The 230,686-nt window shown below is 41.3% G+C and carries 257 protein-coding genes, 1 other RNA gene, 3 pseudogenes, 3 riboswitches and 1 other annotated feature (2 of these 265 running past the window's edge); of the genes and pseudogenes, 43 read left to right on the top strand and 218 right to left on the bottom strand.

Annotation, left to right across the window (positions count from 1 at the left end):
* From BK049_RS17480 to cgeC, 7 genes are all read right to left on the bottom strand, one after another.
* Nucleotides 1-577: the 5' portion of a hypothetical protein gene (locus tag BK049_RS17480; protein ID WP_008358185.1), read on the bottom strand. 104 nt of this gene lie to the left of the window's left edge; 577 of the gene's 681 nt are visible here — the first part of the coding sequence; the start codon lies at nt 575-577; its stop codon lies off the left edge, out of view.
* Nucleotides 578-724: 147 nt separating this feature from the next.
* Nucleotides 725-949: a YozE family protein gene (locus tag BK049_RS17475; protein WP_008346438.1), complete on the bottom strand. Its 225-nt coding sequence runs from the start codon at nt 947-949 to the stop codon at nt 725-727.
* Between the two features lie 79 nt (nt 950-1,028).
* The gene (locus BK049_RS17470) at nt 1,029-1,310 is read right to left on the bottom strand and encodes a YokU family protein (RefSeq protein ID WP_008358183.1); all 282 of its coding nucleotides are present in this window, start codon (nt 1,308-1,310) and stop codon (nt 1,029-1,031) included.
* A 2-nt stretch (nt 1,311-1,312) separates the two neighbouring features.
* Entirely contained in the window at nt 1,313-2,713 is a 1,401-nt protein-coding gene (kamA, locus tag BK049_RS17465; protein ID WP_071169052.1) for a lysine 2,3-aminomutase, read from the bottom strand.
* Between the two features lie 117 nt (nt 2,714-2,830).
* On the bottom strand, nt 2,831-4,207 hold the full coding sequence (locus BK049_RS17460; RefSeq protein ID WP_071169051.1) for a sigma-54 interaction domain-containing protein: 1,377 nt from the start codon (nt 4,205-4,207) through the stop codon (nt 2,831-2,833).
* 156 nt (nt 4,208-4,363) lie between these two features.
* Nucleotides 4,364-5,659, bottom strand: a complete 1,296-nt coding sequence (locus BK049_RS17455) for a glycosyltransferase family 2 protein (protein WP_051009114.1) — start codon at nt 5,657-5,659, stop codon at nt 4,364-4,366.
* Nucleotides 5,660-5,679: 20 nt separating this feature from the next.
* Nucleotides 5,680-6,000: a spore maturation protein CgeC gene (cgeC, locus tag BK049_RS17450; protein ID WP_008358174.1), complete on the bottom strand. Its 321-nt coding sequence runs from the start codon at nt 5,998-6,000 to the stop codon at nt 5,680-5,682.
* Between the two features lie 206 nt (nt 6,001-6,206).
* Here cgeC and BK049_RS17445 point away from each other — a divergent pair, with 206 nt between their 5' ends.
* Together BK049_RS17445 and BK049_RS17440 are read left to right on the top strand one after the other, a co-directional pair.
* Complete coding sequence (locus BK049_RS17445; RefSeq protein WP_008358173.1) at nt 6,207-6,608, top strand: hypothetical protein; 402 nt, start codon at nt 6,207-6,209, stop codon at nt 6,606-6,608.
* A gap of 15 nt (nt 6,609-6,623) precedes the next feature.
* A complete protein-coding gene (locus BK049_RS17440) occupies nt 6,624-7,586 on the top strand; it encodes a CgeB family protein (protein WP_071169050.1) in 963 nt (320 codons plus the stop codon).
* Between the two features lie 20 nt (nt 7,587-7,606).
* On the opposite strand, the gene BK049_RS17435 is transcribed toward BK049_RS17440, so the two are convergent.
* Nucleotides 7,607-8,329, bottom strand: a complete 723-nt coding sequence (locus BK049_RS17435) for an acylneuraminate cytidylyltransferase family protein (protein ID WP_008358168.1) — start codon at nt 8,327-8,329, stop codon at nt 7,607-7,609.
* Between the two features lie 258 nt (nt 8,330-8,587).
* Here BK049_RS17435 and BK049_RS17430 point away from each other — a divergent pair, with 258 nt between their 5' ends.
* Entirely contained in the window at nt 8,588-9,616 is a 1,029-nt protein-coding gene (locus BK049_RS17430; protein WP_008358166.1) for an SDR family NAD(P)-dependent oxidoreductase, read from the top strand.
* Nucleotides 9,617-9,667: 51 nt separating this feature from the next.
* Here the strand turns inward: BK049_RS17430 and msrB are convergent, their stop codons facing one another.
* Together msrB and msrA are read right to left on the bottom strand one after the other, a co-directional pair.
* Nucleotides 9,668-10,099, bottom strand: a complete 432-nt coding sequence (gene msrB, locus BK049_RS17425) for a peptide-methionine (R)-S-oxide reductase MsrB (protein WP_008358164.1) — start codon at nt 10,097-10,099, stop codon at nt 9,668-9,670.
* Nucleotides 10,099-10,632, bottom strand: a complete 534-nt coding sequence (msrA, locus tag BK049_RS17420; RefSeq protein ID WP_071169049.1) for a peptide-methionine (S)-S-oxide reductase MsrA — start codon at nt 10,630-10,632, stop codon at nt 10,099-10,101. Before msrA ends, msrB begins: the two co-directional genes overlap by 1 nt.
* Before the next feature lie 139 nt (nt 10,633-10,771).
* On the opposite strand from msrA, the gene BK049_RS17415 reads away from it, so the two are divergent.
* From BK049_RS17415 to BK049_RS17405, 3 genes are all read left to right on the top strand, one after another.
* The gene (locus tag BK049_RS17415; RefSeq protein ID WP_041117740.1) at nt 10,772-11,203 is read left to right on the top strand and encodes a MarR family transcriptional regulator; all 432 of its coding nucleotides are present in this window, start codon (nt 10,772-10,774) and stop codon (nt 11,201-11,203) included.
* Nucleotides 11,204-11,257: 54 nt separating this feature from the next.
* The gene (locus tag BK049_RS17410) at nt 11,258-11,518 is read left to right on the top strand and encodes a DNA alkylation repair protein (protein WP_071169048.1); all 261 of its coding nucleotides are present in this window, start codon (nt 11,258-11,260) and stop codon (nt 11,516-11,518) included.
* A 118-nt stretch (nt 11,519-11,636) separates the two neighbouring features.
* Entirely contained in the window at nt 11,637-12,305 is a 669-nt protein-coding gene (locus BK049_RS17405) for a DUF4397 domain-containing protein (RefSeq protein ID WP_008358157.1), read from the top strand.
* Nucleotides 12,306-12,334: 29 nt separating this feature from the next.
* On the opposite strand, the gene ypmT is transcribed toward BK049_RS17405, so the two are convergent.
* The 7 genes from ypmT to ilvA form a co-directional block, all read right to left on the bottom strand.
* Complete coding sequence (gene ypmT, locus BK049_RS17400) at nt 12,335-12,532, bottom strand: protein YpmT (protein ID WP_008358155.1); 198 nt, start codon at nt 12,530-12,532, stop codon at nt 12,335-12,337.
* A 24-nt stretch (nt 12,533-12,556) separates the two neighbouring features.
* Nucleotides 12,557-13,123: a YpmS family protein gene (locus BK049_RS17395; protein WP_071169047.1), complete on the bottom strand. Its 567-nt coding sequence runs from the start codon at nt 13,121-13,123 to the stop codon at nt 12,557-12,559.
* Nucleotides 13,124-13,132: 9 nt separating this feature from the next.
* On the bottom strand, nt 13,133-13,894 hold the full coding sequence (locus BK049_RS17390) for an SGNH/GDSL hydrolase family protein (RefSeq protein WP_071169046.1): 762 nt from the start codon (nt 13,892-13,894) through the stop codon (nt 13,133-13,135).
* 69 nt (nt 13,895-13,963) lie between these two features.
* On the bottom strand, nt 13,964-14,554 hold the full coding sequence (locus BK049_RS17385; protein WP_071169045.1) for an SCO family protein: 591 nt from the start codon (nt 14,552-14,554) through the stop codon (nt 13,964-13,966).
* Between the two features lie 23 nt (nt 14,555-14,577).
* On the bottom strand, nt 14,578-15,420 hold the full coding sequence (locus BK049_RS17380; RefSeq protein ID WP_071169044.1) for a DegV family protein: 843 nt from the start codon (nt 15,418-15,420) through the stop codon (nt 14,578-14,580).
* 186 nt (nt 15,421-15,606) lie between these two features.
* Entirely contained in the window at nt 15,607-15,858 is a 252-nt protein-coding gene (locus BK049_RS17375; protein ID WP_008358144.1) for a YpmP family protein, read from the bottom strand.
* A gap of 37 nt (nt 15,859-15,895) precedes the next feature.
* Nucleotides 15,896-17,164 (bottom strand): threonine ammonia-lyase IlvA, encoded by a 1,269-nt coding sequence (gene ilvA, locus BK049_RS17370; RefSeq protein WP_008358142.1) that lies wholly within the window; start codon nt 17,162-17,164, stop codon nt 15,896-15,898.
* 181 nt (nt 17,165-17,345) lie between these two features.
* On the opposite strand from ilvA, the gene BK049_RS17365 reads away from it, so the two are divergent.
* Together BK049_RS17365 and trhA are read left to right on the top strand one after the other, a co-directional pair.
* Nucleotides 17,346-18,314 carry an AAA-type ATPase lid domain-containing protein gene (locus BK049_RS17365; protein WP_071169043.1) on the top strand — a complete coding sequence of 323 codons (969 nt, stop codon included), beginning with the start codon at nt 17,346-17,348 and terminating at the stop codon, nt 18,312-18,314.
* A 13-nt stretch (nt 18,315-18,327) separates the two neighbouring features.
* Nucleotides 18,328-18,966, top strand: a complete 639-nt coding sequence (gene trhA / locus BK049_RS17360) for a PAQR family membrane homeostasis protein TrhA (protein ID WP_008358138.1) — start codon at nt 18,328-18,330, stop codon at nt 18,964-18,966.
* A 37-nt stretch (nt 18,967-19,003) separates the two neighbouring features.
* Here trhA and BK049_RS17355 read toward each other — a convergent pair whose 3' ends face one another.
* From BK049_RS17355 to BK049_RS17300, 12 genes are all read right to left on the bottom strand, one after another.
* Nucleotides 19,004-19,627 (bottom strand): lysophospholipid acyltransferase family protein, encoded by a 624-nt coding sequence (locus tag BK049_RS17355; protein ID WP_008358137.1) that lies wholly within the window; start codon nt 19,625-19,627, stop codon nt 19,004-19,006.
* A 19-nt stretch (nt 19,628-19,646) separates the two neighbouring features.
* On the bottom strand, nt 19,647-20,135 hold the full coding sequence (folA, locus tag BK049_RS17350) for a type 3 dihydrofolate reductase (RefSeq protein ID WP_071169042.1): 489 nt from the start codon (nt 20,133-20,135) through the stop codon (nt 19,647-19,649).
* Nucleotides 20,132-20,926, bottom strand: coding sequence for a thymidylate synthase (locus BK049_RS17345; protein WP_071169041.1), 795 nt, complete (start codon nt 20,924-20,926; stop codon nt 20,132-20,134). The genes folA and BK049_RS17345 overlap by 4 nt, the downstream gene beginning before the upstream one ends.
* Before the next feature lie 102 nt (nt 20,927-21,028).
* Nucleotides 21,029-21,556, bottom strand: coding sequence for a phosphatidylglycerophosphatase A family protein (locus BK049_RS17340; protein ID WP_071169040.1), 528 nt, complete (start codon nt 21,554-21,556; stop codon nt 21,029-21,031).
* An 18-nt stretch (nt 21,557-21,574) separates the two neighbouring features.
* Complete coding sequence (locus tag BK049_RS17335) at nt 21,575-22,192, bottom strand: YpjP family protein (protein WP_008358130.1); 618 nt, start codon at nt 22,190-22,192, stop codon at nt 21,575-21,577.
* Nucleotides 22,193-22,470: 278 nt separating this feature from the next.
* Nucleotides 22,471-23,253: a class I SAM-dependent methyltransferase gene (locus BK049_RS17330; protein ID WP_071169039.1), complete on the bottom strand. Its 783-nt coding sequence runs from the start codon at nt 23,251-23,253 to the stop codon at nt 22,471-22,473.
* Between the two features lie 66 nt (nt 23,254-23,319).
* Nucleotides 23,320-23,754: a BrxA/BrxB family bacilliredoxin gene (locus tag BK049_RS17325; protein WP_071169038.1), complete on the bottom strand. Its 435-nt coding sequence runs from the start codon at nt 23,752-23,754 to the stop codon at nt 23,320-23,322.
* Between the two features lie 81 nt (nt 23,755-23,835).
* Nucleotides 23,836-25,512: a dihydroxy-acid dehydratase gene (gene ilvD / locus BK049_RS17320; protein WP_008358122.1), complete on the bottom strand. Its 1,677-nt coding sequence runs from the start codon at nt 25,510-25,512 to the stop codon at nt 23,836-23,838.
* Nucleotides 25,513-25,826: 314 nt separating this feature from the next.
* Nucleotides 25,827-26,963 (bottom strand): conserved virulence factor C family protein, encoded by a 1,137-nt coding sequence (locus tag BK049_RS17315; RefSeq protein ID WP_071169037.1) that lies wholly within the window; start codon nt 26,961-26,963, stop codon nt 25,827-25,829.
* Nucleotides 26,964-26,993: 30 nt separating this feature from the next.
* On the bottom strand, nt 26,994-27,605 hold the full coding sequence (locus tag BK049_RS17310; protein ID WP_008358119.1) for an HD domain-containing protein: 612 nt from the start codon (nt 27,603-27,605) through the stop codon (nt 26,994-26,996).
* A 13-nt stretch (nt 27,606-27,618) separates the two neighbouring features.
* On the bottom strand, nt 27,619-28,101 hold the full coding sequence (locus tag BK049_RS17305) for a glutathione peroxidase (protein WP_008358117.1): 483 nt from the start codon (nt 28,099-28,101) through the stop codon (nt 27,619-27,621).
* 74 nt (nt 28,102-28,175) lie between these two features.
* Nucleotides 28,176-29,858: a formate--tetrahydrofolate ligase gene (locus BK049_RS17300; RefSeq protein ID WP_071169036.1), complete on the bottom strand. Its 1,683-nt coding sequence runs from the start codon at nt 29,856-29,858 to the stop codon at nt 28,176-28,178.
* 138 nt (nt 29,859-29,996) lie between these two features.
* Between BK049_RS17300 and metA the strand changes: the two genes are divergently transcribed.
* On the top strand, nt 29,997-30,905 hold the full coding sequence (metA, locus tag BK049_RS17295; protein WP_008358112.1) for a homoserine O-acetyltransferase MetA: 909 nt from the start codon (nt 29,997-29,999) through the stop codon (nt 30,903-30,905).
* A gap of 227 nt (nt 30,906-31,132) precedes the next feature.
* Nucleotides 31,133-32,284 carry a diglucosyl diacylglycerol synthase gene (locus BK049_RS17290; RefSeq protein ID WP_071169035.1) on the top strand — a complete coding sequence of 384 codons (1,152 nt, stop codon included), beginning with the start codon at nt 31,133-31,135 and terminating at the stop codon, nt 32,282-32,284.
* Between the two features lie 34 nt (nt 32,285-32,318).
* Here BK049_RS17290 and BK049_RS17285 read toward each other — a convergent pair whose 3' ends face one another.
* Nucleotides 32,319-33,020, bottom strand: a complete 702-nt coding sequence (locus BK049_RS17285) for an AIM24 family protein (RefSeq protein WP_008358107.1) — start codon at nt 33,018-33,020, stop codon at nt 32,319-32,321.
* Between the two features lie 261 nt (nt 33,021-33,281).
* On the opposite strand from BK049_RS17285, the gene cspD reads away from it, so the two are divergent.
* The gene (gene cspD, locus BK049_RS17280) at nt 33,282-33,482 is read left to right on the top strand and encodes a cold-shock protein CspD (protein WP_003215784.1); all 201 of its coding nucleotides are present in this window, start codon (nt 33,282-33,284) and stop codon (nt 33,480-33,482) included.
* A 51-nt stretch (nt 33,483-33,533) separates the two neighbouring features.
* Here cspD and BK049_RS17275 read toward each other — a convergent pair whose 3' ends face one another.
* The 3 genes from BK049_RS17275 to BK049_RS17265 all read right to left on the bottom strand — a co-directional run bounded on the left by BK049_RS17275 (nt 33,534) and on the right by BK049_RS17265 (nt 34,742).
* Nucleotides 33,534-33,716 (bottom strand): hypothetical protein, encoded by a 183-nt coding sequence (locus BK049_RS17275; RefSeq protein WP_008358105.1) that lies wholly within the window; start codon nt 33,714-33,716, stop codon nt 33,534-33,536.
* A 170-nt stretch (nt 33,717-33,886) separates the two neighbouring features.
* Nucleotides 33,887-34,069 (bottom strand): zinc-finger domain-containing protein, encoded by a 183-nt coding sequence (locus BK049_RS17270; protein ID WP_008358103.1) that lies wholly within the window; start codon nt 34,067-34,069, stop codon nt 33,887-33,889.
* 1 nt (nt 34,070) lies between these two features.
* Nucleotides 34,071-34,742, bottom strand: a complete 672-nt coding sequence (locus BK049_RS17265) for a ribonuclease H family protein (RefSeq protein ID WP_008358101.1) — start codon at nt 34,740-34,742, stop codon at nt 34,071-34,073.
* Nucleotides 34,743-34,836: 94 nt separating this feature from the next.
* Between BK049_RS17265 and BK049_RS17260 the strand changes: the two genes are divergently transcribed.
* Genes BK049_RS17260 through BK049_RS17250 form a run of 3 tightly spaced genes read left to right on the top strand, consistent with a single transcriptional unit; the run spans nt 34,837 to nt 36,092 of the window.
* Nucleotides 34,837-35,526, top strand: a complete 690-nt coding sequence (locus BK049_RS17260) for a queuosine precursor transporter (RefSeq protein ID WP_008358099.1) — start codon at nt 34,837-34,839, stop codon at nt 35,524-35,526.
* 1 nt (nt 35,527) lies between these two features.
* Nucleotides 35,528-35,923 (top strand): reverse transcriptase-like protein, encoded by a 396-nt coding sequence (locus tag BK049_RS17255; RefSeq protein WP_071169034.1) that lies wholly within the window; start codon nt 35,528-35,530, stop codon nt 35,921-35,923.
* Nucleotides 35,924-35,966: 43 nt separating this feature from the next.
* Entirely contained in the window at nt 35,967-36,092 is a 126-nt protein-coding gene (locus BK049_RS17250) for a hypothetical protein (RefSeq protein WP_008358095.1), read from the top strand.
* Between the two features lie 72 nt (nt 36,093-36,164).
* Here BK049_RS17250 and BK049_RS17245 read toward each other — a convergent pair whose 3' ends face one another.
* The 18 genes and pseudogenes from BK049_RS17245 to BK049_RS17170 form a co-directional block, all read right to left on the bottom strand.
* Nucleotides 36,165-37,052: a 5'-3' exonuclease gene (locus BK049_RS17245; protein ID WP_008358093.1), complete on the bottom strand. Its 888-nt coding sequence runs from the start codon at nt 37,050-37,052 to the stop codon at nt 36,165-36,167.
* Nucleotides 37,053-37,325: 273 nt separating this feature from the next.
* A complete protein-coding gene (locus BK049_RS17240) occupies nt 37,326-37,589 on the bottom strand; it encodes a YpbS family protein (protein ID WP_008358090.1) in 264 nt (87 codons plus the stop codon).
* A gap of 41 nt (nt 37,590-37,630) precedes the next feature.
* Entirely contained in the window at nt 37,631-41,224 is a 3,594-nt protein-coding gene (gene dynA / locus BK049_RS17235) for a dynamin GTPase (protein ID WP_071169033.1), read from the bottom strand.
* Between the two features lie 133 nt (nt 41,225-41,357).
* Nucleotides 41,358-41,444: a Fur-regulated basic protein FbpC gene (locus BK049_RS19410; protein WP_223251174.1), complete on the bottom strand. Its 87-nt coding sequence runs from the start codon at nt 41,442-41,444 to the stop codon at nt 41,358-41,360.
* An 85-nt stretch (nt 41,445-41,529) separates the two neighbouring features.
* Nucleotides 41,530-42,039 carry an isoprenylcysteine carboxyl methyltransferase family protein gene (locus BK049_RS17230; RefSeq protein ID WP_071169032.1) on the bottom strand — a complete coding sequence of 170 codons (510 nt, stop codon included), beginning with the start codon at nt 42,037-42,039 and terminating at the stop codon, nt 41,530-41,532.
* Nucleotides 42,036-43,136 (bottom strand): annotated as a pseudogene (locus BK049_RS17225) (type III polyketide synthase). Before BK049_RS17225 ends, BK049_RS17230 begins: the two are co-directional and overlap by 4 nt.
* A gap of 432 nt (nt 43,137-43,568) precedes the next feature.
* Nucleotides 43,569-44,888, bottom strand: coding sequence for a xanthine permease PbuX (gene pbuX / locus BK049_RS17220; RefSeq protein ID WP_071169031.1), 1,320 nt, complete (start codon nt 44,886-44,888; stop codon nt 43,569-43,571).
* A complete protein-coding gene (xpt, locus tag BK049_RS17215) occupies nt 44,885-45,469 on the bottom strand; it encodes a xanthine phosphoribosyltransferase (RefSeq protein ID WP_008358079.1) in 585 nt (194 codons plus the stop codon). Before xpt ends, pbuX begins: the two co-directional genes overlap by 4 nt.
* A gap of 118 nt (nt 45,470-45,587) precedes the next feature.
* Nucleotides 45,588-45,687: riboswitch (purine riboswitch) on the bottom strand.
* Nucleotides 45,688-46,028: 341 nt separating this feature from the next.
* Entirely contained in the window at nt 46,029-47,534 is a 1,506-nt protein-coding gene (locus BK049_RS17210) for a carboxypeptidase M32 (protein ID WP_008356846.1), read from the bottom strand.
* A gap of 120 nt (nt 47,535-47,654) precedes the next feature.
* Nucleotides 47,655-49,595, bottom strand: a complete 1,941-nt coding sequence (locus BK049_RS17205; protein WP_071169030.1) for an ATP-dependent DNA helicase — start codon at nt 49,593-49,595, stop codon at nt 47,655-47,657.
* Between the two features lie 75 nt (nt 49,596-49,670).
* Complete coding sequence (locus BK049_RS17200; protein ID WP_071169029.1) at nt 49,671-49,868, bottom strand: hypothetical protein; 198 nt, start codon at nt 49,866-49,868, stop codon at nt 49,671-49,673.
* Between the two features lie 105 nt (nt 49,869-49,973).
* Nucleotides 49,974-51,128, bottom strand: coding sequence for a THUMP domain-containing class I SAM-dependent RNA methyltransferase (locus BK049_RS17195; RefSeq protein ID WP_008356840.1), 1,155 nt, complete (start codon nt 51,126-51,128; stop codon nt 49,974-49,976).
* A gap of 108 nt (nt 51,129-51,236) precedes the next feature.
* Nucleotides 51,237-51,620, bottom strand: an RNA gene (gene rnpB, locus BK049_RS17190) — RNase P RNA component class B.
* A gap of 60 nt (nt 51,621-51,680) precedes the next feature.
* On the bottom strand, nt 51,681-51,986 hold the full coding sequence (gene gpsB, locus BK049_RS17185; protein WP_071169028.1) for a cell division regulator GpsB: 306 nt from the start codon (nt 51,984-51,986) through the stop codon (nt 51,681-51,683).
* A 57-nt stretch (nt 51,987-52,043) separates the two neighbouring features.
* A complete protein-coding gene (locus BK049_RS17180) occupies nt 52,044-52,604 on the bottom strand; it encodes an SLOG family protein (RefSeq protein ID WP_206760273.1) in 561 nt (186 codons plus the stop codon).
* 49 nt (nt 52,605-52,653) lie between these two features.
* Complete coding sequence (gene cotD / locus BK049_RS19155) at nt 52,654-52,890, bottom strand: spore coat protein CotD (RefSeq protein ID WP_008356833.1); 237 nt, start codon at nt 52,888-52,890, stop codon at nt 52,654-52,656.
* Nucleotides 52,891-53,204: 314 nt separating this feature from the next.
* Complete coding sequence (locus tag BK049_RS17175; protein ID WP_071169027.1) at nt 53,205-54,452, bottom strand: ribonuclease H-like domain-containing protein; 1,248 nt, start codon at nt 54,450-54,452, stop codon at nt 53,205-53,207.
* Nucleotides 54,453-54,473: 21 nt separating this feature from the next.
* The gene (locus BK049_RS17170; RefSeq protein WP_071169026.1) at nt 54,474-56,720 is read right to left on the bottom strand and encodes a DEAD/DEAH box helicase; all 2,247 of its coding nucleotides are present in this window, start codon (nt 56,718-56,720) and stop codon (nt 54,474-54,476) included.
* A 159-nt stretch (nt 56,721-56,879) separates the two neighbouring features.
* Between BK049_RS17170 and BK049_RS17165 the strand changes: the two genes are divergently transcribed.
* Together BK049_RS17165 and BK049_RS17155 are read left to right on the top strand one after the other, a co-directional pair.
* Nucleotides 56,880-57,998: an NADH-dependent flavin oxidoreductase gene (locus BK049_RS17165; RefSeq protein ID WP_244887357.1), complete on the top strand. Its 1,119-nt coding sequence runs from the start codon at nt 56,880-56,882 to the stop codon at nt 57,996-57,998.
* Nucleotides 57,999-58,120: 122 nt separating this feature from the next.
* A protein-coding gene (locus BK049_RS17155) for an IS3 family transposase (protein ID WP_145939420.1) occupies nt 58,121-59,274 on the top strand; the annotation gives its coding sequence in 2 pieces (ribosomal slippage) (nt 58,121-58,394 and nt 58,394-59,274; 1,155 coding nt in all).
* A 74-nt stretch (nt 59,275-59,348) separates the two neighbouring features.
* On the opposite strand, the gene BK049_RS17150 is transcribed toward BK049_RS17155, so the two are convergent.
* On the bottom strand, nt 59,349-59,855 hold the full coding sequence (locus BK049_RS17150) for a PTS sugar transporter subunit IIA (RefSeq protein ID WP_008356825.1): 507 nt from the start codon (nt 59,853-59,855) through the stop codon (nt 59,349-59,351).
* Between the two features lie 168 nt (nt 59,856-60,023).
* Between BK049_RS17150 and BK049_RS17145 the strand changes: the two genes are divergently transcribed.
* The gene (locus BK049_RS17145; RefSeq protein WP_008356823.1) at nt 60,024-60,443 is read left to right on the top strand and encodes an Hsp20/alpha crystallin family protein; all 420 of its coding nucleotides are present in this window, start codon (nt 60,024-60,026) and stop codon (nt 60,441-60,443) included.
* Nucleotides 60,444-60,461: 18 nt separating this feature from the next.
* Here BK049_RS17145 and BK049_RS17140 read toward each other — a convergent pair whose 3' ends face one another.
* The 3 genes from BK049_RS17140 to BK049_RS17130 form a co-directional block, all read right to left on the bottom strand.
* On the bottom strand, nt 60,462-60,911 hold the full coding sequence (locus BK049_RS17140) for a YppG family protein (RefSeq protein ID WP_071169023.1): 450 nt from the start codon (nt 60,909-60,911) through the stop codon (nt 60,462-60,464).
* Nucleotides 60,912-61,018: 107 nt separating this feature from the next.
* Nucleotides 61,019-61,399 carry a YppE family protein gene (locus tag BK049_RS17135; RefSeq protein WP_232532036.1) on the bottom strand — a complete coding sequence of 127 codons (381 nt, stop codon included), beginning with the start codon at nt 61,397-61,399 and terminating at the stop codon, nt 61,019-61,021.
* A gap of 49 nt (nt 61,400-61,448) precedes the next feature.
* Nucleotides 61,449-61,682, bottom strand: a complete 234-nt coding sequence (locus BK049_RS17130; RefSeq protein WP_232532035.1) for a DUF5446 family protein — start codon at nt 61,680-61,682, stop codon at nt 61,449-61,451.
* A 196-nt stretch (nt 61,683-61,878) separates the two neighbouring features.
* On the opposite strand from BK049_RS17130, the gene sspM reads away from it, so the two are divergent.
* Entirely contained in the window at nt 61,879-61,983 is a 105-nt protein-coding gene (sspM, locus tag BK049_RS17125; protein WP_008356814.1) for an acid-soluble spore protein SspM, read from the top strand.
* A 23-nt stretch (nt 61,984-62,006) separates the two neighbouring features.
* On the opposite strand, the gene BK049_RS17120 is transcribed toward sspM, so the two are convergent.
* Nucleotides 62,007-62,963 (bottom strand): DUF2515 domain-containing protein, encoded by a 957-nt coding sequence (locus BK049_RS17120; RefSeq protein WP_071169021.1) that lies wholly within the window; start codon nt 62,961-62,963, stop codon nt 62,007-62,009.
* Between the two features lie 46 nt (nt 62,964-63,009).
* Between BK049_RS17120 and recU the strand changes: the two genes are divergently transcribed.
* On the top strand, nt 63,010-63,621 hold the full coding sequence (gene recU / locus BK049_RS17115) for a Holliday junction resolvase RecU (RefSeq protein WP_071169020.1): 612 nt from the start codon (nt 63,010-63,012) through the stop codon (nt 63,619-63,621).
* Nucleotides 63,622-63,664: 43 nt separating this feature from the next.
* On the top strand, nt 63,665-66,355 hold the full coding sequence (locus BK049_RS17110) for a PBP1A family penicillin-binding protein (protein ID WP_071169019.1): 2,691 nt from the start codon (nt 63,665-63,667) through the stop codon (nt 66,353-66,355).
* A gap of 36 nt (nt 66,356-66,391) precedes the next feature.
* Here the strand turns inward: BK049_RS17110 and BK049_RS17105 are convergent, their stop codons facing one another.
* The 17 genes from BK049_RS17105 to BK049_RS17025 form a co-directional block, all read right to left on the bottom strand.
* Nucleotides 66,392-66,901, bottom strand: a complete 510-nt coding sequence (locus tag BK049_RS17105; protein WP_071169018.1) for a YpoC family protein — start codon at nt 66,899-66,901, stop codon at nt 66,392-66,394.
* Nucleotides 66,898-67,560 carry an endonuclease III gene (gene nth / locus BK049_RS17100; protein WP_008356805.1) on the bottom strand — a complete coding sequence of 221 codons (663 nt, stop codon included), beginning with the start codon at nt 67,558-67,560 and terminating at the stop codon, nt 66,898-66,900. Before nth ends, BK049_RS17105 begins: the two co-directional genes overlap by 4 nt.
* A 17-nt stretch (nt 67,561-67,577) precedes the next feature.
* On the bottom strand, nt 67,578-68,282 hold the full coding sequence (locus BK049_RS17095; protein WP_008356803.1) for a DnaD domain-containing protein: 705 nt from the start codon (nt 68,280-68,282) through the stop codon (nt 67,578-67,580).
* A gap of 98 nt (nt 68,283-68,380) precedes the next feature.
* Nucleotides 68,381-69,673: an asparagine--tRNA ligase gene (gene asnS, locus BK049_RS17090; RefSeq protein ID WP_008356801.1), complete on the bottom strand. Its 1,293-nt coding sequence runs from the start codon at nt 69,671-69,673 to the stop codon at nt 68,381-68,383.
* Nucleotides 69,674-69,788: 115 nt separating this feature from the next.
* Nucleotides 69,789-70,274, bottom strand: a complete 486-nt coding sequence (gene tseB / locus BK049_RS17085; protein WP_008356799.1) for a cell wall elongation/penicillin-binding protein regulator TseB — start codon at nt 70,272-70,274, stop codon at nt 69,789-69,791.
* Nucleotides 70,275-70,286: 12 nt separating this feature from the next.
* Complete coding sequence (locus BK049_RS17080) at nt 70,287-70,457, bottom strand: YpmA family protein (RefSeq protein WP_008344594.1); 171 nt, start codon at nt 70,455-70,457, stop codon at nt 70,287-70,289.
* Between the two features lie 135 nt (nt 70,458-70,592).
* Nucleotides 70,593-73,385, bottom strand: coding sequence for an ATP-dependent DNA helicase DinG (dinG, locus tag BK049_RS17075; protein WP_071169017.1), 2,793 nt, complete (start codon nt 73,383-73,385; stop codon nt 70,593-70,595).
* Nucleotides 73,386-73,500: 115 nt separating this feature from the next.
* Nucleotides 73,501-73,884, bottom strand: a complete 384-nt coding sequence (gene panD, locus BK049_RS17070) for an aspartate 1-decarboxylase (protein WP_008356795.1) — start codon at nt 73,882-73,884, stop codon at nt 73,501-73,503.
* Complete coding sequence (gene panC, locus BK049_RS17065; RefSeq protein ID WP_071169016.1) at nt 73,877-74,743, bottom strand: pantoate--beta-alanine ligase; 867 nt, start codon at nt 74,741-74,743, stop codon at nt 73,877-73,879. The genes panD and panC overlap by 8 nt, the downstream gene beginning before the upstream one ends.
* Entirely contained in the window at nt 74,740-75,579 is an 840-nt protein-coding gene (panB, locus tag BK049_RS17060; protein WP_008356791.1) for a 3-methyl-2-oxobutanoate hydroxymethyltransferase, read from the bottom strand. Before panB ends, panC begins: the two co-directional genes overlap by 4 nt.
* 197 nt (nt 75,580-75,776) lie before the next feature.
* The gene (locus tag BK049_RS17055; protein WP_071169015.1) at nt 75,777-76,760 is read right to left on the bottom strand and encodes a biotin--[acetyl-CoA-carboxylase] ligase; all 984 of its coding nucleotides are present in this window, start codon (nt 76,758-76,760) and stop codon (nt 75,777-75,779) included.
* Nucleotides 76,733-77,935: a CCA tRNA nucleotidyltransferase gene (locus tag BK049_RS17050; RefSeq protein WP_071169014.1), complete on the bottom strand. Its 1,203-nt coding sequence runs from the start codon at nt 77,933-77,935 to the stop codon at nt 76,733-76,735. Before BK049_RS17050 ends, BK049_RS17055 begins: the two co-directional genes overlap by 28 nt.
* A complete protein-coding gene (gene bshA, locus BK049_RS17045; RefSeq protein ID WP_008356785.1) occupies nt 77,928-79,073 on the bottom strand; it encodes an N-acetyl-alpha-D-glucosaminyl L-malate synthase BshA in 1,146 nt (381 codons plus the stop codon). Before bshA ends, BK049_RS17050 begins: the two co-directional genes overlap by 8 nt.
* Nucleotides 79,070-79,780, bottom strand: a complete 711-nt coding sequence (gene bshB1, locus BK049_RS17040; RefSeq protein ID WP_071169013.1) for a bacillithiol biosynthesis deacetylase BshB1 — start codon at nt 79,778-79,780, stop codon at nt 79,070-79,072. Before bshB1 ends, bshA begins: the two co-directional genes overlap by 4 nt.
* Nucleotides 79,767-80,186: a methylglyoxal synthase gene (gene mgsA / locus BK049_RS17035; protein WP_008356781.1), complete on the bottom strand. Its 420-nt coding sequence runs from the start codon at nt 80,184-80,186 to the stop codon at nt 79,767-79,769. The genes bshB1 and mgsA overlap by 14 nt, the downstream gene beginning before the upstream one ends.
* Before the next feature lie 19 nt (nt 80,187-80,205).
* On the bottom strand, nt 80,206-81,009 hold the full coding sequence (gene dapB / locus BK049_RS17030; RefSeq protein ID WP_071169012.1) for a 4-hydroxy-tetrahydrodipicolinate reductase: 804 nt from the start codon (nt 81,007-81,009) through the stop codon (nt 80,206-80,208).
* A gap of 5 nt (nt 81,010-81,014) precedes the next feature.
* The gene (locus tag BK049_RS17025) at nt 81,015-81,350 is read right to left on the bottom strand and encodes a nucleotide pyrophosphohydrolase (RefSeq protein ID WP_008344575.1); all 336 of its coding nucleotides are present in this window, start codon (nt 81,348-81,350) and stop codon (nt 81,015-81,017) included.
* 137 nt (nt 81,351-81,487) lie between these two features.
* Between BK049_RS17025 and BK049_RS17020 the strand changes: the two genes are divergently transcribed.
* A complete protein-coding gene (locus BK049_RS17020) occupies nt 81,488-82,360 on the top strand; it encodes a YitT family protein (RefSeq protein ID WP_008356777.1) in 873 nt (290 codons plus the stop codon).
* 31 nt (nt 82,361-82,391) lie between these two features.
* Here BK049_RS17020 and ypjB read toward each other — a convergent pair whose 3' ends face one another.
* From ypjB to BK049_RS16840, 36 genes are all read right to left on the bottom strand, one after another.
* Entirely contained in the window at nt 82,392-83,195 is an 804-nt protein-coding gene (gene ypjB, locus BK049_RS17015) for a sporulation protein YpjB (RefSeq protein ID WP_008356775.1), read from the bottom strand.
* Between the two features lie 65 nt (nt 83,196-83,260).
* Nucleotides 83,261-83,854 carry a lipoprotein heptaprenylglyceryl N-acetyltransferase LhaT gene (gene lhaT, locus BK049_RS17010; protein WP_008356773.1) on the bottom strand — a complete coding sequence of 198 codons (594 nt, stop codon included), beginning with the start codon at nt 83,852-83,854 and terminating at the stop codon, nt 83,261-83,263.
* Between the two features lie 101 nt (nt 83,855-83,955).
* Nucleotides 83,956-84,723: a menaquinol-cytochrome c reductase cytochrome b/c subunit gene (locus BK049_RS17005; RefSeq protein WP_008356771.1), complete on the bottom strand. Its 768-nt coding sequence runs from the start codon at nt 84,721-84,723 to the stop codon at nt 83,956-83,958.
* Between the two features lie 41 nt (nt 84,724-84,764).
* Complete coding sequence (gene qcrB, locus BK049_RS17000) at nt 84,765-85,439, bottom strand: menaquinol-cytochrome c reductase cytochrome b subunit (protein WP_003215804.1); 675 nt, start codon at nt 85,437-85,439, stop codon at nt 84,765-84,767.
* A 2-nt stretch (nt 85,440-85,441) separates the two neighbouring features.
* On the bottom strand, nt 85,442-85,948 hold the full coding sequence (locus BK049_RS16995) for a ubiquinol-cytochrome c reductase iron-sulfur subunit (RefSeq protein WP_007500911.1): 507 nt from the start codon (nt 85,946-85,948) through the stop codon (nt 85,442-85,444).
* 144 nt (nt 85,949-86,092) lie between these two features.
* On the bottom strand, nt 86,093-86,539 hold the full coding sequence (locus BK049_RS16990) for a YpiF family protein (RefSeq protein ID WP_008356769.1): 447 nt from the start codon (nt 86,537-86,539) through the stop codon (nt 86,093-86,095).
* A 61-nt stretch (nt 86,540-86,600) separates the two neighbouring features.
* The gene (locus tag BK049_RS16985) at nt 86,601-87,140 is read right to left on the bottom strand and encodes a ReoY family proteolytic degradation factor (protein WP_008344562.1); all 540 of its coding nucleotides are present in this window, start codon (nt 87,138-87,140) and stop codon (nt 86,601-86,603) included.
* A gap of 75 nt (nt 87,141-87,215) precedes the next feature.
* The gene (locus tag BK049_RS16980; protein WP_071169011.1) at nt 87,216-88,487 is read right to left on the bottom strand and encodes a tetratricopeptide repeat protein; all 1,272 of its coding nucleotides are present in this window, start codon (nt 88,485-88,487) and stop codon (nt 87,216-87,218) included.
* 289 nt (nt 88,488-88,776) lie between these two features.
* On the bottom strand, nt 88,777-90,063 hold the full coding sequence (gene aroA, locus BK049_RS16975; RefSeq protein ID WP_008356765.1) for a 3-phosphoshikimate 1-carboxyvinyltransferase: 1,287 nt from the start codon (nt 90,061-90,063) through the stop codon (nt 88,777-88,779).
* Nucleotides 90,064-90,073: 10 nt separating this feature from the next.
* A complete protein-coding gene (locus BK049_RS16970) occupies nt 90,074-91,189 on the bottom strand; it encodes a prephenate dehydrogenase (protein WP_071169010.1) in 1,116 nt (371 codons plus the stop codon).
* 117 nt (nt 91,190-91,306) lie between these two features.
* Nucleotides 91,307-92,404 (bottom strand): histidinol-phosphate transaminase, encoded by a 1,098-nt coding sequence (gene hisC / locus BK049_RS16965; RefSeq protein WP_034738567.1) that lies wholly within the window; start codon nt 92,402-92,404, stop codon nt 91,307-91,309.
* Between the two features lie 11 nt (nt 92,405-92,415).
* Nucleotides 92,416-93,219, bottom strand: a complete 804-nt coding sequence (gene trpA / locus BK049_RS16960; protein WP_008356760.1) for a tryptophan synthase subunit alpha — start codon at nt 93,217-93,219, stop codon at nt 92,416-92,418.
* Nucleotides 93,216-94,415: a tryptophan synthase subunit beta gene (trpB, locus tag BK049_RS16955; protein WP_008356758.1), complete on the bottom strand. Its 1,200-nt coding sequence runs from the start codon at nt 94,413-94,415 to the stop codon at nt 93,216-93,218. The genes trpA and trpB overlap by 4 nt, the downstream gene beginning before the upstream one ends.
* The gene (locus tag BK049_RS16950; protein WP_071169009.1) at nt 94,396-95,064 is read right to left on the bottom strand and encodes a phosphoribosylanthranilate isomerase; all 669 of its coding nucleotides are present in this window, start codon (nt 95,062-95,064) and stop codon (nt 94,396-94,398) included. Before BK049_RS16950 ends, trpB begins: the two co-directional genes overlap by 20 nt.
* A complete protein-coding gene (gene trpC, locus BK049_RS16945; protein ID WP_071169008.1) occupies nt 95,061-95,813 on the bottom strand; it encodes an indole-3-glycerol phosphate synthase TrpC in 753 nt (250 codons plus the stop codon). Before trpC ends, BK049_RS16950 begins: the two co-directional genes overlap by 4 nt.
* On the bottom strand, nt 95,806-96,828 hold the full coding sequence (gene trpD / locus BK049_RS16940) for an anthranilate phosphoribosyltransferase (RefSeq protein WP_071169007.1): 1,023 nt from the start codon (nt 96,826-96,828) through the stop codon (nt 95,806-95,808). Before trpD ends, trpC begins: the two co-directional genes overlap by 8 nt.
* Nucleotides 96,800-98,347: an anthranilate synthase component I gene (trpE, locus tag BK049_RS16935; protein WP_071169006.1), complete on the bottom strand. Its 1,548-nt coding sequence runs from the start codon at nt 98,345-98,347 to the stop codon at nt 96,800-96,802. Before trpE ends, trpD begins: the two co-directional genes overlap by 29 nt.
* A 231-nt stretch (nt 98,348-98,578) precedes the next feature.
* Entirely contained in the window at nt 98,579-98,962 is a 384-nt protein-coding gene (gene aroH / locus BK049_RS16930) for a chorismate mutase (protein ID WP_008356748.1), read from the bottom strand.
* Nucleotides 98,959-100,050, bottom strand: coding sequence for a 3-dehydroquinate synthase (gene aroB, locus BK049_RS16925; protein WP_071169005.1), 1,092 nt, complete (start codon nt 100,048-100,050; stop codon nt 98,959-98,961). The genes aroH and aroB overlap by 4 nt, the downstream gene beginning before the upstream one ends.
* On the bottom strand, nt 100,050-101,222 hold the full coding sequence (gene aroC, locus BK049_RS16920; RefSeq protein ID WP_008356745.1) for a chorismate synthase: 1,173 nt from the start codon (nt 101,220-101,222) through the stop codon (nt 100,050-100,052). The genes aroB and aroC overlap by 1 nt, the downstream gene beginning before the upstream one ends.
* Nucleotides 101,223-101,295: 73 nt before the next feature.
* Nucleotides 101,296-102,075 (bottom strand): CheR family methyltransferase, encoded by a 780-nt coding sequence (locus BK049_RS16915; RefSeq protein WP_008356743.1) that lies wholly within the window; start codon nt 102,073-102,075, stop codon nt 101,296-101,298.
* A 143-nt stretch (nt 102,076-102,218) separates the two neighbouring features.
* Nucleotides 102,219-102,665: a nucleoside-diphosphate kinase gene (ndk, locus tag BK049_RS16910; protein ID WP_008356741.1), complete on the bottom strand. Its 447-nt coding sequence runs from the start codon at nt 102,663-102,665 to the stop codon at nt 102,219-102,221.
* Nucleotides 102,666-102,794: 129 nt separating this feature from the next.
* Complete coding sequence (gene hepT / locus BK049_RS16905; RefSeq protein ID WP_008356740.1) at nt 102,795-103,757, bottom strand: heptaprenyl diphosphate synthase component II; 963 nt, start codon at nt 103,755-103,757, stop codon at nt 102,795-102,797.
* Nucleotides 103,758-103,781: 24 nt separating this feature from the next.
* Nucleotides 103,782-104,486, bottom strand: coding sequence for a demethylmenaquinone methyltransferase (locus BK049_RS16900; protein WP_008356738.1), 705 nt, complete (start codon nt 104,484-104,486; stop codon nt 103,782-103,784).
* 3 nt (nt 104,487-104,489) lie between these two features.
* On the bottom strand, nt 104,490-105,257 hold the full coding sequence (locus BK049_RS16895) for a heptaprenyl diphosphate synthase component 1 (protein ID WP_008356736.1): 768 nt from the start codon (nt 105,255-105,257) through the stop codon (nt 104,490-104,492).
* Between the two features lie 115 nt (nt 105,258-105,372).
* On the bottom strand, nt 105,373-105,603 hold the full coding sequence (gene mtrB, locus BK049_RS16890) for a trp RNA-binding attenuation protein MtrB (protein ID WP_008344541.1): 231 nt from the start codon (nt 105,601-105,603) through the stop codon (nt 105,373-105,375).
* A gap of 23 nt (nt 105,604-105,626) precedes the next feature.
* Entirely contained in the window at nt 105,627-106,196 is a 570-nt protein-coding gene (gene folE / locus BK049_RS16885) for a GTP cyclohydrolase I FolE (RefSeq protein WP_008356734.1), read from the bottom strand.
* A 190-nt stretch (nt 106,197-106,386) separates the two neighbouring features.
* On the bottom strand, nt 106,387-106,665 hold the full coding sequence (hbs, locus tag BK049_RS16880) for a non-specific DNA-binding protein Hbs (protein ID WP_008356733.1): 279 nt from the start codon (nt 106,663-106,665) through the stop codon (nt 106,387-106,389).
* Nucleotides 106,666-107,040: 375 nt separating this feature from the next.
* Nucleotides 107,041-108,519, bottom strand: a complete 1,479-nt coding sequence (gene spoIVA, locus BK049_RS16875; protein WP_008356730.1) for a stage IV sporulation protein A — start codon at nt 108,517-108,519, stop codon at nt 107,041-107,043.
* A 205-nt stretch (nt 108,520-108,724) separates the two neighbouring features.
* Nucleotides 108,725-109,450: a hypothetical protein gene (locus BK049_RS16870; RefSeq protein ID WP_008356728.1), complete on the bottom strand. Its 726-nt coding sequence runs from the start codon at nt 109,448-109,450 to the stop codon at nt 108,725-108,727.
* Nucleotides 109,451-109,468: 18 nt separating this feature from the next.
* Nucleotides 109,469-109,672, bottom strand: coding sequence for a DUF2768 domain-containing protein (locus tag BK049_RS16865; RefSeq protein ID WP_008344530.1), 204 nt, complete (start codon nt 109,670-109,672; stop codon nt 109,469-109,471).
* Between the two features lie 265 nt (nt 109,673-109,937).
* Nucleotides 109,938-110,975: an NAD(P)H-dependent glycerol-3-phosphate dehydrogenase gene (locus BK049_RS16860; protein ID WP_008356726.1), complete on the bottom strand. Its 1,038-nt coding sequence runs from the start codon at nt 110,973-110,975 to the stop codon at nt 109,938-109,940.
* Between the two features lie 14 nt (nt 110,976-110,989).
* Nucleotides 110,990-112,300: a ribosome biogenesis GTPase Der gene (gene der / locus BK049_RS16855; protein WP_008356724.1), complete on the bottom strand. Its 1,311-nt coding sequence runs from the start codon at nt 112,298-112,300 to the stop codon at nt 110,990-110,992.
* A 158-nt stretch (nt 112,301-112,458) separates the two neighbouring features.
* Nucleotides 112,459-112,653, bottom strand: a complete 195-nt coding sequence (locus BK049_RS16850) for a capping complex subunit for YIEGIA (RefSeq protein WP_008344527.1) — start codon at nt 112,651-112,653, stop codon at nt 112,459-112,461.
* Between the two features lie 6 nt (nt 112,654-112,659).
* A complete protein-coding gene (locus tag BK049_RS16845) occupies nt 112,660-113,544 on the bottom strand; it encodes a YIEGIA family protein (protein WP_071169004.1) in 885 nt (294 codons plus the stop codon).
* Nucleotides 113,541-114,143, bottom strand: a complete 603-nt coding sequence (locus tag BK049_RS16840; protein ID WP_420196188.1) for a YphA family membrane protein — start codon at nt 114,141-114,143, stop codon at nt 113,541-113,543. Before BK049_RS16840 ends, BK049_RS16845 begins: the two co-directional genes overlap by 4 nt.
* A gap of 119 nt (nt 114,144-114,262) precedes the next feature.
* Here BK049_RS16840 and BK049_RS16835 point away from each other — a divergent pair, with 119 nt between their 5' ends.
* Nucleotides 114,263-114,394 carry a YpzI family protein gene (locus tag BK049_RS16835; protein WP_008344525.1) on the top strand — a complete coding sequence of 44 codons (132 nt, stop codon included), beginning with the start codon at nt 114,263-114,265 and terminating at the stop codon, nt 114,392-114,394.
* Nucleotides 114,395-114,568: 174 nt separating this feature from the next.
* On the opposite strand, the gene fni is transcribed toward BK049_RS16835, so the two are convergent.
* The 17 genes from fni to BK049_RS16750 all read right to left on the bottom strand — a co-directional run bounded on the left by fni (nt 114,569) and on the right by BK049_RS16750 (nt 130,605).
* A complete protein-coding gene (fni, locus tag BK049_RS16830) occupies nt 114,569-115,636 on the bottom strand; it encodes a type 2 isopentenyl-diphosphate Delta-isomerase (RefSeq protein ID WP_071169003.1) in 1,068 nt (355 codons plus the stop codon).
* Nucleotides 115,637-115,650: 14 nt separating this feature from the next.
* Nucleotides 115,651-116,802 carry a 30S ribosomal protein S1 gene (rpsA, locus tag BK049_RS16825; RefSeq protein WP_008361255.1) on the bottom strand — a complete coding sequence of 384 codons (1,152 nt, stop codon included), beginning with the start codon at nt 116,800-116,802 and terminating at the stop codon, nt 115,651-115,653.
* A gap of 223 nt (nt 116,803-117,025) precedes the next feature.
* On the bottom strand, nt 117,026-117,703 hold the full coding sequence (cmk, locus tag BK049_RS16820; RefSeq protein ID WP_071169002.1) for a (d)CMP kinase: 678 nt from the start codon (nt 117,701-117,703) through the stop codon (nt 117,026-117,028).
* A 72-nt stretch (nt 117,704-117,775) separates the two neighbouring features.
* Nucleotides 117,776-117,958 carry a DUF5359 family protein gene (locus BK049_RS16815; protein ID WP_008361253.1) on the bottom strand — a complete coding sequence of 61 codons (183 nt, stop codon included), beginning with the start codon at nt 117,956-117,958 and terminating at the stop codon, nt 117,776-117,778.
* 63 nt (nt 117,959-118,021) lie between these two features.
* Entirely contained in the window at nt 118,022-118,669 is a 648-nt protein-coding gene (locus BK049_RS16810; RefSeq protein WP_008361252.1) for a flagellar brake protein, read from the bottom strand.
* A 102-nt stretch (nt 118,670-118,771) separates the two neighbouring features.
* Nucleotides 118,772-120,121 (bottom strand): germination protein YpeB, encoded by a 1,350-nt coding sequence (ypeB, locus tag BK049_RS16805; RefSeq protein WP_008361251.1) that lies wholly within the window; start codon nt 120,119-120,121, stop codon nt 118,772-118,774.
* A 16-nt stretch (nt 120,122-120,137) separates the two neighbouring features.
* Nucleotides 120,138-121,046, bottom strand: a complete 909-nt coding sequence (gene sleB / locus BK049_RS16800) for a spore cortex-lytic enzyme (RefSeq protein ID WP_071169001.1) — start codon at nt 121,044-121,046, stop codon at nt 120,138-120,140.
* A 133-nt stretch (nt 121,047-121,179) separates the two neighbouring features.
* Nucleotides 121,180-121,836 carry a glutamic-type intramembrane protease PrsW gene (gene prsW / locus BK049_RS16795; RefSeq protein WP_008361249.1) on the bottom strand — a complete coding sequence of 219 codons (657 nt, stop codon included), beginning with the start codon at nt 121,834-121,836 and terminating at the stop codon, nt 121,180-121,182.
* 154 nt (nt 121,837-121,990) lie between these two features.
* Nucleotides 121,991-122,962, bottom strand: a complete 972-nt coding sequence (locus BK049_RS16790) for a YpdA family putative bacillithiol disulfide reductase (RefSeq protein WP_071169000.1) — start codon at nt 122,960-122,962, stop codon at nt 121,991-121,993.
* A gap of 145 nt (nt 122,963-123,107) precedes the next feature.
* Nucleotides 123,108-124,382 (bottom strand): Glu/Leu/Phe/Val family dehydrogenase, encoded by a 1,275-nt coding sequence (locus BK049_RS16785; protein ID WP_007500982.1) that lies wholly within the window; start codon nt 124,380-124,382, stop codon nt 123,108-123,110.
* A gap of 196 nt (nt 124,383-124,578) precedes the next feature.
* Nucleotides 124,579-125,157, bottom strand: a complete 579-nt coding sequence (locus BK049_RS16780; protein WP_008361247.1) for a genetic competence negative regulator — start codon at nt 125,155-125,157, stop codon at nt 124,579-124,581.
* Nucleotides 125,158-125,321: 164 nt separating this feature from the next.
* Nucleotides 125,322-126,110, bottom strand: a complete 789-nt coding sequence (locus BK049_RS16775) for a metallophosphoesterase (RefSeq protein WP_008361246.1) — start codon at nt 126,108-126,110, stop codon at nt 125,322-125,324.
* A gap of 86 nt (nt 126,111-126,196) precedes the next feature.
* Nucleotides 126,197-126,649: a DUF2663 family protein gene (locus BK049_RS16770; protein WP_008361245.1), complete on the bottom strand. Its 453-nt coding sequence runs from the start codon at nt 126,647-126,649 to the stop codon at nt 126,197-126,199.
* Between the two features lie 61 nt (nt 126,650-126,710).
* On the bottom strand, nt 126,711-127,469 hold the full coding sequence (locus BK049_RS16765; RefSeq protein WP_008361244.1) for a LysM peptidoglycan-binding domain-containing protein: 759 nt from the start codon (nt 127,467-127,469) through the stop codon (nt 126,711-126,713).
* Complete coding sequence (locus tag BK049_RS16760; RefSeq protein ID WP_071168999.1) at nt 127,414-128,055, bottom strand: CPBP family intramembrane glutamic endopeptidase; 642 nt, start codon at nt 128,053-128,055, stop codon at nt 127,414-127,416. The genes BK049_RS16765 and BK049_RS16760 overlap by 56 nt, the downstream gene beginning before the upstream one ends.
* Entirely contained in the window at nt 128,052-129,560 is a 1,509-nt protein-coding gene (locus tag BK049_RS16755) for a RecQ family ATP-dependent DNA helicase (RefSeq protein WP_071168998.1), read from the bottom strand. Before BK049_RS16755 ends, BK049_RS16760 begins: the two co-directional genes overlap by 4 nt.
* Nucleotides 129,553-130,605, bottom strand: coding sequence for a YpbB family protein (locus BK049_RS16750; RefSeq protein ID WP_071168997.1), 1,053 nt, complete (start codon nt 130,603-130,605; stop codon nt 129,553-129,555). Before BK049_RS16750 ends, BK049_RS16755 begins: the two co-directional genes overlap by 8 nt.
* Before the next feature lie 268 nt (nt 130,606-130,873).
* On the opposite strand from BK049_RS16750, the gene BK049_RS16745 reads away from it, so the two are divergent.
* Nucleotides 130,874-131,122, top strand: a complete 249-nt coding sequence (locus BK049_RS16745) for a ferredoxin (RefSeq protein WP_008361239.1) — start codon at nt 130,874-130,876, stop codon at nt 131,120-131,122.
* Nucleotides 131,123-131,353: 231 nt separating this feature from the next.
* On the opposite strand, the gene BK049_RS16740 is transcribed toward BK049_RS16745, so the two are convergent.
* On the bottom strand, nt 131,354-131,938 hold the full coding sequence (locus BK049_RS16740; RefSeq protein WP_034739409.1) for a riboflavin transporter FmnP: 585 nt from the start codon (nt 131,936-131,938) through the stop codon (nt 131,354-131,356).
* A 146-nt stretch (nt 131,939-132,084) separates the two neighbouring features.
* A riboswitch (FMN riboswitch) is annotated at nt 132,085-132,217 on the bottom strand.
* Between the two features lie 287 nt (nt 132,218-132,504).
* On the opposite strand from BK049_RS16740, the gene serA reads away from it, so the two are divergent.
* The gene (gene serA, locus BK049_RS16735; protein WP_071168996.1) at nt 132,505-134,079 is read left to right on the top strand and encodes a phosphoglycerate dehydrogenase; all 1,575 of its coding nucleotides are present in this window, start codon (nt 132,505-132,507) and stop codon (nt 134,077-134,079) included.
* A 35-nt stretch (nt 134,080-134,114) separates the two neighbouring features.
* Here the strand turns inward: serA and BK049_RS16730 are convergent, their stop codons facing one another.
* The 15 genes from BK049_RS16730 to BK049_RS16660 form a co-directional block, all read right to left on the bottom strand.
* Nucleotides 134,115-134,762: a peptidoglycan DD-metalloendopeptidase family protein gene (locus tag BK049_RS16730; protein WP_008359722.1), complete on the bottom strand. Its 648-nt coding sequence runs from the start codon at nt 134,760-134,762 to the stop codon at nt 134,115-134,117.
* A gap of 152 nt (nt 134,763-134,914) precedes the next feature.
* Entirely contained in the window at nt 134,915-136,021 is a 1,107-nt protein-coding gene (locus tag BK049_RS16725) for a sigma X negative regulator (RefSeq protein ID WP_071168995.1), read from the bottom strand.
* The gene (sigX, locus tag BK049_RS16720) at nt 135,933-136,541 is read right to left on the bottom strand and encodes an RNA polymerase sigma factor SigX (protein WP_008359718.1); all 609 of its coding nucleotides are present in this window, start codon (nt 136,539-136,541) and stop codon (nt 135,933-135,935) included. The genes BK049_RS16725 and sigX overlap by 89 nt, the downstream gene beginning before the upstream one ends.
* Before the next feature lie 203 nt (nt 136,542-136,744).
* Complete coding sequence (locus tag BK049_RS16715) at nt 136,745-138,526, bottom strand: ATP-binding protein (protein ID WP_071168994.1); 1,782 nt, start codon at nt 138,524-138,526, stop codon at nt 136,745-136,747.
* Entirely contained in the window at nt 138,523-139,245 is a 723-nt protein-coding gene (locus BK049_RS16710; protein ID WP_008359715.1) for a response regulator transcription factor, read from the bottom strand. The genes BK049_RS16715 and BK049_RS16710 overlap by 4 nt, the downstream gene beginning before the upstream one ends.
* An 85-nt stretch (nt 139,246-139,330) precedes the next feature.
* A complete protein-coding gene (ccsB, locus tag BK049_RS16705; protein WP_008359713.1) occupies nt 139,331-140,509 on the bottom strand; it encodes a c-type cytochrome biogenesis protein CcsB in 1,179 nt (392 codons plus the stop codon).
* The gene (resB, locus tag BK049_RS16700) at nt 140,493-142,172 is read right to left on the bottom strand and encodes a cytochrome c biogenesis protein ResB (RefSeq protein WP_008359711.1); all 1,680 of its coding nucleotides are present in this window, start codon (nt 142,170-142,172) and stop codon (nt 140,493-140,495) included. Before resB ends, ccsB begins: the two co-directional genes overlap by 17 nt.
* 1 nt (nt 142,173) lies before the next feature.
* Nucleotides 142,174-142,704: a thiol-disulfide oxidoreductase ResA gene (gene resA / locus BK049_RS16695; RefSeq protein WP_008359709.1), complete on the bottom strand. Its 531-nt coding sequence runs from the start codon at nt 142,702-142,704 to the stop codon at nt 142,174-142,176.
* A 90-nt stretch (nt 142,705-142,794) separates the two neighbouring features.
* A complete protein-coding gene (rluB, locus tag BK049_RS16690) occupies nt 142,795-143,529 on the bottom strand; it encodes a 23S rRNA pseudouridine(2605) synthase RluB (protein WP_008359707.1) in 735 nt (244 codons plus the stop codon).
* A gap of 135 nt (nt 143,530-143,664) precedes the next feature.
* Nucleotides 143,665-144,201 carry a spore maturation protein gene (locus tag BK049_RS16685; protein WP_008359705.1) on the bottom strand — a complete coding sequence of 179 codons (537 nt, stop codon included), beginning with the start codon at nt 144,199-144,201 and terminating at the stop codon, nt 143,665-143,667.
* 4 nt (nt 144,202-144,205) lie between these two features.
* Nucleotides 144,206-144,793 carry a nucleoside recognition domain-containing protein gene (locus BK049_RS16680; RefSeq protein ID WP_071168993.1) on the bottom strand — a complete coding sequence of 196 codons (588 nt, stop codon included), beginning with the start codon at nt 144,791-144,793 and terminating at the stop codon, nt 144,206-144,208.
* Complete coding sequence (locus BK049_RS16675; RefSeq protein ID WP_008359702.1) at nt 144,781-145,932, bottom strand: D-alanyl-D-alanine carboxypeptidase family protein; 1,152 nt, start codon at nt 145,930-145,932, stop codon at nt 144,781-144,783. The genes BK049_RS16680 and BK049_RS16675 overlap by 13 nt, the downstream gene beginning before the upstream one ends.
* A 112-nt stretch (nt 145,933-146,044) precedes the next feature.
* Entirely contained in the window at nt 146,045-146,524 is a 480-nt protein-coding gene (locus BK049_RS16670) for a YpuI family protein (protein ID WP_071168992.1), read from the bottom strand.
* A 113-nt stretch (nt 146,525-146,637) separates the two neighbouring features.
* A complete protein-coding gene (scpB, locus tag BK049_RS16665) occupies nt 146,638-147,231 on the bottom strand; it encodes an SMC-Scp complex subunit ScpB (RefSeq protein ID WP_008359698.1) in 594 nt (197 codons plus the stop codon).
* Nucleotides 147,221-147,979 (bottom strand): segregation/condensation protein A, encoded by a 759-nt coding sequence (locus BK049_RS16660; RefSeq protein ID WP_071168991.1) that lies wholly within the window; start codon nt 147,977-147,979, stop codon nt 147,221-147,223. Before BK049_RS16660 ends, scpB begins: the two co-directional genes overlap by 11 nt.
* A gap of 209 nt (nt 147,980-148,188) precedes the next feature.
* Between BK049_RS16660 and BK049_RS19140 the strand changes: the two genes are divergently transcribed.
* Nucleotides 148,189-148,281: a YjcZ family sporulation protein gene (locus BK049_RS19140; protein ID WP_008359694.1), complete on the top strand. Its 93-nt coding sequence runs from the start codon at nt 148,189-148,191 to the stop codon at nt 148,279-148,281.
* A gap of 88 nt (nt 148,282-148,369) precedes the next feature.
* Nucleotides 148,370-148,894 (top strand): DUF309 domain-containing protein, encoded by a 525-nt coding sequence (locus BK049_RS16655; RefSeq protein WP_071168990.1) that lies wholly within the window; start codon nt 148,370-148,372, stop codon nt 148,892-148,894.
* A gap of 22 nt (nt 148,895-148,916) precedes the next feature.
* Here the strand turns inward: BK049_RS16655 and BK049_RS16650 are convergent, their stop codons facing one another.
* From BK049_RS16650 to BK049_RS16620, 7 genes are all read right to left on the bottom strand, one after another.
* Nucleotides 148,917-149,270: a GNAT family N-acetyltransferase gene (locus BK049_RS16650; RefSeq protein ID WP_008359690.1), complete on the bottom strand. Its 354-nt coding sequence runs from the start codon at nt 149,268-149,270 to the stop codon at nt 148,917-148,919.
* Between the two features lie 112 nt (nt 149,271-149,382).
* Nucleotides 149,383-149,847, bottom strand: coding sequence for a 6,7-dimethyl-8-ribityllumazine synthase (gene ribH, locus BK049_RS16645; RefSeq protein ID WP_008359688.1), 465 nt, complete (start codon nt 149,845-149,847; stop codon nt 149,383-149,385).
* Between the two features lie 26 nt (nt 149,848-149,873).
* A complete protein-coding gene (gene ribB, locus BK049_RS16640; protein ID WP_083381140.1) occupies nt 149,874-150,497 on the bottom strand; it encodes a 3,4-dihydroxy-2-butanone-4-phosphate synthase in 624 nt (207 codons plus the stop codon).
* A gap of 11 nt (nt 150,498-150,508) precedes the next feature.
* Nucleotides 150,509-151,159 (bottom strand): riboflavin synthase, encoded by a 651-nt coding sequence (ribE, locus tag BK049_RS16635; RefSeq protein WP_008359684.1) that lies wholly within the window; start codon nt 151,157-151,159, stop codon nt 150,509-150,511.
* Nucleotides 151,160-151,411: 252 nt separating this feature from the next.
* Nucleotides 151,412-151,553: riboswitch (FMN riboswitch) on the bottom strand.
* Between the two features lie 115 nt (nt 151,554-151,668).
* Nucleotides 151,669-152,013 (bottom strand): hypothetical protein, encoded by a 345-nt coding sequence (locus tag BK049_RS16630; RefSeq protein WP_008359682.1) that lies wholly within the window; start codon nt 152,011-152,013, stop codon nt 151,669-151,671.
* A 249-nt stretch (nt 152,014-152,262) separates the two neighbouring features.
* The gene (locus BK049_RS16625) at nt 152,263-152,499 is read right to left on the bottom strand and encodes a DUF2164 domain-containing protein (protein ID WP_008359681.1); all 237 of its coding nucleotides are present in this window, start codon (nt 152,497-152,499) and stop codon (nt 152,263-152,265) included.
* 143 nt (nt 152,500-152,642) lie between these two features.
* Nucleotides 152,643-153,080 carry a peptidylprolyl isomerase gene (locus BK049_RS16620; protein WP_008359679.1) on the bottom strand — a complete coding sequence of 146 codons (438 nt, stop codon included), beginning with the start codon at nt 153,078-153,080 and terminating at the stop codon, nt 152,643-152,645.
* A 294-nt stretch (nt 153,081-153,374) separates the two neighbouring features.
* On the opposite strand from BK049_RS16620, the gene BK049_RS16615 reads away from it, so the two are divergent.
* Nucleotides 153,375-154,259, top strand: coding sequence for a DUF1002 domain-containing protein (locus BK049_RS16615; RefSeq protein ID WP_071168989.1), 885 nt, complete (start codon nt 153,375-153,377; stop codon nt 154,257-154,259).
* Between the two features lie 44 nt (nt 154,260-154,303).
* Here BK049_RS16615 and lysA read toward each other — a convergent pair whose 3' ends face one another.
* The 11 genes from lysA to BK049_RS19615 form a co-directional block, all read right to left on the bottom strand.
* Entirely contained in the window at nt 154,304-155,629 is a 1,326-nt protein-coding gene (gene lysA / locus BK049_RS16610; protein ID WP_071168988.1) for a diaminopimelate decarboxylase, read from the bottom strand.
* A 115-nt stretch (nt 155,630-155,744) separates the two neighbouring features.
* The gene (locus BK049_RS16605; RefSeq protein WP_071168987.1) at nt 155,745-157,217 is read right to left on the bottom strand and encodes a spore germination protein; all 1,473 of its coding nucleotides are present in this window, start codon (nt 157,215-157,217) and stop codon (nt 155,745-155,747) included.
* Entirely contained in the window at nt 157,171-157,779 is a 609-nt protein-coding gene (gene spoVAEA, locus BK049_RS16600; RefSeq protein ID WP_071168986.1) for a stage V sporulation protein SpoVABEA, read from the bottom strand. The genes BK049_RS16605 and spoVAEA overlap by 47 nt, the downstream gene beginning before the upstream one ends.
* 6 nt (nt 157,780-157,785) lie before the next feature.
* Entirely contained in the window at nt 157,786-158,136 is a 351-nt protein-coding gene (gene spoVAE, locus BK049_RS16595; protein WP_008359668.1) for a stage V sporulation protein AE, read from the bottom strand.
* A complete protein-coding gene (spoVAD, locus tag BK049_RS16590; RefSeq protein ID WP_071168985.1) occupies nt 158,136-159,152 on the bottom strand; it encodes a stage V sporulation protein AD in 1,017 nt (338 codons plus the stop codon). The genes spoVAE and spoVAD overlap by 1 nt, the downstream gene beginning before the upstream one ends.
* Before the next feature lie 12 nt (nt 159,153-159,164).
* Nucleotides 159,165-159,617 (bottom strand): stage V sporulation protein AC, encoded by a 453-nt coding sequence (spoVAC, locus tag BK049_RS16585; RefSeq protein WP_008359664.1) that lies wholly within the window; start codon nt 159,615-159,617, stop codon nt 159,165-159,167.
* Between the two features lie 20 nt (nt 159,618-159,637).
* Entirely contained in the window at nt 159,638-160,054 is a 417-nt protein-coding gene (locus tag BK049_RS16580) for a stage V sporulation protein AB (protein ID WP_071168984.1), read from the bottom strand.
* The gene (locus BK049_RS16575) at nt 160,044-160,664 is read right to left on the bottom strand and encodes a stage V sporulation protein AA (protein ID WP_008359660.1); all 621 of its coding nucleotides are present in this window, start codon (nt 160,662-160,664) and stop codon (nt 160,044-160,046) included. The genes BK049_RS16580 and BK049_RS16575 overlap by 11 nt, the downstream gene beginning before the upstream one ends.
* A gap of 151 nt (nt 160,665-160,815) precedes the next feature.
* A protein-coding gene (locus BK049_RS16570; protein ID WP_145939419.1) for an IS3 family transposase occupies nt 160,816-161,969 on the bottom strand; the annotation gives its coding sequence in 2 pieces (ribosomal slippage) (nt 160,816-161,696 and nt 161,696-161,969; 1,155 coding nt in all).
* 449 nt (nt 161,970-162,418) lie between these two features.
* Nucleotides 162,419-163,102, bottom strand: a complete 684-nt coding sequence (locus tag BK049_RS19895) for a tetratricopeptide repeat protein (protein ID WP_244887356.1) — start codon at nt 163,100-163,102, stop codon at nt 162,419-162,421.
* Nucleotides 163,103-163,189: 87 nt separating this feature from the next.
* Nucleotides 163,190-163,321, bottom strand: a complete 132-nt coding sequence (locus tag BK049_RS19615; protein ID WP_167358866.1) for a response regulator aspartate phosphatase — start codon at nt 163,319-163,321, stop codon at nt 163,190-163,192.
* Between the two features lie 514 nt (nt 163,322-163,835).
* Here BK049_RS19615 and BK049_RS16555 point away from each other — a divergent pair.
* The gene (locus BK049_RS16555; RefSeq protein WP_008362159.1) at nt 163,836-164,102 is read left to right on the top strand and encodes a YesK family protein; all 267 of its coding nucleotides are present in this window, start codon (nt 163,836-163,838) and stop codon (nt 164,100-164,102) included.
* Nucleotides 164,103-164,431: 329 nt separating this feature from the next.
* Here the strand turns inward: BK049_RS16555 and BK049_RS16550 are convergent, their stop codons facing one another.
* The 18 genes and pseudogenes from BK049_RS16550 to BK049_RS16465 form a co-directional block, all read right to left on the bottom strand.
* Entirely contained in the window at nt 164,432-165,547 is a 1,116-nt protein-coding gene (locus BK049_RS16550) for a hypothetical protein (protein ID WP_008362161.1), read from the bottom strand.
* 66 nt (nt 165,548-165,613) lie between these two features.
* The gene (locus BK049_RS16545) at nt 165,614-166,423 is read right to left on the bottom strand and encodes a hypothetical protein (protein WP_008362163.1); all 810 of its coding nucleotides are present in this window, start codon (nt 166,421-166,423) and stop codon (nt 165,614-165,616) included.
* A gap of 18 nt (nt 166,424-166,441) precedes the next feature.
* Nucleotides 166,442-166,872, bottom strand: a pseudogene (locus BK049_RS16540) (IS3 family transposase); the annotation flags it as partial.
* A 101-nt stretch (nt 166,873-166,973) separates the two neighbouring features.
* A complete protein-coding gene (gene sigF / locus BK049_RS16535) occupies nt 166,974-167,741 on the bottom strand; it encodes an RNA polymerase sporulation sigma factor SigF (protein ID WP_071168983.1) in 768 nt (255 codons plus the stop codon).
* Between the two features lie 12 nt (nt 167,742-167,753).
* Nucleotides 167,754-168,194, bottom strand: coding sequence for an anti-sigma F factor (gene spoIIAB, locus BK049_RS16530; RefSeq protein ID WP_008361802.1), 441 nt, complete (start codon nt 168,192-168,194; stop codon nt 167,754-167,756).
* Nucleotides 168,191-168,544, bottom strand: coding sequence for an anti-sigma F factor antagonist (gene spoIIAA / locus BK049_RS16525; RefSeq protein ID WP_008361804.1), 354 nt, complete (start codon nt 168,542-168,544; stop codon nt 168,191-168,193). Before spoIIAA ends, spoIIAB begins: the two co-directional genes overlap by 4 nt.
* Before the next feature lie 164 nt (nt 168,545-168,708).
* Nucleotides 168,709-169,863 (bottom strand): D-alanyl-D-alanine carboxypeptidase family protein, encoded by a 1,155-nt coding sequence (locus tag BK049_RS16520; protein WP_406566830.1) that lies wholly within the window; start codon nt 169,861-169,863, stop codon nt 168,709-168,711.
* 158 nt (nt 169,864-170,021) lie between these two features.
* The gene (locus BK049_RS16515) at nt 170,022-170,834 is read right to left on the bottom strand and encodes a purine-nucleoside phosphorylase (RefSeq protein WP_008361808.1); all 813 of its coding nucleotides are present in this window, start codon (nt 170,832-170,834) and stop codon (nt 170,022-170,024) included.
* Nucleotides 170,835-170,845: 11 nt separating this feature from the next.
* The gene (gene deoB / locus BK049_RS16510; RefSeq protein WP_071168982.1) at nt 170,846-172,030 is read right to left on the bottom strand and encodes a phosphopentomutase; all 1,185 of its coding nucleotides are present in this window, start codon (nt 172,028-172,030) and stop codon (nt 170,846-170,848) included.
* 153 nt (nt 172,031-172,183) lie between these two features.
* On the bottom strand, nt 172,184-173,074 hold the full coding sequence (xerD, locus tag BK049_RS16505) for a site-specific tyrosine recombinase XerD (protein ID WP_008361812.1): 891 nt from the start codon (nt 173,072-173,074) through the stop codon (nt 172,184-172,186).
* Nucleotides 173,075-173,080: 6 nt separating this feature from the next.
* Nucleotides 173,081-173,308, bottom strand: a complete 228-nt coding sequence (locus BK049_RS16500) for a YqzK family protein (protein WP_008361814.1) — start codon at nt 173,306-173,308, stop codon at nt 173,081-173,083.
* 117 nt (nt 173,309-173,425) lie between these two features.
* Nucleotides 173,426-173,878 (bottom strand): ferric iron uptake transcriptional regulator, encoded by a 453-nt coding sequence (gene fur, locus BK049_RS16495; RefSeq protein ID WP_003215577.1) that lies wholly within the window; start codon nt 173,876-173,878, stop codon nt 173,426-173,428.
* 121 nt (nt 173,879-173,999) lie between these two features.
* Entirely contained in the window at nt 174,000-174,644 is a 645-nt protein-coding gene (gene spoIIM, locus BK049_RS16490) for a stage II sporulation protein M (protein ID WP_008361816.1), read from the bottom strand.
* A 116-nt stretch (nt 174,645-174,760) separates the two neighbouring features.
* Entirely contained in the window at nt 174,761-175,891 is a 1,131-nt protein-coding gene (locus tag BK049_RS16485) for a S8 family peptidase (RefSeq protein ID WP_083381139.1), read from the bottom strand.
* Between the two features lie 111 nt (nt 175,892-176,002).
* Nucleotides 176,003-176,224 carry a hypothetical protein gene (locus tag BK049_RS16480; protein ID WP_008361820.1) on the bottom strand — a complete coding sequence of 74 codons (222 nt, stop codon included), beginning with the start codon at nt 176,222-176,224 and terminating at the stop codon, nt 176,003-176,005.
* 268 nt (nt 176,225-176,492) lie between these two features.
* Complete coding sequence (locus BK049_RS16475) at nt 176,493-176,945, bottom strand: GNAT family N-acetyltransferase (RefSeq protein ID WP_008358734.1); 453 nt, start codon at nt 176,943-176,945, stop codon at nt 176,493-176,495.
* Nucleotides 176,932-178,113, bottom strand: coding sequence for a TIGR00375 family protein (locus BK049_RS16470; protein WP_071168980.1), 1,182 nt, complete (start codon nt 178,111-178,113; stop codon nt 176,932-176,934). Before BK049_RS16470 ends, BK049_RS16475 begins: the two co-directional genes overlap by 14 nt.
* Nucleotides 178,110-178,667 carry an NUDIX hydrolase gene (locus tag BK049_RS16465; RefSeq protein WP_008358739.1) on the bottom strand — a complete coding sequence of 186 codons (558 nt, stop codon included), beginning with the start codon at nt 178,665-178,667 and terminating at the stop codon, nt 178,110-178,112. The genes BK049_RS16470 and BK049_RS16465 overlap by 4 nt, the downstream gene beginning before the upstream one ends.
* A 167-nt stretch (nt 178,668-178,834) precedes the next feature.
* On the opposite strand from BK049_RS16465, the gene BK049_RS16460 reads away from it, so the two are divergent.
* Nucleotides 178,835-179,764 carry an aldo/keto reductase gene (locus BK049_RS16460; RefSeq protein WP_071168979.1) on the top strand — a complete coding sequence of 310 codons (930 nt, stop codon included), beginning with the start codon at nt 178,835-178,837 and terminating at the stop codon, nt 179,762-179,764.
* Between the two features lie 84 nt (nt 179,765-179,848).
* On the opposite strand, the pseudogene BK049_RS16455 reads toward BK049_RS16460, so the two are convergent.
* Nucleotides 179,849-180,073, bottom strand: a pseudogene (locus tag BK049_RS16455) (YqkE family protein).
* A gap of 80 nt (nt 180,074-180,153) precedes the next feature.
* Here BK049_RS16455 and BK049_RS16450 point away from each other — a divergent pair.
* Nucleotides 180,154-181,122 carry an alpha/beta hydrolase gene (locus BK049_RS16450; protein WP_071168978.1) on the top strand — a complete coding sequence of 323 codons (969 nt, stop codon included), beginning with the start codon at nt 180,154-180,156 and terminating at the stop codon, nt 181,120-181,122.
* A 25-nt stretch (nt 181,123-181,147) separates the two neighbouring features.
* On the opposite strand, the gene BK049_RS16445 is transcribed toward BK049_RS16450, so the two are convergent.
* From BK049_RS16445 to BK049_RS16425, 5 genes are all read right to left on the bottom strand, one after another.
* Complete coding sequence (locus BK049_RS16445) at nt 181,148-182,410, bottom strand: response regulator aspartate phosphatase (RefSeq protein ID WP_008358747.1); 1,263 nt, start codon at nt 182,408-182,410, stop codon at nt 181,148-181,150.
* Nucleotides 182,411-182,783: 373 nt separating this feature from the next.
* A complete protein-coding gene (locus BK049_RS16440) occupies nt 182,784-183,023 on the bottom strand; it encodes a YqkC family protein (RefSeq protein WP_008358750.1) in 240 nt (79 codons plus the stop codon).
* 12 nt (nt 183,024-183,035) lie between these two features.
* On the bottom strand, nt 183,036-183,362 hold the full coding sequence (locus tag BK049_RS16435; RefSeq protein ID WP_008358751.1) for an iron-sulfur cluster biosynthesis family protein: 327 nt from the start codon (nt 183,360-183,362) through the stop codon (nt 183,036-183,038).
* Nucleotides 183,363-183,473: 111 nt separating this feature from the next.
* Nucleotides 183,474-184,454, bottom strand: a complete 981-nt coding sequence (locus tag BK049_RS16430) for a GNAT family N-acetyltransferase (protein WP_071168977.1) — start codon at nt 184,452-184,454, stop codon at nt 183,474-183,476.
* On the bottom strand, nt 184,451-185,005 hold the full coding sequence (locus BK049_RS16425; RefSeq protein ID WP_082194745.1) for a GNAT family N-acetyltransferase: 555 nt from the start codon (nt 185,003-185,005) through the stop codon (nt 184,451-184,453). The genes BK049_RS16430 and BK049_RS16425 overlap by 4 nt, the downstream gene beginning before the upstream one ends.
* Nucleotides 185,006-185,218: 213 nt before the next feature.
* On the opposite strand from BK049_RS16425, the gene BK049_RS16420 reads away from it, so the two are divergent.
* The 4 genes from BK049_RS16420 (at nt 185,219) to BK049_RS16405 (ending at nt 188,873) form a co-directional block, all read left to right on the top strand.
* Nucleotides 185,219-185,668 (top strand): YfmQ family protein, encoded by a 450-nt coding sequence (locus tag BK049_RS16420; protein WP_071169249.1) that lies wholly within the window; start codon nt 185,219-185,221, stop codon nt 185,666-185,668.
* Nucleotides 185,669-185,809: 141 nt separating this feature from the next.
* Nucleotides 185,810-187,042: a DNA polymerase IV gene (locus BK049_RS16415; RefSeq protein WP_071168976.1), complete on the top strand. Its 1,233-nt coding sequence runs from the start codon at nt 185,810-185,812 to the stop codon at nt 187,040-187,042.
* A gap of 15 nt (nt 187,043-187,057) precedes the next feature.
* The gene (locus BK049_RS16410; protein WP_071168975.1) at nt 187,058-187,402 is read left to right on the top strand and encodes a YolD-like family protein; all 345 of its coding nucleotides are present in this window, start codon (nt 187,058-187,060) and stop codon (nt 187,400-187,402) included.
* Nucleotides 187,403-187,637: 235 nt separating this feature from the next.
* Complete coding sequence (locus BK049_RS16405) at nt 187,638-188,873, top strand: MDR family MFS transporter (RefSeq protein WP_008358765.1); 1,236 nt, start codon at nt 187,638-187,640, stop codon at nt 188,871-188,873.
* A gap of 32 nt (nt 188,874-188,905) precedes the next feature.
* Here the strand turns inward: BK049_RS16405 and coaA are convergent, their stop codons facing one another.
* A complete protein-coding gene (gene coaA / locus BK049_RS16400; RefSeq protein WP_071168974.1) occupies nt 188,906-189,865 on the bottom strand; it encodes a type I pantothenate kinase in 960 nt (319 codons plus the stop codon).
* A 187-nt stretch (nt 189,866-190,052) separates the two neighbouring features.
* Between coaA and BK049_RS16395 the strand changes: the two genes are divergently transcribed.
* Complete coding sequence (locus tag BK049_RS16395; RefSeq protein WP_071168973.1) at nt 190,053-191,381, top strand: CoA-disulfide reductase; 1,329 nt, start codon at nt 190,053-190,055, stop codon at nt 191,379-191,381.
* A gap of 52 nt (nt 191,382-191,433) precedes the next feature.
* On the opposite strand, the gene BK049_RS16390 is transcribed toward BK049_RS16395, so the two are convergent.
* Both BK049_RS16390 and BK049_RS16385 read right to left on the bottom strand, forming a co-directional pair.
* Nucleotides 191,434-192,210: an SDR family NAD(P)-dependent oxidoreductase gene (locus tag BK049_RS16390; protein ID WP_008358769.1), complete on the bottom strand. Its 777-nt coding sequence runs from the start codon at nt 192,208-192,210 to the stop codon at nt 191,434-191,436.
* Between the two features lie 12 nt (nt 192,211-192,222).
* The gene (locus BK049_RS16385; protein ID WP_008358771.1) at nt 192,223-193,173 is read right to left on the bottom strand and encodes an MBL fold metallo-hydrolase; all 951 of its coding nucleotides are present in this window, start codon (nt 193,171-193,173) and stop codon (nt 192,223-192,225) included.
* Between the two features lie 170 nt (nt 193,174-193,343).
* Nucleotides 193,344-193,556 (top strand) — a binding site (T-box leader).
* Nucleotides 193,557-193,597: 41 nt separating this feature from the next.
* On the opposite strand from BK049_RS16385, the gene proC reads away from it, so the two are divergent.
* On the top strand, nt 193,598-194,425 hold the full coding sequence (gene proC / locus BK049_RS16380) for a pyrroline-5-carboxylate reductase (protein WP_008358774.1): 828 nt from the start codon (nt 193,598-193,600) through the stop codon (nt 194,423-194,425).
* 64 nt (nt 194,426-194,489) lie between these two features.
* Here proC and BK049_RS19610 read toward each other — a convergent pair whose 3' ends face one another.
* The 5 genes from BK049_RS19610 to BK049_RS16360 form a co-directional block, all read right to left on the bottom strand.
* Complete coding sequence (locus tag BK049_RS19610; protein WP_155887863.1) at nt 194,490-194,633, bottom strand: hypothetical protein; 144 nt, start codon at nt 194,631-194,633, stop codon at nt 194,490-194,492.
* A gap of 14 nt (nt 194,634-194,647) precedes the next feature.
* Nucleotides 194,648-195,187, bottom strand: a complete 540-nt coding sequence (locus BK049_RS16375; protein WP_008358776.1) for a DinB family protein — start codon at nt 195,185-195,187, stop codon at nt 194,648-194,650.
* Entirely contained in the window at nt 195,156-196,412 is a 1,257-nt protein-coding gene (locus tag BK049_RS16370; protein ID WP_071168972.1) for an MFS transporter, read from the bottom strand. The genes BK049_RS16375 and BK049_RS16370 overlap by 32 nt, the downstream gene beginning before the upstream one ends.
* Complete coding sequence (locus BK049_RS16365; RefSeq protein ID WP_008358779.1) at nt 196,412-197,761, bottom strand: coproporphyrinogen-III oxidase family protein; 1,350 nt, start codon at nt 197,759-197,761, stop codon at nt 196,412-196,414. Before BK049_RS16365 ends, BK049_RS16370 begins: the two co-directional genes overlap by 1 nt.
* Before the next feature lie 367 nt (nt 197,762-198,128).
* Nucleotides 198,129-199,742 carry a M20/M25/M40 family metallo-hydrolase gene (locus BK049_RS16360; RefSeq protein ID WP_008358781.1) on the bottom strand — a complete coding sequence of 538 codons (1,614 nt, stop codon included), beginning with the start codon at nt 199,740-199,742 and terminating at the stop codon, nt 198,129-198,131.
* 145 nt (nt 199,743-199,887) lie between these two features.
* Here BK049_RS16360 and namA point away from each other — a divergent pair, with 145 nt between their 5' ends.
* Nucleotides 199,888-200,904: an NADPH dehydrogenase NamA gene (gene namA / locus BK049_RS16355; RefSeq protein ID WP_008358782.1), complete on the top strand. Its 1,017-nt coding sequence runs from the start codon at nt 199,888-199,890 to the stop codon at nt 200,902-200,904.
* A 117-nt stretch (nt 200,905-201,021) separates the two neighbouring features.
* The gene (locus BK049_RS16350; RefSeq protein ID WP_071168971.1) at nt 201,022-201,786 is read left to right on the top strand and encodes an alpha/beta fold hydrolase; all 765 of its coding nucleotides are present in this window, start codon (nt 201,022-201,024) and stop codon (nt 201,784-201,786) included.
* Between the two features lie 43 nt (nt 201,787-201,829).
* On the opposite strand, the gene BK049_RS16345 is transcribed toward BK049_RS16350, so the two are convergent.
* On the bottom strand, nt 201,830-203,137 hold the full coding sequence (locus BK049_RS16345; protein ID WP_071168970.1) for an aspartate aminotransferase type Ic: 1,308 nt from the start codon (nt 203,135-203,137) through the stop codon (nt 201,830-201,832).
* 139 nt (nt 203,138-203,276) lie between these two features.
* A complete protein-coding gene (gene rnz, locus BK049_RS16340) occupies nt 203,277-204,206 on the bottom strand; it encodes a ribonuclease Z (protein ID WP_071168969.1) in 930 nt (309 codons plus the stop codon).
* 222 nt (nt 204,207-204,428) lie between these two features.
* Here rnz and zwf point away from each other — a divergent pair, with 222 nt between their 5' ends.
* On the top strand, nt 204,429-205,904 hold the full coding sequence (gene zwf, locus BK049_RS16335) for a glucose-6-phosphate dehydrogenase (RefSeq protein ID WP_008358790.1): 1,476 nt from the start codon (nt 204,429-204,431) through the stop codon (nt 205,902-205,904).
* A gap of 46 nt (nt 205,905-205,950) precedes the next feature.
* On the opposite strand, the gene BK049_RS16330 is transcribed toward zwf, so the two are convergent.
* The 9 genes from BK049_RS16330 to BK049_RS16290 all read right to left on the bottom strand — a co-directional run bounded on the left by BK049_RS16330 (nt 205,951) and on the right by BK049_RS16290 (nt 215,195).
* On the bottom strand, nt 205,951-206,673 hold the full coding sequence (locus tag BK049_RS16330) for a GntR family transcriptional regulator (protein WP_008358792.1): 723 nt from the start codon (nt 206,671-206,673) through the stop codon (nt 205,951-205,953).
* Between the two features lie 176 nt (nt 206,674-206,849).
* Nucleotides 206,850-208,256: a glycoside hydrolase family 1 protein gene (locus BK049_RS16325; protein ID WP_071168968.1), complete on the bottom strand. Its 1,407-nt coding sequence runs from the start codon at nt 208,254-208,256 to the stop codon at nt 206,850-206,852.
* Nucleotides 208,240-209,586, bottom strand: coding sequence for a PTS cellobiose transporter subunit IIC (gene celB, locus BK049_RS16320; protein ID WP_008358795.1), 1,347 nt, complete (start codon nt 209,584-209,586; stop codon nt 208,240-208,242). Before celB ends, BK049_RS16325 begins: the two co-directional genes overlap by 17 nt.
* 25 nt (nt 209,587-209,611) lie before the next feature.
* A complete protein-coding gene (locus tag BK049_RS16315) occupies nt 209,612-209,944 on the bottom strand; it encodes a PTS sugar transporter subunit IIA (protein WP_071168967.1) in 333 nt (110 codons plus the stop codon).
* A gap of 3 nt (nt 209,945-209,947) precedes the next feature.
* Nucleotides 209,948-210,259 carry a PTS sugar transporter subunit IIB gene (locus BK049_RS16310; protein WP_008358799.1) on the bottom strand — a complete coding sequence of 104 codons (312 nt, stop codon included), beginning with the start codon at nt 210,257-210,259 and terminating at the stop codon, nt 209,948-209,950.
* 412 nt (nt 210,260-210,671) lie between these two features.
* Nucleotides 210,672-211,457, bottom strand: a complete 786-nt coding sequence (locus tag BK049_RS16305; RefSeq protein WP_008358800.1) for a glucose 1-dehydrogenase — start codon at nt 211,455-211,457, stop codon at nt 210,672-210,674.
* A 12-nt stretch (nt 211,458-211,469) separates the two neighbouring features.
* Complete coding sequence (locus BK049_RS16300) at nt 211,470-212,315, bottom strand: GRP family sugar transporter (protein WP_071169248.1); 846 nt, start codon at nt 212,313-212,315, stop codon at nt 211,470-211,472.
* Between the two features lie 115 nt (nt 212,316-212,430).
* Nucleotides 212,431-213,840, bottom strand: coding sequence for an NADP-dependent phosphogluconate dehydrogenase (gene gndA / locus BK049_RS16295; RefSeq protein ID WP_008358805.1), 1,410 nt, complete (start codon nt 213,838-213,840; stop codon nt 212,431-212,433).
* A gap of 98 nt (nt 213,841-213,938) precedes the next feature.
* Nucleotides 213,939-215,195, bottom strand: coding sequence for a DNA polymerase IV (locus tag BK049_RS16290; protein WP_071168966.1), 1,257 nt, complete (start codon nt 215,193-215,195; stop codon nt 213,939-213,941).
* 120 nt (nt 215,196-215,315) lie between these two features.
* Between BK049_RS16290 and BK049_RS16285 the strand changes: the two genes are divergently transcribed.
* A complete protein-coding gene (locus tag BK049_RS16285) occupies nt 215,316-215,597 on the top strand; it encodes a hypothetical protein (protein ID WP_008358810.1) in 282 nt (93 codons plus the stop codon).
* 25 nt (nt 215,598-215,622) lie between these two features.
* On the top strand, nt 215,623-216,441 hold the full coding sequence (locus BK049_RS16280; protein ID WP_071168965.1) for a membrane protein insertase YidC: 819 nt from the start codon (nt 215,623-215,625) through the stop codon (nt 216,439-216,441).
* Nucleotides 216,442-216,684: 243 nt separating this feature from the next.
* On the opposite strand, the gene BK049_RS16275 is transcribed toward BK049_RS16280, so the two are convergent.
* Genes BK049_RS16275 through mce form a run of 4 tightly spaced genes read right to left on the bottom strand, consistent with a single transcriptional unit; the run spans nt 216,685 to nt 220,180 of the window.
* On the bottom strand, nt 216,685-217,149 hold the full coding sequence (locus tag BK049_RS16275) for a chemotaxis protein CheW (protein WP_008358544.1): 465 nt from the start codon (nt 217,147-217,149) through the stop codon (nt 216,685-216,687).
* 14 nt (nt 217,150-217,163) lie between these two features.
* Nucleotides 217,164-218,285 carry a M20/M25/M40 family metallo-hydrolase gene (locus BK049_RS16270; RefSeq protein WP_008358547.1) on the bottom strand — a complete coding sequence of 374 codons (1,122 nt, stop codon included), beginning with the start codon at nt 218,283-218,285 and terminating at the stop codon, nt 217,164-217,166.
* Between the two features lie 16 nt (nt 218,286-218,301).
* The gene (locus BK049_RS16265; RefSeq protein ID WP_071168964.1) at nt 218,302-219,771 is read right to left on the bottom strand and encodes an acyl-CoA carboxylase subunit beta; all 1,470 of its coding nucleotides are present in this window, start codon (nt 219,769-219,771) and stop codon (nt 218,302-218,304) included.
* Nucleotides 219,758-220,180 carry a methylmalonyl-CoA epimerase gene (mce, locus tag BK049_RS16260; RefSeq protein WP_071168963.1) on the bottom strand — a complete coding sequence of 141 codons (423 nt, stop codon included), beginning with the start codon at nt 220,178-220,180 and terminating at the stop codon, nt 219,758-219,760. Before mce ends, BK049_RS16265 begins: the two co-directional genes overlap by 14 nt.
* 101 nt (nt 220,181-220,281) lie before the next feature.
* On the opposite strand from mce, the gene prli42 reads away from it, so the two are divergent.
* Nucleotides 220,282-220,374, top strand: a complete 93-nt coding sequence (gene prli42, locus BK049_RS19605; protein ID WP_149865350.1) for a stressosome-associated protein Prli42 — start codon at nt 220,282-220,284, stop codon at nt 220,372-220,374.
* 40 nt (nt 220,375-220,414) lie between these two features.
* On the opposite strand, the gene BK049_RS16255 is transcribed toward prli42, so the two are convergent.
* The 6 genes from BK049_RS16255 to BK049_RS16230 all read right to left on the bottom strand — a co-directional run bounded on the left by BK049_RS16255 (nt 220,415) and on the right by BK049_RS16230 (nt 224,943).
* Entirely contained in the window at nt 220,415-220,924 is a 510-nt protein-coding gene (locus BK049_RS16255) for a L,D-transpeptidase (RefSeq protein WP_008358551.1), read from the bottom strand.
* Between the two features lie 53 nt (nt 220,925-220,977).
* On the bottom strand, nt 220,978-221,931 hold the full coding sequence (locus BK049_RS16250; RefSeq protein WP_071169247.1) for an aromatic acid exporter family protein: 954 nt from the start codon (nt 221,929-221,931) through the stop codon (nt 220,978-220,980).
* Nucleotides 221,932-222,048: 117 nt separating this feature from the next.
* Nucleotides 222,049-222,771 carry an arginine ABC transporter ATP-binding protein ArtM gene (gene artM / locus BK049_RS16245; protein WP_008358554.1) on the bottom strand — a complete coding sequence of 241 codons (723 nt, stop codon included), beginning with the start codon at nt 222,769-222,771 and terminating at the stop codon, nt 222,049-222,051.
* On the bottom strand, nt 222,764-223,417 hold the full coding sequence (artQ, locus tag BK049_RS16240; protein WP_008358556.1) for an arginine ABC transporter permease ArtQ: 654 nt from the start codon (nt 223,415-223,417) through the stop codon (nt 222,764-222,766). Before artQ ends, artM begins: the two co-directional genes overlap by 8 nt.
* A 128-nt stretch (nt 223,418-223,545) precedes the next feature.
* The gene (locus BK049_RS16235) at nt 223,546-224,310 is read right to left on the bottom strand and encodes a transporter substrate-binding domain-containing protein (protein WP_071168962.1); all 765 of its coding nucleotides are present in this window, start codon (nt 224,308-224,310) and stop codon (nt 223,546-223,548) included.
* Between the two features lie 195 nt (nt 224,311-224,505).
* Entirely contained in the window at nt 224,506-224,943 is a 438-nt protein-coding gene (locus BK049_RS16230; RefSeq protein WP_071168961.1) for a BrxA/BrxB family bacilliredoxin, read from the bottom strand.
* A gap of 167 nt (nt 224,944-225,110) precedes the next feature.
* Between BK049_RS16230 and BK049_RS16225 the strand changes: the two genes are divergently transcribed.
* The gene (locus BK049_RS16225; protein WP_071168960.1) at nt 225,111-226,004 is read left to right on the top strand and encodes a YegS/Rv2252/BmrU family lipid kinase; all 894 of its coding nucleotides are present in this window, start codon (nt 225,111-225,113) and stop codon (nt 226,002-226,004) included.
* 14 nt (nt 226,005-226,018) lie between these two features.
* On the opposite strand, the gene BK049_RS16220 is transcribed toward BK049_RS16225, so the two are convergent.
* The 5 genes from BK049_RS16220 to lpdA form a co-directional block, all read right to left on the bottom strand.
* The gene (locus BK049_RS16220; protein ID WP_008358565.1) at nt 226,019-226,312 is read right to left on the bottom strand and encodes a YesK family protein; all 294 of its coding nucleotides are present in this window, start codon (nt 226,310-226,312) and stop codon (nt 226,019-226,021) included.
* A 67-nt stretch (nt 226,313-226,379) separates the two neighbouring features.
* A complete protein-coding gene (locus BK049_RS16215; RefSeq protein WP_071168959.1) occupies nt 226,380-227,639 on the bottom strand; it encodes a dihydrolipoamide acetyltransferase family protein in 1,260 nt (419 codons plus the stop codon).
* Nucleotides 227,640-227,657: 18 nt separating this feature from the next.
* A complete protein-coding gene (locus BK049_RS16210; RefSeq protein WP_008358569.1) occupies nt 227,658-228,641 on the bottom strand; it encodes an alpha-ketoacid dehydrogenase subunit beta in 984 nt (327 codons plus the stop codon).
* Nucleotides 228,642-228,653: 12 nt separating this feature from the next.
* The gene (locus tag BK049_RS16205) at nt 228,654-229,646 is read right to left on the bottom strand and encodes a thiamine pyrophosphate-dependent dehydrogenase E1 component subunit alpha (RefSeq protein WP_071168958.1); all 993 of its coding nucleotides are present in this window, start codon (nt 229,644-229,646) and stop codon (nt 228,654-228,656) included.
* Between the two features lie 17 nt (nt 229,647-229,663).
* Nucleotides 229,664-230,686, bottom strand: the 3' portion of a protein-coding gene (lpdA, locus tag BK049_RS16200) for a dihydrolipoyl dehydrogenase (RefSeq protein WP_071168957.1). It continues 402 nt past the right edge of the window; the window shows 1,023 of its 1,425 coding nt (coding positions 403-1,425); its start codon lies beyond the right edge, outside the window — the gene reads right to left on this strand; it ends in the stop codon at nt 229,664-229,666.

Raw genomic sequence — 230,686 nt, 5'->3', positions numbered from 1 at the left:
CAAGAAGCTCATCCACTATAGATACAGCGAGGAATTCTAGTGTGGCTTCGCTTTCTTGTTTCTCTTCTAACTGTAATAGTGCCGTCTGCACCATATCTTCTTCTATTTCTTTTGAGGTCTCCCCAACGTAATGCACAAAAAGAAGCTGATGGACAAACTGGTCCATCTCATATTTCCTTAGGACAAGCGTCAAGTCTTCCTCTTCTGTTTCCAGCCATTCTCCGTCTTTTAACCTCGTGAGTTCGTAAATCACATCTTCCCAGCCATCTTCAAGGTAGCGCCAAATTTCAGTCCGATGGCCAATGATTTTAAACAGCTCTTTTCCGTAATCTTTTACATATACAACATCGCCAATGAGGAACTCATATTCAATGTCCAGCTTTTCTGTATCCACAATCACCCCGTCGTACTCGTCATAAAGCTGAAGTGATGTTTCAAAATAAAGCACCTCATTATGATTGACCTCATATAGATAGTGCTGGTCAATTTGATGGACTTTTGTTATCGTTCCAACAGTGCCGTACATGACAACGACGACAATATCCCCTACTTTATATTTTGGTGCTTTCGCCTTCATTTTGTCTCCCCCTTGCCCGACTTTTGGTCTTAACGTATCGTATGCCGGCGCAAGGAATTCTGCATGGGCAACCACACCATGCAAAACGCCATTTTATTTCCCCAATAAAAAACCGCTTCTCCCATACGGAACAAGCGGTGTTATGTGTTATTTTTTTTTGACTTCTACTTCGTATTGCTCAAATGCTTCGTCAAATGTCGTCATAGAGCTTAAATAGTCCCCATTTAACTCTAAATACGCACACAGCTCATGATAATCAGTGGAAGCTTTAGGGAAGCTGTGATCTTCATAAGCAGCATTGGCAAAATGACTGATGTCATCTTTCGGTTTTGGATGTCTGTACTTCATTAAATAGTGGTAAAACGACTTCACCTGTAATTCCCTCCGCGACACTCTGTTTTGTTGTTATATTATACAGGAAATTGATGACTTGTATAGGCGGAGGTACAACTTATGATGAAAAATCAAAGTAATTTCGCTTTAATAATCGCTTCATACTCATTAATTCTTCATATGAGATTTTTTCGGGCAGCTTTGTTTGATCGACTAAAATCAATTGATCTTCTATCTCTTTTACCGTTTCATCCTTCTGATAGGTCATGCCGCAATGCGTGCAGGAGATTGAGGGCGTTTCAATTATTTCAATTGACTGTGTGCCGGTGATCAGCTCCCAATAGACCGTTGTCTGCTCTTCATTTGCTTTCTTCTCCTCACACCAATCACATGTCAGCAACGTTATTTCTCCTCCTTTACGGTTTGTTCTTTTTTGAGCTGCGCTTGATATTTCTTTTCTTTTAATTCATCTCGCTTTTCACGTTTATTTTTGAGCGTATCGTGTTCAGGATTTGTCTCATACGACGCTCTTCGTTTCATTCGGCTTAAATTTTCAGGTGTAAAGGATTTGGCCTCATCCTGAAATAAAGCGGTCACACCGATTGCCGGTTCTTTCTTCTTTTCGTAAATTTCATTAAAATATGCATCCGCCTGGCCAGCGACGTAATGTTCTGGCTCTGGATATGAGGTAATGACACCTTCAAAGTTACGAAGAACGACTTTTTCAGGGCTTTGTGACAATAAATAATTTGGCTGTAAGGCGATCTTGCCTCCTCCTCCTGGCGCATCTACAACAAAGCTTGGCACGGCATAACCACTCGTATGTCCTCTTAGGCCTTCAATGATTTCAAGACCTTTTGAGACGGGTGTTCTAAAGTGGCCGATGCCCTCAGATAAATCACATTGATAAATATAATAAGGTCTGACGCGAATCTTCACGAGATCATGCATCAGCTTTTTCATAATCGGTACACTGTCATTAATCCCCGCAAGGATCACAGCCTGATTGCCTACAGGGACACCGGCATTGACAAGACGTTCACACGCTTCTTTTGCTTCTTTTGTGATTTCAATGCTTGTATTGAAATGGGTATTCAGCCAAACCGGATGATATTTTTTCAGAATCTCACACAGTTCATCCGTAATTCGCTGCGGAAAGACAACCGGAGCACGAGTACCAATTCGAATGATTTCAACATGAGGAATATCTCGTAAGTTTTTCAAAATGTATTCAAGCACTTGATCATTGATTAAAAGCCCGTCACCACCTGAAATTAACACATCCCGCACTTCAGGTGTTTCTCTAATATAGCCAATTGCCGCATCTAGTTGCTTTTTCGGTACGCCCATGCCGATCTGACCGGAAAAACGTCTTCTCGTACAATAGCGGCAGTACATGGAGCACTGATTTGTCACAAGAAACAGCACACGATCTGGATAGCGGTGCGTTAGACCCGGGACAGGTGAATCCTCGTCTTCATGAAGCGGGTCTTCCAGGTCATATTTGGTTTTATGAAGCTCCTCTGCAATTGGTACAGACTGCATACGGATTGGACATCTTGGATCGTCTGGATTCATCAGTGAGGCATAGTAGGGTGTAATGTTTAGTGGAATGGTTTTGGTGGAAATCTTCACCCCTTCTTTTTCCTCTTCTGTTAAGTTCACGACTTTTTCTAAATCATCAAGCGTTTTAACAGTATGCGTCAGCTGCCAAATCCAGTCGTTCCATTTCTCCTCAGGGACATCCTTCCATAGCTCAATGTCCTTCCAGTGTCGCGCCGGTTGATACAGTTTCTGATTCATATCCATTCCCCCTATCAGCATTCACTTTATACTATGCAAGTTATGTGCCAACATGGGAAAATGCCCCTACTCTTTACAAAAGGAGCTTTTTCCGTGGTATTCAATTTTTTGAGGTGCCTACTTTTCGGCACCTGCATATTTTTTCATTTTATACTGCAGTGTTTGTCGAGGAATCTTTAAGGCTGCGGCAGTTTGCTTAATATTCCCAGCATGCTTTCTTAAAGCTTCTTGGATCAGCGTTTGTTCAAATGAAGTCACTTGAGTTTTTAATGAGGACTCAGGCGGGCTCTTATCTACCTTGTGCGTTCGTAAATGAGCAGGAAGATACGCCGGGGTTATTTCTACCGCTTCCTTTGGCATCATCAAAACGGCATGCTCAATGGTATGTTTTAGTTCTCTCACATTCCCTGGCCACTGGTGAGCCATAAATAATTGGGTCGTTTCTTCAGAAAGACGGGTCACATGTTTAGAAAATTGCTGATGATAGGTTTGAATAAAGTGGCGGGATAACAGCTGGATATCATGCTTTCTCGCACGAAGTGGCGGGATATGAAAAGATGACACATGCAGTCTATAAAACAAGTCTTCTCTTAAAATTTGCTTTTTAACCGCTTCAAATGGGTCTACATTCAGTGCAGTTATGACTCTGACATCCACTTGAATGGCCTTTGAATCACCTATGCGGCGGACAACACCATCCTCTAAAACACGCAGTAGTTTTGTCTGCAATGTAAGCGGCATCGCCTGCAGCTCATCAAGAAAAAGTGTACCCCCATCTGCTAATTCAAACAGCCCCTTGCGATCAACGGCGCCCGTATAGCTCCCTTTGACAGATCCGAATAAAAGGCTCTCAAGTAATGACTCTGGAAGCGCCGCGCAGTTTTGCGGGATGAAGACCCGGTCTTTTCGGTCAGATTCATGGACTATGGCTTGTACGAGTACTTCTTTTCCAGTCCCTGTTTCCCCGTAGACAACAACGGATGAAGGATATGCAGCAGCTTTTTTAACCTTGTCAAGCGTCTCTTTTAAGTGTGAATCATTTGTTAAAAATGAAGAAAAATCATGCATTTGATCAATTTCAGTGACTCCATCTGATCGTTTTTTTTGATCTAAACGATTCGAGAGCGCTGACAGCTTTGAAACATCTTTGGCTACTTCTACTGCGCCTATTAACTTGCTGCCTTCTATAATGGGCAATGTGGTGTTGACCGTTTCAATTTTTTCTCCATTTTTATTCAAATAGGTTTGTAAAGAATGATAAATGGGCTTTCCTGTTCTGAGCACATGCATGAGTGTACTTGTTTTTTCAGTTAATGATGGATACACATCCAGGATGAATTTGCCAACCACCTCTTTTTTATCTAAACAGTCAAACTTCGCTGCGTTATGATTATAAAAAATGGTGACCCCCTGATCGTCTACAACATGAATCGCTTCGTCGATGGCTTCTAAAATTAATTCAAACCAATCCGCTCTTTCGACAACCTTCCCCATTTCTTCCCCCTCGCTTTCTATGCCGAAAACCCGGCATCCATTGCCCAATTTTCAGCGGCTTGATCATGTTCATATCGTTCCCCTACCCTTTTCACGTTTCGCTTTTTCCTTTCGATCTCCTGCTTTTTTTGTCTATTCTAAAAAAAAGCACCCCTCTTATGAGGAGTACTTTCGCCCTGATGTTTGATAAAGAGACATGTCGAATTCTTGCAGTGATTCCATATACAGCGGCACAATTGGCTTCCCTTCTGGAAAAAAGGCAAATTGAGAGGGATACAGCTTGATTGGCTGATGGTAAAACGCAAATAACTTCACTACCTCAGGTACAATCCGGCAAAAGGTGTCATGTACCAGTAAATAGATATCTTGTTTCCATTTAAACAGCCGTCTGTTTGGCGGGCTGAAAACAGGCGATACTTGAATAATGCTGCCATCCTCAAACGTCTCGAGCTGTTCATTTGAAATGGTGTATATCTCATTTGGGTGAAACTGAAAGTATTGTACATCACGTTTTGAAGCAAATCGTCTTTTTTTCTGATGTTCAATATAATAAAACGTTTTTCCGTAATCTGCGGTGACGACTGTATCATTTGGCACTGTGAGCATTTCTCTTATTTCATATTTCATCGTACATAACGATGGCACACGAATCGCACGCCTGTTCTTTCCATTGACCCAGCGCCTGTCAATTCGATGAAGATATCCGTGAGCGATCTGATAATAATCTCCACCCTTTTCGATCACGGTTCCATCAATTAAATCATAGGGCATACTTGAAAACATATGATGGAATGATTGTGGTGTTTTATATGTGATATCAAGTATTTCTTTTAATGGAAAGAACGCAGCAAAATGATTTAGCCTCTTCCAAAAAACGGAGTCTCCATGATGCCAATGTTTCGGATCATCAGCCCAGTATTGTCCGTATTGATCATGAATAAGTGGAAGCAATCGCCTTCTGTGCATGACCGAACAATGGTCGACTTGAAAGGACGCATGCTCTAACACTTGTTCTGCTTCTCGGACGAAGCTCCCCGTTTCCATCGAATGCTGATTCACCTGCACGACACGCTGCGAGGAATACACGATATCGATGTCAGGGTTCGACTGAAAAACATCCACCATTTTCTCTAAACGATCTTTCCGGTACACCGTATCATCAGTTAAATAACAAACCAGCTCGCCTGTTATACGTGTTAAAGCTTCATTAATAAGCGTCGCATACCGTACGGTCGTCAGCCGATTTGCAGGATGAATTTGATGCGAATACAACTGGATGCGCTCATCGTCTAAAAAAGGCTCGATCTTTTGAATCGTTTCTTGTTCTGACCCATCATCCATAATCAAAAGCTCCCAATGCTGATACGTTTGTTCCACCATACTCCTTAGCACACGATCAATGAAATCAGGTTTATTATAGCTTGTTAAAATCACTGATACTTTCATGATCACATTATCCTTTTTTAAATAGATTAAAAAGCTCCCCAGCTGACAATGTTCACGTAAGGAACACTCACTCTTAGCTGATTTGTCGCATTTTTAAAGACTGCCACTGAATCAAACAATTGCACGACAATTACGTTTTGCAGCACATCTCCGTTGACTAAATGAACACGCGGTACCGGAATGCCCAGCTCAAGCCATGAACGCAGCAATTCTTTGATTTCTGACGCACTTTCTTCCTCACTTCCCTCTAAAAGACGAAGAAGAAGTAAAATCAACATCACTTCAAGGACTCCTTCTGCTTCTAGTAATTCTTCGTTCCAGCCACTTAATAATTGTTCAAATTCCATTCAAAATCCCTCTCTCTTCTCCTTTGATCTTTACTAGAGTATGAGATTCACTTCATTTAGCATCAGCACTTGAGAACATTTTAAAAAATGTGTGAAATCATTAAATGAAAAAAGAACAAGGAATGAGCATTCTGCTTATACCAAAAAAAGAGAACAGCATATACATAATGGTGTGTTTGAAAGGATGAAGAAAGGATGGGGAAAAGATGAGCGAAAAGCGTGCCGAATTAAAAAAAGAGCTATTAAAGCTGTTTTTCCAACCGCTTAGTCATGCATTAACAGCCAATCTCGAAGAAGGAGGAGTTCAAGTGGAAGAAAAATTAAACAATTTATTTAGTGAGGTGGCAGTCGAGGCATCCGCGACAGGTTCTGCTGCAGCACTCAACACTTCTCAAGCAGCAAGATGGATTTTTGCAAGACTTGCACCAGGCACAGTCATTAGCATTGTGATGGACTCAGGAGACTTAATCGGTCCAGTTCAATTCGTATCATTCGATGCTTCAGCGGGTATTGTTTTCGTCACACAAGAAAGCTCTGTGACACCTACAGGCTCTGCAACGACTCTATTAGATGTAGATAAAGTTGAAAGTGTTACGTTCACATCTTAATGTGAGAGGGCCATCATGAAGCTTCTTTATATCAGCTCTGGCTACGGTGGAATCTATCGGCATTTCGATCAATGGATAGAAGAAAGCTTCATTGATTCCCCGTTTTCCTGTATCAAAATGGAAAGAGAATCTCTCCTCGATCATATGCACAAAATCCGGACATTTTCTCCGGATTTTGTTTTCATGATGATCGGTGACCATGTTCCAAAAGACTTGCTTCATCAATTCAAACAAGAAAAGATCCCGATCGTGCTGTGGATGACAGAAGACCCTTTTTACACAGATGTGTCAGCTGCTTGCGCAGGTGATGCACAGCTGATCTTAACGATTGACGAAGGTGCTTTGTCATTTTACAAACAACTTGGCGCTAATCACTCGCACTACTTTCCTATTCCGACAAACACAAAAGTATTTCAAAAAAAAGAATCCCTGCTTGAGACGCGCATCTATGACATTGCACTCATTGGCTACCCTTACCCAAACCGCATCAAAGCCATCCATACACTCTTACATCAAAACAAATGGCGTATTCTCGTTGCAGGTAAAGAATGGCATCGTCAGTTGAATAAATCACGCAGACGATATCGTGATGTAACACTGATGACCCATTGGCTGAACCCACAGCAAATAGCAGAGATCTATCAAACATCAGCCATTGTTCTAAATCCGCACAGGCCGGCACAATTTGCCTATAATCAAAACAAAGCCATGGTTCAAAATACGAGCCTGAACAACAGAGCGTTTGATATCGCTGCAAGCGGACGCTTTCAATTGACGGACCTGAAACCGCCGCAGGCATTTTCAAGCTTTGCTTTTTACACAGATGAGAACGATTTGATTGAACAGGTCGAGTATTATATCACCAACGTTGAAAAAAGACAGTCGGTCGCGCAGAATAATTACGAGCAGGTCGTTCGCTGGAACACATTTGATACGCTGCCATACAGACTTTATGAAATAACCAAAAGCGCCCTATGACCGGGCGCTTTTCTTACTGATTATACCGTTCCTTCTGCATCTTGCCGAGCCAATAAAACGCTCTCTGCCTTTTTCCGATCTGCCTCATTTAGGACAACAAGCGATTGCTCACGATCCATCATATACGCTCCAACAGATCCTTCTAAAAAGGAATGAATGCATTCTTTTGCATAAGGAACATGAAACGCATAGACAGCACCATTTAAACGCCCATACGTATAAGGGTGGTCATGTGTTGGAATGAAAAAATAATGATTGTCCTTATAAAGGTTCGCTTCATTGGTTTCATGAAGTGTCCACGTTTCATTCGGGTTTTCTAACGCCTCTGTGAAAGAAGCCGTACAATCAAATCCCCCTTCGACTAGCAGCTTCAAGCAGTTCTCAATATCTTCCGGCTGCCTTAGTGGTGATAAAGGAGGCAGATACAACACAATATCAAATGTCTTCCCCTCTCGTTCTAAATAAGCAAGCGCATGCTTCACAGCCAGTATAGCAGGTGTTTGTTCGGTCACATGTGTGCTTGGCAGCTCAATCACATTTGCCCCGTAGTGAGACGAAATGATTTGAGTATTCACATCCTCTGAAGATACGATGACTTCATCTAATTCAACCATTTGTAATAACGGCTGAATGGTCCAATAGATCAGCGGACGCTCCGCTACTACACGAATGTGTTTTGAATGATGAGTTTGCTGGCCGCTAAAAGCTGGTATCATGGCTAAAATACGATTTCCCCTATACATGTATGATCTTCTCCCCTCGTGCAGCCCAGTATCCTGCAAAAAAGCTTTTCCATTACGCTGAGCTGATCGCAGTACTGAAGTGTTCACGATTCTCGTTTTTCTACTTGTTCTTCTATCTCTACATATTCTATTAAGACGTCAAGCAGATGGTTATAATTTGTTCACCTAATTTATGCATAAAGTGGTTCTTTTCCTCAAACGTCTGTCACGCTTTTACATATGATACAAAGTAGAGAAATGAGAGTTGGGGGATTAGATATGTCCAAACAGGTAGAAATGAGTTTGAAGACCTTTTTTCGCGACAAAATTATATTGGTCACAGGCGGCACGGGGTCGATCGGTCGTCAAATTGTGAAAAAATTAACAGCATGCTCTCCTAAGAAAATCATTGTCTTCAGTAAGGATGACAGCAAACAATACATGATGAAAAATGAGTATGCAGCGTATCCAGAGGTCGTATTTGCACTTGGAGATGTGCGGGATGCAAGCCGTGTGAGACAGCTTGTCAAAGGGGTTGATATCATCTTTCATGCAGCTGCCTTAAAACAAGTACCCACTTGTGAAGATAATCCGTTTGAAGCCGTTCAAACCAATATCATCGGCGGACAGCATGTCATTGAAGCAGCAATCGAGCATGAAGTCAGTCATGTTGTCAACATTTCAACCGACAAAGCCGTCTCTCCAACAAATGCCATGGGTGCAACAAAATTGATTTCAGAGAAATTATTTTTTCAAGCGAACGAAAGTATCGCTAATCAAAAAACGATGTTTTGTTCTGTACGCTTTGGCAATGTGCTTGGATCAAGGGGTTCCGTCATTCCCATCATGCTCCAGCAGCTGTTAAATGAGAAGCCTTTAACGGTAACAGACCCTAAGATGACACGTTTTTTTATGTCCATTGAAGAAGCTGTATCCCTCACACTTAAAGCGGCGATCATGATGAAAGGCGGCGAAACGTTTATTCTCAAGATGGAGTCATTACAGCTGGCTGATCTATTAAAAGCGTTTCATGAATATGCCGGTCAAATCAATGTTGCATCTCCTGATATTCTCGTGATCGGAAAAAGATCAGGAGAAAAACTGCACGAGGAACTCACATTCCCTCACGAAGCAGATACACTGTTTGAACATGAACAGTTTTATGCCATCTTACCGAGACCGCATCTGCACCCCGCGTTCAAAAAAATCGATTTGATCAATTACACGTCAAACAAAGCACCGCTCATTACAAAAGAGAAGCTGTTTCACATCATTGAACAATTACATCATACGCATCATAAAAAATAAAAAATCGTCACACGGAAGCACTCGCTTTCCATGTGACGATTTTTCAATCAATCATTTAAATAGATGGTTCAAATGACCGTAGCCCTCTTTTTCAAGATCATCCTTTGGGATAAACTTCAAAGCGGCTGAGTTAATACAATATCGAAGACCGTTTGGCCCTGGCCCATCCGGAAAAACATGACCAAGATGAGAATCCGCTGTCTTACTGCGAACCTCTGTCCGAACCATCCCATGACTCGTATCAACCTTCTCTTCTACCTCTTGATCTTCAATCGGTTTTGTAAAACTTGGCCAGCCGCAGTGGGCATCAAATTTATCCAAAGAAGAAAACAATGGTTTGCCTGAAATGATATCTACGTAAATGCCCTCTTCTTTATGATCCCAAAATTCATTTTGAAATGGCGGCTCAGTGCCATTATTTTGCGTGACTTCATACTGCATCCGGTTTAATTCTTTGATGCGCTGCTCTTTTTCGTTGGCCATTATTTATCACTCCAATGAGACTTAATAAAACCTGCTCTACCCGAACCGACATGATATCGTTCGTAGTGCATTTTGTTCTTTTTATAATAATGCTGATGATATTCCTCAGCGGGATAAAAAGGACCAGCGTCTAAAATTTCAGTGACGATTGGTTTTTGGAAGATTCCGCTTTGGCTCAGCTGCTGTTTTGATGTTTCTGCAAGCTGCCTTTGTTTTTCGTTGTGAACATAAATACCTGTACGGTAGGATTCTCCTCTGTCACCAAATTGCCCTCCATCATCTGTTGGGTCTATTTGCTGCCAATATAGTTCTAATAGCTTCTCATATGGAAAAACATCAGGATCAAATGTGATTTGAACAGCTTCTCTATGCCCCGTTGTATTTGTACAAACTTCCTCATAGGTCGGATTCACTGTATGTCCGCCAGTATACCCTGATTCAACTTTGATAATGCCTGGCTGTTCATCAAAAGGTTTAACCATACACCAAAAACAGCCCCCGGCAAATGTGGCTAATTCTTGTTTTTCAGACATATTAGTGCCCCCTTCATTTAAAAAATGGTATCATCATATTATAACATGATAAAAAATAATGAAAATGATACGACTTGTATACCTAAAATGGAGAGAAAGCATTCTGTCGTATCCTTAAAATATAATGGGGGTTTAATGATTGGAACAAAGAAAACAAATGATGTATGAAATGGATACTTTACTGAGAACCGTATTTAAGCAGATTCGTTATGAAATTAACAGCCTGCTTGAAAACGAATTATCTCGGAATGAATTTCTCATTTTAAATTTACTGCGTGAGCAGGGTGCGAAAAAAGTAACGGAATTTGCTTCGATTCTCGGGGTATCAGCCAGTCATATTACAGCGGTGACCGACACACTTGTAGAAAAAGGCTGGATCACCCGCATCCGTTCAAAAGAGGATCGCCGCATCATCAAAATCCACTTAACCGATAAGGGTAAGGAAATTACTGAGCATTTTGAGAAAAAGAAAACAGAATACTTCATGGAGCGATTTGAATCCTTTGATGACGAAGAACTAAAAACGATGATCAAATTATTTAAAAAGCTGGATAAAAGTCAAAAGAATTAAGCATAGATTTTAGCATTCAGGACATGCTACGGATAAAAAGAGGTGGAATAAACGATGACAAGCCCTTATCTTTGTCCAAACTGCAAAACCAATAGAACGCGCTTTAATCTCATCGAACAGATTTCAGAACCTGTGAAACTTGATCCTGCGACTGGAGCCGTTGTTGAAACATACGAAGGTGATCAGCTTTCTCCTTTTCACATGAGCTATCAAGGTCCTAAAATCAAAGTCCAATGCGGCGTCTGTGGTTTAATTGAGGATGAAAAAACGTTCATAAAGCTGGCTGAATATCATCAATATTCGTCTCCTTCTTAACATGCGAGCCTGACGCTATCTGTCAGGCTTTTTTCTATGTTTCTTTTGCCTATACAGATCGTCCCTGTCGTGCATACGCTACAAAAAACACATTGCATGAGAAAGAAGGGATGAGGACTTGCAGCAGCTCTATGAGATGAATCACTTTCTATATCGTCCATCAGCTACCGCCCACCCATACCATCAGAGAAACACCTCTTCAAAAGCCGTTATTCGAATATTTCACGCCGCACCTGATTTAAGTGAGCTCGCTGTATTTGTGAACCAGCACCAGATTCATAAGAAGATGCCTTACGGCCAGCTGACAGCATATATGGAGTGGGATGAGGGTGTATATGAGATAGAAGTATTCAAGCTGGCTACAAAAGAAAGAGTTCTTTCTTCTCGTATGACGATGAAGGGAAACGAGACTTACACACTATGTATCACAGGAGCTCATACTGGCTTTGCGCTGCTTACAGAAAGGCAAGACTCGCTGATTAAGCAAGAAGATTTGTCAGCACTGACGTTTGTCCAGCTGTCTCCAGACCTCCCTCCCATTGATATATATGAACGGGATCAAGGAATGTTATCAAAGGAGCTCGGTTATGTGAGCGGCACTCAAACCCATCATTTCTCGCCGAATAAGTATCATTTTGAATTGAAAGCGTCTGGTACTCAGAGTGTGCTGCTTGATATCCCGAAAGTCCATCTGCAAACAAAGCGGGCCTATCTTATTTTGCTTCATGGTTTTGCAAATGGAGAACCAGAGCTTATGGCAAAGGTGGTCTTGTCTCGTCAAATGTAAAAAGAGCCTTTCCAAATGGAAAAGGCTCCTTACGAGACATCTTCAGCTTTTTCTTGCTTTTGAAAATCAAAAGCAAGAATCATGATACCTAAAAACAAAGCACAATAGGCGATATTTAAGTAAAACTGGTCGATATTTTCTGCTTTTAAATCAGTGGCAGCCGTAATGCCAAAGTACGCAGCAAATAAGAGCGACAGTAAACTAAAATATTGATAGACTCGCTTCATGATTTCACTCCTGACTAACACGTTCTATTGCTTTGGATGGTAATATGAAAATTCAATTTCATCATTCTCAAGATCAATTTTGTTCGCTTTGACATACATATCATTCGTCAGCGGCATTTCTGAAAGGCGCACTTCAACCGTTTTTTGGTCTGGTTTCACATGAACGAATTCAGGCAGTTCATAGAACTGACCCATATAGCTTAAAACAAAACTGATCGGAATGCTTAATTGTCCGATGGAAAAGTCATCTACTTTAAGCAGTACATCCCCGTTATCTTCAACAGTTGGTGTAAAAGAGACATTTGCATCAATCGTTGAAGAAAAGGCTTTGATTGCGCCAGTTACCTTCACATCTTGATCAATCGCCACATGAAAGTCTGGCATATTGCTTGACCCTTGATTTTTCAAATAATCATTGACAAATCTGGTCAGAGATTCTTTTGAGCTAGAAATGTTAAACGCATACTCGCTATTCTCTTCTTTTGTTGAAGCGGATTGACCGCCCGGCAGCAGCATCAAAATACCGCAGGCAAGAACAATGAGTAGATTGATTGACAGTAAAATAAAAAATAAGCTCTTCCATTTTTTCATCTTTTCACCCTATTCCTTCGGCAGTCCTTCTTTTTTCACTTCTGAGAATAAACGATTTGCCATAAGAGAGTACCCCTTTTGGTTTGGGTGGAAATCATCATCTGCCAGTAATTTTTCATCAGAATCTTCATCAAATAAATCTGCCACATCGATCATCTCAGCGTTGCCGTCTTTTTTCAGTTCTTTTTTGGCAACAGCGTTCCAGTCTTTGACGACTTCGTCAATATCTCTTAGCTCAGACAAGCTGAACTTAAACGGATTGTACATACTGACATACATGATCTTCGCGTGGTCATTATGCTCTCTTAGCTGGGCAAGAATGGTCTTAAAGCGCTCCTCAAAAGGACCTTGCTCTCTTTGAAAAGGAGCAAACGTCAAATTGAGCACATTTTGACGGACGACATGCATCAAGTCATTTCCGCCGATCGTAAAGAAAATATAATCAGCGTCTTTCAGTCCATCCTGCACCTTTTTTTCTTTTAATCTTTTTAATAAATCTACCGTTCTACTGCCTTTAATGGCATAGTTTTTTAATGTCACAGATTGCACGCCGTCCACCGCTTCTATCTTGTCACGGGTGATGCCTGCATATCCTTTTTTATCTTGATCTCCGATTCCTTCTGTTAAGGAATCTCCAACCGCTGCAATCGTAATATGTTCTTTTACGTTTTGTGTGTCTTCTAGTTTATCCTTTATGCCAGCCTCTTGCGCAGAACATGCAGAAAGAACAAAAGCTAGAGACATCACAATCAAAATCAAACGAGCTTTCAAACGATGATGTCCCTCCTTTTTCTGATTAAAAAAGTGTATCATGTTTTCGCTCATTTGAACATCCTTATGCTAGATCCGGCTCAGCGTCTTGATGTCCTTAATGATTTCATCATATGGTGTGTTTTGAACACCGTCATAATTTTTTATCACTTTTCCTTCTTGATCCACAAGGAAAAACAGTGATTGATGAATCACCTGGTCTTCGTCTTCAGGTTTTTTCACGATGGTCTTAAAGCTTTTCATCGCGAATTTTTCAATCTCTGACTGTGAGTAACCAGTCAGAAAATCCCAATTTTTAAAGGACAATGGATATGCTTTTGCAAACGTCTTTAGCTTTTTCGGTGAATCTACCTCTGGGTCTACGCTAAACGAAATGATATGCGCATCCAATTTTTCTTCTTTTAATCGTTTTTGCAGTTCTGTCATATGTGCCGTCATAGGAGGACAAATCGTTTCACAGCTTGTGAAAATAAAATCTGCCACCCACACTTTCCCCTTTACATCATCGAGCGACACCTTTTGACCATCCTGGTTTTGATATTCAAACGGCTCGATTTGATAATTTAACGCATCCTTGATTTGCCCATTTGAACACGAGACTAAAAGAAGCACGCTTATCATCATAAGCGTACCAAACAAGGCTCCCCTTTTTCTATACATGACTTGCACATCCCCTTTTTCAATCAATCGGTATAAAAAGCAAAGCCTATTGCGCCTTTTCCGGTATGACAGGAAATAATCGGTGTTGTATAGGCAATGTCAATAAGGGCATCAGGTGTGTGCTCAAGCAGCGCTGCTTTGAGTTTTTCAGCGAGTTCTAATGCATCTGCATGCGCAATTCCAATAGCCTGAACGGTTCTTCCTTTCACCGCCTGTACATACTGTTTTGTTAAATAGCGCACAAGAGCAGAGTAGCTTCTCACGTTCGCTTCTGGCGTATATACCCCGTCTGTTAAGCTGGCAATTGGTTTGATATGAAGAAGTGAGCCGATCAGCGCCTTTCCTCTTCCAATTCTTCCACCTTTCACGAGATTTTCTAATGTATCAATTGTGACATATAGCTTTGTTTTAAGACGGATTTTTTCCACTTCTTTGATGATCTCTTCACTGCTGGCTCCTTCTTTTGCAAGCTCCGCTGCTTTAAGGACTTGAAAGCCCAGTCCTTGAGAGATAAAAGCAGAATCAATGACCGTAATGTTTCCATCCACCATTTTAGAAGCGCTTTCAGCAGTTTGAACCGTACCACTCATTCCACCGGTTAAATGGATACTCAACACTTCGCTTCCATCTGCCGTCAGCTTTTCATATAATTCCACGAATTGACCAATTGCAGGTTGAGACGTTTTCGGCAGTTCTTCTGCGGCTTCCATTTTCTCAATAAATTCATCTGGCTGTAAATTTATCCGGTCAATATAGTCAACTCCAGAAATGGATATATTCAGTGGAATGACGTGAATTGAAAGATCGTTGATTTTCTCTTGCGGAAGGTCCACGGTTGAATCTGTTACAATTTTAATTTGTTTCACTATCGTCTCATCCTTGCTGTCTTAGTCTTTACTTATGATATTACCTTATTTCCTGCAATCTTGAAAACAACTGTCATAACGTTTTTGAAATTGTCACATTTTCTTCTTTTCATCAAAAAAATCCTTGCCAAACGGAGCAGCCGCCATTTCAAAGCCGCCTCTTACTCCTTTGACAAAGATTTCTATTTACGCATTGTGTTTCAATGTAGGCTGCTGATAGATCTGTTCATATGTGCTCCACTTGACGTTACGTTTCACATCCTCCCTGAAAGAGTAAACATATCTCTTCCCTTTAGATACATAGACTTTTTTCAAGAAAGCTTCAAGTCTAAAGGTGAGCATGAAACCATATGGCTCATCTCCCTTTAGAACAGGGATTTCTGTTACCTTGATCTGAGCTCCATCCATCCGTCTAAAACATATTGTTTTGAGCAGCACAAACGATCAGTCCTCTTTTCCAAGTGATCTGTTTACCCTAAATAAATAGGTGGAATAAATCTTGATCTTTATTCACTTCAACATAATGGAAGCCTTTTTTGTTCATTCGTTCAATCAGCGCTGCATAGTCATCTCGCTCTTTCAATTCGATGCCAACAAGCGCAGGTCCTTTGCTTCGGTTATTCTTTTTCGTATATTCAAAGCGTGAGATATCATCATTTGGCCCGAGCACTTCATCTAAAAATTCCCTAAGAGCACCTGCTCTTTGCGGGAAGTTGACGATGAAATAATGTTGAAGCCCTTCATAAATCATTGAGCGTTCTTTGATTTCTTGCATTCTGCCAATGTCATTATTTCCCCCGCTGACAATACAGACGACATTTTTCCCTTTAATCTCCTCGCGGTGTGCATCTAAGGCTGCAATTGGCAAAGCGCCTGCTGGCTCAGCTACAATCGCACATTGATTATACAGCTCTAAAATGGTTGTACACACTTTTCCTTCTGGTACGAGACTAATTTTATCAACAACGGACTGAAGGGATGTAAACGTCTTTTCGCCAATTCGCTGAACCGCTGCCCCGTCTACAAACTTATCAATCGAATCAAGTGTCACAACCTCCCCCTTCTCATGGGAAGCATGCAGTGAAGCTGCACCAAGCGGCTCGACTGCAATGATTTCGGTTTCTGGTGCGATATTTTTGAGATAGGTACCAACACCAGATAACAAACCTCCACCTCCGACACTTGCAAATAAAAAGTGAGGCTCTACTTCGATATCATTTAATATTTCTACAGCAGTCGTTCCTTGTCCTGCCATAACATCCAAATCATCAAACGGATGGATAAATTCGCGTTTTTCCTCATCTCCGCATTTTACTGCTTCATGATACGAATCATCAAAGGTATCTCCGGTTAAGATAATGTCAACATATTCTTTTCCGAAAAGCTCCACTTGAGATACTTTTTGCCTTGGGGTCGTAGCCGGCATAAAGATTTTCCCATGGATCCCTAAATATTTACAAGAATAAGCCACGCCTTGCGCGTGATTTCCAGCACTGGCACAGACAATGCCATTTTCTAGTTTATCTTTTGGGAGCTGGCTCATTTTATTAAAAGCGCCTCTTAATTTAAAGGAACGAACTACTTGAAGATCCTCTCTTTTTAAGTAGACATTACATTCATATCGTTCAGAAAGTCGCTCATTTTTTTGAAGTGGTGTATGAATGACTACATCCTTCAAATTTTGATGGGCTTTTAAGATGTCTTTCACTTGAATTAGCGTGTTTTCTTTGAGCAACGGTTTCATGTACAAGATCCTTTCTCTTTAACCTTATTTAATTTGTCATTATAACATGAATATTCAAAAAATGAACCAATAGATCATGGATCGAAGATAAATTTCATGAACTTTTTCGTTTTTCTATACAATCGTTCTAATTGGGTGTTATAATAAAACCAATTAGAACCAAAAAGAAAGGAATCACCCAATGACCACACCTCCGTTTGCTTCTATATATGGGGAGCATCAAGATATTAAGCACGCCATTCATATGGCAAAGCAATTCGCGAAAAATGAGCAGCCTGTCTTGTTGACAGGACAAATTGGAACAGGCAAAACACGATTTGCACAGGAAATGGCAAACCTATCTAATCCACAAGCTTCCATGCGGCACATATACTGCCCTATTTTGGATGAAGTCACTTTAAAGGAAGCATTCACGCAAGTGACAAACCAAGTTCTTTATTTAGACGAAGTCAGTCTATTAAGTATCCCTATGCAGCATCACGTCATTCATTTTCTAGAAACTTCTCCTGAAACAAAAATCATTGCTTCTTCGTCTTTATCTTTAGAGGCTCTGAGGGTTTCGTCAACTTTTTTACCTGAGCTGTTTTATCGTCTCAATGTACTCCACGTGCCTCTTCCGTCTTTAGCAGATCGAAAAACAGATATTCCTGTTTTAACACTAGCTTTCTTTCAGGAGCTCGGCATGAAGCCCGATATTGATTCAAGTGTTTGGGAGTTCTTGCAGCAGTATCCGTTTGAAGGCAATGTCCAGGAACTAAAAAATATGGTTCATTATGCTGCTTCGGTTCTCGAGGGACAAACGGTTTTCTTTCACCACTTGCCGCCTTTTGTGCTATTACCTCAACACACGGCGAGTAAAGGAAAAAAAGAGGAACACCAGCTCACGCTTATGGAGAAACAAGAATTTGTTTTCTTACTTGAAGCCATTAAGTCTCTCAATGAAAAGGGGGAAACAGCCAGCAGGCGCATCTTGTCTGAATTAAGCAAGCAAGGTGATATCCCGCTGACTCCTCAGCAAGTCAGGAGCCGATTAGATGATCTTGAGAAAAAAGCCTATGTGACGAAAGGAAAAGGCAGAGCTGGAACGAAGATTACACTTGAAGGTCTCTCATTTCTGAAGTCGCTTGATGGTTATATACCGGTTCAATAAAGGAGGACATCCATTGTTTACTGTAAAAGAAGAAATTGCAAACGCCATTACACATGGCATTGGGGTCATTTTATCCATTCCCGCCATTGTTTTTCTCGTTTTATTCGCTGTTCAATATGGCACAGTCACAGACATTATTAGCTTTTCGATATTCGGCGCATCCATGCTGCTGCTTTATTTAAGCTCAACTTTGCTTCATAGCATTCGGCACAAAAAAACAAAAGATGTGTTTGAAATCCTCGATCACTCGGCTATTTATGTCTTGATCGCTGGTACATATACACCTTTTTTACTCGGACCATTAAAAGGCGCACTCGGCTATACACTTCTTGCAATCGTATGGGCGCTTGCTGCTGGAGGCATTGTCTTTAAAATCTTTTTCGTCAAACGATTTATCATTGTATCAACCCTTGTTTACTTATTAATGGGCTGGATGATTATCATCGCGATCAAACCTCTGTACATTCAATTGACAGGAGCAGGTTTTAGTCTCTTACTGTTAGGCGGTATTTTGTATTCTGTCGGAACGATCTTTTATATTTGGCGGAAAATCCCCTATCATCATGCGATTTGGCACAGTTTTGTCCTAGGCGGAAGTGCATCCATGTTTTTCTGCATTCTATTCTATTGTGTCAACATCCCAGCTGCATGATAAAAAAACCAGCATCCACATTCGGATGCTGGTTTTTCTATGCACGCTTTTGTGCGTAGTCACTCATCATAACAGGTGCTTTAATATGAATATCGACATTGACAGGACGTAGCCTTTTCACGATTTTCCCTGTTAAAAGGCGCTCCGTTCCGCTTGTTTCAATCGGAACGATAGGACAGTCACATTCTTCAGCAAGCGCTTCTGCAATGGGACGATATTTTTCAGGAAGCAATATACTCTGTCCAGATATGATTCGCTCTTTTGCCTCTTCTAATAACGCATCATCAGACTGATTCTGATGAATCACCGCCATCTTTTTCAGCCATTGCTTTAAGATGGGATAGCGAAACAGATGCGGTTTTGCAATAAAAGCAAATGGCTTCTCAAGGTGGCCAATCAACAATGTCGTCGTAACTGGATGATGCTCTTGTGTGACATAAATCACAGGTCCATCTGGAAGCTTCTTTTGCTGATAAATGGTCATCACTGACCCTGATTGATCAATACATCCCCGGGCAAACTTTTTCGCATGCTCATGAATGAGATGCATTCGTTTCGTATAGGAAATGCGGGGATCAGTTAATTCATGATCGTACAAATGCTTCATACTTTTAAAAAAGGATACAACAACATACATCGTTAAACACCAATAACGAAACAACCGAACTCCTCCTACTCATTTATCCTTCTTTTCTGTCATAAACGACAAATTCATAATTGTAGGGGTTCTTTTCGTCACTATGGCCCTTTTCACGTGATACAACCGTCCAATCTTCTTCATCGTAATGAGGGAAGAAACGGTCACCTTCAAACGCATGGTGAATGTGGGTGATATATAGACGATCTGCATATGGCATCATTTCCTCATACAGCTTAGACCCGCCAATGATCAATAATTCTGTCTCATTCTTCGCGATGGCTAAAATATCATCGATTGAATGGACAACCTCGCATCCTTCAGCTTGAAAAGAAGAACTTGTGGTCAACACAATATTACGGCGGTTAGGCAATGCTCGTCCAATTGATTCAAATGTTTTTCTGCCCATGACAATGGTACGGCCGCCTGTGACTTTTTTAAAATACGCTAAATCAGCGGGTAAATGCCAAGGCATTTGATTATCTTGGCCAATGACTCTGTCTTTTCCTGTCGCCACTATCATGGAAATCATACACTGACTTCTCCTTTAATGTGAGGATGCGGATCATAGTTTTCAAGCACAAAATCATCAAACGTAAAATCAAAAATACTCTTTACATCTCTTGTGATGCGAAGCTGCGGAAGCGTGCGCTCCTCTCGCTCTAGCTGCATTTTCACCTGCGGAAGATGATTTTGATAAATATGAGCATCTCCTAGTGTATGAATAAACTCTCCTGGCTCAAGATTTGTCACCTTGGCAATCATCATCGTCAGAAGTGCATATGAAGCAATATTAAACGGCACGCCTAAAAAGATATCTGCCGATCTTTGATAAAGCTGGCAGGACAATTTCCCGTTTGATACGTAAAATTGAAACAAGCAATGACAAGGAGGCAGCGCCATTTGATCAATTTCCCCCGGATTCCAAGCACTGACAATCAGTCTTCTTGAATTCGGATTGTGCTCAATATCATGGATCAGCCTTGCGATTTGATCGACTGTCTCTCCGTTTCCGCTCGCCCATGATCTCCACTGGGCACCATACACGCGCCCTAGCTCTCCATTTTCATCTGCCCATTCGTTCCAAATACGGACACCATTTTCTTGAAGATATTTGACATTTGTATCACCTTTTAAAAACCACAGTAACTCATGAATGATTGATTTCAGGTGCAATTTCTTTGTTGTTAATAGAGGAAACCCTTCCTGTAAATCAAATCTCATTTGGTAACCGAACGTGCTGATTGTGCCTGTTCCTGTTCTGTCACCTTTTTCATCCCCGTGCTGTAATACATGACGGCATAACTCTTTGTATTGTTTCATTTTTTTCATCCTTTATTTATGTTCTTGTTGTAGTTTACCTTATTTCAGCTTTTGTTGAAACCAAAAAAACATGTCTGCATGATGAGCAGACATGTTTTTCTTTTATCCTTGATTCACTCGATCCTGCTCTTCGTCCTTAATATCTTGGTGAGAGTGAGCAATGCGGCTTGCAGCTGCGGCGGCGAGTGCAGCGACAAGGTCATCAAGGAAAGTGTGCACTTCACCTGGACGACCTTCATCCAATTCCCTGATAATACCAAATTTCTCTTTATCTAAGTAACCGAAGTTGGTCAAACCGATTGATCCATATACATTGACAATGGAAAGCGGAATAATCTCATCAATTCCATATAGCGGCTCATCTGTTTCAACTAAATGCTGCAAAGGTTCTGGCAAAAGCTTTTTTTCTGCCAGCTGATCAAGAGCAAGTCCTGTCAAAACTGCGTGGACAATTTCCCTTTTATGCAGCACTTTTTCAACATTTTCAATGCAGACACTAAGTGGAAGATTTGGATTATATTTTTCTTGGAGCTTTAGCACAATGTGTGCAATATCTTCTATTTTCACTCCGCGTTCGTTTAACATCTGTTTTGTAATGCGAACCATTTCGTTCATTGTATACTTTTTCAATTGGCATGACATCTCCTTCTAGTGGCTCATCCAGCTCGGCGGGGTGTTTTTATCCCAGTAAATATTACCGAGTTCATGATGCGTCTGGAATCCATCTTCTGCTGTATGATAGTGAAAGTTAAACCAATATCCGCTGTGAGGCGGCTGATCTCTTCTCACATGGAAACGAAGCAAATCTTCTCCGGTCTTCCTGTTATAAATGTGGAAGATTTTTTCGCTATTTCCGCTCGAAGGCTGATCAGTTAAAACAACATCTTGAAATTTTTCGTCATCTTTAAAATTAGTTAGAAAATCGGTTAACACTTGTTCAATCTTCGGTTGAATCTCTTCTCTGTACTCGTCCTCAATGACAGGTGTGATTTTACGACCAAATTTGAGAAAGGATTGGTTTTCTGCACTTGATAGAACCTCTTGCTTATATTGCTCAAAGGGGTCTACCCGCTCTTTGTTGTCTTCTTGCGATAGTTCCCAGCTGCGCGTATCATCTGATGTATCATAAACTGCTGTATAAGGTGATTTATCAGATGAAGAAAGTTCAGATGGCTTGTCTGTCATCAAAGCCGACGGAGGAGAGATTAAGCCAAACGTTGCAATCGTAAAGAGTGCAACAAGCGTTTTTCTCATCCACATCTTCATGATATCTAATTCCTTCCATACGTTATCATACTGCTATTCTAGCATATAATGAATTTTCAGTCATTCAATTTGGTCACTTATTTGAGACTTTCTTTTTTAAGATAAAACGTTTACAATGACAGTAACGACGACTAAAATTTGGGAGGGATGGATATGCTTGAAGGGTTTTTCATCACAGCTTCCTTGCTGACATTATTTTATTTTGTCTATATGGAGATCACAGATTAAAAGCCCTGAATCAGGGCTTTTTTCGATCAGATTAATTAAAGTGGTGTTGATTAGTCTTCTTCTATTGTGATATACCCATAATGGAATTGGGCGGTTTTACGTTTGATGACCTGAAATTGATAGGCGTCTGTAGTAAATCGAGTGCTTTTCCAATGATCCTTTAAAACCACTCTTTTTCTAGCCACTCTCACAGCTTCTTGCATGGCTACTTCGTGGTCAAAGTGATGCTCTGCGACATGACGGAGCGGCGACATGCTTGTAGATTCTTGAATCGTCTCCTCGAACATTGGATCAAAATAGACGATATCAAATGAACGATCAGGCAGCTTCTTTAGCTGCTCAATGCTGTCTCCGCTTATGACGGATATACGTCTCATTGCTTCATCTGCCGCCGCTACACCAGTTTCCCAAGTGCTAAGCCCTTCTCGAACTAGCAATGCCGTCATCGGATTTTTTTCAATGCCGACCACTTTTCCATTAGAGCCTGCTGCGCAGCTGGCGGTAATGGCGTCTGAGCCTAAGCCAAGCGTACAATCTAAAAAGGAATCGCCCGGCTCTAGCCCGGCTGCTTCAATTAATGGATCCTTCTCCCCTCGCAGAATCCGCTTCACCCTAAACATAGCTGAGCTTGGATGGAAGAAAAACTTTTCACCATTTGGCTGATACCATTCAAATCGTTCTTTCCCAACAACGAGTACATCCCCTCGTTTGATCGCAAGCTGTTTGACGGATTGTTTGCGCCGCGCTATATACTCACCATGTAAGTCCCTTGCGAGGGCCTTTGCTGTTTCAATTGTTTGTTCATTTGCTCTAAAGCTTGTTGTAATGAGCATGTCGTTCCTCCATCATGATCAAGAAAAAATGCCCTGATTGGATCACAGGACATTTCAACACTTGTATTAGCAATGTTTTTCAAAAGCAGATAAGATGTTGTTCATAATGTCTTCCATTTCATGACCTTCAATTTCGTCACGCGGGATAAAATGAACGAGTTCATTTCCTTTTAAAAGTGCCATAGATGGAGAAGATGGCTCTTCTCCCGTAAAGTATTCTCTCATTTTAGCAGTTGCTTCCCGATCCTGACCAGCAAAAACCGTCACGAGTCGATCTGGTGCTTTTTCTGTCTTCATGACCGCTTGAGTAGCAGCTGGACGTGCTAAGCCGGCAGCGCATCCGCATACAGAATTGACCACAACAAATGTTGTTCCTTCTGCTTCTTGCATCGTTTGTTCTACTTCTTCTTCCGTCGTCAATTCTTGAAATCCTGCACTTGTTAGCTCTTGGCGCATTGGTACAACAAGCTGACGCATATATTCTTCATATGCCATTGACATAAAAAAGCCCCCTCTAAAATCCTTATGTTGTGAATAAAGGATACTATAGAGAGAGCCATTTTTCAAATGTTCAATTTCAGATTAAATTTTCATGATCCCGCCTGTATTGGCTGATGTGACAAGTTTTGAGTATCTGGCAAGGTAGCCGGTTTTCACTTTTGGCTCAAAGCCTTTCCAGTTTGCTTTTCTTCTTTCCCATTCTTCCTCTGGGACATCTACACTTAAAATGCGTTTTTCAATATCGACCACAACATGATCACCATTTTCAACAAAAGCAAGAGGTCCACCCTCTGCTGCCTCTGGAGAGACGTGTCCAATGGACAATCCGCGAGAAGCACCGGAAAAACGGCCGTCTGTAATTAACGCCACCTTTGGACCAAGTCCCATTCCGACAATTTGTGAGGTTGGTGCAAGCATTTCAGGCATGCCAGGTCCGCCTTTAGGTCCTTCATAGCGAATAATGACAACATGTCCTGCTTCTACTTTTCGGTTAATGATGCCTTCAAGAGCTTCTTCCTGGGATTCAAATACGATCGCAGGTCCTTCATGACGTGTGATGCCGTCTTGTACACCGCCTGTTTTAATGATGGCTCCATCTGGCGCAAGGTTTCCAAATAAAACGGCTAAGCCGCCTTTTTCAGTAAATGGCTTGTCGATTGGATAAATGACGTTATAATCTTTTACCTCATGTCCTGCAATGTTCTCGCCTAGCGTTTTCGCTGTGACAGTCATTGTATCTAAATGAAGAGCACCCTCTTTTTTGGACAATTCATTTAGAGCAGCTGTTACACCGCCAGCTTCATGTAAATCTTCAATAAAAACATCAGAGGCTGGAGCAAGTTTTGATAAATGTGGCACTCGTTCTGCTACTTCATTAATACGCTCAAGTGAATATTCAACACCCGCTTCATTTGCGATTGCCAATGTATGAAGAACTGTATTTGTTGAACCACCTAATGCCATATCTAAAGCAAATGCGTTATCAATTGCTTTTTCAGTGACAATATCACGTGGTTTAATATCTTTTTTGATGAGTTCCATCAGTTGTTTTGCTGACTTCTTCGCAAATTCTCTCCGCTCTGGTGATGTCGCTAAGATCGTTCCATTTCCAGGAAGAGCGATACCAAGCGCCTCTGCTAAACAGTTCATTGAGTTTGCAGTAAACATACCTGAGCAAGAGCCGCAGGTTGGACAGCCAAACTGCTCTAATTCATTTAATTCCTCTTCATTAATTTTTCCTGACTGGTATGCCCCAACACCTTCAAAGACGGATGAAAGAGAAATTTTTCTGCCATCACTTGTTCTGCCCGCTTCCATTGGACCACCGCTGACAAATACAGTCGGGATATTGACGCGCATGGCTGCCATCATCATACCCGGTGTGATTTTATCACAGTTAGGAATACAAACCATTCCATCAAACCAGTGTGCAGACACAACGGTCTCTACTGAGTCAGCAATGATTTCACGGCTAGGCAATGAATATCTCATCCCAATATGCCCCATTGCAATTCCGTCATCGACCCCAATCGTATTGAATTCAAATGGAACGCCGCCAGCTTCACGAATGGCTTCTTTGACGATTTTCCCGAATTCCTGAAGATGGACATGCCCTGGGACAATATCAATATAGGAATTACATACGGCAATAAACGGCTTGCCGAAATCCTCATCTTTTACCCCCGCTGCTCTTAGTAAGCTTCGGTGAGGTGCTCTGTCAATTCCTTGTTTAATCATATTACTGCGTAGTTCTGCCATCTGTTTAAAAAGCCTCCTATACTACAAGTCTTGTTGACTGCATCATTTTGAGTTGATTTTATTTTACAAATTTTCTGTTTATTTAGCCACCTATGAATGATGATGACCAACATGGCTGCTGAAGCAAGTGTTCAGCAAGGATGGTGTCATAAAATCTGACCTCCAATATTCTATATTGGTACTACTATATAGAGTTTTTTCTCATATTTCAACAATATTCAAAATAATTTTTCTAAAAAAATTTTTCTGTCTATAAAGATTCCTGATTTTAGAAAACAAGCTGCCTTTCACTGGCAGCTTGTTCCGATTTCTCATCAGTCTGACGCATTTTTTCTACTTTCTGTCATTTGCTTCCAGACTGAGCCTTTCGCTTCTTCCCCGTGCTCAATTCGTTCAATCGCCATTTTCACTTGAAGACTGACTTCAAATTCAGGGTCCTGCTCCGCTTCTTTTAATGCTTCAAGTGCCGTTTCGTCACCTTCTTCATAAAGAAACATGGCCGCACGCCAGCGGACAAGCTTACTTGGGTCTTTTAATGCTGCGATCATCGCTTCAATAGCGCTTGGATCACCAAGATCTGAAATACAGTCTCCAGCAGTTCTGCGGACCGTCACTGTTTTATCTTCAAGCCCCTTATATAAAATAGGCAGAATAGCTGGGTCTTCAATCATGCCAGCATTCACAACAGCTTGCCTGCGAATAGACGTTTTTGGGTCCTCCATCGCTTTCATTAAAACGGGTATATCTTTTTTCTCAGGCTGCATTTGCTCTAAATGAGCAAATCGTTTTTTCCAATCTTCTTCACGCAGCATTTCTTCTGTGACGTCATAGGCCTTGCGATTCACCTGTTTATCGACAGCCTCTTGTCCTTCCTGAACCGCTTCTGTTAAACGGGTTAAGCGCTCGTCGTCATAAGCTGCTTGCAGCTCTTCAGTGACTTCTTGACCGATATCAGCAAATTCTCCAAAACGTACGCCTTGTTCTTTCCACACACGTTCAAACACAACATTGTCTGAACTGCTTCTTAGCTTCAGGATAGCTGCCTGAAAACGTTCAGGCATGCCAAATCGTTCTTCTCTTTCCCCATCTGTCAGCTTGACCTGCATCGGAATGCCATTAAACATTTGGACAAACACTTTGACTTCGCCAAATGTGTCACCGCCTGACTGTGATGTTTCCTGAAGACCTTCCGTTTCTTGTCCAAAGGCTTCTCTGACCTGTTGTAAAATCCCCTGCCAGTCATATTTTGCATTGCGTTCGACTGCTAAGAAATCTGCTACATGGTAGACCCCTTTTACACCTTCAATCGTTAAAATTCGCTTGATCATTTCTGGTGCTTCGTCTTTTTGATCCTTTTTGTAGTTGTTGCTTTTACCGCCGGCAAGCGCCTCTGTCAAAATCACCTTCATTGTATTCGGACTTGGTGTCGGTTCTATGGCAATTATTTTCATCTCATCATCCTCCTTACACACATAAAGACCCTACTCATCTGTAAGGCCGCATTCTTCTTTCCATGTCTTGATAAATAAACACATGAATTCATGCCGCTCATTAGCAAGCTGCTTTCCTTCATGTGTGTTCATTAAGTCTTTTAATTTGAGCAGTTTTTCTTGCATGTGTTCAAGCACTGAGCCTAGGTGTGAACCGTTTGTATAATGGGGTTCACCTTTTGCACCTGCATACGTAAATACCCTTGCAATACCAGTTGCTCCTATTGCATCCAGCCTATCCGCATCTTGAACAATAGCTCCTTCTAATGTCATTGGCTTATGCTGCATATGACGGCGGCGAAAAGACATCGTTGTAATGATATCCATGATATAACGAATATCCCGCTTATCCACTTCCCACAAAAGGAGCTGCTGCTTGAGTTCTTGCGGTGAAAGCTTCCATTCACTTGACAGCTTCTCATCAATTAAATCATGTACAATCGCCGCCATTTCAATGATAAATAGTGACCCGCCTTCCCGCTTTGCGATATTAAGTGCAAGGAGACGGACACGATCAATATGAGCCGCATCGTGACCTGTCGGCTCATCCTTTAGCTGTTTTGAAACAAAGAAGGCCGCTGCCTCCAATTGCTTTTGCTGCATGATCGTACGCATCTTATTGATCCAAAAGAGCGATGATCGAGCTTTCTAATTCTTTTGGCGGTGTTTTAGGAGAGAATCGTTCAGTGACTTCTCCGTTTTGGTCAACGATAAATTTTGTGAAGTTCCATTTCACCGTTTTTGTGCCAAGTACACCTTTCGCATGACTTGTTAAGTATTTGAAAAGAGGATGCGCATTGTCGCCATTGACATCAACTTTTGCAAACATTGGGAAGGTCACACCATAATTCAATGAACAGAATTCTTGAATCGCTTCTTCCCCTTCTGGCTCTTGATTCATAAATTGATTGCATGGGAATCCTAAAATTTCAAGACCCTTTTCGTGATATTGATCATATAACTCTTGTAATTGTTTAAATTGAGGGGTCAGTCCACATTTGCTCGCTGTGTTCACGATAATAAGTACTTTCCCTTTGTAATCTGCCATTGATTTTTCCTGACCGTTTATAGTCTTGACCTGAATATCATAAATTGACATCTCATAGCCTCCTAGGATTCTCTTTTTCCTATCGTAACATGCTTCTTTTAGAAAATCGCTTTTTATGCTCTCTGCTAAAAGAGTCCTGTCACACTGCCGTCTTCTAATAAATCCATCTCAAGCGCCGCAGGTTTTTTAGGCAGGCCGGGCATGGTGAGAATGCTTCCGGTTAAAGCAACGATAAAACCTGCTCCAACAGATGGCTTTAACTCTCGAATCGTAATGGTAAAGCCTTTTGGTCTGCCGATTAAAGCAGGATCATCTGAAAGGGAATATTGCGTTTTGGCCATACAAACCGGTAAATGAGCCCAGCCATTTTTCTCGATTGCTGCCAGCTGTTTTCTTGCTTTTGAAGTGAGCGTGACGCCATCTGCACCGTAAACGTTTTTGGCCACTTTTGATAACTTTTCTTCAATGGAATCTTTTTCTTCATACAAATACGAAAATTGGTTCTCATTCTTTTCAATGAGTGTCGTGAGTTCTTCGGCAAGTGCTGTGCCTCCATCCCCTCCTTCTTCCCATACATTGACGGCTTTTACTGGATGCCCATTCGTTTCACACCAATTTTCTATCGCTTGAATTTCTTCTTTCGTATCGGTGATAAAACGATTCACTGCGACGATGTATGGAAGACCGAAGGCTTGCAGTGTTTCAATATGCTTCTCTAAATTATGTATACCCTCTAATACAGCATGTGCATTTGCTTCCTTGAGCTCTGTTTTTTGCATTCCGCCATGCATTTTTAACGCTCTGACAGTTGCTACAATGACAACAGCACATGGTTTGAATTCACCGGCTCTTGTTTTGATGTGAAGGAATTTTTCAGCACCAAGATCTGCACCGAACCCGGCTTCTGTTACCACATAATCGGCTAGTTTTGCTGCCATCTTTGTTGCAATTAAACTATTGCAGCCATGTGCAATATTGGCAAAAGGACCGCCATGGACAAGGGCTGGAGTTCCTTCAATTGTTTGAACAAGATTTGGTTTGAGCGCGTCTTTTAAAAGTAATGTCAGTACACCTTCATATCCAAGATTTCCAACTGTGACAGGCTCACCTTCTTGATTATAGGCAACAACAATAGAAGAAAGACGTTTTTTCAGATCGTTTAAGTCTTGTGCTAAACAAAGGATCGCCATCATTTCCGAAGCAACCGTAATATCAAATCCGTCTTCTCTAGGGTATCCATTTAATTGACCGCCAAGCCCTACTACCACTTGTCTTAAAGCACGGTCGTTTAAATCAAGCACCCGTTTCCAGACAATCCGGCGTGCATCAATACCCAGTTCATTTCCATGATGGATATGGTTATCAATAAAAGCAGATAAAGCGTTATGTGCGGATGTGATGGCATGGAAATCCCCTGTGAAATGGAGATTGATTTCTTCCATTGGCAGCACCTGTGAATATCCGCCACCAGCTGCACCGCCTTTAATGCCCATTGTAGGACCTAGTGAAGGTTCACGCATGGCAATGATCGCTTTTTTGCCAATTTTTTCGAAGGCTTGACCGAGGCCAACTGTGACAGTGGACTTCCCCTCACCTGCTGGCGTTGGGTTTATCGAAGTCACAAGAATCACGTTTCCTTCTTTCTGTTCCTTTAAACGGTCAAAAATAGTCAAAGATATTTTCGCTTTTGTGAAACCATAGCATTCTAATTCTTCGTCATGTATTTGTAATTTCGCTGCGATGTCTTGAATGGGTCTCAGCTTTGCCCTTTGGGCAATGTCAATATCCGATAAATGTTTTGTAATCATCAATAAACGGCCTCCTTTTTGACAGAAACAGCTTTCATTTTTGCTCTATCTTTCATTGTAACATAATTGAAACATTGAAATATCGCCAGAAAGTTCCTATAATGAAATGAAATTAGCTTTGGTTCAGGGGGTGGCAAGTTGCCTATAAACATACCAGTTCATTTGCCGGCAAAACAAATACTAGAGAGCGAAAACATTTTCGTCATGGATGAGACAAGGGCATTCAAGCAAGATATCCGTCCTTTGAATATCGTGATCTTAAATTTAATGCCAAAAAAAATTCAAACTGAAACGCAGCTGCTAAGAATGCTCGGAAATTCTCCTTTGCAAGTGTACTTCACATTTTTGATTCCAAGTACACATACACCGAAGAATACATCAAGAGAGCACCTAGATGAATTTTATACGACCTTTGACTCAATTCGCCATAAAAAATTTGATGGAATGATCATTACAGGCGCGCCAATTGAGCATTTACCTTTTGAAGAAGTTTCCTATTGGAAAGAACTGCAGGACATTTTGGACTGGAGTAAAACCAATGTGACGTCTACTCTTCATATATGCTGGGGAGCACAGGCAGGTCTATATCACCATTATGGCATTGAAAAAATCAAGCTCCCCGAGAAAAAATTCGGTGTGTTTGAGCATCATGTCAAAGAAAAAAAAGAAAGATTGGTAAGAGGTTTCGATGAAGTATACTATGTCCCACATTCTAGGCATACAGATATTAATACAGAACAATTAAAAAACACACCGAATCTGAAAATATTGAGTATATCTGAAGAAGCTGGTGTTTGTTTAATTGTTTCAGATGATGATAAACAAGTATTTTTAACTGGACATCCTGAATATGATACAGATACATTGAAGCAGGAATATGAAAGAGATTTGTTGAAACATGATACAGTTAAAAAACCTGTCCACTATTTTATAGAGGATGGAGACACATTAGTGCCAGTGAATCGCTGGAAAGCCCACGCAACTTTACTTTTTATGAATTGGCTTAATTATTATGTTTATCAAGAAACACCATATGTGTGGGAATAAAATAGACTCTGGTCTGATGAAAAATGATCAAAATGTGTTAAAATACAAATGGCTCTGTCTTCCATTATCAATTTAGCCTGTTTGTTTTTTAAAATTAGTTTAATTCTTTCGTAACGAATGATATGCTCTTCCTGTTTATATGTTATCTTTATGTATATGTAGACCTATGAGATTCATAGTTTCGTACGAAGTTTTGTTGTTGTTGATTACATTTGAGGTGAATATTCTTGAATACCAATAAAAAAATATTAATCTTGACCGCAAATTATGGAAATGGACATATGCAGGTTGCAAAAACACTGTATGATGAATGCAAATCCCAAGGGTTTGAACATGTGATAGTTTCTAATTTGTATCAAGAATCAAATCCCATTGTGTCAGAAGTGACTCAATATTTATATTTGAAGAGCTTCTCCATTGGGAAACAATTTTATCGCTTGTTTTATTACGGTGTAGATAAAATTTACAATAAACGCAAATTTAACATTTACTTAAAGATGGGAAATAAGCGTCTCGATGAATTAATTCAGTTACACAACCCGGACATCATCATCATTACATTCCCGATGATTGTTGTACCCGAATACCGAAACAAAACAGGTAAAGTGATTCCAACATTTAATGTGATGACAGACTTCTGTCTTCATAAAATTTGGGTACATGAAAACATCGACCGATACTATGTTGCAACCGATTATGTGAAACAAAAGCTAGTGGAAATCGGCACACATCCAAGCGATGTCAAGGTGACAGGCATTCCTATTAGACCACAATTTGAAGCAGACGTACCAAAATCGATCATCTATAAAAAATATGGATTATCGTCAGACAAAAAGGTCCTTCTCATTATGGCAGGTGCTCATGGTGTACTAAAAAATGTGAAGGAGCTATGTGAAGCATTACTTCTTGACAGTGAAGTGCAAATTGTTGTTGTATGCGGTAAAAACGTAGCGCTGAAACAATCGCTCAGCGATCTTGAACAAGCACACCCAGATCAATTGAAGGCGCTTGGATATGTGGAACAAATTGATGAATTGTTCAGAGTAACAGACTGTATGATTACAAAACCAGGTGGTATTACATTAACAGAAGCAACAGCAATTGGTGTCCCAGTGATTCTTTACAAACCTGTTCCTGGACAAGAAAAAGAAAATGCTCTTTTCTTCGAAGATTATGGCGCTGCCATCGTCATCAACAGACATGAAGACATTTTAGAATCTGTGACCAACCTGCTACAAGATGAAGAAAAATTAAACACAATGAAACAAAACATAAAAAAACTGCACTTAAAACAATCTTCTCAAACCATTTTAGAAGATATCGTTGAACAATCTGATCTGATCATGAGCAACAAAACGTATGCTCGTGCATTATCATAAAAAGGTGCCCGTCTATGACGGACACCTTTTTCTTTTACCCTTGATTTCCACTTGCTGTGTACACTTCTTCAAACGGCTGAACAACAACAAAGCCGCTTCCGCTAAACTTCATTTGAATGGACTCCCCGCTTCCCCTGCCAATAAACGTTTTGAAGGACACATCTGTTACAAATTCAGTGTTTAAATCTCCTGACCATGCGACCGTCGCATTCGGATCTGTATAAACAGAATCACCTGGCTGAACAATCAGCGTAAGCGGTTCGTAATGACTGGTGATTGCAATCAGACCTGGTCCTTCAAGTTTGACGTTAAATAAACCACCGGCAAGCATGCCAGACACCTTTTTCATCAATTTAATATCCCAGCGGATTGACGGTTCAAATGCAAGCAGATCGTTTCCATTTACAAAAATGGACTCCCCTTGAGCCAACCGAAGAATGGAGATTTTTTTGCCTTGGTCTGCGATATATAATTTCCCCTCACCCGTTGCTTTCATCAAAGAGGTTCCTTCTCCTGATAACATCTTCTTGAACATCTTTGAGACGCCATGCTCCAAAACACCTTCACGTTCAAACTTTATTTTGCCCCGATATGACACCATGGAACCTGTTTTTGCCCAAATGGTATCAGTCAAATTTATTTCCAAAAGCCTCGATGTTTCAAGCTCGAAGACCCCTTCTCCTTTATCTTCTTGCTGTGTATTGTGAACAAATTCCTCAATCGTGTAACGATTCATGACCGGCACCTCTTTCAATATTTTTTTTATATACGGACAAGACACACATTAGGTTTCAGAAAATTAGGACGTTTTATATATAAATGGTTTTTCATTAAAAAACAAAAAAATCAAATATTCTGCTCAAAATTTGGCCTGCATGCTTGACGCTTTACTTTTGATAGTGTATAGTGAAACCATCATTTAACAACTTCGTTAGGTGATGAAAATTTTTTTTAGTATGCCAAAAGGTATGCTACAGTACTAGGAGGAAAAAGCAATATGCAAAACGGTAAAGTAAAATGGTTCAATAATGAAAAAGGTTTCGGCTTCATTGAAGTTGAAGGCGGAGACGATGTATTCGTTCACTTCACAGCTATCGAAGGTGACGGTTACAAGTCTTTAGAAGAAGGACAAGAAGTTTCTTTTGAAATCGTTGAAGGTAATCGTGGACCTCAAGCAGCTAACGTAACAAAAATTTAATCAACTAAATCAATGATGAAACGACAAAATAAAGAGGGGCATATGCCTCTCTTATTTGATTTTCAGCTGAATTTCAATTGCTAAAATATTTTGTTTTAGTCTTTGTTCAATTTCAGAGATATCTTTTTCGAGAAAAGGTCTTCCCTTCTTTGCTACATCTACTAGCTGCTCTAGATCGCTGTATACCTCTTGAAATGTTCGATGTAATACCATTTCAAAATCCTTATTATCCATGCCGGCCTTCCCCTTTTCCTCTAATATCCGTCACTTAGTCAAAAAGTAACTTAACCGAAACTTTCTATAGTTATATCGGCTCATTTTTCAGAATATGTTCTCTTTTTACACATTCTGTCCGTTTTTTTTCATGAGCATCTGTTTAACAAGAGGAAAACCGGTGTGCCCGTTTATTTTTTGAGCAGTGCATTTCCGTATTCTTTGATTTTCTCTCCTACCGTGCATTGCTGTATACAAAAGGAGTGTGCGTATTTTTTGCCAAATTCTTTTCGAAAGTGCTTCTTTATCAAACAATCTGAACAATACGTGTCTTGAAGATCCGTCAATTCTTTTACTGCTGTTTTTTTATCCACACTATTCAGCTCCGTCTGCTTCTAATTTCAACTTACTTTCGATTGGGACGTCTGCTAGCATCTGCCTGGCAAGCTGATCGGCTTCTGCATTTTGTTTACGATCAATGACTTCATAGGTTGGGGTGAGCTTCAGCTCTTTGATTGCAGCCTCAATTCGGTCGAGCCATTTGTTATGCACATCATCATAACAAGGCCATTCCCCTTTTAACTGATTCATGACAACGAGTGAATCTCCTTTAATCGTAACAGAGTTTCTGCCCGCTCCCAGTTCTTTTAAAGCATTTACTGCTTCAAATAAAGCCGCATACTCTGCCTCATTATTAGTGGTACCCCGAAAAGGGTGATTCTTCCTTAATCGATAAGCATCTTCTCCAAGATGATAATACACGACAATTCCAAGTCCGGATTCACCCGTTTCTTTGCGAAAGCTTGCATCAAAATAAACTTGAAGCTGATCAGGTTCAAGCCTAAGTTCTTCGTTTAGTTTTTCAAGCTCTTTGATAGACCACATCGCACCCTTTTCATCTTCAAATGATAGAAGCGACTGCGGTTCTTTTTTGTCTATATGCTTTGCTAAAAGCAAGGCCTCCTTGAGTTCCATCCAATCTTCTTGGAAAAAAGCAATGGACCCAATTGATTTCACTTTCATTGTATAATGTGCTCTTAGTTTCATTGATCACATCGCCTTTCCGTACTTTTAAGGTAAACGTTCGTTATGCTATAATCAAAAAGTTACATTTTACAATCAGAAAGGAAGTTCATGTCACTTGTTTAATGAAGGTATTTGGCTCTTATTTGCGATCATTAATTTTATCATTGTTCTTCTATTTTATAAAGGATTTGGCAAGACAGGCCTTTTCGTCTGGATTGGCTTTGCGACGGTTGCCGCAAATTTACAAGTGGTCAAAACCGTTGAATTATTTGGTTTAACGGCGACACTTGGAAATATTTTATATGGCAGTGTGTTCTTTGCAACGGACGTTCTAAATGAAAAATATGGGCAAAGAGAAGCGAAGAAAGCTGTCTGGATTGGCTTTGCCACTCTTTTAACGTTAACAGTTGTCATGCAGGAGGCTTTGCTTTTCCATCCCGCTCCATCTGACATTTCACAATCATCATTAGAAACCATTTTTGGCTTTATGCCGAGAGTTGCCCTTGGCAGTCTTGCTGCTTATATCATCAGTCAAATGTTAGATGTTTATGTATATTCGTTTATTCGCCGGATATTTCCTTCAGACGGTGCGCTCTGGGTGCGAAACGCTGGAAGTACGATGATCAGCCAGCTGCTGGATACACTCGTTTTCACAACCATTGCTTTTCTTGGCACCTACCCATTTCATATCTGGATCGAAATTTTCATCACGACATACGTGATTAAGTTTATCGTAGCGGCGATTGCTACCCCATATGCGTATGCAGCAAAGAAAATGGTTCCGCTTGATGAAAGGGGGAAATAATGTGCCAGCAGAAATATACATTGATGGCGCCAGTGCAGGAAATCCAGGTCCGTCTGGCATCGGCATTTTCATTAAATATGATGGAAAGGCTGAGTCTTTCTCGATCCCTCTTGGAACAATGAGCAATCATGAAGCAGAATTTTCTGCGCTGATCGAAGGGATGAAAATTTGCGCTGAAAAAGGCCTGCGAACCGTTTCATTTCGCACAGATTCACAGGTAGTTGATCGTGCGGCCAATGCAGGGTTTGCTAAAAATCCAGCCTTCCGCCATTTTATTGAAGATATGTTGCAGCTTCAAACCGAGTTTGATTTATTTTTTATTAAGTGGATTCCAAGCAAGGAAAATCATGTAGCCGATCAGCTCGCTAGAAAAGCGATTCACCTTTCTAAAGGATGAATCGCTTTTCTTTTGGTTATGCTAATGTGTGAGGTGAATCGAATTGGATAAAGAGAACAAAGGCCGTGTCACAAACGGAACAACCCCACAAGGTGATGCGCAGACAAAAGATAAGCAGCCTCTATCTCAATTAGAAAATAAGGCGAAAAAAAGCAATACAAAGGGCTAAAATGAACTTTATTTTAGCCCTTTGCTTCTTTTCATCATAATAAAGAGTTCCTTGAAGTCTGAGAGATCAGCCTTAGCTGATTTCTAATTGACTTACACGGTGGACCATTGGTTCAATTCCTTTGATTTGGTGCAGGCGCAGCATGGCGGCTGCACGCTCTGGATTGATGTTCATTTTTGTTTCATCAATTGGACAGCTAAGTGGTACGTCACATTTAATCTCTGCGAGTATACGAGAAAGCTTCAGATCTTCTAAGCCTGCTTGCATTTTCTTTTGCTGCGCTGCCGTTAATTCCTCGATATTTTCTAACAGACGATCAATGGATTGATACGTTTGAATAAATTTCAATGCTGTTTTTTCTCCGATACCTTTTACACCGGGATAATTATCACTTGCATCACCCATTAAAGCTTTCATATCAATCAGCGCCTTTGGAGTGATGCCCATTTCCTCTTCAAATAAGGCTTTTGTAAATGGTTTATAATTCCCAATTCCTTTTTGCATCAGAGCCACTGTCACCTGTTCGTTCAAAATTTGCAGCAGATCTTTATCTCCAGTCAAAACGGTCACACGTGCTTCTTTTTGATAGAGTGCAGCGAGCGTACCGATACAATCATCTGCTTCAAAGCCCTTTAAACCAACGTTCATGATTCCAAGTTCTTCTGTCGCCTCTTTGGCTAAATCAAACTGCGGGATCAGCTCGACAGGCGCTTCTCCTCGATTGGCTTTATAATCTTGGAACAATTCATTTCGGTACGTCTGGCTTCCCATATCCCAGCAGCAAACAATATGTGTTGGCTCAAAGGTTTGGACAGCCGTTAATAAATGCTTCAAATAGCCACTAACTCCATTTGTCGGCACACCACGATCATTTATCATAAAGTTACGATGGACAGCCGTCGCATAAAACGACCTGAAAAGAAGTGCCATTCCATCTACAAGCAGTACGTGTTTATTCATTCGTATAAACTCCCTTTTTAAAAACAATACTCCTATTCTATCATAGAACATAGAAACGGACATAAAAAGGCGCCTTCTTCTTTTTGAAAAGAAGAGGCAGCCCAATTACTTTTGACCATATTGCATTTTTTTCGTCTCAGCTTCTGCGTAGGACGGCATATCTTTTTGTTTAGGCATGCGTTCTTCCTTCTGCTGTGCGTTTTGCTTTTTTGCCATCATCATTCCCCTTTCTGGTTCATTTGTTAAGATGACCAAAAAAGAGAAAGTTACTCTTTACTTCTGTTTACGCCCGGCGTACTCGCTTACCATATCTATCGTGACATGTTTTCGCAGTGGAACAATTCCACCTCGTGCAAGCTCATTCATTTTCGAAGTAATGGCATTGATCTCATCTGTTGTAAATGGTTCGTTTCGTTCACACTTTGCTACAGCAGTCTCAATTGCCTGCTCTCTTTTTTGCTCAAGTGCGAGAAAGGATTGAATATGGGCATGCTGTTTCTGTGAATGTGCAGAAATTTCTTCATGTACGCTCGTCATTGTGTATCAACTGCTTTCTTTTTTATCTAGTCTATCATGAATCATATCGTTTTCAACTGGTTCTTCCATTCAATTGTTTGTTTATATACTTGCTCAATTATGGCCTGCTTTTTCGCATCTGTCTTCAGGCTCGTCATAAACGTGCGTTTTTGCTCATTGAGCTGTTGAAGCGCGGCTTGTTCATACCTTTCAGTATAGGTCTTGACGATTTTGTCATATCTGCTAAGTAACTCTTCTTTTTCTTTATCTGCCCACAACGTTGTCAATTCAAGTAGAACATCTCGAACGGATTCAATAAACGCCGCCTTTCCATTCTGTTCAAAAAAGGCTTTTGCTGATTTTTGTTTCTTTAAGTGCGGCTCAAACGGCGTAAGCTCTGCTTCGACTTCGATTTGTTTCAGCTCGGCGTTTTTCTCCTCAGGTCGTGACAGACTGAGAGAAAAGTAAGGATCTTCAGCGCATGCAGCCTGCATCCCTTTCTCCCACTCCTCTTGGAAATATTGATGGATAAACGATTCCATTCGAATATCAAGCGCCTTGATCTCCTGGACAAATTCAAATTCATATTCCTTTAGAGCTTTCTCAAGTGCCTTTTTCAGCTGCTGACTGAAGTTTTCTTGAGATATGCCCGGATAAAAGGCTGTTTTTAACATATCATTCGCAAATAGTGATAGACGCTGTACAATGTGGTAAAGCTGTTCATGCACGTCTTTTTTTACGCTTTCTGTCACTAGCTTAGACCGTTTCACATCGTTCATTTTTTCAAGAATTGCTTCATATGATGTCTCTATGTTTTTCTTTTCGGCTTCTTTCTCATCTTCTGATTGATGCAAAGTCGCATGAAGCTTGTCAACTGTTGCACATAGTGTATTGGCTTCAAAATGCAAAAGCTCGATTGCATCTTTCGTTAATTCTTCCTCAATAAAATAATCGAGTTGTTTTCTAAGTTTTGCATATTGATTATAAGGTGACGGCTCTTTTCCTTCGATTTCTTCCTTACTAGACACATGATGCAGATTGGGATGCCGGATGCCTTCTTTTGTGAGCTCGTTTCGTACATAGTCAAACACCGTTTCAAGCTCTGCTTGATCCTTGGCCAAATCAGCTGCATTGATAATAAAGAACATTTTATCCATACTAAATGAATCTTTTACGAGTCCAAGCTTACGTAAAAATGATCGATCAGCCTTTGAGAAAGAATGCTGATAGTACGTTAAATATAGCAGGGCATCGGCGTCCTTCATATATTGGAAAGCTATTTCTGTATGACGCTTATTCATACTGCTCGCACCCGGGGTATCCACAATCGTCAGCCCTTTATCTGTCAAAGGTGTACTTAAATACACCGTTACTTCCTTCACTACACAAGAAACGGCTTCTTCTGCCACATACGGCTTTAATTCTTGAAGTGTGACATGTAATGGGGTTTGGTTGTCAATGTAATCATGAAACCGGGCATGTGCTTTTAGAAAATGTTCGACAATGATGCAGTGATCCTGTTCAAGCTGTCTTTTTTTCAGCACTCTTTCCAGTTTCGCTTTAAATGTATCCCCTTTTTCTTCTGTTATTGAAAATCCAAGAATCTGATCAAGCTCTTCTAGAATGTCCTGTTCTGTTTTGAACACCACTTTGACACTTTCATGAGGGTGATCCTCTGTAGGCCGTGTGAGCTTGTTAATCGTTGCCGTTGTTGGCGTAGGTGATGATGGTAACACTTTTCTCCCAACAAGTGCATTGGCAAAAGAAGATTTCCCCGAACTAAAAGCGCCAAATAATGCGAGGGTAAACTCTTTTGCCTGAAGCCTTTCTGTTCGTTTTTCAAAGGATTGTCTTTGTGACTGGATAGCGTCTAAAGGCGATAAAATATGAGAAAGCTGTTTAAATTGCTCAATCGACTGTGCTGTCGTCACATGCTGTGACTGACGTATTTGATCACGATCTGTCCGTTCATCATCTTGACTGCTCTCTTTAGCATGAGATGGCGCTTGATTCTGCTTTAGCTGGTCATGCTGCATCCATTGCTTTTTCACATAAAACCAGTCGTCTTGAATATGCTCATCTGTCCCATTTTGCCAAATGTCCCATATAGATTGAATGTCCTGTCTTATTTGTTCATTTTTTTCGTTAAACGCCTCAAGCATCTGAAGCTCTTGCTTTGCTTTCTCCCATTTGTCTTGCTGCTTCCCCTGTTCATTCATCAGCTGGTCTTTCAATGCCTCGACCATTTGTTCGATCAATGGCATGGCTTTTTGTTTTGCCTGTCTTTTTAAGGCTTCACCAGCATCTTTCGCATATTGAAGAACGTATTCGTTAGAGAAAGTCGCACCAGGATGAATCACCTTTTCAAGCAGGGATTCTTCAACAGGTGTTTCAAATGCCATCGCTTGGTTTAATAACTCTTCACCAAGCTGATGCTGTTTTATTTCTGTTTTGAGCAGCTCGGCAATGTGCCAGTCCACTTCCGCTTTCATTCTCTTTTTGACATCTGCTAAGAAGTCGCTCGCCCGTTTTTGTTTCTCCTGCTCGGTTTTATTTTTAGTAAAGAGCAAACCTACTTTAAAGCCAGGTACTTTCGATTCGATATAATCACTTGCAAGCTCCCTCATCTTAAATGGGGTGAGGTTGGCATTTTTTAAAATGTTCTCTACTTCAGAAGACACTTCATCTTCTACCTGTTTTGCGCCCTTTTCGATAAATCGGCTTTTTGCTTCTAATTCTTTGACTTCATTCCTTTTTTCGTGAAGCTGCGTATCAAGGTCCTCTTCGTTCAGTTCTTCTTTTAGCGATTCAATGTGTTCTTTTAATACATGTTCTATTTTCTGCTCTGTATAGGCTCGAAGTGATGCTTTAGGTAAAGTTTGTAATTCTTGAAGTTTCTCCACTAAGCGAATCATTTCGTTTCTTGGGTGCGCCTCATCGGTCACAGATGTAAAATACAAATGCTCTTCCTCTATGCCTTCTTTTAAAAGCATCTCAACGACTTGCTTTTTGTAGTCTTCAAAAGTTGTCTCTTGTTCATTGTGCCGATCCACTTGATTGACGATGAAATAAAGATTTGGCACTTTCTCTTTAATTGAGCGAATGAAGCGAATGTTCTCTTCAGAATGAACATGGTTATAGTGAACGACATAAAAAAGAGCATCTGCTTGATGAAGAATAGACGCAGCAGATAAAAAGTGCGCATGATCCGTTGAATCTATACCTGGCGTATCAATGAGCGCCACCTTTTCTTCAAGTCCCTTATAATTACCGCTGATTTCCACCATTTCAATCTGTTCCCCATCTTTACAAAAACGCTGCACCGCATCTTTATCATAAGAACCGCTCATTTTTGCAAAACGGCCGTCAGAGGTATGAAGCTTCACTTCGCTGACCCCTTTTCTCACAACGACCAAGTTTGCACTTGTTGGAATTGGACTCGTTGGCAGGATATGATCATGAAGAAGAAAATTCACAAGTGATGACTTACCAGCAGAATAGTGACCGGTAAATGCGATATACACTTCTTCTTCAGCTTCCTTTTTCATAATCGATGCAAGTTTGGCTGCGCGCTCATGATCATCCCTTTTAAGGAGACACTCATATAGTACACCTGTAGTTTGAACGAGCGAATCTCGAATAGACAAGTCTTTCATGACGATAAACCCCTTTGTTTTTAGAAAAGTCAGTTATGTATGTGATACCATTTTACACAAAATGAAGAGATTTTTCTTCTGATCTGAGGAAATAAAAAAAATCTGCTGCCCGATCAGTCATCATTGACTGCAATCAGGAAGCAGATTTTTTTGAAACACCTTTTAATACAAAGCCAATTAATAGGCTGTATACACAAACCGTACCGAGTAAGAAAATCATTGTCATGTGATCACCGTCCATCCTTCATGATTGAGAATGCTTATCATTAATGAAAGTGTAGCACAATTGATAATGATTTTCAATATTAATTTAGTAAATACTGATTCAGTGCTTTTTCTTCTGTTTGAATTCTCACCATCATCATCCATCCATTTAAACACGTAAACAAAATGGCAGTAATATACGCATTAAATAGCAGCGGAATAAACATCAGTTCAATCGCCACCACCATATAGTTAGGGTGCTTTAACCATCGATACGGCCCCTTTTTGACAATCGTCGCATTTGGAACCACTAAAATCTTTGTGTTCCAGTACGTCCCAAGAGACCATAACGCCCAATATCGAATCACTTGTACAGCCAGCAAGAAGGCGAGCAGCAAAAGGAAAAAACGAGACGGGTCACGATGAAACAGCCATGTCTCTCCAATGAGCGAGAGAAAAAAGGCCGCATGCATGGCGACCATATAAGGATAATGACCAGCACCAAATTCAATCGCACCTATCGCTTTCACTTTCTTCTCATTTCTTTTAGCAACGAGCATTTCAATCAGGCGCTGACAAATGAAGAAACCAATCACTAGCCAGAAGGTCATGACGAGACCTCCTCCCATTTCATGAGTAATAACTCAGAGGAAAAGCCTGGACCAAGCGCTCCGCATAGTCCCACCGCTCCCGCTTCAACTTCCTGATGCTCAAGAAAATGCTTCAGCACATACAAAACGGTGGCAGAGGACATATTCCCATGATGTTTCAGTACTGCTTTTGAAGAAAACAGCCGATCCTCTTGTAAAGATAGACTTTCAAGATAGGCATCAATTACTTTTTTTCCTCCAGGGTGAGCAAGAAAAACGGATAAATCCTCTGTTGAATACCCTTGCTGATGTAAAAATTGATCCACTTGCTCTTTTAACCAGCCAGAAATGATGGACGGAATGTCACGTGAGAAGATGACCCGAAACCCGTCACTTGTAAAATCCCAGCCCATGACATCCTCGGAATCTTTCATGGTCACGGACTGTGTGCCAAGCACTCTAGGTACTGCGTTTAACTGTGCATACTCAGATATAGCTGTTTCTCCAGCTAATAGTACTGCCGCAGTCCCGTCTCCGAACAACGAGGTCCCGATTAAATTGCTCTTTGATTGATCTTGCGGCTGAAACGTTAAACTGCAAAGCTCACAGGCCACAACTAGTACCTTCGCTTCTGGATACGCGCGTATGTATTCATACGCTCTAGATAAGCCTGAAGCTCCACCTCCGCAACCCAATCACCAAATCGGCACTCGTTTCGTATAAGGAGAAAATGGGAGAACATTCATCAGCTTTGCATCAAGACTTGGCGTTGATAATCCAGTGCTGGAGATGAAAAACAAAGCATCGACCTCTTCATAGGGAAGCGGTTTTTTAAGGAACGCCGTCTCATGAAGACAGTGAAAGACAGCTTCTTTCGCATGCTCCAAAGCCTTTTCCAAATAGAGATGATTTTTCTCTTCAAACGAGTGGTGTTCTTGGTACCATTCAATGGGCTTCACAAACTGCCTGCTCTCTATTTCGCCATTTTGAAAAGCTTTTAATAACCGATCAATATCTTTAAACGATCGTTTAAATTGAGACCTTGCAAATTGAGCAGCTGCTTGCTGATCCACATGATGTTTTGGCAGACTTGTTCCAACTGAAAGAATGTACGCCATCGGCTTCACCTCTTTTTTCGGTTAATATCCCCAATCAAAAAAAGGATATACATGCCAAATCGTCACAATTCAGTCAAAATATTTTCCTCCGTCTAACTTTTTGTCTTGACGACAATTGATAAATATTGGATAATATAGGTGAAAACATGATGTAGTTTTCCTCCTTCACAGGTTCGTTCCAAGCCAAGCGAACCTGCTTTTTTTGTGCAAAAAACACCTCTCAGGTGAGAGGTGTCAGATTGTTGACAAAGGGCTAAAATGATCTTTATTTTAGTCCTTTGTCTTCTTTTCAGCGTGATAGAAAACCTTTGCAGTCTAGGAAGGACGAGTACCGGCGCGGAGCGAATTTAAGATTCGTGAGCACCGGCACGCAGGACTGACAAAGAATGCGAGGGTTTGTCTACACGCTAACACCTCTCAGGTGAGAGGTGTTTACACAACAGATTGTTTAGGTTCTTCCACATGGTCCTTTTCTGTTTCCTTTTTCAGTGGAATCATGTGATAAATGATATGAAGCAAAATGGCGGTAAAGCTCCCTGCCACAATGCCGTTACTTGTTAATAATTTAATCGATTCTGGAAGATGCTCAAACATTTGCGGCACAACGGTTACACCTAGCCCGATGCCAACTGAGCATGCGACAATGAGCAAGTTTTCCTGTTTGGCAAAATCGACACGCGAGAGCATTTTAATCCCGTATGCAATGACCATTCCAAACATTGCGACCATCGCACCGCCAAGAACGGACTTTGGAATGATCGTTGTGAATGCAGCGATTTTAGGAAAAAGGCCAAATAACATTAATAATACCCCTGTCACCACAATGACCTGATTTTTCTTCACACCAGTTAACTGGATCAATCCAACGTTTTGGGAGTAGGCTGTGTATGGGAAGGCATTGAAGATTCCGCCTAGTAACACAGCAATCCCCTCTGCACGATAGCCCTTTGCTAAATCCTTCTCCTTTAATGAGCGATTCGTTAAATCGCCCAGTGCAAAATAAACACCCGTTGATTCGACTAAGGACACAATCGCAACTAAAGTCATCGTCATAATTGGCGCAAATTCAAAGGTAGGCATTCCAAAGTAAAAAGGCTCAATGATGCGGAAGACTTGTGCATTCGCCACTTCTGCCGTCTCTACCTTTCCTAAAAGAGCAGCAACGGCTGTCCCAAGTAGAATGCCGATTAAGATGGCAATGGCTTTCATGAACCCCTTTGTAAATCGATAGAGAAGGACAATCATAAACAACACAAGAAAAGCGAGTCCTAAATTTTCAAACGAACCATAATCTGCACTTCCTTCTCCGCCTGCCATATTGTTCATGGCTACCGGAATAAGGGTAATTCCAATGATCGTGACGACTGAACCTGTGACAACAGGCGGGAAGAATTTCACAAGCTTCCCAAAGAAAAATGAAAGGGCAATGACCATACACCCTGCGGCGATTATACTTCCATATATAGACGAAATTCCATATTTAGAGCCAATCGCAATCATAGGAGATACCGCAGTAAATGTACAGCCTAGTACAACAGGCAAACCGATGCCAAAGAAACGGTTTTTCCATACTTGGAGCAGTGTGGCCGCACCACACATGAAAATATCCGCCGAAATTAAGTAAGTGAGCTGTGCAGGCGAGAGCCCTAGCGCATCTCCAACAATGAGCGGTACAAGAACCGCACCTGCATACATGGCCAGCACATGCTGAATTCCTAGCGAAAGCGTTTTGACTTTTTTTGCAGCACTCATGATTGTACCTCCCGTACAAACGTGACTTTTCCTTCCTCGAGTGATTCAATACGTGCGAGCGACTCGACTCTGTAGCCCATTTGCACAAGTTCATTTCTTCCAGGCTGGAATGACTTCTCGATGACAATCCCAAATCCAGCGACTTTCGCCTTTGCTTGCTTTGCAATTGTAGCAAGTCCCTTAGCAGCTTCACCGTTTGCTAAAAAGTCGTCGATGATTAACACACAATCATTTTCACTAAGATGCGTATTCGAAACAGCGATCGTACTTTCTACTTTTTTCGTAAATGAGTACACACTAGCTGTCAGCAAATTATCCGTTAATGTCAGCGATTGGCGTTTCCGGGCAAACACAACGGGTACATGAAGGGCAAGTCCAGCCATGACGGCAGGTGCGATACCAGAAGATTCGATCGTGATAATTTTAGTAATACCATCGTGCTGATATAATCTAGCAAACTCTTGACCGATCTCATGCATTAACACAGGATCAATTTGATGATTTAAAAAAGCATCTACCTTTAACACTTGATTTGACAGAACGATTCCTTCGTTCTCGATTTTTTGACGTAACAATTCCATCATATTTCCCCCTAGCATATTGGCAACTTTCAATTTTTTGCATAAAAAAAGCATTGCTGTCCATTAAGGAGCAAGCAATGCGAAAACGATCCACGGGATCTTCAGCTGATACAAAAGCTGTTTCATTTTGCTCACTCATAGTCGGACGGTATCGGTGTCCGGTAGAAACTTGCGTGCCATCATCACGCGATTATATGAGTGGTTCATAGTGTTCAAATTATAACAAGATTTCAGACACTTGGAAAGCACTTTTCTAGAAAAATACCGAACTTAAATAATCATTATGCTCCAAACGTTCGTTTTTAGAATATTCAACCATCAAAAAAGCACCCTTCTAATCAAAGGGTGCCTCAGATTGTTGACAAAGGGCTAAAATGACCTTTATTTTAGCCCTTTGTCTTCTTTTCAGCGTGAATTGAAAACCTTTGCAGTCTAGGAAGGACGAGTACTGGCGCGGAGCGAATTTGACATTCGTGAGCACCAGCACGCAGGACTGACACCGAATGCGAGGGTTTGTCTACACGCTGAAGCACCCTTCTGATCAAAGGGTGCCTTTCATTTATGATAAATACAGTTTCGTGTACTTATCCGTTAAATAATCAATTAAGTATTGAACATTTAATTCTTCACCAGTTGCATCTTGAATGATTTCAGATGGTTTTTTCCGTTTTCCATGCTTGTGGACATGTTCAGTTAGCCATTCTTTTATTGGTGCAAAAGACCCGTTTTGAATCAGTTCATCAAAATTCGGTAAATCTTTGATCATTTGCTGCTTTAATTGCGCTGCATACATATAACCAAGTGCGTATGAAGGGAAATAACCAAAGCTTCCATCAGACCAGTGAACATCCTGCAAGATGCCAAGTGCATCGTTAGGCGGCGTAATCCCGAGATATGCTTTATACTTTTCATTCCAAAGTGCAGGCAGGTCCTCAACAGCCACTTCTTCATTAAAAATGGCTTTTTCAATTTCATAGCGAATAATAATGTGTAGCGGATACGTGAGTTCATCTGCTTCAATTCGAATGTAAGTCGGCTTCGATTCATTTACAGCATGCACAAATTCTTCTAACGAGACATCTTTAAATTGTTCAGGAGAGGCCTCTTGCAGTTTTTGATAATACGTTTTCCAGAAATCTTCATGTCTTCCGATAAAGTTCTCAAAGAAAAGAGACTGTGATTCATGAATGCCCATTGACGTCCCATCACATAAGAGCGTTCCGCTCAGTGCCTCATCAATGTTTTGCTCATAGATGGCATGACCGCATTCATGAATCGTGCCAAAGATCGCCATTCGAAAATCGTGCTCATCATAGCGCGTCGTCACACGTACATCCCCTCTGCTTAATGTCACAGCAAACGGATGAACCGTTGTATCAAGACGCCCTGCGTCAAAGTCATACCCTAACTCTTTTAAGAAAAAGAGGCTTAGCTCTTTTTGCTTGTCGATTGGGAAGCTTTTCGATAAAAATGAAGTATCCGGTTTGTTTGGAGAGGCTTCAATTTTTTTGACGAGAGGAACGATAGCGTCACGAAGTGCGCCAAATTTTTGATCGAGCTGTTCAACGGTCATATCGGGCTCATAGTTATTGAGCAGTACATCATATGGCGTTTTTTTCACGCCCCAATACTGAATGAAACGCTTGTTAAAATCAATGAGCTGTTTTAAGTATGGTGCAAAGAGTGAAAAATCTGATTTCTCCCTTGCTTCTACCCAGACATGCTCTGCTTTCGATTGAAGAATGGAGTATTCTTTAAATTCTTCTTTAGGAATTTTGCTGTTTTCATCATATTCTTTTTGCGCTAATTCGAGTGCCTTCTGTGTATCTGTTGACAGCTCTTCTTTCTGTTTATTTAGTACATCAAGAAGATCTCTCATTTCATCAGAAGTCTTCATATTAAAGATATCACTTGATAATTGACCGATGGTTTCTGCTCTGAAATCAGCGCTTTTTTTTGGCGCCTGTGTTCGAGAGTCCCAATAAAGCAAATGAAGCGCCTCTGTATAGTGGGCGATTTTTCCTAGTAATTGATAAAACGCTTTCTCTTTTGATTCAAGACTCATGCGTTCGTTCCCCCAATCAATAAATATGTATGTACGTTTCAAGGCTACTAAAATCAATGTTCTTTTGTCAATGAAAAAGGAGGATACACTGCTCGTATCCTCCTCTTGTCCATTCGTTTTTTATGACGTGATGACCGGCTTTACTGGAAGAACGGATTCAATTTTACTTTGCAGTTCGGTATCTTCCTTACTGCCAAAGTAAATATGAATGCTTCCAGCATCCTTGCTTGTCCGAATCAGTCTCCCAATCCCTTGACGTAATCGAAGCAGCATATACGGAAGGTCTACTTCAGTAAATGCATTCTCTGCTTCATTCCGTTTCGCTTCAAATACTGGGTCATGCGGCGGATATGGAAGTCCCCAAATGACGACATTCGTTAGAGACTGCCCCGGGATATCCAATCCTTCCCACAGATGAACGGAACATAACACAGACGTCTCATCTGCTTGGAATTTTTGCACAATGGTGCTGATCTCCTCGTCTCCTTCAAAGTACACATGGAAAGGCAGCGATTCGTTTGAAGCGTCGAGCTGCTTTCTAAACACATGAAGCTCTTCAAATGAAGGGAATAAGATGAGAGATCGCCCGCCATTTTCTTTCAGTTGAGCCATCACTTGCTGCCCTTTTTCACCTGGCTCTAAGATTGGGTGCTGAATGCCGTGAAAATAAATTTGCATTTGCTCCTCGTAATCATACGGCGAAGCCACGCTCATGGATAAGTAATCTTTGATCCCAAGGCTTTCAGCTAAATAATCAAATGATTGGTTTTCAGACAATGTAGCAGAAGAGAAAATGTAAGGAATTTTTTGCGAGAATACCTTTTCACCAAGTACCTCTGCAACGGTCTTTGGCATCACGACAAATGTCGTATCTAGTTCCTGCTTCTCAAGCCAGCTAATCGCTTCTTTTTGATAGAGTGACAGGGAATACGCCATCTGTTCAATGTACTCCTCCACAACAGACAATTCGTATTGATCAATTGTATACATCTCTGATTCAAATACGAGTGCTTCTCCGATCTTTTCAAGTAAATCACATAATTCACTTGCTGAACGCTTTACCTCTTCCACGCGCCCGATTTCAAGGCGATGTGAGCCTTTGATTTCTTTGGCATGTGTTTTTAAGAGATAAAAGAACTCATCGTTTGTTGCAAGTGCATCTTCAACGAGCTCTGCAAATTCTTCGCGAATATCATTTTGCAAAAGACGCTCCAAAAATGTCTCAAGCGTTGATTGTTTCACTCGGTATGTTAAGGCTTTTTGTGCTGCAAACTCAAGAAGGTGTCCTTCATCAAATACAACAGAACTATGTTCAGGAAGCAGCGGAAGCTGTCCTTCACGTTTGCGGGATTCCTTTGTCCATACATGCTCCATGTAAAAATCATGAGAACAAATGATCAGATCTGTTGCTTTTCGGTAATGGTCTCTTGATAAATTCAAGCCGCAGCGGTGCCGCATGTCGCATGTCAAGCAGTCCTGAAAAGAGTCATAGCCAACTCTGGACCACTCATCATTTGTTAATTCTGGGTACTCTTTTCGATCACCATACGGATAAAAAGTCTGCATCCCATGAGATTCATGAACAAATGAAGGAAGCGATTCATAAATATCGAGCCACTTCTCATCATCTTCACGCTGCATCGTTTTCTCTAGTTTTTTCAAGCATAAATATTGATCATGCGATTTACTTAATCTCGCATCTATTTGAATATCAAGGTGATTGGCAATTTTATAGATATCACCTTCTTGTTTAACCAGCTGTTCAATTAGCGTTTCATCTGCACATGCAATAATCGCAGGTTTCCCTGTATATCTTGCATATGTGACCGCAAATAAGAGATAGACGATTGTTTTGCCTGTACCTACCCCAGCTTCGGCAAACATCACACTTTTTTCTTTAAAGGCTCTTTCTAACTGAAAAGCCATGAATATTTGTTCATCTCGAAGATCAAAGCCCTTTTCTGGCAAAATGTCATAAAACACATCACCAATCCAGTTGCCCAGTTCTTCGTAAAAATTGTGTTCTTTTGATAATGAAAAAGGCAAACGAGATGCTGTCACCTGCTTCAACCCCCAACTTTTGAATCATTCAGACATTCAATAGTAACACTTATGCTGGGGAATGACAATCTTTTTTTATGAGCGCAGGCGATACTGATAACTTTCCTTCATTAAAAATGAGTGCTCTGAACGTTCTATGTAAGCCTGAGCTAACGCTAAGTCTTCTATGGCTGCCGTAAGCTGAGCAGATTGTCCCGTTTCAAGCCCTTCTATTTCTTGAGCCGTCGAAGCGAGTGCTTTTTGGATTAACTGAAATTGATCATAATGAATCATGGAGACACCTCTTTTTTTAAAATCAAGTTCAGTTTATTCCGTCCTGTGAGGACTTATACCTTTTCGGCACAAAAAAATCACACCCATAAAAGGATGCGACTTGATTTATGCTTCAGTTGTTTGTTTTCTAGGCGGGCGTTTTCCCCAGTATTGATAGTAGTCTGTTTTAATAAATCCATTAAACAGTTTTCTCTTTTTCGTCGCTTTTCTTCCGAAGCACTCTTCGAACTTTTCGTGTGATGTTAAGATATAAATGGACCAAGTGTCTAGGTTTTTAAATGCTTCCCCCATCCCTTGATACATTTTTTCCACAGCTGGTTTATCACTGAGACGTTCTCCGTACGGTGGATTTCCGACAATCACACCATATTCTTCTTTTGTTTGGAAGTCTTTCACCTGCATTTGTTTAAACTGGATCAATTCACTTAGTCCAGCTTCTTCTGCATTTAACTTTGCAATGTCTACCATGCGATGATCAATATCGCTTGCAATAATGTGAAGCGGCTGATCATAGTTCGCCTTTTCTTCCACTTCAAGACGCGCTTTGTTCCAGACATCCTCACCGATCCACTCCCATGATTCGGATGCAAATTCCCGGTTAAATCCAGGGGCAATGTTTTGTCCAATCATGGCAGCTTCAATGGCAATGGTTCCTGATCCGCAAAATGGATCCACAAATGGACGGTCAGGTGTCCAGTTCGTTAATAACACGAGCGCGGCAGCAAGGGTTTCTTTAATTGGCGCACCGCCTTGATCCGCACGGTATCCGCGCTTATGAAGACCCACACCAGACGTATCGAGAGTGAGTAATGCTTTATCTTTTAAAAGCGCGACTTCAATTTTATATTCAGGGCCGGTCTCTTCAAGCCATTCAGACTGAATGTTGTAAGATGATCTCAGTTTTTGCGCGATCGCCTTTTTGACGATGCGCTGACAATCAGGCACACTGGCAAGCTGTGATTTGACAGATTTACCGATGACAGGGAACGTGCTATTTTTCGGTAAAAAAGCGGCCCAGTCAATAGCTTTCGTCTGCTCAAAAAGCTCATCAAATGTTTTGGCCGAAAATTCAGCAACTTGGACCTTAATTCGGTCTGCTGTACGCAGCCAAAGGTTTGCACGGCAAATGGCAAGGGCATCTCCTTGGAAAATAACTTTCCCATTATCTACTGTGCACTCATAGCCAAGATCTCTTACTTCTTTTGCAACAATCGCTTCTATTCCCATTGGCGCTGTTGCGATGAGTGTATAGGTTTTCACTTTTTATCACCTGTTTTCTCGTCCTTTTATGTATTCAAGATAAAAGCTCTCCATATGTAGAAATAGGAGAGCTTTGTTTTCATCATGTTTATCATAACGGATATAACGTTCTGTAAGCCATGTTTTGTTCCATCGTACTGCAAACGGCAAAAGCCTCGTACTCAGGTGGTAATCATCTATCTACAGAATTCTCTGTCCTTCTCTCCGTTTGGTTCCTTTGAGAAAGTTCCCCTACCAAGTTTGGGTTTCTCGCTCGAGGGGTTTACCGCGTTCCACTCTCACCATTTCTAGTGAGACTTCGTCACTGTGGCACTTTCAAGGATACTTTGCCATATCCTAAAAGGACGTAGGCATTTTTCCTGCCGTCAGCCTTTCCCAGGCTGCCCTGGCTTATTTTTTCGCCAGGCACGAACACTACGGGCATCTCAGCACCGTGCGAGCATGGACTTTCCTCTGCAATGCCTAAAAGCATTACAGCGATTACCCGAACGTTAATCACCATGCGTTATTATAAACGACAATGTCATCTGACACAAGCTTTTTCAGCAGGACTCAATCATAAAGTTTGCTGCCGAAAACGTGTTTCTCAAGGTTAGATAGTCTTTTTAAAATATCAAAGTTTGTTGTATTGGACTGTGCAGGCTGTCTTTTCCCTTGTTCAACGGCTTCTTCAAGCTGTTTCTTCAAGTGAAGGTTTTCTTGTTGAAGCTTTTCGATTTCTTGATGGAATGTCTCATAGTCTTTAATGACCATATCTAAAAATTTATCGACTTCTTCTTGTTTATACCCTCTGACACCTGTTTTAAATTCTTTTTCTAAAATTTCTTTCGCAGAAAGCTTTACTTTATCAGCAAGCATCTTTTTCACCTCATATCGTGAATTCATAGTATATTTTTTCAGAAATACGTGACGTTGTCAAATTTTCTCTTGCTTTTCATCAAAAAACGGATCTTCTGCCTCAACCTGTGCTCTTAAATCATCCATTGTAATATACATAATTGGGTAATCGGTATAGGTTTGCGCTTCTTTGATCATATACTTTGGCGAGCCTTCATGCTCGGGATCATATAAGGCGAGAAGACCATCTGTTTTTTCAATAAAAAAGCGGTTCTTTTGTTTAAATTGTGCCGGACTTTCGTATGGTCTATGCGTGACACTTTCTACAAAATCAGCTTGTGCAAGAATCCCTTCATACAGCTCTTTATTTTGTTCGTTCCAGCGCTCTTCCTGTTCATAAAATGGCGTAATGACAGCAAGCTTTAACGCTGGATACTCCTCTTGAAGCGCAAACACGACTTCGGCTGCCCAAATTTCTGCACCTAACTGACCTGAAATAAGAACCCATTCCAGTCCGTCTTCAATGAGTGCTGTCAGCCTTTTCTGAAGCTCCGCTTTTATGTATTGAAGCGCGGGCTCGTCTTGTTTGAATATCCCAAGCTCGAATGGCTTGTACCCTGTGACAGCAATAATTTTCATTTTTTCACCTGCTTTTAAAAAAAGGGACTTATAAAAGTCCCATTTCACTTTATCTGTTACAGCAAGGTCCACCGCAGTTAAAGTGTTGATGTGTTGCCGGGTCCACCTGAGAAAACGTATGCGGGAAGTAGTGAACATGTTGGAAATTTTGGTGGTGTACATTTGTCACATGCTGCGGATGGATATGCGGCACAATTGTTGTTGACTCACTGTGTGTACAGCAGTGATTCGTTGGATGAACAATTGGCTGTGTAACATTTGGCTTGCAATGATGATGATGGTACATGTAGCATTCCCCTCTCCTTGAATTCCTTACATTAACAATGTATGAATCAAGAGGTGTACATGTACTAATGCATTAACCTATTTTAAAAATTTGCAAGAAAAACATCTTTATAGTTTGAAAACACGAAAGCGACCAAAATGACAACAAGAAAAAACAAGTAAAAAAGACCCTTATACATGCTCTACGCTCCTCATTCAATATCTAACGTTATTTTACAGGATTCGTGACTTTTCTACAATAAAAGTGCTAAACAATTTTTATTTTCGTCCGAGAGCCGAACGTTGTCATTTCTTGCGCTTTCCCAGGCAATAATTTCATTGCCCAGCTTTTCTTAAGAGCCGCTTTTTTCGTTTTTCAAGTGCTTCAATGTCCCGTTCGCTTAAAGACGATAAAGATAATAATGATTCAGTGATTGAAAGGGCTGCGCTTGCATCTTTTTGGCCGTGTTCTTCATGCTTTGCAAGCTCTACACCCGCTTTTAACGCTACATGAACATCATTTGATTCAAAAAGACGCCTCCATATGCGAACCGCTTCATCCCATTGGTTCAACCGCTTGTATTGTAAGGATAGATCATAAGCCGCATGATTCTCATGTTCAAATTCAGTTCCCGTTAATTCTTGTAAATGTTTCGTCGCTTCTTTTATATCACGGTGCGCAAGATGCCATCTAGCTAGTGCGTATTTCTCATCGCTTTCCTTCACGGCATCTTTGGATAATATTTTTTTTGACAGGTGAATGTAGAGACTGATTAACGAGAGGACATCTAGTTCATTATGAGTCAAAATCCCTTCAATCAACTTCGGGTTTTGTTCCTTTAAAAAATGAAAATAGATCATTGGCGCCAGGAACCCTGGTGTGTCCCCCTCCCGATTGACGTGCAGCTCCTCCTTTTCTACAACGGAAAGAGCCATCCGCTCATATTTATGTTTCCACAATCTTCTGGAGCCATGCAAAAGATCAAAATGGCCAAATTCAGGTAGGGCAGGTATTTGATCACGTAATAACGTATGTCTCGTTTTCACCTGAGGCCAGTCGAATGACTTTCCATTATATGTCACAAGCGATTCTACATCGACTTCGCTGAGGAAGCTTTTATAGAGAGCTGCTTCATTTCCTGGACTAGTGAGCAGATGCTGTTTGACGACAACCTTGTCTTGATAGACCCTCGCATGCCCTAGCAAAAAAATCATGTTTCCCGTCCCGCCAGATAATCCTGTTGTTTCTGTATCGAAGAAAAATAGCTCGTGAGGCTTGTAACCTTTTGCAGAAAGAGAATGCTGCATTTCACTTTCATTCCATGCGTTCACCATGTTCGGGAGTTCTGCGAATGAATATTGTCCATGCTGATGATGCAGTGGATAAGTGACTTCTCGAATGAGGCAAAAAGAGTTCTCAAAGTAGTAAGGTGCTGCACCTAATTGCTCCCACCCTTTTAAAAATGGGATGTTTTCAGCTGTCACAGTTTGTGCTGTTCCTTCTTTAACCGCCTCACGCTTTTCATCTGGCTGATTGTGCGAAAGGTGCTTTTTCATTCTGTTTAATTTCCCTTTTAAAGACATGATCAGGTGTCCTCCTTTCCGTTAAAATACAGACATCAATTGAATGATACTGCTTTTTCCATCGATCTCTTTCATTTCCATGCCAATACAGGATGGACAGCCATTCTCGCAGCTACAGCGCTCAATCAGCTGAGCGGCCGCACGGGCAATCTCACCAAAACGAGCTTGGACTTCTTTGCTTAAACCAATTCCGCCAGGGTAACGGTCATATAAAAACACTGTCGGTTTCCCGGTATGCGCTGCCTTTATTTGAGAAATGACATGAATGTCAGAGCGGTCACACATGACAAATGCAGGGACAATATGCTGAAGAACATTGGCAATACCGAGCAAAAGCTGTTCAAGTGTTTTTTCTTCAAAATTCCGCTCTGCTTCATGTAACTCAAACCAAGCAGCACTCGTATGAATTTCTTCTTCAGGCAAGTGAATCGGGCCGGACCCGATATTTTCCCCCGTTGACAATCGAATTTTTTTAAAAATGGTCGGCATTGCGTTTACGGTTACATCACCGTAGTGAACAGATACCGCTTCCTTCTCCGTTGTCTCATCAATTTCAAGCACCTTAAGCTGTACCGCTAAATTCGCATCTGTATAGTATTCAACATCTACTTGTTTGACATAAGCTTTCAGATGCTCATAATCAAGCTTTTCCACTTGATACTGAACCCCTTCATGTAAATAAATGGCTTCATCATGAAGTAACGTCATTGCACTGAATCGATCCATTTCCCCAATAATTCGAACGTTCGCTACATCGGATTGATCGACAATGACAACATTCTCTTGGCTCGCAGACCGCAGACTGATGCCATGAGCTGGGAACGATTGATCTGACCAATAATAACGGTTTCCGCTAAAATGAAGAACCCCTTCTTCATGTAAGTATTGCAAGATTTCTTCTACATCCATATCGCCAAACTGTTCATCTTCTCGAAATGGAAGTTCATAGGACGCACATTTGAGATGATCGACTAAAATAATGAGGTTCTCAGGATTGATCCTTGCCGATTCAGGCGGTCTGTTAAAGAAATATTCAGGATGTCTGACAATATATTGATCAAGCGGTGAAGAGCTGGCGACCATGATAATAAGCGCTTCCTCATGACGCCTTCCAGCTCGCCCTGCCTGCTGCCACGTGCTTGCTACACTGCCAGGATACCCCGTCATGATGCATACTTTTAGCTGGCCAATATCCACCCCTAATTCTAGTGCGTTCGTACTGACGACTCCTAATATGTCTCCTTCTCTTAATCCTTTTTCAATCATGCGCCGCTCTTTTGGCAAATACCCCCCGCGATAACCACGAATCGATTTTGGACCTATTTCTTTTTTTACTAGCTCTTGAATATGACTTAAAATCACTTCAACTCTCACTCTGCTTCTAGCAAAAACGATCGTTTGGATTTTTTCTTTTAAAAAGGTTTTAGCCAGCTGATTGACGACAGTGGCTGCACTTTGTCTAATATTTAATGGCTGATTGACAACTGGCGGGTTGTAAAAGACAAAGTTCTTTTTACCGCTAGGCGCTCCGTTTCGTTCAATCAGATGCATCTTGCTTCCAGTCAGCTGCTCTGCAAGCTCCTTTGGATTTGCAATGGTCGCAGATGTACAAATAAAGATCGGGTCACTTCCGTAAAATGCACAAATGCGTTTTAGCCTGCGAATGACATTGGCGACATGACTGCCAAATACACCTCGATATGTATGAAGCTCATCAATGACAATATACTTCAAATTCTCAAATAAGCTGACCCATTTCGTATGGTGAGGCAAAATGGCTGAATGCAGCATATCCGGATTTGTGATCACAATATGTCCTGCTTGTCTGACGCGCTGGCGAATCGCCGGGGAGGTGTCCCCGTCATAGGTTTCACTATGAATTGGAACATCCATCTCATGAATGATTTCGTTTAATTCACTTTTTTGATCTTGCGCGAGCGCTTTTGTTGGGAATAAATAAAGGGAGCGACTTGTCTGATCTTCTGCGATCGACTGAAGGACAGGCAGATTGTAGCAAAGCGTTTTACCTGAAGCTGTAGGTGTCACAGTCACCACATGCTCACCATTCATTACACGTTCAAAGGCTTCCTTTTGATGAATATAGAGTTCGCTCACGCCTCGTTTCTCAAGCGCCTTTTTGAGCCTGTCATTTACTCTTTCAGGAACTGGAGATGTCTTTGCAGGCTTCGCTTCAATTTCATGCCAATGCTCGACCTGTTCGTCTTTTTTTAAGTCTTCTATGAGTTCGTTCATTGTTTTCTTTTTCATATGGCATCACCTCTCATTCTAGTGTACCGAATATTTGTTTGCATGACTAGGCGGCAATTTTTTGATGCGCCGCCTGTGAGCAAATATTTTGAAGTGGTGTAACAGTATCTATTACACTTCTATAGTGAAATGATTTTACGAAGGAAGAAGTTGATCAGATTGAAAAAAGAATTTAAGCCTTTATTTGAACCTTTTACATTCCCGGGGGGTGCTTCTATTGATGGCCGGCTAGTGGTTGCACCAATGACACACTTCGGTTCTCATGAGGATGGCACGATCTCAAAGGAAGAAATTGATTTCATTACAGCTAGATCAAAGGAAATGGGCATGGTCATCACAGCATGCGCAAACGTGACGCCAGATGGTAAGGCGTTTGAAGGACAGCCTTCCATTGCAAGAGATGAAGATATACCTGGCCTTAAGAAGTTAGCTTCTGCGATCCAAGCGAAAGGAACAAAAGCAATCATTCAAATTCATCACGGCGGCTCTCAAGCTCTCCCTCATTTGGTTCCAAACGGTGATGTCGTTGCACCAAGTGATGTGTTCAAAGATGGCAAACAGGTTGCACGCGCTTTAAAAGAAGAAGAAATTATCCATATTATCGACTCATTTAAAGAAGCAGCAAGAAGAGCGATCCAAGCAGGCTTTGATGGTGTGGAAATCCACGGAGCAAACGGGTATTTATTACAGCAATTCTACTCCCCGCATAGCAATCAGCGCACAGATCAATGGGGCGGAAGTGAAGAAAAGCGTCTCGCATTTCCAATTGCGGTTGTAGACGCAGTCAAAGAAGCGATCAAGGAGCATGTGACAAAACCATTTATCTTTGGCTATCGTCTATCCCCTGAGGAACCAGAAACACCTGGTTTAACCATGACAGAAACATTCACGTTAGTTGATGTACTCAAGACGAAAAGCCTTGATTACTTGCATATTTCGTTAATGGAGATTGACGCTAAGGCAAGACGCGGTGCTGATACTAGTAAGACGCGCATGGAGCTATTAAAAGAGCGCTGCGGCGATACCCTTCCGCTTATCGGCGTCGGCAGCGTCATTACAGCTGAGGATGCACTGAATGCGTACAATCAAGGAATTCCGCTCATCGCTGTCGCAAGAGAACTGATTGTTGATCCAGATTGGGCACTGAAGATTAAAGAAGGTCGAGAAAGTGAGATCGAAACTGTTATGAAACGCAGTCAAAAAGACAAATATTTGATTCCAGAGAGATTGTGGACGATCATGGAAGCAAACAAAGGCTGGCTTCCGATGGAGGATTAACTTCCTCAAAAAAACTACCCTATCACGGGGACTGACCCCATCAGATGAGACAAATAAAAAACACCTTCAAGTTTGAAAATGGATCGTTGTGATCCGAAATAAAACATGGAGGTGTTTTTTCTATGGGGACAAGAGTGAGTTATCCGGTTGAAGTCAAACAGAAGGCTGTAGAAATGAGATTGGCAGGCGTACCTATGAAAGAGATTATGCAAAAATTGAATATCAAGAATAAGACGCAGGTTCAGACATGGGTGAGGTGGCATAAGGCTGGGGATACACACCGGTTTGAACAGCCTGTTGGAAAACAATATACCTATGGAAAGGGTCCTGAGTACTCTTCCGAATTAGAGAGACTTCAGGCAGAAAATCGCTATTTGAGTCAACAGAATGAAGTTTTAAAAAAGTACAACGAATTGGAAAGGAAGTTGATAAGGAAACGTCAATCAAACTGGTAGAAGAATTGTGCGAAACGATGACGATACAGGACATCTGTTTCCATTTAGGTATCTCACGCACTTCGTACTATAGATGGAAAAAGGATCTGACTCAGAATCACTCTAAAAGACAACTAGAGAAACAGGTCGGCACGTTGTGCCGAGAGCACAAGTATCGATATGGTTATCGAAAAATCACCGCCATACTAAAAATGAGCATGCGTATTAACCATAAAACTGTTCAACGTATCATGCAGAAAAACCAGTGGCAGTGCCGAGTTAAAATGAAAAAGCGTAAGAAAAATGGACAGCCCTATGCCGTGGCTGGTAATATACTGGATCGGAACTTTCAGTCTGATCGCCCTCTTGAAAAACTAGTAACGGACATCACGTATTTGCCTTATGGACAGAAACAATTGTACCTTTCCAGTATATTGGATTTATATAATGGAGAAGTGATTGCTTTTAATATTGGTGATAAGCAGGACACAGACTTTATCTTAAACACACTTAATCAGCTCCCATCACTGCCTGAGAACTGCGTGTTACATAGCGACCAAGGTTCTGTGTATACATCTTACGAGTATCAGAAAGCTGTTCATAAGAAAGGCATTACCATGAGCATGTCCCGTAAAGGGACGCCCGCTGATAATGCCTCCATCGAATCGTTTCATTCCTCACTAAAGTCTGAAACGTTCTATCTTAACAGGATTGATCGAACTACGAACACCATCGTAGAACGCACTGTCAAAGAATACATTTATTATTATAACAACATTCGTATTCAAACGAAACTAAACAACCAATCACCGATAAACTATCGGCAACTGGCTGTTTCGTAAAGGTGTTTTGATCCCTGTCTCAAAAACGGGGGTCAGTCCCGTCCCACGCGGGTAGTTTTTTTTATGTTCATGAATTATTTCATTTTCACTGTAAAGAGCTTGGACGTCTGCTTTTCAACAGATCCCTTTGGTTCTTTATCAAGTCTCTCGACTAGATCACCATTCATGATGACAATAGGAGTCACTGTGCTTGCCGCTTTTTCTTCAATGAGTGCTAAATCACACGTAATGAGAGGATCACCGGCTTTTACTTTGTCCCCTTCTTTAATGTGCGATTCAAACCCTTCACCATTTAATCCAACCGTTTCAAGTCCGATATGAATCAGAAGCTCAAGCCCTGAGAGTGTGCGAATCCCAATTGCATGTTTTGTATGGAAGAGCTGAATAATTTCACCCTCTACTGGTGACACAATGGTGCCACTTTTTGGTTTTACGGCGACGCCGTCTCCCATCATCTTTTGAGAAAAGACGGGATCTGGTACATCCGTCATATCCATTAACTCTCCATCAGCTGGAGAATAAATAATTTCTTCCTTTACATCATCTTGGTTTTTTCCGAAACCGAATAATTTTTTCAGCAATGTTCATTTGCTCCCTTCAAGCTTTGCTCCTAGATCTATTCAGCGTATAAACCTTCATGCTCATACACCCTGCTTTATTCAACACTATTTAATCATAATTTTTTCCTCCCATCAATTGATAACCGCCTGAGCCCTTTTTGCATAGGCTGTAGATGAGAGGTGATTCAAATGAAACAAGATGGCGAAAAGAAACATGATTTGTTGGCAAATGAAGACATTTTATATGAAGCGATTGAACAATTTTTTGCGTCCTCCCCGTTTCACGAGATTTTAAATAGTGCGGAGGCGCTCATGACCACGTCCCATTCACTGGCATCCATTACTACCGATGTGACAGAAGATGATCAATATGTGTATATTGACATTCGATTTCCAGACCATTTTGTCGAAGGTGATATCGCACTGGAAGTGAAGGCTCAATATTTACACTTATCGGTGCAGGAAAAAATTAAAACAGACACGTCTTCCTCCTATTCAAGCTTTACCAAAACCATTTTAATGCCTGCAAAAATAGATGAAACAAGCATGAAGAGTGTTTGGAAAGATCAATCACTTCGTGTGACCGCGCCAAAGCAAACAACCCAATAGATATATCTATTGGGTTTGCTATGCTTTAAATATGCTTGTAAATCCTTTCGCCAATGAGCCCACTTGATTCATTGTACTCATCATTTGCCCAGCTGTATCAAACATTTTATTAAAATCGTATTGCCCATTTGTCTTTTTAAATTGTGACAGCACATTTTTAAATTGAGATGATTGCTGCTTTTGAGGCCTTGGCAAAGGATAAGGATTCATAGGCGGCTGCATGGGCATCATACCTGAAGGCTGCATTTGCGGCTGATTCATCACTTCAGTCTGCTGAAAAGGCTGGAAGTTTTCTTGGTATCCAAATGGCGGCTGATAGCTTGAAGATGGTGTTTGGTTCATTCCACCTTGATGTGGCGGCATGAAATACTCTGGAGGCTGCGGAGGTTGCTGCATATCTGGATACGTAAAGGGGTTCTGATTGAATTGATTCAATTCATAAGATGGCTGATGTGAATAAGGGACCATGTATCTCGCTCCTCTCGCTCTCAAAACATATTGAAGTCAATGATATATTATGTTCAAAAACAGAAGGTGTGCCTAAAACAGCGATAAGAAAAACGCAGGCTGTTTCATCAGCTGCGCTTTTTGATTTCTTCTATTAAAAGATTCAGTGTGTAAATCACTGACTCAACTAAATTTTTCACACGGGTTGCATGCTGTTTGCCAAAATAAGATTGCAGGACAACCTCTTTGCCATTTTCTTTTACGGCATCAAGCTGGTCTTGATGTAAGTATCTAGGTTTGACCTGATGAACAAACGAAATGGCAGTAGTCAGCCACTCTTCCATTTGCTTGTCAAATTTATCAATGGCGGGCTGAATATCCTTGTAAAAATCATATACGGGGTATTCCTCTTCCGCCTTTCCCTTTTGATACTGCTCATATGCTTCTTCAATCCACGTTCTCAGCTCTTTTGTATATTTAAGTAAAGTTTGATTATCCAAAGTGTTCACCTCTATGAACCATCCTATCAAACGTTTACTTATTGCTCAAATATGAAAACTAGCCAGCGTGGTATGCAGGTCTTGCCGCCAATTGATCCTCTGCTGCATGAATTTTCAATTCACAGTCCTTCACTTCTGATTCAAGACGGTCAATCATTTGTTCTTGCTCCTCTATGGCAGCGTGTTTTGTTTCCTTGACAGCTAGAGACAGTTTCTCTTCCACCGCATCAATCTTTCGCTCGATTTCCTCTAATAACTGCATAATGGATTCTTTTGATACAAATTTACTCATCATCAGATTCCTCCTTTATCGTCTCTCGTTACATTCTCTTTTCTTTTGCCCCCTCCTTCATACATGACAAAACTAGAAGCAAATCGCCAATCTAAGTGCATTTAAGCACGATTTCTTCCTTTTCGACATGTGCTTGTCCTTCTTTGTATGATTGCGTCCGATTGTGTAAATTCTAAGGACAAAGGAGGTAGATTTCATGAAAAAACAGCAAACACCAAAAGAGCAAAAGCCAAAAGGGAAAGAGAACAGTACAGATCAACTTGATAAAAAGCTCGGCGGCCCTAACCGTCCATCCACGTAAAAAAAGCAGGTACCCCCTGCTTTTTATTTATGCAAAAAATAGTGCTCTAATGAGAAAAGAAAACGAAGCTGTCTTTTTTTATGGAAATACCAGTCCGTCAGCTCAATTTGTTTTGGTAAAGGTTCTGCGTCGAATAAGGATGGATTCAATTTCTTCTGAAACCAATCTTCCCGTTGATCGTCTAATGAATGTGTCATCACCGGATAAACCGTTCGAAGGAAAGGCGTTGACCTTCTAGCGATCCCTAAAAACGGCTCGAAATCAAACCGAGACCCCGTATGCGGTACGGTATGCAAAAAATGATAAAAACTCGAAAATAAATCGGCTCGAAATAATAGTTTCGCTAGTTTTTTTCCTAATGTAATGCGCTCCTTTACACGGGAAAACTTTCGTATGGTTAACCCGTACAAATGCCCGTCAACTGTCGGAAAAACAACGGTTTGAAAATGTCCCCACTCGCTGAAAAGATATTGAATCGAGTGAAAAACATTCTTTTTCAGAAGAGGATTTTGTATAATAGGAGATTGTATAGTATATTGTTCATTTATGATGAGTGCATAAAGCAGACGCTCTGTGTCACGCTTTAGCCAAAAACGTTCCCACTCAGCGCTCATAAAACGAGACACGCCGAAATATGGCAGCAGATGAAATAAAGGTTTGCGGCACCTTTTTGACCATTCATACAAGAGAAGCTGCGGGTAAGCATCTGAAAAGATCAGCCAATTCGCTCTTTCATACGCTGTGAAAAACAGATGCCCTTGCTGATCCGTTAAGCCCGGATGGAAGAGCTCGCCTTTTAAATCTGTCATTGACCATCCAGCATTTCTCGAGACAAAGGAAGCAAGCAGAGACCATTTTATTTCTGGATGGCGGTCATAAAAACGCTTGTACGCATTTGTCCTCGTCACGTTGTCCTTATTGTTTGCTTTCGTTTCATGTAGAATATGCTGAGTGATGATGTTCTCTTGTTGTGACAACATGGTGATCTCTCCAATACAAAATGCATTAAAAGGAGGCTGAAACTTGATGATTCGGTATCCAAACGGAAAATCGTATCAGCCCATTCAACAAATTGGGACAAAAAAAAGAGTCAGGGGCGAATCCTCTTATAGTAATCGCGGGATGACGCTTGAAGCTGACTTAAATGAAACCAACCAGTACTATTTGGTCAATGGGATCGCAGTCATTCATAAAAAGCCTACCCCAGTTCAAATTGTCAATGTGGACTATCCGAAAAGAAGTGCCGCTGTCATTAAAGAAGCTTATTTTAAACAATCATCTACGACAGACTATAACGGGGTGTACAAAGGGCGGTATATCGACTTTGAAGCAAAGGAAACCAAAAGCACCACCTCGTTTCCGCTCAAAAATTTCCACGACCATCAAATTGAGCATATGAAACAGGTTGAAAAGCAAGGCGGTATTTGTTTTGTTATTATATCCGCATTTGGCTCCGTTTATTATTTATCCGCTTCCGACCTCTTCTTCTTTTGGGAGCGGCAGCAGCGAAATGGGCGCAAATCCATTAGTAAAGACGAATTAATGGAAGCTGGCCACTTAATGACACTTGGATATTCGCCAAGAATTGATTATATTAAAGTAGTGGAGACACTTCATTTTTCGGATGAAAGTCAGTAACATTTACGTTCGAAAAAGGTTTAACACGAAAGGTTGAGATGTGATGTCTGATCAATTTACAAGTCGTGAACAGCGACGAAAAGCCAGTCAAGAAAAAAACAGGAAGCAAAAAAACAAAAAAGGCAAAAAGAAAGCAGGTCTATTTAAAAAAATATTTTTATCTTTACTCGTGATCGGTCTTCTTTGTGTAGTAGCCGGAATCACAACTTTTGCCGTTTTTGCATCAAGCGCTCCTTCTATTGATGATAGCAAGCTTAAAACGCCGTATTCTTCAAAGCTTTATGATAAAGACAAAAAAGTCTTTGCAGAAGTCGGGGCGGAAAAAAGAACGTATGTCTCGATTAAAGATATACCCGATGTTGTAAAAAACGCATTTATTGCGACTGAAGATGCTCGTTTTTATAAACACCACGGGATTGATCCCATCCGTATTGGCGGTGCTCTTGTCGCAAACGTCGAGGACGGTTTTGGAGCCGAAGGCGGTAGTACGATCACACAGCAGGTTGTAAAAAACACCCTTTTAAACAACCAAAAAACATTAAAGCGTAAAGTGCAGGAAGTATGGCTTTCTATACAGCTTGAGCAAAAATACTCTAAAGATGAAATTTTAGAAATGTATTTAAACCGTATTTTCTTCTCGCCTTATGCTTATGGTGTTGGGAAAGCGGCTGAACAATTTTTCGGCGTTACAGATTTAAATAAACTAACTGTTGCACAGGCTGCCACGCTTGCAGGTATGCCGCAGAGTCCTACTGCCTATAACCCAGTGAAACATCCCGAGGCAGCGGAAAAACGCCGTAATATCGTTTTAGGCCTGATGAAAAAACAAGGCTACATTACAGATAAAGAATATGAGGAAGCAAAAGCAACACCTGTCAGCAAAACCGTCGTTTCAGCTGATAAATACAAGAGCCAAAACTCAAGCAAATACTCTGCTTATATCGAAGAAGTCATGGAAGAAGTTCAGAAAAAAGCCAAAGTGGATGTATCAACCGATGGTTTAAAAATCTATACTTCACTTGATCGAAATGCACAGGATCACCTGGATGATATTATAAATGGAGATTCAGCCGGATTTACGAAAGGCATGCAAGCTGGTGTTACCCTGCTCGATACAAAAAATGGTGAAATTCGTGCCATTGGCGGTGGCCGGGACGTTCCAGTCGGCGGCTTTAACTATGCCACTGACGCAAAGCGCCAGCCAGGGTCAACCATTAAACCAATCTTAGATTACGGCCCAGTCATTGAAAATAAAAAATGGTCAACATATCAGCAAATAGATGATGCGCCGTATACGTACTCAGATGGCACACCAATTAATAACTTTGACAAAAGACATTTAGGGAAAATGTCAATGAGAAATGCGTTGGCACAATCACGAAACATCCCTGCCCTAAAAGCATTCCAAGCGGCTGGCACAGATCATGCCGTTCAATTTGCCAATAACTTAGGTATGGACTTACCTTCTGATATTCCAGAATCCTATTCAATCGGTGGATTTGAAGATGGTGTATCTTCCCTAAAGATGGCTGGTGCGTTTAGTGCATTCGGTAATAATGGGTACTATAATGAGCCTCACGCTGTCACGTCTGTTGAATTTAATGACGGAACAAAGCTTGACCTCACGCCAGATTCTAAAGCGGCTATGAGTGATTACACAGCCTTTATGATTACTGATATGCTGAAAACAGCTGTACAATCTGGAACTGGTACACTCGCACAAGTACCGAACGTTCAAGTAGCTGGTAAAACAGGTACAACCAACTTTACACAAGATGATATTAATAAATACAATATCCCGTCTGGCGGCGCGAAAGATTCGTGGTTTGTCGGCTATACGCCGCAATACACAGCAGCTGTTTGGACTGGAATCGGCAACTCAAAAGATGCGGACGGTAAAATGTGGCTCACAACGGATGAGCAGCGCGTTGCAAAAATTGTATTCAAGCAATTAATTTCTCAAATTGATGATGGAAGCGGCTCATTTGAAAAGCCAGACAGCGTCGTTGAAGCAACGATTGAAAAAGGATCAGATCCAGCAAAATTAGCCGGACCAAATACACCAAGTGATAAGAAAACAACCGAATACTTCGTGAAAGGAACGGTTCCGACAAAAGTTTCTGACACATATGATCAAAAAGAAGCCGATAAACCATCTGACTTAAAAGCAGTGTATGACGAAGAGAAAAAGTCCATCACACTGACATGGAGCTATAATGACGACGCAGATGCTACATTTAACGTGAAGCAAGCGGTCGATAATGGCGGCTATAAAGAAATTCAAAACAGTTCTGCTAAAGAAGCGGTCATCTCTGATGTGAAGCCTGGCTCTACCTATAAATTCCAAGTGACAGCCACTGTAGAGGATGTCACAAGTAAAGCAGCTTCTACCTTCCTCACCATTAAGGATGACGAAGAGACAGAAGAAAAAGCAGATGATGAGAACAAAGAAGACGAAGAAACGCAGCAGTCTGATGATGAGCAGACAGATCAGACAGACGATAATACAAATCAAAACCAAGGCACGGATGAACAGAAGCAAGATGATAAAAAAGATCAAGATCAAAGTGAAAATACGGAAAATGGTACTGGCGATTCTGACGATGGCTCAGATACTACGAATGGGAACAGCAGCTCACAGAGTGATACCACGAAAAAGAAAGATGACAATAAAGCCAACTCTCAAAGCGCAAATACCCAGTCAAATACTACTTCTCGAAAAGAAGACGAATAACGAAAAAGCACTTGCCTCATTCGGCAAGTGCTTTTTTTAACGATTTTGTTTTAACTTTCTGAGTGCTTCGTATTTTCCATACTGCTTTTTAAGTTCTGTATACAGCTCGTCCAGTTGAATAAAGCAGTGATATTGAGTAGGTTTTAGCAAAATAAACTCTACTCGTTCTGTCCAGTTAATAGGGGCAACAGGAAACGTCTGTTGTTTGATCTCCTCCCAATCAACCGATTGGAGCCGCTCCCCTTTGATCCAGTAAAACATCGCCATCATACTAACGATGCCTTGCAGCATATCATCCTGTTCACAGCGGGATTTTCTTGTTTGAAAGCGAGGAAGCATTTTTATTTTTAATTCATTCCACAGTTCGAACATCACAGGAACAAATTCTTCCGTTTTCTGCCACGGAAGCTCGTCTGATAAAGGCTTTGAAGACAGGTCAAACGCAAGTGGATGACTCCTCAGTATATCCTTTCTTTCAGCGCTGAAATCTACCTGTTTATCTTTTAGCTTTTCGACATATGAGGTGAAAACAGCTGCCCCGCTCATGCCAGTTTCACCAGCCCTTTTTTCAGTCTTTTCTGCCCTTCTCTGCACATATCAAGAAGCGGACAGGATTCGCACTGCGGCCGCTGCGCCTTGCAGTGGTATCGGCCAAAAAAGATGAGGCGGTGATGGGTCACAGACCAATCTTCTTTTGGCACCTTCTTCATTAAGGTTTGCTCTACTTCAAGAACAGAATCCTTCCAGCGGCAAATTCCGAGGCGTTTGCTGACGCGTTCTACATGTGTATCGACTGCAATAGCAGGAATCCCAAAAGCTACAGACACGACGACATTTGCTGTTTTTCGCCCAACACCGGGAAGCTTCATGAGCTCATCTCGATCCCTTGGTACTTCACCGCCATATTCTTCAATGAGCATTTTGCTTAATTTTTGAATGTTTTTCGCCTTATTGCGATAAAGACCAATCGAGCGAATATCTTGCTGCAATTCTTCAAGCGGCACACTTACATAGTCTTCTGGTGTTTTGTATTTTTGAAATAAATGTTTGGTCACTTTGTTCACTAGAACGTCTGTACATTGCGCTGAGAGTGCGACAGCGATCACAAGTTCAAATGGATTGGAATGAACAAGCTCACACTCAGCCTCTGGAAACATGTCTCCTATAATATCTAAACACTCATTGATTTGTTTTTTTGATAACATGCCTTCTCCTTTATTGGTTATTGTTCCAGCCAATTGTAAAAAGGAACTTGTCGTTTATAAGATGACGTTTCTTCTTTTGAAGGTGGGGCTTTTTGCTGCGAACGGAAATGCTGGCTATGCTCTTTCGCTTCTTCCGCTGTTTTCAGCCCTTTCTTTTTCCACTCAAACAAAATTCGATCAATATAACGAAAATTTAATTTTCCTGATAAAACCGCTTCTCTCAGTGCTAGACGAATCATCTCCGCATCATGATGATCTTGATCCATCCAGATCGAGAGTGTTTCGCCCTCAAGAGGAGACAGCGGTCTGCCGAATTCATCTTCAAATAATGCATATAAAGACTTTTCGGCCTGCATATCATTCTTTTGTACTTCTTTTGCCTGTTTTGCTTCTAAAAAGTCGTACAGCACACCCCATAAAGGCTCTACTGAGTACCGGTCATGCTGTATGCCGGATCTGTCTTCAAACGGCTGAATTGAAATAAACCCTTTTTGAATTAAATGCTGCACCATATAGGCACACTCTTCGGCTGAAATGGTCATACCATTTGAAAGCTCTTCAAAGGTTTGAAAAAAGACGCCTTGTTCTTCATTCATTTTAATCTTTAACATGACCATCATTTGTGATTCATTCAGTCCTAACTGCTCATAGTGAGCAATCAGCAAATTTGGCAAACTGGTTGAACCCATTTGCTGCATATCTATAAATTGCTGCCTTTTCATCGGATACACCTCTTCACTTTCAGTATATCACGTTTTATGATACGTGCCCTTGGAAAAGACGTTTGAAAAAGCCTCCATATGTTGGAGGCTTTCGCGTCTTAAGGATATAAACGGTTTAATAATCTTGGGAATGGAATGGTTTCACGCACATGCGGCGCTCCGCTAATCCAAGCAACTGTTCGTTCGAGTCCAAGACCAAAACCTGAATGTGGTACAGAACCGTATTGTCTCAATTCTGTGTACCATTTGTACGTTTCTTGATCTAACCCGTGTTCTTTTAATCTCGCTTCAAGTAGATCTAGATCATGAACACGTTCAGAACCGCCGATAATTTCTCCGTAGCCTTCTGGTGCAATTAAGTCTGCACAGAGGACTACGTCATCACGGTCCGGTGCTGGCTGCATATAAAATGGTTTTAATGACGTTGGGTAATGTGTGATAAACACTGGTTTATCATAGCTTTCGGCGATGGCTGTTTCGTGAGGTGCACCGAAGTCATCTCCCCATTCAATGTCATCAAACCCTTTATCCTGCAAAAATTTAATCGCTTCATCATAAGTGATGCGCGGGAATGGTGCTTTGATGTTTTCTAATTTTGCTGTATCACGGCCAAGTGTGTGTAGCTCCACCTTACAGTTTTCAAGTACACTTTGAACAACGTGAGACACATACTTTTCTTGGTACTCAAGGTTTTCATTAAATTCTACAAACGCCATCTCAGGCTCGATCATCCAAAATTCGATTAAATGACGTTTCGTTTTCGATTTTTCAGCTCTAAATGTTGGGCCAAATGAGAATACTTTTCCAAGTGCCATCGCAGCAGCTTCCATGTAAAGCTGTCCACTTTGAGAAAGGTACGCATCTTCATCAAAATATTTAGTAGCAAATAGTTCTGTCGTTCCTTCAGGTGCACTTCCTGTTAAGATTGGCGGATCCACTTTTACGAAGCCTTCTTGATGGAAAAATTCATATGTAGCACGAATGATTTCGTTACGGATTTTCATAATGGCATGCTGTTTTTTTGAACGAAGCCATAAATGACGGTGATCCATTAAGAATTCTGTTCCATGTTCTTTTGGTGTAATCGGGTAATCTGTTGCTTCGTGAATCACTTCAATGGATTTCACTTGTAATTCAAAACCAAGTGGTGAACGCTCGTCTTTTGTCACCTGTCCTGTTACATAGACAGATGTTTCTTGTGTCACTGATTTCGCAAGCTTAAAGACTTCCTCATCCACTTCTGCTTTTACAACGACTCCTTGAATAAAGCCTGTCCCGTCACGCAGCTGCAAGAATGCAATTTTTCCGCTTGAACGTTTATTGGCAATCCATGCGCCGATCGTTACTTCTTCATCGACGTGTTTGAACACTTGATTAATAGTTGTTTTCAACATATTTCCCTCCAAAGCCAGAAAGAAACTCACCTAGTAGAAAGGTGTGATTCTTTTTTCATACATTTTATTATAACCGTTCTAAATCAGCACGGTCAACGCAAGACAGCAGAAACTAAGGTGTTAAATTTTTTTCTACGCGTCCTGTCGTAAAATCGACATAGCTGAAACTATATTGGTTGTTCTCATTTAAGTATGTCACTTCCCAAAGGAGTACATCACCTTCTCTTGCTAATTTGACACCCTTTAACTTAGAAATCGTGTTCTCCTTTTGAACGGCTTGTACTGCTTGGTTTGAGGTAATGCCTTCTTTTGCTTTTTTGGCGATCACTTTTTCTGTTTTGCTGGCAGGTACCCATACATAGATCGTGTCGTTTTGTTTGTCTTTACCTTCTACAATAAATTGTTTTTCTTTCCCGACAAAGGTTTCCACTTGCTCCACTTGTTCTAATGCTACTTGTTTTTTTGCTCGTTCAATCGCTGCCTCATGACCTTGTTCTTTTTGCCCCATAGCAATTTGATAAATCCACGAAAAACTAATGATGCCAATGAGCAAAACGAGAGCCGCAGCGGACGAAATAATCCAAACTATTCTTTTCATGTCAAGCTTCCCCTAAGTGCGATATATGGTAAATATCGCTTGATTTTGATCTTCTTGATCTAATGCTAATCCAAACATAAGATCTTCCCTTTTCAGCGTTCTGTTCAGCAAATCAACGATTTTGTATAGGTCTTCCGAATGTTTAATTTGAACAGTTGAAAGTACCTCTATTTTACTTTCCACTTCTAATTCCTCCTCGGTACGTAAATATTGTTAGTCATACTTTTTCACGCAGGAACCGATACTATTTTTACAACGGAACACAAAAAACCGTTAAGATAAATTAACTCCAAACCCACACCACCAGCTTAAGGCCGCTTATAACAGCGGCTTTTCGTTGTTGAGCTTCTCTATATACGCCTCAAGTGACTCTTTTGACATCTCATGAACCGGCGCATGAGGGAGTGATTCTAAAAATAGTTTTCCGTACGAGGCTGTTTTCACTCGGCGGTCTAAAATGAGCAATGTACCAATGTCTTTTTCAGAGCGCAGCAGGCGGCCGGCACCTTGCTTAAAGGTTAATACAGCTTCTGGAAGAGCGACGGCTTTAAACGGATTCTTCCCCTGTTTTTTAGCTGCTTCACATTTTGCTTCAATGAGCGGTGAATCAGGCGGCCGGAAAGGCAGTCTTGCCATAATGACGGTCGTCAGCTCTGAGCCGGGAAAATCCACACCTTCCCAAAAACTGCCCGTACCAAGCAAGATCGCTTCCTTTGCTAATTTAAACATTTTCGTCAATTTCACAGGACTCCCGCCTGTCAGCCCTTGAGCAAGCAGTGCCGATTTCATGCCTTCTGTTTTTAGCTCTTCATACACTGCTTTTAACATCTCATGTGAATTAAATAAAACCAATATTTTCGCTTGATCCTGCTTTTCCATAATCTTAATATATTTTGCAGCTTGCTTCACATAATCTCTCTCATCACGGTTTGTAATCGGCGGCATGTCAGCCGGTACAACAACCTTGAGCTGCTTTTCAAGCTCAAAAGGTGAATCGATTTGGATCAGGTGCGGATAAAAGTCCTGCAGTCCAAATCTCTCCATGCAATAGTCAAAACGATGATTGACTGTAAGGGTTCCTGATGTCAGCACCACACTTTTTTTGTTCATAAAAAATCGATCCGCCAAAAGCTCTCCTGTATCTAGCGGCTGCGCATGCATAAAGACAGCATTTTTGGCACCTTTTGCATCAATCTCAATCCAAACCGTTTCGTCATTATTCGGTTCAAACATAAACCGGTACAGCGTACTGCAAAATGTCTGCATAAATGACATGACTTGATCGTATTCCTCTGCTTCAAATGCAAAGTGTTCTGTCAGTTGATCCCTTTTGTGAAGCAGCTCGTTTTTTTGCTGCTCATACAGCTTTTCACAAGCAATTAACAATGAACAAAGCTTACTCGCTGATTCTTTAATTCGTACCCACTGAGCATGTTTCGAATGATGACGCACTCTATGAATGAGACGATTAATGTCCGCTTTTGGTTTTGTCCTTTTCACAAAAGTATGGACGGTACTAAAGAACGCATCACTTTCCATTTGAAGCTGATAAAGATATTCGTCCATTTCAATAAAGGTATCCGTTGATAAACCGGCATCATAGAATCTCTTTTTCAGTTTCTTTAACAGTCCGCCTTGTAAGGAACCGAGCTGTGTTAATTTTGCATGAAGCTGAATATAAGAAGTACTGTCACCAAGTGTTTCATTGGCCGTTTTCTCAAATTGGTGGGCTTCATCAATCACATAGACGTCAGCATGCTGAAAGATAGACGATGCTTCCGTTTGAGATAAAAGCAGGCGGTGATTCGTCAAAATCAAATCAGCTGTCTGCGCCTTTCGTTTCGCTCGTTCATAAAAACAATACTCTTTAAAGCGGCGTTTTTTTGATGTAAACGGCATGTGTACACAGGAGATTCGGTCTTTTATATTTGCAGCTCCTGACGGTAAATTCAGTTCAGATAAATCCCCCGTCTCGGTTACAAGCAGCCACATTAAAATTTGCGCTTTTGTTAAGACAATATCATAGTTATCATCTTCCTCATGCAGTACATGCTCAAACTTATCCAAACAAATATAATGTGCTCTCCCTTTGAATACACAAGCAGCTGGTTCAAATGGGAGCAATTGATTGAGCAGCGGGACATCGCGCTGAAGCATTTGCTGCTGCAATAAAATGGAATATGTACTGATAATAACAGGCTTTCCTGATTTCTTTGCCTCTAAAGCAGCTGGGATGAGGTAAGCTAGTGTTTTCCCAATACCTGGTGCCGCTTCAATTAAAGCATAGGCTCTTTCATTGAACACATCTCTTACTTTATTCATCATCGTGAGCTGGCCTTCTCTTACTTCATAACCTTCTAACGTTTGAGGAAGCTTCTCTTTGATCTCCTCAAACAGCTGCTCGTCGCCCGCGTCTACTGAATGTGTCGTATCAGTTATACGATTGGTCACATCTTTTACAGCAAAAGATCCGACTTCCACCAAAGAATCATCCTGATTAGAATGATTTGTTTCAAGCTGCTTAATTAACAGGCCTATATCACTTAGAAGATATGAAGATAATCTGCGCAACTGCTTTAACACATTTGGCGGTGTATGCCTCAATTGATGTAATAGGTTTAAAAATAACATGGCAGTAACTTCCGCATCACTATCCGCCCTGTGCGGGTGGTCATGTGGAAGCATGAGCTCTTCACTTAATTCAGTTAGCTTATAACCTTCAAGCTCAGGATAAAGAATTCTAGAAATTTCAACTGTATCAATCGCTAGCACATCCAGCTCATTTTTCCCGCATGCGCGTAGTTCATCATTTAAAAAATTCAAGTCAAAATGAACATTGTGCGCAACAAAATAAGCGCCATGTATGAGGTCATACACCTCTTGGGCAATCTCCTCAAAAAACACCGCATCATCAACCATGTGCTGTTTAATACCTGTCAGCTGTTCAATAAATCCAGGAATCGTTTTCCCTGGGTTCACATATCTTGAATACCGTTCGACAATTTGTCCATTTTCAATGACCACCGCAGCAATTTGAATGATTTTATCACCTTTTTTTGGTGAATTTCCGGTGGTTTCAATATCAACGACAACAAACCTTTGATCGGTCATAAAATGGACACCTCAATTCCTCGTTCCACTCTAAGTGAAACACGCTCTGGGCAATATAGCTGAAACAGAACAGCTTCCTTTTCTTGAAACTGTTCTGTTTCCATTTTAGCGTGCGTTATAAAATCGTTCTCGCAGGCTCTTGCCCAATCATTTGTTCAATTTGATTTTGTTTATTTAACACGACCACTTTTGGTGTGTGCGATTTTGCTTCTTCTTCTGACAACATCCCATAAGCGATGATAATGACTTCATCCCCTGGCTGGACCAATCTTGCTGCCGCACCATTTAGACAAATGACACCGCTTTTTCTTTCTCCAGGAATAATGTATGTTTCAAGTCTCGCTCCATTGTGATTATTAACAATTTGCACTTTCTCATTTGCCATCATGCCTGCTGCATCAAGTAAATCTTCGTCGATTGTAATACTGCCTACATAATGTAAGTTTGCTTCTGTCACAGTCGCTTTATGGAGCTTAGAGATCATAAAGGTTCTATACATGTTTTTCACCGCTTTCAGGAACATGGAAAATCACATTATCAATTAGTCTTGCATGAGAGAACTTCACAGCAATGGCAATGATCACTTTGCCAGTTAAATGCTGAAGTGGTTCAAGTTCTGGGTAGGAATAAATCTCAATATAATCAATTTCCCCGCTCGTTTGAAGAATTTCCTCTTCCACCAACTGATAAATATGATTTATATCACGTTCACCTTTTTCAACAGCTGTCTGTCCTTTTTTTAATGCCCGGTATAATGCAGGTGCTTCTTGTCTTTCTGTTTCAGACAAATACACGTTTCTTGAGCTTTTTGCTAAACCGTCTTCTTCTCGAACGGTTGGAACAGACACAAGGTGAAGATCAAAGAAGAAATCCTTGATCATCGCATCGATGACCGCGACTTGCTGTGCATCTTTTAGACCAAAGTAGACATTTGTTGGTGCTACAAGATGAAAAAGCTTTGTGAGCACAGTGACAACGCCGTCGAAGTGCCCTGGACGTTTCTTCCCGCATAAGACGTCTGTACGCTTTTGAACGGTCATCGTCACAGATGGTTCACCTTTGTACATTTCCTTCACATCAGGTGTAAATAAAATATCCACTCCGGCTTCCTCAGCAAGGCGCTGGTCTCTTTTTATATCTCTTGGATAGGATTCGAAGTCTTCGTTCGGTCCAAATTGCAAAGGGTTCACAAAAATGCTCATCACCACAATGTCATTTTGTTCTCTTGCTTCTTTCACCAAAGTCAAATGTCCTTCATGAAGAAAGCCCATTGTTGGCACAAAACCAATGGAATGCTGCTTCTTTTGCTGCTGCTTTATGATTTCTTTTAGCTCATGGATATGGGTGACAACGTTCATTTCTTGATTCCCCCATATAAACCTTCAAGGACTTCTTCTTTGATATGAAATGTGTGCATGTCCTCTGGAAATGTGCGTGCTTTTACTTCTTTTGTATATTGTATGAGCGCTTCTTCTACTACAGCATCGATTTGCGCGTATTGTTTCACAAATTTAGGTGTTCTAGACACCCCGTATCCTACCACATCATGGTAAACGAGAACTTGTCCATCTGCCTCAGCTCCTGCACCAATTCCAATGACAGGAATCTTCAGCATGTCGGTAATGCGTTTTGTCAGCTCACCAGGTACGCATTCTAGCACAAGGGCGATTGCACCTGCTTCCTCACATTTCAGACTATCTTCAATCAATTTTTGCGCACTCTCTTTATCTTTTCCTTGGACTTTATACCCGCCAAGTACACCGACTGATTGAGGTGTGAGTCCTAAATGACTGACGACCGGAATTCCGCCTCTTGTCATAGCTTGAATGGATTCGAAAACTCCGTCTCCTCCTTCTAGCTTTAAGGCATCTGCCCCGCTTTCTTGCATCATGCGAGCTGCATTTTTCATCGTTTCTTCTAATGAATAATGATAAGACATAAAGGGCATATCGGTTACAATAAATGTGTCTTTTGCGCCTCTTTTGACCGCTTTTGTGTGATGAATCATATCATCCATCGTCACTTGTACTGTGGAATCAAGCCCAAGTACAACCATCCCAAGTGAATCACCAACTAAGATCATGTCGACTTCCGCTTTTTCCGCTTGCTTTGCAGCTGGATAGTCGTATGCTGTCAGCATCACAATAGGTTCGTTTTGTTCTTTCATTTTGAAAAAATCTAGCTTTGTCTTCATTTGTTCCTCCTCATTCTGGAGAGGAGATGGCTTGCCTCATCACATGCTCTTGCCTCTCATGTGCAGGCGAATCATCCCTCTGTCCAAGTCCCTTAGGATCAAGGCAGAAATTTATCGAATTTTTCTTTCTAACAGGTACAGTTCTTTTTCAGATACTGTCCACACGAAGTATATCAAAAATGTGCCGGGTGTTCCACTTAAGTTGATTTGATCTCGATGTCTGCGGAATAGATTTTTTGGATTCCATCCTCCGTTTCAAGGAGTAGAACACCTTCATCATTGATTCCAAGCGCCGTTCCAATATATTGCTCATGAAAGGTGCGGGCGACAATACGTTTACCGATGGTCACCGCAAACGATTCCCATAATTGCTTGATCGGAGCAAATCCATGTTTTCTATATTCGTCATACCTTTTTTCAAAGGTGGACATGATGGTTTGAATGAGTGCCGCTCTGTCTACCTTTTTATCTAGTTCCATTCTCAAACTCGTAGCGATCCCCTTTAGTTCATCAGGAAAATCCTCTGCCGTCTGGTTCACATTTATACCTGGACCAATAATGACCGCATGAACCTGATCAGCTTCTGCTTTTAATTCAGTCAAAATGCCCACGACCTTTTTTCCGTTTAATAAAATATCGTTTGGCCATTTAATAGATGGGCTGAGTCCTGTTTCTTGTGCGATGGCTTCTGCAATCGCTACAGATGCCAAAAGCGTCATTTGCGGCGCTTTATGTAATGGGATTTCAGGCCTTAGAATCAGACTCATCCAAATGCCTGTCCCATTTGGTGAATACCACGCTCGTTGAAGGCGTCCTTTTCCGTTTGTCTGATGATCACTGACAACAAGCGAGCCGTGGGGCGCTCCTTCATTGACGAGGTCATGGGCGATCAGCTGAGTTGAGGCAACTTCTTCTTGAAAGTAAATATATCTGCCAAACACCTCTGTTTCCAGACCAAAAAGAATTTCGTCCTCACTAATTTTGTCTGGTTTCCGAAGTAGACGGTATCCTTTTCTTCTGACAGCTTCTACCTCATACCCTTCTTTTCGCAAATCCTCTATGTGCTTCCATACAGCCGTTCGAGAGCAGCCAAGCTCATCACATATTTGCTGACTTGAGACAAAGTCTTGCTCAGATGCTGTAAATAGTTCAATTAATCGTTTTCTAATCGCTGATCGCATGCTATAAGCCACTCCTCTATGGCTTCTTTTCGGTTTTCCAACTGGTTTTGCAAAACCGCTTTTTTTACACAAGCAAGCTCTTCTGCAATCCATTTACCTGATGGCTTTTGCCGAAAGGCCATTAAATCTTTTCCTGACACTGCAAGGTCTTGAAGCTTTTTAATCGGCAGCGCATCATATGAATGCTTCGCCGCTTCCAGCTCGTCAAAGAAAATGCGGCGCTCATGTTTGAGCTGCGTGATTTTCAGGCTAGATAGCAGCACATGTTCACCAGCTTCAAACATCTTCTCCTCATCCCAGTTACAATCGACATATTTGCTAATGGCCACTGCTTCTTTTAGAACTTTCGTTGACAGCTTCCATTCTTTTAAGAAGGACACTGCCTCCGCCTCATCAAGACCAAGCAAATGGATAAAGGCCCCCCATACCTCCTCTAATCCATCCAGTAAATAATAAGGGAAGGCTTGCAAGGATTCATTAAGCCCATACGTTTCAAGGCCTGGCAATTCTTCATACAATTGTGTTGATATGAGGACCTGAATGGCTTTTTCGCAGTAGCGGCCTTTTAAAAGCTTTTCCATTTCAATCTTTTTGCGCTCAACAGAAATGTTGGCAAGCAGGTGCTTATCTTTTTTCATAGCTGCCTCCGTCTTAGGAGAAAGCTCAAACCCGAGCTCGCTTAAAAAACGTACAGCTCTCATCATGCGAAGCGCATCCTCTTGAAATCGGCATGCAGGATCGCCAACCGTTTGGATCCATTTCCGCTCGATATCCTGTTTACCGCCTACATGGTCAATGATGTCACCATGAATATCCATGGCCATTGCATTTATCGTTAAATCTCTTCTTAAAAGATCTTCTTTGAGCGAGGAGATAAACGTCACTTCTTTAGGACGGCGAAAGTCTTCATATTCAGATTCACTTCGAAACGTCGTGACCTCATAGCTGATCCCATCAAGTAAAACAATGACAGTGCCATGCGCTTTGCCTACATCCACTGTTTTATCAAATAAAGACTCTACTGTATCAGGCGTGGCATCTGTCGCAATGTCGATATCCCCAATTTCCCTGCCTAACAGGACATCTCTCACCGCACCGCCGACAAAATAAGCCTGATACCCATGTTCGTGCAGCGTATGTAAAATAGGGAGCGCATGTGTGAATGGTTCATTCATCTTCATCATCACCTTCGATCAATTCTAAGTAAAGATCTTCGTACTCTCTCACAATTTTTTCAGAAGAGAAATGAGCCTCAACACTAGACTTGGCTGCCATCGACACTTGCTCATGGAGCGATTTGTCTTTGAGTAAAGAGATTGCATATGCTGCTGCTCTATCTACATCGCCAAGCGGGACAAGAAATCCTGTCTCTCCATGTGTAATGACCTCTGGGATTCCGCCAACATCTGTCCCAATACAAGGTACTCCGCACGCCATTGCTTCAAGCAGCACAAGGCCGAAGCTTTCTTTCTCAGAAAGCAGCAGCTTCAAATCACTAATCGAATAAAGCTCCTCCACCTTCTCTTGCTTTCCTAAAAATAACACACGGTCCGTAAGTCCCAGTTTTTTCACAAGTTCGCATACAACCGATTTTTCCGGACCGTCCCCAATAAGAAGCAGTTTTGCATCCACCTGTTCAGACATCTTTTTAAACACTTGGATCACATCTTGCACCCGCTTCACCTTGCGGAAATTCGATACATGGATCACGACCTTTTCATCCTGTAACAGCCCATAATGTTTCTTCAGCACTTCATGATCTTCACGTAAATACACGCGCTCATCGACGAAATTATGGATCGTATCAATTTTTTGATCCGGTTTAATCAGATCATACGTTTGAGCGGCTAATGAATGCGACACCGCCGTTACGCGATCAGATGATTCGATGGCAAACCGGATGACTTCCTTTAATGATGGATCATAGCCTAAAACCGTAATATCCGTCCCGTGAAGCGTGGTCACGACTTTCACAGAGTGTCCAGTCATTTGCTTGGCCAAAAACGCACAGACAGCATGCGGGACTGCATAATGCGCATGAATAATATCTAGCTTCTCTCGTTTTGCTACTTCTGCGAGTTTACTTGCTAGTGCAAGGTCATAAGGCGGATATTGAAACACAGCATATTGATTGACATCTACTTCATGAAAATAAATATTCGGATACACTTTATTGAGTCTAAACGGAATACTTGAGGTAATGAAATGAACATCGTGCCCTTTTTCAGCTAAACGTTTTCCAAGCTCTGTGGCAATAATACCCGAACCACCGACACTCGGATAACAAGTGATTCCGACCTTCAATTTTTTCATAATTCCCCCCCAAGTAAGTCATCATCCATCAGAAGTGGTTTCTTTGTCAGAAACCCTTCTGCAAAAGCTTTATTGACTTCCCTTCCATACATCGACTCTCTCATTTTGACAAAATCAATATAACCATTTACAAGCGGTGTCTCCACCGAATTTGCCGATTTCACAAATTGACTTTGATACGCATGTAAACTCTCCATTTTTTGATCCATCTCGTCTGAAATATCAATCACAAAATCTGGACGATGATGACCGTTAATCATGTAATAATACATCTGGCTTATTTTATGCGCCGGCTGCTTGTATGAATCTTCAAATTTATGTATACCTGCAGAAAAAGCCGCCTCTTCTACAAGTGAACCCGCATGACCATGATCAGGATGTCGATCTTGGTGGTGCGGGGCAAAAATAAGTTTTGGTTTGTATGTTCGAATGACACCTGCAATTTCCTTTATCGCTTCGTCATTGATATAAAGTCCTCTATCTGGCAGCGTGAGCTGGATTCGAGTTTTGACGCCTAAAACAGCGGCGGCTGCTTTCGCCTCTTTTTTACGGCTCTCAACCGTTCCATTTGAAGATAATTCAGCCTGAGTCAAGTCACAGATCCCGACACGCGCCCCTTTTTTTACGTATTTTGCAAGCGTACCGCCCATTCCGATCTCTACATCGTCGCTATGGGCACCGAATGCAAGGATATCAAGTGGTTTCATTTGTTCCTCCGTTTTTTGCTACTTCTCGAAAATCAAACGTCCCTTTATTTAAGTTCCTGACTAAAATTTCAGCAGTCCCCATATTGGTTGCAAGTGGTATGGCATACACATCGCAAAGCCGGATGAGTGCAGATACATCAGGTTCATGCGGCTGTGCGGTTAACGGGTCTCTAAAAAAGAGCACAAGATCCATTGCATTATCAGCAATCAAAGCACCAATCTGCTGATCTCCTCCAAGTGGTCCTGATTGAAAACGATGAATGGGAAGCCCTGTCGCTTCTTTCACTCTTAAACCTGTTGTTCCTGTTGCATAAAGTGTATGATCTGCCAAAATATCTCGGTACGCAATGGCAAATTGAATCATGTCACTTTTTTTCTTATCATGAGCGATTAAAGCAATGTTCATCAGGAATCCACTCCTTATATTAGTCGATGATGTTTTCTAAACCATAGACGAGTTGATCAATATGCATTACTTGTTCCACCGACAGCTTCACACCTGACATAAATGATGCACGATTATAAGAATCATGACGAATGGTCAAAGTCTGTCCGTCCATTCCAAACAGCACTTCTTGATGTGCAATCATGCCTGGAAGCCGTACGCTATGCAAGCGAATGCCATCGTAATCTGCTCCACGTGCACCTTCGATTAATTCTTTTTCTTCAGGATGTCCCTGCTTTTTGCTTTCTCTTACTTCTGCAATCATTTCAGCTGTTTTTAAGCCCGTACCGCTTGGAGCGTCCAGTTTTTTATCATGATGAAGCTCAATGATCTCAACATCAGGAAAGTAATTCGCTGCCATTTTGGCAAACTTCATCATTAAAACTGCACCGACAGCAAAGTTAGGGGCAATGATGCATCCTATGCCCTTTTCTTCTGTTAATTGCTGAAGCTCTTTTAGGTCAGCCTCTGAAAAACCAGTTGTCCCTACGACTGGACGTACACCATGTTCAAGTGCTTTTTTCGTATGTACTTTCCCAATTTCTGGTGTTGTCAGATCAATTAGTACATCAGGTGCTGTCTCTGAAAGACACACATCAATATCCGTATAAATGGGTGCATCAGATGTTGTATGAATGACATCAGATAATGTTTTTCCCTCGTGTGTATGATCAAGTGCTGCCACCAGCTCAAAATGGCTTGTTTCTTCTACCAGCTTGACAGCCTCTATCCCCATTCTTCCTCTTGCTCCAGCGATTACTACTTTGATGGTTTGATTCGTCATCGTCTCTACTTCCCTTCTTTTTTCGTCCAGCGGTCTTTGTCTCTTGTATTGAATTTATGCATCACACGATCATGAGCTTCTTCAAGTGAAATATTGAGTGAATTGGCAAGGCATGTTAATACAAACAACACATCACCAATTTCTTCCTCCATGCTTTTTTCCGTTTCGGTTGTTTTTTTCGGCTTTTCTCCATAATAATGGTTAACCTCTCTTGCCAGCTCACCTAATTCTTCTGTCAGACGGGCCATCATGGCAAGCGGGCTAAAATAACCTTCTTTAAATTGTCCTATGTAATCATCTACTTCTTGCTGCACGTGACGCAGCGTTTTTTCATTCGTCATGAAGCTCATCCTCCTATCCATCTCTTACATGTTAGCGAAATCATAAATATTTGACAAATGTTTAAAACTCAGTTTGCTTGTTTCTCTCCCATACCATATAATATTATCGCTGTCTAAGCAAAAAAAGGAGTGATCTTTTGCTAAAAGAAATTCGTCTTAAAAATATCGTCTTTATTTTGATAGGATCTGCGATTTTTTCTTTCGGTCTTGTTCATTTTAATATGCAAAACAACTTGGCGGAAGGCGGATTTACAGGTATTACACTGCTTTTATATTTTCTATTTCACATTGACCCGTCTATTTCAAACCTTGTCTTAAACATTCCGATCTTTTTTATCGGCTGGAAAATGCTTGGCAGAACGATGTTTACTTATACAATTGTAGGAACAGTTAGTCTTTCAGTCTTTCTGGCTATCTTCCAGCGCTTTCAAATACATATGCCTCTTCAGCACGATTTAGCCTTAGCCGCCCTCTTTGCAGGTGTGTTTATCGGAACAGGCCTCGGGATTATCTTTAAATTCGGCGGAACAACAGGCGGCGTGGACATTATTGCCAGACTGATCAACAAGCATTATCAAGTAGCAATGGGAAGAACGATGTTTATTTTCGACGCGTGCGTCATTACCATCTCTCTTACCTATTTAAATTACAAAGAAGCCATGTATACACTTGTCGCCGTATTTGTTGCTGCGAAAGTGATCGACTTCATGCAAGAAGGCGCTTACGCTGCCAAAGGAGCAATGATTATTTCTGAAAAGGATGACATTATTCAAAAGAAAATCACTGAAGAAATGGAGCGCGGTGTGACGATTCTAAAAGGTGTCGGCTCCTATACGAAACAAGAACGCAATGTCCTTTACTGTGTCGTTCCAAAAAATGAGCTTGCCCATCTCAAAAGTGTCGTCACGTCCGTTGACCCTCATGCATTTGTATCAGTGAGTGACGTTCATGATGTACTCGGTGAAGGATTTACATTAGATGAACATAAAAAGCCGCTCAATCCCCATTAAAAAAAGAAGCACAAAAGCAGTGCTTCTTTTTTTATGACTTCGGGTAATCAGCTTGCCGCTTTTGCTTCTTCTCTTTTTCAGCACGGTATTTACGAAACCCAACATACGTTAAAGTGAATAAAATGATACTCCCTGTTGTTAAGATGACCCAAAAAAGCGATGGATCGGCTTCATCTTGATCGACATGAGCGAACACACTTGATAAATCCTCTTCCAGCTTGGTAAGACGCTCAAGCTTTGTCCCACTCGAAGCTTTTAAAAATTCACCTTGCTCAATCACGTCCATGTGCTGCTTAATCGTGTGAAGCCTTTCAGGCGAAATATCAATGGTTAAACTCGGATAAATCATATCGTATAAAGAAACCAGCTCATTCCAAGTTTCATAGAACGCCGTTGATTCTGGATCTTTCACTTCCTTCTTCAATGCAGGAAATGACCCCATAATCGGCTTCTCTAACGAACCCCAAAGAGGCTCTGAACTAGATTGAATCGCATCGATCAGCATTCTAAACTGAGAGGCATATCGAAGTTTTTCGCGTTCATTTAAGTCTTCCTGCGGGAGTCCTTTAATGATATCTTGATAGCCAAGTGTAATTTGCCGGACCTGCGTATTCGTCAGAGTTCCACGCCAATTCTCAGCTTTAAATGTCTTTTCAACATACAATGCGACTTGTAGCGCCTCATCATATTTAGCTTGTCTCGTTAATTGAAAGATTGAATCTGATAGTTCCGTCAATTCTTGCAGCGCTTTAGCGGTTGTTTCCTCACCTTCCGCAGCAGCTGGATGTAAGACGAGAAAAAATAATAGAATCATCGCAATTGGCTTTCGTTTCATGCAAGTCCCTCCTAGCCCTTCTCCATACAGCGTATGAAGAAAAGGACAAGGTTAGACCAACATTGTTAAGGGAGTTCAAGCTTGGCCGATTTTTTGGAAATGACCAGATAATACGAAACGAGAAGAACAGCGATACTTAACCAAAATGTGACATAGCCAATCTCATTCGAATACGCAGAAAGCATAGAATAACGCGGCATCATACCAAATACATAATCAATCACATCATTATGTAAAATCCATATACCAGCGACAACCAAGTGGCGCATTTGAAAGCGGTAATATGGGGCAAATAATACAGCCTGAACCGCCATGGCAAAGTGTGAACCAATCAGCATATACCCTTCCCACGGAAAATCTTCAACAGAAACCAGCACGAAGATATTCATCCCTACGGCCCATAACCCATATTTGATCAAGGTGACAAGGGCAAGGGCTTCAAAATAAGGAGCGTGACGTTTCATCAGAAAAGCTAGTAATACAAATAAAAAGAAAAAGCTTGCCGTTGGGCTGTCTGGAACAAAAGGTAAAAAGATAGCCGGCGTCTCTACAAGCTGCGGAATATACCAGTAATAGCCGTACACAGTGCCAAGAAAATTGACAATGAGCACCAGCACAAGCATGTAGCGTGTGGCTAGCAGATATTGAATCCATCTCATATTTCTCTTCACTCACGATCTGTTAAAATCAGAAAAAAGCTGACAGCGCCAGCTTTTTTCTCCTTTGAGTATATCCTTGTACTTGCATTTAAACAACTGAATTATTTAGATTTGACCTCAGATAAATATTTCGAGAGTTTTTCAAGTTCTTCATCGCTGCCTTTGAAGATGCCCTTAGGCATGTTTCCTTTTCCTTCTACAGCGATTTTCGCTATTTGTTCAGGTGTTAAGCCATTGTCAACAAGTGACGGCCCAGCTGCACCGCCTTGCATATTATCCCCGTGACAGGAGATACATGTCTGCTCTTGATAAATTTTATACTCTTCGGCTGAGGTGTCAATTTCTGCTTCTTTCTTAATTTCACCTTGCTTCGCTGCTGCTTCCCAATCATGAGTAGCAACAGATTCCCACGTTAAATATGTTGCTGCACCAACGGCAAGAATCATCATACCGACTGCAATCGGTCTTCTATATGGTCTACGTTCAGGACCAGAATCGAGAAATGGTGCGAGTAAAAGAGCACCAAACGCAATTCCAGGCATAATCATCGCGCCCACAACCGTATAGCTTCCTGCAGCAAATTCATATTTCAACAACTGGTACAAAAATAGGAAATACCAGTCTGGCAGCGGAATATAGCCCGTATCTGTTGGATCAGCCATCCGCTCAAGCGGAGGTGCATGAACAACAGTTAGGACAAGAAATCCAATTAAAAAAACGGCACCTACAAGCCATTCCTTTAAAAGAAAGTTCGGCCAAAAGGCTTCTGTTTTTCCCGGATATTCGGAATAGTCTTTAGGTATGTTAGGTTTTCTTTCTGCCGGTATTCTGGAATCTCCGACAAACTTCATCCCTTTTCCCCTATGCAAAGTCATCCCCTCCTCATTGAACATTCATCAAACGCAAAATTTTACAGCGGTCCAGAAATTCCTTGCTTACGAATCATAATAAAGTGGGCAGCCATCAGCCCAAATAATGCCGCTGGCAAGAAAAAGACATGGATAGCGAAAAATCTCGTCAGCGTTTGTGCTCCTACAATGTCAGGATGACCTGCAAGCAGCGTTTTAATCTCTTTTCCAATGAAAGGTGTCGCCTCTGCAATTTGAAGACCAACCTTCGTCGCAAACAGCGCCTTCATATCCCATGGTAAAAGATACCCTGTAAAACCAAGTCCAAGCATCACAAAGAAAATGAGCACACCTACAATCCAGTTTAGCTCTCTCGGCTTCTTATACGCCCCTTGGAAAAAGACCCGTAGCGTATGTAAAAACATCATCACGATTACTAGACTCGCACCCCAGTGGTGCATCCCTCTGACAATCTGTCCAAATGCGACTTCATTTTGCAAATAATAGACAGATTCCCATGCGTTTTTAATATCCGGCACATAATACATCGTTAAAAACATACCCGAAAGGACTTGAATGACAGTCACAAAAAACGTTAAACCGCCAAAACAATACACAAAAGCAGAGAAATGATGCGCTGGATTGACGTGCTCCGGCACTTCATGATCCGCAATATCTCTCCATATCGGTGTAATGTCTAGCCGCTCATCTACCCAATCATAAATCTTGTTAAGCATCGTTACCCTTCCCCTTTCGGCACAGCTTTTCCAAGATAGAGGTATCCGTCCTTCACTTGCTGCTTATAATGGTCAAGCGGCGCAAGCGGCGGAGTTCCGGGTACGTTTGTACCATCCTTGTCGTACAGCCCATAGTGACACGGGCAGAAAAATTTGTTTGGATTTTTCGGATCACTGTTCCAGTTCACTGTACATCCTAAATGTTTACAGATTGGCGATAAAGCGACAATTTCATCCCCTTCTTTGTACACCCATGCTGACCTAGATTCCTTTGACTCATACCATGCATCTACTTGGTCAATTTTAAAGTCAAAGCGCTTCGGTTCCTTTGTCAATTCATCCACACTGACAACTTGAACCATATCCTGATCCTCTGTTCCTTTTAGCACAGGGTCAAGCGCAAAGCGAACCATAGGCATGAGCATTCCAGCGGCCATAAATCCCCCCACGCCGGTCAACGTGTAATTCAAAAATTGACGCCTGGACACTCCATGTCTCTTCTCGCTCATTTTTTTCTCCCCCCCTCAGGTCGTCAGCTACTTTATAACTGAATTAGAAAAAATTTCATAAAACTAGGACACCCTCATAATATATCAATCTATTCACAAGGTCAACAGCCTAAAAAGCTATGTACAATGCAAATGTAAGGGTTTTTATGAAGGGTTCCATTTTTGTAACAAAAAGTTCAAAATTTGTTCTACACTGTCTTGAATGACTTTTTGCTTTAATTCGACCTTTAAATGCTCCAATGGAACCGGGTGCAGCAAAAATAGCGACTCATTCACTTCTAACTGCTCTTTCCACTGATGATCGGAAGTGATAAATACGACATGCTGAAAATGTTCTTGTAATGATTGTTTCACTGCAAGTATGTCGTCTTGTTTACGATCATTGACTTCTAAATATGTATGTGGAGGAAAAAGAAACACTCTGCCTTTTAGCTGCCTTTCAAGATCCTCTGCCACTAGAATTGTAAACTCCCCTAAAGATGCGGTTTGTTTAATTTGGTTTGCACTGATCCTAATTAATGGAATGATAGCGGTATCAATGTAATCTTTAGATTGTAAAAAGCGTTCCGCGTCCTCCGCCTGAAACTTCATCTAGTTCCCCTCTTTCATCACATAAGCCCTGCCTGAATAGGGCAAGGCTTATTGGCTGACTTTATGATAATAGGCTTAATTCTTTGGCTAACTTATTAAACGTTTCTTGATCATGACGGTCAAGCGCTTCGTCTATTTCTTTCATAAGCCGTTCTTTTTGGAAAGTAGCGATAGAGTGCTCTAATACTTTCTCAGCAAGATCCTTATCTTTTTCATTTTCATAAAGATCTTTAGGAATATGAGGATTTGTTTCTAGAACGGCTGCATATTCCGGCGAACGATAAGCAGAGCGGAAATTCAACTGAATAAACAAATCTTGCTGTTTATTCAAACGAATATCATGAAATGATTTTTCAGCATCTGTCGTCATGATGTTTTCTTTATAAAATCTAAAGGGAACTTCATCCACACAGTGTGTTGACATAATAATTCCCCTTGGGCAAAATTCTGCTTGCTCTACAAAATGAACCTTTTCCATCAAAGAGTCGTGACTCATTAAATAATTTAATATCCAAACACATTCTCTTCGCTTTAACTGATAATGGTTTAAGAACCACCGGATAAATTCCTTTTTTTCATTGACAGAAACAGGGGTCTGCATGTTATTCCCTCCTCTATCGTAAATTAAATTGCTATACCTGAATTATTCAACAAACCAGTTCTTCATTCCTGCAAACTATAAGGAAATTTCGTCTTCAATTCTTAAAATTGTTTCTTGAATTTCTTCATTCACGCCATCTTTTTGAAGAACTTTACGTAATAACGGTAAGGCTTCTTTTTGTCTGCCTTCTTCTAAAAGGAACGAAGCGTATTCGTATAAAAAGTCACGGTCCTCATCAAAATCAGGCAGAGCAAGTTTGAAATACTCAGCTGCTTCTTCGTATTCCTCTCGTCCAACAGAAGCAGAAGCAGCATACCAGTTCCATTTTGGATCATCTTCTCCAAAACTCTTAACTTCTTTGATGACATCGAGAATGTCATCATACAGCTCTTCATTTAAATAGATCGCTAGCAGTGTTTGAACCGCTTCAATATATCCTGGATCAAGGGCGAGTGCTTCTTGAAGCAGCTTTTTCGCATCTTCCGAATCGCCATTTTTCAAAGCAATCTTTGCCCCATATAAATATAACTCTTTGTTATACTCATCCATTTTAATACCTTCTTTTACTGCCTCTAACGCCTCATGATATAGTCCTTCTTCCTCATAGCTTTTGGCTAAAGGCATATAAAGTGACGAATAAGATGGATCCATCTCTTTTAGTACTGAAAGCTGCTGAATAGCTGTCTTCGTTCTGCCAGCCCTCATTGCTGTAAATCCGTAGCCAAAGAGTGTATTTGGGTCTGCTTGATCCTTTACCGCCTTTTCATACCATTCAAGCGCATCTTCAAATTCTCCAGCTGTGCTTAACGATTCAGCGAGACGCTGATATACATTGACGCCGCCAACCTCATTTTGTTGATCGACCACTTTGTAGAAATAATCGGCTGCTTTCTTTGAAAGACCTTGAGAAAAGTACAATTCACCTAACGCGAAGTCAATGACGGCTTCATTAGGTAATAATTCTTTCGCTTTTAAAAGCTTTTGTTCACTCACTTCAAATAGCCCTTGCATTTGATACAAATCCGCCATTAACAATAAACTCTCTGGATACGCATCGTCATCTTCAGGAATCGTTTCAAGTACAGCAATTGCCTTCTCTTCTTCATCAGAGTCAATGAGTAGCTCTGCATAAAAACAGGTTAATCCAGTTTCCTCTGGATATAAATCATGTAAATCACTGATGAGATTCCGCGCTTTGTCAATATCTCCCCACTCATAATATAACTGAGCTGCCTGCGCCTTTTCTTCATCGTGTAGATGCTTCTCTGCTTGTGCAAGTGTTTGGAGTCCTTTTTCAGTCTCACCTGCCTCAACTAATTTTATGGCTTCTTGTAATGAACTATTCAAATCAAACCGTTCCTTTCTATTTCCAAAAACCTAAACTGTTGTTACTTCATATCATAATCGACAGCTGCATATCCAGCAAATATGTTGCTCTTTTCACATGAAGCCATTTTTGTCTTTTAAAGACTCTTTTTCAATCAATACTTTACTAAACTGACGATTTGTAAACCGTAAACGCTAAAAAATCATGTTTGAATCAACAAAACGTTTTTTTTCAAGGTTTCACCTTGAGACAAGCTATGCTATCATTCTTTCAAATATGCAAAAGGAAAGAAAAAGCCTGAGGAAATCCTCAGACTGTTTTCGTTAAGTATTCAATGTGTTCAAAGAAATTTGGATAAGATACACGCACTGCATCTGTATCTTCAATTTCAATTGCTTGCTCTGTGATACATGCAGCAATTCCTAACATCATACCAATTCGGTGATCTCCGTAGCTGGAGACGACTGCGCCGCCCTTAAGGCTGGTTTTACCATGAATCTTCATTCCATCATCAGTTGCTTCAATATGAGCACCTAGTTTTTTAAGTTCTGAAACGACGGTATCAATTCGATTGGTTTCTTTTACTTTTAACTCAGCCGCATCTTTAATGATCGTTGTTCCTTCTGCTTGAGTAGCTAGAAGCGCAATAATAGGAATTTCGTCGATGAGTCTGGAGATGATATCACCAGAAATTTCAATCCCTTTTAAGGAAGAGGTAGAGATGATTAAATCACCGTATGGTTCTCCGCCTTTTGCATCCACTTCATGAATGTCCAGGTTCGCACCCATTTGCTTCAGTACATCTATAATGCCAGTTCTTGTTTTGTTTAAGCCGACATTTTTCAATACAATCCGGCTGTTTGGAACGATAGATCCAGCTACTAGGAAAAAGGCAGCTGAAGATATATCTCCTGGGACAAATATATCTGTCGCTTTTAATGTTTGTCCCCCTTCAATGGAGACACTTTGTGCGTCTTCATGTAGCGAGACACCAAACATTGAGAGCATTCTTTCGGTATGATCTCTTGATTTATGGGGCTCAGTTAACGTCGTTGTTCCTTCTGCTTGCAGTCCAGCTAAAAGGACAGCCGACTTAATTTGCGCACTTGCAACCGGAGACTTGTAAGAGATGGCTTTTAGATTGCCCCCGCGTATAGAAAGTGGTGTATACTCGCCATTTGCTCTGCCATCTATTTTGGCGCCTAATTGTCTTAGCGGACCTGTTACTCGTTTCATTGGTCGTTTGGCAATACTTTCGTCACCGATCAGCGTACTGTGGAACTCACAGCCAGCTAAGATTCCCATCATTAAACGAATGGTGGTGCCAGAATTACCAACATCAAGGATATCACTCGGCTCTTTAAGCTCTTTCAGTCCTTTGCCGTGAATGACAACATCTGTTCCTTTTTGTTCGATGTCTACACCCATCTTTCTAAAGCAATCAATCGTACTTAAACAATCAGCTCCAGGAAGAAAGTTTTTCACTACTGTTGTCCCATCAGCGATAGCACCAAACATCACGGATCTATGAGAAATGGATTTGTCGCCAGGAATATGAATTTCTCCGTTCATAGGAGCATGTTTATGAATTTTCATGTTCGTCACCTCAGTCAGCATAAAATGTATCGTAATTCGCTCTATTTTTTATACAGAGTTCTGCCCGCTTGCGATCGTCATCTGTTTGAAAACTAATGCGTAAAATCCCGTTAATGTCTTCTCGTGTTTCAATAATACGGATATTCGTAATACTAATATTTTCACTTGCTAGATAACCTGTAATTTCAGAAATAACACCAGGATGATCCGGAACATCCACATAAAGATCATAAAAAGCAGGGATCGCTCCTTTTTTTCTTAGAGGAAGGCCATCACGATATTCCTTTGCATCTTGAAAATAAGAGAATAATCTCTCAGCGTCTTCTTGCTTCACAAAGGATTCGATGCGCTCAATCTCTTTTTTCCATTCCTGGAATCTGTCTAAAATCTTGTTTTTATTGTGCAAAAGGATATCGCGCCACATGGCAGGATTACTTGATGCAATACGGGTAATATCCCGAAATCCACCAGCTGCAAACCGTTTGACAAGAGGAAATTGCTCTTCAAAATGGTGCGCTTGATGCACAAGACTAGCAGCGACTATATGCGGAAAGTGACTGATGACACTTGTCACGGCGTCATGTTCTTCCGGCGTCATTTCTATAAAATGAGCATTCGTTCCCTTCAGCAATTCCATCAAACGATCAATAGCCTGACGACTTGTTACCTTTGCTGGCGTTAAAATGTAGAATGCATTTTCAAATAAGAAGTCTTTCGCTGCAATGACACCTGATTTATGAGAACCGGCCATTGGATGTCCACCAATAAATTGGTAGTGATCAGGCAACGTTTTTTCCGCAAAATTAACAACCTTCTGCTTTGTGCTACCCACATCCGTAATCGTTAGCTCTCTTTCAATTCCAGATGCTGCAATATCACTTAGCATTTTGATTGTTTGTTGAACTGGCGTTGCCAAAATAATGGTTGCTGATTCATGTAAACCTTCCATAAATGAATCGGCTGTTGCATCAATGATGCCAAGCTTTGTTGCAGCAACCATTTGCTCTTTAGCAACATCATAGCCTACAATTTTTTTATGAGGAAACTCTTTTTTAATTGACAGTGCAATGGAACCGCCAATTAAACCAAGTCCAGCGATTAATATGGTTTCGTTTGCTTCATTCATGTTCATCACCTGATTTTTCGTGAAAATTAAACAAGCCGTTTCAATAGCTGATATGTATAGTGGATGAGCTACAACGAAAGCCATATCCTATAAACAGGATATGACTTCATTGTTATGCTACGCACGAATGCCTTCTAATAAATTGGCGAGTGTAGTTAAAATTTCTTCATTTTGCTCCTTCGTTCCAACAGTAATACGCAAAGAAGTTGGAAAGCCGAGTGCTTTACCAGAACGAACAATATAGCCTTTTTTCAATAGGGCATTGAACAGTTCATCTGCATCTCTTTGAAAATCAATCAGCACAAAGTTTGTTTGAGATGGATAGATAAACAGCCCAAAGCGGTCTGCAAATGCTTGATATTGCTTGAGACCTGCTTCATTTTTTTGTCTGCACGATTGAATGAAGTCTTGATCTTTTATAGCAGCACGCGCAGCTGCCTGAGCGATACGACTTGTATTAAATGGCTCTCTCGCTGGTTCAATGGCAGTAATCAGTTCCTCTGACGCAATCCCGTACCCTACTCGAAGTGCTGCCAGTCCATATGCTTTAGAAAACGTTCGGAGCACAATGACATTTTGATAGGAGTTTAATAAAGATAAACTATCCGGAAAGTCTTCCGCACGAACATATTCAAAATACGCTTCATCTAGAACGACAAGCACGTGAGCTGGCACTTGATCTAAAAATGACACGAGCTCAGATTCTGACAAATGATTTCCCGTCGGATTATTTGGATTACATACCCAAACAACCTTCGTGTTTTCATCAATCGCAGCCAGCATCCCCTTCAGATCATGAGCTCCTCCGTCTAAAAGCGGCACTTCACGAATTTCTGCATGTTCAATCACTGCATTGTGACGATATTGCGGAAAAGATGGAGATGGGATAACGGTATTTGTATGTTGGTCAAGGAATGCTCTAGCAATAATTTGCACAAGTTCATCTGAGCCATTCCCGAAAATTAATTGTTTTTCATTTACTTGAAGAAATGCAGCTAGCTCCGATCTTAACTCTGCGCTGTATCCATCTGGATAAATCGCTAAGTGTTCGAGCTCAGCTTGTATGGCCTCTTTTGCATGTGTGGAACATCCAAAAGGGTTTTCATTTGAAGCCAATTTCACAATTTTATCTAATTGATATTCTTTTTTGACCTCTTCAATTGGTTTCCCAGGTTGATACGGTTTTAGTTGTTTTAATTGATCTTTGATTTGCAACATGTTTCACCTCATTTGAATGAATAGAGGGGACTAAACGTTTTTGCATATGTTTCAAATTCTCTTAGTGCCTCCTGACGTGTATCACTTGCGATCAATTGTTCTTGAAGCTCTTCAATTTTTTTCACAAGGGCACTGCCTACAACGACACCATCACTTATTTTATTCATTGAGTCAACCTGTTCTCTTGTTGAAATGCCAAAACCTACAGCAACCGGAATTTGACTCTGCTGTTTGACTTGCTGAATAAAATCAGTAATCGACGCGTCAAAGGATTGTCTGACACCTGTAACGCCGAGAGATGAAACACAATACACAAAACCTTCTGCCTGCTCTACAATTTTTTCTAATCGCTCCTTGCTTGTTGGTGCAACGAGCGATATATATGAAATGTCATGTGTTTGACAGTTCTTCTGAAGCTCGCTGCTCTCTTCAAACGGCAAGTCGGGTGTTAAGAGTCCCGAAATATGATTTTTGCGCAGTAAAGCGAAAAAGTATTCTGTGTCTAATTGTAACACAGGATTATAATACGTAAATAGAATTAGAGGAATTTTTACACCGTTTTTTTTCATCTTCCCTGCTAATTCTATCGCTTTTACGATATTCATGCCATGATGTAAAGCTCTTTTAGAAGCTCTTTGAATCACAGGACCGTCCGCTAATGGATCGGAATAAGGAACACCTAATTCAATCGCATGTGCACCCGCTGCTTGAAGAGCGACGGCTAAATCAATGGTCACCTCTTCTGATGGATCACCTGCCGTGATAAAGGGAATGAATAATTTCTCACCTTGTTCTAATTGAAATGTGATCATTTTGTTTCACCCTCACTTTCAAGCACATTCATTAATGTATGCACATCCTTATCTCCTCTTCCTGACAAGCAGACAAGGACAATGTCGTCTTCATTCATGTTCTGGCTCACTTCAAACGCTTTGGCTAAAGCATGTGCCGATTCAATCGCTGGCAGGATGCCTTCTTTTTCTGTGAGCAGCTTTAATGCATCTAGTGCTTCTTGATCTGTGGCACTCACATATTGAACCCGTCCGCTCGCATGCAAGTATGCGTGCTCTGGTCCAATTCCAGGATAATCTAAACCCGCCGAAATAGAATATGGCTCAATAATTTGACCAAATTCGTCTTGAATTAAGTATGTCAAAGATCCATGTATGACACCTTTTGTTCCTTTTGTGATGGTTGCTGCATGAAGCGGGGTGTCAATTCCTTTCCCAGCAGCTTCTACGCCAATGATATCGACCTCTTCATCTAGGAACGCCCGGTACATGCCAATGGCATTACTACCGCCGCCAACACAGGCAATGACTTTATGAGGAAGCCGGCCTTCCTTTTCAAGTATCTGTGCTTTTGCCTCATCACCGATCATCCGCTGGAATTCACTGACGATTTGAGGATATGGATGAGGCCCTACAACTGATCCAATCATATAAAAATGGTCACTGCAGTGCTGAACCCAGTAACGGATGGCTTCATTGGTTGCATCTTTTAATGTTCCGTTCCCGCTTGTGACAGGTATGACCTCAGCGCCGAGCAGTTTCATTCGGAACACATTGAGTGATTGTCTTTCCACATCTTCTTTCCCCATAAATACAGTGCAGGATAAGCCGAATTTTGCTGCCACAGTGGCAGCAGCTACGCCGTGCTGTCCTGCTCCTGTTTCGGCGATGATGTTTGATTTCCCCATTTTTTTCGCTAGCAGCGCCTGCCCAAGCGCATTGTTAATTTTATGAGCGCCTGTGTGATTTAAATCTTCTCTTTTCAAGTAGATTTTTGCGCCCCCGAGATATGCTGATAATTGATCCGCGTATGTGAGGGCAGTCGGTCTGCCTGAATAGTTTTGCAGAAGCGATATATACTCCTTTTGAAAAGCAGGATCTTCTTTTAATTCACGAAAAGCTTGTTCGATTTCTTCTAGTGGCTGCATGAGCGTTTCAGGAACAAATTTCCCTCCGAATTCTCCATATCTGCCAAGCTCATTTGGATATGCGTACATCGTTTAACATCCTTTCTTCGAGCGCTTTTATCTTTGTCGTGCTTTTCTTCCCGTTTTCTTCTATTCCGCTTGAAAGGTCAATGGCGTCTGGACCATAAGCAAGCAGGTCTGTTATTGTTTCTGGCGTCACCCCGCCTGCAATCACGCAAGTTTTCCCCAGCTGTTTTGCGTGCTGAACATATGAAGGCACCGCCTCCCATGCAAAAGCTGTTCCAGAACCGCCCCTCATTCCCTTTACTTTCGAATCAATGAGAAAACCATCGACAAATGGCGCGAATGTCGTCATATTTTTAAGTGTGTCGTTTAAATGGGGCTCGTGATGGAACACTTTCCAAACTGCAGCCCCTGTTTGTTGTTTGATTTCCTTTGCATCTTCTGGTGTCTCATCTCCATGAAGCTGCACGATATCTAAGGGTAGGTCGTTTGCGATATCACACACTCTCTGTATCTTTTCATTCACAAACACACCCACAATATCTTTCGTGCAATTGACTTGTGACAGCCAGTGCTTTATTTGATCTGGATGGACCTCTCTTTTACTTGGCGCAAGGATAAATCCGATGGCATCCGCATGAGATTGCGAGATGCAAGCGACATCCTCTTGTGAGACAGCTCCGCAATATTTTAAATAAGGCTTCATTCTATTCATTCTCCAAACAATGCCTGAACGGCTTTTTCCTGTGATGGTTCTCTCATGAAAGATTCACCAACAAGGACAGCACCTGCTCCATGCTGTTTCACATAGGTCAGGTCATCAAATGTCTGAATGCCGCTTTCACTCACTAGTAATACATCCTTTGGAACAAGTGGTGCGATTTCTTTTGTTTGTTCGAGTGTTGTTGTAAATGTATTTAAATTCCGGTTGTTCACTCCAATGATCTCAGGAGTAAACACATTCAAAATATTCACTAGTGTTTGTGCTGCATGTACTTCAACGAGGACATCCAGCCCTTTTTCGCTTGCTTCAATATAAAGCTCGTGCAGTTTTTTCGGTTCAAGTACTTCTCCAATCAATAAAATGGCATCAGCCCCTATGCGTTTTGACTCTTCTACTTGTATGGAGTCAATAATGAAATCTTTTCTTAAAATAGGGCGTGTGATGTGTTCTTTGATAAGGGACAGGTACTCGTTTTTCCCTTGGAAAAACGGTTCATCCGTTAAGACAGATAGACAATCTGCGTTTGATGATTCATATGCTTTTGCTGTCTGTAAAGGATCAAAGTTAGGCTGAATGACTCCTTTTGAGGGAGATGCTTTTTTCACCTCAGCAATGAGTCCGATTGAGCGGTGAGGGTTCATCAGTGCTTCTTTAAATGATCGTCTTTCAAAATGTCCATCAGCAGGTAATTGCAAGGTTTGGACATGTTCTTTTTTGCGGGTAATAATGTCATTAAGCATAGATCTCTTCCTCTTTCGTTTTTTGTTTTAAACGGGCTAATTGTTCTTTGGCTGCCCCGTTTTTAATCGTTTCTAACGCTTTGATTGTTCCTGCCATCAAACTCTCTGACTTTCCTGCCACATATAAAGCGGCTCCTGCGTTCAGCGCTGTAATATGAAGGGGCGCTCCTCCTGTTTGATGATTCAATATATTCTGAATCAATTTGGCACTTTCTTCCGGTGATTGAACCTGAATGTCTGATAAATGCCCTTTTTCAAGTCCAAAGTCTTCTGGGTTTAACGTATATTCTGTCATCACATCTTTTTTAAGTTCAATAACATACGAATTCGCTGTAATGGTTAATTCATCCAGTCCATCTTCTCCACAAACAAACAGCACATGTTCTGGCTCTAAAGGGGCAAGCGCTTTTGCCATGAGCTTTGCCTTTTCCTTTGAATACACACCGATGATTTGCTTTTTGGCTTGCATCGGGTGGCAAAGCGGCCCTAATAGGTTAAATATCGTCCGAAATCCGAGCTGCTTGCGAACAGCTGCTACTTGTTTCATAGATGAATGATAGAGAGGGGCGAATAAAAAGCCCATGTTTTTCTCTTGTATTTGCCGTCTTGTTTCTTCAGGTGTGGACTGAATTTGAATGCCAAGGCATTCTAGCACGTCGGCACTTCCGCTTTTGGATGAGACCGAACGATTTCCATGTTTGGCGATTTTAGCACCGGCGGCGGAAGCAACGATGGCGGCGGCGGTTGATATATTAAATGTCGATAAACCATCGCCTCCCGTTCCGCACGTATCAACGACATCAAGCGATCCTTCCATTGGCGCTGCATTTTTCCTCATGGCTTTCACAAATCCTGTCATCTCTTCAGAGGTTTCCCCTCTATGTGCTAAAATGGCGAGACTGGCAGCGACTTCAGCATCTGTTAAAGAGCCGCTCATCATATCATGCATCAGCCGGTTCGCTTCATTTTCTGATAGACATCCTCCATTAACAAGAGCTGATAGTCGTTGATTCATCTTGCACACTCTCCTTCTCTGAAAAAATTTGTTCAGCAAGCTGAATGGCTTTCAAAAGTGCCCCGGCCTTGTTGCATGTCTCTTGCCATTCGTTTTCCGGAACAGAATCAGCGACAATGCCAGCACCTGCTTGTATAGAAGCGGTTTGATTTTTCACACTCATCGTGCGAATGGTAATACAGGAGTCAATATTGCCGTCAAATCCAATATAAGCAATACAGCCACCATACGTTTCTCTTGGCTCAGGCTCCATTTCATTTAATAATTGCATCGCCCTAATTTTCGGAGCACCTGTCAATGTACCTGCTGGGAAAGCGGACATGAGCGCATCAACTGGATGCGTATCTTGCTTCAGCTTTCCTGTCACAATAGAGATGATGTGCATGACGTGTGAAAAGTTCACGACTTTTGTAAAAGTCGGGACGGACACGCTGCCGTATTCTGCCACGCGTCCAACATCATTTCGGGCAAGATCTACTAACATGTAATGTTCTGCTTTTTCTTTTTCATCATCTAGCAGTTCTCTTGCTAACGCAGCGTCTTCTTCTTTTGACATTCCTCGTTTTCTTGTACCTGCAATTGGATGAATTTCTAAGTGCCCATTTTTCGCATGGATTAATCGTTCTGGCGAGCTGCCGACTAAGTCTCGATCTTTTAGTTTCATAAAATACATATACGGAGATGGATTGACAATCCGAAGCACGCGATACAATTCAAATGAGCTCACCGTCACAGGAATGTCAAAGCGCTGTGATAGTACACCTTGGAAGATATCGCCTGCTCTAATGTACTCCTTGATTTTTTCGACGTCCTTTAAAAATTGCGATTTTTCATATGTTGAAGTCACCTGTTCAAAGGACGGCGCTTCGTTCATATTCCCTGATAAAATCAGTTCTTTCATATCAATCTTTGTGTGAAGCTGCTGAATCATACGTTCGAGTCGTTTTTGATTTTTCTTATATGCTTGTATTTTTTCATCCTCTGTCTCATGACCGGACAGCTGAGTATATTGAATAAAATGAACATGATTTGTTTCGTGGTCAAACGCAATCATCGTTTGACAAACAAATAATGTGCAATTATCTGTTGTTGATGCCTTCTTATGCGGCATGACAGAAGGTTCGATGTTTGGGATAAGGTCGTAGCTTAAGTACCCAACAGCTCCGCCTGTAAACGGGATATCAACATCTGGCGTCTTGATTTGATATTGCTCTTTCATCCAGTCGAGTAAATCTTTCAGTTCTGCTTTTTGCATCACTGCCTCTCCCGTAGCGTCACGTGCAACATATTGGCCTTGTTCATCATGTAAAGTTAAAAAAGGGTGTAATCCGATGAAGGAATATCTCGACCAACTGGAAGATTCGTCTTTGCTTTCTAGTAGATACACAATATCCTGTTTCAGTTTCTCAACAATTTGAATCGGTGACAGGGTATCTACTGTAATGGTTTCAACAATCGGAATCGTTTTGTAAGACGTACTGTCTTTTAAAAATTGAGTCAGGTTTGATTGGGAATTCATAAGCACACTCCTTAAATGGGATTAAGGAGAATGAGGGGACATATAGAGGGTTTGTATGAGTATACGAAATAAGCCTAAAAGAGGCTCGCTCTTTTAGGCAGTATGATTAAATAGAAGTATCGTATCTCTGCTCAACTCTACTCATCTCAACTACCCTAGTCTCATTCTCATCTTCTCTAAGCTTGCAATGCCGTTTACACCTGTATGTAAACTTCGGCTGTTCATATCGTATTATAACTCTTTGTTTTTTGTCAACTGTAAATCAGGACGAAGCGTGACGGCTCCTTCCAAGTATACATGCTGTATATCTTCCTGCTTTGTATCTGTCTGGACGGTCATTAAGACGCGAATGCACTGCTTTAAGCCTCCATGAATGTCCAGCTCCTGCATACAAGTGACAGGCACATAGGTCCAGCCTTCAAACTGACGAAGTGCTTTTGCCGGAAAAACGGAGTGAATATCTTGTGTAGCTGAAATCAAGATCTGCACGACACGTTCTGGATCTACTTGGTTTTTTGAAATGATGGCTTCTAGCAGCTGTTTCGTTTTGTTTAACACTTCTGTTTCTGTATCTTCTGTTACGGTTGTAGCCCCACGTATCCCGCGAAACATCACAGACATCCCTCCTCCCGTTTCCATTCTTCGAGCCAGTGATATAGCTCATCTTTTGTGAAAGCTTGCAAGGTGACGTCTCCAATTTGTTTTAATAAAACAAATTGAACGCTCCCGCCTCTTGCCTTTTTATCGCCAATCATGCGATCGACAAATGTAGTAGTTGAAATATCTTGCGTGACTTGTACCGGGAATCCTAATTCTTTCATCCACAGTTTGAATTTCTCACGATTTAAGCTGAGTCCTAGCTGCTTTTCACTCACATATAAAGCAAACTGCATGCCAATCGCAATGGCATCTCCATGCGTGATGGTTCCGTATCCATACTCTGCTTCAATGGCGTGCCCAAGTGTGTGTCCAAAATTCAAAAATGCACGTACACCTTGTTCTTTTTCATCTTCTTGGACAATCGACGCTTTCACTTGAATCCCTTGATACAGCATATGTGCCAGCTCGCCCTTTGATAATTCCGTCAAAGAACGAATGGACATCAGTTCTGATAAAAAGTCTTCACTTGAAATCAGCGCATGCTTGATGACCTCGGCAAAGCCCGATCTCAGCTCTGTTTGTGAGAGCGTCTCTAGCATACTTGTATCATAGATGACGGCCGCCGGCTGATGAAACGCACCAATCAAATTTTTGCCGAGCGGATGATTGATTCCTGTTTTTCCGCCGACTGCACTGTCATGTGCAAGGAGCGTGGTTGGAACTTGAATAAAATCAATGCCTCTCATATAAGTGGCAGCAGCAAAGCCAGCCAAGTCCCCAATCACCCCGCCTCCAAGCGCAATGATGCAGGAGGAGCGGTCGAGCTGAAATTGGATGGCTTTCGTATGAATCTGCTCAAACTGCGTAAAAGATTTTGATTGCTCTCCGTTTGGCACAACCACTTTTTGCACAGACCATTTCTGCTTCAGTAGTTGAACCATTTCATCTCCGTAAATGGCATCAACGGCTGAATCTGTCACGACGAGGAGCTTCGTAAAGGAACGCCCAGTGGAAGTCATCAAGTCTACAATATTGTGTCTAATCCCGTCACCGATATATACAGGATAAGTGGCTGAAGACGTCTTCACTTCCAGTGTTTTCATTAAAACTCCCTCTGAAGCTGGCGCATTTTGTCAACATTTTCTTTAATCCGGTCAATTTGGTCAAGACCAAACTGCTCTACCACTGCATTGGCAATTTCCCAAGCGACCACCGCTTCTGCCACAACACTTGCGGCTGGAACAGCGCAGCTATCAGAACGCTCAATACTTGCAGAGAACGGTTCTTTCGTTTCAATGTCAACGCTTTGCAGAGGCTTATAAAGCGTTGGGATTGGTTTCATAACCCCTCTTACGACAATCGGCATGCCTGTTGACATTCCGCCTTCAAGACCGCCTAAACGATTTGTTTTTCTCGTATAGCCCTTTTCCTCATCCCAGATGATTTCATCATGGACTTCACTGCCATATTTAGAAGCTGCCTCAAAGCCAATACCGAATTCCACGCCTTTAAAAGCGTTGATACTAAGGACAGCGCCAGCAAGCTTGCTATCTAATTTGCGGTCATAGTGAACATAGCTGCCGACTCCAACTGGCATGCCTTCAACGATCACTTCAACAATGCCGCCAATTGAATCACCGTTTTTCTTGGCTTCGTCAATGGCATCCATCATTTTTGGACCAGCTTCACTGTCATAGCAGCGAACAGGTGATTCTTCTGTTACTTTTTGCAAATCTTCAATAGATTCATATGCAGTATGAGCTGCTTTCACTCCGCCGATTTCAAGGACGTGACCAGCTACTTTGATTCCAAGGTGGGCTAAAATTTGTTTGGCTACTGCTCCCGCTGCAACGCGAACTGTTGTCTCACGCGCTGATGAACGCTCTAATACATTACGCATATCACGGTGGCCATATTTAATCGCTCCATTTAAATCCGCATGCCCAGGTCTTGGACGAGAGATTTGACGCTTCATCTCACTCTCTTCTTCTTCTGTAATCGGCTCTGCTCCCATCACCTTTGTCCAGTGCTTCCAATCATTGTTTTCAACGACAAGTGTAATAGGAGAGCCTAATGTTTTCCCGTGGCGAACACCACTTAACACTTTCGCTTGATCTTTTTCAATCTGCATTCTTCTTCCGCGGCCATGACCTTTCTGCCTTCTAGCCAGTTCATAATTGATGTCATCCTGCTCTATGTAAAGTCCCGCTGGAACTCCTTCAATAATAGTGGTCAATTGTGGACCATGTGATTCACCTGCTGTTAAGTACCTCATGACTTATTCTCCCTTCATCGCATTAACGCTTTTAAGTAAAAATATAATAACACACTTACTACTAAAAAGTCAGCTAGATCCCCTTCTTTTGATAAAAGAAAGTGTCTGCTGATGTCAGTCCAAACTTTTCTGGATGAAAAATTTGTTCTGTAGAACCAACAAATAGCACGCCGTTTTTCTTTAAGCTGTTGCTCATTTTTAAGTAAATTTCTTCCTTTGCCTCTTCTGTGAAATAAATAAGAACATTTCGGCAGACGATGAGATCAAGCTGCTTTTCATATGGATCTGCTAATAGGTTGTGTTTCTTAAATTGTATATGCCTTCTGATCTCATCTTTCACCGTGTAAAATGAAGCATCTTCTTTTGTGAAATATTTTTGTTTGATCTGTTCAGGCACCTCTTGAAGGGAGCGTTCATGGTATCTCCCTTTTTGCGCTGATTGAAGGACTTTATCATCAATATCTGTTGCGATAATTTGGAAGTCCTTTACAAGGGGATGGCTTGAAAGCAGCATCGAAAGGGTATACGGCTCTTCTCCAGTCGAACATGCTGCACTCCAGATCTTTAGACTCCCACTGTTTTTCGAAAGCAGCGGAAGGATTTTTTGATCAAGTACTTCCCAACGCTGATAGTTTCGGTAAAATTCTGACACATTAATGGTCATTCGGTCCATCGTTTCTTCTAGTAGTGCTCTGTCCTTTTCAAGAGCAGCTGCGAATGCTTCAAAATCTTTATATCCTTTTTTATCATATAGTGATGTTAATCTTCGTTTCATTTGTGCTTCTTTATATAAATTCAGATCAACCCCGGTCAGTTTTTTCCATTTTCCAACAAATACTTGATATTGATCCATCAATGTCCTCTCCTGTCTCATCTATCTTTGTCCTAGTATAGCTGTTTTTATCAAAAATTTGTATCATCTCATGCGAATTTCGTATAGAAACCTCAATATAAAAAAGCCAAAGTGATCATTTGATGAACACCTTGGCTTGAACATTAATAAATCCAGCTTGAGATCGTTTGATCCCATTTTGTCAGTTCTTCTTGTTTAAAGAAAAGATTGATCTCTCTTTCAGCACTTTCTGGTGAGTCTGAGCCATGGATAATGTTTTTGCCAACGGTTAATCCATAGTCACCTCTTATCGTACCCGGAAGTGCTTCCTTCGGATTTGTTTTTCCGATAATTTGCCTTGTTACATCGACTACCTGTTCACCTTGCCATACCATTGCAAATACAGGTCCTGACGTAATAAAGTCAACCAATTCCCCGAAAAATGGTTTTTCTTTATGTTCTCCGTAATGTGTTTCTGCCACTTCTTTCGGAATACTCATGAGTTTAGCACCAACAAGCTGGAGCCCCTTTTTTTCGAATCTTGACACAATTTCACCGATTAATTGTCTTTCCACACCATCAGGTTTGACCATAAGAAATGTTTTGTCCATATACGTTTTCCACCCCGTCGTTATGTATGTATAGGCTTACATTGTTACAAAGTGATCGTATCATTTTTTTTTGTAATAATCAATTTTTGACAAAAATTTTCACAAAAAAACCAATCAACTAGAAGTTGATCAGAATTTTCGTTTTCCAATATACTTTGCAATTGAGGCTAAAGACGATTTAGCCCGCCCGCGCGGAAGCAGATCAAGCTGTTCAAATGCTTTTTTCAAATACATTTCACTCACTCGAATGGACCGGTCGATGGCATCTGTTTGTTTGAGATGTTCAATGACAGGCTTCAGCTGTTTTTCTGTCGTTTCACTATTGACAAGCTTCAACTGACCTTCTAATGTTGGATTCTGAAGTGCATATAAAACGGGGAGGGTCACATTCCCTTGTAAAAGATCTCCGCCAACAGGCTTGCCTAATTCTTCTTCAGTTGACGTGAAATCAAGAACATCATCAATGATCTGGTAAGACATGCCGACATAGTATCCAAACCAGTAAAGGGCCTTATGTGTTTTTTCATCTGTCCCTGCTGCTATTGCACCTAGTTGGCAGCTGCCTGCAATAAGCAGGGCTGTTTTCCGCTTGATTCTTCTTAAGTATGTACGAAGGTTTTGATCCATGTTGTATTTGTCTTTTACTTGCTCAATTTCACCGAGACAGAGCTCAACGACCATTTTTGACAAAATTTCATGTGCCATTGGGTGATTGATTTTTGTCATGTACTCAAGCGATCTTGCAAATAAGTAATCCCCTGTGTACATGGCAATTCTGTTGTCCCATTTTGCCTTAATGGTTGGTTTTCCCCTTCTTAATTCTGCATCATCAATGACATCATCGTGAACAAGCGACGCCATATGAATTAATTCCAGCGCTACGGCTACGTATTTAATTTTATTAATGTCATAGTCGCCAAACATGCCTGAAAGGAGAACAAAAACGGGGCGGATTCGTTTTCCGCCCGCTTGCAGCAAATGAAGACCCGCTTCACTTAATAATGCATAATCAGAGCGAACTGTTTGTTCAAGCTCTTTTTCGATGATATCGATATCATGATTTAAAAAAGAGATCATTGCTTTTAGTTTCATTATTTTCACCCAAATATCGTTTATTCAAAGCTTTTTGCCGATATGTGTTGCCGCTACACCGCCTGTAAATGGATGATACGTGACATCTGACAGACCAGCCTCTTCAAAAAGAGCCGCCAGCTCTTTCATGCCAGGGAACGTTTTGGCTGATTCTTGAAGCCATGAATACTCCTGATAGCTTTTGGCAAACAGCTTGCCAAAAAGCGGCATAATGTATTTGAAATAGACATAATATCCTTGTTTAAACCCAATCATCTCAGGCTGTGATGTTTCAAGGCAGACAACCATCCCCCCAGGCTTCACCACGCGCGTCATTTCCTTCAGCACCGTTAAGTAATCAGGGACATTTCGAAGTCCAAAGCCGATCGTGACATAATCAAATGAGTCATCCTCAAAAGGAAGCTCCATTGCATTGCCGTGAAGCAGTTCAATTTGATTGTAGCCGCCTGTTTTTACCTTCGTTTCCCCAACACTCAGCATATTTTTACTGAAATCAAGGCCTTTGACCTCGCCATTTTCTCCAACGGCATCTGCAAGCGCAATGGTCCAATCGGCTGTCCCGCAGCATACATCTAATGCTTTGGCTCCTTTTTGAACATTCATAAGCTTCATTGTTTTATCGCGCCATTTTTTATGCTGCTTAAAGCTAATGACAGAGTTCATTTGGTCATAGTTTTTATAAATTTTTTCAAATACACCGTGTACTCGCTGTTCTTTTGATTGCTGCATGTCTTACCCTTCTTCCACTTTCTGATGGTACGCAGGTTCATTTTTCATATGATCCAAGCGATTTAATAGCTCTTTTTGAACGACCGGAGATGAAACAAGATGCTGCTGGATGGATCGTCTGGCTTCTTCATACCCTTCATTCTCAAAGTTGTCAAAACATGTATAGGCGTCCGTATAGCTATCGTTCAAAAAAAGTTTTAAATGTTTGTCGTCTTCTGCTTGTTTCATAAAACGCTTATACACAAGGAAGCGACTTGCAATTTCATTCCAATGCGTTAATTGAAAGTGCTCAGAAATTCTTTGGAATAGCGCAGATTCCACCGTAGCTACACTTTTGTAAAAGCGGGCTGCATCTTGAATGGACCGATCATACAGTCTAATTTTATGTTCATTAATCTCTTTGATCGCCGTAGCGAGTGTGCGGATCATGTAAATGTCTTTCATGTCAGAGAGAAGAGAATAATAGAGACCGCTGAAATAGTCTCCAGCTAGGATGGTCAGCTGACGATTTTTGAATTCGTCTTGTTTGATGGCTGCAGCAGTTGTGACTTCGTCATGGGTATCAAGGGCAATTTGCACAAGCATCGCCGTTAAAATATAATTTTCTTTTTTCTCAGCATCGATTTGAGCTTCATCAAACATTGCATGGAAAAGAAGGAGCTTGTCTTCATCGATGAGCGGCGCACGCAAATGCTTGGCCAAATAAGGATGAGAAAGCTTTTTATTTAATTTTATATTCAGATTCGATAAAATTCCGTAGATGTCTTGCAAAGATATCACCCTTGTCCCAAAAATTACAGTTTCATATGTAGTCCTGCACATTGTATAGACATTTATTATACCATATCAAGTCTGACTTTCATGCTATCAAGTGCATACTCGTGCGTTATTTCTTTGCTTCGCTTTGAATTTCACCGAAGCTTGTTTGAATGACAGCATCGCCTCTTACTTTGATAGCTGATGTATGCTCAGTAAATTGTGCGATAATGACTTCACCTTTATCAAGTTTTTCGGAATGGTGAAATCTTGTATCAGAGCCTCTAGTTAAGCCGATTACATTTACACCATTATCAATGGCTTTAATCACCACAAAATCAGATGCTTTATTTTCACTCAATCTGTTCACCTTCCATCTATTGATTAGTCGTTTTTAATAAAGGAAAGGACCTCTGCTCTTGCTGCCGCATCATTTGCAAATGTACCGCGCACTGCTGAAGTGACCGTTTTAGCGCCAGGCTTTTTCACTCCGCGCATCGTCATACACATATGCTCTGCTTCAACGACAATCATCACACCATGTGGATTTAAAGTTTCCACCATACTATCAGCAATGGTTGATGTAATGCGTTCCTGAAGCTGCGGACGCTTGGCAACAGCCTCTACTGCTCTTGCCAGCTTACTTAGTCCCGTTACTTTTCCGCCGCGGGGAATATATGCGACATGGGCTTTTCCATAGAATGGCACAAGATGGTGTTCACACATTGAATGGAAAGCAATATCTTTTACAAGAACAAGTTCCTCATGATCTTCACCAAAAATGGTTTTAAAATGTTCTTTTGGATCTTCATTTAATCCCGAGAACACTTCTTCATACATTTTTGCTACTCGTTTTGGGGTATCAAGAAGTCCTTCACGATCCGGATCTTCTCCGATTGCTTCTAATATATCGCGTACAGCGCGTTCGATTCGTTCTTTATTTATTTCACTCATGTATTATATCCTCCAAAGGCGATTACATTTCATTCAGATTCTAGCACACATCAGATCCTAAAAGCAAAGGAGAGCGTTCTAAACGAACCTTTTGATTCAAAAGGAAAAGCCCCTTATCGAAGGGGCTTTTCTAGACCAGTGTGAAACTGTATATGTATAACTCCTTAAATAGGATTATTACACATAACGATTATTTACCTGCCACCGCGTCTTTAAGTGCTTTACCTGGTTTGAAAGCAGGTACTTTGCTTGCAGGGATTTCGATCTCTGCACCCGTTTGTGGGTTACGTCCTTTACGAGCTGAACGCTCACGTACTTCAAAGTTACCAAAACCAATCAATTGGATTTTGTCACCATTTTTAAGTGCCTCTAAAATTGTATCAAAAACAGAATCAACTGCTTTTGTCGCATCTTTTTTAGATAACTCGCTTGCTTCAGCAACCGCGTTAATAAGTTCTGTCTTGTTCATGCCTTTCACCTCCTCCCAAAAATATGCATTCAGTAGATTGTTATCATTTCTTCACAATTCATCTTCTTTCTATACACTTTCTTTGAAAAAAAGAGTGTCTAGAAAGCGTTATACATGGCTTTTCATTAGAAAACGTCTCTTTGAAGGAATGTTTGTCCAACAAAGTGAAGATTTTCTGTAAGTAGATTAACACATATGAAATACCATATCAAGCATTTTAAAGCGAAGAATCCTTATTCGTCAAGGATTAAGGGCACTTTTGCGAACGAATATTCCTAATTTCAGCCTGAATCTGACTAATCTTTATACAATTGTCTTTTTATGACTGATACCGCACACAAAAAAAAGACCCCTATCAATGAGAGGTCTCACATGCTATAGAATAATCGCAATCAGGCCGCCTGATCCTTCGTTAATAATTCGTTCAAGCGTTTCCTTCAGCTTATATCTTGCATTTTCCGGCATCAGAGACAGTTTTGCTTGAATGCCTTCTCTGACAAGCGAGCTGAGTGAGCGTCCAAATATATCGGAATTCCAAATGGACAGCGGATCATCTTCAAAGTCTTGCATTAAGTAACGGACGAGCTCTTCACTTTGTTTTTCTGTGCCGATAATCGGTGCAAACTCACTCTCTACATCCACTTTAATCATATGAATAGATGGAGCAACTGCTTTTAATCTCACACCGAATCTTGATCCTTGCCTAATGATTTCCGGCTCATCTAAACTCATATCTGACAATGCGGGTGCCGCAATTCCGTAGCCAGTCTGCTTCACCATTTTCAAGGCGTCTGAGACCTGATCATACTCCGTCTTCGCATGCGCAAAATCTTGCATAAGCTCGAGCAGGTGGTCTTTGCCCCTAATTTCCACACCCACCACTTCTTTTAGAATATGATCATATAGATCATCTGGCGCGTACAAGTCAATTTCTGCGATCCCCTGACCCATTTCAATACCTGCTAAGCCCGCTCTTTCAATAAAATCGAATTCACTGAAATGACCGACGACACGGTCGACATCTCTTAATCTCTTAATATCCTTGACGGTTTCCTTCACTGAATCCTGATAGCTCTCTCTTAGCCAATGATCTTCTTTCAGCACCATGACCCAGCTTGGCAGGTTCACATTCACCTCAAGCACCGGGAATTCATATAATGCCTCACGAAGAACGCTGAGTACGTCTTGCTCTCTCATACTTTCTACACTCATCGCGAGTACAGGAATATCATATTTTTGACTGAGTTCTTGCCGCAGTGCTTCTGTTTCAGGATGATAAGGTCTCACAGAGTTGATCACCATAATAAACGGCTTTCCAACTTCTTTAAGCTCGTCAATGACACGTTCTTCTGATTCAATATAGTCATGTCTTGGGATTTCTCCAATTGATCCATCTGTTGTAATCACAACACCAATAGTTGAATGCTCCTGAATGACCTTGCGTGTACCAATTTCCGCTGCTTCATGAAACGGGATAGGTTCTTCATACCACGGCGTGTTAATCATTCTCGGACCATTTTCATCTTCATACCCGCGTGCACCAGGGACAGTGTATCCTACACAATCGACAAGCCTGATGTTGACATCAAGGCCGTCACTCACATGAATCGATGCCGCTTGATTTGGCACAAATTTTGGCTCTGTGGTCATAATGGTTTTTCCTGCTGCGCTTTGCGGCAATTCATCCTGTGCTCTTGCACGGTCTGCCTCATTATTGATATTCGGGAGCACCACGAGCTCCATAAACTTTTTAATAAACGTAGATTTCCCTGTACGAACAGCTCCAACGACTCCTAAATATATATCGCCTCCTGTTCGTTCAGCGATATCCTTGAAAATATCGACTTTTTCCAAGTGATCCCCTCCCGGACTTGCTATCCTCGTTTTCAAATTAAATACTCTATACTTCAATCAAACTGTGCTTGAAAGGTGTCAGGACAATATATGTGTATGACGTTGTCCTATTTGAATATGACACCTTTTTTGTTTTGAGAGTATGTTTAGCCATAAAAAAACCTTTCTCCTCATTTATATGCAGAGGAGAAAGGTTCATTCTTGTTTATGACGTCTTTTTTTCTAAAAAGGCAGGCTCACCTTTTTTGTTGATCGTATATGGTACAGAAAACGCTGGTACAAACGGGGTTTCCTGCCAATATACGTCTTGAATATTTTCACCTGGCTTTAGCTTTAGTTTCGTATTTTTCAAAATCTGGGCAAAATCACTGCGATAGTCAACATAGATTTCACCATTTGATGAAATCAGTAATGGGAGCGAATGTCCTGTGACAGGACTCATCACAGTAGGCGGCGCTTTTAACCCTAGTTTTTTTTCATTTAACGTATATAAATCTTTGGACACCACTTTGCCATATGGCGGATATGTATGTTCGTCTTGATACATTTTGATCCTTAGACGTAACTCACTGATCGTTTGCGTCATTTTGACATCAAGCAGTTTCACAGTTGGGTTCTTTTCAACGTCTGTGAGGACATAGATATACTCGCCCCCGCCTTCAAAGGATGTTGACGGTACATCGTGTAAATACCTTGGTGACAGACGCTTAAAGTCAATGACGTATTTCTGGTAAATAGGTGTGTCTCCTTCTTTTGTTTCAATTGGCAGAAGACCATTTGTCGCTTTTTGAAATTCCTCGATCGCCGTCTGCACACTTTGCAGCTGCTCCTCGTATGGCACCCGGTTTTCAGCTTTGCGATTCTCTGGATATAGACAACCCGTAAGTAAAATGAGTGTTAACAGCATGACACTGACTTTTGCTTTGATCATCACATTCTTCCTTTTTCTTTATTCATTGACCGGCCCGCTAAATACAACTAAAAACACAATGATACCCGATATGAGCATCAAGCTGTATGCGACGGTCGAAGCTGTTATTTTCAGAAATCGGCTCTTCAGCTTAAACCTACTCAAATAAATGGTTACAACGGCTAAAAACATGAGCCCCATTGAACCAAGCGCAAACCACATCTTGATTAAAGCAAAACTCATCGTGCCTGTCCCCCTTCAACACGAACAAATTGTAAGCGTTTATATTTCATTTTAAACCAAAAATAAGGGATATATCAATCTTTTTTCCAATCATTCAAAAAAAGCGCATAAAAAAACTGAAGCAAAGAGGGGGACTCCGCTTCAGTCATTAGGTCGACTATGTTTCCTCATTCTGTAGAGGCAAAGCTCTATTCAAACTTCATTGTTATGTTATGCAAGTCTTCCCTTTCTTGCATCCTCTACACGCCTAAGTTCAGTCTTTCAATTACTTTGTTTGGTTTTCGAACATGTTCACAAGGTCTTCCATCTCATGTGTTTTCACACGTGCCATTAATGATTCTACAGCATCGTCTACCTTTTTCCCTTCAAACAGGACATGGTAAAGCGCTTCTGTAATTGGCATGCTGACCTTATATTCTTTGGATAGCTGGTAAGCGCCTTTTGTTGTGCGGACGCCTTCTACCACCATTCCCATTTTCTCAAGTACTTCCTCAAGCTTATATCCTTTGCCAAGTAAATTCCCGCAGCGCCAGTTACGTGAATGAACACTTGTACATGTGACAATTAAATCTCCAACACCTGTCAATCCAGCAAACGTAAGAGGGTTTCCTCCCATTTTTGTACCGAGGCGGGCGATTTCAGCCAGCCCTCTTGTGATAAGTGCTGCTTTCGCATTATCCCCATATCCAAGTCCGTCTGTGATTCCTGCCGCAAGCGCAATGATATTTTTCAGCGCCCCGCCAATTTCCACACCAATCACATCAGGGTTTGTGTACACTCTAAAGTTATTGTTCATAAACAAATCTTGAACAAATTGAGCCGCTTCAATGTTTTCTGATGAGACCGTGACTGTTGTCGGATGACGCAGGCCTACTTCTTCTGCATGACTCGGTCCTGATAAGACAACGACCGCTTCTCTTTTCGTTTCTGGCACTTCTTGTTCAATCATTTGAGAAATTCTGAGAAGCGTATCTGGTTCAATCCCTTTACTCACATGAACAAACGGCACTTTCGACGAAATCAACTCACTTGCCTGCTTCAATACTTCTCGAATGGCCTTTGTTGGCACGGCGACAATAATCACATCTGTCCCGTCTAGTGCCTGTTTCATATCTGTTGTTGCCTGAATAGACGCTGGTAGCGCGACATTAGGCAAGTAGTCATGATTTTCATGGTTCTCATTGATTTGATCAATTAATTCTTGCCGATGTCCCCACATGTGTACATCATGATGATTATCAGCTAATACAAGTGCAAGAGCAGTTCCCCAGCTTCCTGCTCCAAGTACTGAAATTTTTTTCATCCTGCTCACCCTTTTTATTTTCTCGCTCTTGCAAATATTTTAATCGGTGTTCCTTCAAAACCAAATGCATCTCGAATCCGGTTTTCTAAGAAACGCTCATAAGAAAAGTGCATAAGCTCTGGATCATTAACAAACACAACAAAGGACGGAGGCTTGATTGCCACCTGTGTCGCATAGTAAATTTTCAGACGCTGTCCATTATGGGTCGGCGTTGGGTTCATGGCAACGGCATCCATAATAATATCGTTTAGAATATTGGTTTGAACGCGCATGGCATGATTTTCACTAGCTGTAATGATGGACGGCATTAACGTATGAATTCTCTTTTTCGTGAGAGCAGACATGAATAAGACAGGTGCATAATCGAGGAATTGAAAATGCTCGCGAATGTTTTGCTCAAATTCCTTCATTGTACGCTCATCTTTTTCAACAGCGTCCCATTTATTCACAATGATTACAACTGCTTTACCCGCTTCGTGTGCGTAGCCAGCAATACGTTTATCCTGTTCAATAATGCCTTCTTCACCGTCAAGAACGACAGCGACAACATCAGATCGATCAATGGCTTTTAACGCACGAAGCACACTGTATTTCTCCGTTGTTTCATACACTTTTCCTTTTTTTCTCATACCTGCTGTATCGACGATGACAAAGTCACGTTGGTTGTACGTAAACATCGTATCCACAGCGTCTCTTGTCGTACCAGCGATGTTGCTGACAATGACACGTTCTTCTCCGAGCATAGCATTCACCAAAGAAGATTTCCCTACATTCGGGCGGCCAATTAGGCAGAACTGGACCACTTCTTCATCATACTGTGTATCTGGCAAGTGTTTAAAGTGCTCTGCGACTGCATCAAGCAAATCACCAAGGCCTAGTCCGTGCGTTCCAGAAATCGGATACGGCTCGCCAAATCCAAGTGCATAAAAGTCATACACGTCGCTTCTCATTTCAGGGTTGTCCAGTTTATTGACAGCAAGTACAACCGGCTTTTTCGTGCGATATAAAATTTTTGCGACTTCTTCATCCGCAGATGTCACGCCATCTCTTCCATTGACCATAAAGATAATGACATCCGCTTCATCCATTGCGATCTCAGCCTGATGGCGAATTTGCGCCAAAAACGGCTCATCTCCAATATCTATTCCACCAGTATCTATTAAATTAAAGTCATAATTTAACCATTCAGCAGAGCTATAGATTCGATCTCTTGTTACACCAGGTGTGTCTTCTACAATCGATATTCTTTCGCCTGCGATTCGATTAAAAATTGTAGATTTTCCAACGTTGGGCCTTCCAACAATGGCTACGACAGGTTTACCCATAGTACCCTTCCTTTCAATCCAGCCGCGATTCAATATGTTCATCATGTTTCAACCGGGATTTAAAATTTTCATTCAGTTTGTTATGAAATAAACCCTTCAAACATGAAGGGTTCAACTTATATATTATATCAATTTTTAATCAGACCACAATGAATAACTTAAAAATGTTTGACAATCAAGTAAAGATCTTCTCCAATACCATGGGCAATTCCGTCTAGAATGGCCTCTAAATTCATGGCATACATGTCGAGCTCTTCTTTGTTTTCACAGAAAAAAACCGCTGTTCCTCCAATGACTCGCTCTTTATTTGTCGTGGCTACAGCCAATATAAATTGTTCAATCGTATTCGCCATGCCCTATTACCTCGCTTTCTTTTTAATGAAATCTGTCGGCATTCTAATGGCATTTTCTAATATTGGCACTTCTTCTAATACACGTACAGCCAAATCTTCTCGTTTCCACTGCGGCAAAATAAACACGCCAAGTGTGCCGCTATTCAGATCACGTTTTGCGAGCGGACAAAGCGATGGTTCACCAGAATCACGATATACACCAAGCACATTGGATAAATCAAATAAAATCGCTTGCCGCTGTCCAAGGTTTGCAATCGTTGTGGCAGAGTTAAAATTCTTTGGTGTCAAGATGAAACCCATTCCATGCTCTAAAATCAGTTTTTGCTTTTCAGGAAGCCCGATATTCATCATGTAAATATCATTCACGTAAAGCCCGGCCCCGTCAAAGCGAAGTTCGCCTTTTTGAATATTGACAATATCCTTTAATTGGCTGCCTGACATTAATCGTTTTGCCATGAAAAAACAAAGAATACCGACCACTGTCCCAACGACGAGCGAGAAAAAAATACAGGCTGTTGTTGTAATCAGAGCCGTGAGGATGGAAATATAATTTCGACTTTCAAAGGCAATCGCAATGCCTTCGATATATGTACTGCCTCTTGAGACAAGCTCATACGAATCCATTTGGGTTAACGTGTTTCTTTCCATATTACGTACATCACGAAATTGCGTGGCTGCAAGCGTCAGAAACGTAATTGCAGTAAATTCCTCCTGGATTAGTGCAGGCATAATAATGGCTCCTAGCCCTGATGCGATAAAACCAAGCGCAATGTGAATCACTTGTCCATGAATATATGTAGGATATTGCCGGTAATCTGTTCTTAACATATACAGCCTTGCAGCCATCCCAAAGATGACACCAATGATCACAGGAAATGTGTAATCCGTCATGTTGATTTTGCAGCCCCTTTTACTGGTTTTCTAGATGAACGGGTGCTTAAGAGCTTTTCAAACTGATCTACACCTAATAGGAAGATGGCTCCTTGAACAACAAGGGAAAGAAACGAGAGATCCCCTATGACAACGGGTAATGTGAGCCGGTGAATCGCAAGCGTATAAAGAGCTTCCCCGAGACACACAGACATCATCCATAAAGTGATCCGTTCCATTAACTGATGCCCATATGTCAAACACATCAAGATCAGCAAGGCAAATACAACCCAGTCCACTTTTATTATCGTGAACCAAACTGGATCATATAATGCAAAAATCATAAAAAAGGCATACGCACTAACCATGGAGCCTAATTGCATGATGCTTATGATTCGATAAACAGGCCGAAAGATAACAAATGCCATACAAGCATATAAAAAGGTCAGCAAAAACCCCGCATTGATTCTGACGCCTACCATGGCTATCATGACATGACTGCATATTATATGAACAAGAACACACACTCCTAGCACGTTGCGCCACGTGCTTTTTTCCATGATAAACGTCACCATAATCCAAACGAACCATATTGACCAATAATAGTACAGTGCCTCCAATGCCTCATCACCTCAATTACATTATGGGAAAATCTCCATTTTTTAAACGTATAAGAACGCTTGGGCTTTGTATGAAATGAACAAGAGGTGACACCCTAATGGTTGAGGAGGGATGTATGATGGGTAAAGATAGACAGGAAAAACGCTTAAAGGCGTCAAGAAGAGTTGAATCTGACCGCGATCAATCAATTCATCACAAAGGGGCAACAACATTAGAAGGTCCTGAAGACGCTCGCAAAAGAAATCAATAAAAAAAGGCATGTGATGATCACATGTCTTTGTCTTCTTTCCAGCGTGACCTGAAAACCTTTGCAGTCTAGGAAGGACGAGTACAGGAGCGGAGCGAATTTGACATTCGTGAGCACCGGCACGCAGGACTGACAAAGAATGCGAGGGTTTGTCTACACGCTGAAGGCATGTGATGATCACATGCCTCTTTCCTTAGATCTTAAACTATAGTACGTCGTATCCACGCCTCTTTCTTTCAGCCAATGACTCGTCTCCCCCGTAATGACAATCGGAGCTTGTCTCAGCTCCTCGATGGTTTTCACGCCAAGGACTGTCATCATCATTTTCACATCTTCTTGTAGATCGATGATATCAGAGATCAGAGCACTTTCTCCCCCGCTCGTCAGCGATTTTAAGAAAAAGCCAGCTAACCCAGCGGCAGATGCGCCAAGAGCGATTGATTTGGTCACATCAAGTGCATCTCGAATGCCTCCAGAGGCTAGTACTGTCTGATCTTGAAAGGCTGTATGTACTTCAGCAAGACTCGCTGCAGTTGGAATACCCCACTGGTCAAAATAGCGAAGTGCTTTTTGGCGACGCAGGTTTTCGATCTTAGAAAAGTTTGTTCCGCCAAATCCTCCAATATCAACGGCTGCAACTCCTGCATCGAATAACTTCTTTGCCGTTTCCTTACTCATGCCAAATCCGACTTCTTTTACGACAACAGGCACGCCAATCGACTCAGCGATGGCTGCAATTCGCTCAACAGCCCCCCTGAAATCACGATCCCCTTCAGGCATCACGATCTCTTGGATGACATTTAAGTGAATTTGGAGCATGTTTGCTTCCAGCATGTCGACAGCATCCCGGGCTTGTTGAATGGTCGCTTCACTGCCTAAATTGGCAAAAATCAGTCCATCTGGATTGACCTGTCGAACGACTTCATACGTACGTCTTTCCTCTTTATCTTTCAGCGCAGCCATTTGTGATCCAACTGCTACTGGTATATTGGTTTCCTTCGCTGCGATAGACAAAGAGCGGTTGATATCATAGGTTGATTCTCCGCCCCCACCAGTCATTGCATTGATAAAAATTGGCGAACCGAAAGTCAGTCCGCCAATTGTCGTATGTGTATCAATTTGTGATGTCGCAAGATCTGGTAAACTGGCGTGAACGAAGGAAACATCTTTTAAACCTGTTGCTGCATGCTGGCCAGTCGACAAAGCATGCTCAATATGCTGTTTCTTTCTTTCTGCTCGCGTCAATTTTAATCACCAAATTATTTTAGTTTATTGAGTTTATCACCGATCAGGTCACCAAGCTGGAATCCGCTTGTGCTTTCTTCTTTCGCCTGATATTGACGATAATCCTCTTCGATTTGTTTTTCAGGATTTTCTTCTAGCTCACGAATGCTTAGTGAAATGCGCTCTTCATCTTCATTTACATCAAGCACTTTCACTTTCACCGTCTGCCCTTCTTCAAGGACTTCTTGAGGAGTACCAATATGTTTATGTGAGATTTGGGAAATATGCACAAGTCCTTCTACACCTGGCAGAATTTCAACAAATGCACCAAAGCTCACAAGACGTTGAACGGTTCCTTCAAGCACATCACCTTGTTGTACTTTTTCGCCAATTTGGCTCCAAGGTCCTGGTAATGTTTCTTTAATAGATAGTGAGATACGTTCGTTATCGCGGTCAACAGCAAGTACTTTTACTTTCACTTCCTGGCCTTCTTCAACAACGTCAGATGGCTTTTCAACATGCGCATGGGATAGTTGAGAAATGTGAACTAATCCATCAATGCCGCCAATGTCAACAAATGCACCAAAGTCAGTCAGGCGCTGTACTTTTCCATCAATCACGCTGCCTACTTCAAGCTTTTGCAGGAAGTCTTGCTTCTTATCTAGTTGCTCTTGCTCAACCACTGCACGATGCGAAAGAATCACACGATTTTTTTCGCGGTCAAGTTCTACCACGACAAGTGAGAGTGTTTTTCCTTTGTAGTCTGTGAAGTCTTCGACATAGTGTGCTTCAACAAGAGATGCAGGAATAAATCCGCGTACACCAATGTCGACAACTAGACCACCTTTCACAACGTCTTTTACTTCAGCTTCAAATACTTCTTTTGTTTCAAACTTTTTCTCTAGGTCTTCCCAAGCGCGGTCTGCATCAACAGCACGTTTCGATAAAATCAAAGCATCGTCTTCGACCTTTGTTACTTTAAGCTCTAACTCGTCGCCATCTTTCACGACATCTGATGCTTTTTCAACGTGAAGACTTGATAATTCACTGATTGGGATGATCCCAGGTTGTTTCACATTGACGATATCCACATTAACATGCTTGTCCTCAACTTTAGAAACAATCCCTTTCACTACATCTCCAACCTCTGGTACCTGAACATCGATTTGATTCATTTCATCTGTCATTTCGATAACCTCCTTGGTCCAAACCTACACAGCTTAGTTAAAACGACTGAGCGAATATGTGTCCTTAGCATGATGATTGCCAGCCGAATATGTATTATAGAAACATTCAAATCAACATAATTGCTTGAATGATCAATAAAAATAGTATTAGTATAAACTTCTAATAAAAGAACTTGTTTGTCAAGAGATAAACCTCTAACTTATAAAAGTTTTCTAAAATTTCTTACTGTTTTTCTACACGCTCTGCTGCATCTAAAATTTTACATGCTACCTCTTGAATGGAAAGGGAAGTTGTGTCAATTTCAATGGCGTCATCAGCCTTCTTCAGCGGTGATACCTCCCGCTCAGAATCAAGTTTGTCACGTCTTGCAATCTCTTCAATCAGCTGGTCGTAATTGACGTCATAGCCTTTTTTCTGATTTTCTTCGAAACGGCGTTTTGCTCTCTCCTCTACTGAAGCAAGCAAGAAAATTTTCACTTCGGCATCTGGAAGAACGTGTGTGCCAATGTCTCTTCCGTCCATGACGACACCGCCTCGTTTGCCAAGCTCTTGCTGTCTGCGGACCATTTCCTCTCGGACAGCTCTATGTTTTGCGACAACAGATACTTGGTTGCTCACGCGGTCAGTTCGGATGTCTTCTGTGACATCGATCTTGTCTAAATGTACTTGTTGACCTTCGTCCGTTGACACAAGTTCAATCACTGTCTTTTTCAGTAACGCATCAAGCGCCTGTTCATCCTCAAGGTCTACGCCTTGATTGAGTGCCGCAAGTGTAATCGCGCGGTACATCGCACCTGTATCGATATAAATATATGATTTTTTCGCTGCGACAATTTTTGCCACAGTGCTTTTTCCTGCTGCTGCAGGACCGTCAATTGCGATAGATAATTTCTTTTTCATAATACCTCTCCTTGATTGAATCTCCCTTATGAATTGTAACACGATCACCGCTCAAACGGGGGAATTTTTCTATCAATCCTTTTGCTTAAACGTCTCAATCCAATCTTCAATGCTCATGTTATTCACACCCTCGTATTGCACGACTTTTGACAAAAATAATTCTCCTTTCGTCAAGTGAAGGGTGATCTGAACGGCTAATAGCAGAACAAGCTGAATGAGCACCGCTTTGAATAACCATCTTTCTAAAGTTTTCATACAAAAAGCCTCCACGCTAGATTCTCTCCACTCTAGTATGGAAGCTTTTGACAACCTTTATTCTTATACTTTTTTCAGACGAGTTAACAGCTGCTGCTGGAAGCAATACTTCATGATGTACTGCTGGTGATCATTCGTCAATTCAGTAAACTCGATGATCGCTCTTGTTTTGCCAGTTTGTTCATCTTCATATACACGCTTCATTTCTGCAACCGCTTTAATTTTCACTGGCTCTTTAAGCGGAAGTTCAAACTCTGTGACTACTTCACCGTTTTCTTGTAGTGCGACACCTTCTGGAACAGCAATTGCTACACCGCCTGCACTTATATTCACGATAAATGTGTCAAAGGTTTCTACATCATTTTGGGTGATCGTAGCTTTCAGCATCGTATCCACTCGAAGGTATTCTCTTCTCTGCAGCCGAACCATTTCTTCTTTTGGTGGAATCGAAATAACAATCATTGGAATATCTTCTTTTCTTTTTCCGATAACTTCGCTTGTACATTTGTACGGAATTTGATTTTCATCGAAAAAGAAGACAGTGATTTCTGTTTGCTGGTTTAAGTAAATTGTGCGCCCCGTCTCTTTATCAGCTGGATAATTAATGAAAATATGATCGTTATTATTTTCCAAAACCTTCGATTTTGCTGTTTTTACTTCTTTGTTCTCATTGACATACTCAATTGTGATTCCATCCCCTATTTGTAACATTCCTCATCACTCTTTTCATCTGTGAAATCGTATCCTCTCCTATATTAAACCATGTATAAAACAAAAGGAAAAGACTTATTAGCCTTTTCCTCGTTTCCTTTTTTATAGGTCTTTATATATAGGTTCCGCATTTTTCAGTTTATCTACTCTTTCTTCTTTTCCAGTATCTGCATTGATGAACATCCGGTACGTGTCGTTTTTAATGGTTCCTAGGAACTCATAGCAGAGAACTTCCTCTGACATATCATTTTGAACGATGGCTAGATGCGTATCCTCGATCTTCACGTGTTTGTTCAGCGTCTTTTCAGCTTCTTTTCGAGAGATTTTAGGGGCTTTTATGTCCCGTTTTTTATGATTGACTAAATAATCTTTCGCTGAGAACCCAACGATCTCTCCATCATCTAAAGCGACTTTCATCCGAATACTATCTGGATAAAGTAGTACATTTTTTTGTAGAGGTACGTAGGTAAATACACCGATATTATCGAATTGCGCACTTTCATCTAAATGAAATGATTCGGTATCAAAACCATGCTTTTTTAAGAAACTTAGAGCCTTTTCTGAGGCATCATTTAAACTGATTTTTTGTTTTTTCACTTCTCGATTTTGAAGAAGATAGACTGGATGACCTCCTTTTTCAGTCAAGTCCAAATAAAAGTTTGCCTGGCTGTCTGGGTCTGACATCGACAGGCTGTATACATCACGATTCGTTTTACTCCCGCTTTTTCTCACCTTAAAATCTTGGTTATGATCCGGTGTAAATTGCTGGGCGATGCGAATCGCTTCTTTTTTTGAAATCTTTTGACCTTTTAAGTGGTTGTAGCCTTGCGTTTCTGATTCAGTTGACACATTTGTAGGACCGAGATCAACATCTGCAAACGCATCTGCATTTCTCTCAACGGTTTTTAATCCGTCAATGATGGTGTTGTCGTTCTTTCGATCGCCGTCAGCCAGCGCCATTTCAACATCCATCCATTTTAGATTTTTATTAAGTACGAGATGTTGCACCTGTCTAAGCTCGTTTTGAATATCTGCCGCTTGATCATATAAAGCTGTAATGCTTTTATGCGTATCTTTGTTTAGTGGTTCATCTGATAAAGATTTAACAGACGATTTGTAGCTAAAGTCTCCGACATTCGCTAGAAATTCTTCAGTTTTGTTAAAAGGCATCAATGTGAGCGGAAGCTGACTGACATTGTTATGCGCTTCTGATGACATTCTCCATACATCTGCAAGTGCTGGAGAAATAGATGTTTGGCTGTTCATCGCAAGTGTCGCCCCAAGTTTGTCGTGCAGCTGATCAACTTGATACGTTAAATCGTGGAATGCTCTTTGATAGTTGTTCTCTGCGTGAAGCAGCACTGCGTCTTTTTCTTGATGCTCTTTATAGCCCCAGTAGCCTGTTGAGATGACAGCAATTCCTAAAATAGCAATCAATATTCCTCTGATCATTTATTTACACCTCTTTTTATTCACAGAAAATATGTTTCCCGATCCGTTTAATTTGTGGTCTTCCCCAAATCCATGGGCTTGTTGCTGTATCAGGATTAAAGTAATAGACGGCGCTTTCAGATGGGTCCCAGCCATTAATGGCATCAAACACGGCCTTTTTAGCGGTTTCATTTGGCGTCATATAAAACTGTCCATCTGCCACAGCTGTAAACGCAAGCGGTTCAAAAATGACACCAGCGATTGTATTTGGAAAGGTTGGGTGGTTCAAACGATTTAAGATGACGGCAGCAATAGCCACCTGCCCTTCATATGGTTCACCTCTTGCTTCACTATAAACAGCTTGTGAAAGAAGCTGAATGTCATTGCTGGAAAAACCACCTGGCATGTTGGTTGCGGTTTGTTTCGGCGCTTGATTTGCCTGCCCATTTCCAGACTTCCCAGATGAGCTGCTGCCTCCGCTTTGACTTGTTTGATTCCCTTTTGCTCCTTGTGCTGTCTTTTTTTGCGTGTTTCTTTGCGCAGGAGCCTTTGTTTGCTGATCAAGGGGTTTCCCTCCATAGTGCGTAAACTGATTCCCTTTTTGCAGCTGCTGCTGTACAAACTCTTTATAGTATTTCGTCTTTTGAACTAATAGGCTTTTTGTTTGTTCCCCTACGAGTCCATCAACTTTTTTTACACCAAACTGGCTTTGGAAGTTGCGAACGGCCCAGTACGTGCCCCAGCCATATACACCATCAATTTTGCCGTTGTAAAAGCCATTGTATTGAAGCCTTGCCTGCAGCTCGACTACATCTTCTCCTGTAGCTCCCCGCTGAATCACTTGATTAGTGAAAGCCTCACTTTTTTCAGCTGTCATCAGTGAAGATGCGAGAAGAACGATTGAAAAGATAAGGACGATTTGTTTCATGAAACGAGCTTTGTCCATATTTGATCCTCCTGTACTTTTGATGTTTGAATATATGTTTCTTCCGATCCCTATTTTTATACATTCATTACAGGATTGAATTGGATGAAAAAACAAAAAAACGCCCTAATGGCAATATAGGACGTTTTCCAATTTACATTTGTACCATCTTCACTGCACGGGCTTTTTTGGCTTTCCGTAGACCAAACCACCATAAAAAAATCATGAAAGGCAGCATAATATATCCCCAATTTTTCATGCCAAGAAGAATGAAGTCATATAAGCCATGAAAAAGGACAGGAAGTATTAAAGAAAGGATCAGCCATTTGCGCTGCTCTTTTTTTTCAGAGAAACGAGCTTTACCTATATAAAACCCCATCACAACACCGAATAAAGCGTGACTTGATACAGGCAACAAGGCCCGTGTAAACGCAAATTCTACCCCATGAACGACTAAGTATAGAATATTTTCAAGTGTCGCAAATCCAAGTGAGACACTTGTTCCATAGACAATCCCGTCATAGTGTTCATCAAACTGCACATGTGCATAAACGCTGACCATTAAAATAAACCATTTTAATGATTCCTCTAAAAAACCCGACGTCACAAATGAAATCAAGATAGGATTTGTGGCAATATGTTCCTCTTGGAGGACATACTGAATAAACATGGTTGGAAACACAAGTATGACACCTAGCATAAAAGATCTGATGACCATGTGAACCGGCTCATTGTCGTATTGATCTTTCAAATAGAAATAACTTAAAAGTGCGATGCCGGGAGCTAAACCTGCTGAGATGATTGCGATCATAATCAGACCTCTTTCCCTACATTATCCTTTATTATCGTACCATGATTTTCCGCTTTTTTATATGACTCGAGCCCATTTTCCACAAAATATTTTTCTATATAATCCCATTTTACCTAAAAAGAACTGAATCCCTTAAAAGGATCCAGTTCTTTTTTTACCCGTTGATTCTTTTGTTGATTTCTTCTGCAATCAGCCCGCCATGAAATCTTCCATTTTCAATGAAAATTTCGTTGGCATTATTTCCTGCTGCAATGACCCCTGCAATGAAAATACCTTCTACATTTGTTTCCATCGTTTGTTCATTAAATGCTGGGCGGCCTGATTCTTGATCAATCGTGACACCCATTTTTTCTAAGAATGAATGATCGGGATGATAGCCTGTCATCGCAAATACAAAATCACTTTTCACACGCTCTATTTGACCATGTTCATTTGTAAAGACAACATCTTCTTCTGTGATTTCCTTGACCTCCGCACCGAACTCCATTCGAATGGTTCCATTTCTGACAAGTGCTTCAAACTCCGGTAAAATCCAAGGTTTGATGCTGGAGGAATATTCAGTCCCTCTATACAAAACCGTGACCCTGCTTCCGCATTTCACAAGTTCTAGGGCGGCATCGACGCTAGAGTTCTTCCCGCCGATGACCGTCACATCTTTATCAAAGTACGGGTGCCCTTCTTTAAAATAATGATACACATGAGGAAGGTCTTCCCCTTTGACATTCATATAGTTTGGGTGATCATAATACCCAGTAGCAATCACGACATAGTCACATGTATAGTCGTCTTTTGATGTACTCACGGTAAAACGGCCGTCTTTTTTCGTCACAGCGTTTACTTTTTCAAAGGCATTCACACGCAGGTTTTTTCGTCTGACCACCTCTCGGTAATAGGAAAGCGCCTGAATGCGAACGGGCTTTCGATTTTCAGTAATAAAAGCGACATCACCGATCTCAAGCTTTTCACTTGTACTAAAGAAGGTTTGGTGTGTGGGATAATGATAAATACTGTTGACCACATTCCCCTTTTCAATCACAAGTGCATCAATGCCGATTTGCTTGAATGCGATGGCAGCTGATAAACCGCACGGGCCGCCTCCTATTATGATCGCTTTTTCTTGTTTCATTTGTTCCACTCCTGTCGTTTCACTGCAATAACAATTGCTGGACTGCAATAACAATTGCTGGGCTGTTTGATTCTTTGTGCCATTACATAAAAAAAATCTCCTATTTAAGGATAGGAGATTTTTAGGCGTGATGCAAATAAGCCGCTTAAATCCAGCCTCTGAATCGAGAAGCTTCAGCCATTTTACGTACGCCGACCATGTATGCGGCAAGACGCATATCAATGCGGCGGTTCTGCGCCATTTCATAAATATTATTAAATGATTTCACCATCATATCTTCTAAACGAGTTTCGACTTCTTCTTCAGTCCAGTAGAACCCTTGGTTATTCTGCACCCATTCGAAGTATGAAACAGTTACTCCACCCGCACTTGCAAGTACGTCTGGGACAAGCAGTACACCGCGATCTGAAAGAATTTTTGTTCCTTCCAGTGTTGTCGGTCCATTTGCTGCTTCTACGACAATTTTAGCTTTAATGTTTGCCGCATTATCTTCTGTAATTTGGTTTTCAATGGCTGCTGGTACTAAGATATCGCAATCCAGCTCAAGCAGCTCTTGGTTTGTAATTGTATCGTTAAATAATTTAGTGACGGTTCCAAAGCTGTCACGTCGGTCAAGCAAGTAGTCAATATCTAGACCATCTTCATCATACAAACCGCCGTAAGCATCTGAAATTCCTACGATTTTCGCTCCGGCATCATACATGAATTTAGCCAAGTAACTTCCCGCATTTCCGAATCCCTGTACGACAACACGAGCCCCATTGATGTCAATCCCTTTTTTCTTCGCCGCTTCTTTGATGCAGATCGTCACACCTTTTGCAGTTGCAGTGTCACGTCCATGCGAGCCTCCAAGAACAATTGGTTTTCCTGTAATAAATCCTGGCGAGTTAAATTCATCAATTCTAGAATATTCATCCATCATCCATGCCATGATTTGAGAGTTTGTAAATACATCTGGCGCTGGAACATCTTTTGTTGGCCCAACGATTTGACTAATTGCGCGAACATAGCCGCGGCTTAGTTTTTCAAGCTCTCTGAATGACATTTCTCTTGGATCACAGATAATACCGCCTTTTCCTCCGCCATAAGGAAGATCCACAATACCACATTTTAAACTCATCCAAATCGAAAGCGCTTTTACTTCTTTTTCAGTAACGTTTGGGTGGAATCGAATTCCGCCTTTTGTCGGACCGACAGCATCATTGTGCTGCGCGCGATAACCAGTGAAAATCTTCACCGATCCATCATCCATACGTACTGGGATTTTGACCGTTAATAGACGAATTGGCTCTTTCAGTAATTCATACACTTCTTGCGGATAGCCCAATTTGTCAAGCGCTTTATGTATGACGGTTTGAGTTGACTTTAAAACATCTAGCTTATCTTCTGCGTTATGAGCGGCGTTTTGATCGGCTGCCATTAAAATAAACCCCCTAGAAATCTTTCATGATCTACTGCTCCCTTTCAAGCAATAGTATACACCTTCGTACTGGTAAAGCAAAGGTAAAAAGCGTTTTTTATCAAAATAAAATATCAGCGTTTATAAATATAAAAAAGGATATAAAAAAATACTGTTGTTTCAACACAACAGTATTAAATATAATAGAAAAAAGTGATTAAAAATACATTTGAATCGTTTTCACTGCATCCTCCTGCATGATCACTTTTCCATACTCTTTTAGCCGGTGAATGGTTAATGTCGTAGGAGACCCGAACTCCGCTAAAATGGAAATGACCGTATCAGCAGACAGTTCTTCAAAATCATCTAGGCTGAGAAAATATTGACCTTCATAATGGTAAACTGTACCCCCTAAAAGTCCAATACGACTTAAACTATGGGACAGTTGAATCACATCTTCAAACGAAGCAAATTGATAGAGCACATGCTTACTCTCGTCGAGCTTGACTTGCATCTCAATGTAATCTTCATCAAACTCATCATCAGCATCTTCCTGCTGACTCTTTGTCACAATGACGACCATCCCCTGCGCCTGAAGAGAAAATACTTCAACTGCAATCGGTCCATTCGCTTCAAAACCGAGCTCCTGATTCGCTTCGTTCATCATGTCTTTAAATAGCTGATGAACTTTGAACGAATCTTTCCAAAGGTCTTCTTTCGTAAGACCTCGGTCTGTCAGGTCATCTAGTGTGAGAAAAATTTTGATTTTATTATAATTCAGACGCTCCAGTCGCATAACGTTCCCTCCTGCCTCTTCTAACACACATCATACTGTAGTATATGAGATGATGAGTCATAGGTTCTTAATTTTGTATTCAGTTTACACTGTGTCAAGACGGAAGACAAGCATGAAGCAATGCTTAAGGTGACTTTTATGGAAAATATTGAGGGGGCATCAAGTTAGCGAGTTTTTAGCGGCATTAAATAGATCAGATGCGTTTCTGGTTCTGCCCCAAGTCGCATTGGAATTTTTGTTGTTCCATAGCCATTGCTAATCAGAAAGAAAGCGCCTTTGACCTGGCCAGTTCTCCCTTTTTCATACGGTCCAAATTTCCCGATACGGATTTGTCCCCCGTGGGTATGACCGCTTAGCACAAGATCAATGCCCTCTTCTTCACTCATCAAGTGATGCACATCTGGATTGTGTGATAAGAGAATATTCACATCTTCTTTAACAAACTCCGGTCGAATCGCTTCATAATCTGCTTTTTCAAGCCGAATATCATCAATTCCGCCTATTTTAATGGGCTGGCCTTCAAAATTCCACACAGCCGTTTCATTTTGCAATGTCGTGACATGATAGGAATGAAGGATCTCTTTTAGCTTTTGCTGATGGAGCTCATGATCATTGTTGCCCCAAACAAAATACACCGGCGCCATTCTTGATAACCGCTTCACATTTTCTTCAACCCTTGCATAAGGCACACCTTTTTCTGCTAAATCCCCACCGATCATAATGACATCTGGCTGCTCCTGCTCTACTTCTGCCAATAAAGTCTCACTAATTAGGCGGCGATGCGTATCAGAAATAAAGAAAATGACTGCGGGTCTATCTGATTGAAGTGCTTCTATTGTAAAGTAATGCTTTTTGATGTTGTTTTGTTTTGCCGTTTTCATCATTTTCGCTGTTACACACACACCTGTCGTAACAGCCGCTATGGCAGCAGTAAATCCGATGGCATATTTCATTATGAATGACTCCCTTTTATCATCTTTCTTTCATAAGACGCTTGAATGAAAAAAGACGTTTCAACTATTAAACGTCTTTTTCTCATTTATTTACTTTCATAATAGAGATTGATGTCATATTGCTTCTGCATGAAGTGAAAAACGGCTTCACGCTCTTTCCACTGATTTGATTGAGGCCATAAATCTGTGCTTTTTTGTATAATCTCACATCTGAGCTTATGATATTCATCCTCAGCCTTTTCTTCTTTTTTCTTATAATAATATGATGCGTAAAAAGCAAACACTTCAGCCATGATCCAAAACAGAAACACCTCATGACCGAGCAGTGTGGCAATCATCGCTTCTGGCTCTAGAGAACCCCCAGTATTCGCTGTTATCACAAAATAAAACAGAAGAATCGCTAAAGATAAAAGGGCTGTCCACTGCCACCTTTTGCACTGTTTGGCAAAGCCCTCGTATTTGTGCTTTCTTTTGATCAATGTCTCAATCATTTTCTGTGTTGGCTGATCCATATAGCGGCTGATTGCGTGTAATGTCATCACATACACCCTGTCCCTTTTTTCTACATATGTATGTGCTTGTTCATTGATTCATGTCAGATCATTCATTTTCTAATGGAATATTCAACACTTGTCCGCTGTATACACTATTTCCTTTTAAATGATTATAAGCTCTAATCTTCTCTTCACCCGAACGGTTCTTATAATACTTCATGGAAATTCGGTACAAATTCTCTTTAGGACCAACAGTATGCTGCACAACACGAACTGACTTTTCTTCCTGCTTCTTTTTCTCTTCCGCTTCTTTTCGCTTTTTCTCTTCCTGCTGCTTTTGCAAAGCCAGCTGCTGCTGCTCACGTTTTTTTGCAGCTGCGGCCTTCTCGCGCTCTTCCTTCTCTTTAGCAGCTTGTTCTTTTTTCTTTTGCTCTGCTTTTTCTTTTGATCGCTGCTTTTCTTCTTCTGCCTCTTTCTTTTTCTTCTCATCGTCAGACGCCGCTTGATCAGCGCCCGAGTCATTTTTTGTTTCAGCAAGTGCGGTTGGCACTGGGTCTGTGTCAGCACTTGAAGTTTTATCGATATATACACCTTGATTGTTGTGATCATTGATTCCGTTTGACGCATAATACATCAAAAGAAATAGCACAGTGACGACAATGATAGGAAAGATAATAGCAAGTGTCGTAAACAGTGGATTACGTACTTTTTTCGTGCGCTGCTTTTTATATTCATGGAAATCTTCTCGTGTAGGAAAGTGAGAGTCATCTGAAGGATGCACTTTTTCCTCAAGGATTTCCTCTACATCATCATGGATGTTTGTCAGCTGCTGCTTTTTTCTCTTTATTCTCGACATCTCTTCCATGTTCATCCCTCCCCCAATATTTAAAACGAATTTGACAAGCAAAGACTAAGTCAATGACAAAGTGTGTCATGACAGGAACAAATAAATTCCCCGTCCACTCGTATAAAAGTCCTAAAAAAATACTAATAGAAACCACAAGGATAAACAAGAGTATTTTTGACAGGTAGCGAAAGTGGAGAAGCGCAAACACCATGCTGGCAATCTCAAGTCCAAATTGCTGCTGAACGATCCCTCGGAATAGAATTTCCTCTGAAAAGGCAATGAGCAGTGTTAACCAAACAATATGCAGTACGCTGCGGTTTTTGAACATTTTCTCATTTAATCCGCCATCATCATACATATGAGCCGGAAACACCTTCATGACAATGACATCCACAATTATGACAAGTAAGGCGCCGCCAATTCCATAAGTGAGTATCCGCATATCATGCATCTGCCAAAGTGCCGTAAAATCAGTCCAATGATCAAACATAAAAATGCCTAATAAAAAAGAGACAATCAGCATGAGCAGCTGCGTGAAATACAGCTGTTCTACTACTTGTCGATCGGTTAATTTTTCAATAATACGGCGATGTTGTTCAATCAATGCTGCGCCTCTTTTGTCAGATGAAACATACGCTCCAGCTCGGTCTTCCAGTGTTTCATTTCATTCAGCTCCAATGGTTGATCTTTTTTTTCATAATCCGACAGGTCAAGTCCGCAAGAAGAGCAGCAGTTGCCAGAGGAAGACTCCTCCGCTTGATCAAGCTGTTCGTCAAAGTATGATAATAGAGATTGTCTAAAGCAGCTATGATCAGTGATTCGTTCTTTAAACTGCCACACTTTTTTGAGCTTTTCTGTTTGTCTATCCTGCAGCTTTTCTTTCAGATTCTCCAAAAGCACTCGAGGCTGTTCAGATTGGTGCATCATGTAATAATGTGTCAGCATCCTCGCACGCGTCTCCTGTAGCCCCGCTTCCATCAATCGTTCACGTAATTTTTTTTCATCATTTGTAGGCACCTGAGATAATTGAGCCAAGAAAAAATCAATTTCTGGCTCGTCAAAGCCTTCTGTTTGAATCAAATGACTTTGAATATCGGCATCCTCTTCTGTATATAAAAGAACACTCACACTACTTTTTCCGTCCCGTCCCGCTCTTCCAATCTCCTGCATAAATGCTTCTATTGATTGCGGCGGGCTCATATGAATCACAAACCGTATATCTGCTTTATCAATTCCCATGCCAAAGGCACTTGTACAGCAAATCAGATCAATTTGACCGCTGATAAATTGCTGCTGAATCAGCATGCGGTCTCCTGCCTCCATTCCGCCATGATAAAACTCTACACGTTGATGCGTTTTTTGTTTAACCAAAAGAGCGATATCCTCTGTCATTTGCCGGGTCGGGCAATAAATCAGGCCAGGTCCTTGAATGGTTTCCACAAGCTCAAGTGCTCGTTTTTCTTTTGTTTCTTTCGTTTCATGCACTTCCTTCACTAGCGCAATGTTAGGCCGGTTCACTGAGTGAATATGAAAGTCTGGCTGCTGTAGCCGCAAAGTTTGCACAGTATCCTTTAAGGTCTGCTTTGTCGCAGTTGCCGTCAGTGCTAAGGCGATAGGATGACCTAACGCTTCTCTCCATTCTCCGAGCTTGGAGTATTCAGGACGAAAATCATGTCCCCATTCTGATATGCAGTGCGCTTCATCGACGACAAATAGACCAACATGCATCGATTTGAGCTGCTGCAACAGCGCATCTGACATGAGCGCCTCAGGTGCGACAAATAAAAATTTATATGATGGCAGATGCCGAATGATATGTCGCCTTTCATGAAAAGATAGTGTACTGTTAAGCGCCGCCACTCGCTTTTCACCGCGCATTTTCATTCGCTCCACTTGATCCTCCATAAGCGATAAAAGCGGCGAAATAATGAGAACTAGCCCCTCTGTCATATAGCCGGGAATTTGATAGCAAAGTGACTTACCGCCGCCAGTAGGGAGCATGGCAACTGTATCTTTTTGATGAAGTACACTTTGAATAATATCCTCTTGCCCCACTTTAAACGCGCTATATCCAAAGTATCTCATGAGTGTTTGATGAAGCTTATCCATTTGCTTTCACCATCCTTGTCAGTGCCAATCGTATTTGAAAATAAGTAAACGGATGCTCGAGGTTTTCTTTGATCAGCTTCAGTTTATTCGTTTGAAGCTGAAAGGCTATCTCATGGATCGCCTGCTGCTCCTCGCTGCTGACATAAGGTTCTATTGAGAAACTCGGCTCATGGATGGACAGCTCCACAATATGGTCTTCAATCGTTGCCTTTTTTAAAGAACGAATGTGGGCTATTTGATCAATACTAAACCCTTTTTGCACAAGCTCAAGTGTTTTGTGGGTGGAGGTGGTTAGCACACGTTTGAATTCAAGGTCATCTATCATACGCTGCATGATCGGCGCCTCACCTTTTTGTGCAGATTGAATAAAATAATGGAGCACATTCCAAAAAAGCAGGTAAACATACCACACATCTTCTTTCAGCCATTCAGCCATTTGCTGGTACGTACGCCCGATTCTTTCATGTGAAGTCAATGAATAGACAAAGAGCAGTGCCTCTTGATCACTTAAACGATCAAGGAGCGTATCAAGTTCATGATGTAGACCTTCAGAAAGCTCTTTCTTCTGGCGGCAGTGTTTTAAAAACGATTTCGTCCAGCTTTGAACCGATATATCCCTTTGAATCGGCACATATTGATGTGATTGCGCCGCATGATGGGAAAGAACTTGAACAAGTAAAGACAACCTCACCCATAGCATCTTTGCTTTATCATGATACTTGGCACCGTGAAAATAAGGGGGCATCGGTTTTTTAGAAAAATGCTGCCTTAGCATATACTTTCCTGCATCTGTGACAATGAATGTATCCCCTGTTTTTCTGATGAAGTGTTTCTCTTGAAGCTTTTGCACAGAGCGATTCAATTGATCCCGCGTAAAACCCGGAAAACAGCCGAAGTAGCTGGAAAGCTGAAACAAACTTGCATCCTGTATCGTTTGTGATGATTTTTTCCCTTTAAAAAGATGGTAGACAGCACTAATGGAGCGTTCGCCGTTCAATTTATGTACGCTGTCCATCAACACGACATCCAAGTAATGAATCGTCATTCATCAAAGCACCTGTCTTCCTGACAAAATTCGAATATTTTCTCCCTTTATTTTAACAGATTTCATAGAAGAAGAAATGTTTAAACTCAATTAATGGGGGAAAGTTATGAACAAACCCTTATATGATAAGCATTCTCAATCACTTTACAGTTGAAATGTGAATTTAAAATCATTACAATAAGGTTTGAGGAAATTGTTTTTTTATCGGTGAAACGAAACAGGTTAAACCATTTGTTCCATCGAACAATCTGGGAGGTATTTTTTTAACATGGCAAAATATACAATTGTAGACAAAGACACATGTATTGCTTGCGGCGCATGCGGTGCAGCTGCTCCAGACATTTATGATTATGATGATGAAGGCATTGCATTTGTTACACTCGATGACAATCAGGGGACTGTAGAAGTTCCAGAAGTGCTTGAAGAAGATATGCTTGATGCATTCGAAGGATGCCCAACTGACTCAATTAAAGTTGCGGACGAATCTTTCGATGGTGACCCACTTAAGCATGAATAGTATAAAAGCCCCTTATACAGGGGCTTTCAGCGTGTAGACAAACCCTCGCATTCTTTGTCAGTCCTGCGTGCCGGTGCTCACGAATCTTAAATTCGCTCCGCTCCGGTACTCGTCCTTCCTAGACTGCAAAGGTTCTCATGTCACGCTGAAAAGAAGACAAAGGGCTAAAATAAAGATCATTTTAGCCCTTTGTCAACAATCTAAAGCCCCTTATACAGGGGCTTTTTTATATTAACTATTTTGAAGTCGTCGTTTATTTTCAAACCATGGACGCATTTTCACAAAAATGAAGCTAAATACGATGGTAATGATAATTCCTTTAATAAAGTTAAAAGGTAAGATCCCAGCTGTAATGGTCGTTCTGAGCGCATGATCTGAAAGCTCAGGTGCATTTAAAAACCATGTGTAAGCGGGAAGGAATAAGAAATAATTTAAAATACTCATCATGACAGTCATGAGAAGTGTTCCCATGATCATTGACCATGCCATGCCTCTTGCTGATTTGATTTTTTTGAACATAAAAGCGACGGGCAAAATGAATAATGTGCCTGCAATGAAGTTGGCTACTTGCCCAACAGGAACACCGGACATACTGCCCTGGATGAGGTAATGCAGTACATTTTTTAAAGCTTCAACGGCAATCCCTGCACCCGGCCCATAAATTAAAATCGCAATAATCGCCGGAATATCGCTAAAATCAATTTTTAAATACGCTGGAAGCCCTGGAAAAGGGAAATCCAATAAAATTAAAACAAACGAAATACTGCTAAGCATACTTGTTACGACTAATCGTTTTACTCTACTTTGATTCAACATTCTCTCTCCTTTTCGATCAAATCTTTCGAAAAGAGGATTGTTCAATTTTAGCCACAAAAAAACCGCTCTGAATACGTACACAGGAGCGGGAAATTTAGGCTACACAAATAAACGTAAAAACAGACATGTTTTCAACGTTTATGAACCTCCATCTTCTCCCATCCAGACTATACTGTCGGCTTCGGAATCACACCGAATCCTGCCAAAAAAGGCTCGCGGGCTTAGAGACAATGCCTCATCACCGCCGGTAGGGAATTACACCCTGCCCCGAAGATTGATCATTATTCAATTCGACATCATTATATATGATATATGAGCATTTGTACAGATAAAAATCCTGAGCAATTTCATCAGTTTTAAGAAATCGTAAAAAACGTAAAATTTATAATGACAAATGCGTATAAATTGGTTATCTTTTGTTTAAAGGTGTTCATTCTTTATAAAGACACCAATAAATGTTCGTGTTTTCTTTTTCGCTTTACTGCTTTAATTTGATTGACACAGTGAAAAGGAATATGGTAAATTATCAGATATTTATGACGTTTATTTTAGGAGGAAATCTTACGATGTTTCGAGTATTAGTCTCAGATAAGATGAGCAATGATGGTCTTTTACCACTTTTAGAAGCAGATTTTGTTGAAATTATCCAAAAAAATGTAACAGAAGCCGAGGATGAATTACACACGTTTGATGCCTTACTTGTCAGAAGTGCCACTAAAGTGACAAAAGAACTTTATGAAAAAATGACTTCATTAAAAATTGTGGGCCGTGCCGGTGTGGGAGTCGACAACATTGATATTGATGAAGCAACAAAACACGGCGTCATTGTCATCAATGCACCAAATGGAAATACGATCTCAACAGCAGAGCATACGTTCGCCATGATCTCATCTCTCATGCGCCATATTCCTCAAGCCAATATTTCTGTTAAATCAAAAGAATGGAACAGAGGTGCATATGTCGGTGCTGAGCTTTATGGAAAGTCACTTGGGATTGTTGGTTTAGGCAGAATCGGTAGCGAAATCGCTCAGCGAGCAAGAGCATTTGGTATGACTGTAAACGTGTTTGACCCGTTCCTTACAAAAGAACGTGCAGAAAAAATTGGTGTCAATGCAAAATCACTCGATGAAGTGCTCGAAGTATCAGATATTATTACTGTACATACACCATTAACAAAAGAAACAAGAGGACTGCTCAATAAAGAAACGATTGCAAAAACGAAAAAGGGCGTTCGTTTAGTGAACTGTGCACGCGGTGGTATTATTAACGAAGCTGACCTTCTTGAAGCACTTGAAAGCGGCCATGTCGCAGGGGCTGCACTCGATGTATTCGAAGTAGAACCACCTACTGATAATCCGCTTGTGGATCATCCAAACGTCATTGCAACTCCGCACCTTGGTGCATCTACAAAAGAAGCGCAATTAAATGTGGCGGCACAAGTATCTGAAGAAGTGCTTCAATTTGCAAAAGGACTGCCTGTCATGTCATCTATCAATCTTCCAGCGTTGACAAAAGACGAGTTCAAAAAAATTCAACCGTATCATCAATTTGCTGGAAAACTTGGACGTCTTGTCTCTCAATCCATGAGAGAGCCTGTAAAAGAAGTGAGCATTTCCTATGAAGGGTCGATCTCAAAACTCGAAACATCGTTTATTACAAAAAGTCTTTTGTCTGGCTTTTTAAAAGAGCGTGTAGACTCGACGGTCAATGAAGTAAACGCCGGGATGGTAGCAAAAGAACGCGGCATTAGCTTTAGTGAGAAAATTTCTTCTAGCGAATCTGGTTATGAGAATAGCATTTCAATTGAAGTCAAAGGTGACCTTTCAACCTTTACTTTAAAAGCAACCTATATTCCGCATTTAGGGGAACGCGTCGTCTCTATTAATGGATTCAATATTGATTTTTACCCTGATGGACATCTAGTCTACATTCAGCATACAGACGCACCTGGTGTGATTGGTCAAGTAGGTCAGATTTTAGGCGACCATGATGTGAACATTGCGACCATGCAAGTAGGACGTAAAGAAAAAGGCGGCGAAGCCATCATGATGCTTTCTTTTGATAAGCATCTTGAAGATGAAATTGTCCAAAAATTAACTGAAGTGCGTGATATTCTTTCTGTACGTCTGATCGACCTATAAAAACGATCGTAAACCTCATGCTTTTGCATGAGGTTTTATTTTGTTGAAACGATTAATCGGTCACCCGTTCGAATGAAATGAGTTGTCAGCGCATTGATCTTTTTCAATTGATCAACGGTCATTTCATGTGCCTGAGCAATGGACCACAGGGTGTCCCCTTGTTGAATGACATATGTATGTTTTTCATGCCCGTTCACATGAAGGGCTGGCTCTTTAAAACGATCCCTCGCAATGACTGTGAGCGGATCTACTGCATCTTCTTTGCTCACTGACCAATTGCCCTTGTGTACTTCAAAATGCAAATGAGTGCCTCTAGAAGCGCCTGTGTTGCCAATGATGCCGACTGGCTGTCCTGCTTGTACCTGATCACCGCTTTTAACAAAGCGCTCGTGTAAATGGGCATAGACGGTTTCATATCCATTTGGATGGCGGATAAACACGACTTCTCCATAAGTAGCAGATACATAGGAACGAGTGACTACCCCTTCGCTTGCAGCAAAAATTGATTCGCCTTCTGGCGCAGCAATGTCTAATCCCTTATGCGCGCCGCCTCTTGTCCCAAATAAATCGGTGACTTCCCCTTTTATTGGTTCCACCCATTCGGTTGTTTTCTCAGCATGGGCAAATGGCGATAAGATCAAGAACAAGAAACAGCTGGCACATATGAAACAATACCTTTTCATCAGTGACTTCCCTTCTTTGAAGTTCTTTTCATGACAGCTTAGTATACCGCAAGGATGCCCTTTTCTATACATGAAAAAAAGACAAAGGGCTAAAATCAGCAACATTTTAGCCCTTTGTCAACAATCTGAAAGAACGCAATAAATTGCGTTCTTTAACGATCTTTGATGACAACTGGATTTGGCAGCGCCGGTACTTCTAGTGGTTCTTCTAATTCATAGGGCCCTACTTGATCTGTCCCTGCATTTTGAATCGTGACATCTTTAAAACCAAAATCTTTCGCTGTGAGCAGCAGCCCTTCAATAAGTAGAATATGATCAATTGAGTCCGTTAATTGTACTGATGCTCCAAACGTGACGGTCGCATGTTTTCCTTTTGATGTCACATCTTTAATAGGTTCTTCTTTAATGAGCGGATCTAATCCTGCGTCACCTGTCTGCTTCATTGCCTTTACCGCATCTTCATAAGTTTCATAACGACTTTTTGAGGGCACCAAAAAGGTCCCGCTCTTATTCTCTAATACGAAGTAAGCGTGCTTTGTTTGTTTATCAATTGAAATGGTGCCAAGACTTCCATTAGATCCTAATTGAAGATGAGAGCCTTTGACAGACTTGACCTGCACTTGCTTATATGGACTCCATTTTAGTGTTTCTTTTACCATGTCTTTAAAGCGGTTGGCTTCTTTTAATGTATCAAGAGACAAATCATTTTTCAGCTGAAAAACCAGCGTATCCCCTTTTGCACTAACCTCCACCATATCCATATAAGTTTGAAGCGGTTTTGTCATCTCAGGCAGCTGCACCTTTTCATATGTGTCAAGCAATGCTTGCACATGGTCATGCTCATTTTCTTTTTCAATACTAATTGGGACAACTTGAGAAGTCGATTCATCTATGTATGCAATCGTCATATACTTTTCCTTGTCAGCTTTATAAACAACATGCGAAGGCTCATTTTTGTTTTTTACCGCCTCTAATGTTGCATTCACCTGCCCTTTGTCAGCATTCGATCCCATTTTCACTTTCTTTATATCTTGAGCGGCTGGCTGAAAGAAATGAGGAGAAATCAAAAACGCCATAAATAGAACCACAACGGTTGCTACCGCTGGACCGATCCATCTGACACTTTTCTTTTTCTTCCCGCTTGCCATCAGCATTTGCTGGTAAATCTGCTTAGATGAACGGTTGTCCTCCACCTTTGGAAGCTGACTTAGTAACACCTTGATTCGTTCTTCGCTCCAATCGGACCTGTTCGTTTTCATTCAATAGCTCCTCCTTCAAAAGCTCCATATGTTTTCGGAGCACTTTCAGGCCTCGGTGCTGCGTTGTTTTGACTTTGCTTTCCGAGAACTTTAGCGCCTTTGCCGTCTCCATGATTGAGTAGCCCTGGATAAACCTTAAAATGATGACAGCTCTTTGATCTATGGTGCAATGATCAAGTGCGGCATAGATTTCTTTTATATTTTCATCCTGGACAGCCAATTCATCCGGGAGCAAGTCTGGGTCTTTTACATCCTGCTTATCCCAATCAAACGTGCCTAGCACACGTTGTCTAATGGTTTGCTGTTTGCGAAACCAGTCAATTGCCACATGCCTTGCAATTGAAAACAGCCATGTTTTCTCGCTGCTTCTTCCTTCAAAAGTTTTATATGAGTGAAGTACCCGAATGTAAACCTCCTGAACGAGATCCTCTGCCTGATTTTTATCTTTTACCATATAAAATAAAAATTGGTACAAATCTTGATGGTACGAATCATATATTTTTTGAAAGGTTTCATGCATAGGAAACCCCTCCGTTCACTTATTTTTGTCGAGTGACTCTTGCAAAACGTTACATTACAACTTTATGACAAATATATTACAAGATCGACCATTTGGAAAGGGCTTTTTGTTTAACTTCTCCTTAAAAAAAGAAAACATAGAAAAAACACCTCTTTTTCTGACGAAAAGAAGTGTTTCTCATGTAACAAGATTCTTCGTCAAGATTAGACGAGTTCCTGCTTTTTTTTCGGAATATAGAAGGTGAAGTGTGTACCTGTTCCTGCTTTGCTGTGTACATGAATCGTGCCTTGGTGTGCCTCTACAATGTTCTTCACAATGGCAAGGCCTAGCCCCGTACCCGAGCGTCCTCTAGTTCTTGCTTTATCCGCTTTATAGAACCGCTCAAAAATAAATGGCAGATCCTCTTCAGGAATGCCGCTTCCTGAGTCTTTCACATCCACCTTCAGCCCATTCTCCACCGATTGAACAGAGAAGTGGACATCTCCGCCCTCTGGTGTATGACGAATGGCATTATCAATCAGATTGGTCAAAACCTGTTCAATCTTATCTGGATCGAATACAAAGTGCGGTTCTTCTACTTGAATCTCATATGTGAGATGAATTTGTTTTTCTTTGGCAATCCCAAGAAACTTTCGGTAAATTTTCTCAGTCAGTTCTTCTGTATCAGTTGATTCAAGATTAAGCGTAATATGACCAGCTTCCATACGTGCCAGATCTAGAAGGTCATTTACAAGGCGCCCCATTCGAAGTGATTCGTCATAGATAATTTGCGCAATCTCTTTCTTTTCTTCTTCTGATCCTGCAATGTCATCGACAATGGCCTCACTATAGCCTTGCAGCATAGCAATTGGTGTGCGAAGCTCATGACTGACATTGGCAATGAAGTCTTTTCTCAGCTTATCAAGTCTTCTCTCTTCTGTCATATCACGGAGTACCGCAACCGCACCTCTCACATTCTGCTGATTATAAAGCGGAGACATCAGGAGCACCCAAGTACGCCCTTGCAGCGTGACTTCGATCATTTGCTCTTTTTCCGTGCTGACGGCTGTATGAAACAATTCTCGCGCTTCTGGCGGCAGTTCATCTCCATCTTTGATCTTCATGTTTTGCTCGTAGTACCAGGCCTGCAAAAATCTTTCGGCAGGCGGATTTGTCATGAGGATGGTTCCATCAATATTGATGGTGATGACACCATCAGCCATACTGCTTAGGATGTTGGACAAATGTTCTTTTTCTTGATTTAAGGCAGTAATATGAAATTTCAGCTGTTTCCCCATTTGATTAAAGGCGATGGCCAGTTCTCCAATTTCATCTTGCGTTAATATAGGAATCTTCGTATCAAATTTCCCCTTCGCCAAATCTTGTGCTCCCTCTCTCATTTTTCTGAGAGGATAGGTGACACGTGTCGATAAGAAGAAAGCGAAAATAGTGGTCAGAACAATTGCAATTCCGGCAGCGAGGAAAATATACCGCGTCGTATGTTTCGTTGTTTGTTCTACAGCGAGGAGTGATTGGGAAAGAAAGACCATGCCTTTCTTTCCGTTCGCCTCATAAGGAACACCTACTACAATTCGCTCATCCTTTTGATTGCCTGTACCAGATTCTGCTCGTTTGCTGATTTTCTTTCGTTCTTTCAGCGCTTTTTTTAAATCTTTGTCTGCTTCAATTTGTTCTTTTGTTATCGCTGGAAGCTTTCCGCCTTTTTCAGACGAATACCATTCTAGTCCATCCTCTTGAACAATCGCAATACTCGTCAATTTGTCAGCGAGTTCTGATGTAATAGACCTTGCGAGCGATTGATTCTCATGGCTTTCTAAAATGACTGCCACTTTGTTTGCCATTTGTGTTAAATCAGACTTTGCTTCTTCTACATGATAATTCTCAATGAATTCTAAAAGAAGCACAGTTAAAATGGATAAAACAATGAGGACAAGGAAAAGAATGGTTAACCATAGCTTTCCTACGACACTTTTCCACAGCTTCATTCAGCGCCGACCTCAAATTTGTACCCGACACCCCATACTGTCACGATTTTTTTCGCCGCTTCTGGTGACACTTTATTCAGTTTTTCTCGAAGTCTTTTGACATGGGTATCCACCGTTCTCAAATCCCCAAAGAATTCATACTGCCACACTTCTTTTAGAAGCTTCTCCCTGTCATAGACCTTATCCGGCGTTTTCGCCAGGAAGTATAGAAGTTCATATTCCTTTGGCGTGAGGCTGACTTCTTTTCCATCAGCCGTTACCCTGTGTGCATCATGATCAATGGATAGATGAGAAAACACAAGAACATCTTTTGTTGTTGTGCCAGTATTAAGATACGATGTTTGAGACGACCTTCTAAGCAATGCCTTTACACGTAAAACTACTTCACGCGGGCTAAAAGGTTTGACGATATAGTCGTCCGTTCCCGCCTCGAATCCTTGGACACGGTTAGCTTCCTCACCTTTTGCTGTCAGCATAATGATGGGGGTGGCTTTTTTATCTCGAATTTGATTACACACTTCAATCCCATCTGTTCCAGGCATCATTAAATCGAGCAAAATGAGGTCATAATCCGTTTGAAGCCCTTTTTGTATCGCCTCATCCCCATTTTCCGCTTCATCAATCTCATAATTTTCTCGTTCTAAATACATTTTTAAAAGGCGGCGAATTCTTGCCTCATCATCTACGATTAATATTTTCGTTTGAGTTGTGTGTTCCATTAGACAATCCTCCTGCTTTCTCCGTTGTTACATTCATTTTAACAAAAAGCCGAATCGAATCATAAAAGTTGGTCTTTTCTTGCGATTATGCGTAAGAATGAAGCCCTGCAATGACAAGATTGACAAAGATGAGATTAAACATAATAATGGCAAATCCGATCACGGCAAGCCAGGCGGACTTTTCACCGTGCCAGCCTCGTGATAACCGAAGATGGAGATAGGCTGCATAAAATAAAAATGTGATTAAAGCCCATACTTCCTTCGGGTCCCAGCCCCAAAATCTCGTCCATGCTAATTGCGCCCAGATCATCGCAAAAATAAGTCCGCCTAACGTAAATACAGGGAAACCAATGGAAACAGCCCTGTACCCAATTTCATCGACTAAATCGAGATTCACCTGTCTCACGAGCGGCTGAAGGAGAGCACTTAGTCTTTTTCGAATGATCAATCGTAGCAAGCCATAAATGATCAGCCCAACGCCAAATGACCATAATACTGTATTGACCTTTCTACCTGAAAAAACAGGTGGTAAATCAACGAAAGGCTCCAAACGATTTTGCGTCACAAGCTCCCCTTGATGAGGTCCTACTAAAGCTGGCAGCTCATAGACCATCACGCTTTCTTCTTTATTCTTATCTACCCAATTAAATTTCGCTTCATACCCTGTCATTCTAAAGATGGACGTGACCGCAATAAATGCAAGGGTGACCACAATCATAAACATGACAAGCTCTAAACCAAATGTCTTCTTGCCCGGTTTTGTTTGATCGACATGCTTCAAAAGAAAAATGACGCCTGCCACAAAACTGATCGCTAAAATGGCTTGACCAAGCGCCGCTGTCGTCACGTGAATATATAGCCAGTTGCTTTGAAGTGAAGGAATCAGCGGTGAAATATCTGATGGAAACATGCTTGCATACGCAATAATCAATAAAGCGATTGGAAGTGTGAATAAACCAAGTACAGACACTTGATAGACAAAATATAAAATGATAAACGCGAGCACCAGCATCATGCCAAAGGCCGTGGTGAACTCAAATAAGTTACTGACTGGCGCGTGACCAGACGCGATCCACCTTGAAATAAAATAGCCAAATTGGCTCAAAAAACCGATGATGGTGAGCGTAATGCCAATAAGTGCCGCCTTGTTTTTGCGCGGGCCATCCTCTTTCTTTTTTCCCTTAATGGCCCCTCCAAAAAAAGGAACTGCCGCTAAATAAAATAGAAAAGCTGCAAATAACAGGTTTTCACTGACTGCCGCCATCTAATCCTTCCCCCTTGCTTTTGCTGATACTTGTTGTATCAGGCAGTTCTTTTTGATCCACTGGCTGTTTGATGCCGCTGCCACTTAGTAACACGTTAAGATCAGACTTTAAGCCGAACCAGTTTTTGTTTGTGTGTCCTGCCACAAATACTTTTCCATCCTTTGCCGACAGCCAGATTCTTCTATGCTGCCAGTACATCCCTTGCACGACACCAATCATGAAGATGATTCCGCCAACAATGAGTACCCCAAGTGTTAAGTCTTTTCTCACCGTTAAACCCGTAACGTTTTTCGTTTCAACCCGGTCAAACTTCATCTTATAAAGATTGTTATCTGAACCCTCTACTGTCTCTTGAATCGCGACAAAGCTTTTTTCACCTTTTGGTTTTTCAGGAGAAATCATTTCAAACACGAAAGCAGGGTTATTTGGATTCCTTGTTTTCGTACTCGGCGTGCCATCTTCGTCCAAATAAAAATCAGGCAAATAACTCATCACCTTGACTTTGTAACCGCTACCAAGATCATATTCTGACTTAGGCTCCAGCAGATTAATCTTCACAGTTCCAAAAGATTTCTCAGTATCTTTTCGAATCAGCTGAAAGACCATTTGATCGAGTTCATTTTGTTTAAAATCCACTTGATATAATGAGAAATTGTCAAACTTAAGCGGTTCATTCACTTTAATGTCGTGCTCTGTTACCTGCTTCAGCTTGGGCTTTTCGCCAAAAACAACTTCCCCTTCACGTTTGTATAAGGTGGCATCGGTTTTATAACTTTTGACGACTTGACCGTCACCAGCTTTTTCAATCGCGTTTTCAAACACTTCTTTTTCTTTTTCAGATTCATAGCGATCAATGGAAAACGCATTATTCTTTAAGAAATATTGACCTCCCGTGCCTGGGATTGGTGCCGTTTCGCCTTCTCTTACCCACAATGTTTCATCCACGTACATTCCCGGGACAAAACGGAGCATTGATCCAATGAGAAATATAATTAATCCGATATGATTGACGTAAGGTCCCCAGCGGGAAAAGCGGCCTTTTTCAGCTAAAATATGTCCATCTTCTTCTCGCACGCGGTAACGCTTTTGTTTCATCTTACGAACGATGCCTTCATATGTATGCTGATCTAATGTTTTGTCTGTTTCGCTGAAAAGTCGCTGCCTTCTCATGAAGCCTTCTTTTTTGACAACCCCTTGGTTTTTAAGCGCCCGATAAAGTGGAATCACTCGGTCGAGACTGCAAATGACAAGGGAAATTCCAATAGATGCTATAAGGGCTAAGAACCACCAAGAACTATAAAGATCATGAAATCCAAGTATGTAGTATAACTTGCCAAACGATCCGTATTGCTCCTCATAATAAGTGGAAGCCGATGCACCTGGAGGAATAAATCGCTCCTGCGGAAAAATCGTTCCTAGCGAAGAAGCTAATAGTGTGATGACAATGAGCCACACACCCACTTTGACGGAAGAAAAAAAGTTCCATACTTTATCAACAATCGATTTGTTGTATGTTTGCGAGCGTCTCGCACTGCCGTCATATCTCATATCCAGCAGCTTTGATGAATTTTTCTCTTTTGCTGCAATGGGATTGCCGCATGATTCACATAGAACAGTACCAATTGGATTAATATGTCCACACTCGCACTTTACTTCTTTCATTCTATGACCCCTTTGGTTTAATCAAATTCATATATTCATAGACATTACGTTCTGTCATCGTTCCCTTTATGACTTTGATTACCTTGCCTTCAGGATTAATTAAAAATGTGGTTGGCAGCGGCGTAATATCATATGCCTCTGTCACTTGACGATCTTTGTCCATGGCAACAGGAAAATTCACGCCATAAGCATCCATAAAATTCTTCACCGCAATATTGGATTCCCCCACATTTACGGCAACAATTTCGACACCGCGATCCTTGAACACTTGATACTGATTCGCCATATAAGGAAATTCTTGCTTACATGGACCGCACCATGTCCCCCAAAAATTTAGAAAGACACCTTTTCCTTTTAAGTCCTTTAATTCAATCCGTTCCCCATCTACAGATTGAAGGACAAAATTAGGTGCAATAGATCCTTCTTTCACTCGATCCGGTTTGGCAAATACTGAATTATACATGGTATAACAGAGTGCAGCAAGCATCACGAGGAGAATGCCCGTCCGTATGAAAAATCGTCTTTTCTTCATCTGAAGTACCCCTTCCCCATAGACATTCAGGTAAATTATAGCATTCTCCGTCTTTTGATGCTTCTTCATTTTTTGAAGTTTATGTGAAAATTAAAAAGCACTTTTCCCATGATCTGCAATCGCTCTTAGACGCTTTACTTCATGCGGAGACAATTCTCTGCGCTCGCCTGGTCTCATGCCTTCAATATGAAGGAAAGCATATCGCTCTCTTTTTAGCTTTAAAACATCGTGACCGATGGCTTCAAACATGCGGCGTACCTGTCTGTTTCTGCCTTCATGTATGGTTAATTGCACAATACATGTTTGCTTTCGTTTATCAATCGACAGCATTTTGGCACGAGCAGGTGCTGTTTTTTTATGGTCTAACATGATTCCTTTTTCTAGCTTTCTAAGCAATTCCTTTGAAGGGATACCTTTTAGTTTCGCTGCATACGTTTTATCAATTTCATACTTCGGATGCATGAGCTTATGGGCAAATTCGCCGTCATTTGTAATCAAAATTAAACCGCTCGTATCATAATCTAATCGGCCGATCGGATAAAGGCGCTGCGGGACATCATCAAAGAAGTCTGTGACGACTTTGCGCCCTTTATCATCCTCGGCAGCAGAAATGACGCCGCGCGGTTTATAAAGCATAAAGTACACTGGTTCTTCTCTTTCAAGCTTTAATCCATTGACTTCAATTTTATCTGAAGAGCCCACTTTTACTCCGAGCTCTGTCACTGTTTGACCATTAACGGTAACTCGCCCTTCTTTAATCAATTCTTCAGCCTTTCGTCTTGAAGCGACGCCGGCATGTGCAATTACTTTCTGTAAACGTTCCATTTGTCTTTCACCTCATGTACTATCTTACTTGCTTGACTTGAAACAAACAAGCATTCGTGGAAAAATAAGCGTTTCATCTGTCTAATTTCAGCAAAAAAGCTGTTTTCCATCCCTTAAAAATAAAAAAGCGCCTCATTAGGCGCCGCTAAATAACAAACTGACAATAATAATAGATGCAATGACACCAATGAGATCGGCTAACAGACCGACTTTCAGCGCATCTCCCATTTTTTTAATACCGACTGCTCCAAAATAGACCGTTAAAATGTAAAGCGTGGTGTCCGTTGACCCTTGCATGACGGCTGCAAGCTTTCCTATAAAAGAATCTGGACCATATGTTGCAATTAAGTCTGATGTCATGCCGAGTGCGGCTGTACCTGATATAGGGCGAATAAATGCAAGCGGCACCACCTCGGTAGGAACGCCGATTGCTGTAAACACAGGCTTTAATAACGCCATCACAAAATCAAGCGCACCTGACGCACGGAATATCGTAATGGCCACAAGCATGCCGACTAAATATGGAATGATTGAAAAGGCAATTTGAATGCCCTCTTTCCCGCCTTCTACAAAGGTTTCGTAGGTTGGGACCTTTCTGATCGTTCCTGCAATCAAAATTCCTGCGATGATTAGTGGAATCAAAGCAAGTGACAGCCAGTTAATAAATGCCACAAGATCACCCCCGCCTGCTTCTGCGATAGTGGAAATAGCGATCAATAATTATCGCACCGATGCCTGAAATGAGTGTCGCTAAAATGGTCGGTCCTACAATATCTGTTGGCTGATCCGCGCCATAGGTCATGCGAATGGCAATGACGGTCGTTGGCACAAGTGTAATAGAGGATGTGTTGACTGCTAAAAATGTAATCATAGAGCGGCTCGCCTCATTTTTTCCGCCATTTAATGCTTTCATCTGCTCCATCGCCTTAATCCCAATTGGTGTGGCGGCATTGCCAAGGCCAAAGAAATTCGCCATGAGATTGGACAGAATATACCCCATAGCCGGATGATTCGCAGGAATGTCAGGAAATAGCTTTGAAATAAAGGGGCGGCACAATTTACTAAAGAATTGTAACAGCCCTGCTTCTTCTGCGATCTTCATCAATCCGAGCCAGAAAACAAGGACACTGATCAGCCCGATTGAAATGGTGACCGCTTCTTTTGAACCCTTAAAAATAGCTTCATTCACTTCCTGCATCGTTCCGTTAAACATCGCATAGACAAGACCGATGACCGTAAGGAATACCCAAATCAGATTGACCATGAAGAGCCGCCTAGCGATGTCTGAAAGACAGACTTAAACATGTCTTGAAAGCTTTTTTGAGGCATTCGGTTGCGTTTATTTTCATAAAAAATCGGGACTTGCTCAATCACCTGACCATCCAGTAAAAACGTCATTTTCCCTACTATATCTGGGATAGCTTCTGCGTTTTTCTCCCATTTCTTTTTCGGCGTGAGCATTTCCGTTTCGATTTCCACTAGTTGTTTCTCATCTTCATTTAGAAAATAGTCCACATCCCGCTTAATAAACGCTTTTTTTTCGTAAAAGGTTCCTTTTAACGAAGCGAGCCTGCCTTTTTCAGCAAGCACATACGTTTTATAGTGATCAAATGCATACTCGAACATAGAGATATGATCTTTCCAGTCATCCGGCGCATTAATCGTCACAGCAATCAGCGCAGCATCCCCTTTTGCAGCTGTGGAGACAAGCGTACGTTTTGCAAGCTTTGTATAGCCCGTTTTCCCGCCAGTCGAATATTGGTATAAACCAGTGAGCAGCTTGTTTTTGTTTTTCCAATAGCCTTCCATTGTTTTTGCTTTATAAAAAGTGGTCCCGGCAATCTTTTGATATTGTTTATGCTCCATGGCGTATTTTGTTAAAATGGCCATATCATAGGCTGATGAATAATGGTTTTTATGATCATCGAGTCCATGCGGATTTTGAAAATTTGTATTTTCCATTCCTAGTTCAGATGCCTTTTGGTTCATCATAAAAATAAAGCCCTCTAAGCTGCCGCCAACATGTTCTGCAATCGCAACAGCTGCATCATTCCCAGAACGCAGCATGAGCCCGTACGTCAGGTCTTCTAAGCTCACCTTCTGCCCTTCCTTTAAATAAATTGATGATCCTTCCGCTTGAATCGCCCGTTTTGATACTGTGACGGTGTCCTTCATTTTTCCTGATTCAATGGCTAATACTGCCGTCATAATTTTTGTAATACTGGCGATTCTTCTTTTTTCGTGCTCGTCCTTTCCAAATAGGACTCTGCCAGACTGTCCATCTATTAAAATGGCGCTTTTTGCACTCACCGATAAGGATAGGTCTGCTTGAGCATGTGAGGAAAAAGGCAGTAAGAGTGTGAATAGAAGAAGGACTGCTGTTCCAATTTTTAAATAGGGCATGTTCATTCACGTCCTTGTCCGTTTTGTACAAGTGTATGCGCGGTTGAAAAAGTTATGATGCCTCGTCCATAAAAAAAGCACCTCTAACGATAGAGGCGCATTTCATTCTTGCTTATACCATTTTCATTTGCTGATGAGATGTCGTATATTCCAGCTCTTCTCTCATCCGTAAAAAGTCTTTTTCTAATGTAGAAAATAGTTGTTTGACATCAGCCGATACTTCATGGTGAAAAACAATACTGCTTTTCCCTGTATAGGCCGAACGGCTGTCTTCATACCATGTATCCTTTTTTGGTGTAAAGAATTCTTCAATGCATTGATGATAAATGCGGTGAAGCATCTGCTGTGCGGCTTGCTGCGGGAATGTCTGCTGCTGCCGGATTTTCCTGCAAACTGCGGCTGCATCCTCGCTATAGACTGCAAGCTTCCGTAATGTACTCAATATGTCACAATAATAGGCTTCCGCTTCCGGGTTTAATCGTTTCAAGCTTGATAAGGTAGCTTCGTTCAGGTAGTCATTCACTTCAGTTGCAACCTTTGATAAAAAAACACCTGCTTGATCAATTTGAGCCTTTACATTCATATGTGCCATTTGTTTCGTGTTTACCTTCCCCTCATGGCTTTGTCACCATTTTATCTTTCAACCAAAGATTTTAGACCTAAAATCTTTTTTATATTTTATCATACATTTTTCCTTATTTTGAACTATTTTATCTCTTCAAATGTTTGATTGAAGTTTTCAAAAAAGAGATCAGCCTCTTCTTGTACCCCATCTGCTTCAACATTTTCTGGAAGCGGCGGTAATTCATCTAAGGCCTTTAAGCCAAATTGCTCTAAAAAGGTCGGCGTTGTCCCATACAGGATCGCTCGTCCCGGACCGTCGGCACGTCCAACTTCACAAAGTAGTGCTTTGGCAACTAAACTATGAAGCACCCGTTCTGATTTAACGCCTCTGATTTCCTCGACCTCACTGCGTGTGATCGGCTGTTTATAAGAGACGATGGCGAGCACCTCAAGTGCTGCCTGTGACAAACCTTTTGATGGTGTCTCGACTAATTTTTTCAAATAAATGCTGTATTCTTTTTTCGTCAGCAGCATATATGAATCTGCATATTCAATGAGCTCGATCCCTCGTTCTTGTTTTTGATATTCTTCTTTTACGGCAGACATAATGTCAAGAAGCGCCGCCTCATCTACTTCAAGAACGGACATGAGCTGTTTTCTTGTTAAGCCTTCATCACCTGCTGCATAAAGCAGCGCTTCTAAGATGGCTTTCCAATTCACGATATCAAGCGTCATGAATCGTTTCACTCCCTATGATATAAATGTCTTCAAAGTTCCCTTCCTGCTCTAACATGATTTGATGGCTTTTCATCAATTCAAGAACAGCAAGAAACGTTACGACAAGGTGTTCCTTTTGATCATGTTGAAATAGAGTCATGAAATTGGTCCGCTTTTTTGTTTTTCTTAAATGGTTCATAATCTCATTCATTTTGTCTTCAATCGGGATTTCTTGTCTTGTAATCTTTGATGGTGCTGGTTTTGTTATCTTTTTTCGATTTAATACCTTTTGGAACGCACCTAACATATCATACACCGTTACATGTAAGTTTGTGTCCTTCACTTCTGCTTCTTTTACAAATTCACTTAAATCGCTCGGTGGTTTTGTGAAGGCGTTTTGCCGTTCTTCTTCGCGTTCTTTAAGTTCCTGCGCTGCATTTTTATACTTGCGGTATTCAATCAATTTACTAATCAGTTCTTCACGAGGGTCTTCTTCCTCTTCAATCAAGTCTTCATCAAACAGCTCTTCCTCTTGTTTTGGAAGAAGCATTCTGCTTTTAATACTCAGGAGGGTTGCAGCCATCACCAAATATTCACTTGCAATATCAAGCTCAAGCTCCCTCATCGTGTGGACATATAATAAATACTGCTCCGTAATTTTAGCGACGGGAATATCATAAATATCAATTTCCAAACGGTTGATTAAATGTAAAAGCAAGTCCAAAGGACCCTCAAACGAATCTATTTTCACCTGATATTCCAGCATTCTTTTCTCACCATTTCTACTTCTTCTAAGTACCGTTTTCACCGGCTACCCTTTAGTATAAGACACGATAAAGCTCTCGTCCAATATAATTTCGGCCATGATGCAGCCGGTAAAATAAGAAAAACAGTGGATTCGCCCATACCAATGAGGGCTTTTATACATAGAATACCATTGTAATCAGAACTGATGAAAAAGGAGGCCGTATCATTATGGGAGATGGTTATTATTTCGGCGGAGGATTTGCGCTTATTGTTGTGCTGTTCATCTTGCTGATCATCGTTGGCGCGGCTTGGGTTTATTAAAGAAACAGAGCGTCCTTTCATAAAGGGGCGCTCTTTCTTCTTTTCTTTTCCGTGTGTTAGACTGATAGTGGAAAAGGAGATGACCGCTGTGTATCCTGAAGCGTACGTGGCTTTTTTACATGAATTTCACACGACAAGAGATTATTTTGAGTGTCATGAAATTCTTGAGGAATATTGGAAGGAAGACCCCCCTCATCAGCGCAAAGCGTACTGGGTTGGGTTCATTCAGCTTGCTGTCGCTTTGTATCACCAAAGACGGGGAAATGGCAAAGGAGCGAAACGACTGATTTCAAACAGCCTTCATCTGTTAGAAGCTGACCGAAACGTACTAACCGATTTAGGGCTTGATGAAGAGGCGTTTATGATGCTTCTGAGAACACTAAAAAAGAAAATGGATGAAGACATGCCTTATGAGAGTGTCGTGCTGCCAATCAAAGATCAAGCGCTCCTTTCTTTATGCCAAGACATGGCCGAAAAAGAAGGCTTAACCTTTGGACAGGAAAGCAACTTATCACATACATTTTTAATTGAAAAGCATAGACTGCGTGACCGAACTGACGTATTGCTTGAACGTGAAAAACAAATTGAACGCAAAAAAAGCAGAGGCATGTAACCTCTGCTTTCACGTGTGATATTTAGTTTGTTTCGTTCTGACACTTATGAAAGAAGCCTTGTGTTAATTCATTTGGAATGAGTGTTTTCGTTTTGAATACCTCTTCCACGGCTAATACCATTTCCTTGCCGATTCCTTGGTCCCGATGGGATGGGTTGACACTAATATGCTCGATTTGTACTTGGTCGTCTGTTTTCAACACACCAATAGCACCTACGATATCCTCGCCATCTTTCCAAAGGAACAGCTGCCGATCTTCATCCATTTCATATGACTTCATCGTCTGCTGAAGCTGTTTGACGTCTTTCTCACCCGGCATAAAGGACAGGAGTCCCATGGCAATTTTTTCAAAAGACCTCTTGTAACGAATTAACATATATACCCCTCAATATTAAAATTATCCTTTTTTCCAGCAAATGTCTGATAAATCACTTGCTATCACACATTATAAACACTTTCGTGCTATTTTTAAACTCTTTTTCATCAAATTAACGAAACGTTCGATTTAGATTGGCCATTTCAATTGCAGCTGCAGCTGATTCACTGCCTTTATTACCAGCCTTTGTACCAGCTCTTTCAATGGCTTGTTCAATGGATTCTGTTGTGAGCACACCGAAGATAATCGGTACGCCTGTTGAGATGGCACTTTGAGCAATCCCTTTTGCCGCTTCATTACAAACATAATCATAATGTGTGGTTGCGCCTCGAATGACGGTTCCAAGTGTAATGACTGCATCATATTTTTTTGTTTCTGCTAGTTTTTTGGCCATATACGGAATTTCAAAAGCACCCGGCACCCACACGACATCGATATCGTCGCCGTTTGCTCCGTGTCTAAGCAATGTATCTTCTGCCCCATCTAACAGCTTGCTTGTAATAAAATCATTAAATCTTGCGACGACGATTCCAAATTTTAATCCTTCTGCTACTACATGGCCTTGTATTGTATTCATATGTTCATCATCCTTTTTTGTGATTTTTATTTTGTTTCAATTGTCGTTGTTTGATTATTTATATGTGCCTGCAATGCTTCAATCGTCAGCATCTTTAACTCATGTTCTTTTTGAATTTTTTTCAGTTCGGGCACGCGTGCCATCGTTCCATCTGCATTCATAATTTCACATATAACACCTGCAGGGACTGACCCCGCAAGTTTAGCAAGATCAACGGCCGCCTCTGTATGGCCTGGTCTTTCTAGTACGCCGCCCTCTTTTGCAATAAGCGGAAAAACATGACCAGGACGGGCAAAATCTTCTGGTTTTGACTCTTTATTTAACATGGCCAAAATGGTCGTTGAGCGCTCAAAGGCACTAATACCCGTTGTCGTTGACGTATGGTCGATACTCACCGTAAACGCTGTATGGTGTGCATCCGTGTTTTGTTCTACCATTGGATGCAGATTCAGATGCTTGGCTATCGACTCATGAACAGGCGTACAAATAAGGCCTCTCCCATATAAAGCCATGAAGTTAATGACTTCCGGCGTGGCGTGTTCAGCAAGTGCCACAAAGTCTCCTTCATTTTCTCTATCTTCATCATCCACTACGATAATGATTTCTCCTTGCTTGAGGGCATTTACCGCCTCATCAACTGAATGATACATACAATCGCCTCCTAGAATCCGTGCTCTTTTAAAAATGATGGGGTCAATCGGGATGGCTGCTTTTCGTCTTGTTCTTTTGTTAAAAAGCGATAAATATATTTACCGATCATGTCACACTCTATATTCACAACATCACCCATAGATTTAGTCGGGAAAATGGTTCCTTCAAGCGTATGTGGAATGATAGAAACTGTAACGCGTGCATCTCGCAAATCGAAAATGGTCAAACTGACGCCATCTATTGCGATCGATCCCTTTTTCGTGAGCATATCTGTGAGGGTCTTGTCCATTTCCAAATCATAGTAAATGGCATTGCTCTTTTTTTCAATCCGGGTAATTAAAGCCGTTCCATCAACATGGCCAGATACAAAATGACCGCCGAATCGTCCATTTGAGGACATGGCCCGCTCTAAATTCACTGGACTGCCTGATGCCAGCTGATAAAGCGATGTTGCTTTGACCGTTTCAGGCATCACATCTGCCGCAAACTGATCTTTTGTAAAACTTGTGACTGTGAGACATACGCCATTGATGGCGATGCTGTCTCCAAGATGAACATCTTCTAGCACACGGCTACACTTGATGACGATTTCCATGGCATCAGCTGACTTTTTGTTTAATGACTGGACTGTACCAACTTCTTCAATAATCCCCGTAAACATGTGATCCTCCCTTTCTCTTTCGATTGTATTTCTCACTTTATGAAAAAGCGATATTAGGGACATGTGATCGATTGAGCACCTTCGTCGCTTTTTATGGTCCATACAAGGTAGATGAGGGATCACCTAATAAACACTGCATGCTATCACTTCATTTACATACAGAAAGCCCCGGAAACATTCCGGGGCTGTGGTTTTTTTGCATTAGAAATAAAACTATGATCAACACTTGTTTTTTGTTCATACATAGCTTTCGTTATCCTTCTCCCATCCAGACTTTCACTGTCGGCTTCAGCTTTTCACTGAATCAACCGTTAATAAATTAACGGGTCACGGGCTGTAAAGCAACTGCTTTATTACCGTCGGTCGGGATTTTCACCCTGCCCCGAAGGATACAATCGATATTTAGCTGTCCTTAGGGGCTATTATAGCGATCCTTGTTGACAAATGCAACAATCAAGATTTCATGATCTGTTTCATAAAAAAAGCCTCCTTATAGGAAAGGAGACATGTTAGTTTACGACTTTTACTACTTTTATAAGACCATCTATTCTTTTTTCATTACTAAAGTACGCTTTAATACGATCGCCTTTTTTCAGATCAGCTACATCATCTTCAAATTTCTTTCCATTAAAAATGATTTTCGTTCCGTTTTTCGCTTTACCGTAGTATTCGTCTCCATCAATTTTTGTAATGGTATATTCATAGATGGTGTAGTCTTTATCATTGTTCGTTAAGCTTTCACCAATGGCTGTTGGCACATCTTCAAATTTCATGCCATTCATGTATAAATAACCTGCGCCTAAACAAAGCAGTAAAACAAATAAGATCGCAATTTTTAATTTGATTTTCCCCATAGTTAGAACCTCCATCATCTGCACTTCGCCTATTTGTATGTTTTATTCCTTCTTTTGTTGAAATAAAACCAAAAAAGCTGATTTCATTAATGGTTACTTATATAACGATTCAGATGGCCCTTTGGTTTCCACCTTTTAATCATTACATATGATACGAATATGCGTTCTTTATTAAGGGGGTGTTCGTTGAATTTCTCCTGATAAGGACAGTAAACCACATAGATACTAAAGAAAATAGAAACTTTTCACCTAAACTCTTTTTTCAAGAGCAAACAAGTCTTCTTCTAAGGCCTGTGCACGTTGAACAGCTATATCTCGACTATCGCGCACCCCCTGATTATAGTAGTAGCTTCCGAGGTGATGAGTGATAAAAGCCAATACTTCTCCCGCTGCCACTTCTCCAATAACCTCTTCTCTCTCATTTGCAAAGAAACGTTGTATTTCATCCATCATTTGCCTTTTTTCTTCCGTTGTCAATGATTTCATCTCATCCACCAGCTTTCTTTTTTTCTTGTACGATTACCAGGCTTCTTTTTACGAATATATGTTCCATTATATCATAAATGACGGCTTTTTTCGCCATAAAAAAACACCGCAAATGCGGTGTTTCATACGTTGTTTTCCCATTATTATGCGTCGACAACTTCGACTTTTTCCATGCCTTGACCTTGTTCCATATCAAGAACAGCCTCAATACCTGATGTCACCTTGCCAAAAACAGTGTGAACACCGTTTAGGTGCGGCTGCGGGTCATGTACGATAAAGAATTGGCTGCCGCCAGTGTCTTTACCAGCGTGTGCCATTGATAATGAACCTCTTTCATGTTGATGAGGATTTCCTTCTGTTTCACATTTAATGGTGTAACCAGGACCCCCAGTTCCATTACCGTTTGGATCGCCGCCTTGGCTGACGAAGCCAGGGATTACGCGGTGGAATTTCAATCCATCGTAGAAGCCCTCATTGGCTAATTTTTCAAAGTTTGCTACTGTACCTGGAGCAGCCTCTGGGTAAAGTTCAAACTCAATTTTCTTTCCATTTGTTAATTGTATGTATCCTTTTTTCGCCATTTTTCACATTCTCCTTTCAGGTTAAACAACGCTCATTATAGCACATTTTTAATGATGTGAAACATCCCCTGCTCTTTGAATGTTATTTACCTCCCATCACATCATTGATAAAATAGAAGAGCCTGATTCTTTTCTCCTAAGTACATGAAGTCAGACTGATTAAAACGTCTTCAAAAGAAAATTGAAACGTCAGGCTGATTTGTTACGTCTATATGTTGGAGTACGCTTCACGCATGTACTCAAAAGATGAGTTTCTCTCAAAAGAGGAACGCTTTCGACTTGAAGGAGGTCAACATGTTTAAAAAAACAATGCTTGGTATGATGGCAGCACTCCTTTTGCTAATAGGTGTGCCAAAAGTCAGCTTAGCGGATGCAGCTGTCGGCGATGTCATCGTCACACTCGGGCAAGACTTAACTGCGGCTGATCGCCAGAAGGTGCTTGACGAGTTGAATCCACCTGAAAATGCGACAAAAATTGAAGTGACCAATAAAGAAGAGCACGAATATTTAGGAAAGTATATCCCTAGTTCTCAAATCGGGAGTCGAGCATTATCATCTTCATCCATCACTATTGAAAAATCAGGATCTGGTCTGACTGTGGATACTCATAACATTAAGACCATTACAGATGAGATGTATTTAAATGCTTTAATGACAGCAGGTGTGAAAGATGCAAAAGTTGTCGTGACGGCTCCGTTTGAAGTCTCTGGTACAGCAGCTCTTACAGGGCTATTAAAAGCCTATGAAGTGTCAAGCGATAAAGCCATTCCAGAGGATGTGAAACAGGTTGCAAACGAAGAGCTTGTGACAACCTCTAAATTAGGTGACTCTATCGGTAAAGACAATGCTTCTGCCCTGATTGCAAAAATCAAAGATGACATTGCGAAAAATGGTGTTCCTAAAACAACAAAAGAAGTAGAAGAAAAAGTGGATCAAGCCGCTTCGGATTTGAACTTAAATCTGACGCAAGAACAAAAGGATCAGCTTGTCTCTCTCTTCGATAAAATGAAAAATATCAATATCGATTGGAAACAGGTCGGATCTCAAATTGATAAAGCAAAAGACAAGATTACGAAATTCATAGAATCAGATGAAGGGAAAAACCTTCTACAGAAGATTTGGGATTTCTTTGTCTCCATTTGGAACGCAATCGTGTCTGTATTCACTGGTGGAAAATAAATGTTATAAAAAGAAAGCTGCCTAATGATCAGGCAGCTTTCTTTTTAAGTAGATGATTTCACTTTTGATTGATAAGGCAGATCTAATTTGACAATGTCCTCATATGTCTCACGCTCCACCACAAGCTGCGCTTCCCCATCTTCTACAAACACAACAGCCGGGCGCGGGATGCGGTTATAGTTGTTTGACATACTGTAGCCGTATGCTCCTGTACAAAAGACCGCTAGTAAATCTCCTTGTGATAGCTCTGGCAAGTCGATATCCCAAATAAGCATATCTCCGCTCTCACAGCATTTTCCTGCAATCGAAACTGTTTGGTCGTGCGTTTGGCTCATTTTGTTGGCACTCGCCGCTTCATATTTTGCTTGATATAGAGCTGGACGAATGTTGTCACTCATCCCGCCGTCAATCGCTACATAATCACGAATGCCAGGTACATGTTTTGATGAGCCGATCGTATAAAGTGTTGTCCCTGCATCTCCAACAAGAGAGCGGCCTGGCTCAATCCAAATCTCCGGCATTTCGAACTCATAGCGGGATACATTATCTTTCACGGCTTGAATGATTTTCTCCACGTATTCTGTCGCAGGCAGTGGTTCGTCATCTGCTGTATAACGGATTCCAAAGCCGCCGCCTAAGTTTAACACTGTGGAAATAAAGCCAAATGATTCTCTCCATTCATCCAGCTTCATAAAAATTTTATCTGCTGCAAGGACAAATCCAGCCGTATCAAAGATTTGTGAACCAATATGGCAATGGACACCTAAAAGCTCAATCACTTCTGAATCAAGCACTTGTTTCACCGCTTCGTCTGCTTGTCCATTATGAAGATCAAAGCCGAATTTTGAATCTTCTTGACCTGTTGTAATGTAATCATGCGTATGTGCTTCAACACCCGGCGTGATGCGGAGCAATACTTTCACCTTTTTCGACAGCTCTTGACCAAGCTGTTCAATGAGTTTGATTTCATAGAAATTATCAACGACAATACAGCCAATCCCATACTCTAATGCCATTTTTAATTCTTCTCTGCTTTTGTTGTTGCCATGGAAATGAATTTTTTCTACTGGAAATCCAGCACAAATAGCTGTATGCAGCTCCCCGCCTGAAACGACATCAAGTGATAATCCTTCTTCTTTGGCAAGCTGAAACATCGCAATAGAAGAGAATGCCTTACTCGCATATGCCACCTGGGCCTTTAATTCTTCTTCAATAAATGCTTTTTGAAAGCTTTTTGCGCGCTCCCGTATTAAAGCTACATCATATACATAAAGTGGCGTCCCATACGTTTCAGCTAAAGAAACGGCATCCACACCACCTATTTCTAAATGTCCGAGTTCATTTTGTCTGCAAGTGCCGTGTAAATACAATGTCATTCCCTCTTTCTCCGCCTCGGCTGAAAAAAGACAGCTGCGTGAGCTGCCTTTTGCCGTTTCTCAAAGTTAAAAATACAATATCACAATCTTCAGCCACTTTCAACGAGCGTTAAGAATTTGGCGGAATTTTTGATCTGTTTTGAGGGTGAACGATGCTCGGCCTTACTTTTGAGCCAGGAACAGACGTCCGAATGAGCACTTGCCACAAAGCCTTTCCATTGAAAGGAATGAACGGCCACATATAAGGCGTCTGCAAGGACCGAATAGAGGTTAAATAAATGACTAACAACGTAAAACCAATGATGAGTCCATTCAGCTTAAAGATCGCTACTAATGCTAATATGATCAGTCGGATGATTTTATTAGCGACGCTAAGCTCATAGCTCGGAGTGGTGAATGTGCCGATGGCTGCTAGTGAGACGTATAAAATGACCTCTGGTGTAAATAAACCAACATCAATCGCAATTTGTCCAATTAAAACGGCTGCGATCAAGCCCATGGCCGTCGACAATGCGGTTGGCGTATGTATCGCTGCCATTCGTAAAAATTCGACCCCAAAATCAGCAAGGAACACTTGGAGAATAACAGGAATATGAGAGGGTTTGTTAAATCCTATATAGCTTAGATTGTCTGGTAACAAATTCGGCTCTAGGATAAAAAGAAACCAAATCGGCAAAAGAAAAGTAGAACACAAGATGCCTAAAAAACGCACCCATCTTAAAAATGTCCCAACTGCTGGTGCTTGGCGGTATTCTTCTGCATGTTGAACGTGATGAAAAATAGTGGTCGGCGTAATGATGACACTAGGGGATGTATCGGTAATAATGATGACATGCCCTTCTAATATATGGTTAGCGGCAACATCTGGACGCTCGGTATATCGGACAAGCGGAAAGGGATTGTATCCTTGTTTTATGATAAATTCTTCAATCGTTTTATCAGACATCGTCAGTCCATCAACTTTGATACTGGATACTTCTTTTTCAATAATATCAACAAGATCTGGGTCCGCAATGTCTTCAATGTAACAAACACAAACGTCTGCTTTTGAACGTTCGCCTACTTTAAGCATTTTGTAGCGCAATTTTTCATCCCGCACTCTTCTTCGAATAAGTGCTGTATTCACAATAATGTTTTCAACAAACCCGTCTCTTGCACCTCTGACAACCTTTTCTGTATCCGGCTCCTCTGGCATTCTGCCAGGATAGCTCCTGACGTCAATGATGAATGCGTAATTTTCGCCTTCTACAACGACTGCCACAAGCCCCGACAGCACTTGATCCACAGCTTCATCCAGCGTTTCAACTTTGGAGACTTGCTGATTGACAAGGCGGTTCTCTATCACACGTGCAAGATCATCTGATTCAGGTTCGTTGTCATTGATTTCAATCAGTTCTTTTAATAAATAGATCACATATTGTGTATCACATAATCCATTTACATAGTAAAGCTGGATTTCCTGATCATGGACATAAATTTTCCGAACGCCAAGGTCAAAGCTGAGACCCATTCCGACATTGTCTTTGAAGAAATCTTCATTTTTCTTCGGATCTCGGAACACATGTACCTTGTCTTTCTTCATAGAAACCGCTCCTTTCTAAAATTAATTCAACTGCTTTCATCGTGATTGGAGACCCTTTGCTTATATCATCTTTCCGTCCCATCTTGCCAATATCTCCAATGCCCACAACAAACGGAAGGTGAAGTGAATCCAGACAATACACTGTATCTCCGCTCATTTTATGTGGTTCCATTTCTGGAAGTCCGTGTTTATCAACGCCGTATTCTGTCAGTTCACCTTCTCGGTCAATGGAAACATGTACCTTTGTCCATTCGGCTTGATGGGTTTTAGATGCCACTGCAATTGCGCCAATGACTTCAATTTCAGGGTGACCTGCTACATGTTTCATCGCCGTCTCCCCCGTCCCTTCACCAGTTAAACCAGAATCATCAAACATGACAAACACTGGGTCATACGGCGTTTTTAAAATCATTTGGACCAGTTCTGGTCCTGTCCGTTTGCTCGGATTCCCTTTTGAGCTGGAAATACATCTTCCGCCAACCTTTTTTGCGACAAGCTCAATCGTTTTGGCAGCATATATATCTCCGTCTGTCACTAAAATGACTTTGCGTCTTTGCCCCATATTAGGTTATCCTTTCGGTTTAAAGATCAGTGCGATAATAAATGAGAATAAAATCGCAGCTGATATTCCAGCAGAGGTTAATTCAAAAATACCAATCCCGATGCCAATAAAGCCGTGTTCATCGGCTTGGTGCATCGCCCCATGAAGCAAGCTGTGACCAAAGCTCACGATAGGCACGGTAGCACCCGCACCTGCAAATTCAATAAATTTATCATAAATACCGAACCCGTCTAAAATGGTTCCAGCCACAACAAAAGTGGTCATGACATGTGCAGGCGTGAGTTTAAGTACATCTAGTAAAAGCTGGCCGATGACGCAAATAAGCCCGCCTGCAACAAAAGCGATAAGATAATCCATTAGCTCTCTCCTCCTGCACGCTCAAATACAACTCCGTGCGCAATGGTTGGAATGGTCTCTTTTTGCTGGACCATCATTGGGCTGAGAAGCGCACCGGTTGCTACAACCAATACTCTTTGCAAATTGCCTGCTTTCATTTCTTGAAAGATGTGACTGAATGTCACAACAGCTGAACAAGCACAGCCGCTGCCTCCAGCGAAAACATTTTGATCAGGTGTATAAATAATTAAGCCGCAATCATCGTGCTTTCGGCCGAGCTGAATGCCGTCTTCTTTGAGGAGATCCTTTAAGATCGGTGAGCCAATGCCAGATAGATCACCTGTTAAAATAAGATCGTAATCATCAACTGTCCTCCCTAAATCTCCCAAATGCTGCTTGATGGTGTCTGCTGCCGCTGGCGCCATGGCTGATCCCATGTCAAATGGATCTGTAATTCCAAGGTCCATGACCCGTCCGACGGTTGCACTTGTGATTTGAATTTGAGAGGGCTCTTGGCTGATAATCACTGCCCCGCTCCCAGTCACTGTACTTGTCGCAGTATCCGGTTTTTGTCCGCCGTATTCTGTCGGATTACGAAATTGACGTTCTGCTGTCGCATTATGGCTACTTGTCGCAGCAATCGCTCTTTTTGCAAAACCGCCGTCTACTAATGCTGAGGCAATCGCGACTGATTCCATTGATGTGGAGCAAGCCCCAAATAAACAAAGGAACGGGATTTTAAGCTCTCTAGCCACATAGTTTGCTGTGACATTTTGGTTCAGTAAATCTCCTGCCAGCAAAAGATCAATCTCACTTTTTTGCAGATTCGCTTTTGATAAAGCTGTTGATATCGCATCATCCATAAGCTGTCTTTCAGCCATTTCCCAGTTCTTTTGATAACAGTGCATTTCATCGTATGTTTTATCAATGAGATGACCGATCGGGCCTTCCTTTTCTTTCGGTCCTGCAGCTGTTCCTTCTGCATTAACATAAAGCTTGTGTTCAAATACCCAAGATTGTTTACCTGTTAGTTTCACGTTTCATTCCTCCTACGAAAACATCTTTTCCAAGACGTATCGAATGATTCCTACGACATATGCCGAGACGACACCAAACACAATGACGTTTCCAGCAAGCTTAAACATGTTCGTGGCCACACCTAACACAAGCCCTTCACTTTTATGCTCAAGAGCCGCACTTGTCATACTGTTTGCAAACCCTGTCACAGGGACAGCAGACCCCGCTCCAGCAAACTGACCAATTTTATCGTAAATACCGATACCAGTTAAAATAGAAGACATTAAAATGAGGGTCGCCACCGTTGGATTCCCCGCTGTCTTCTCATTAAAATCGAAAAAGGTAATATAGAAATTTTGCAATCCCTCGCCTATGGCACAGATCAATCCGCCAACAAGAAAAGCCTTTATGCAGTTGAGTACATAAGGGGGTTTGGGCTGATACGTTTTCACCTTAGATGGATAATTCTCTTTTAAACTTGACACAAGTCGTTCCCTCCACATTTTTAAATATAAATAAGCCAATGAAATAATGAGCCAAACACCTTTCCTAAGACGATGGCCATGAGCAGCAGCACAATTTTCCCGTCCATTCCAATTCTTTTCGTTAAGATAGGAAGTACATTTAACACTTCAGTGAGTGCGGCGGCGAGCATGCCAACGAAGATGCCTGATAAAAGGCCAATCGGGAGCACCAGCCATTTGGATAAATGCACATGCATTTGACTTAAGGTGGCCCATCCGCCAACGACCGCTCCACTGATGACAGCCGCCTCGTACCCTTGAATGAAACGCTGCGTTTTCGTTAATTGCATTAACCGTGGGATAATGCCAAGCACTGTGAGAAATGCCACAAATCCTGCCCCTACCGTTAACCCGCCGCCAAGCCCTACGAGCACAACAAACAACCAATTACCGATCATGGATATCTTTTAATGTTTCTTTATTTTCGTTGAGTGCAACATAATGATCGAGGTCGAGCTGGTATTTGAACATTTCCACTTCGAGCGGACTTGGTTCTTCATTTAAACGCTTTTTAAAGACATGATTGAAAAATAAAATCATCCCAAAACCGAGTCCAAAACTATATGGAATTTGCAATAAATACGGATGCTCCACTGTTTTTCCTGTGATCATTTCATATAGGCGGATATGAACAAGTCGCATACTGACATCCTCGTGGAAATTCATGATGGCAAGGGCCGCTCCAACAAATAATAGGAGCCATACAAACACAAATAATACGGGTGAGAGCTGGCGTTTGCCTGTATCAATTTCAACAATGGCCTCCGAGCCTCCGACGGTTTGAATGTCAATGTCTGGCCACGTTTTTTTGATCGTTTTGACCACATGCATGATATCTAAAACCACGATGTGACGATCCTTTTTGCTGACGTGATACATCGGCATTTTCCTGAGCTTTTGAACAGTCCGCTCATCACCAGTGATTTGGGCGATATCTGCTAAATAAATGAGCTGATCATTACCGGTCTTGATCCGATGGCGCAGCCGAATAAAGATTTGTCCGTCCATCCAAGTCACTTCCTATACGATGGGTTAAAAATAGTATGTGGTGAAAAATGGTTCTCATACTGAAAGAACTTCATTTACCGGTAATTACCACACAAAAAAAGCCAGCCGAATGGGACTGACCCCCGTTTTTGAGACAGGGATCAAAACACCTTTACGAAACAGCCAGTTGCCGATAGTTTATCGGTGATTGGTTGTTTAGTTTCGTTTGAATACGAATGTTGTTATAATAATAAATGTATTCTTTGACAGTGCGTTCTACAATGGTGTTCGTAGTTCGATCAATCCTGTTAAGATAGAACGTTTCAGACTTTAGTGAGGAATGAAACGATTCGATGGAGGCATTATCAGCGGGCGTCCCTTTACGGGACATGCTCATGGTAATGCCTTTCTTATGAACAGCTTTCTGATACTCGTAAGATGTATACACAGAACCTTGGTCGCTATGTAACACGCAGTTCTCAGGCAGTGATGGGAGCTGATTAAGTGTGTTTAAGATAAAGTCTGTGTCCTGCTTATCACCAATATTAAAAGCAATCACTTCTCCATTATATAAATCCAATATACTGGAAAGGTACAATTGTTTCTGTCCATAAGGCAAATACGTGATGTCCGTTACTAGTTTTTCAAGAGGGCGATCAGACTGAAAGTTCCGATCCAGTATATTACCAGCCACGGCATAGGGCTGCCCATTCTTCTTACGCTTTTTCATTTTAACTCGGCACTGCCACTGGTTTTTCTGCATGATACGTTGAACAGTTTTATGGTTAATACGCATGCTCATTTTTAGTATGGCGGTGATTTTTCGATAACCATATCGATACTTGTGCTCTCGGCACAACGTGCCGACCTGTTTCTCTAGTTGTCTTTTAGAGTGATTCTGAGTCAGATCCTTTTTCCATCTATAGTACGAAGTGCGTGAGATACCTAAATGGAAACAGGTGTCCTGTATCGTCATCGTTTCGCACAATTCTTCTACCAGTTTGATTGACGTTTCCTTATCAACTTCCTTTCCAATTCGTTGTACTTTTTTAAAACTTCATTCTGTTGACTCAAATAGCGATTTTCTGCCTGAAGTCTCTCTAATTCGGAAGAGTACTCAGGACCCTTTCCATAGGTATATTGTTTTCCAACAGGCTGTTCAAACCGGTGTGTATCCCCAGCCTTATGCCACCTCACCCATGTCTGAACCTGCGTCTTATTCTTGATATTCAATTTTTGCATAATCTCTTTCATAGGTACGCCTGCCAATCTCATTTCTACAGCCTTCTGTTTGACTTCAACCGGATAACTCACTCTTGTCCCCATAGAAAAAACACCTCCATGTTTTATTTCGGATCACAACGATCCATTTTCAAACTTGAAGGTGTTTTTTATTTGTCTCATCTGATGGGGTCAGTATAGTCCCTACCAACAGGGCTTTTTCTTTTTATTAATGGCTTAACCAAAGTATGCGTCTTCTGCGGTTTGAAAATCGTTCGAGGAATTTATATGTACTGCGGTTGTGACCCCCATTAATAAGGTAAGGCTTAATATCATAACTTTCAGGTGCTTCATTCAGCTTCCTCCTCCATCCATGTCAATTTTTTGGCCTGTGATTCCAAACCTTCATCAAAGTATTTTGATGCTAGTTTATGATTATCCTGCTTTTTATAAAATCTTGCAGCCATGATTGACAATTCTGCGGCATCTTTCCAAAGTTTTTGAGTTTTCAGTACATTTAAAGCTGCATCTAGTTGAGCTTCATCACCTGTTATTTAAATTGAATGTATGATGTTTAACTTAGCAATATACGCATTGTCAGATAATTCATTCGCCAATATGAGTGACTCATTGTATGACTCCAGCCCTTCAGCTTTTTTATCTAACTGGAAGAGAACACGGGCTAACATGTACTTAGTTCTCATATGCAGTGTTTTGTGTGGTTTTTTTAGTTCAATAGACAACCCATTCTGGAAAGAGTCTAAAGCTTGCTGAACCTTTCCTTGACGGTCATAACATATCCCTAGATTGAAATACCCCAGCGCTTGTGGCAAATCAATGTTAGATTTTGCTGCTAAATTGATAGCATCCTTATAGGTGGATTCAGCTTGTTCGAGTTGGTTTAAATCCATCTTATTTGATGCGATTACCATTAGAGTAGTAGCAATCCGACTCTCTTGTAAATCTGCTGATTTAAAGCTTTCTAAAGCTTTTTTGGCATGGTTAATGGAGAAATGATTTTGTGCGATTTTGTAGTACGCAATCGCAAGCTGATAGTTAAATTCAGCACGTTCTAATTCGTCAGGAACATTTCTAAGGCGGGTCTCTGCGATATGATAATAGTTGATAGCGTCTGAAAATCGATTTTTATAGAACTCATACATGCCATTGAAGAAGAAATAATAATACTGAATCATGTCATCTGTTTTCTGCTTCTCTTCAATGTCTATTTGCTTCAATAAAACTTTTGATCCCTCAAACTCCTGCACCATCATTTTGTATCTGGCATCAATCAAGTTAAAGTATAATAAGACATTTTGATCTTCTTACATATTTTCAAAAGCTTGTACTATCTCGCTTTTCTTTTTTTCAGCTTTTAGGATATCTTGTTTTTTTATAAGTCCGTACCAATCACCAATCATTTTAGCAACAAATGGACTTGCTACTTCTTCCGACAAACAAACCTCCCCCTATCATTTACCCTTTTCTTTCATTATCGCAGATTAAATGACCTTTTTAAACAAATTATGTAAAAATAAGTAATGTGACATGCCATACAGACAATAAAGAACTCCAAAACATGACAAAAATCCACCTACAAAAGACGCTGTTTATTTTTCACGCTCTTTACTGGTTTTATCCACTTGATCCATAACCATGATGACTCGCTTATAATAGCAACCTGTTTTCTCTAAGAAACTGTAGCATTAGCTTTACCAATTTTTCCTTCTGCTGCTGTCTCACATGAAGTAGCTGACAAAGTGATTACATCGAGTTTAGGGAAAGAAGCTGGTAATAAATTATAAAGTAAAGACTCTGTGATAATCATTGTCACAGAGTCTTTACTTTATATGGATTATTTAACACTTCTCGGTCTGTGGTCAACAGATTAAATCAGTGGTAGGATATTGAAAGGATACATAAATATTCATTAGGGTTCTCTTATCATATTCTTTCAAGGAGGCGAGACAAATGCCTTTCTGGCTACTGACAACTATCCTTACAGTTATTATATTAGGTTTTTCTTTAATATTTAAAAAAAGAAAATCCTTTTTACAGTATGGATTTCCAGCAGTTTTAATGATGGCAAGCATTATCTTATTAATTATAAGTTTCTTTGTAGGAGAATGGGAAGGTTTAGGAATGGGTGCAATGAGTGTATCTTTGCTAATTGCATCAGTTATCTCTTTAATTATTACCAGCTTCTTGAGTTATTTTAGTGGTATGAAACAAAAATAAAGCTCATGTTCGGGAACACAAGCTTTGACTGGTTATTATGCTCTTTTATAGCGATAATACATATATCGAATGATTTTTGTGATGACAGTGGTACACATGCATAAAAAGGTCATAGCCACTACCCAATACATATTCGACAGGTCGAATCCAGTATAGGCAAATATGAAGATGGTTGAAGTTATAAATGTGATAATTAGCACCACATGAATCTTCTTAAAGATTAAATACCCAATAATCCCCCAAACTAAATACAACAACGGCAATGTGAATAACACAAGACCCATGGGTTGAAGATAATGTAAGTTAATTTACTCCACTCTCCTCTACAGTTATCTTATAACTTCCATGCTGGTCATTTCCCAGTCTCTATCAGATTTTAGTGATATCTCCTTAGAGTCTTTGCTTTCAATATTATATTCAATAATTCTGCCAATAACTCCATCCTTATCTCTATCAAACATTCTTACCAATGCATAAATCTTGCCGTCTAAAATCTTGACCTCTTCTAAACGTTCGTCATCTGATTTAAAATTAAGTGGAATTTTTTCAGAAGATATCTCTTTGAGGTCTTTGTTGAATGTCTTGACTTCTCCTTCATAGGAAACTATCGTGACTCTATCCTTGCCTACATTGATCTTGTAGATAATGAATCCTTTATCCATTACTATTTCTCTCTTCTTATCGAGAGTTTTTTTGTCGAGTACAACCAACATCGATTCTTTCTTACTGTCAACGCCATCGTTTACGGCAAGAATTAATTCTTCATTGTTTAATGACTTCAAAGATTCATTATTGTCAGGAAAGAAGACTGAGTCGACATCTAACTTTTTTCGTTTTTCTTTATGAGTTTTAGGGTCTATTGAAGACACTGTGACACTTTCATCATTACTGAGAATGGCATAGATTTTTTTGTCTTCAAATATAGCTGTTGTTAATTCTCCGTCTAATTCAACTTGATTTTTATCGTTGTCATCTTCATTCCAATATACTAATTCTCCTACTAAGCCATCCTCTGTAAAGCCAACGTTAATATCGTGTATAACATACCCATTAGAGTAGTTAATAAAGAATGCACCCTCGTCATCTGTAGACTTTGAAAGTGATTTTGTATTCAAAGGCTCTACCTTCCCAGTCTTCTTATTTAGGGATACATGATAATTAGACCTATTAGATGAAAAGTACATATTATTATCGCTCTGAGTAGATGAGGTAAATCCCACACAGTCTTTCATTGTAATACTCGACAATTTCTTTCCTTCGTTGTTATAGTTGACCACCTCGCATCCTCTATCCATTACCTGCGAATAAATGATAGCAAATTTACTGTCTTTCATATTGCTCAATTCTCTCTTAGGTGAGTCAACAGCAGCCTCCTCTTTCTTTGAGCATGCTGTACATATTAATGCAATGGCGCAAGCTGAAATAAGTAGTTTTAAGTATTTCATTCAATCATCTCCTTTCAATTTTAAACAAGTAAAGCAATCGAGGGAGTCCCCCGACTGCTTATTGACTTACTTTTTATGATAAAAGACCTTCGTGTTGTTAGAGTTGACTAATTCCATTGGCGACACAACCGAATCAATTTTTATATTGTCAATGTCGTGCCCTTGGTTCTTCCAAGCTCTCCAGGCCAATTGAGAACAATAGAATTTTTTGGTAGTTTTCTTGTCAAAGAAATTCATGTTGTATGGCTTCTTTTGGTCAGCTTGCTTTTCAGCATACTTAGCCGCATTTACATATTTGGTATTATTAGACTTCTTCACCCATAGCCCGTAAACCTTCTTTCTAGAACCCCAATTATTATTATATCTTCTGACTCCATGTTGTTTAATAGGACTCCAATTTTTATGCCAAGCCTCTACGGTCTTAGCTGCTTTTCTTGAGACAATTGCGGCGTGTCCGAAGCCAATTGCGGAGCTACCTGAATTCAAGTCATAGCTTACTAATACATCGCCCTTAGTGCCTAAATTCTTGGCGTTTACGCTTATCTTATCTTTCTCTTCGTTGTACTTAGGTAAATACTCGTCAATCACGCCTTCTTTAATATATTGATCGATATCTTTCTGCGACTCTTCGAATATAGCTTCTGCTTTTTCTTCTGTAGATACAGAGTTATACTCCTTTTTGCTCATCTCGTAAAGCTCATTAATCTGTTCAGAGGTCATACCCTCTGCTTTCATTTCTTCTATTTCTTCTTTGGCTCTTTCATTGTTCATAGAAGGGTATACATCTGTCGCTTGTGCATTTCCTTCCAATCCAAACCCAGTGAATAATACAGATGCTGACAACAAGGATGTGACAATAACGTTTCGTTTTTTCATATTATTACCTCCAATTCCTTTTTTAGCGTGGTCCACTTTCCATCTATAGTACGAAGTGCGTGAGATACCTAAATGGAAACAGGTGTCCTGTATCGTCATCGTTTCGCACAATTCTTCTACCAGTTTGATTGCCGTTTCCTTATCAACTTCCTTTCCAATTCGTTGTACTTTTTTAAAACTTCATTCTGTTGACTCAAATAGCGATTTTCTGCCTGAAGTCTCTCTAATTCGGAAGAGTACTCAGGACCCTTTCCATAGGTATATTGTTTTCCAACAGGCTGTTCAAACCGGTGTGTATCCCCAGCCTTATGCCACCTCACCCATGTCTGAACCTGCGTTTTATTCTTAATATTCAATTCCTGCATGATCTCTTTCATAGGTACACCTGCCAATCTCATTTCTACAGCCTTCTGTTTCACTTCAACCGGATAACTCACTCTTGTACCCATAGAAAAAACACCTCCATGCTTTATTTCGGATCACAACGATCCGTTTTCAAACTTGAAGGTGTTTTTGATTTGTCTCATCTGATGGGGTCAGTACCAATAGGCTAGCTGTCTTTTTGATCCATTTGCACTTGGATTTGTTTTAAAATTTTCTTTTCAAGCCTTGAGACTTGTACTTGTGAAATACCAAGTCTCTCTGCTACCTCAGATTGCGTTTGGTCTTTATAATACCTTAAGTACACAATCAGTTTCTCTCGCTCTTCTAATTCCTTGATTGCCTCTTTTAGCGCAATTTTATCAAACCATCTTTCTTCTGAATGATCGGCAATTTGATCGAGCAGTGTAATCGGATCACCGTCATTTTCATACACGGTTTCATGTATAGATGACGGGGAGCGAACCGCTTCTTGAGCGAGGACGACATCCTCTGGTGTGATGTCGAGATAATCAGCGATTTCCTGTACAGTCGGCATTCTCCCATGAGATTTAGACAATTCGTCTCTTGCCCGCCTGATTTTATTTCCAAGTTCCTTTAAGGACCTGCTGACTTTGACCGTTCCATCATCACGAATGAAGCGCTGGATTTCACCGATGATCATGGGAACAGCATAGGTCGAAAATTTCACATCATAGGATAAATCAAATTTATCAACAGATTTTAACAGGCCGATACAGCCTATCTGAAATAGATCATCTGGTTCATATCCTCTATTTAAAAAGCGCTGAACGACGGACCAAACAAGACGCATGTTTTTTTCTACGAGGAGGTCTCTTGCTTGCTGATCTCCGTCTTGGCTTTTTTTTATGAGCTGTTTCACTTCATTATTTGACAGCTGTGCTTTTTTTGCTTGCTTTTTTACCTCCACATCCATATGAGCAGCTCCTTAATTACAAAGCGCTTTGCTTTTTGATAGATGCTTTGTTAAACGGATCGTTGTGCCCATTTCTGGAGATGAGTCTACCATGACATCGTCCATAAAATTCTCCATAATGGTAAATCCCATCCCGGATCGTTCTAAGTCTGGCTTTGTTGTGAAAAGAGGCTGTCTTGCTTCCTCAAGATCTGTAATTCCCATACCTTCGTCGCGTATCGTCAAATACACCACATGATCATCCAGCGTGACACTAATATGCACCTTTCCATCTGGGTTTCCGTCATATCCGTGAATAATGGAGTTTGTTACTGCCTCTGATACGACCGTTTTGATCTCGGTTAATTCATCTAATGTCGGATCAAGCTGGGCGATGAACGCCGCTACTGTTACCCTTGCGAAGGATTCATTTTGACTCAAAGCAGAGAAGGTCAGATTCATTTCATTTGTCATGATGCCACCCCCAATGTTTGCAGCGCTGTTTGCTCTGAAGGCTCCATACGGATGATTTTAAACAAGCCAGACATATCAAATAAACGGTTCACCGCTGGCGAGATCGCGCAGACGACCATTTCGCCACCAAGCTGCTTAATCTGCTTATATCTTCCTAAAATAACCCCGAGGCCAGAACTGTCCATAAATGATAAATCAGCTAAATTCAGCACGATGTGGCGAATGTCCTCTGTTTCCAAATAATTCGTCACCTTTTGTCTCAACGTTTCTGCAGAGTGATGATCGAGCTCTCCTGTCAACCGAATGCAAAGTACGCTCTCTTTGACTTGAAAATCAATACCAAGGCTCATCTTTTTCTTCCTCCTTGCTCTATTTTCGGATAAAGAATGTTTCTCTTTTCTATGAAGTAAATCCTTCACCATGACAAAACTAGTGATCATTCGTCACATTTAGATGTTCTTTTCTATTCGCTCATAGCAAAAAAAGACTGCCACTTGCAGCAGTCTTTCGCCTCTTATTTCCATTTGACAAATTCGGCCATTGCCCGTTTAAAGAAAGTCCAAACACCGGCTCTTTCCATGTCTTCTTTTGCCTCGACAGGGCTTTCATGAAGCACTTTCCCATCTTTTTTCAAAACGATGGTGCCAAGCTTGGTTCCTTTTGAAAATGGGGCCGTGACATCTTGAGATAGTTTAATTTCTTTTTTGATCTGATCGACATTTTCGCCTTTTTTCGTTAAAAGAGAAATCGGTTCAGATGTGACAAGCTGGATGTTTTTCTTTTTCCCTTTGCTCACTTTGATCTCTGCCACGTCTTGTCCTCGTTTGTACAGAGGATGGGTGGTATATTGACTAAATGCATAATCCAGCATTTTGACGACTTGAGCGTTTCTGTCTTTCGGTGTACTTGCACCGAATACAACAGCAATGACGCGCATGTTGCCTTTTTTAGCGGATGCGGTTAAACAATATTTCGCCTCGGCAGTAAATCCTGTTTTCATCCCATCGACGCCTGGATAAAATTTAATGAGACGGTTTGTGTTTACAAGCCAGAATTTTTTATCCGTGTTTTGCCGGAGGTAGTCTTCATATACACCTGTAAATTTGGTGATTTGTTCATATTTTAACAGCTCTTTCGCCATTTTTGCCATATCATGAGCTGTGCTGTAATGATCTTTTTCAGGAAGTCCTGTTGGGTTTTGAAAGACGGTTGATTTGAGGCCAAGTTCTTTTGCCTTTTTGTTCATTTGCTCAACAAATTGTTCTTCAGATCCAGCAATATGCTCTGCCATGGCAACTGAAGCGTCGTTTCCTGAAGCAATCGCAATGCCTTTCAGCATTTCTTTCACAGTCATTTCTTCTCCAGGTTCAAGGAAAATTTGTGAGCCTCCCATTGATGCTGCATAGTCGCTTGTTCTGACCTTGTCCGTCATTTTGATCTTTCCTTGGTCAATTGCTTCCATGATGAGAAGCATCGTCATGATTTTGGTCATACTTGCTGGCGCAAGCTTTTCATCACTGTTTTTGTTGTAAAGCACCTTTCCCGTGTCACGTTCAATTAAAATGGCTGATTTGGCTTCATGCGCCAATTCTGATGTTTGTTTTTCTCCTGGCTTTTCGATTTTTTCTTTTGCTGTCGCTGATGGCGACACCATTGAGATAAGGATCATTAAAATAAACAATGCACATATATGACGTTTCAAGTGGCAGACCTCCATTATCGTAATCCTTTTTATTTTTTCCTCATAAAGGCTGTTTTATTCAGAGATCGTTTGATTGCCATAAAAAAAGCCTTCTGCTTAATGAACAGAAGGCTTTAGGACACGTTCTATGAGAGTTGTTTGACAACATCTTTCACTAAATCAAGGAAACTGGCTTTCACTTTTTCCGTCACTTCGATGACTTCATCATGAGAAAGCGGCTGATCTAAAATACCTGAGGCCGCATTGGAAATGCATGAAATACCAAGTACTTTTATTCCTGCATGACGAGCCACGATGACTTCTGGCACAGTCGACATACCGACCGCATCAGCACCAAGCGTTCTGAGGAAACGTACTTCAGCCGGCGTTTCATAGGATGGGCCTGTCATTCCTGCATAAACGCCTTGCTGCACAGATATCCCTAGGTTTTGAGCGGTTTTCTCTGCAAGTGCCAGCAATTCCTGATCATACGGTGCAGACATATCAGGGAAACGAACCCCTTGACTGTCGTTTGGTCCAATTAACGGATTGGTTCCCATCATATTGATATGATCTGTAATCAGCATGAGATCACCAGGATGGAAGGACGTATTCACGCCGCCTGCTGCATTTGTAACAATACATGTCTCAATGCCGATTTCTTTCATCACACGGACAGGAAACGTCACTTGTTTCATATCATATCCTTCATAGAAATGAAAACGCCCTTGCATGGCACAAACGACCGTGCCTTTCAGCGTTCCAATCACGAGCTGACCAGCATGCCCCTCTACTGTTGAAACAGGGAATCCAGGAATATCTTCGTATTTTAATTTGATCGGATGTTCAATTTCATCTGCTAAAATGCCAAGACCTGACCCTAAAATCAATCCAACTGTTGGTACATATGTCGATGCTTGTTTAATGTATGCCGCCGCTTCTGAAAACTGTGTTCCCACGAGATTTCCCCCTATTTGAGTTTAGATAAAAAGCTTGTTCCGTATTTTGGCAGCGTTGATTTGAAATTATCTGCTACCGTTGCCCCTAGATCAGCAAAGGTTTTTGCTGTTGGGAGTTCATTCGCTTCCTGATGCTTTTTGCTGTAAGCAATAAGCGGAACATATTCTCTTGTATGATCTGTTCCGTGATGAACCGGGTCATTTCCGTGATCTGCTGTGATCACAAGCAGATCATCCTCTTTTAATAGATCAAATACTTCAGGAAGACGTGCGTCAAATTCCTCTAGTGCTTTACCGTAGCCTTCTGGATCTCTTCTGTGTCCATAAAGCGCGTCAAAATCGACAAGATTTAAGAAGCTAAGTCCTGTAAAGTCTGTTTTCAGCGTCTCAACTAGCTTGTCCATTCCATCCATGTTGGATTTTGTTCTGAGTGAAGAGGTGATCCCTTCGCCATCATAAATATCAGAGATTTTTCCGATTGCAATGACATCCAGTCCATCATCTTTCAGTTCATTCATCACTGTACGGTCAAATGGTTTTAACGCATAGTCATGACGGTTTGGTGTTCTGACAAATGCCCCCGGCTTCCCGACAAACGGACGAGCGATAATGCGCCCTACCATATACTTTTCATCTAATGTGAGTTCACGTGCGATTTCGCAAATGCGGTAAAGTTCGTCTAATGGTACAACTTCTTCGTGTGCAGCAATTTGCAGCACCGAATCCGCTGAAGTATAAACGATTAAATCGCCTGTTTTCATATGCTCTTCGCCAAGCTCATCAAGGATTTCTGTACCAGACGCCGGTTTATTTCCAATGATGCCGCGTCCGGTTTTTTCTTTTAGTTCATTTAATAGTTCATCTGGAAATCCGTCTGGAAAGACTTTAAATGGTGTGTCTATGTACAGACCCATGATTTCCCAATGACCTGTCATTGTGTCTTTACCGTTTGATGCTTCTTGCATCTTCCCATAATACGCAAGCGGTTTTTCATCCGCTGGAATTCCTTTAATTTCTTTAATATGACCCAGCCCAAGCTTCGCCATGTTCGGCATATGAAGCCCGTTCATTTTTTCTGCAATATGTCCAAGTGTATCTGCACCTACATCATTAAAATCAGCAGCATCTGGTGCTTCCCCAATTCCTACTGAATCCATCACAATGAGGAAAATGCGTTTATACTGATAATCAGGCATGAAAAAGCGCCTCCTTCAATATTCTTATCCTTTGACCTTTCATATTTAGAGAGGTCAGACATCTCAAGTATAAACCGTTTTCAAGTCAATTGACAACCTTAAACGGTCCAAACAAAAAAAAGCATGATACACGTTCTCCGTGTCATGCTTTACTTATGCCCTTGGATGGAATTTGTGATACACGTCTTTTAATCTTGTTTTCGTGACATGTGTGTAAATTTGTGTAGTAGAAATATCGGCATGACCGAGCATCTCCTGAACGGCTCTAAGATCCGCACCGTTTTCAAGTAGATGTGTTGCAAATGAATGCCTGAGCGTATGCGGCGTCAATTCTTTTTGAATGCCCGCTTCGATGGCTCGTTTTTTTAAATTTTTCCAAAAGCCTTGTCGTGACATCTTTTTCCCATGGTGATTGAGGAACAAGGCATCAGCCGGCTGTTTTTTTAAAAGCTTGTGTCTTCCTTTTTCAATATATACTTCAATCGCACTTGCAGCGGCTTCACCAATAGGCACGATGCGCTCTTTTCGCCCTTTTCCAAAACAGCGGATAAAGCCCATTGTCAGATGAACATCTGCAAGGGTCAGATCCAGCATTTCACTCACACGAATACCGGTTGCATATAAAAGCTCAAGCATGGCTTTGTCACGGTAGTCAAATGGTGTGTGCTGCTTTGGTGTATCGAGCAGCTTTTCGACCTCACCTAGTGATAGAACTTTCGGTAATTTCCGCTCTGTTTTTTGCGATTCGATGTTCCATGACGGGTCATCTGTTGTCACTTTTTCCCTGAGCAGAAATTGATGAAAGGAGCGAATGGATGATAGATGCCGCACAGACGTTTTACTCGATTTCCCTTCGTCTTTTAGCTTCTTTAAATAATGAATGATATGAAGGCGCGTGACATCTTTGATATCTGTCAACTGCTCATGTGTCATTAAAAAGGACAAATAGTTCTGTAAATCTCTTTTATAAGAGACAATGGTATTTTCAGAGAGTCCTCTCTCTACTGTCATAAAATGAATAAAGTCGGATAATTGATCCTTCAATGGTTTCTACTCCCCGTTTTGATAAAAATAAATCAATCGATCCTGCCAGGTGTTTTGTTTCGGCTGATCCATTTCCATCACTTTAATCGCTGCACCCTCTGGTTTATCATAACGATGATAGCTTTCATATTCTGAATTTATCCATATCATAGCATAATAGAACAGGACGGTAAAACCAGTGAACAAGATAAATACTTTCATCACTTCACCTGTTGTTTTGAGCCATTTTCGCATGATCTTCATGTCCTTTCTCATCTTTTCATTACTTCAGCATATGCCAGGTGGGACAAGGAATATACAGCGAAAATGCAAAAAACCTTTTCATCTTGAATGAAAAGGTTCCAATTCGGATTATTTGCCGGATTCATCATCATGACACCGGTGGCAAATACCATGGAATGTCAATCTATGATCCTTAATTTTAAATTTCCAGTCGCGTTCAATAATCTCTTCAACATCTTCTAATAAATCATCTTCTATCTCATCGACTGTCCCGCATTCCATGCAGACAAGATGGTGATGGAAGTGAGCGGCTCCTTCTTTGCGAAGATCATATCGCGAAACGCCGTCTCCAAAGTTAATTTTATCAACAACTTTCAGTTCAGTCAGCAATTCTAACGTCCGATAAACAGTAGCAAGACCAATTTCAGGAGACTTCTCTTTTACGAGGAGGTATACATCTTCTGCACTTAAATGGTCTTCTTCATTCTCAAGCAGTACTCTTACTGTTGCTTCACGCTGTGGCGTGAGCTTATAGCTGGAAGAATGAAGCTGTTTCTTAATTCGATCAATCCGATTTTCCATTGACTTTCCCTCCTACGCCACATTACTTGATCATTATATCAAATGATGTGCAGAGAGCCAACTATAATCATTTTAAATTGATAAATAAATTGATTATTATTTAATAATAATTATAAAAAATTTAAAAAAGAACACCTGCCAGCTTTTTCATCAGCATGAATGATAAGTATGATTCAAAAAAGGACGAAAGGGCCGCAAGCGCTAAAATCATCAGCAGAACAGACGCATACCGGCCAAACCACTGGACTGGCGCTTGGCTGATGGTTTTTTTCATGAAAAGCTGTCCAATTAACCGAATGGAGAACGCAATCGCACAAGTCCCAATGACTAAATATGCTGGAATGAGCAAGATATTTTGCGGAAGCACCGATATAAAAGAAAGAAAAAATCCACTAAGCCCCATTTGATTGACTAGAAAACCGACCGTAAACCCAACAACAATCCCTTTTAAAAAGATCATGAGAAAGATGAGCGGCAGGCCAATAATGGAAATTCCGAGTATCCACATGAGACCTAAATATTTCATATGATGCAGAAAGCTTTGCACAAACATTTCCTTTGATTCTGCTGCTTTCTCATTCGTCAGCTGTCCAAAAAATTGATGTAAATAATAGAATAAATCCTCTTTCTGACTCATTGTCATACTATTGACGATGATGGCCCCAAAGATGACACCCATTAAAAAGAGCACAGAAACAAACAAATAAATCGATAGATGATCTTTCACGTGCTGAAGAAGATGTTCCTTCCAAGACTTTTTCCGCATGCGTCTTCCTCCCAAATAGTAAAGGTTACTAGATTCTATGAGAGCGAATACGAAACATGACAGTTTTATTGAAAGAAAAACGAGAAAGCAGCCTGCACACTGCTTTCTCGTTTCCTTTATCGTGCGGCTTTTTGTACGTTCACAAGCCCGGCTCCATAATAAAATGGGTCTCCAAGCTTTATTGCCGTTTTTGAAAGCCTTTCACGCACTTCTTCATTTGTCAGATTCGGATGTTTTGATAGAATGACAGCTGCAGCTCCCGCAACATGAGGTGATGCCATGGACGTTCCGCTCTTATAGCCATATTCGTTATGAGGAAGGGTGCTTAACGTTGAAACACCTGGTGCTGATACTTCCACCTCTTCACCAACAGAGGAATCAAAGGCTCTTTTCCTTCCTTGATCCACAGATGCGACAGCTATCACGGAGTCATATTTGGCCGGGTAGTCTATTGTATTGAGTGAACCATAGCTTCCAGCATTCCCTGCAGAAGCCACAATGAGAATCCCTTTGTCATACGCTCGATCTACAGCCTCTTTCAGCGCTTCAGATTCACTTGCTCCCCCCATACTAATATTGATGACATCTATGTCATTTTCAATGGCCCATTCGATGCCTTTTATGATCCAGCTATAGTAGCCGTCACCATTTTCATCTGCCACTTTGACAGCATAGATAGAAGCTTTTGGCGCAACACCAACGACACCTATTTTATTATCTAGCGCTGCAATCGTGCCTGCCACATGGGTTCCGTGTTCATGGGGATCGACAAGCGGATCAGACTCTGTTGGAACAAAGCTGACACCGCCGCTTACGTGTAAATCTTCATGCTCGCCGTCAATTCCACTGTCAAGAACAGCTACTTTCACATTCTGACCGGCATATCCTCGTTTATGTACCTTTTGTGCTTGGATGCTTTTGATGCCATATGGGACGGTTTGACCGCTAGTTTTTGCTTTTTGGTCTTCCTCAATAAAGGTCACTTCTTTTGCTTGGCTCAGTTTTTCTTTTGATGCTTTATTCAATGAAACTTTCATTATATCTATTTGTTCTATTGATTCTTTCACATGGCCGCCAGCTTTTTCTACAAGCTGTTTTTGTGTTTTGTCTTGAACGGAAGAAGAAAAGCCGATGATATACTCTTTTTTTGCTTGCTCCTCTGCAGATATATCTGATGCGCCGAACGTGATGGATGCCAGCAGCATACTTGCCATACAAAATCCTGCTCCCAATGACTTGACGTTCACGATACTCACTCTCCCTTTCATTGCTTTTTGCCATTTAACTACATTTTTAGACAAAAAGAAACGACCATTTGTCCTATTTTTTAAAAATTTTCCATTTATTTGATCTACTTGTCACAAAAAAGCAAAATAAAAATGCTTATGATCCTGTTCATAGTGATCATAAGCATTCCTGTCTTTATGTTTTTTCATCATGTGCTGCAAAGCTTCTTGTTTTGTTTTTGTCTTTCTTTCGTGAGTGCTAAAATGCGCCATGTTCCCTCTCGACCGTTCTGGATTTCGGCTGCGCTGCCTTTGAATATGTTCTCGCTTTTTCTTTGCTTTGCTTTTTCCCATTTGGCAAAACCCCTTTCGTTGTCGTTATGATACACGATGTCATATGAAAAAGATAGATGTCTACACGTCTATCTCAGCGTGTAGACAAACCCTCGCATTCGGTGTCAGTCCTGCGTGCCGGTGCTCACGAATGTCAAATTCGCTCCACGCCGGTACTCGTCCTTCCTAGACTGCAAAGGTTTTCAGGTCACGCTGAAAAGAAGACAAAGGGCTAAAATAAAGTTCATTTTAGCCCTTTGTCAACAATCTGAGATAGACGTCTACACGTCTATCTTGCTTTTTTCACCATATCAAGATGCGGAATCCCATCTTCATCATAACAATCTGAGATCGCTTTGAAACCAAATGATTCGTAAAACGATTTCAAATACGCCTGTGCTTGAATTTTGATACTTGTTTCTCCTAATTCACTGAGCTTTTCTAAAGCCTTGCTGAGCAGTATCTTCCCATAGCCTTTTTTCCGGCCTGCCTGCGTCACAAGGACGCGGCCAATAGACGCCTCCTTATACATAATCCCGCTTTGGAAAATGCGGCAATAAGCGACAATGGTGCCATTCTCTTTTGCGATGAAATGAAGAGCATCTTGATCACGATGATCAATTTCAGGATAAGGACATGCTTGTTCTACGACAAACACATTCACTCTTTCCATTAAAATAAGGTAAAGGTCTTCTTTAGACAATTGTTCAAATGTTTGACATGTCCATTTAAGTTGACTCATGATTGATATCCACCTTGCCGTAGACGCCGCCTCCACCAGCGATCAGTCCGACTTCTCCCTTTCTCGCTTTGATAATGTAATTGGCCGTTTTTTTTGGCAGGACAGCTTTTAGTTCTTGTTCTGTTGCTTGATGAAGAATGTTCATTTCTGTGTGAAAAACGGCTTTCAGCTTTTCTAATGTTTTGGCCCCAACGCCCGGAATAAATTGAAGCGGGAGCTGATGAACATAAGGAGGTCTCTTTCCATGATCACTTTCTTGGTCAGCAAGCTCCTTTAAACGCTCACTCACCCCTTTGGTCATTCGGGTATGGCCGCATGCTTTGCACTTTTCTTGATCCTGACTGTCAGGTCTTACCCCGCATTTCTCACAGGTCGTATGATAATACTTTCCAAGCCGCGGAGCGAGCCCATAATTTCCTGTGATGCTTCGGCCATCTTTTCCTTGAAGGGCTAGCTCGAATTCAGTAAAAGAAGCATGATCCATTCGAATTTTCGTATATTCTCGCGCAATTTTCCCTAAGGAATGAGCATCTGAATTCGTTAAAAAAGGATAGCGATTTAGCTCACTTAGCTGGGAGGCCATTGACGTATCGCAGCTAAGACCAAGCTCAACAGCATCAATGAGCTCTGGATCGAATACTTCTGTTAAAGAAGTGTTTACCCCTTTGCCGTATAAACTTTTGTGCGGCGTGAAAATATGCGCAGGAATAAATAATCCGCCAAACTCCTTTACCTTATGCTGAAGCGTTCTCCCATCAACATATAGGCGCTGTGAGCTCAAATGCACATTTTTCATGTAAAGAGAGAGCCATGCGGAAAACTCGGACATTTTGTGTAATGTGGGCATAAAAGCCAGCACATGAATCGGCCCCTTTGAATGGCCGTCATTGATTTCTAGTTCACTGCCTAAAAGCAAAACGGTTTGTCCAAATGATAGACCGCCATCGCTTAACTCCTTGTACGTGCCTTCCTCTACACCTTCTATCAATTCTTCTAGGACTTCAGGAGATTGTGCATCAATCACACCAATCATCCCCATCCCTTTACTTTGTGACGCTTCTATTAGAATTTGATCAATGGTCAGTGACCTTGCACCTGTAATTTTGACAGCTCTGCCTGTTCTCGTTCTGCCAATATGAATATGGATATCTGCAAAGAACTCCCTCATTTTGTAGACTCAAGTACCTCTTGCAGTTGTAAGTATTGGATGGCATAGGCTGTTTTTGCATCATAAATCTGCTGTTTTTCGATGAGGTGCAGCGCTTCTTCTAATGTCACTTCCATCACTTCGACAAATTCATCTTCATCCAGCTCTCTTTTTTCTTCAAGCGGAACCAGCTCATCTGCCAGATACATGTGAACAATTTCATCTGCAAACCCAGGAGATGTGTAAAAGGCCGTCAGCTTTTTCAGCTGCTGAGTCGTGTACCCGGTTTCTTCTTCTAATTCTCTTAGTGCTGTATGTGCCGGCTCTTCACCTTGTTCTAATTTTCCAGCTGGAATTTCAACAATGGCTCTCTCAAGTGCTTTCCTGTATTGCTTGACCAAAATGATTTTATTTTCGTCTGTACGTGCAATAACTGCTACTGCACCTGGATGTTTGATGATTTCTCGTTTGCCTTGTTTTCCATTAGGCAATTCTACATCTTCAAGAACCAAGTCAATGATTTTTCCTTTATATAACTCTTTAGATGATAATGTTTTTTCTTCAAAGTCCTTCAATTTTGTCAGCTCCTCGTTCTACTTTCACTTTTCACTTCATTCATTTTAACATAGATGATTTAGGAGAAGCGAAAAGCCAAGGGCCGCTTCAATGCACCCTTTGAAATCACCTGGCTTGAATTCCAGAATTTTTTCACTTAATGTGAAAGGATAGGAGTGTGATTGAATTGAAAAAAAGACGAATTGGCACCTCTGATCTTTTGGTTAGTGAGGCGGCACTAGGATGTATGTCACTTGGAACTGAAAAAGAAAAAGCGCTCTCTTTATTAGATGAAGCCATTGATCTTGGGATTAACTATTTGGATACAGCCGATTTATATGATTTTGGGACAAATGAGGAAATTGTCGGGGAGGCCATTAAGAACAGACGGCAAGATTTGATTTTGGCCACAAAAGTGGGCAACCGCTTTGAAAAAGGCAAGCCGGGCTGGGACTGGGACCCTTCAAAGGCGTACATAAAAGAGGCCGTGAAACAGAGCCTCAAACGGCTTCAAACAGATTATATTGATTTATATCAATTGCACGGGGGCACAATTGACGACCCAATTGATGAAACCATTGAGGCGTTTGAAGAATTAGTGGAAGAAGGCGTCATTCGCTATTACGGCATATCGTCTATTCGTCCAAATGTCATTAAAGAATATGCCAAAAAATCGAACATTGTGAGTGTGATGATGCAATATAGTTTACTCGACCGCCGTCCAGAAGAATGGTTTTCTCTTCTTGAAGAACAAAGCATTAGTGTCGTCGCTAGAGGTCCTTTAGCGAAAGGGCTTTTAACTGAAAAACCGCTCTCTCAAGCAAGTGCAGCGATTCAAAAAAACGGTTATCTTCAATACTCATTTGAAGAGCTTCAGCAAGTCATTCCTTCATTAAAGAAAGTCGCTTATGACCTATCGCTCACTGAACTGTCCATTCAATACTTGCTCAAGCATTCTACTGTCAGCTCGGTTGTTTTTGGCGCAAGCTCGGTGAAACAGTTAAAAGAAAATGTGGCAGCAGCCAATGCACGTTCTTTAAGCGATCAAGAAGTAAAAGCTTTGATGTATTTCACAAAACAGTCTGTGTATGAGACGCATCGTGTCAATCGAACGTAAAAAGAAGACAAAGGGCTTAAATAAAGAGTATTTTAGCCCTTTGTCAACAATCTGAGAGATCACATCAAGTGATCTCTTTTTTAGTTAGCTTTTATACTTTCTCCAGTCTAAATGACTTTCATCTAGCAGCTCTGAGAAGCTTTTATTTTTTTCTTTTTCTTTCTGTTGCCGAAGGAGGTCTTGTCGTTTTTGTTCTTCTCTTTTTTCTGTCTCAACGGCGAGATTCTGCTTCATTTGAAGGAGCTACTGTTTCACATCATCCTTTATGCCGTCTTTCAGTTTTGCTTGGTCTTGCTTAGTCTTTTTCACTTTGCCTCTCTCCTTTTGCCTTAGTGTATCATCCGTTTTATTTGCTGAGCAAGAGTCACGCCAATCTCCCAACATGTGGTATGATCATCATAGAAGAACTTCGGAAAGGAAGAATCAGCTTGAAGAAGAAATGGATCGTTATACTTGCTTTGATATTATTTCCACTCACTGCAATCGGTATTTTTTTCACTAATAAAATGATGTATATTCGTAGATTAACGGACGAAGAGCTCATCAAACGAGAATCAGATGAAGGGCATTATCATCACGAGGAATTTCAACAGCTTCAAAAAGAGAAAGTTTGTATTCCTTCAGCATTTGGTTATGATCTTCATGGCTATTTTGTGCCGCTTCCACATACAACCCGCACCATCGTGCTTTGCCACGGCGTCACAGTCAGTCTGATCAATTCCGTTAAGTATATGAAATTATTCCAAAAGCTCGGATGGAATGTGATGCTTTATGATCATAGAAGACACGGAATGAGCGGCGGAAAAACGACTAGTTATGGATTTTATGAAAAAGAAGATTTAGCTCAGGTGGTAAAGTGGCTGAGACAAAGACTCGGGGAAAGTGCCATCATTGGTATACACGGAGAATCAATGGGCGCAGTCACGACCTTACTATATGCTGCAAAACCGGAAGCAAGCGCCAATTTTTACATAGCTGATTGTCCTTTTGCTTCTTTTCAGGATCAGCTTGTGTATCGATTAAAAACGGATTTTCGACTTTCAGGTCAATGGATTCTTCCATTAAGTGATCTAGTGTTAAAATGGCGGGACGGATATCGCATCAGGCAGGTGTCCCCTCTTGATGTGATTGACAAGGTGAAAGAACCTGTTCTTTTTATCCATAGCCTTTATGACGACTATATTCCCTGTGAGCAAAGTCAGCAGTTATATGCACGAAAAAAGGGTGATAAACGGCTATTTATTGCGCCTCATGGTGCGCATGCGATGTCCTATAGTGAAAATAAGGAAGCATATGAACAAGAGGTTCAGGCATTTCTTCAAACATTTAAACTCAATGAAAATGAAAGAGGAGAATGAACAGCGGTTCGTCTCCTCTTTTTAGCTAACTTATGCGATAGTCACCACTGTTGTATGGTGTCTGCCCGCCAGCTCCATATGGCTCTCTTCCGATTGCTGCTGACTCATGACCGATAACCCTGCAGTTGCTGCCAATAAAAGAACTATCAAACTCATTTTCATATAAATGACCTCCATTTTGAATTTTTGATATAGCTTGAATTTTCCTTTCGTAATACCGGGTAGATACTTCAAATAATCCAAGCTCATTATAATAATGAGCTGCATCAAGTGCCAATTCCTCAATATCCGGGTACAAGCGCTTGTCCTCCAACAAATCTAATGTATCGTCTATGATTTTTATTTCTGCATCAACGTATAATGCTTTTAAAAACTGAAATTTGCAGATGTAAATTTCATCTTCTAATTCACAGGCTTTCATAATACCTTGTTGATAGAGGGTTAACGACTCTTCTATTCTTTTTTGTTTAAACAGGATTTGTGTCAGCATAAATAGTGGGTCTAGAGAGCGATTTAGATGGGTTAAATTCTCCTTTTCAAACACTTCAAGAGAGTCTTTGAGATAACGACTTGCTGCGGCAAGATCGTTCATTTGGTAATAGCAGTTACCTAAGTTGAAAAGGGCCGAACCTATGACTCGAGGGTTTCCAATTGAGCGTGCTCGCTTTAGAGCATTTTTAAAGTAGGGTAATGCATGTTCATAGCATTTCAAATCATCATAGTTTGCACCGATGACAAATTCACAGTGGATGATTCTCAGCGTGTACGTTCTGTAGGCAGCGTACGTATCTAACGCTTGCAAAGCATAGTGCATCGAAAAGTGGGTTTGTTTCATGTGGTAGTATATTTCTGCTAATTTAAAATAAAATTCTGCTCTTTCTATATCATCTGATATGAGATTGAGCTTTTTTTCTGCGGAACGGTAATAAGCAATAGCGCTCAAATAGTTTCTCTGTTCAAATTCAAACATTCCTGTAAAAAAATGAACATAGTATTCAAGCATGTCCGTTAATTTTGTTTGCGAATGTTCGATCGTTTCTAAAAGCTTCTTAATTTCTTCATCATTCGAAGCTTTCTTTGCCGGTTCAAAATATTCAAGCATCACTTTATGGCGAAAATCCATCAGCTGGTAAAAAAGCAGCAAGTTTTGATCCTGCTCCATCTCAAGGATTTCCTGCTCGATCTCGGCCTTCAGTTTCTCTGCCTTCATGACATGAAATCCGCAAATCTGTCTATACCATTCGTTTATTTTGATTCCAACCTGAGGCGATGACAGCTTGAGCTTCAATTCACCTTAGCACCTCCCTTCTCATATACGATACATGTTGTATTCTATCATATTTCCACGAATGGAAGAAATATGAAATGTCGTTTTTCGTAAAGTTTTCGGTATCCCGCAATAAACGCTTCCATTGCCTATTTTTCGGCATTTATAGCCTCTATTTATTCATTTCCATTTTTCTCATTTTGTCGAAATGGTTGTTAAAACCTGCTTTTTATCGTTTGAAAAGATCATTTTTCAAGTTAGACAGCTCTGCTGTTTGATGAGATGATGATGACACGAAAAAAATCCCCTCCAAGTATTGTGTAAGAGCCAAGATATTTTCTTGGGCTTTTACACCATCTGCTTAGAGGGGATCATATCAACAACAAAAGGCTTTTTATAAGACATCTGTTACTTGATCCATATTCTCTTTGATCCAATTGACAGCTAATTCAAGCGTTGGAAATTCTTCTGTTTTAAATGTGACTTCATCTTGAAGAAGCCAGACGTCCTTTTTCACTGAATCCATTCCACCAATTGACCAGTGCAAAAGGCTATAAGGATGATTATTATTTAAAAACGACACCCACGTTTTGTTTTGTGCCGTGTTTTGTATCACTTTCAGCTTTTGATCCACTACTTTTCCACCTTACTTTACAAGTATACCCATTCTCGGGCTGAGTATTTGTTGAGGACTTTTCAACATAAGTGTATTGGCTTTTTCATTAAAATCAATCGTCATTTCCTCGTCAAAAAACACCTTTTGTGCTGTGTGTATATATAGGTGAAATGGTTGATTATGCTTGAGCTGTTCCCACTCACCTGTTCTTTCGCTTGTCAGCCAAATCATTGGTACACCGCTTACTGCACAGCCGCATCCATCTGAATCATAGCGAAGGAGCAGTTCTTTTGTTTTATGCTCTGCTTGCCTTTTTGTAAGAAAGGCTGCTGCTGGTTCCGTTATATGAATATACATGACGAACATCCTTTTTTCATTGATTGTTACATTGTAACATATCAGCCATCAATTAAACATGTTCGCGCCCTTGCCAGTGAATGCTTTAGATGATCTTGTTCTATGTAATGGTCATTCTCTTGCCTGATTGTTTGTTTCAAGCTGCTTTGACCAATTGAACGCCTCTTGCTCAATTTCTTTAATGATCGCATTTTTTCCGTTTATATAGCTTGCCATATCCTCTGGGTGTGCTTTCGCTAATTGGCGCTTTTTGTCTGCATAGTCCTTGGCACGACCTGGTGCTGCTCTTAAATAATCACGGAACACTAAATGTCTTTTTACATCCTCATGTCCAGCTTCATAGGCGTGAATGTGATGTGATCGCTGTAAGCCGCCTTTTCTAAAAAAACGTCTTCCTTTGAGTCCGTTTTCTCCTAGCGGTTCATAACCAAGCTCACTAAACAGATGACTGCATTCATCTAACTTGCTGATCTGTTTCACCTCTAGCAGAATATCAATAATAGGCTTTGCGGCCATTCCTTTAATCGACGTACTGCCAATATGGTGACCATCTCCCCAGTTGTCACCCACTGCCTTCTTCAGTTTGTCTAGCTCATGATGAAATTGTTCTTGCCAGCTCGTTTCATATTCAACCACTTCCACCTTCCGAAGCATTGAACGTTCCATCTTTATTAACATGAGATTGTTTTCTACTTGCAAACGGGCCGTTTGTTTAAACCCGAGTTTTTCATAGAGCCGGATCGCTGGTCTATTTGCTTCCGCCGTTGTGAGCTCGATTGGCAGATGATGCTCGATAATAGCCTGCATCAACTCTGTTCCAATCCCTTGATGGACACCATGAGGATGCACAGCTAACCGGCTGAGAACGACCCGGTCCTCATGCATTTCATATGAAGCGATCCCTAACAAAGAGCCTTCTTTTTCAAACCCTATGAATATCTCATTTGCATCCATTACATCTTTAACTATTTCTTTTAAGGGCGGTAAATCTTGATAGCCAATTTGCTCTGCCTCCATCTGATATGCGGCCAATTGGATGTGTAATATCTGTTTTGCTTGTTCCTTATTTTTTTGATCCAGCTGGATGATCATTTTTTCACCTCCAGCTTCTTCATAAATAACACACGGTCTTCATGAATTCCATCGTAATCTGAAAAGACAGAGATGCCATCTACTGTTTTATCTCCCTTTTCTATCTGAAAACCGAGTTTTGTATGGTAAGCAATGGAGACTTTATTAACAGGAGCTGTGACGGCCTTAATCGTTGTTCTCCCTTCCTTTTCAGCCGCTTCATAAAAAGCTTGATAGAGGATTTTGCCTATTTTTAATTTACGGTGATCGGGATGTACGCCAACAAAATGAATATAGGCTTCATCCGGATGAGATTGCGATAAAAAACCAACTAAAAAACCGATCAGTTCTCCTTTTTCGACGACGACAAAACTTGTTTGCTGGAAATGTTCAAAAAATAGCTTTGGCAATTTTGCACGCAAATCTCTGCCTCCCCACCAGCTTTGGATGACGGATGTGACTGCGTAAAAATCCGACGGCTTCACTTGGCGTATCATGATGGCCTCGCCCCTTTTCTCATTTTGTCTTTTCTTATTCGAATCGTTTTTTTCACAAAAAAGAGATTGTTTCAATAGTCTACCTGTCTGATCAGATGGTTGTAAAGACAGTGTGCCAGCCTTTTTTCAGTTTAACTTTGTTGGTTCTTCGTCTTTCAGCCGCCATCTCCTTTTAAATCTTCACACTTATTTCAAAAAGTTCACTTTTTGTGCGAAAGTTTCTTTCTTTGGTTATGTTAAGATGAACCCTATAGGAAATGTGACAAATGTTTATTGGAGATGATCATGTTGGTTTGGGTTGTTATTTCACTTGTTGTGTTTAGTCTTTTAAAGCTGCTTGTCACCTCGCTGCCTTCTGGTGTGGTCGAACGCCTGCTGAGTCGTTATGCGGTTCATGCAAAAGTAACAAGTGAGCAAACAAATATTACTTTTCAAGGTCGTTCGCTTGATGAGCAGCGAGCATCTGAAGTCATTCAACACTTTAATGACGCGATCTTTATTGAACGCTACTATATTTATCCTGGTGATGAGGAGCGTTTTCTTCATCCAAATGAAGGGCCGGCGCCGCTTACGATGCAAACAAAGCTTGGTAAGCACGATGTCACCCTTTATCTGTTCCATTATGATGACCATGTGGACGTGGTTCGGCAGTTTACACATAAGCCAAAGAAAAAGCTTACGGCTTACCGTTTGCGTTCTGAACCGCTCCAAACTTTCCACAGCCTGGCACATGCTTAACAATCGTTGCAGCAGACGAGACGAAGTGTTAATCACTTCGTCTTTTTTGTATGGACAGCTTTTGAATGATTTACCAGTATGAATTTCACCTCATGTTGTTTACAATAGATATAGAACATATGTTCTAAGAGGTGAAGTACAATGAATGAACGAGCGATTCTGCTTGTGGATATGCAGTCATTTTATGCATCAGTAGAAAAGGTGGAGGCGCCTCATTTAGAGAATGTGCCGCTCATTGTCTCTGGAGATCCAGAGCGAAGAAGCGGAGTCGTCCTGGCAGCCTGCCCTCTCGCTAAGAAACGTGGCGTACAAAATGCATCAAGGTTATGGGAAGCACAGGAGAAATGTCCTGAAGCAGTGGTTGTACGTCCACGTATGCAGCGCTATCTCGATGTCTCTGTCATGATTACAGAACTGCTTGAACAATACACAGACCTTGTCGAGCCATATTCCATTGATGAACAGTTTCTTGATATTACAGGCAGTCTTACACTATTCGGCTCTCCGCGCGAGATCGCTCAACATATACAAACAACGATTATGAACCAGACTGGCATTTACGCACGTGTGGGCATCGGCCCTAACAAAGTGCTCGCTAAAATGGCCTGTGACCATTTTGCCAAAAAAAACACATCCGGCATCTATGAACTGAGTGCCGACCGAGTTGCTGCTGATTTATGGCCGCTCCCGATTGGGAAATTATTTGGCGTTGGCAAACGAATGGAACATCATTTAAAACGAATGGGCATTAGTACCATTGGGACACTTGCTGCTTATCCGTTGGACCGGTTAAAAAAACGCTGGGGAATCAATGGGGAGCTCCTGCAGCGAACAGCTTTAGGACACGATCCCTCACCAGTCACTATTCACACACATGATCAGCAAAAAGCCGTTGGACATCATATGACCCTTCCCCATGATTACGCGTCTTTTGAGGACATCAAAGTCGCTCTTCTTGAATTGAGTGAGGAAGTGGCTAGACGGGCACGTTTTAAGCATTATCTTGGTCAAACGGTGTCTGTTGGTGTAAGAGGAGCTGATTTTTCACATCCAACAGGATTTCATCGACAAATCAAGCTTCATTCACCTACACAGTACGGCACAGATATTGCAGAGGCTGCGATTCAGCTATGCCAGCAGCACTGGGATGGTCAGCCCATTCGCAGTGTAGGTATCACCCTCTCACAGCTGCGGCCTGACAGCCACTATCAGCTGACTTTATTTGATCACCATTTGAAGAAAGATCGACTCAGCAAAGTATTTGATGCGATCCATTTGAAGTATGGACCTGCGGCACTACTGCATGCTTCGTCACTGACAAGTGCTGGCCAGGCATATCACCGCGCCGAAAAAATTGGCGGGCATTACAAATAACGGAGGCGAACAACCATGAATCCCAATAAATTAACACCTGGATACAACATCATGTGGGAATCAAGCCGAATGATGCTGCCAGAGCACCGGGAGCAGCTTCTTGCTCAAAAACGAAAGAAACAGGAATACACGTCTCTTCCGCTCAGCTCCGATCAGCTAGAGGAAATGAATTTTTTGATCACACAGTCTATTACAGAGGATCAAGCGATTTGCGTGACGTATGTCGCATCAGGCATGAAAGCACAGTTTTGGGGCTGGGTCAAAGCCATTCATTATGAAACGCGGCGCATGAAAATGGTGAATGACGAAGATGTGCTAAGCCTTTCCTTAGAGCAAATTATCGCCATTGATCTCGATTGATTTCTCGTAAAATGAGCAGACGAATCAGTGGAGCATTGTCCGCTTCCCTTTCCTACAAAGCCCTTGCTCATCAAGGTTTTTATGCACCAGCAGCACGACATATCCTCTCCCATTCACTGGGGGATTCGAGCTTCTCTGCCATATGACGGATGTCTCCTCCATCAAATTGTGTATTTAATTTGCACAATTTTTCATGTATGATTGGAACATCTTACAAACGCAGGGGAGACGCAGCATGAAAAATAATTTACGCACTTTACATCCACTTAGTTGGACGATCATCATCGGCACGATATTTGGCCGAATGGCGACGTCCATGAGCATTCCTTTTTTGGCCGTTTATTTGACACAAGTCAAAGGCGCCTCAGCCTCTTCAGCTGGGTTAATCATTGCCGTCAGCTCTCTTATTGGGATCGTTGCGAGCTTTTATGGCGGCTATATTTCTGACCGAATCGGCAGAAAAAAGGTGATGCTTTTATCCATCTTTGGTTGGACACTTGTCTTTGTTGGCTTCGCGTTTGCAGATGCCATTTGGGTCTTCTTTTTTATGAATGCTTTAAATGGACTGTGCCGGGCGCTGTTTGAGCCAACATCTAAGGCGCTCTTATCAGATGTGACCCCCGCAAGCATTCGGTTGTTTGTCTTTAATTTACGGTATACGGCCATTAACATTGGTGTCATCTTCGGCCCGCTGCTTGGTTTATATCTCGGGTCATCAAAAACAACATTTCCATTTCTCGTTGCTGCCTTCATTTACTTTTTATACGGATTCACGCTGGCATGGCAATTTCAAAAGCATCCCGTTGCTGCTCCAGAAAACACCAAACAAATCAGTGTCAAAAAAGCCCTTTCTATTATCCAGAAAGATACGGTCTTTAGCATCATCCTCATCGGTGTGACTTTATGTTCGTTCGGATATTCACATCTAAGCTCAACACTGCCTCAATATTTATCGGCATCCCCTATGATTGAGGATGGCCCTAAGCTATTTGGGTATCTTTTATCCTTAAACGCAGTTGTTGTCATTGTCGTTCAGTACCCGCTGATTATGATCGCCAAGCGCTACTCGACCATTTTGTCGTTGACTACTGGGAATATTCTTCTAGCAGGCAGTTTGTTTGCCATTGCTTTTTCACAAAGTCTTGGTGCGCTTGCTCTCATCATTGTCGTGTTTACGATTGGTGAAGTTCTGCTATTTGCGATGATGGATCTTTTTGTGGACAATATTGCCAAACCTGAAGTGAAAGGATCGTACTTCGGCGCAATGGGGTTTTCTCAGCTCGGCAGCGTCGTCGGACCGTTTGCCGGAGGATTGTGTATTGACTTATTTGGCGCAGCCCATCCCCTTTCCATTTTTTCAGTCTTGGCGATTGTCACCGTTGCAGGCGTCCCGTTCTTACTCATCGGATACTACCGCCTAAAAAAACGAACGGCCGCTGCCGTGGCTGTGAAAGTAAGCGGAGGTCATTAAAAAAACCGCTCTCTTGTGTGAGCGGTTGATCTTTATACCCGGCGGATAGCAATCTCCTCCACCTTATGCTGGTCGCCTTTTTTTAATATGAGGTCAGCCCGATACTTTGTCGGCAAAATATTTTCATATAAGTTCGGCCGGTTCACTGTATTCCAAATCGTACTTGCCATCTGATCCGCTTCTTCATCCGTCAAATCCTTGTATTGATGAAAGAAGGATTCAGGGTCTTGGAAGGCTGTTTCCCGCAACAAGCGAAACCGCTCTTTATACCAAGATTGAATTTGTGTTTCAGCGGCGTCCACATAAATCGAAAAATCAAAGAAATCGGATACAAACACGCGTGGTTCATCCTTCAGATCATCCAGCGCTGGGGATTGCAGCACATTGATTCCTTCAATGATGACAATATCTGCATCCTCCACTGTTTCGTAAACCCCTTCCAGCCGGTCATAGGTAAGATGTGAATACACAGGTGCATGCACAGTTTGTTTACCTGATTTCAGTTCATTTAAAAACGAAAGAAGCGCTTTGACATCATAGCTTTCTGGGAATCCTTTCTTTTCCATCAGTCCTCGATCCTTTAACTCTTTTTGAGGATACAAAAAGCCATCCGTTGTTACGAGACTCACCTTCAGCCCATCTCCAAGCCTTGATAAAAGTGTTTCAATGATACGTGCAGTCGTGCTTTTCCCAACAGCCACACTTCCAGCAATCCCAATTAAAAAGGGAATTTTGGCATGGTGCGGGTAGTTTAAAAAAGCATTCACATGCTGATTTTTTTGTTTTTCTGCAAAGACATGTAATGTCAGAAAACGAATAAGCGGTATGTAAATATCTCGAACTTCTTCTAGCGATAAGTAGTCGTTTAATCCTTGAAGCGCTCTCACTTCTTCTTCTGAAACAGATACCGGCATATATTCTCCAAGAGCGGCCCAGGCCTCTCTCGTATGGCGTGTATATAGTGTATTAAAATCAAGCCGTTCGTCAGTCAAAATCTTTCCCACCAATCTTCACTAAACTCATAACCAAAAAGACGATAATCCGATTGTAGCTTAAAATGAAGGCGCTGTCTTTATTTTTCAACGAAAGTTTGCTTCTTTTGCGAAAAAAAGCATTAAATAAAGGAAAATGAGGGTAAATAAGAGTATGCAGTTTGATAGATAGAAGGGAGCACACCAAATGAAATATGTGATGATTGGCGGAGATGCAGCAGGAATGAGCTGCGCTATGCAAATATATAGAGAGGATCCAGACGCACACATTGTTGCTTTTGAAAAAGGAGAGATTTTCTCATATGGACAGTGCGGACTCCCCTACTTGATCGGCGGTCTCATTGATCATCACAGGAAACTCATCGCACGCAGCGCCGAAACCTTTCGTGACAAATATGGAATTGATGCTAGAGGCTTACACGAAGTGACCTCGATTGACCCGAAGAAAAAAACGGTGTCAGGTCTTCACACAAAAACAAAAGAGCCATTTACAGAAAGCTATGACCGGCTCTTGATCGCAACGGGAGCAAGCCCCGTCACACTTGATCTAAACACCCATTCATTAGAAGGTGTTCACGTATTAAAAACAATCCCGCATGCCTTGTCTATTTTAAACAATCTAAAAAAAGACGTCACACATATCACGATCATTGGTGGAGGATATATCGGTTTAGAAATGGCTGAAAATTTAAAAGCGCTGGGAAAAGACGTTCATATCATTCAGCGGGGTAAAACACTTGGTCCAGGCTTTGATCCCGATATGGCAAAATATCTGAAAGAAGAAGCGGACAATCAAGGCATTCACGTGGTACTTGGTGAAACAGTGCAAAAATTAAAGGGCAAGACATATGTAACAGCTGTTCAAACAGACAAACAGACCATTGAAACAGACATGGTCATCATCGCCGTTGGTGTCACTCCGCAAACATCCTTTTTAGACAGCACAGGAATTAATCGTCTACAAAATGGTGCAGTTGTTGTGAATGAATACATGCAGACCAATGTAAAAGACATTTATGCAGCCGGTGACTGCGCAGCGACCTATCATCGTTTGAAGAAAGAACTGGATTATATTCCGCTTGGCACAACAGCGAACAAACAAGGAAGAATCGCAGGCTTTCATATGACTGGAACCAACCGGGCGTTTCAAGGCGTAACTGGAACAGCGGTGATGAAATTCATGAACATGACAGCAGGACGAACGGGCCTATCAGAGAAAGAAGCAAAGGAAGCGAATATTCCTTTCTCTACGATGACCATCGACAGTACAGATCACGCTGGCTATTACCCACATGCGCAGAAAATGAAAGTGAAATTGATTTATAGAAGCGATGACCATACCTTGCTCGGCGCCCAAATTATTGGTCAAGACGGTGTAGATAAACGCATTGATGTCATGGCAGCTGCTCTTTACCAGGGGCTGACGGTGACAGATCTTGAAGATTTAGATATTAGCTATGCACCGCCTTTTAACAGTGTATGGGACCCGCTTCAGCAAGCGGCAAGACGAACATAAAAACCACTTAAAAATCAAAAAAGAAACCAGCTGTGACCGGTTTCTTTTTTTGTTATTTTTTCATCATCGCTTTACGTGCTGCTTTTTCAAATAAAAATGGGAATAATTGATACAGCTTACTGCCAGCATTCATCCAGCCTGGTAAATTAATCTCTCTTTTTTTCGTCATCATGGCTGACACGACCTTTCCTGCCACCTTGTCAGCACTAAGCATCATAAAATCCACGTTTTTCACATATTCACCGCTGCGATCTGCAATGGTAAAGAAGTCTGTGGCAATCGGCCCTGGGTTCACCGTCGTAACGTGAATCCCGCAGTCTGCGAGCTCCATTCTAAGGCTGTTTGAAAATCCGAGAACAGCATGCTTAGATGCCGAATAGATCGCTGATTTAGGGGTGGCAATTTTCCCTGCCTGAGACGCGATATTGATAATATGTCCCTGTCCCCTTTGTTTCATCTCTGGAATGACCTTTTTCGTGCAGGCAATTAAACCAAATACATTGACCTCAAACATTGACACCATTTCCTCAATGGATGCATCCTCTACAAGATCAAATACCCCAAAGCCGGCATTGTTGACCAAAATATCAACAGCACCCACTTCTTGATAGGCTCGATCAATGTCCTCAAACTGACTGACATCAAGCTCTACGATGTGACACACCCCGCCAGCGCTCATAATCTTTTCTTTCACATCCGTGAGCTTTTCAAGTCGTCGTGCGGAAATCATGATTTCTGCTCCTTGGGCGGCTGCCAAATACGCCATCTTTTCACCAATACCGCCAGATGCACCTGTAATCCATATTCTCTTTCCTGTTAATCTTCCCATACGTTTCACTCCTTAGTTCGCCCGGTAATAGAGGGTTCCGTCTTTTTGCACTTCTTCAATTTGTCCAGCCGCTAAGAGCACATCGAGCTGACCTACTGTCTCGGACATCGTTAAAAATAGGGCTTCTTCATACAACACTGGAAATAGCTTGCGGCAAAGATGAAAGGCCGTCATTTCTTTTCGTTTGAGCAGCTGATACATCGTATTTGCCCGTTTCTCTTGTTTCTTAAATCTTTCTTCGATCAATTCATGATGAGATGTGATCAGCTGACCATGACCTGGATAAATTGTCTTGATTGGCAACTGCAATAACCGCTTGAGCGATGCTTTATATTGAAGCAGCGATTTTTGACGTTCTTTTCCTTTCACCGGCGCCTCCATTAATGGATTTGAAGAAATGGTCGTGAGCAGTAGATCGCCACCAATGAAGTTCCCTGTTAATTCATCTAAAAAAGAAAGATGAGACTGTGCATGTCCTGGGGTCTCCATGACTAGGAAGTGATCATGCCCCTTCAAACGATCGCCTTCCCTTATGACGTCATGAACATGCGCAGTACAAGAATATGTATAGGACTGCTTCACGATTCTTTCACACTCACTTTGACGAAGCGGCACACCTAACTGCTGAAAAAAATCATCCATAAAAATGATTTGGCGCTGTTTAAACGCTGAATCCTGACTAATATAGGGCTCATTCAGCTCATGTCCGATCACACGGACATGAGGTTTCATCAGATCTAAAAGACCGACATGATCTGCATGATGATGTGTCAAAACCACTTGATCAATATCGTCTATTGATAAATGATGTTCCTTTAATTGCGTAACAAAGGCATGCTGCGCTTCTTGTGTCATTGGCCCGCAATCCACTAAGGTCACCGCGTCACCTTTTAATACATATGCATGGACATCCCCCACAGCAAACGGTGTAGGAATGGATAATTGAATGATTTCTTCTTTCACTTTTATACGTCATCTCCTGCTTTTTGACTCATGGATCATCACCATTTACGCTTCTTTATTCATTGTATCTTGCAAAGGGCAGACTGTCATGCGGTTTGGATAGTCAATTTTTTTCTATCTCCCCTATTGACACAAACTTGTCCATCGTTGCATAATGAACAACAAATATATGATGCGCGATGACAAGGATTAGTAAGCAAAATAATGATGCAAGAGAGTGAAGTCCGCCGGCTGTAAGACTTCACCATCCTCTTATTTGCTGAACCTGCCCTTTGAGCTGTTAGGCAAACCTAAACGTTTCCCGCGTTAAGGGACTAGAGCTGAGTATGCATGATTGCATGCTAATTGAGGGTGGTACCGCGAAAAAACCTTTCGTCCTTTGCAGACGAGAGGTTTTTTTATTTTCTACAAGGAGGAGCAGCTGATGAGTAAAATTGGATTTATCGGTGCAGGCTCGATGGCCGAGTCTATGATCAAAGGGTTATTAAAAAGCGGCATGATGTCAAATGAAGATATCATTGTCACAAATAAATCAAACAAAAAACGATTAGATGAATTAAAGACACGTTATGGAGTCAAAACAGACTTCTCCCGTTCCTTTATTTATGATGAAGCTGATATTTTGGTGTTTGCTTTAAAACCAAAAGATGCGGAAAGCGGGATTGCTGATGTACGTCCTCATTTGAATGGACAGCTGATCGTTTCTATTTTGGCGGGTATTTCTATTGAAACCATTCAACATTATGCCGGCGGGAAAACGGCGGTGGTTCGCGCTATGCCAAATACTTCAGCGGCGATTCAGCAATCTGCAACCGGCATTGCCGTAAGTGATGAAGTCACAGAGGCACAAAAGAAAAAGGCGGTTGAGCTGTTTGAAACGATCGGTCATGTGACGGTCTTAGATGAATCACAGCTGAATGCGGTCACAGCCATTGCGGGCAGCGGTCCTGCCTTTATTTATCATTTGATTGAAGGAATGGAGCGAGGTGCATCGGAGCTTGGGATGGACCAAGAGACAGCGAAATTGCTCATTTGTCAAATGATTGCAGGGGCTGCTAATATGCTGCAAGATAGCGGAAAGGAACCTGCTGAACTGCGCAAAGAAATTACCAGTGAAGGCGGAACGACAGAGGCTGGACTGAACACACTTGCTTCCTATCAATTTGAAGAAGCGATTGTCGATTGTGTGAAAACAGCGACAAAACGTGCAGCAGAATTAAACGACATGTTTTCAGCAAGTACGTATAAATAATATAGAAAAGCACCTGTTTTGATGGGGTCAGTCCCATGACAGGTGCTTTTTTACATATATCCATCTATTTTTTCTCGCTCGTCATTGAATTCAAGCAGTGTGATTGATCTTTTGGTTCTTTCTGTTCTTTTGTTGAAACGGCTTGTTCTATTAGATAATCACGCGCTTGATAAAAATGAACATCAATCAACAATTCTTGGTGCTTCATTGATTAGCACCTCCTCATATAGATGATTTGTTCATGGATAGGATGGCTTTTATTTGGGCGAGGTGATGATTTTCATGTAAAGCAATGGTTTCAGCTAAGATTTGGACTGTCATCACCCCTTCTTCAGGATGGAGACCAGAGCAATCCCATGTATCCTTGTGTAATAGCTGGAGTGTGTTGTTTCTGCTCTCTTTTAGGCGCTCAAGCAATGCACGGATCTCTTGTGCGGTGTACCTTTCATAAGCTCTTTCCTTCACATAAATCTCAGGATCATACGATTGGAAAGGTGTGTTCTCATTTGAAAGTGCCTGCTCTATCCGCTCTGACCAGACTTCCTCTGTATCATACAAATGGCCAGTGATTTGTTTAATAGACCACTTGCCTTCTCCTAAAGATTGATCTAATGTGTGCTCATCACAAGCCTGCACTAGCTCCTCAAGCTCACGAATACTCCTTTGAAGCGATGTGACGATTTCTGTTTTTGTTAATTTTCCAGTTTCCATTGCGTAATCAAAGTCTCCTTTATAGTGAATGCATTTCTCTTTTGGATTCATCTTGCGGTTTCTCTTTTAGTAACAATAAGTTGTTCATCAAACCAGCTAATATCAAAAGACCTGCCATACACATAGCAATGACATGTATAGGAATCAAATCTCCGATGAACGCCATGATGATAAATCCACTAATATAAAATATGCGTGATAATGCAAGTCCAGCCGAAAAAACCCGGGCTCTTAAATGACTGCTTGCATATGTCATAATATTTGTAGAGTACAAAACTTCGACTGGGCTGTATAATAGATTTGCTAATAAAACAACAAATAAAAATCCAATAAAATTTGTTTGTTGATAGGAAAGCGCATGTAATATCGCTAACAATATGATCGATATCGTTGACCATCTTTTATAAAACTGAAAGGAGAATTTCACTTTTTTAAAATAAGCTGCGAGTGTAATTCCTCCGATTATTTGCCCTAGTCCACTTATTGTATGTCCAAGCCCTAAGCCAAAATTCCCTTCCTTTGCTACTTCTAAAATGTACAAACTAAACATGACATAAACAATGCTTAAAGCGAATTCTCTAGACATCAATATCCATATGGCACTTTGAATTTTGGGCGACCCTTTGATTTCTTCAATGCCCTCTTTAAAGCTTTGAACATATGACACATACTCTTTTTTTTCAGACGTTTCTTTCGCTTTAATAGGGATTAGCAGCATAGCTGATAATAAAAATGTCATCGCATCCACCAAATAAATGGTGGAAACGGACCAGATTTCTGTGACCAACCCGCCCACACCTGTCGCAATCAGCATGGAGGCACTAAAAGACGTTGCCAGTATACTATTTCCCTTAGAAAGCTGCTCTTTATCTAGGATTTCAGGAATCATAGATGAACGAGCAGGCAAGTATATACCTGAAAAAGCACCATTTAACGCTAGTAAAAAATAAAGGATAAACGGTGTCACATTCAATGTAACTACTAAAACAAAGCCTAGTCCTATGATAAAGCGTGCCAAATCTGCAAAAATTAAAACTTTCTTGTAAGAAAACTTATCTATAATTGGGCTTAAAAGCATAGATGTTAAAATGAGAGGAAGCATTGAACAAATAAATAGAATACTTAGGTGAGTCGCTCTGCCAGTAAGTTCATAGATTAAGCCAATCGTAGCGATCGTTCTAAACCAATCTCCAAAAGCAGATAAGTTTTGTCCAATAAAGAAACTGACAAAGTGCTGATTTTTAAAAAGAGATGTCGTTTCTTTCTTTAAAATCATTAGAGGAGCACCTCTGTCGTCTCATACCAGCCTAATTCTTTTTGCATAAACTCGACGGCTTGATCATAATTAGCTCTTTCTTTTTCTGGTATAAGATCAACTAAAATCGCAGGATACCAAGGTTTCGCTTCTTCTTTTATCACAAAATATTGCTCCGCCTCCTCCACGATCCCTCTCAACATGAGTAATTCTAGTTTGCGATAAATCTCTTCACGCTTTGGCATTTGATTAAGATGTGCTTTTTCTATTTTCATTGTTTTAGGGAAAAAGACGAGTCTTCTATCAAAAGCATGATACTCTCTAGATTTGACAATAGGTAATTCTTGAGTTGTCAGGCTTTCGATGTATCTTTGGGTATTTCCTTCATTTGACCATATCATGCCTTGCATGTACGAGATGGCACCTGTGCCAAGTCCAATATATTGATCTTCATAACCACCGTAAATCACTTCGCCATATTGAAAACGTTTATTTTGATGCTCAGGAGCCATAAACGTATAGACATAATTTTGATGCCAGCCCTTCGTTTTTAAGTGACGATAGAGTGTGTCGCTAAACTCAAACTTTTCTTTAGGATTTGGCGGCATAGGAACTTTGCCTTTATTTATTTTTGATAACCATCCCTTTGAACATGCAATGTATTCTAATGGATACGTATCAATACTTGTGCTTCCTAATGCCATCACACCATTTATGTCCTCTATCATCTCTTCTTTCGTTTGCCCAGGCAGCTGATATAATAAATCAATATTATAGGATTGGAAATGCCGCTTCATTAAGTCTACCGTCTGAGAGATTTGATCAAAACTAGCAGTTAAATTGAACATTTTCCGATAATGTTCGTTTAATGTTTGGACACCAAAGCTCCCTCTATTTGCTCCACCTTCAGACATGGCAGCCACTCTTTCTGTTGTAGCTGTCTTTGCTTCACACTCAAAAGTCCATTCATAGTCAGGTGACAATGTGAAGTTTTCTTTTATTGCAGTCGAAAGTCGATAAATCAGCTCAGGAGGCATAATGGAAGGAGTCCCTCCACCAACAAATACCACATCAAAAGTCATTTTTTGAATATTAGGAGATTGTGATAGAATGCGCATCTCATTGATTAAAGCATCAATATACTTTCCGATCATAGGCTCATATTTTGTGGATTTAATAAAGGGGCAGAACGAACAGATGGTATCACAGAAAGGGATATGTAAATATAAAGCATTTTTCCCCTTTTGAAATGTTCGTTCTTTTTGGATGAATTCTGTCACACGAGATTGTGCTCCTTCTTGGCTAGATTGACCAAAAAACGGATAAAGAAAATTCCATAAAGGCGGATGCTCTTCATAATAATTTTTCATATTTGACAATTCTCTCACCCAACTCTCATCTATTTTTAGTCCTTATACAGATTCACAGAGAAGCTAAAACATTCGCTTCTCTGCGGTGTACACTGTTTTGTAAGTATTCGTTCATTTTTTAGATCGCAATCCATTCGTTACGTTTCATTTAAATCACCTCCTTATAATTAGGGTAATTGTAACTAAATTACATAATTGATTATAATATACTTTTCTGAATATTTCAATCATTTTAACTATTTTTGTTAGTTCTATCGTTTCACATCACCGTTTTCATATATAACTTCTGGCATAATGAAGAAAAAATAGACTAAATGTTCACAACAAAAAGCCCTATCATCACGATAGGACTTTTTGCCACATATGCTTACTCTTTCTCTAATAACGCATGAATCGTTGATTCTAAGAGCGACGGCAAAACGCCGAAAGAGAACGGGATATGCAGACGTTCTGTCCATTTGTGCGGGTCCTTTCCTAATGGACCAACGTTGATGACCGGAACGTAAAGTGCCTCCTTTTCTCCTTGCGGTAACGAGTAGCCTTTTTGGTAAAGCGGCATGTTGACCGTATAATCGGCTACATCCTGTTTTTCAAGCTGCAAGTAGCTTAAATCAGACAATCCGGGGAAATATTTCACTTCTTCTACTTCAAGTCCATAGACCTCTTTTGCCTCCCTTTGAATCTTCTTTAAGGTCATCTGAATATGCTGATCATCTGTTGAAGACACTGAAGGATAAAATGGCGGACTATAAAATAGAACAATGAGCGGCCCCTCTTCCTTACAAAGAGTCGTCAGCTCTGATACGATTTTGGTTGAGAAATCACGATCTCCGAGCTCACCCCGGTTGGCGAATGCATAGTTGACAATACGCTCGACTTCCTGCGTGCCTGATCGTTCAGCGGCTTTTTGATACAGCTCATGATATGTAAGAACCGTGATGTTCGTGTCAATGGGTGTAAAGTGTTTGAAGCGCTGAAATGCAGCCGTTTTCTGTTTCAGATTGGCCTCAATTTGCATGGCTGCTTGTTTCGCAGTTTCATAGAGAAGCCCGTGGAGCTCTTCACTTGAGCGTTTCATCATAAGCACATTAAATAGAGAAACAGCCGTGTGAGGCGTTTGAACGGAATAGGCTTCTTTCAAATCCTTTTGCATCAAATTGGTGGGAGGCGGCGTCACTTCACCATCTACTTCCTCACAATAATCACTATTCAGTTCTAACAAACGGTTGAGTTCAGACACCATAAAATTCGCGTTTAAGCCTGAGAAAGGCTCTCCTACATGCGTTTCAATTCCTTTACAAAAAAATCCGGCAAGCACCTTCCCTATACTGCCTGTATAAATATATTGGTGCGTATCTCCTGGATACTTTTCAAACATCGGCTCGCTGTTTAAACACGCGGTATAATCAAGATCGTACTTCTCCTTGAGCTCTTTTAGCTTTGGGACAGCCTCGAGCATTCCCTGTGAGTTCACCTCTTCATCTGGAACTGTCACGAGAAGGACATTTCCTTCAAATCTCTCCGTCATCGCTCTTTCCAGCATAGAAAGCTGCACGGTCAAACCTGCTTTCATATCCATAGACCCTCTTCCAAACAGCCAGTCACCTGAAGCCAAATCCTCTCTTGCTCTCTTTGGAAGAAGCGCACTTTTTTGAGAAAAGGATGCCATTAACTCTTCGGGCTTACACGCCATATTTTGAAATTCTCCGTAATCCTCAGTATCGACTACATCAAAGTGACTGAGCAAAAGTACGGTACGTGGCAGCGTACTGCGTTTGACAAGAGCCGTTAAATAATACCGGCCGTCTTTCATCGGATGCAAAGCCAAATGGTCAGGATGCTGCTCAAAATACGGACGCTCCCTCAGCAAGTAATATACATATTCCGCTAACGCGACTTCTCCCGTTGTACCAGATATGCTTTCATATTGCATAAGAGCTGTGAGCAGCTCCTTTAGTTCACTCTCTGTTTGCCATTTCATCCGTTTTCCCCCTTTGATGTCCTTGATCTTATCCTCCATTATACAAAAACGTGTAGAAAAGCTATATGGTTTGAGCACCTTTTATGACGAATGTTTGAATGGTTGTTATAATCGGCTATACCATTCTATGAGGAGGCGAAGGTAATTGGAAACAAAACTCTTTTCACCTTGGACATTAAAAGGTGTCACACTCAAAAACCGCATTGTGATGTCACCGATGTGTATGTATTCATCCTATGACAGGGATGGGAAATTACAGCCTTTCCACTTTGCACATTATATTTCCCGCGCGCAGGGTCAGGCTGGTCTAATCATGGTTGAGGCAAGTGCTGTTTCTCCTGAAGGAAGAATTAGTGATCAAGACCTCGGGATATGGAGTGATGAGCACATTGAAGGATTTGCCTCCTTAAACGAACAAATCCAAGCATATGGAACCAAAACAGCCATTCAGCTAGCCCATGCGGGGCGTAAGGCGGAGCTGGAAGGTGACATTCTTGCCCCCTCCAGCATTCCGTTTGATGAACAGTCGAAAACACCTGTGCAGATGTCTGTCGATCAAATCAAAGACACGGTTCAGGCGTTTCAACATGCAGCTGTCCGAGCAAAAAAAGCTGGATTTGACATCATTGAGATTCATGGTGCGCATGGCTATTTGATTAACGAATTTCTTTCACCGCTTGCAAATCAGCGGACAGATGAGTACGGCGGCTCACCAGAAAACCGTTATCGCTTCTTAAGAGAAGTCATTGATGCGGTCAATGAAGTATGGGAAGGGCCTTTATTTGTCCGTGTATCCGCTTCTGATTACTCAACAAAAGGACTCGATATTGCTGATTATATTGGCATTGCCGCATGGCTGAAAGAACAGGGTGTTGACTTAATTGATGTCAGCTCAGGCGCTGTGGTGCCGGCTGATATGAAAATATTCCCCGGCTACCAAGTACCTTTTGCAGAGAAAATAAAAGAAGGTGCGGGTATTCAAACAGCTGCTGTCGGTTTGATCACATCTGGTATACAGGCAGAAGAAATTTTGCAAAATCAGCGTGCTGACTTGATCTTTATCGGCAGAGAATTTTTACGGGATCCGTATTTCCCAAAAACAGCCGCTAAACAGCTGCGTACATCCATTGAAGCTCCGCGACAATACGATCGCGCTTGGTAACCGCTCTAAAAAAAAGTGTCTATTTTTTGAAATAGGCATCTTTTTTGTTTTTAAGAGAAACATCTTTGCCTTTTGTGCCGTCTTTTAGCTAAAGAATCACTTAGAGGAGATGGAAGAATGAACTCTGCAATGATTGAAAAAACTTATCATATAAATGGACATCACTTTTATACGAAGCATCGTCAAGGCAAAAGGCAAGCGACCATTATCTTTGAAGCAGGCTACGGAATTTCTGGCGATACCTGGACAAATATTGCCCGTGATATTGATCCAGAGCTTGGGGTTTTCTTATACGACCGTTTAGGAAATGGGAACAGCAGTAAAAGCCATGAAGGAAGAACGCTGCATGACCTTGCGGATGATTTAGATGCGCTTTTAAAACAAGCCAATATTCAGCCGCCCTTTCTTATTGTGGCGCACTCATTCGGTTCTCTCGTCAGCCGCTTATGGGCAAGCCGCAGAAGTGAAGATGTGATCGGTATGGTGCTGTTAGACCCGGCAAGTGAAGATCAAGAGCAGGTCATCCTGCCGCTTTTATCAAAAGAAGAACGCACTTCGTATATGGCACAGTTCACAGCAGAGTGTACACATGAGGATTTTCAGCAAATGCTAAGTACGATCAAGAAGGAGCAAACGCATTATGGCATGATGCCGCTTCTTGTCATTTCATCAGGCAAAAGCCGGCTGCTTCATCCAGCGCATGAAGCTTGGCTCAGGCTTCATAAACAAATGCTCACTTTGTCATCCCAAAGCGGATGGATTCAGGCGCAGAACAGCTCGCACTATATTCATCATGATGAACCACATATCGTGCAGCTTGCGATTTATGATGTATGGTGCGCAGCAAAACAGCCCGTCTCCTATTATCAAACAGCCAATTAAAAGCAAAAACTCCTTGATGGACATCCGTCAAGGAGTTTTGTTTTTATGCCGTTGGCGCAGATTGACTCTTTTCAGAAAGCAGCTTTTCAATGCTGACAAGCTGAACACATAACGTAAAGATGTCAATCGCTTGTTCTAGTTCTTCAAGTGTTGGGAACGTTGGCGCAATACGGATATTACGATCAAGCGGATCTTTTCCATATGGAAATGTCGCCCCTGCACCTGTCAGTGTCACACCTGCTTCTTTTGCTTTTTGCACAACAGCTTTTGCGCAATGATCGAGTGTGTTTAAGCTAATGAAATAGCCGCCATTTGGCTTGTGCCATTCAGCGATACCCTTTCCGCCAAGCTTTTCATCAAGGATCGAAAGAACGAGGTCAAACTTCGGCTTAATGATCGCTGCATGCTTTTTCATATGTTCCTTCAATCCCTCTGGATTTTGGAAGAAACGTAGGTGTCTTATTTGATTCAATTTATCTGGCCCGATGGTTTGTACGGCTAATTGCTTTTGAGTGAAGCTGACATTGTCTTGACTAGACGCCATGAGTGCCACACCTGAGCCTGGGAATGTAATTTTAGAAGTAGAGGCAAACATAAACACACGGTTTGGATGTCCTGCTTGTTCTACTGCTTGAAAAATATCTTTTAACGTATCAGGTGTATCTGTTAGATGATGGACTGCATAGGCATCATCCCAAAAGATACGGAAGTCGTCTGCTTTTGTTTTCATTGAAGCAAGGCGGTCAACAACTTCATCTGAGTACGTAATGCCGTCAGGGTTGCTATATTTTGGTACACACCAAATGCCTTTGATGGCTTCATCTTCTGCGGCCAATTTTTCCACCTGATCCATGTCAGGTCCATCAGCCTTCATATCTACCGTTATCATCTCTATGTTAAAATGCTCACAAATGGCAAAATGACGATCATACCCTGGGCTTGGGGCAAGGAATTTCACCTTTGGAAGTTTTCCCCAAGGTGTTTTACTGCCATATACGCCGTGAGTCATCGCACGGGCAATCGTATCATGCATCATATTTAGACTTGAATTACCGCCAATAATGATTTGTTCCGGCTTCAGATTGAGCACACTTGCAAAAAATTCCTTCGTTTCAGGAAGGCCTGTCAAGCCGCCATAGTTTCGCACATCTGTACCATCCTCAGCTGTCATCACATCCTTTGATGTCACGACATCGAGCATGCCCATAGATAAATCGAGCTGTTTTGGTGAAGGCTTCCCTCTAGACATGTCTAAGTGTAAGTTTTTACTTTTGTACGTTTCATACTCTTTTTGTCGTGCTGCATATAGGTCATTTAATTCTGCTTCACTTAATGCTGTAAAACCGCTCATCTTTGATTGTGCCTCCCGTATTCTTCATAGTGTTATTCGTCATTTGTTTTTTCTTCACCATTTTACCACTACCTGAAAAAGAGCGTCATCATAAAAATCAAAAAAATCACACAACTATTTCTGACGATTCATCCAATTTTTACAGGGTGCGGTCTATAGGAAAAGAAGAGAAATCATGCGCAGCTTCAGTCAGCGGGAATATATCGCGGGCTTCTTTCAGTAATTGCTTCAGTGACTCTTCCCCTTGGTACCGTGCACTAATATGGGTCAAAATGAGTTTTTTGACGCCTGCTTCCTGCGCTGTTTTCGCTGCTTGTTCTGTCGTGCTGTGATAATAATGATAGGCTAGTTCTGCATCTTCTTTACTAAATGTTGCTTCATGGACTAACACATCCGCATTCTTGGCAAGCCTTGTTATATTCTCGCACAAACGTGTATCTCCTGAAAATGCAACAATCCTCCCTTTTTTAGGGGGTTCCAAATAATCGGTTCCATCAATTCTTCTTCCATCTTCGAGTGTAACGGTTTCCCCGTTTTTTAACTTCTGATACAAAGGTCCAGGTTTTACACCGATTTTTTTTAGGTCTTCGGCTTTTAGTGCACCAGGTACATCTTTTTCCACGACCCGATAACCGTAGGCTGGGACTCCGTGAGACACCCTTTTAGCTTCTACTTGAAAGGTATCATCTTCAAATACGATCCCTTCATCTATTTCAATGATATGCAGTGGATAGGTCAAATGCGTTTGTGTCGCTGAAAGTGCCGCATTTACAAAGGCTTTGATGCCTCTTGGACCATATATCGTCAATTCATCCTCTCCGCCTTGAAAGGACCTGCTGCCAAGCAGACCCGGGAGACCATATACATGATCACCGTGCATATGCGTGATAAAGATTTTCTCAATTTTTCTTGGCTTGATCGTTGTATGTAATATTTGATGCTGCGTCGCTTCTCCGCAATCAAAAAGCCACACTGCTTTTCTCTCTTCTAAAAGCTTCAGCGCTGTGCAAGTGACGTTTCTTGTTTTTGCAGGAATGCCTGCACCTGTTCCTAAAAAGAGCAGTTCCATTACGATTTCCTCCTACAGCCGGTATACAATGTCTTCATTCATATAGAATACATGAAGACAAGGTAAATGTGAATTCAGCTGAATTTTTAAAAAAAGACAAACTTGAGCAGAAAAAGTCGAATCAAATGTTTGCTTTACGTACAATGAACCTTTAAAATAAAGAAAATGTACATACATTCTTGGTTTTTACAACAATGCTACGAATAAAGTGAGGTACTTTTCGTGAATACAGAAACTAATTATCCAAAAGCAGTCATTGTCATCTTTGGCGCAACAGGAGACCTTGCAAAGCGCAAGCTCTACCCTTCTATACATAGACTTTATCATAGCGGAAAGCTTGGAGATCAATTCGCCGTTGTAGGTGTTGGGCGCCGCCCGTGGTCTCACGAGGATCTCAGAGCTGTGGTAAAAGAATCTGTCTCTTCTGACGATGCAGAAGCAAAAGCAGAGGAATTCATTTCTCATTTCTATTACCATGACTTTGACGTCTCAAGCCCTGCTTCCTATCAAGCACTCAACACGCTTCTTTCCGGACTTGAAGATACATACAGTATCCCAAATAACCGGATGTTCTATTTAGCTATGGCACCGGAATTCTTCGGAACGATTGCGAAGTTCTTAAAAAGTGAGGGCGTATCAGAAACGACCGGCTGGTCACGACTTGTGATCGAAAAACCATTTGGACATGATCTGCCTAGTGCCAAAACATTAAATGAAGAGATTCGTGGTGCATTTACAGAAGATCAAATTTATCGGATTGACCACTATCTAGGTAAACAAATGGTGCAAAACATTGAGGTCATCCGCTTTGCGAATGCGATCTTTGAACCACTTTGGACAAACCGCTATATTTCAAACATTCAAATTACATCTAGTGAATCGTTAGGTGTTGAAGACCGGGCTAGATATTATGAAAGCTCTGGCGCACTTAGAGACATGGTTCAAAACCATATGCTTCAAATGGTCGCACTTTTAGCCATGGAGCCGCCAATTAAGCTCAATACAGAGGAAATTCGAAGCGAAAAACGGAAAGCATTGCGCGCCCTTCGTCCTTTCTCTAAAGATGAGGTCGATCAATTCTTTGTCCGCGGACAGTATGATGCTGGAACGATTGATGGCCATATGGTTCCTTCCTATCTTGAAGAGCAAAATGTGGACCCAAACTCTAACACAGAAACATTCGTTGCAGGGAAACTTCTCATCGATAACTTTAGATGGGCCGGCGTACCATTTTACATTCGGACAGGAAAACGTCTAGAAAAGAAATCCACTCAAATCGTGGTTCAATTTAAAGACATTCCGATGAACCTGTACTACGGAAACGGGAATTCCATGCATCCAAACTTACTCGTCATTCACATTCAGCCGGATGAAGGTATTACCCTTCACCTGAATGCGCGCAAGCTTGATGGCGGAACATATGCTAAACCGATTAAACTCGACTACCAAACAAATTACAACGACATCATGAATACACCAGAAGCATACGAAAAGCTGATTCATGACTGCTTGCTCGGTGATGCAACAAACTTTGCGCACTGGGATGAAGTGGCACTTTCTTGGAACTTTGTTGATCCGATTTCTGAGAAATGGGCAGAAACGAAAACGTTAAAACCAAATTATCCTGCTGGTTCTATGGGACCGAAAGAAGCAGATGAGCTGCTAGAAAAAGACGGGTATCATTGGTGGAATATATAAAATCAAGATGAAAAAAGAGCAGTCTCCCAAGGGGGGCTGCTCTTTTTTAAAGTCCTGTTTTCGTAATTTCCACAGTTGAAAATTCAAACTTATCATAGCGATGATGGCTAAAGGAGTATTCAAACGGCCGGCCCGTGTTTAAGTAAGCCACCTGCTCGACTTCAAGCACTGGATCAGCTTGGTCACAGCCTAAATACTGCTGATCTAGCTGATCTGATTTAGCCGCTCTAATTTTCTTGTGCGCTCCAGCTACTTTTAGATGCAGTGTGTTTGAAATGTAGCTATATATTGAACCTAATAGAACCTTTTCATCTATTCCCTTAATGACATTTACGGGCATAAAAGTCTTTTCTAATACATAAGGCTCTTCTTCCACAAGGCGGAGACGGACAATGTCATAAACGGGTGCGCTTGAGTCAATTGAGAGATGAGCTGCCACCTCTTCACTTGGAAAATGCACATCAAAGCGAATGATTTGGCTCGTCACGTTTTTATCTGCCATGACTTTCGTGAACCCTCTATTTTCATGACCTGATACATTGATGGCCCTTTTGTTTAGCGCTGCCTTCACAATAAATGTGCCATGACCTCTTTTTCTAAAGAGCAGACCTTCTGCTACGAGAAGATCGAGCGCACGCTTCATCGTCATTCTGCTGCATTGAAACTCAGCGGCAAGCGAGTTTTCATCTGGAATGGGTTGATCTTCTGGATAATATGCTGTTCCTATTCGTTTTCTAATTTCTTCTGAAATGAGTTCGTATTTTGTCATCTCACACCACCAACTGACTTGTTTTTTCATATCATATTATAGCGCTTTCCAGCCTTTCCCCTCATTCTACACTAAGCCTAGTGAGCTTAAAAGGTTCCAGCCATTTTAGTGTCAATCCCTGCACCATCACATAAGAAAAATACTTGCCCTTTTCAAGGAAAGAGCAAGTATTTTGATTAAAAGCCATTATTCTCTGAAACAGATTGAAACCAGTATCCACTTTTTTTAATGGTGCGTTTCCCGTCTTCTTCAAGATTGACTGAGACAAATCCATAACGATTTTTATACGCATTTGTCCATGACCAATTATCCATAAACGTCCACAGATGATAGCCTTTCACATTGCTGCCTTCTTGGATGGCTCGATGCACCCATTTCAGATGCTCAGAAATAAAGTCAATGCGGTAATCGTCATGAATCATTCCTTGTTCATCTTTAAACCGTTCTTCTCCTTCAACACCCATTCCATTTTCAGAAATAAAGCATTCGATATTCTTATAGTCTGTTTGAACTTTTTTCAATATATCGTAAATGCCCTTTTCATAGATTTCCCAGCCTCGATACACATTCATTTTTCTTCCCGGCATTTCAAAGGGATCAAAATAATGGTTTGGCATAAATGGTGCTTGAGGATGCGGCATATGTTCCTTTGCTTTCACTCTTCTTGGCTGATAATAGTTGATACCGAGCAGGTCAATCGTGTTCTCTTGGATGAGCTCAAGGTCTCCATCTTCTATCACCGGCATAAATCCTTCTTTCTTTAACACTTCCACCAGCTTTTCAGGAAAGTGCCCTTTAACAGCAGGATCTAGGAAGGAACGATTAAAGAAAGCATCCGCCATCTCAGCTGCTTCTACATCCCGAGGATTCTCGCTTCGCGGATATGAAGGAGTGAGATTTAAGATGATACCGATTTTCCCGTCCTGTTGCAGCTCTTTATAAGCCGCAATGGCCTTAGCATTTGATAAAATCTCATGAAAACCAACTTGCACTGCCTTTTGGAAATCGACTTCGTTTGGATAATGGAAGCTATACATATATCCGCCCTCTACAGGGACAATCGGCTCGTTATGGGTAAACCATTTTTTCACCCGGTCGCCAAATAACTGAAAGCACAACACCGCATAGCTGACATAGTCGTCTACGACCTGTCTGTTTACCCATCCACCCGTCTCCTGCAGCGCCATTGGCATATCAAAATGGTACAGGTTCACAAACGGTTCGATGTCACTCGCTATTAGTTCATTGATCACATCATTATAAAAAGCCACAGCTTCTTCATTGACTTCCCCTTTTCCCTTGGGTAAAAGGCGTGACCATGAAATGGATAGACGAAATGAATTATGCCCAATCTCCTTCATAAGCCGGATATCCTCTTTGTATTTACGATAAAATTGAGAGGTCACGTCTGGACCGACGCCATTAAAAAAACGAGTCGGCTCTTTTTCAAACCAGTGATCCCAAATGTTCGGTCCCTTTCCATCTCCCGGATAACTGCCCTCTGTTTGCGTGGCAGAGGCAGAAGATCCCCACCAGAAATCTTTTGGAAATGTATATGATTGTCTGTTAGTGTCCATCGACATGTATTGAGTCCCCTTCACCTTTGATGTTTGTTTGTTTCGTTTTTTCTGTCGTTGCTATTTTTTCATTTTTCACATTCATGCGGTCAATAAATGTCAGGAACGGGAACCAAATAACAAACACAATCATTAAATTAAACAGCTGAAGCAGACCGCCCGCTAATGAATTTGTTGCCATGATGCCGCTAATAAAGATCGGCACCGTCCATGGGATGTTCACGCCTGTCGGCGGCGGCACAATGCCTGCGGCCATCGCAAAATAAGAAACACATGTAATGACCATGGGTGCCAAAATCCATGGAATGAGAATAAGCGGGTTCATCACAATCGGTAAACCGAAAATAATCGGTTCATTGACGTTAAACAATCCTGGTCCTAAGCCGAGCTTTGCCACTTGTTTTAATTGCTTACTTTTTAGGAAAATTAAAATCGCAAACACAACGGCAAGCGTCATACCGGTTCCGCCCATTCCAACCGTATAGACCTCAATAAACTGTTTGCTGATGATGTTTGGAACCTCGCCCGTTTTTGTATAGCTTTCAAGGTTTTGAATGGACAGCGTGTTCCAAATTGGGTCCATCACAGAGTTGATAATAATTTGACCGTGCAATCCAAAGAACCAAAGAATTTGTATAAAGAAAACCGCAATTAACGTCGGAATGATACCGCTTCCAAGTCCGACAAGCGGTGCCTGAACTGCATGGTAAATAAGGTCATGCATATTTGTGTGAAAGCCTTGTGTAATGATGATATTGATGAGTAAAAAGGCTGTTAGAGTCAGGGTAGCCGGAATCAGTGCAGCAAAAGACTTTGAAACAGCTGGCGGGACCCCTTGCGGCATATTGATCACAAATTTCTTTTTCACAAAATAACGGTAAATTTCTGCTGATAAAAAGCCTGTAATCATGCCGAGGAACATCCCCTTTGCCCCTAGACGATCGACTGGGATGACGCCCGCTATAGACGCCGCACCCTCTTGTTCGAGCAAAAATGGCGTCAGCAATAAGAAAGAAGCGAGAGCGATCACGCCGCCAAATACGGCTTCCACTTCATAGCTTTTCGATAAATAGTAGCCAATTCCAAATACAACAAACACGGTCATAATACTGATGGTCGCACTTGGTGCGATATTCAGTGCAGACTGGAATCCTTCCAGTGCAGTTTGACTCATGATTTTATTTAAAAATGGCAAATTCATTAACACAACCATAATGGAACCAAAAATCGTTAATGGGAATGCAAGCATAAAAGCATCCCGTAATACACCTAAATAGCGATTATTGTTCAATCTCCCGGCAATCGGTACCAAAATGGCACTTATTTTATCAAACATTGGTTTCCCCCCTTGTTTACACCCTTTATTGTTTTAGCGATTGAAATATCGGCAGGAGCTCTCCCACAAGCTCCTTGATCGTCAGCGTGGACATGAAGTGATCTTCAGCGTGCATGAGCAGCAAGGAAAATGGAGTGGTTTCTCCTTTTGCCTCCTGCTGCACCATTTGAAAATGGATATCGTGTGCATTTCGCAAGTCGTCTTCTGCTTCTTTCATGAAATCAAACGCTTCCTTTTCTTGACCTTCTCGAAATTGTTTAAGAGATTGAAGCAATTTGTTCCGAGCATTGCCGCTGTGTAAGATCAATTGAAAACTGACTTGTTCCCACGTGAGTCCTTCTAGCGTCTTCTTTTCCATTCTTTAAGATTCTCCCATCAATGAAACCGCTTGTTCATACGCTTTTTGTCCATCTGCAAGCCCATAAGCCTGCATATCAATGACCTCTACTTGAATCCCGTACTTTTGAGCTTCTTTTTGAAGATCCCCTTTTAAAAAGCTCATTTGCGGTCCAATTAACACAACATCCGCATGTGCCATCTCTTTTCTCGCTTTGTCTTGTCCGACCGCCCAAATCTCTGCTTCCTCGCCAATAGATTCAGCATGGGCTTTCATCTTTGTGACTAGTAAACTCGTAGACATGCCTGAACTGCATGCTAATAAAATACGTTTCATTTCTCTCACCCCATTGTTGTAATAAAAGCGCTTCCAATTAATATTATATATTTTTATTTTTAAATGTCTAGACATTTAATTTTATATGTTTGTATTTTATTTTGAAATGTAACCAACTTTATAAAAATAAAAGAAATCTCATTCACATACGAATGAGACCTCTTTTATTTTTTGTTTTGTTCAAACACTCATAAATATTTACGAGACAGTCTTTGAGAACTTTGTGAAAAATGAGTGCTAATGACTCGTCACATTCGTAAGCTGCCCCTTCATCCCTTAAACTGATTAGACGTTTAACGCCGACTGGAGAACAGAGGCGGGCTAGGTAAAACGTAATATGCTGCCGTTTTGATTGCTAGATCATGATTTGGCATTATTTTAACAACCAAATGGTTATCATCAAATGCAGTATTTATCCTTTTCCTGCCTGGAACCCAGGGTACTTTGTCATACCGCCGTCTACATATAGCGTCAATCCTGTGACATAGCTAGCCTCTTGTGACGCAAGCCAGACGGCACATGCTGCGACTTCTTCTGGCTTGCCGATATAGCCGATTGGAATCAGTTCGATGACGCCCTTTTTCTGTTCTGGATCAGCAAATTTCTCGGCATTGATCGGGGTGTCAATTGCTCCTGGGGCAATGCTGTTTACACGGATTTTTTTAGGGGCATATTCTAATGCCAGCGTTTCGGTCAAAAGCTTAGCGCCTCCTTTGCTTGCTGCATAATGGACAAAATGAGGCCATGGGATTTGCTGATGAACCGACGACATATTAATGATCGATCCTTCGATCCCGTGTTCTGTCATATACTTCAATGCATCACGGCAGCCTAGAAACATGCCTGTTAAATTGGTGGATATGACTTTGTTCCAATTATCTAATGTCATTTCAGTTGAGGGAACCTCATTTTCAATTCCTGCATTATTGATCATGACATCAAGACTGCCGTATGTAGCGACAGCTTTATCAATCATCGCTCGCATATCCTCTTCTTTTGATACATCCCCTTGAATTTTGACAGCATGACCACCATTTTTTTGAATGTCAGCTATCGTCTCGTCCGGATTTTCTTTATCAGAAAAGTAATTGATCACCACGTTGGCCTTTTCTTGTCCAAATCGGCGCGCCATCGCCTGACCTATCCCTGTCCCTGCGCCAGTGATGAGAACTGTTTTTCCTTCTAAATCTGGGTACATTTGATTAACCTCCTATTTTGTAAAGCCTAGCAGCACACCGCCTGCAATGATCATCAAGCAGCCAGCAATCACAAAGCTTGTTTTAGATGCTTTCTCTTTTAATAAGTAAATACCGCCCAATGTGGAGATAACAATTCCTGTTTGAGACATAGAAAAGCTTACGGCTACACCAATGAGCGGAATGGCCAAAAGAAGCCCTAGATTTCCTGTCGACCAAACAAAACCAGCAAGAATATTTCTGAACGTATATTTACTAAACGGGTCTTGTTTTAGACTTATGGCCAAGGATGAAAGCAGCATGCCGACAGATTGCGGAACGAGAGCGGACCAGCCATCAATATGAAACCATCTTAAAATGACGACATATCCGACGTAGCCAACGGTTGAGATGAGCAAAATAATGATCCCTTTTTTAAAATTGCCGCCACTGTTCCCGCCGCTCTTTTTTTGACCAAGGGATGTCATGACAACGCCAGCAATGATCAATAAAATGGCGCAAGAACCAATAAGTATGACTGTCATGGTTTGCCATTCTTTAAAGACCATGACACCAAATAATGTCGTACTCACAAGCTGCATCCCCGTTGATAAAGGGACAGCCTTAGACACTCCAAGAAAGGCGACACTTGAGAGCTGATTCATTTGTCCAATACTCCAGAAGATCCCAGAAATCACTGAAACCGCAAAAATAAGCGGTGACAGCTCTGGCATTTTGATCACATAGGCCCCAATTGAAAACAAAAAGGCGCCGAGGGTAATGCCAAGTGTTTGCTGATACGCATTCCCGCCAAGTTTGACACTGATGAGAACAATACTTCCCCAAAATATCGCTGGGAGAAGTGCATATAAAATGCCCACTTCTATCCCTACTTTCATTCTTTTTTACATAGCATCCCTCTTTTTCGCATTTTTAGCCGAAAATATGCAAACACAAAAAACCTTACCAGAGGTAAGGTTTTTTGCTGCTTTATTCTTATTTCATCCATTCAGTGTGGAATACGCCTTCTTTATCTGTGCGCTCATACGTATGTGCGCCGAAGTAGTCACGCTGTGCTTGAATTAAGTTGGCTGGAAGGACAGCTGTACGATAGCTATCAAAGTAAGCAAGTGCACTTGAGAATGAAGGAACAGGAACACCTTGTTCTACTGCAAGTGAAATGACTTTACGTAGTGATGATTGATAGCTTTCTACGATATCCTTGAAGTAAGGATCAAGCAATAGGTTTTTCAGTTCAGGGTTACGGTCATATGCTTCTTTGATTTGCTGCAGGAAGGCTGCACGAATGATACATCCACCGCGGAAGATCATGGCAATTTCACCGTATTTTAAATCCCAGTTATATTCATCAGACGCTGCTTTCATTTGTGCAAAACCTTGTGCATAAGAACAGATTTTACTCATGAATAGTGCTTTTCTAACTGCTTCGATTATTGCTTGTTTATCTTCAGTTGATTGAGTCGGCTCAGGGCCTTGAATCAATTTGCTTGCTTCAACACGCTCATCTTTCATCGCAGAAATAAAGCGCGCAAAAACTGACTCTGTAATGATTGGAAGCGGGACACCTAAATCAAGTGAGCTTTGGCTTGTCCATTTTCCAGTTCCTTTTTGTCCAGCTTTATCTAAGATGACATCCACTAGCGGCTGGTTCGTTTCTTCATCCACTTTTGTGAAAATGTCAGCTGTAATTTCGATTAAGTAGCTGTCAAGCTCCCCTTTATTCCACTCTGAGAATACTTCGTGAAGCTCCCCTGCTGATAATCCAGCGACATGCTTTAGGATAAAATATGACTCAGAGATCAATTGCATGTCTCCGTACTCGATACCGTTATGAACCATTTTGACATAATGTCCTGCTCCATCTGGTCCGATGTACGTTGTACAAGGCTCGCCATCTACTTTCGCAGAGATTGCTTCTAAGATTGGTTTCACTAGCTCATGTGCTTCTTTTTGACCGCCTGGCATGATAGATGGGCCTTTCAGTGCGCCTTCTTCACCGCCAGAAACACCCGTTCCAATGAAGTGAATACCACTTTCTGCAAGCTCTTGATTACGTCTTTGTGTATCCTTGTAATATGTATTTCCACCATCAATTAAAATGTCACCTTTCTCTAGGTGAGGAAGTAATGATTGAATGGTTGCATCTGTTGCTGCACCAGCTTTTACCATTAACAGAATTTTACGAGGCGTTTCAAGCGACTGAACAAATTCTTCAATGCTGTATGTGCCTACAACGTTTTTCCCTTGTGATTCTTGAAGAAACTCTTCTGTTTTGTTGCTAGATCTGTTATAAACAGACACAGAGAACCCGCGGCTTTCGATATTAAGGGCAAGGTTTTTCCCCATAACGGCTAGTCCAATCACACCGATTTGTTGTTTTGACATAATTCTGACGTCCCTTCTAACACACTATATTGATTACTGCTGAAATGATGTACCCTTTGAAATTACCACAACACCACCTCTTTTATCAAGTTTTCAGGCTAGTCATTTCCTCTTTCGTCCTGAAAAAAATCTTTATTAAAACTTGTACCGCTTGTTTTGCTCTCTTTTTCCTTCACGGTCATCCCTCTTTGAATCAATGGTTTTCCGTATTTTTCTTTGAAGCCGTCTAAAATGGATTGCAGCGGCTCTTCTTTTGCATCTTCTGTATAGGAGAATAAATCAAGCTGCTTGACGGCCGATTTTCGCTCCACAAGATCTGTCCCCGTAACACCTAAGAGCCTCACCGGCTGATCATTCCAGTGCTTAAGGAATAACTGCTTTGCTGCCTCAAAAAGGTCTTCCTTTCGATCAGTTGGATTCGTAAGCATGACGCTCCGTGTGATATTTTTCCAGCTTGCATACCGAATCATAATGAGCAGCCGGTTCGCCATCACTTCCTTTCTTCGTAATCTTGCACTCACCGATTGTGACAGTCGATCAATTAATGTGACAAGCTCATCTGTATCATCTGAATCGTGAGGAAGGGTGGAAGAATTGCCGACAGATTTAAATTCGTATATCCTTTCTGGATCAACAATGCCGTCATGCTCTCCGTTCGCCTTTTGCTTTAGCCTTGGTCCATTGATGCCTAACAATTCTTTCAGCTCATACTCATTCGCTTTTGCTAAATCTTCAATCGTATGAATGCCAATTGTTTTTAATTTATCTGCTGTTTTTTGACCAACTCCGTGCATTTCACCTGCTGATAGAGGCCAGAGCATCTGCGGGACATCTCGTTTACGCAAAATCGTAATCCCCATTGGCTTTTTCCAGTTCGACGCCATTTTCGCCAAAAATTTATTCGGCGCAATGCCGATACTTGAAGGAAGCATGAGCTCTTCTACGAGCCTCGTTTGGATATCATGAGCGGTTTTCACCGCATGCTCAGCATAGGGTGTGTCGGTTAAATCAATATAGCCTTCATCAATCGAAACGGGTTCGACTAAATCACTATATTCTCTCAGTATCGTAAACATTTCTTGTGAGGAGCTGCGGTAGCGGTCAAAGTTTGGTGTGCGCACAATCAGTTCTGGACAAAGCCGCTTCGCTTCCCATAATGGCATCGGCGGCTTCACCCCTAGTGCTCTTGCCTCGTAGCTGCAAGTCACAACAATTCCTTTACGCTCTTTGGCATTTCCGCTAATGGCTAAAGGTTTCCCTCTCAAAGAAGGATCATATGCCATTTCAACCGATGCATAAAAACTATTCATATCAATATGGAAAATGATCCGCCTTTTCCTTTGAGAATCAGCCATTTGCTTACCTCCTTCATCTGTTTCATCTTCATCACTTCATCGTCATTTGACCTGCTAGTTCCATTAGACATTTCATATGGTGTATAGTACACTGTGAATAATGAAATGGATGTGATAATCATGATTATTGATACATTCAATGAAGTCTTTTTCCTTGTTGAATTCTTTACGATTATTCTTCCAGCGCTGACGGCCATCGGCATTGCTTTCTTATTAAAAGACTGCCGAATGAACGAGCACCTTGGCGGACATCGTTTGGAAGAGTTGAACGCATCTTGCTTGAATCGAACAGACTTTCTGTTTATCATATATGATCGCATTACAACTTGGATTAGTAAAGTCATTCGAATGAAAAGATCATCAAATGATGATGAAGACCATTCGCTTCCTCTCTCTTATTAGATTTTATTATTGAGGAGGAAATGAATTGAAACGTTTATTGACTATTTGTACGACTTTATTTTTGATGATGGTAGCGTCACCTGCATTTGCTGCAAGTGCACAAACGAATACGAGCTCTGATGGGTTTTTCCATCATTATTTTGTCCAGCCTTTTTCTGAGTTGATCATTTGGCTTGCAAACTTCTTTCATGATGATTATGGTTTATCCATTATGTTCGTGACATTTATTGTGCGCTTGCTCATTTTCCCGCTTTTTGCAAACCAATTTAAAAAACAAAGAGTCATGCAAGAGAAAATGGCACTGATCAAACCACAAATTGACCAAATACAAAGCAAATTGAAGAAAACGAAAGAACCTGAAAAACAAAAAGAGCTGCAAATGGACATGATGAAATTATATAAAGACAACAATGTGAACCCGCTAGCGATGGGCTGTCTGCCGATGCTGATTCAAATTCCAATTGTTCTTGGCTTTTACTCAGCTATCCGATCAACACCTGAGATTGCCACGCATTCGTTTTTATGGTTTAGTCTGGGACAAACTGACCTTTTAGTAGCGATCTTTGCCGGCGCTATGTATTTCTTGCAATTTTATGTCACGCAAAAATACGCAAAACAATCAGGCACGCAAACAGAGGCTGCGCTGAAGCAAGCGAAATTAATGGGCATGATTTTCCCCATCATGATGCTATTTCTCTCAATCAATGCACCCGCTGCTCTTCCTTTATACTGGATGACGAGTGGACTTTTACTCACCATTCAAACAATTATCTTAAATGTCATGTACCAAAAATCAAAAACAAAAGCTGCGGCAAACGATCCAGTCAACCCAGCTGCTGAATAAAAAATGAACCCCTTATCCATTTGATAAGGGGCTTCAGATTGTTGACAAAGGGCTAAAATGACCTTTATTTTAGCCTTTTGTCTTCTTTTCAGCGTGAACTGAAAACCTTTGCAGTCTAGGAAGGACGAGTACCGGAGCGGAGCGAATTTGACATTCGTGAGCACCGGCACGCAGGACTGACAAAGAATGCGAGGGTTTGTCTACACGCTGGAGCCCCTTATCCATTTGATAAGGGGCTTTTCTTTATGCCAATTCTTCTTTCATTCGCTCATGCAATTGATCGAGATCCTCAATTTTCCCAAGAAACTTACTTGGGTCCACTTGTAAAATCATCTTGCCTTCTCTCTCAACGACGCCGAAGAAATATTCAGATGCTTTTGTGTTCATATGAAATGGCTTGATCTCGCTTAGCTCGATATCAATGATATCTTTTGCATCTGAGACAAGGCAGCCAATCATTTGATCATCTAATTCAAAAAGTAAAATCTTGGACTGATCGGTTACATCAAGAGGTTTTCCGTGAAGCATGACGCCTGTGTCACTGACTGGAATGACTTCTCCTCTTAAAGACATCAGTCCTTTAATCTCTTTTGGAAGGTTCGATACTTCTTGTAAATAAGGCACCTTCTCAATCGAACGAATATGCTCTACACTAATGCCAAAATCCTCTTGTCCTACTTGGAAAATAATGATTTTTTGCGTGCTCACAGAGTCTCCTGCCTTTACGATGGATTTGTCGTTTCTTCGATAATGGCGAGAACCATTTCAGCTGTCTTGACTAATTCTTCAATCGGCATCTTCTCATTTTTTGTATGAATATCTTCATATCCAACAGCTAGATTGACGGTTGGGATGCCGTTCCCAGCAATAACGTTTGCATCACTGCCTCCCCCGCTTGTCTGTAGCTCTGAAGGCCGGCCAATTTTTGCAGCCGCTTTTTTCGCCACTTCAACGACTTGATCGCCGTGAGAGAATTTGAAGCCTGGATACATGATGTCAATTTGTACATCGGCACTTCCGCCCATTTCTTTAGCGGTTTTTTCAAAGGCTTCTTTCATCTTCGCTACTTGCGCTTCCATTTTTGCAGGTTCTAAAGAGCGTGCTTCGGCAAGAATATCTACTTGATCGCAAACAATATTCGTTTGCGTTCCACCTTCAAAACGGCCAATATTCGCCGTTGTTTCGTCATCAATACGGCCAAGCGGCATGCTGGCAATCGCTTTTGCTGCAATGGTAATCGCAGACACGCCTTTTTCAGGTGCTACACCTGCGTGAGCTGTTTTTCCGTAAATGGTTGCCCGTACTTTCGCCTGTGTGGGCGCAGCTACGATAATTGTACCGACCTTGCCATCTGAATCGAGGGCATAGCCGTATTTCGCTGTCATCCATTTCGGGTCTAACGCTTTTGCTCCAACAAGTCCTGATTCCTCACCTGCTGTGATGACAAATTCAATTGTCCCATGCGGTAAATTCTTCTCTTTTAGGACACGGATCGCTTCCAACATCGCAGCAAGCCCTGTTTTGTCGTCAGCACCTAGTATCGTTGTTCCATCTGTTTTGACATAGCCGTCTTCAACGATTGGATTCACGCCGTTACCAGGAACCACTGTATCCATATGAGAAGTGAAATAGATTGTATCTGCCTGTTGATTTCCTTCAAGTGTACAGATCAGATTGCCTGCGCCGTGACCCGTTACCGCTTTTGAATCGTCTTCAACCACTTTAAGGCCAAGTCCCGAAAATTTTTCTTTAAGTACTTCCACAATTTTTTCTTCATGTTTTGTTTCTGAGTCGATTTGAACGAGTTCTAAAAATTCGTCTAATAAGCGTTTCTCATTGATCATGATGGTGTTCCTCCTCTTATAGCGGTATGTTGCCATGCTTTTTTAATGGTCTATCTTCTTGTTTACTGCGAAGCAGGTCAAATGAGCGGATCAACCGCTCTCTCGTTTCAGCTGGCATTAGAATATCGTCTATCAAACCTAATTGAGCCGCCTTCACGACATTGGGTTCGCTGCCGGTCTCACGCGAAGCATGATGAACAATTTCGTCTGCGAACGTTTTTCCCATGACATCAATTTCTGCCTTTGGCCATGCATAAACAAAGTCAGCACCTAAGCCCTTGCTGTTCATGGCGACATATGCCCCGCCAAACGCCTTTCTTAAAATCACGGTGATTTTTGGAACGGTCGCCTCAGCGTATGCATATAGAAGCTTCGCGCCGTGGCGGATAATTCCTGCATGCTCGGCTTTCTCCCCTGGCAAAAATCCGGGAACGTCCACAAGGGTTAAAATAGGAATATGAAATGCATCGCAAAATCGAATAAACCTGGCCGCTTTATCAGCAGCGTCAAGATCAAGACTTCCTGCCAGCACCTTTGGCTGATTGGCAACAAGACCAATCGAAGCCCCTTGTAATCTGGCAAAGCCAGTGACAATATTCTTCGAGAAACAAGGCTGCGTTTCAAAGAATGAGTCGTCATCGGTTAATGTTGTCACAACTTGCTTGACATCATAGGTGCGTGATGGGTCCTTTGGCAAAAATTCGGCTGGATCACTTGCATCATGCTTTCGTACCTCACGATGAATGACAGCCTGTTCTTTCGTTGGTATGTACGTTAAAAGAGTTCGAACTGCTTTTAACACGTCCTTCTCATCTTTCCCCGTATAGTGCACATTCCCGCTTGTCTGATGCTGAACACTTGCACCGCCAAGCCGGTCAGGACAGACCGTTTCTCCTGTTGCTTTTTCTATGACTTTCGGACCAGTTAAAAACATATGGGCTGTTTGCTTTGTCATGAAGACAAAATCAGTCAATGCAGGAGAATAGACTGCACCTCCAGCACAGGAGCCTAGAATAACGGATATTTGCGGGATTTGACCAGAGTACAGGACGTTACGTTTAAAAATCTGACCGTATCCTTCTAATGATACCACACCCTCTTGAATTCTCGCACCACCTGAGTCTTTTAGACCGATAATCGGCATTTGATTTTTAGCCGCCAGATCCATTAAAGAAGCAATTTTTTTGGCATGCATGTCGCCTAACGAGCCTCCGTATACTGTCGCATCTTGAGCATAGACACATACGGGTCTCTTATGAATTAGTCCCGTACCAATAACAACACCGTCACCTGCATACTCTGACCATTGACCTTTTGCAAATGGCTGAATTTCCATAAAACTGCCTCGGTCAAGAAGTTCATGAAGCCGTTCACGGACAGTCAGCTTTCCTTTGTTCCGGTGAGCCGCTGCCCGTTTTTCACCGCCGCCCTGTAAGGCCTTCTCTCGCCATTTAGACAAGTCATTGAACGATTCATGCATCTCCATCTCTCTCTCCTTTCAAAGGCTCACATAATTCAACTAACGCACCTGACGTTTCTTTTGGTGAAATAAACGCAATGTGCTTTCCGTTTGCACCCATTTGTGCGTTTTTTTGAAGGAGCTGTACACCTTGCTGGTCAAGTTGACGGAGATCAGCCTGGATGTCACCTGATTTTAATGCAATATGGTGAAGCCCCTCTCCTCTTTTTGTTAAAAAAATATGTAATTTGCTGTGATCTGACATCGGTTCAATCAATTCAATGTGCAGATCACCAAGTGAAGCAAACGATGCCTTAATCTCTTGTTCAGGAATTTCTTGTATGTCTGAAAATTGCCAGTTAAACAACTGATAAAGCGTTTGACTTGTTTCTTTAATCGAAAAGACTGCAATGGCGATATGATCGATTTGATTCATCTGTTCACTTCCTTTGTTGATCACTTGTCGCGTACGAAAAAACCAGCTAAAATAAAGAAAGGTGCGCTCGTCGCAAAAATCTTCGGTTATAGGGGTGCGATATGTCTCAGAAATTCATGAAATTTATGGTATTGCTCATGATTAGCCTGCTTTTAATTTCTTCACTATTAGCAGGAGCGGCAACCTTTTTATAAGGTTTCTATCATAAAACAGACAAGCAGGTGATTCGTTTGATCAACGAATGGCCTGTTTGTCTTTGGCTAGCTTTTCAAATGAATCGCTTGATTTAGTAATCCATACCTTTGTTCCAATTGGAAGCTGGTCAAACAACCGTTCTACATCTTGATTATGAAGTCTCACACAGCCTGCGGTTATAAATTTCCCTATCGATGTTTCGTCACTTGTTCCATGAATTCCGTAAGTTCTGCCATCTGTTCCTCGTGCATCAAATCCAATCCACCTTCGGCCGAGAGGGTTGTTCTTCGCACCGCCTTCAATATTCTTTCTTCTGTAGTAGGGATCTTTTGCTTTGATCATAATGGTAAATTCACCTTCTGGCGTTAAATCAGCTGTTTTGCCTGTAGAAACTGGATATATTTTTTGAATTTTCCCATGATCAATATAAGCAAGCTCGTTCGTTTGTTTATTAATAATGACAAACGGGTCCCCTGGAAGCGGATTCTGTCCGAGCGGCCAGATTGGCGAAAGCGACATGGTTAGCACAGTATAAAATAAAAGACGCATAGGCTCCTCCTTTTTTCATTAGATTGACCAATGAAGGAGGAACTCATGCGTCTCTATTCTTTCATCCCTTTAAAATAGCTTTTCAGCACTAAATATTGTTCCATTTCCCCTAGAAAATGAAATAGTGCCGCTCTTGCTTCAAATTCTTCACGTGTTTGCGGAAGCGGCAGTGCATCAAACTCTTCTTTCATATCAATCAGGCGTCTTAAGAACTTATGTGCCGTGTTCCCTGGGTGAATATGCTCGCGTAAGTCTCTGATATATTCTGCAATGATTTGTCCATGTTCTGTTGTAACAGAAATGGACGTAATCTTCGGCAGCACCCGCTCAATGATTTCAAATTGCTTTTGTCTCATGTTGAAATAATGATAATACAGATTTTCATGTCTTAGGACATGGTTTTCGACATCACGGTATGCAAGAGCTTTCGCTTCTTTGATCAATTGATGCGTTTCCGGTATTTCTGTTCCTGTCCAGTCTTGCTTCCCTGTCATTAAGTATTGTTCGATTTCTTCAAAGATTTTCGCAAAATTGGCTTCAATCTGTTCACTGTATTGTTTCAGCTTTTTATCAACGCTAGGCATATACAGGTTCATGATGAGTGCTACCCCGACGCCAATTGTAATGAGTAAAAGCTCATTCCAGATGAGCTGAAGCGTGATTCCTCCAGACATATACAAATGAAGGATAATGACTGAGCTTGTGACAATTCCTTCTTTGATTCGAAGCAAAACGGTGGTCGGAATAAAGACGAGCAGCATAAGTCCTATAACGAAAGGGTGGTAACCAATGAGATCGAAAAATAAATAAGAAAATAAGATGGCTAGACTGCATGCTGCAAAGCGGGCACCTGATGCTAACAGTGACCTTTTTTTCGTCACCTGAATACAGAGGATAGTAATAATTCCGGCAGCTGAATAATTTTGCAAGCCAAGCATTTGTGCAATATAAATGGCTAGAGCTGTTCCTAATGCAGTTTTCAGCGTTCGATAGCCGATTTTAAACATGATGTGATTCACTCTTTTCTGTCTTGTTTCCATCACTTTTGTGAAATGATGAGCTTTTTTTACTTCCCCATTATAAAGAAAAAAAGAAGAAGATGTTAAGTCTCCTTCTCTTTTTCTTTATAATATTTTTTGTAAAAAGTCTTGAGCACGCTGTGAAGATGGTGATTCAAAGAATTCCACTGGATTCGCATCTTCTACAATTTTTCCGTCATCCATAAAGATCACACGGTCTGCCACTTCTTTTGCAAAGCCCATTTCATGTGTGACGATGACGAGCGTCATCCCTGATTGAGCCAGCTCTTTCATGACCTCTAATACTTCCTTTACCATTTCAGGATCAAGTGCAGACGTTGGTTCGTCAAAGAGCATAATGTCTGGAGTCATCGCAAGTGCACGTGCAATGGCGACACGCTGTTTTTGACCACCTGACAAACGATTCGGGTAATCATCTTTCTTCTCTAGAAGTCCTACCTTTTTCAAAAGATTCTCGGCCTGCTTGATGCTGTCTTCCTTCGATTGATTCTTGACATTCATAGGAGCATACGTAATATTTTCTAGCACAGTTTTATGCGGGAATAAGTGAAAATGCTGAAACACCATCCCAATGTTTTCGCGCACTTTTAAAGCATTTGTTTTTGGATTTGTAATTTCAGTATCCCGAATCGTAATGACGCCAGAAGTCGGCTTTTCAAGCAGGTTGATGCAGCGAAGAAACGTTGATTTCCCTGAACCAGACGGCCCGATGACGGCCACCACTTCGCCTTCTTTAATCGTGGTGTCAATGCCTTTTAATACTTCATTTTTTCCAAAGGATTTTGTGAGCTTCTCTATTTTAATCATTTGATTTTAACTTCCTTTCCACCGATTTACCGACAAAGGTGAGAACAAGAACGATGACATAATAGATGAGACCTGCAAAAATAAGCGGTTCAAGATAGTTATAGGTGACGGCACCTGCTTGATAGGCTCGTCTCATGACATCGCCCAGTCCAATGACTGTGACAATCGCTGATTCTTTTGTCAGTGTAATCGTTTCGTTCACAAGTGCTGGTGAAATATTTTTGAATGCTTGCGGAAGCAATAAGTCCTTCATCATTTTAGCATAAGGGATACCTAAAGCTACGGCTGCTTCTTTTTGCCCTTTATCAATGGCATTAATGCCCGCACGAATAATTTCTGATACATACGCCGCTGAGTTTAAAGAGAATGCGGCTACAGCAGCCCAGTATTGATCAATTTGAAAGCCGAGTAGCTGAGGAAGACCAAAATAGATAATCAACAGCTGAAGCACAAGCGGTGTGCCTCGGAAGATTGACGTATAAAAATCTGCAAGCCAAATGAGCGGCTTAAACACACTAATTTTACAGAGGGTTAATAAAATGCCCAAAATAAAACCAAGGAAGAGTGACACCACGACAATAGAAAGCGTTACTTTAAGACCTTCTAAAATAAAGGGCATCTGAGGTATTACATCTTTAAAATCCATCATTAGTATTCTCCTTTTTTTGCCTTCAGATAAAATCAAAGAATAAACAGGAAAAAAGTTCAACAGATGTTGAACTTTTCAGCGCTTTCTACTTGATTTTCATGCATGACGCTGATCCTTTTCCTGACTTACTTTTCATCAGCAAACCATTTTTTAATTAATTTATCAAGTTCGCCATTTTCCTTCATTTCTTTTAATGATTGATTGAATTTCGCTGTTAGGTCGCTATTTTTTTTGAATGCAATGGCTGACCCTTCGTTTGTGCTATTTAATTTAAACGCTTGGAAGTCTTTTTCCTTTTTTAAATAACCAGCAGCCACTTTATCTTCAATAATCGCTGCATCAAAGCGGCCAGCTTTGATCTCTTGAATGATATCTGAGATTTTATTGCGATCTTCCACCGTTAAGTTAAATTTCTCTTTCAAGCCGTTAGCTTCATCCTGTTGGATAGAACCTAATTGAACGCCGACTGTTTTGTCTTTTAAATCTTTCTCTGATTGAATACCGCTAGATTTTTTTGACACAATTAAGTTTTCAGCATTGTAGTAGACATCAGAGAAATCAACTTGTTTTTTACGCTTTTCTGTAGGTGTCATTCCTGCAAGAACAATATCCGCTTTGTTTGTTTTAAGTGCTGACACAAGGCTCGCAAAGTCCATATCTTGAATTTCCAGCTTATAGCCGTTCTTTTTCGCTAGAGCTGTTGCAAGGTCGACATCAAAACCGATAATTTCATCACCGTCTTTTGATTCAAATGGCGGATAATCTGCTGAAGTCGCCATGATGAGTGTTTTGTCGTCCCCTGATGCATTTGAATTATTAGAAGAAGTTCCGCACGCCGCTAGTGCAGCTGCAAGACCAGCTGTCATAAGTAATAATAACCACTTTTTCATATGATAATGCCTCCCAGTATTTAAACTCCATTGTAGAATTGAATATTTATTCACTATAATGTATTTTAAACACTTTCTTTTTGATATGCAATAGTATTTTGCTAAAATTATTTTGATTCTTATGTCTTATAAAACAAAAAACAGACCGGCCAAAAGACCGGACTGCTTCGTATTTATTCATTCAAAAGTAACATTTTATACTTCTTCGCAATGCTCATCGAAAGCGGCTTGAAGTTTTGACACCACTTCCATTGGTTCGTGCCCCTCAATCTCATGGCGCTCTACCATTGTAATTATTTTTCCATCTTTTAATAGGGCAAACGATGGCGAAGATGGCGGGTAGCCTTCAAAGTATTCACGTGCTCTTGCCGTTGCCTCTTTGTCCTGTCCAGCAAACACTGTAAGCAATTGATCTGGACGCTTATCGTAATGAACAGAATAACCAGCTGCTGGTCTTGCAATACCGCCAGCACAGCCGCAAACTGAATTCACCATGACAAGTGCCGTTCCTTTTTTCGTCAGCGCTTCATCAACCTCTTCAGCTGTTGTCAGTTCCGTGTAGCCTGCCTGCTTGATCTCGTCTCTCGCTTGTTTCACAATATCATTCATAAATAAATTAAAATCAATATTCATATCCGTCCACTCCTTCTACGTACCAAAGCGTTTTAACTACATCATATCAAGGAAAACGCTGGCGGGCAAATGTGTTGTCTTGCCCTTTTCACTTTTTCCGAAGATCGTTTATGAGCTGTGGGATTGGGGAAAAGTGATAATAAAGTGATGAAAGGGAGAATGGCATGATGGCACAATTCAAAAAAGCGATGCTTATCTATAACGGAAATGCTGGACAAAAAAACATGGAAAAAACTCTAAGTCAAACAGTGCCTCTTCTTTCTTTACATATGGATGAACTCATCCTTAAACCGACAAAGCGGCCACATGATGCCTATCATTTCTGCCGTGAGATGGATGAGACGGTTGAACTGCTGATTATATTAGGCGGGGATGGAACCGTCCATGAATGTATGAACGGAATTGGCGGTTTAGAAAAAAGGCCGGCAGTCGCGATATTGCCTGGCGGAACATGCAATGATTTTTCTAGAACGCTGGGCATACCTCAGCAAATGCCAAAAGCCGCTCAAGTCATCATAGACGGCGCTAAAAAAAAGGTCGACTTAATCAAAGCAGAAGATCGATATCTTTTAAACTTTTGGGGGATCGGGCTTATTGCAGATACCTCTAATAATATCAACGACAAAGAAAAGGCCGTACTCGGAAAAATCAGCTACTTCACGAGCGCTATTCGAACCATTCAGCAAACAGATCCGTTTCACGTTCGAATTGAAACCGAAGAGGAAAACTGGGAAGAGGAAGCAGTCATCGTCCTTGTCATGAATGGGCATTTTATCGGTACAAATAAAATAGATCTGCCAAATGCGGCAATTGATGATGGAAAAGCCGAAATTTTAATTTGCAGAAATACGAGTTTCTCTGCTTTAAAAGAGATTTTTTCAATGAACCGGGAAGAGCTAGAGGATTTTACAGGAGACCTGTCTCTTATTCAAGCATCACGCATTCATATCCATACAAAAGAAGAAATGGATGCAGATACAGATGGTGAGGTATATATGACTGCTCCTTCTTCACTTGAAGTATTAAAACAGCATTTGACCTTTATCGTTCCAGCAGAATAGAGAAAACGCCCGCATCATTTCGATTCGGGCGTTTTTTTGATATAACGTCTGTATAAATATTCAAGTGCATAGCCTAGCAGTGTCCCTAAAAGAAGGGAAATCCCTAAAAAACTATTGGCGACTCCTTTAAACCCGCCTACCATCAACAAGCAATAAGCGATTTGAATGATTGAAACGATAGATATGATCAGCAGTAATCGTTCAGGATGATTGCGTGATTTGGAAATATATCGAAGAAAAGCGAACGCAATGGCTGTCATAAACATAAGACCCACGGTAAGGAAAGCAAAGAAATCTAGTCCAGACATATCGCCGCTCCTTTCTGATTGATGTGGAAATCCCCTTCTCCTTGTGAGAAGGGGAAACATAAATGACTTAATAGACGGACGTCTGCTCGTCGATGCCTTCAAGAATTTGTTTAATTCTTTGCAGGAATCTGCCGCATACAAGACCATCAAGTACTCTATGATCTAATGAGAGACAAAGGTTCACCATATCTCTTGCTGCAATCATGCCATTTACAATCATTGGACGCTTCACGATTGATTCTACTTGTAAAATAGCGGCTTGCGGATAGTTAATGATCCCCATTGATTGAATCGAACCAAATGATCCTGTGTTGTTCACAGTGAAAGTGCCGCCTTCCATATCACTTTGTTTCAGCTTGCCTTGTCTCACCTTGGAAGCAAGCTCATGAATGTCTTTGGCGATACCCTTAATCGTCTTTTCATCCGCATCTTTGATCACTGGGACAAAAAGAGCGTCATCTGTAGCAACAGCAATGGATACATTGATCGCTTTCTTTTGCACAATTTTATCTCCAGCCCACATGCTGTTCATTTCAGGGAATTCTTTTAAGCCCTGAGCCACTGCTTTGACAAAGAATGCAAAGAACGTCAAATTAAAGCCTTCTTTTGCTTTGAATTGATCTTTTAGCTGATTTCTTCTCGTCACAAGATTTGTCACATCCACTTCCATCATCGTCCAGGCATGCGGAATTTCGTGTTTGCTTCTTAGCATATTGGCGGCAATCGCCTGTCTAATCGGTGTGACCGGCAGTTCAACATCTCCAGGCATTGAAGAGATAGAAGGAGCTGTTTTTGCTTGTGACGGCTGCGCAGGCTCCGTTTGACCCGTACCATCACTCACAGGTGCTGCCGTTTCTTTTACGCCTCCACTTTCGATAAGCTTCAGCAAATCTTTTCTTGTGATTCTGCCGCCAGCTCCCGTTCCTTGAACAGCCGCTAAATCAATTCCGTGCTCATCTGCTAAACGAAGGACTGCTGGAGAGTATCGTTTCTTTTGACTCTGATCGGCATTTGTTTGATCAGCTTCTTTTGTTTCACTTTGCACAGGTGCCGCTTCTGCTTCTTTTGCACTCTGCTGCGCACTGCCTTCTACTTCAATTTCACAAAACACTTCACCTACTTGAAGTGTGTCTCCCTCTGCAGCCGATAGCTTTGTGATCGTTCCTGTAAAGGATGACGGAACCTCTGCGTTCACTTTATCCGTCATGACTTCCGCAATCGGATCGTATTTATTCACATGATCGCCAGGTGAAACGAGCCATTTGCTAATGGTTCCTTCTGTTACACTTTCACCTAGCTGAGGCATTTTCATTTGTTCAATTGCCACTTGAAACCCTCCTCTTTCTTAAAACGCCGCTAACTCTCTCATTTCAGCTTCTACCTTATCCGGATTGACCATGAAAAATTTCTCCATTGTCGGTGCATACGGCATTGCCGGAATATCAGGTCCTGCTAGACGTTTAATTGGTGCATCTAAATCAAACAAGCAGTGCTCAGAAATGATCGCTGCCACTTCGCTCATGATGCTTCCTTCTTTTGTATCTTCCGTTAAAAGGAGCACCTTGCCTGTTTTTGATGCCGCTTCAATAATCGCTTCTTGATCAAGTGGATACACGGTACGTAAATCAAGAATATGAGCGGAAATTCCGTCCTTCGCAAGGCGCTCTGCTGCTTGCAAGGCAAAATGAACACAAAGACCATATGTAATGACCGTGATGTCATCGCCTTCACGTTTCACATCTGCTTTTCCAATAGGAAGCGTATAATCCTCCTCAGGCACTTCTCCTTTAATGAGACGGTATGCACGTTTGTGTTCAAAGAACAATACAGGATCTGGATCACGCACTGCGGCCTTTAACAGACCTTTTACATCATAAGGTGTAGAAGGCATGACAATCTTTAAGCCAGGCTGATTAGCAAAAATCGCTTCAACCGATTGTGAATGATAAAGCGCCCCGTGTACACCGCCCCCGTAAGGTGCACGGATGACCATCGGACAGCTCCAATCATTGTTTGAGCGGTATCTAATTTTTGCAGCCTCTGAAATGATTTGGTTGACAGCTGGCAGAATGAAATCCGCAAATTGCATCTCTGCGATCGGACGCATTCCATACATGGCTGCTCCAATGCCGACACCAGCAATCGCTGATTCTGCAAGAGGTGTATCCATCACGCGCGCTTCTCCAAATTGCTCGTAAAGACCCGCTGTCGCTTTAAATACGCCGCCTTTTTTCCCGACATCCTCTCCGAGCACAAACACTTTCGGATCTCGCTGCATTTCTTCTTTCATCGCTAGTGTAATAGCATCTATATATGACATGACAGGCATTTTTCTTCCTCCTTACTCCGCATACACGTAATGAAGTGCGCTTTCTGCATCAGCATAAGCTGCGTTTTCCGCTTCATCAGTGGCTTCGTTTACGATTTGCATAATTTCTGTTGTCATCTCTTCTTTCATTTCAGAAGTCATGACGTTTCCTTCGATTAAGTACGTTTCATACTGAATGAGCGGATCTTTCTTTCTCGCTTCGAGCACTTCTTCCTTTTCACGATAGCTAGAATCGTCGTCATCACTTGAATGCGCGGTTAATCGGTAAGAAATAGTTTCGATCAATGTTGGGCCTTCGCCTCGTGCCGCACGGTCTCTCGCTTCTTTGACCGCTGCATAGACTTCAAGCGGATCATTTCCATCAACCGTCACGCCAGGCATTCCGTACCCAATTGCACGATCGGAAATGCGTTCACATGCCACTTGTTTGTCATACGGAACGGAAATCGCATATTTATTGTTTTCACACATGAAAATAACAGGCAGCTTATGCACAGCAGCAAAGTTGGCGCCTTCGTGGAAATCCCCTTGGTTTGAAGAGCCTTCACCGAACGTGACAAAGCTGACAAAGTTCTTCTGCTCTAGACGCCCAGCAAGTGCAATTCCAACCGCATGGGGAACCTGTGTGGTCACAGGCGATGATCCAGTCACAATTCGGTTTGACTTTTGCCCAAAATGACCCGGCATCTGTCTCCCGCCTGAGTTTGGATCGTCTTTTTTCGCAAAACCAGACATCATCAAATCTTTCGCTGTCATCCCAAATGCCAGGACAACTCCCATATCACGGTAGTAAGGTAAAACGTAATCTTCTTCTCTATTGAGGGCAAAAGCAGCGCCGACTTGCTGCGCTTCCTGTCCCTGACAAGAAATCACGAATGGAATTTTTCCAGAACGGTTTAAAAGCCACATCCGTTCATCAATTTTTCTTGCTAGAAGCATGGTTTTATATATATCAATCGCTTGTTCATCTGATAATCCTAATTCCTGATGACGCATGTTACTCATCATGTTTCCCTCCTTGATTAAAAATGGATCGCCTTTCCGTCAACAGCAAGTGCTGCCTCGCCCATCGCCTCTGACAGGGTTGGATGCGGGTGTATCGTCTGCCCCACTTCCCACGGAGTTGCATCAAGTACTTTGGCTAATCCAGCTTCAGATATCATATCTGTTACATGGGGACCAATCATATGAATCCCTAAGATATCATCCGTCTTTTGATCGGCAATGATTTTGACAAATCCATCAGTCTCCCCAAACACAAGTGCTTTTCCAATGGCCATGAAAGGGAATGTCCCAACCTTGACTTCGTAGCCTTGCTCTTTTGCCGCCTGTTCAGTCAGTCCAACACTAGCGGCTTCTGGGTGAGAGTAAACACATTTAGACACGAGTGTTTCATCAAGCGGCTTTGGATCTTGACCTGCCATATGTTCCACCGCAATCATGCCTTCATGGGAAGCGACATGGGCCAGCTGAAGTCCGCCAATGACATCTCCTATCGCGTAAATATGTGACTCTTTCGTTTGATAATGCTCATTCACAACAATGCCTTGCTTTTCTATCTGGATGTCCGTGTTTTCAAGTCCAATGCCTTCCACATTCGGCACCCGGCCAACTGAAAGGAGCAATTTTTCTGCTTCAAACGATTGAATGTCTCCATCCTTTTCCGCTTGTATCTTAACGAGATTTTCATGCTTTTCTACGGAATCTGGCAGGACCTTCGCATTTGTCACAAAGGTGATGCCTTTTTTCGTTAATAGCTTTTCCATTTCTTTAGAAATATCTTGATCTTCTGTTGGCAAAATGCGATCAGCAAACTCGATTACTGTGACTTTTACGCCAAAGTCATTCAGCATGGATGCCCACTCGATCCCGATCACACCGCCGCCAACAATAAGCATGGACTGAGGGAGTTCTTGCAGTTCAAGCGCATCATCTGATGTGAGGATGTGCATTCCATCCGCTTCAAGTCCAGGCAAGACGCGTGGTCTTGATCCTGTCGCGATGATCACCTGCTTTGGAATCAGCATTTCATTTTCATCTCCATT

Origin of the sequence: Bacillus xiamenensis (genome assembly GCF_001857925.1) — a bacterium.
GTDB lineage: Bacteria > Bacillota > Bacilli > Bacillales > Bacillaceae > Bacillus > Bacillus xiamenensis.
The sequence above is the reverse complement of the archived record's forward strand: the minus strand, read 5'-3'. Positions and strand labels throughout refer to the sequence as shown.

Bases quoted from the DNA above. Each gene is read 5' to 3' on its own strand.
- BK049_RS16730 (WP_008359722.1), bottom strand. From the start codon at position 134,762: ATGAAAAGGTATTGTTTCATATGTGCCAGCTGTTTCTTGTTCTTGATC.
- BK049_RS16450 (WP_071168978.1), top strand. From the start codon at position 180,154: ATGATCATCATAGAAGAACTTCGGAAAGGAAGAATCAGCTTGAAGAAG.
- BK049_RS16660 (WP_071168991.1), bottom strand. From the start codon at position 147,979: ATGCTGGAATATCAGGTGAAAATAGATTCGTTTGAGGGTCCTTTGGAC.
- BK049_RS17050 (WP_071169014.1), bottom strand. From the start codon at position 77,935: ATGAATGAACCATTCACACATGCGCTCCCTATTTTACATACGCTGCAC.
- BK049_RS16670 (WP_071168992.1), bottom strand. From the start codon at position 146,524: ATGGCACATATGAATGTAAAGGCTCAAATTGATCAAGCAGGTGTTTTT.
- BK049_RS17385 (WP_071169045.1), bottom strand. From the start codon at position 14,554: ATGTATAGAAAAAGGGGAGCCTTGTTTGGTACGCTTATGATGATAAGC.
- BK049_RS16430 (WP_071168977.1), bottom strand. From the start codon at position 184,454: ATGATCATCCAGCTGGATCAAAAAAATAAGGAACAAGCAAAACAGATA.
- BK049_RS17130 (WP_232532035.1), bottom strand. From the start codon at position 61,682: ATGAGTAAATTTGTATCAAAAGAATCCATTATGCAGTTATTAGAGGAA.
- BK049_RS17095 (WP_008356803.1), bottom strand. From the start codon at position 68,282: ATGAAAAGGCAGCAATTTATAGATATGCAGCAAATGGGTTCAACCAGT.
- BK049_RS17170 (WP_071169026.1), bottom strand. From the start codon at position 56,720: ATGAAAAAGAAAACAATGAACGAACTCATAGAAGACTTAAAAAAAGAC.
- BK049_RS16625 (WP_008359681.1), bottom strand. From the start codon at position 152,499: ATGAAATCATTGACAACGGAAGAAAAAAGGCAAATGATGGATGAAATA.
- ribE (WP_008359684.1), bottom strand. From the start codon at position 151,159: ATGTTTACGGGGATTATTGAAGAAGTTGGTACAGTCCAGTCATTAAAC.
- BK049_RS17395 (WP_071169047.1), bottom strand. From the start codon at position 13,123: ATGAAAAAATGGAAGAGCTTATTTTTTATTTTACTGTCAATCAATCTA.
- BK049_RS16345 (WP_071168970.1), bottom strand. From the start codon at position 203,137: ATGAGCGGTTTTACAGCATTAAGTGAAGCAGAATTAAATGACCTATAT.
- BK049_RS16715 (WP_071168994.1), bottom strand. From the start codon at position 138,526: ATGAAGCTGTGGAAAAGTGTCGTAGGAAAGCTATGGTTAACCATTCTT.
- BK049_RS16710 (WP_008359715.1), bottom strand. From the start codon at position 139,245: ATGGAACACACAACTCAAACGAAAATATTAATCGTAGATGATGAGGCA.
- BK049_RS16845 (WP_071169004.1), bottom strand. From the start codon at position 113,544: ATGACGGATTACACATTTCCTGTGATCATTGGTGTCATCTTTGGGATG.
- tseB (WP_008356799.1), bottom strand. From the start codon at position 70,274: ATGAAAAGAATAGTTTGGATTATTTCGTCCGCTGCGGCTCTCGTTTTG.
- BK049_RS17055 (WP_071169015.1), bottom strand. From the start codon at position 76,760: ATGCGATCAGCGATTAGAAAACGATTAATTGAACTATTTACAGCATCT.
- ilvD (WP_008358122.1), bottom strand. From the start codon at position 25,512: ATGGCAGAACTACGCAGTAATATGATTAAACAAGGAATTGACAGAGCA.
- ilvA (WP_008358142.1), bottom strand. From the start codon at position 17,164: ATGAAACCGTTGCTCAAAGAAAACACGCTAATTCAAGTGAAAGACATC.
- BK049_RS16395 (WP_071168973.1), top strand. From the start codon at position 190,053: ATGAAATATGTGATGATTGGCGGAGATGCAGCAGGAATGAGCTGCGCT.
- BK049_RS17110 (WP_071169019.1), top strand. From the start codon at position 63,665: ATGTCTGATCAATTTACAAGTCGTGAACAGCGACGAAAAGCCAGTCAA.
- BK049_RS16605 (WP_071168987.1), bottom strand. From the start codon at position 157,217: ATGAAGAAAGACAAGGTACATGTGTTCCGAGATCCGAAGAAAAATGAA.
- BK049_RS17285 (WP_008358107.1), bottom strand. From the start codon at position 33,020: ATGAATCGTTACACGATTGAGGAATTTGTTCACAATACACAGCAAGAA.
- BK049_RS16745 (WP_008361239.1), top strand. From the start codon at position 130,874: ATGGCAAAATATACAATTGTAGACAAAGACACATGTATTGCTTGCGGC.
- BK049_RS16630 (WP_008359682.1), bottom strand. From the start codon at position 152,013: ATGGGGAAAATCAAATTAAAAATTGCGATCTTATTTGTTTTACTGCTT.
- BK049_RS16995 (WP_007500911.1), bottom strand. From the start codon at position 85,948: ATGAGCGAGAAGAGACATGGAGTGTCCAGGCGTCAATTTTTGAATTAC.
- scpB (WP_008359698.1), bottom strand. From the start codon at position 147,231: ATGACGCTTGATATCGTGAATTGGAAAGCCATCTTAGAAGCGCTGCTT.
- BK049_RS16985 (WP_008344562.1), bottom strand. From the start codon at position 87,140: ATGCAGACCCCTGTTTCTGTCAATGAAAAAAAGGAATTTATCCGGTGG.
- BK049_RS16325 (WP_071168968.1), bottom strand. From the start codon at position 208,256: ATGTCGATGGACACTAACAGACAATCATATACATTTCCAAAAGATTTC.
- BK049_RS16550 (WP_008362161.1), bottom strand. From the start codon at position 165,547: ATGAAATACTTAAAACTACTTATTTCAGCTTGCGCCATTGCATTAATA.
- ribH (WP_008359688.1), bottom strand. From the start codon at position 149,847: ATGAATACAATACAAGGCCATGTAGTAGCAGAAGGATTAAAATTTGGA.
- BK049_RS16555 (WP_008362159.1), top strand. From the start codon at position 163,836: ATGCCTTTCTGGCTACTGACAACTATCCTTACAGTTATTATATTAGGT.
- BK049_RS19140 (WP_008359694.1), top strand. From the start codon at position 148,189: ATGGGAGATGGTTATTATTTCGGCGGAGGATTTGCGCTTATTGTTGTG.
- BK049_RS17230 (WP_071169032.1), bottom strand. From the start codon at position 42,039: ATGACCTTCTGGCTAGTGATTGGTTTCTTCATTTGTCAGCGCCTGATT.
- BK049_RS17445 (WP_008358173.1), top strand. From the start codon at position 6,207: ATGAGCGAAAAGCGTGCCGAATTAAAAAAAGAGCTATTAAAGCTGTTT.
- BK049_RS16970 (WP_071169010.1), bottom strand. From the start codon at position 91,189: ATGAATGAAGCAAACGAAACCATATTAATCGCTGGACTTGGTTTAATT.
- BK049_RS16620 (WP_008359679.1), bottom strand. From the start codon at position 153,080: ATGGCGAAAAAAGGATACATACAATTAACAAATGGAAAGAAAATTGAG.
- BK049_RS16470 (WP_071168980.1), bottom strand. From the start codon at position 178,113: ATGAGGGAGTTCTTTGCAGATATCCATATTCATATTGGCAGAACGAGA.
- pbuX (WP_071169031.1), bottom strand. From the start codon at position 44,888: ATGAGTGCTGCAAAAAAAGTCAAAACGCTTTCGCTAGGAATTCAGCAT.
- BK049_RS17410 (WP_071169048.1), top strand. From the start codon at position 11,258: ATGACAAGCCCTTATCTTTGTCCAAACTGCAAAACCAATAGAACGCGC.
- BK049_RS16370 (WP_071168972.1), bottom strand. From the start codon at position 196,412: ATGATTTTAAAGAAAGAAACGACATCTCTTTTTAAAAATCAGCACTTT.
- BK049_RS17265 (WP_008358101.1), bottom strand. From the start codon at position 34,742: ATGAAACTAAGAGCACATTATACAATGAAAGTGAAATCAATTGGGTCC.
- sigF (WP_071168983.1), bottom strand. From the start codon at position 167,741: ATGGATGTGGAGGTAAAAAAGCAAGCAAAAAAAGCACAGCTGTCAAAT.
- BK049_RS19410 (WP_223251174.1), bottom strand. From the start codon at position 41,444: ATGATTTTCTTACTCGGTACGGTTTGTGTATACAGCCTATTAATTGGC.
- trpE (WP_071169006.1), bottom strand. From the start codon at position 98,347: ATGAATTCCCAATCAAACCTGACTCAATTTTTAAAAGACAGTACGTCT.
- ypeB (WP_008361251.1), bottom strand. From the start codon at position 120,121: ATGATCAGAGGAATATTGATTGCTATTTTAGGAATTGCTGTCATCTCA.
- sigX (WP_008359718.1), bottom strand. From the start codon at position 136,541: ATGCATGAAACCTTTCAAAAAATATATGATTCGTACCATCAAGATTTG.
- BK049_RS16235 (WP_071168962.1), bottom strand. From the start codon at position 224,310: ATGAAAAAGTGGTTATTATTACTTATGACAGCTGGTCTTGCAGCTGCA.
- lhaT (WP_008356773.1), bottom strand. From the start codon at position 83,854: ATGAGATGGATTCAATATCTGCTAGCCACACGCTACATGCTTGTGCTG.
- xpt (WP_008358079.1), bottom strand. From the start codon at position 45,469: ATGGAATTGTTACGTCAAAAAATCGAGAACGAAGGAATCGTTCTGTCA.
- BK049_RS17315 (WP_071169037.1), bottom strand. From the start codon at position 26,963: ATGAAAATAATTGCCATAGAACCGACACCAAGTCCGAATACAATGAAG.
- BK049_RS16780 (WP_008361247.1), bottom strand. From the start codon at position 125,157: ATGCGACTGGAGCGTCTGAATTATAATAAAATCAAAATTTTTCTCACA.
- cspD (WP_003215784.1), top strand. From the start codon at position 33,282: ATGCAAAACGGTAAAGTAAAATGGTTCAATAATGAAAAAGGTTTCGGC.
- mce (WP_071168963.1), bottom strand. From the start codon at position 220,180: ATGAATCAAATCGATCATATCGCCATTGCAGTCTTTTCGATTAAAGAA.
- BK049_RS16435 (WP_008358751.1), bottom strand. From the start codon at position 183,362: ATGTATATTCATATAACGGAACCAGCAGCAGCCTTTCTTACAAAAAGG.
- BK049_RS17345 (WP_071169041.1), bottom strand. From the start codon at position 20,926: ATGAAACAATACAAAGAGTTATGCCGTCATGTATTACAGCACGGGGAT.
- BK049_RS16990 (WP_008356769.1), bottom strand. From the start codon at position 86,539: ATGAAGTTTCAGGCGGAGGACGCGGAACGCTTTTTACAATCTAAAGAT.
- BK049_RS16250 (WP_071169247.1), bottom strand. From the start codon at position 221,931: ATGTTTAAAATCGGCTATCGAACGCTGAAAACTGCATTAGGAACAGCT.
- BK049_RS16755 (WP_071168998.1), bottom strand. From the start codon at position 129,560: ATGGATAAGCTTCATCAAACACTCATGAGATACTTTGGATATAGCGCG.
- BK049_RS16765 (WP_008361244.1), bottom strand. From the start codon at position 127,469: ATGGAAGAGATGTCGAGAATAAAGAGAAAAAAGCAGCAGCTGACAAAC.
- BK049_RS17245 (WP_008358093.1), bottom strand. From the start codon at position 37,052: ATGAATAAACACGTACTGCTTGTAGATGGAATGGCACTTCTTTTCAGG.
- sleB (WP_071169001.1), bottom strand. From the start codon at position 121,046: ATGGACAAAGCTCGTTTCATGAAACAAATCGTCCTTATCTTTTCAATC.
- BK049_RS16790 (WP_071169000.1), bottom strand. From the start codon at position 122,962: ATGAAACAAGAAAAAGCGATCATAATAGGAGGCGGCCCGTGCGGTTTA.
- BK049_RS16615 (WP_071168989.1), top strand. From the start codon at position 153,375: ATGTTTAAAAAAACAATGCTTGGTATGATGGCAGCACTCCTTTTGCTA.
- msrA (WP_071169049.1), bottom strand. From the start codon at position 10,632: ATGTCTGAAAAACAAGAATTAGCCACATTTGCCGGGGGCTGTTTTTGG.
- BK049_RS16785 (WP_007500982.1), bottom strand. From the start codon at position 124,382: ATGGCAGCCGATCAAAACGCCGCTCATAACGCAGAAGATAAGCTAGAT.
- artQ (WP_008358556.1), bottom strand. From the start codon at position 223,417: ATGGATTTTAAAGATGTAATACCTCAGATGCCCTTTATTTTAGAAGGT.
- BK049_RS17325 (WP_071169038.1), bottom strand. From the start codon at position 23,754: ATGTCAATGGCATATGAAGAATATATGCGTCAGCTTGTTGTACCAATG.
- BK049_RS16225 (WP_071168960.1), top strand. From the start codon at position 225,111: ATGGCACAATTCAAAAAAGCGATGCTTATCTATAACGGAAATGCTGGA.
- spoIIM (WP_008361816.1), bottom strand. From the start codon at position 174,644: ATGCGGAAAAAGTCTTGGAAGGAACATCTTCTTCAGCACGTGAAAGAT.
- BK049_RS17175 (WP_071169027.1), bottom strand. From the start codon at position 54,452: ATGTCTTTAAAAGGGAAATTAAACAGAATGAAAAAGCACCTTTCGCAC.
- BK049_RS17300 (WP_071169036.1), bottom strand. From the start codon at position 29,858: ATGATTACAAAACATTTATCGGATATTGACATTGCCCAAAGGGCAAAG.
- cotD (WP_008356833.1), bottom strand. From the start codon at position 52,890: ATGTACCATCATCATCATTGCAAGCCAAATGTTACACAGCCAATTGTT.
- BK049_RS17365 (WP_071169043.1), top strand. From the start codon at position 17,346: ATGACCACACCTCCGTTTGCTTCTATATATGGGGAGCATCAAGATATT.
- BK049_RS16315 (WP_071168967.1), bottom strand. From the start codon at position 209,944: ATGGAAAAGAAGACGCTAGAAGGACTCACGTGGGAACAAGTCAGTTTT.
- artM (WP_008358554.1), bottom strand. From the start codon at position 222,771: ATGATTAAAATAGAGAAGCTCACAAAATCCTTTGGAAAAAATGAAGTA.
- BK049_RS16545 (WP_008362163.1), bottom strand. From the start codon at position 166,423: ATGAAAAAACGAAACGTTATTGTCACATCCTTGTTGTCAGCATCTGTA.
- BK049_RS16205 (WP_071168958.1), bottom strand. From the start codon at position 229,646: ATGAGTAACATGCGTCATCAGGAATTAGGATTATCAGATGAACAAGCG.
- ndk (WP_008356741.1), bottom strand. From the start codon at position 102,665: ATGGACAAAACATTTCTTATGGTCAAACCTGATGGTGTGGAAAGACAA.
- BK049_RS17105 (WP_071169018.1), bottom strand. From the start codon at position 66,901: ATGAGCGGGGCAGCTGTTTTCACCTCATATGTCGAAAAGCTAAAAGAT.
- BK049_RS17435 (WP_008358168.1), bottom strand. From the start codon at position 8,329: ATGTATAGGGGAAATCGTATTTTAGCCATGATACCAGCTTTTAGCGGC.
- bshB1 (WP_071169013.1), bottom strand. From the start codon at position 79,780: ATGAAACCACTTGATATCCTTGCATTCGGTGCCCATAGCGACGATGTA.
- BK049_RS16360 (WP_008358781.1), bottom strand. From the start codon at position 199,742: ATGAAATGGCAAACAGAGAGTGAACTAAAGGAGCTGCTCACAGCTCTT.
- BK049_RS17140 (WP_071169023.1), bottom strand. From the start codon at position 60,911: ATGGTCCCTTATTCACATCAGCCATCTTATGAATTGAATCAATTCAAT.
- panB (WP_008356791.1), bottom strand. From the start codon at position 75,579: ATGAAGACAAAGCTAGATTTTTTCAAAATGAAAGAACAAAACGAACCT.
- dinG (WP_071169017.1), bottom strand. From the start codon at position 73,385: ATGACCGATCAAAGGTTTGTTGTCGTTGATATTGAAACCACCGGAAAT.
- BK049_RS16915 (WP_008356743.1), bottom strand. From the start codon at position 102,075: ATGGATCAATATCAAGTATTTGTTGGAAAATGGAAAAAACTGACCGGG.
- prli42 (WP_149865350.1), top strand. From the start codon at position 220,282: ATGTCTCAGAAATTCATGAAATTTATGGTATTGCTCATGATTAGCCTG.
- BK049_RS16740 (WP_034739409.1), bottom strand. From the start codon at position 131,938: ATGTTGAATCAAAGTAGAGTAAAACGATTAGTCGTAACAAGTATGCTT.
- BK049_RS16480 (WP_008361820.1), bottom strand. From the start codon at position 176,224: ATGGGAAAAAGCAAAGCAAAGAAAAAGCGAGAACATATTCAAAGGCAG.
- BK049_RS16500 (WP_008361814.1), bottom strand. From the start codon at position 173,308: ATGCGAAAATGGCTCAAAACAACAGGTGAAGTGATGAAAGTATTTATC.
- dapB (WP_071169012.1), bottom strand. From the start codon at position 81,009: ATGACGAATCAAACCATCAAAGTAGTAATCGCTGGAGCAAGAGGAAGA.
- BK049_RS16405 (WP_008358765.1), top strand. From the start codon at position 187,638: ATGAAAAATAATTTACGCACTTTACATCCACTTAGTTGGACGATCATC.
- nth (WP_008356805.1), bottom strand. From the start codon at position 67,560: ATGTTATCAAAAAAACAAATCAATGAGTGTTTAGATATTATAGGAGAC.
- spoIIAA (WP_008361804.1), bottom strand. From the start codon at position 168,544: ATGAGCCTTGGTATTGATTTTCAAGTCAAAGAGAGCGTACTTTGCATT.
- gpsB (WP_071169028.1), bottom strand. From the start codon at position 51,986: ATGCTTGCTGATAAAGTAAAGCTTTCTGCGAAAGAAATTTTAGAAAAA.
- rnz (WP_071168969.1), bottom strand. From the start codon at position 204,206: ATGGAACTGCTCTTTTTAGGAACAGGTGCAGGCATTCCTGCAAAAACA.
- panC (WP_071169016.1), bottom strand. From the start codon at position 74,743: ATGAACGTTGTCACCCATATCCATGAGCTAAAAGAAATCATAAAGCAG.
- BK049_RS17210 (WP_008356846.1), bottom strand. From the start codon at position 47,534: ATGAGTCTTGAATCAAAAGAGAAAGCGTTTTATCAATTACTAGGAAAA.
- trpA (WP_008356760.1), bottom strand. From the start codon at position 93,219: ATGATCACATTTCAATTAGAACAAGGTGAGAAATTATTCATTCCCTTT.
- BK049_RS19610 (WP_155887863.1), bottom strand. From the start codon at position 194,633: ATGAAGCACCAAGAATTGTTGATTGATGTTCATTTTTATCAAGCGCGT.
- BK049_RS16950 (WP_071169009.1), bottom strand. From the start codon at position 95,064: ATGAATAGAATGAAGCCTTATTTAAAATATTGCGGAGCTGTCTCACAA.
- kamA (WP_071169052.1), bottom strand. From the start codon at position 2,713: ATGAATCAGAAACTGTATCAACCGGCGCGACACTGGAAGGACATTGAG.
- BK049_RS17240 (WP_008358090.1), bottom strand. From the start codon at position 37,589: ATGACGAGCGTACATGAAGAAATTTCTGCACATTCACAGAAACAGCAT.
- BK049_RS16810 (WP_008361252.1), bottom strand. From the start codon at position 118,669: ATGTTACAAATAGGGGATGGAATCACAATTGAGTATGTCAATGAGAAC.
- BK049_RS16410 (WP_071168975.1), top strand. From the start codon at position 187,058: ATGAATCCCAATAAATTAACACCTGGATACAACATCATGTGGGAATCA.
- BK049_RS17180 (WP_206760273.1), bottom strand. From the start codon at position 52,604: ATGAAAATTATTGCTGTCACAGGGTACAAGCCATTCGAGCTTGGGATA.
- prsW (WP_008361249.1), bottom strand. From the start codon at position 121,836: ATGATCGCAATCATCTCAGCAGGTTTAGCTCCCGGCATCGCACTTTTA.
- resB (WP_008359711.1), bottom strand. From the start codon at position 142,172: ATGAAAGAAGTAAAGTGCGAGTGTGGACATATTAATCCAATTGGTACT.
- BK049_RS17335 (WP_008358130.1), bottom strand. From the start codon at position 22,192: ATGAAGATGTGGATGAGAAAAACGCTTGTTGCACTCTTTACGATTGCA.
- BK049_RS16815 (WP_008361253.1), bottom strand. From the start codon at position 117,958: ATGAAAACTTTAGAAAGATGGTTATTCAAAGCGGTGCTCATTCAGCTT.
- rpsA (WP_008361255.1), bottom strand. From the start codon at position 116,802: ATGACAGATGAAATGAATCAAATCGATGTTCAGGTACCAGAGGTTGGA.
- BK049_RS17430 (WP_008358166.1), top strand. From the start codon at position 8,588: ATGTCCAAACAGGTAGAAATGAGTTTGAAGACCTTTTTTCGCGACAAA.
- ccsB (WP_008359713.1), bottom strand. From the start codon at position 140,509: ATGGCGGCAGTCAGTGAAAACCTGTTATTTGCAGCTTTTCTATTTTAT.
- serA (WP_071168996.1), top strand. From the start codon at position 132,505: ATGTTTCGAGTATTAGTCTCAGATAAGATGAGCAATGATGGTCTTTTA.
- BK049_RS16330 (WP_008358792.1), bottom strand. From the start codon at position 206,673: ATGACAAAATACGAACTCATTTCAGAAGAAATTAGAAAACGAATAGGA.
- BK049_RS16870 (WP_008356728.1), bottom strand. From the start codon at position 109,450: ATGATCAAAGCAAAAGTCAGTGTCATGCTGTTAACACTCATTTTACTT.
- BK049_RS16475 (WP_008358734.1), bottom strand. From the start codon at position 176,945: ATGAGTCAACTTAAATGGACATGTCAAACATTTGAACAATTGTCTAAA.
- BK049_RS16725 (WP_071168995.1), bottom strand. From the start codon at position 136,021: ATGAAAACGAACAGGTCCGATTGGAGCGAAGAACGAATCAAGGTGTTA.
- resA (WP_008359709.1), bottom strand. From the start codon at position 142,704: ATGAAGAAAAGACGATTTTTCATACGGACGGGCATTCTCCTCGTGATG.
- BK049_RS17440 (WP_071169050.1), top strand. From the start codon at position 6,624: ATGAAGCTTCTTTATATCAGCTCTGGCTACGGTGGAATCTATCGGCAT.
- hepT (WP_008356740.1), bottom strand. From the start codon at position 103,757: ATGAAACTAAAAGCAATGATCTCTTTTTTAAATCATGATATCGATATC.
- BK049_RS17305 (WP_008358117.1), bottom strand. From the start codon at position 28,101: ATGTCAATTTATGATATTCAGGTCAAGACTATAAACGGTCAGGAAAAA.
- cmk (WP_071169002.1), bottom strand. From the start codon at position 117,703: ATGAAAAAGAAATTATCTATCGCAATTGACGGTCCTGCAGCAGCAGGA.
- aroC (WP_008356745.1), bottom strand. From the start codon at position 101,222: ATGAGGTACTTAACAGCAGGTGAATCACATGGTCCACAATTGACCACT.
- folE (WP_008356734.1), bottom strand. From the start codon at position 106,196: ATGAGTGAAATAAATAAAGAACGAATCGAACGCGCTGTACGCGATATA.
- BK049_RS16900 (WP_008356738.1), bottom strand. From the start codon at position 104,486: ATGCAGCAATCAAAAGAACAGCGAGTACACGGTGTATTTGAAAAAATT.
- BK049_RS17330 (WP_071169039.1), bottom strand. From the start codon at position 23,253: ATGCTCATTACAACAAGCTTTAGAGCAAATGAACAAACAATTGAAACA.
- trpD (WP_071169007.1), bottom strand. From the start codon at position 96,828: ATGAATCAACGACTATCAGCTCTTGTTAATGGAGGATGTCTATCAGAA.
- BK049_RS16520 (WP_406566830.1), bottom strand. From the start codon at position 169,863: ATGATCCTTATCTCAATGGTGTCGCCATCAGCGACAGCAAAAGAAAAA.
- trpC (WP_071169008.1), bottom strand. From the start codon at position 95,813: ATGCTTAATGACATTATTACCCGCAAAAAAGAACATGTCCAAACCTTG.
- BK049_RS16220 (WP_008358565.1), bottom strand. From the start codon at position 226,312: ATGTCTGGACTAGATTTCTTTGCTTTCCTTACCGTGGGTCTTATGTTT.
- sspM (WP_008356814.1), top strand. From the start codon at position 61,879: ATGAAAAAACAGCAAACACCAAAAGAGCAAAAGCCAAAAGGGAAAGAG.
- spoVAE (WP_008359668.1), bottom strand. From the start codon at position 158,136: ATGGATTATCTTATCGCTTTTGTTGCAGGCGGGCTTATTTGCGTCATC.
- deoB (WP_071168982.1), bottom strand. From the start codon at position 172,030: ATGCCTGATTATCAGTATAAACGCATTTTCCTCATTGTGATGGATTCA.
- celB (WP_008358795.1), bottom strand. From the start codon at position 209,586: ATGTTTGATAAAATAAGTGCCATTTTGGTACCGATTGCCGGGAGATTG.
- BK049_RS17145 (WP_008356823.1), top strand. From the start codon at position 60,024: ATGAAACAAGATGGCGAAAAGAAACATGATTTGTTGGCAAATGAAGAC.
- ypmT (WP_008358155.1), bottom strand. From the start codon at position 12,532: ATGAAGCGAGTCTATCAATATTTTAGTTTACTGTCGCTCTTATTTGCT.
- trpB (WP_008356758.1), bottom strand. From the start codon at position 94,415: ATGTACGCATATCCAAATGAGCTTGGCAGATATGGAGAATTCGGAGGG.
- aroA (WP_008356765.1), bottom strand. From the start codon at position 90,063: ATGAAAATTCATAAACATGCTCCTATGAACGGAGAAATTCATATTCCT.
- BK049_RS16310 (WP_008358799.1), bottom strand. From the start codon at position 210,259: ATGAAACGTATTTTATTAGCATGCAGTTCAGGCATGTCTACGAGTTTA.
- BK049_RS16270 (WP_008358547.1), bottom strand. From the start codon at position 218,285: ATGATCAATGAGAAACGCTTATTAGACGAATTTTTAGAACTCGTTCAA.
- rluB (WP_008359707.1), bottom strand. From the start codon at position 143,529: ATGGAACGTTTACAGAAAGTAATTGCACATGCCGGCGTCGCTTCAAGA.
- BK049_RS16580 (WP_071168984.1), bottom strand. From the start codon at position 160,054: ATGATCGGTAATTGGTTGTTTGTTGTGCTCGTAGGGCTTGGCGGCGGG.
- der (WP_008356724.1), bottom strand. From the start codon at position 112,300: ATGGGTAAACCTGTCGTAGCCATTGTTGGAAGGCCCAACGTTGGAAAA.
- BK049_RS17275 (WP_008358105.1), bottom strand. From the start codon at position 33,716: ATGGATAATAAGGATTTTGAAATGGTATTACATCGAACATTTCAAGAG.
- BK049_RS16835 (WP_008344525.1), top strand. From the start codon at position 114,263: ATGGGTAAAGATAGACAGGAAAAACGCTTAAAGGCGTCAAGAAGAGTT.
- BK049_RS16415 (WP_071168976.1), top strand. From the start codon at position 185,810: ATGAATGAACGAGCGATTCTGCTTGTGGATATGCAGTCATTTTATGCA.
- BK049_RS16265 (WP_071168964.1), bottom strand. From the start codon at position 219,771: ATGGAGATGCATGAATCGTTCAATGACTTGTCTAAATGGCGAGAGAAG.
- BK049_RS16680 (WP_071168993.1), bottom strand. From the start codon at position 144,793: ATGGTCAATCTGATTTGGGTATTCCTTACGGTCATCGGTCTTGTCTAT.
- BK049_RS16675 (WP_008359702.1), bottom strand. From the start codon at position 145,932: ATGCCCTATTTAAAAATTGGAACAGCAGTCCTTCTTCTATTCACACTC.
- bshA (WP_008356785.1), bottom strand. From the start codon at position 79,073: ATGAAAAAATTGAAGGTCGGAATCACTTGTTATCCGAGTGTCGGTGGT.
- panD (WP_008356795.1), bottom strand. From the start codon at position 73,884: ATGTATAGAACCTTTATGATCTCTAAGCTCCATAAAGCGACTGTGACA.
- BK049_RS16290 (WP_071168966.1), bottom strand. From the start codon at position 215,195: ATGGCTGATTCTCAAAGGAAAAGGCGGATCATTTTCCATATTGATATG.
- BK049_RS16650 (WP_008359690.1), bottom strand. From the start codon at position 149,270: ATGTTAATTCGTTACAAGAGGTCTTTTGAAAAAATTGCCATGGGACTC.
- ypjB (WP_008356775.1), bottom strand. From the start codon at position 83,195: ATGAAACGAAAGCCAATTGCGATGATTCTATTATTTTTTCTCGTCTTA.
- folA (WP_071169042.1), bottom strand. From the start codon at position 20,135: ATGATTTCCATGATAGTGGCGACAGGAAAAGACAGAGTCATTGGCCAA.
- BK049_RS16390 (WP_008358769.1), bottom strand. From the start codon at position 192,210: ATGGGAAGATTAACAGGAAAGAGAATATGGATTACAGGTGCATCTGGC.
- BK049_RS16350 (WP_071168971.1), top strand. From the start codon at position 201,022: ATGAACTCTGCAATGATTGAAAAAACTTATCATATAAATGGACATCAC.
- BK049_RS16865 (WP_008344530.1), bottom strand. From the start codon at position 109,672: ATGAGTTTTGCTTTAATCAAGATGTGGTTTGCGCTTGGTTCAATGGGG.
- BK049_RS17460 (WP_071169051.1), bottom strand. From the start codon at position 4,207: ATGGGGAAGGTTGTCGAAAGAGCGGATTGGTTTGAATTAATTTTAGAA.
- mgsA (WP_008356781.1), bottom strand. From the start codon at position 80,186: ATGAACATTGCTTTAATCGCTCATGATAAGAAAAAAAGTGACATGATT.
- BK049_RS16770 (WP_008361245.1), bottom strand. From the start codon at position 126,649: ATGACATTACACGCAATCAGCCGCTATATGGATCAGCCAACACAGAAA.
- aroB (WP_071169005.1), bottom strand. From the start codon at position 100,050: ATGAAAACACTGGAAGTGAAGACGTCTTCAGCCACTTATCCTGTATAT.
- gndA (WP_008358805.1), bottom strand. From the start codon at position 213,840: ATGTCAAAACAACAAATCGGTGTGATTGGACTAGCCGTTATGGGGAAA.
- BK049_RS16575 (WP_008359660.1), bottom strand. From the start codon at position 160,664: ATGGACGGACAAATCTTTATTCGGCTGCGCCATCGGATCAAGACCGGT.
- BK049_RS16230 (WP_071168961.1), bottom strand. From the start codon at position 224,943: ATGAATATTGATTTTAATTTATTTATGAATGATATTGTGAAACAAGCG.
- BK049_RS17310 (WP_008358119.1), bottom strand. From the start codon at position 27,605: ATGCAGCAAAAGCAATTGGAGGCAGCGGCCTTCTTTGTTTCAAAACAG.
- dynA (WP_071169033.1), bottom strand. From the start codon at position 41,224: ATGAAAGACTTGTCTATTCGAGATTCGCTCGTTCAAACTACAGGTGTA.
- BK049_RS17120 (WP_071169021.1), bottom strand. From the start codon at position 62,963: ATGTTGTCACAACAAGAGAACATCATCACTCAGCATATTCTACATGAA.
- proC (WP_008358774.1), top strand. From the start codon at position 193,598: ATGAGTAAAATTGGATTTATCGGTGCAGGCTCGATGGCCGAGTCTATG.
- BK049_RS17025 (WP_008344575.1), bottom strand. From the start codon at position 81,350: ATGACGAATGAAAAAACGCTGCGTCACGTGCAGCAAGAAGTAGATGAT.
- BK049_RS16375 (WP_008358776.1), bottom strand. From the start codon at position 195,187: ATGAATCCAAAAGAGAAATGCATTCACTATAAAGGAGACTTTGATTAC.
- BK049_RS16775 (WP_008361246.1), bottom strand. From the start codon at position 126,110: ATGAAATATGCCATCGGATTTACTGCTGCCATAGCGGCTGTTACGACA.
- BK049_RS17200 (WP_071169029.1), bottom strand. From the start codon at position 49,868: ATGATTCATTATGATCAATTTCAGTTAATCCAAAAAGCACTCGCTTCG.
- BK049_RS16850 (WP_008344527.1), bottom strand. From the start codon at position 112,653: ATGGCGAATACGATTGAACAATTTATATTGGCTGTAGCCACGACAAAT.
- spoVAEA (WP_071168986.1), bottom strand. From the start codon at position 157,779: ATGGGGCAAAGACGCAAAGTCATTTTAGTGACAGACGGAGATATATAT.
- fur (WP_003215577.1), bottom strand. From the start codon at position 173,878: ATGGAAAATCGGATTGATCGAATTAAGAAACAGCTTCATTCTTCCAGC.
- BK049_RS16285 (WP_008358810.1), top strand. From the start codon at position 215,316: ATGATTATTGATACATTCAATGAAGTCTTTTTCCTTGTTGAATTCTTT.
- BK049_RS16365 (WP_008358779.1), bottom strand. From the start codon at position 197,761: ATGAAAAATTATTATGAAGAGCATCCGCCTTTATGGAATTTTCTTTAT.
- hbs (WP_008356733.1), bottom strand. From the start codon at position 106,665: ATGAACAAGACAGAACTTATTAACGCGGTTGCTGAAGCAAGCGAGTTA.
- recU (WP_071169020.1), top strand. From the start codon at position 63,010: ATGATTCGGTATCCAAACGGAAAATCGTATCAGCCCATTCAACAAATT.
- BK049_RS16255 (WP_008358551.1), bottom strand. From the start codon at position 220,924: ATGCGTCTTTTATTTTATACTGTGCTAACCATGTCGCTTTCGCCAATC.
- qcrB (WP_003215804.1), bottom strand. From the start codon at position 85,439: ATGCTTAACAAGATTTATGATTGGGTAGATGAGCGGCTAGACATTACA.
- BK049_RS16750 (WP_071168997.1), bottom strand. From the start codon at position 130,605: ATGACGATTCATTACTTGGATGTCGTGTTGATGGACAGCGTACATAAA.
- msrB (WP_008358164.1), bottom strand. From the start codon at position 10,099: ATGGCCAACGAAAAAGAGCAGCGCATCAAAGAATTAAACCGGATGCAG.
- BK049_RS16860 (WP_008356726.1), bottom strand. From the start codon at position 110,975: ATGAAAAAAATTTCAGTACTTGGAGCAGGAAGCTGGGGAACTGCTCTT.
- spoIIAB (WP_008361802.1), bottom strand. From the start codon at position 168,194: ATGACAAATGAAATGAATCTGACCTTCTCTGCTTTGAGTCAAAATGAA.
- ribB (WP_083381140.1), bottom strand. From the start codon at position 150,497: ATGTATCATTCAGTTGATGAGGCGGTAAATGCCCTCAAGCAAGGAGAA.
- BK049_RS16305 (WP_008358800.1), bottom strand. From the start codon at position 211,457: ATGTACCCAGATTTAGAAGGAAAAACAGTTCTCATCACTGGCGCAGGG.
- BK049_RS16210 (WP_008358569.1), bottom strand. From the start codon at position 228,641: ATGCCTGTCATGTCATATATAGATGCTATTACACTAGCGATGAAAGAA.
- cgeC (WP_008358174.1), bottom strand. From the start codon at position 6,000: ATGGAATTTGAACAATTATTAAGTGGCTGGAACGAAGAATTACTAGAA.